Source organism: Pseudomonas iridis (genome assembly GCF_017980685.1).
Lineage (GTDB): Bacteria > Pseudomonadota > Gammaproteobacteria > Pseudomonadales > Pseudomonadaceae > Aquipseudomonas > Aquipseudomonas iridis.
Window position 1 is genome coordinate 344,286 of the sequence record NZ_JACXXO010000001.1, and the last position, 226,195, is coordinate 570,480.

General features: G+C 59.1%; 225 protein-coding genes, 3 tRNA genes and 3 pseudogenes (2 of these 231 only partly in view). 89 read left to right on the top strand and 142 right to left on the bottom strand.

The genetic code is table 11. The features are described from left to right. Positions 1-387, top strand: the 3' portion of a protein-coding gene (locus IEQ42_RS01575) for a tripartite tricarboxylate transporter permease (protein WP_210702345.1). 1,128 nt of this gene lie to the left of the window's left edge; the window shows 387 of its 1,515 coding nt (coding positions 1,129-1,515); its start codon lies off the left edge, out of view; its stop codon occupies positions 385-387. Beyond that, positions 380-1,414 (top strand): AbrB family transcriptional regulator, encoded by a 1,035-nt coding sequence (locus IEQ42_RS01580; protein ID WP_150617713.1) that lies wholly within the window; start codon positions 380-382, stop codon positions 1,412-1,414. Before IEQ42_RS01575 ends, IEQ42_RS01580 begins: the two co-directional genes overlap by 8 nt. A gap of 124 nt (positions 1,415-1,538) precedes the next feature. On the opposite strand, the gene ung is transcribed toward IEQ42_RS01580, so the two are convergent. Beyond that, positions 1,539-2,231, bottom strand: coding sequence for a uracil-DNA glycosylase (gene ung / locus IEQ42_RS01585; protein ID WP_042561972.1), 693 nt, complete (start codon positions 2,229-2,231; stop codon positions 1,539-1,541). 132 nt (positions 2,232-2,363) lie between these two features. Here ung and IEQ42_RS01590 point away from each other — a divergent pair, with 132 nt between their 5' ends. After that, positions 2,364-3,476, top strand: a complete 1,113-nt coding sequence (locus IEQ42_RS01590; RefSeq protein WP_210702346.1) for an enoyl-CoA hydratase/isomerase family protein — start codon at positions 2,364-2,366, stop codon at positions 3,474-3,476. A 57-nt stretch (positions 3,477-3,533) separates the two neighbouring features. Here the strand turns inward: IEQ42_RS01590 and IEQ42_RS01595 are convergent, their stop codons facing one another. Beyond that, complete coding sequence (locus tag IEQ42_RS01595) at positions 3,534-3,920, bottom strand: hypothetical protein (protein ID WP_210702347.1); 387 nt, start codon at positions 3,918-3,920, stop codon at positions 3,534-3,536. A 358-nt stretch (positions 3,921-4,278) separates the two neighbouring features. Between IEQ42_RS01595 and IEQ42_RS01600 the strand changes: the two are divergent. From IEQ42_RS01600 to IEQ42_RS01635, 8 genes and pseudogenes are all read left to right on the top strand, one after another. Then, positions 4,279-5,765: pseudogene (locus IEQ42_RS01600) on the top strand (sensor domain-containing diguanylate cyclase). Beyond that, positions 5,758-5,988, top strand: a complete 231-nt coding sequence (locus tag IEQ42_RS01605; RefSeq protein ID WP_042558051.1) for a cysteine-rich CWC family protein — start codon at positions 5,758-5,760, stop codon at positions 5,986-5,988. Before IEQ42_RS01600 ends, IEQ42_RS01605 begins: the two are co-directional and overlap by 8 nt. Positions 5,989-6,021: 33 nt before the next feature. Then, complete coding sequence (locus IEQ42_RS01610; protein ID WP_210702348.1) at positions 6,022-6,714, top strand: pseudouridine synthase; 693 nt, start codon at positions 6,022-6,024, stop codon at positions 6,712-6,714. 317 nt (positions 6,715-7,031) lie between these two features. Further along, entirely contained in the window at positions 7,032-7,916 is an 885-nt protein-coding gene (locus IEQ42_RS01615) for an alpha/beta fold hydrolase (protein WP_042558049.1), read from the top strand. Between the two features lie 159 nt (positions 7,917-8,075). Next, positions 8,076-8,149: transfer RNA gene (locus IEQ42_RS01620), tRNA-Gly, on the top strand. Positions 8,150-8,423: 274 nt separating this feature from the next. Beyond that, positions 8,424-8,602, top strand: a pseudogene (locus tag IEQ42_RS01625) (type II toxin-antitoxin system HicA family toxin). A gap of 34 nt (positions 8,603-8,636) precedes the next feature. Next, complete coding sequence (locus IEQ42_RS01630) at positions 8,637-9,044, top strand: type II toxin-antitoxin system HicB family antitoxin (protein WP_210702349.1); 408 nt, start codon at positions 8,637-8,639, stop codon at positions 9,042-9,044. Between the two features lie 234 nt (positions 9,045-9,278). After that, a complete protein-coding gene (locus tag IEQ42_RS01635; RefSeq protein ID WP_210702350.1) occupies positions 9,279-10,007 on the top strand; it encodes a class I SAM-dependent methyltransferase in 729 nt (242 codons plus the stop codon). Positions 10,008-10,046: 39 nt separating this feature from the next. On the opposite strand, the gene tam is transcribed toward IEQ42_RS01635, so the two are convergent. After that, a complete protein-coding gene (tam, locus tag IEQ42_RS01640) occupies positions 10,047-10,817 on the bottom strand; it encodes a trans-aconitate 2-methyltransferase (protein WP_210702351.1) in 771 nt (256 codons plus the stop codon). Positions 10,818-10,981: 164 nt separating this feature from the next. On the opposite strand from tam, the gene IEQ42_RS01645 reads away from it, so the two are divergent. Beyond that, positions 10,982-11,392 (top strand): low affinity iron permease family protein, encoded by a 411-nt coding sequence (locus IEQ42_RS01645; RefSeq protein ID WP_210702352.1) that lies wholly within the window; start codon positions 10,982-10,984, stop codon positions 11,390-11,392. 108 nt (positions 11,393-11,500) lie between these two features. On the opposite strand, the gene IEQ42_RS01650 is transcribed toward IEQ42_RS01645, so the two are convergent. From IEQ42_RS01650 to IEQ42_RS01675, 6 genes are all read right to left on the bottom strand, one after another. Continuing rightward, positions 11,501-12,004: a DUF4142 domain-containing protein gene (locus IEQ42_RS01650; protein WP_047300058.1), complete on the bottom strand. Its 504-nt coding sequence runs from the start codon at positions 12,002-12,004 to the stop codon at positions 11,501-11,503. A 75-nt stretch (positions 12,005-12,079) separates the two neighbouring features. Then, on the bottom strand, positions 12,080-12,238 hold the full coding sequence (locus IEQ42_RS01655; RefSeq protein WP_080762009.1) for a KGG domain-containing protein: 159 nt from the start codon (positions 12,236-12,238) through the stop codon (positions 12,080-12,082). A gap of 125 nt (positions 12,239-12,363) precedes the next feature. Beyond that, positions 12,364-13,002 (bottom strand): LysE family translocator, encoded by a 639-nt coding sequence (locus IEQ42_RS01660; RefSeq protein WP_047300057.1) that lies wholly within the window; start codon positions 13,000-13,002, stop codon positions 12,364-12,366. A gap of 60 nt (positions 13,003-13,062) precedes the next feature. Then, the gene (fos, locus tag IEQ42_RS01665; protein ID WP_210702353.1) at positions 13,063-13,479 is read right to left on the bottom strand and encodes a fosfomycin resistance glutathione transferase; all 417 of its coding nucleotides are present in this window, start codon (positions 13,477-13,479) and stop codon (positions 13,063-13,065) included. A gap of 4 nt (positions 13,480-13,483) precedes the next feature. Beyond that, on the bottom strand, positions 13,484-14,200 hold the full coding sequence (locus tag IEQ42_RS01670; RefSeq protein WP_210702354.1) for a PA3715 family protein: 717 nt from the start codon (positions 14,198-14,200) through the stop codon (positions 13,484-13,486). A gap of 210 nt (positions 14,201-14,410) precedes the next feature. Beyond that, positions 14,411-15,322 carry a LysR substrate-binding domain-containing protein gene (locus IEQ42_RS01675; RefSeq protein WP_191624483.1) on the bottom strand — a complete coding sequence of 304 codons (912 nt, stop codon included), beginning with the start codon at positions 15,320-15,322 and terminating at the stop codon, positions 14,411-14,413. Between the two features lie 77 nt (positions 15,323-15,399). Between IEQ42_RS01675 and IEQ42_RS01680 the strand changes: the two genes are divergently transcribed. Further along, entirely contained in the window at positions 15,400-15,888 is a 489-nt protein-coding gene (locus IEQ42_RS01680; RefSeq protein WP_210702355.1) for a DMT family transporter, read from the top strand. Positions 15,889-16,037: 149 nt separating this feature from the next. Here the strand turns inward: IEQ42_RS01680 and yiaY are convergent, their stop codons facing one another. After that, entirely contained in the window at positions 16,038-17,186 is a 1,149-nt protein-coding gene (gene yiaY / locus IEQ42_RS01685) for an L-threonine dehydrogenase (protein ID WP_210702356.1), read from the bottom strand. Positions 17,187-17,341: 155 nt separating this feature from the next. On the opposite strand from yiaY, the gene IEQ42_RS01690 reads away from it, so the two are divergent. After that, positions 17,342-18,361, top strand: coding sequence for a DUF4917 family protein (locus tag IEQ42_RS01690; RefSeq protein WP_115147661.1), 1,020 nt, complete (start codon positions 17,342-17,344; stop codon positions 18,359-18,361). Between the two features lie 142 nt (positions 18,362-18,503). Here the strand turns inward: IEQ42_RS01690 and IEQ42_RS01695 are convergent, their stop codons facing one another. From IEQ42_RS01695 to IEQ42_RS01725, 7 genes are all read right to left on the bottom strand, one after another. Then, positions 18,504-18,848, bottom strand: coding sequence for a YegP family protein (locus IEQ42_RS01695; RefSeq protein ID WP_042558035.1), 345 nt, complete (start codon positions 18,846-18,848; stop codon positions 18,504-18,506). 192 nt (positions 18,849-19,040) lie between these two features. Continuing rightward, positions 19,041-19,346: a ribbon-helix-helix domain-containing protein gene (locus IEQ42_RS01700; RefSeq protein WP_210702357.1), complete on the bottom strand. Its 306-nt coding sequence runs from the start codon at positions 19,344-19,346 to the stop codon at positions 19,041-19,043. Between the two features lie 13 nt (positions 19,347-19,359). Further along, positions 19,360-19,941, bottom strand: a complete 582-nt coding sequence (locus IEQ42_RS01705; RefSeq protein WP_150603088.1) for a DJ-1/PfpI family protein — start codon at positions 19,939-19,941, stop codon at positions 19,360-19,362. Between the two features lie 129 nt (positions 19,942-20,070). After that, the gene (locus tag IEQ42_RS01710; RefSeq protein WP_210702358.1) at positions 20,071-21,294 is read right to left on the bottom strand and encodes a class I SAM-dependent methyltransferase; all 1,224 of its coding nucleotides are present in this window, start codon (positions 21,292-21,294) and stop codon (positions 20,071-20,073) included. A gap of 370 nt (positions 21,295-21,664) precedes the next feature. Then, the gene (locus tag IEQ42_RS01715) at positions 21,665-22,282 is read right to left on the bottom strand and encodes a TPM domain-containing protein (protein WP_210702359.1); all 618 of its coding nucleotides are present in this window, start codon (positions 22,280-22,282) and stop codon (positions 21,665-21,667) included. A 33-nt stretch (positions 22,283-22,315) separates the two neighbouring features. Then, positions 22,316-23,071 carry a TPM domain-containing protein gene (locus tag IEQ42_RS01720; RefSeq protein ID WP_210702360.1) on the bottom strand — a complete coding sequence of 252 codons (756 nt, stop codon included), beginning with the start codon at positions 23,069-23,071 and terminating at the stop codon, positions 22,316-22,318. A gap of 13 nt (positions 23,072-23,084) precedes the next feature. Beyond that, complete coding sequence (locus IEQ42_RS01725) at positions 23,085-23,693, bottom strand: LemA family protein (RefSeq protein ID WP_115147656.1); 609 nt, start codon at positions 23,691-23,693, stop codon at positions 23,085-23,087. Positions 23,694-23,953: 260 nt separating this feature from the next. Between IEQ42_RS01725 and bglX the strand changes: the two genes are divergently transcribed. After that, entirely contained in the window at positions 23,954-26,245 is a 2,292-nt protein-coding gene (gene bglX, locus IEQ42_RS01730; RefSeq protein ID WP_210702361.1) for a beta-glucosidase BglX, read from the top strand. A gap of 138 nt (positions 26,246-26,383) precedes the next feature. Here the strand turns inward: bglX and IEQ42_RS01735 are convergent, their stop codons facing one another. From IEQ42_RS01735 to IEQ42_RS01755, 5 genes are all read right to left on the bottom strand, one after another. Continuing rightward, positions 26,384-27,541, bottom strand: coding sequence for a phospholipase D-like domain-containing protein (locus IEQ42_RS01735; protein ID WP_210702362.1), 1,158 nt, complete (start codon positions 27,539-27,541; stop codon positions 26,384-26,386). Between the two features lies 1 nt (position 27,542). Next, positions 27,543-28,133 carry a YceI family protein gene (locus tag IEQ42_RS01740; RefSeq protein ID WP_042558027.1) on the bottom strand — a complete coding sequence of 197 codons (591 nt, stop codon included), beginning with the start codon at positions 28,131-28,133 and terminating at the stop codon, positions 27,543-27,545. A gap of 128 nt (positions 28,134-28,261) precedes the next feature. Next, positions 28,262-28,558, bottom strand: a complete 297-nt coding sequence (locus IEQ42_RS01745) for an amidase (RefSeq protein WP_210702363.1) — start codon at positions 28,556-28,558, stop codon at positions 28,262-28,264. Next, positions 28,555-29,628 carry a serine hydrolase domain-containing protein gene (locus tag IEQ42_RS01750; protein WP_210702364.1) on the bottom strand — a complete coding sequence of 358 codons (1,074 nt, stop codon included), beginning with the start codon at positions 29,626-29,628 and terminating at the stop codon, positions 28,555-28,557. Before IEQ42_RS01750 ends, IEQ42_RS01745 begins: the two co-directional genes overlap by 4 nt. 180 nt (positions 29,629-29,808) lie before the next feature. After that, on the bottom strand, positions 29,809-30,687 hold the full coding sequence (locus tag IEQ42_RS01755; RefSeq protein ID WP_210702365.1) for an acyl-CoA dehydrogenase middle domain-containing protein: 879 nt from the start codon (positions 30,685-30,687) through the stop codon (positions 29,809-29,811). Between the two features lie 153 nt (positions 30,688-30,840). Between IEQ42_RS01755 and olsB the strand changes: the two genes are divergently transcribed. Together olsB and IEQ42_RS01765 are read left to right on the top strand one after the other, a co-directional pair. Next, a complete protein-coding gene (gene olsB / locus IEQ42_RS01760; protein WP_042558023.1) occupies positions 30,841-31,596 on the top strand; it encodes an L-ornithine N(alpha)-acyltransferase in 756 nt (251 codons plus the stop codon). Next, positions 31,596-32,387 carry a lysophospholipid acyltransferase family protein gene (locus IEQ42_RS01765; protein ID WP_210702366.1) on the top strand — a complete coding sequence of 264 codons (792 nt, stop codon included), beginning with the start codon at positions 31,596-31,598 and terminating at the stop codon, positions 32,385-32,387. The genes olsB and IEQ42_RS01765 overlap by 1 nt, the downstream gene beginning before the upstream one ends. A 125-nt stretch (positions 32,388-32,512) precedes the next feature. On the opposite strand, the gene IEQ42_RS01770 is transcribed toward IEQ42_RS01765, so the two are convergent. Continuing rightward, positions 32,513-33,091 (bottom strand): acyl carrier protein phosphodiesterase, encoded by a 579-nt coding sequence (locus IEQ42_RS01770; protein WP_210702367.1) that lies wholly within the window; start codon positions 33,089-33,091, stop codon positions 32,513-32,515. A gap of 169 nt (positions 33,092-33,260) precedes the next feature. On the opposite strand from IEQ42_RS01770, the gene IEQ42_RS01775 reads away from it, so the two are divergent. The 3 genes from IEQ42_RS01775 to IEQ42_RS01785 are packed head-to-tail and all read left to right on the top strand — an operon-like array spanning position 33,261 to position 35,845. Further along, on the top strand, positions 33,261-33,563 hold the full coding sequence (locus IEQ42_RS01775) for an ArsR/SmtB family transcription factor (protein WP_016771327.1): 303 nt from the start codon (positions 33,261-33,263) through the stop codon (positions 33,561-33,563). Between the two features lie 34 nt (positions 33,564-33,597). After that, positions 33,598-34,764, top strand: a complete 1,167-nt coding sequence (locus IEQ42_RS01780; protein WP_150594419.1) for an MFS transporter — start codon at positions 33,598-33,600, stop codon at positions 34,762-34,764. Between the two features lie 31 nt (positions 34,765-34,795). Then, positions 34,796-35,845, top strand: coding sequence for an alkene reductase (locus IEQ42_RS01785; RefSeq protein WP_042558019.1), 1,050 nt, complete (start codon positions 34,796-34,798; stop codon positions 35,843-35,845). A 373-nt stretch (positions 35,846-36,218) separates the two neighbouring features. Here IEQ42_RS01785 and emhR read toward each other — a convergent pair whose 3' ends face one another. Continuing rightward, positions 36,219-36,851: a TetR family transcriptional regulator gene (emhR, locus tag IEQ42_RS01790; RefSeq protein ID WP_210702368.1), complete on the bottom strand. Its 633-nt coding sequence runs from the start codon at positions 36,849-36,851 to the stop codon at positions 36,219-36,221. A gap of 268 nt (positions 36,852-37,119) precedes the next feature. Between emhR and emhA the strand changes: the two genes are divergently transcribed. The 5 genes from emhA (at position 37,120) to IEQ42_RS01815 (ending at position 45,676) form a co-directional block, all read left to right on the top strand. Next, on the top strand, positions 37,120-38,277 hold the full coding sequence (emhA, locus tag IEQ42_RS01795) for an efflux RND transporter periplasmic adaptor subunit EmhA (RefSeq protein WP_042558017.1): 1,158 nt from the start codon (positions 37,120-37,122) through the stop codon (positions 38,275-38,277). A 3-nt stretch (positions 38,278-38,280) separates the two neighbouring features. After that, positions 38,281-41,445: an efflux RND transporter permease subunit gene (gene emhB / locus IEQ42_RS01800; protein ID WP_210622129.1), complete on the top strand. Its 3,165-nt coding sequence runs from the start codon at positions 38,281-38,283 to the stop codon at positions 41,443-41,445. Beyond that, positions 41,442-42,902, top strand: coding sequence for an AdeC/AdeK/OprM family multidrug efflux complex outer membrane factor (emhC, locus tag IEQ42_RS01805; RefSeq protein WP_210702369.1), 1,461 nt, complete (start codon positions 41,442-41,444; stop codon positions 42,900-42,902). The genes emhB and emhC overlap by 4 nt, the downstream gene beginning before the upstream one ends. Positions 42,903-43,343: 441 nt before the next feature. Next, positions 43,344-44,603: an OprD family porin gene (locus IEQ42_RS01810; RefSeq protein WP_210702370.1), complete on the top strand. Its 1,260-nt coding sequence runs from the start codon at positions 43,344-43,346 to the stop codon at positions 44,601-44,603. A 266-nt stretch (positions 44,604-44,869) separates the two neighbouring features. After that, entirely contained in the window at positions 44,870-45,676 is an 807-nt protein-coding gene (locus tag IEQ42_RS01815) for a methyltransferase domain-containing protein (RefSeq protein ID WP_210702371.1), read from the top strand. A gap of 93 nt (positions 45,677-45,769) precedes the next feature. Here the strand turns inward: IEQ42_RS01815 and pcaC are convergent, their stop codons facing one another. From pcaC to pcaR, 11 genes are all read right to left on the bottom strand, one after another. Next, the gene (gene pcaC, locus IEQ42_RS01820; protein ID WP_007917093.1) at positions 45,770-46,162 is read right to left on the bottom strand and encodes a 4-carboxymuconolactone decarboxylase; all 393 of its coding nucleotides are present in this window, start codon (positions 46,160-46,162) and stop codon (positions 45,770-45,772) included. Between the two features lie 10 nt (positions 46,163-46,172). Continuing rightward, a complete protein-coding gene (gene pcaD / locus IEQ42_RS01825) occupies positions 46,173-46,964 on the bottom strand; it encodes a 3-oxoadipate enol-lactonase (protein ID WP_210702372.1) in 792 nt (263 codons plus the stop codon). Positions 46,965-46,975: 11 nt separating this feature from the next. Continuing rightward, on the bottom strand, positions 46,976-48,340 hold the full coding sequence (locus IEQ42_RS01830) for a 3-carboxy-cis,cis-muconate cycloisomerase (protein ID WP_210702373.1): 1,365 nt from the start codon (positions 48,338-48,340) through the stop codon (positions 46,976-46,978). 45 nt (positions 48,341-48,385) lie between these two features. Beyond that, positions 48,386-49,681, bottom strand: a complete 1,296-nt coding sequence (locus tag IEQ42_RS01835) for an MFS family transporter (RefSeq protein WP_210702374.1) — start codon at positions 49,679-49,681, stop codon at positions 48,386-48,388. A gap of 160 nt (positions 49,682-49,841) precedes the next feature. After that, the gene (pcaG, locus tag IEQ42_RS01840) at positions 49,842-50,408 is read right to left on the bottom strand and encodes a protocatechuate 3,4-dioxygenase subunit alpha (RefSeq protein ID WP_210702375.1); all 567 of its coding nucleotides are present in this window, start codon (positions 50,406-50,408) and stop codon (positions 49,842-49,844) included. A gap of 1 nt (position 50,409) precedes the next feature. Beyond that, the gene (pcaH, locus tag IEQ42_RS01845) at positions 50,410-51,114 is read right to left on the bottom strand and encodes a protocatechuate 3,4-dioxygenase subunit beta (RefSeq protein ID WP_210702376.1); all 705 of its coding nucleotides are present in this window, start codon (positions 51,112-51,114) and stop codon (positions 50,410-50,412) included. Between the two features lie 35 nt (positions 51,115-51,149). Beyond that, positions 51,150-52,355, bottom strand: coding sequence for a 3-oxoadipyl-CoA thiolase (gene pcaF, locus IEQ42_RS01850; protein ID WP_210702377.1), 1,206 nt, complete (start codon positions 52,353-52,355; stop codon positions 51,150-51,152). Then, entirely contained in the window at positions 52,352-53,131 is a 780-nt protein-coding gene (locus tag IEQ42_RS01855; protein ID WP_210702378.1) for a CoA-transferase subunit beta, read from the bottom strand. Before IEQ42_RS01855 ends, pcaF begins: the two co-directional genes overlap by 4 nt. Further along, positions 53,131-53,988 (bottom strand): CoA transferase subunit A, encoded by an 858-nt coding sequence (locus IEQ42_RS01860; RefSeq protein ID WP_200613429.1) that lies wholly within the window; start codon positions 53,986-53,988, stop codon positions 53,131-53,133. Before IEQ42_RS01860 ends, IEQ42_RS01855 begins: the two co-directional genes overlap by 1 nt. A gap of 286 nt (positions 53,989-54,274) precedes the next feature. Then, a complete protein-coding gene (pcaK, locus tag IEQ42_RS01865; RefSeq protein ID WP_047300030.1) occupies positions 54,275-55,621 on the bottom strand; it encodes a 4-hydroxybenzoate transporter PcaK in 1,347 nt (448 codons plus the stop codon). Positions 55,622-55,915: 294 nt separating this feature from the next. Then, on the bottom strand, positions 55,916-56,758 hold the full coding sequence (gene pcaR / locus IEQ42_RS01870; protein ID WP_042558002.1) for a pca regulon transcriptional regulator PcaR: 843 nt from the start codon (positions 56,756-56,758) through the stop codon (positions 55,916-55,918). Between the two features lie 647 nt (positions 56,759-57,405). On the opposite strand from pcaR, the gene IEQ42_RS01875 reads away from it, so the two are divergent. Together IEQ42_RS01875 and IEQ42_RS01880 are read left to right on the top strand one after the other, a co-directional pair. Continuing rightward, on the top strand, positions 57,406-57,606 hold the full coding sequence (locus IEQ42_RS01875) for a hypothetical protein (RefSeq protein ID WP_008080067.1): 201 nt from the start codon (positions 57,406-57,408) through the stop codon (positions 57,604-57,606). Positions 57,607-57,977: 371 nt separating this feature from the next. Continuing rightward, complete coding sequence (locus tag IEQ42_RS01880; RefSeq protein ID WP_210702379.1) at positions 57,978-59,453, top strand: inorganic phosphate transporter; 1,476 nt, start codon at positions 57,978-57,980, stop codon at positions 59,451-59,453. Between the two features lie 320 nt (positions 59,454-59,773). Here IEQ42_RS01880 and ccoM read toward each other — a convergent pair whose 3' ends face one another. The 3 genes from ccoM to IEQ42_RS01890 all read right to left on the bottom strand — a co-directional run bounded on the left by ccoM (position 59,774) and on the right by IEQ42_RS01890 (position 60,669). After that, positions 59,774-59,887: a cytochrome c oxidase subunit CcoM gene (gene ccoM, locus IEQ42_RS27505; protein ID WP_003222396.1), complete on the bottom strand. Its 114-nt coding sequence runs from the start codon at positions 59,885-59,887 to the stop codon at positions 59,774-59,776. A gap of 145 nt (positions 59,888-60,032) precedes the next feature. Then, positions 60,033-60,194 (bottom strand): hypothetical protein, encoded by a 162-nt coding sequence (locus IEQ42_RS01885; protein ID WP_210702380.1) that lies wholly within the window; start codon positions 60,192-60,194, stop codon positions 60,033-60,035. Positions 60,195-60,327: 133 nt separating this feature from the next. Beyond that, positions 60,328-60,669, bottom strand: coding sequence for a hypothetical protein (locus tag IEQ42_RS01890; protein WP_042558000.1), 342 nt, complete (start codon positions 60,667-60,669; stop codon positions 60,328-60,330). Between the two features lie 239 nt (positions 60,670-60,908). Between IEQ42_RS01890 and rapA the strand changes: the two genes are divergently transcribed. Further along, a complete protein-coding gene (gene rapA, locus IEQ42_RS01895) occupies positions 60,909-63,755 on the top strand; it encodes an RNA polymerase-associated protein RapA (RefSeq protein WP_210702381.1) in 2,847 nt (948 codons plus the stop codon). Between the two features lie 164 nt (positions 63,756-63,919). Here rapA and IEQ42_RS01900 read toward each other — a convergent pair whose 3' ends face one another. After that, positions 63,920-65,269 (bottom strand): spinster family MFS transporter, encoded by a 1,350-nt coding sequence (locus IEQ42_RS01900; protein WP_210702382.1) that lies wholly within the window; start codon positions 65,267-65,269, stop codon positions 63,920-63,922. A gap of 301 nt (positions 65,270-65,570) precedes the next feature. Here IEQ42_RS01900 and IEQ42_RS01905 point away from each other — a divergent pair, with 301 nt between their 5' ends. Continuing rightward, a complete protein-coding gene (locus tag IEQ42_RS01905) occupies positions 65,571-65,939 on the top strand; it encodes a YkgJ family cysteine cluster protein (protein ID WP_210702383.1) in 369 nt (122 codons plus the stop codon). A 144-nt stretch (positions 65,940-66,083) separates the two neighbouring features. Further along, positions 66,084-68,366: a putative bifunctional diguanylate cyclase/phosphodiesterase gene (locus IEQ42_RS01910; RefSeq protein ID WP_210702739.1), complete on the top strand. Its 2,283-nt coding sequence runs from the start codon at positions 66,084-66,086 to the stop codon at positions 68,364-68,366. Here IEQ42_RS01910 and IEQ42_RS01915 read toward each other — a convergent pair. Continuing rightward, on the bottom strand, positions 68,257-69,153 hold the full coding sequence (locus IEQ42_RS01915) for an NAD(P)-dependent oxidoreductase (RefSeq protein WP_210702384.1): 897 nt from the start codon (positions 69,151-69,153) through the stop codon (positions 68,257-68,259). The genes IEQ42_RS01910 and IEQ42_RS01915 overlap by 110 nt on opposite strands. A gap of 197 nt (positions 69,154-69,350) precedes the next feature. Between IEQ42_RS01915 and IEQ42_RS01920 the strand changes: the two genes are divergently transcribed. Beyond that, positions 69,351-71,549, top strand: a complete 2,199-nt coding sequence (locus IEQ42_RS01920; RefSeq protein ID WP_210702385.1) for a hypothetical protein — start codon at positions 69,351-69,353, stop codon at positions 71,547-71,549. 319 nt (positions 71,550-71,868) lie between these two features. On the opposite strand, the gene IEQ42_RS01925 is transcribed toward IEQ42_RS01920, so the two are convergent. Continuing rightward, the gene (locus tag IEQ42_RS01925) at positions 71,869-72,174 is read right to left on the bottom strand and encodes a DUF2288 domain-containing protein (protein ID WP_042557993.1); all 306 of its coding nucleotides are present in this window, start codon (positions 72,172-72,174) and stop codon (positions 71,869-71,871) included. 354 nt (positions 72,175-72,528) lie between these two features. On the opposite strand from IEQ42_RS01925, the gene IEQ42_RS01930 reads away from it, so the two are divergent. From IEQ42_RS01930 to IEQ42_RS01950, 5 genes are all read left to right on the top strand, one after another. After that, positions 72,529-73,656, top strand: a complete 1,128-nt coding sequence (locus IEQ42_RS01930; protein ID WP_210702386.1) for a branched-chain amino acid ABC transporter substrate-binding protein — start codon at positions 72,529-72,531, stop codon at positions 73,654-73,656. Between the two features lie 231 nt (positions 73,657-73,887). Beyond that, positions 73,888-74,811 carry a high-affinity branched-chain amino acid ABC transporter permease LivH gene (gene livH, locus IEQ42_RS01935; RefSeq protein ID WP_042557991.1) on the top strand — a complete coding sequence of 308 codons (924 nt, stop codon included), beginning with the start codon at positions 73,888-73,890 and terminating at the stop codon, positions 74,809-74,811. Then, the gene (locus IEQ42_RS01940; RefSeq protein ID WP_042557990.1) at positions 74,808-76,064 is read left to right on the top strand and encodes a high-affinity branched-chain amino acid ABC transporter permease LivM; all 1,257 of its coding nucleotides are present in this window, start codon (positions 74,808-74,810) and stop codon (positions 76,062-76,064) included. Before livH ends, IEQ42_RS01940 begins: the two co-directional genes overlap by 4 nt. Beyond that, a complete protein-coding gene (gene livG / locus IEQ42_RS01945; protein WP_210702387.1) occupies positions 76,061-76,828 on the top strand; it encodes a high-affinity branched-chain amino acid ABC transporter ATP-binding protein LivG in 768 nt (255 codons plus the stop codon). Before IEQ42_RS01940 ends, livG begins: the two co-directional genes overlap by 4 nt. Beyond that, positions 76,829-77,530, top strand: coding sequence for an ABC transporter ATP-binding protein (locus tag IEQ42_RS01950; protein WP_019580929.1), 702 nt, complete (start codon positions 76,829-76,831; stop codon positions 77,528-77,530). It abuts the gene before it with no gap. Positions 77,531-77,619: 89 nt separating this feature from the next. Here IEQ42_RS01950 and IEQ42_RS01955 read toward each other — a convergent pair whose 3' ends face one another. Beyond that, entirely contained in the window at positions 77,620-77,856 is a 237-nt protein-coding gene (locus IEQ42_RS01955; protein ID WP_210702388.1) for an acyl carrier protein, read from the bottom strand. A 118-nt stretch (positions 77,857-77,974) separates the two neighbouring features. Beyond that, positions 77,975-78,226: a hypothetical protein gene (locus IEQ42_RS01960; protein WP_210702389.1), complete on the bottom strand. Its 252-nt coding sequence runs from the start codon at positions 78,224-78,226 to the stop codon at positions 77,975-77,977. Between the two features lie 429 nt (positions 78,227-78,655). On the opposite strand from IEQ42_RS01960, the gene IEQ42_RS01965 reads away from it, so the two are divergent. From IEQ42_RS01965 to IEQ42_RS01980, 4 genes are read left to right on the top strand one after another with little or no spacing between them, the layout of a single operon-like run. Next, on the top strand, positions 78,656-78,961 hold the full coding sequence (locus tag IEQ42_RS01965) for a BufA1 family periplasmic bufferin-type metallophore (protein ID WP_210702390.1): 306 nt from the start codon (positions 78,656-78,658) through the stop codon (positions 78,959-78,961). A gap of 25 nt (positions 78,962-78,986) precedes the next feature. Next, positions 78,987-79,874: an MNIO family bufferin maturase gene (gene bufB / locus IEQ42_RS01970; protein ID WP_210702391.1), complete on the top strand. Its 888-nt coding sequence runs from the start codon at positions 78,987-78,989 to the stop codon at positions 79,872-79,874. Then, positions 79,871-80,629, top strand: a complete 759-nt coding sequence (locus IEQ42_RS01975; protein WP_210702392.1) for an HvfC/BufC N-terminal domain-containing protein — start codon at positions 79,871-79,873, stop codon at positions 80,627-80,629. Before bufB ends, IEQ42_RS01975 begins: the two co-directional genes overlap by 4 nt. Continuing rightward, positions 80,626-81,102 carry a DoxX family protein gene (locus IEQ42_RS01980; RefSeq protein ID WP_210702393.1) on the top strand — a complete coding sequence of 159 codons (477 nt, stop codon included), beginning with the start codon at positions 80,626-80,628 and terminating at the stop codon, positions 81,100-81,102. Before IEQ42_RS01975 ends, IEQ42_RS01980 begins: the two co-directional genes overlap by 4 nt. A 120-nt stretch (positions 81,103-81,222) precedes the next feature. On the opposite strand, the gene IEQ42_RS01985 is transcribed toward IEQ42_RS01980, so the two are convergent. Beyond that, the gene (locus IEQ42_RS01985; RefSeq protein ID WP_210702394.1) at positions 81,223-82,137 is read right to left on the bottom strand and encodes a LysR family transcriptional regulator; all 915 of its coding nucleotides are present in this window, start codon (positions 82,135-82,137) and stop codon (positions 81,223-81,225) included. 104 nt (positions 82,138-82,241) lie between these two features. Here IEQ42_RS01985 and IEQ42_RS01990 point away from each other — a divergent pair, with 104 nt between their 5' ends. Next, positions 82,242-82,841, top strand: coding sequence for a short chain dehydrogenase (locus IEQ42_RS01990; protein WP_210702395.1), 600 nt, complete (start codon positions 82,242-82,244; stop codon positions 82,839-82,841). Between the two features lie 6 nt (positions 82,842-82,847). On the opposite strand, the gene IEQ42_RS01995 is transcribed toward IEQ42_RS01990, so the two are convergent. After that, positions 82,848-83,195: a hypothetical protein gene (locus IEQ42_RS01995; protein WP_042557981.1), complete on the bottom strand. Its 348-nt coding sequence runs from the start codon at positions 83,193-83,195 to the stop codon at positions 82,848-82,850. Positions 83,196-83,333: 138 nt separating this feature from the next. On the opposite strand from IEQ42_RS01995, the gene IEQ42_RS02000 reads away from it, so the two are divergent. Further along, positions 83,334-83,987, top strand: a complete 654-nt coding sequence (locus tag IEQ42_RS02000; RefSeq protein ID WP_150604935.1) for a COG3650 family protein — start codon at positions 83,334-83,336, stop codon at positions 83,985-83,987. Positions 83,988-84,084: 97 nt separating this feature from the next. Beyond that, positions 84,085-85,698, top strand: a complete 1,614-nt coding sequence (locus IEQ42_RS02005) for an NAD(P)/FAD-dependent oxidoreductase (RefSeq protein ID WP_210702396.1) — start codon at positions 84,085-84,087, stop codon at positions 85,696-85,698. 90 nt (positions 85,699-85,788) lie between these two features. On the opposite strand, the gene IEQ42_RS02010 is transcribed toward IEQ42_RS02005, so the two are convergent. Further along, positions 85,789-86,883, bottom strand: coding sequence for a PLP-dependent cysteine synthase family protein (locus IEQ42_RS02010; protein ID WP_042557978.1), 1,095 nt, complete (start codon positions 86,881-86,883; stop codon positions 85,789-85,791). Positions 86,884-87,135: 252 nt separating this feature from the next. Here IEQ42_RS02010 and nhaA point away from each other — a divergent pair, with 252 nt between their 5' ends. From nhaA to IEQ42_RS02035, 5 genes are all read left to right on the top strand, one after another. After that, entirely contained in the window at positions 87,136-88,323 is a 1,188-nt protein-coding gene (gene nhaA, locus IEQ42_RS02015; RefSeq protein WP_200613457.1) for a Na+/H+ antiporter NhaA, read from the top strand. Between the two features lie 123 nt (positions 88,324-88,446). After that, on the top strand, positions 88,447-88,716 hold the full coding sequence (locus IEQ42_RS02020; protein ID WP_042557976.1) for a hypothetical protein: 270 nt from the start codon (positions 88,447-88,449) through the stop codon (positions 88,714-88,716). Further along, positions 88,713-89,453, top strand: a complete 741-nt coding sequence (locus IEQ42_RS02025; RefSeq protein ID WP_210702397.1) for an ATPase — start codon at positions 88,713-88,715, stop codon at positions 89,451-89,453. The genes IEQ42_RS02020 and IEQ42_RS02025 overlap by 4 nt, the downstream gene beginning before the upstream one ends. Positions 89,454-89,567: 114 nt before the next feature. Next, a complete protein-coding gene (locus IEQ42_RS02030) occupies positions 89,568-90,746 on the top strand; it encodes an S-type pyocin domain-containing protein (RefSeq protein ID WP_210702398.1) in 1,179 nt (392 codons plus the stop codon). A 17-nt stretch (positions 90,747-90,763) separates the two neighbouring features. After that, positions 90,764-91,012: a pyocin S6 family toxin immunity protein gene (locus IEQ42_RS02035; protein WP_210702399.1), complete on the top strand. Its 249-nt coding sequence runs from the start codon at positions 90,764-90,766 to the stop codon at positions 91,010-91,012. A gap of 82 nt (positions 91,013-91,094) precedes the next feature. On the opposite strand, the gene IEQ42_RS02040 is transcribed toward IEQ42_RS02035, so the two are convergent. Next, entirely contained in the window at positions 91,095-91,559 is a 465-nt protein-coding gene (locus IEQ42_RS02040) for an outer membrane lipoprotein (protein ID WP_210702400.1), read from the bottom strand. Between the two features lie 176 nt (positions 91,560-91,735). Between IEQ42_RS02040 and IEQ42_RS02045 the strand changes: the two genes are divergently transcribed. Next, positions 91,736-91,972, top strand: coding sequence for a hypothetical protein (locus IEQ42_RS02045; protein ID WP_210702401.1), 237 nt, complete (start codon positions 91,736-91,738; stop codon positions 91,970-91,972). A 5-nt stretch (positions 91,973-91,977) separates the two neighbouring features. Here IEQ42_RS02045 and pdxH read toward each other — a convergent pair whose 3' ends face one another. The 5 genes from pdxH to dinG form a co-directional block, all read right to left on the bottom strand. Then, complete coding sequence (gene pdxH / locus IEQ42_RS02050; protein WP_042557973.1) at positions 91,978-92,625, bottom strand: pyridoxamine 5'-phosphate oxidase; 648 nt, start codon at positions 92,623-92,625, stop codon at positions 91,978-91,980. 24 nt (positions 92,626-92,649) lie between these two features. Next, entirely contained in the window at positions 92,650-93,762 is a 1,113-nt protein-coding gene (locus IEQ42_RS02055; protein ID WP_210702402.1) for an OmpA family protein, read from the bottom strand. A gap of 113 nt (positions 93,763-93,875) precedes the next feature. Beyond that, entirely contained in the window at positions 93,876-95,021 is a 1,146-nt protein-coding gene (locus IEQ42_RS02060) for a serine hydrolase domain-containing protein (RefSeq protein WP_210702403.1), read from the bottom strand. A 118-nt stretch (positions 95,022-95,139) separates the two neighbouring features. Next, positions 95,140-97,623, bottom strand: a complete 2,484-nt coding sequence (locus tag IEQ42_RS02065; protein ID WP_210702404.1) for a beta-galactosidase — start codon at positions 97,621-97,623, stop codon at positions 95,140-95,142. A 93-nt stretch (positions 97,624-97,716) separates the two neighbouring features. Continuing rightward, entirely contained in the window at positions 97,717-99,861 is a 2,145-nt protein-coding gene (gene dinG, locus IEQ42_RS02070; protein WP_042557969.1) for an ATP-dependent DNA helicase DinG, read from the bottom strand. Between the two features lie 98 nt (positions 99,862-99,959). Between dinG and IEQ42_RS02075 the strand changes: the two genes are divergently transcribed. After that, positions 99,960-100,424: a CopD family protein gene (locus IEQ42_RS02075; RefSeq protein WP_210702405.1), complete on the top strand. Its 465-nt coding sequence runs from the start codon at positions 99,960-99,962 to the stop codon at positions 100,422-100,424. Between the two features lie 207 nt (positions 100,425-100,631). On the opposite strand, the gene IEQ42_RS02080 is transcribed toward IEQ42_RS02075, so the two are convergent. From IEQ42_RS02080 to IEQ42_RS02095, 4 genes are all read right to left on the bottom strand, one after another. Next, positions 100,632-101,390: a collagen-like protein gene (locus tag IEQ42_RS02080; protein ID WP_210702406.1), complete on the bottom strand. Its 759-nt coding sequence runs from the start codon at positions 101,388-101,390 to the stop codon at positions 100,632-100,634. Further along, positions 101,383-101,664, bottom strand: coding sequence for a DUF1145 domain-containing protein (locus tag IEQ42_RS02085; protein ID WP_150618042.1), 282 nt, complete (start codon positions 101,662-101,664; stop codon positions 101,383-101,385). The genes IEQ42_RS02080 and IEQ42_RS02085 overlap by 8 nt, the downstream gene beginning before the upstream one ends. Before the next feature lie 163 nt (positions 101,665-101,827). Continuing rightward, positions 101,828-102,550 (bottom strand): PA1041 family peptidoglycan-binding anchor lipoprotein, encoded by a 723-nt coding sequence (locus IEQ42_RS02090; protein ID WP_210702407.1) that lies wholly within the window; start codon positions 102,548-102,550, stop codon positions 101,828-101,830. Positions 102,551-102,639: 89 nt separating this feature from the next. Then, a complete protein-coding gene (locus IEQ42_RS02095; RefSeq protein ID WP_042557964.1) occupies positions 102,640-103,335 on the bottom strand; it encodes a PA1041 family peptidoglycan-binding anchor lipoprotein in 696 nt (231 codons plus the stop codon). 199 nt (positions 103,336-103,534) lie between these two features. On the opposite strand from IEQ42_RS02095, the gene IEQ42_RS02100 reads away from it, so the two are divergent. From IEQ42_RS02100 to IEQ42_RS02115, 4 genes are read left to right on the top strand one after another with little or no spacing between them, the layout of a single operon-like run. Next, positions 103,535-104,032, top strand: coding sequence for a DUF6231 family protein (locus tag IEQ42_RS02100; RefSeq protein WP_042557963.1), 498 nt, complete (start codon positions 103,535-103,537; stop codon positions 104,030-104,032). A 4-nt stretch (positions 104,033-104,036) separates the two neighbouring features. After that, positions 104,037-104,513, top strand: a complete 477-nt coding sequence (locus IEQ42_RS02105; RefSeq protein WP_115146436.1) for a YchJ family protein — start codon at positions 104,037-104,039, stop codon at positions 104,511-104,513. Between the two features lie 57 nt (positions 104,514-104,570). Then, the gene (locus tag IEQ42_RS02110) at positions 104,571-105,065 is read left to right on the top strand and encodes an LEA/WHy family protein (RefSeq protein WP_210702408.1); all 495 of its coding nucleotides are present in this window, start codon (positions 104,571-104,573) and stop codon (positions 105,063-105,065) included. After that, a complete protein-coding gene (locus IEQ42_RS02115; protein ID WP_008083915.1) occupies positions 105,062-105,271 on the top strand; it encodes an SEC-C metal-binding domain-containing protein in 210 nt (69 codons plus the stop codon). The genes IEQ42_RS02110 and IEQ42_RS02115 overlap by 4 nt, the downstream gene beginning before the upstream one ends. Positions 105,272-105,547: 276 nt before the next feature. Here the strand turns inward: IEQ42_RS02115 and IEQ42_RS02120 are convergent, their stop codons facing one another. Beyond that, positions 105,548-106,105 carry a cysteine hydrolase family protein gene (locus IEQ42_RS02120; RefSeq protein ID WP_210702409.1) on the bottom strand — a complete coding sequence of 186 codons (558 nt, stop codon included), beginning with the start codon at positions 106,103-106,105 and terminating at the stop codon, positions 105,548-105,550. Positions 106,106-106,297: 192 nt separating this feature from the next. Between IEQ42_RS02120 and IEQ42_RS02125 the strand changes: the two genes are divergently transcribed. From IEQ42_RS02125 to pdeM, 10 genes are all read left to right on the top strand, one after another. Beyond that, positions 106,298-108,748 (top strand): penicillin acylase family protein, encoded by a 2,451-nt coding sequence (locus IEQ42_RS02125; protein ID WP_210702410.1) that lies wholly within the window; start codon positions 106,298-106,300, stop codon positions 108,746-108,748. Positions 108,749-109,014: 266 nt separating this feature from the next. Continuing rightward, complete coding sequence (locus IEQ42_RS02130) at positions 109,015-110,049, top strand: ligase-associated DNA damage response exonuclease (protein ID WP_210702411.1); 1,035 nt, start codon at positions 109,015-109,017, stop codon at positions 110,047-110,049. Further along, the gene (locus IEQ42_RS02135) at positions 110,046-111,734 is read left to right on the top strand and encodes an ATP-dependent DNA ligase (protein WP_210702412.1); all 1,689 of its coding nucleotides are present in this window, start codon (positions 110,046-110,048) and stop codon (positions 111,732-111,734) included. The genes IEQ42_RS02130 and IEQ42_RS02135 overlap by 4 nt, the downstream gene beginning before the upstream one ends. A 237-nt stretch (positions 111,735-111,971) precedes the next feature. Beyond that, entirely contained in the window at positions 111,972-112,754 is a 783-nt protein-coding gene (locus tag IEQ42_RS02140) for a transporter substrate-binding domain-containing protein (protein ID WP_210702413.1), read from the top strand. A 56-nt stretch (positions 112,755-112,810) separates the two neighbouring features. Then, on the top strand, positions 112,811-113,539 hold the full coding sequence (locus IEQ42_RS02145; RefSeq protein ID WP_042557956.1) for an ABC transporter permease: 729 nt from the start codon (positions 112,811-112,813) through the stop codon (positions 113,537-113,539). After that, on the top strand, positions 113,536-114,246 hold the full coding sequence (locus IEQ42_RS02150) for an ABC transporter permease (RefSeq protein WP_210702414.1): 711 nt from the start codon (positions 113,536-113,538) through the stop codon (positions 114,244-114,246). The genes IEQ42_RS02145 and IEQ42_RS02150 overlap by 4 nt, the downstream gene beginning before the upstream one ends. A 30-nt stretch (positions 114,247-114,276) precedes the next feature. Next, the gene (locus IEQ42_RS02155; RefSeq protein WP_210702415.1) at positions 114,277-115,395 is read left to right on the top strand and encodes a succinylglutamate desuccinylase/aspartoacylase family protein; all 1,119 of its coding nucleotides are present in this window, start codon (positions 114,277-114,279) and stop codon (positions 115,393-115,395) included. Between the two features lie 13 nt (positions 115,396-115,408). Further along, the gene (locus IEQ42_RS02160) at positions 115,409-116,173 is read left to right on the top strand and encodes an ABC transporter ATP-binding protein (RefSeq protein WP_210702416.1); all 765 of its coding nucleotides are present in this window, start codon (positions 115,409-115,411) and stop codon (positions 116,171-116,173) included. Between the two features lie 189 nt (positions 116,174-116,362). After that, positions 116,363-118,849 carry a ligase-associated DNA damage response DEXH box helicase gene (locus IEQ42_RS02165; RefSeq protein WP_210702417.1) on the top strand — a complete coding sequence of 829 codons (2,487 nt, stop codon included), beginning with the start codon at positions 116,363-116,365 and terminating at the stop codon, positions 118,847-118,849. Then, positions 118,849-119,505, top strand: coding sequence for a ligase-associated DNA damage response endonuclease PdeM (gene pdeM, locus IEQ42_RS02170; protein ID WP_210702418.1), 657 nt, complete (start codon positions 118,849-118,851; stop codon positions 119,503-119,505). The genes IEQ42_RS02165 and pdeM overlap by 1 nt, the downstream gene beginning before the upstream one ends. Before the next feature lie 68 nt (positions 119,506-119,573). Here pdeM and IEQ42_RS02175 read toward each other — a convergent pair whose 3' ends face one another. Continuing rightward, a complete protein-coding gene (locus tag IEQ42_RS02175; RefSeq protein ID WP_042557949.1) occupies positions 119,574-119,783 on the bottom strand; it encodes a hypothetical protein in 210 nt (69 codons plus the stop codon). A gap of 107 nt (positions 119,784-119,890) precedes the next feature. Then, positions 119,891-120,457 (bottom strand): dCTP deaminase, encoded by a 567-nt coding sequence (gene dcd / locus IEQ42_RS02180; RefSeq protein WP_010462661.1) that lies wholly within the window; start codon positions 120,455-120,457, stop codon positions 119,891-119,893. A gap of 353 nt (positions 120,458-120,810) precedes the next feature. Between dcd and IEQ42_RS02185 the strand changes: the two genes are divergently transcribed. Next, positions 120,811-121,020, top strand: coding sequence for a cold-shock protein (locus tag IEQ42_RS02185; protein WP_002554837.1), 210 nt, complete (start codon positions 120,811-120,813; stop codon positions 121,018-121,020). 148 nt (positions 121,021-121,168) lie between these two features. Here the strand turns inward: IEQ42_RS02185 and IEQ42_RS02190 are convergent, their stop codons facing one another. After that, positions 121,169-122,176, bottom strand: coding sequence for a DUF481 domain-containing protein (locus IEQ42_RS02190; RefSeq protein ID WP_042557948.1), 1,008 nt, complete (start codon positions 122,174-122,176; stop codon positions 121,169-121,171). A 164-nt stretch (positions 122,177-122,340) separates the two neighbouring features. Between IEQ42_RS02190 and IEQ42_RS02195 the strand changes: the two genes are divergently transcribed. From IEQ42_RS02195 to IEQ42_RS02210, 4 genes are all read left to right on the top strand, one after another. After that, positions 122,341-122,694, top strand: coding sequence for an MGMT family protein (locus tag IEQ42_RS02195; protein ID WP_115146429.1), 354 nt, complete (start codon positions 122,341-122,343; stop codon positions 122,692-122,694). Positions 122,695-122,737: 43 nt separating this feature from the next. Continuing rightward, the gene (locus IEQ42_RS02200) at positions 122,738-124,297 is read left to right on the top strand and encodes an AmpG family muropeptide MFS transporter (protein WP_210702419.1); all 1,560 of its coding nucleotides are present in this window, start codon (positions 122,738-122,740) and stop codon (positions 124,295-124,297) included. Between the two features lie 129 nt (positions 124,298-124,426). Beyond that, positions 124,427-126,142 (top strand): proline--tRNA ligase, encoded by a 1,716-nt coding sequence (locus tag IEQ42_RS02205; RefSeq protein ID WP_115146427.1) that lies wholly within the window; start codon positions 124,427-124,429, stop codon positions 126,140-126,142. 17 nt (positions 126,143-126,159) lie between these two features. After that, entirely contained in the window at positions 126,160-127,113 is a 954-nt protein-coding gene (locus IEQ42_RS02210; RefSeq protein WP_150594477.1) for a hypothetical protein, read from the top strand. A gap of 110 nt (positions 127,114-127,223) precedes the next feature. Here the strand turns inward: IEQ42_RS02210 and dinB are convergent, their stop codons facing one another. Next, a complete protein-coding gene (gene dinB, locus IEQ42_RS02215) occupies positions 127,224-128,285 on the bottom strand; it encodes a DNA polymerase IV (RefSeq protein WP_047299997.1) in 1,062 nt (353 codons plus the stop codon). Between the two features lie 280 nt (positions 128,286-128,565). Here dinB and IEQ42_RS02220 point away from each other — a divergent pair. The 4 genes from IEQ42_RS02220 (at position 128,566) to IEQ42_RS02235 (ending at position 133,138) form a co-directional block, all read left to right on the top strand. Next, a tRNA-Met gene (locus IEQ42_RS02220) sits at positions 128,566-128,642 on the top strand. Positions 128,643-128,862: 220 nt separating this feature from the next. After that, a tRNA-Met gene (locus tag IEQ42_RS02225) sits at positions 128,863-128,939 on the top strand. A 276-nt stretch (positions 128,940-129,215) separates the two neighbouring features. Next, positions 129,216-131,855 carry a bifunctional lysylphosphatidylglycerol flippase/synthetase MprF gene (gene mprF / locus IEQ42_RS02230; protein WP_210702420.1) on the top strand — a complete coding sequence of 880 codons (2,640 nt, stop codon included), beginning with the start codon at positions 129,216-129,218 and terminating at the stop codon, positions 131,853-131,855. After that, a complete protein-coding gene (locus IEQ42_RS02235; protein ID WP_210702421.1) occupies positions 131,855-133,138 on the top strand; it encodes a virulence factor family protein in 1,284 nt (427 codons plus the stop codon). Before mprF ends, IEQ42_RS02235 begins: the two co-directional genes overlap by 1 nt. A 190-nt stretch (positions 133,139-133,328) precedes the next feature. Here IEQ42_RS02235 and IEQ42_RS02240 read toward each other — a convergent pair whose 3' ends face one another. The 3 genes from IEQ42_RS02240 to IEQ42_RS02250 are packed head-to-tail and all read right to left on the bottom strand — an operon-like array spanning position 133,329 to position 135,464. Next, a complete protein-coding gene (locus IEQ42_RS02240) occupies positions 133,329-134,000 on the bottom strand; it encodes a PP2C family protein-serine/threonine phosphatase (protein ID WP_047299994.1) in 672 nt (223 codons plus the stop codon). After that, complete coding sequence (locus IEQ42_RS02245; RefSeq protein WP_047299993.1) at positions 133,997-134,695, bottom strand: nucleotidyl transferase AbiEii/AbiGii toxin family protein; 699 nt, start codon at positions 134,693-134,695, stop codon at positions 133,997-133,999. The genes IEQ42_RS02240 and IEQ42_RS02245 overlap by 4 nt, the downstream gene beginning before the upstream one ends. 1 nt (position 134,696) lies before the next feature. Continuing rightward, positions 134,697-135,464, bottom strand: coding sequence for a MarR family transcriptional regulator (locus tag IEQ42_RS02250; RefSeq protein ID WP_047299992.1), 768 nt, complete (start codon positions 135,462-135,464; stop codon positions 134,697-134,699). Between the two features lie 501 nt (positions 135,465-135,965). Here IEQ42_RS02250 and IEQ42_RS02255 point away from each other — a divergent pair. Further along, positions 135,966-136,292 (top strand): DUF3077 domain-containing protein, encoded by a 327-nt coding sequence (locus IEQ42_RS02255; protein WP_210702422.1) that lies wholly within the window; start codon positions 135,966-135,968, stop codon positions 136,290-136,292. A 195-nt stretch (positions 136,293-136,487) separates the two neighbouring features. Here the strand turns inward: IEQ42_RS02255 and IEQ42_RS02260 are convergent, their stop codons facing one another. After that, entirely contained in the window at positions 136,488-138,329 is a 1,842-nt protein-coding gene (locus IEQ42_RS02260) for a potassium transporter Kup (RefSeq protein WP_395593824.1), read from the bottom strand. Positions 138,330-138,678: 349 nt separating this feature from the next. On the opposite strand from IEQ42_RS02260, the gene rimO reads away from it, so the two are divergent. From rimO to tsaA, 6 genes are all read left to right on the top strand, one after another. Continuing rightward, on the top strand, positions 138,679-140,016 hold the full coding sequence (gene rimO / locus IEQ42_RS02265; RefSeq protein ID WP_042557939.1) for a 30S ribosomal protein S12 methylthiotransferase RimO: 1,338 nt from the start codon (positions 138,679-138,681) through the stop codon (positions 140,014-140,016). Between the two features lie 325 nt (positions 140,017-140,341). Beyond that, the gene (locus IEQ42_RS02270) at positions 140,342-140,815 is read left to right on the top strand and encodes a GNAT family N-acetyltransferase (protein ID WP_210702740.1); all 474 of its coding nucleotides are present in this window, start codon (positions 140,342-140,344) and stop codon (positions 140,813-140,815) included. A gap of 129 nt (positions 140,816-140,944) precedes the next feature. Then, positions 140,945-141,655: an rRNA pseudouridine synthase gene (locus tag IEQ42_RS02275; RefSeq protein ID WP_042557937.1), complete on the top strand. Its 711-nt coding sequence runs from the start codon at positions 140,945-140,947 to the stop codon at positions 141,653-141,655. 75 nt (positions 141,656-141,730) lie between these two features. Beyond that, positions 141,731-142,198, top strand: a complete 468-nt coding sequence (locus IEQ42_RS02280) for a YehS family protein (protein ID WP_042557936.1) — start codon at positions 141,731-141,733, stop codon at positions 142,196-142,198. A gap of 157 nt (positions 142,199-142,355) precedes the next feature. Next, complete coding sequence (locus IEQ42_RS02285; protein WP_210702424.1) at positions 142,356-143,126, top strand: SDR family oxidoreductase; 771 nt, start codon at positions 142,356-142,358, stop codon at positions 143,124-143,126. Between the two features lie 185 nt (positions 143,127-143,311). Next, on the top strand, positions 143,312-144,010 hold the full coding sequence (tsaA, locus tag IEQ42_RS02290; protein ID WP_047299958.1) for a tRNA (N6-threonylcarbamoyladenosine(37)-N6)-methyltransferase TrmO: 699 nt from the start codon (positions 143,312-143,314) through the stop codon (positions 144,008-144,010). A 174-nt stretch (positions 144,011-144,184) separates the two neighbouring features. Here the strand turns inward: tsaA and fpr are convergent, their stop codons facing one another. Continuing rightward, positions 144,185-144,964, bottom strand: a complete 780-nt coding sequence (gene fpr, locus IEQ42_RS02295) for a ferredoxin-NADP reductase (protein WP_003443014.1) — start codon at positions 144,962-144,964, stop codon at positions 144,185-144,187. Positions 144,965-145,110: 146 nt separating this feature from the next. Here fpr and IEQ42_RS02300 point away from each other — a divergent pair, with 146 nt between their 5' ends. Beyond that, entirely contained in the window at positions 145,111-146,037 is a 927-nt protein-coding gene (locus tag IEQ42_RS02300) for a LysR family transcriptional regulator (RefSeq protein ID WP_042557933.1), read from the top strand. Here the strand turns inward: IEQ42_RS02300 and IEQ42_RS02305 are convergent. The 3 genes from IEQ42_RS02305 to IEQ42_RS02315 form a co-directional block, all read right to left on the bottom strand. Next, a complete protein-coding gene (locus tag IEQ42_RS02305) occupies positions 146,034-146,396 on the bottom strand; it encodes a diacylglycerol kinase (RefSeq protein WP_042557932.1) in 363 nt (120 codons plus the stop codon). The two genes, IEQ42_RS02300 and IEQ42_RS02305, sit on opposite strands and share 4 nt — an antisense overlap. Positions 146,397-146,470: 74 nt before the next feature. Continuing rightward, entirely contained in the window at positions 146,471-147,121 is a 651-nt protein-coding gene (gene erdR, locus IEQ42_RS02310; protein ID WP_042557931.1) for a response regulator transcription factor ErdR, read from the bottom strand. A 223-nt stretch (positions 147,122-147,344) separates the two neighbouring features. Beyond that, the gene (locus IEQ42_RS02315; RefSeq protein WP_181818461.1) at positions 147,345-148,091 is read right to left on the bottom strand and encodes a tRNA-uridine aminocarboxypropyltransferase; all 747 of its coding nucleotides are present in this window, start codon (positions 148,089-148,091) and stop codon (positions 147,345-147,347) included. A gap of 189 nt (positions 148,092-148,280) precedes the next feature. Between IEQ42_RS02315 and IEQ42_RS02320 the strand changes: the two genes are divergently transcribed. After that, positions 148,281-148,706, top strand: a complete 426-nt coding sequence (locus IEQ42_RS02320; protein WP_042557929.1) for a PA3611 family quorum-sensing-regulated virulence factor — start codon at positions 148,281-148,283, stop codon at positions 148,704-148,706. Here IEQ42_RS02320 and IEQ42_RS02325 read toward each other — a convergent pair whose 3' ends face one another. After that, positions 148,707-148,901, bottom strand: a complete 195-nt coding sequence (locus tag IEQ42_RS02325) for a hypothetical protein (protein ID WP_003222272.1) — start codon at positions 148,899-148,901, stop codon at positions 148,707-148,709. Positions 148,902-149,253: 352 nt separating this feature from the next. Here IEQ42_RS02325 and IEQ42_RS02330 point away from each other — a divergent pair, with 352 nt between their 5' ends. Next, positions 149,254-150,372 carry an LOG family protein gene (locus IEQ42_RS02330; protein ID WP_210702425.1) on the top strand — a complete coding sequence of 373 codons (1,119 nt, stop codon included), beginning with the start codon at positions 149,254-149,256 and terminating at the stop codon, positions 150,370-150,372. Positions 150,373-150,426: 54 nt separating this feature from the next. Here the strand turns inward: IEQ42_RS02330 and recX are convergent, their stop codons facing one another. The 41 genes and pseudogenes from recX to IEQ42_RS02535 all read right to left on the bottom strand — a co-directional run bounded on the left by recX (position 150,427) and on the right by IEQ42_RS02535 (position 183,140). Continuing rightward, on the bottom strand, positions 150,427-150,894 hold the full coding sequence (recX, locus tag IEQ42_RS02335) for a recombination regulator RecX (protein ID WP_210702426.1): 468 nt from the start codon (positions 150,892-150,894) through the stop codon (positions 150,427-150,429). A gap of 9 nt (positions 150,895-150,903) precedes the next feature. Then, a complete protein-coding gene (gene recA / locus IEQ42_RS02340; protein ID WP_042557927.1) occupies positions 150,904-151,962 on the bottom strand; it encodes a recombinase RecA in 1,059 nt (352 codons plus the stop codon). Between the two features lie 83 nt (positions 151,963-152,045). Further along, positions 152,046-152,546: a CinA family protein gene (locus tag IEQ42_RS02345; RefSeq protein WP_210702427.1), complete on the bottom strand. Its 501-nt coding sequence runs from the start codon at positions 152,544-152,546 to the stop codon at positions 152,046-152,048. A gap of 67 nt (positions 152,547-152,613) precedes the next feature. Then, positions 152,614-153,132: a lysis system i-spanin subunit Rz gene (locus IEQ42_RS02350; protein ID WP_210702428.1), complete on the bottom strand. Its 519-nt coding sequence runs from the start codon at positions 153,130-153,132 to the stop codon at positions 152,614-152,616. After that, positions 153,111-153,677: a glycoside hydrolase family 19 protein gene (locus IEQ42_RS02355; protein WP_210702429.1), complete on the bottom strand. Its 567-nt coding sequence runs from the start codon at positions 153,675-153,677 to the stop codon at positions 153,111-153,113. Before IEQ42_RS02355 ends, IEQ42_RS02350 begins: the two co-directional genes overlap by 22 nt. 113 nt (positions 153,678-153,790) lie before the next feature. Next, positions 153,791-154,237, bottom strand: coding sequence for a tail fiber assembly protein (locus IEQ42_RS02360; protein WP_210702430.1), 447 nt, complete (start codon positions 154,235-154,237; stop codon positions 153,791-153,793). Beyond that, a complete protein-coding gene (locus IEQ42_RS02365) occupies positions 154,238-155,134 on the bottom strand; it encodes a gp53-like domain-containing protein (RefSeq protein WP_210702431.1) in 897 nt (298 codons plus the stop codon). Between the two features lie 22 nt (positions 155,135-155,156). Further along, complete coding sequence (locus tag IEQ42_RS02370; RefSeq protein WP_210702432.1) at positions 155,157-155,723, bottom strand: tail fiber assembly protein; 567 nt, start codon at positions 155,721-155,723, stop codon at positions 155,157-155,159. A gap of 7 nt (positions 155,724-155,730) precedes the next feature. Continuing rightward, the gene (locus tag IEQ42_RS02375) at positions 155,731-156,825 is read right to left on the bottom strand and encodes a phage tail protein (RefSeq protein WP_210702433.1); all 1,095 of its coding nucleotides are present in this window, start codon (positions 156,823-156,825) and stop codon (positions 155,731-155,733) included. Between the two features lie 60 nt (positions 156,826-156,885). Then, entirely contained in the window at positions 156,886-157,311 is a 426-nt protein-coding gene (locus IEQ42_RS02380) for a phage tail assembly chaperone (RefSeq protein ID WP_210702434.1), read from the bottom strand. Between the two features lie 534 nt (positions 157,312-157,845). Continuing rightward, positions 157,846-158,044, bottom strand: a pseudogene (locus IEQ42_RS27595) (hypothetical protein); the annotation flags it as partial. Between the two features lie 11 nt (positions 158,045-158,055). Further along, complete coding sequence (locus tag IEQ42_RS02390) at positions 158,056-158,655, bottom strand: YmfQ family protein (protein WP_115146408.1); 600 nt, start codon at positions 158,653-158,655, stop codon at positions 158,056-158,058. Continuing rightward, positions 158,643-159,689, bottom strand: coding sequence for a baseplate J/gp47 family protein (locus tag IEQ42_RS02395; protein WP_210702436.1), 1,047 nt, complete (start codon positions 159,687-159,689; stop codon positions 158,643-158,645). Before IEQ42_RS02395 ends, IEQ42_RS02390 begins: the two co-directional genes overlap by 13 nt. Further along, a complete protein-coding gene (locus IEQ42_RS02400; protein ID WP_042557913.1) occupies positions 159,679-160,077 on the bottom strand; it encodes a phage GP46 family protein in 399 nt (132 codons plus the stop codon). Before IEQ42_RS02400 ends, IEQ42_RS02395 begins: the two co-directional genes overlap by 11 nt. Then, a complete protein-coding gene (locus IEQ42_RS02405; protein ID WP_042557912.1) occupies positions 160,077-160,586 on the bottom strand; it encodes a phage baseplate assembly protein V in 510 nt (169 codons plus the stop codon). The genes IEQ42_RS02400 and IEQ42_RS02405 overlap by 1 nt, the downstream gene beginning before the upstream one ends. 139 nt (positions 160,587-160,725) lie before the next feature. Beyond that, on the bottom strand, positions 160,726-161,769 hold the full coding sequence (locus IEQ42_RS02410) for a phage baseplate assembly protein (protein ID WP_210702437.1): 1,044 nt from the start codon (positions 161,767-161,769) through the stop codon (positions 160,726-160,728). 3 nt (positions 161,770-161,772) lie between these two features. After that, on the bottom strand, positions 161,773-163,008 hold the full coding sequence (locus IEQ42_RS02415; protein ID WP_210702438.1) for a DNA circularization protein: 1,236 nt from the start codon (positions 163,006-163,008) through the stop codon (positions 161,773-161,775). After that, positions 162,995-164,557 carry a phage tail tape measure protein gene (locus tag IEQ42_RS02420; RefSeq protein ID WP_210702439.1) on the bottom strand — a complete coding sequence of 521 codons (1,563 nt, stop codon included), beginning with the start codon at positions 164,555-164,557 and terminating at the stop codon, positions 162,995-162,997. Before IEQ42_RS02420 ends, IEQ42_RS02415 begins: the two co-directional genes overlap by 14 nt. Positions 164,558-164,687: 130 nt before the next feature. Further along, complete coding sequence (locus tag IEQ42_RS02425; RefSeq protein ID WP_007908778.1) at positions 164,688-164,984, bottom strand: phage tail assembly protein; 297 nt, start codon at positions 164,982-164,984, stop codon at positions 164,688-164,690. Continuing rightward, entirely contained in the window at positions 164,981-165,328 is a 348-nt protein-coding gene (locus IEQ42_RS02430) for a phage tail tube protein (RefSeq protein ID WP_042557909.1), read from the bottom strand. The genes IEQ42_RS02425 and IEQ42_RS02430 overlap by 4 nt, the downstream gene beginning before the upstream one ends. Before the next feature lie 67 nt (positions 165,329-165,395). Further along, positions 165,396-166,892 carry a phage tail sheath subtilisin-like domain-containing protein gene (locus tag IEQ42_RS02435; protein ID WP_210702440.1) on the bottom strand — a complete coding sequence of 499 codons (1,497 nt, stop codon included), beginning with the start codon at positions 166,890-166,892 and terminating at the stop codon, positions 165,396-165,398. Continuing rightward, positions 166,892-167,074 (bottom strand): DUF2635 domain-containing protein, encoded by a 183-nt coding sequence (locus tag IEQ42_RS02440; RefSeq protein ID WP_003222219.1) that lies wholly within the window; start codon positions 167,072-167,074, stop codon positions 166,892-166,894. Before IEQ42_RS02440 ends, IEQ42_RS02435 begins: the two co-directional genes overlap by 1 nt. Continuing rightward, positions 167,071-167,655, bottom strand: coding sequence for a phage tail terminator protein (locus tag IEQ42_RS02445; RefSeq protein ID WP_210702441.1), 585 nt, complete (start codon positions 167,653-167,655; stop codon positions 167,071-167,073). The genes IEQ42_RS02440 and IEQ42_RS02445 overlap by 4 nt, the downstream gene beginning before the upstream one ends. Positions 167,656-167,800: 145 nt before the next feature. Then, complete coding sequence (locus IEQ42_RS02450; protein WP_210702442.1) at positions 167,801-168,817, bottom strand: phage late control D family protein; 1,017 nt, start codon at positions 168,815-168,817, stop codon at positions 167,801-167,803. Between the two features lie 9 nt (positions 168,818-168,826). After that, the gene (locus IEQ42_RS02455) at positions 168,827-169,039 is read right to left on the bottom strand and encodes a tail protein X (RefSeq protein WP_210702443.1); all 213 of its coding nucleotides are present in this window, start codon (positions 169,037-169,039) and stop codon (positions 168,827-168,829) included. After that, on the bottom strand, positions 169,032-169,415 hold the full coding sequence (locus tag IEQ42_RS02460) for a phage tail protein (protein WP_210702444.1): 384 nt from the start codon (positions 169,413-169,415) through the stop codon (positions 169,032-169,034). Before IEQ42_RS02460 ends, IEQ42_RS02455 begins: the two co-directional genes overlap by 8 nt. Beyond that, positions 169,415-171,541 (bottom strand): phage tail tape measure protein, encoded by a 2,127-nt coding sequence (locus IEQ42_RS02465; RefSeq protein WP_210702445.1) that lies wholly within the window; start codon positions 171,539-171,541, stop codon positions 169,415-169,417. Before IEQ42_RS02465 ends, IEQ42_RS02460 begins: the two co-directional genes overlap by 1 nt. A gap of 128 nt (positions 171,542-171,669) precedes the next feature. Next, the gene (locus IEQ42_RS02470; protein ID WP_210702446.1) at positions 171,670-172,251 is read right to left on the bottom strand and encodes a phage tail assembly protein; all 582 of its coding nucleotides are present in this window, start codon (positions 172,249-172,251) and stop codon (positions 171,670-171,672) included. Positions 172,252-172,423: 172 nt separating this feature from the next. Further along, positions 172,424-172,930 carry a phage major tail tube protein gene (locus IEQ42_RS02475; RefSeq protein ID WP_047299932.1) on the bottom strand — a complete coding sequence of 169 codons (507 nt, stop codon included), beginning with the start codon at positions 172,928-172,930 and terminating at the stop codon, positions 172,424-172,426. Continuing rightward, positions 172,930-174,096 (bottom strand): phage tail sheath protein, encoded by a 1,167-nt coding sequence (locus tag IEQ42_RS02480; RefSeq protein WP_210702447.1) that lies wholly within the window; start codon positions 174,094-174,096, stop codon positions 172,930-172,932. The genes IEQ42_RS02475 and IEQ42_RS02480 overlap by 1 nt, the downstream gene beginning before the upstream one ends. A gap of 2 nt (positions 174,097-174,098) precedes the next feature. After that, positions 174,099-174,284 carry a hypothetical protein gene (locus IEQ42_RS02485; protein ID WP_047299930.1) on the bottom strand — a complete coding sequence of 62 codons (186 nt, stop codon included), beginning with the start codon at positions 174,282-174,284 and terminating at the stop codon, positions 174,099-174,101. A gap of 100 nt (positions 174,285-174,384) precedes the next feature. Continuing rightward, the gene (locus IEQ42_RS02490) at positions 174,385-174,894 is read right to left on the bottom strand and encodes a DUF4376 domain-containing protein (protein WP_210702448.1); all 510 of its coding nucleotides are present in this window, start codon (positions 174,892-174,894) and stop codon (positions 174,385-174,387) included. A gap of 188 nt (positions 174,895-175,082) precedes the next feature. Continuing rightward, positions 175,083-177,542, bottom strand: coding sequence for a phage tail-collar fiber domain-containing protein (locus IEQ42_RS02495; protein ID WP_228731922.1), 2,460 nt, complete (start codon positions 177,540-177,542; stop codon positions 175,083-175,085). A gap of 81 nt (positions 177,543-177,623) precedes the next feature. After that, entirely contained in the window at positions 177,624-178,259 is a 636-nt protein-coding gene (locus IEQ42_RS02500) for a phage tail protein I (protein ID WP_210702449.1), read from the bottom strand. Then, positions 178,256-179,251 carry a baseplate J/gp47 family protein gene (locus IEQ42_RS02505; protein ID WP_210702450.1) on the bottom strand — a complete coding sequence of 332 codons (996 nt, stop codon included), beginning with the start codon at positions 179,249-179,251 and terminating at the stop codon, positions 178,256-178,258. Before IEQ42_RS02505 ends, IEQ42_RS02500 begins: the two co-directional genes overlap by 4 nt. Then, positions 179,248-179,580 carry a phage baseplate protein gene (locus IEQ42_RS02510; protein ID WP_047291927.1) on the bottom strand — a complete coding sequence of 111 codons (333 nt, stop codon included), beginning with the start codon at positions 179,578-179,580 and terminating at the stop codon, positions 179,248-179,250. The genes IEQ42_RS02505 and IEQ42_RS02510 overlap by 4 nt, the downstream gene beginning before the upstream one ends. A 14-nt stretch (positions 179,581-179,594) precedes the next feature. After that, the gene (locus tag IEQ42_RS02515) at positions 179,595-180,203 is read right to left on the bottom strand and encodes a phage baseplate assembly protein V (protein WP_210702451.1); all 609 of its coding nucleotides are present in this window, start codon (positions 180,201-180,203) and stop codon (positions 179,595-179,597) included. 3 nt (positions 180,204-180,206) lie between these two features. Then, on the bottom strand, positions 180,207-180,728 hold the full coding sequence (locus tag IEQ42_RS02520; RefSeq protein ID WP_210702452.1) for a hypothetical protein: 522 nt from the start codon (positions 180,726-180,728) through the stop codon (positions 180,207-180,209). Between the two features lie 71 nt (positions 180,729-180,799). Next, the gene (locus IEQ42_RS02525; RefSeq protein ID WP_047299923.1) at positions 180,800-181,138 is read right to left on the bottom strand and encodes a phage holin family protein; all 339 of its coding nucleotides are present in this window, start codon (positions 181,136-181,138) and stop codon (positions 180,800-180,802) included. Positions 181,139-181,249: 111 nt separating this feature from the next. Beyond that, complete coding sequence (locus tag IEQ42_RS02530; RefSeq protein WP_210702453.1) at positions 181,250-181,825, bottom strand: DUF642 domain-containing protein; 576 nt, start codon at positions 181,823-181,825, stop codon at positions 181,250-181,252. Between the two features lie 571 nt (positions 181,826-182,396). Then, positions 182,397-183,140: a LexA family transcriptional regulator gene (locus tag IEQ42_RS02535; protein ID WP_210702454.1), complete on the bottom strand. Its 744-nt coding sequence runs from the start codon at positions 183,138-183,140 to the stop codon at positions 182,397-182,399. A gap of 202 nt (positions 183,141-183,342) precedes the next feature. Here IEQ42_RS02535 and mutS point away from each other — a divergent pair, with 202 nt between their 5' ends. Next, positions 183,343-185,922, top strand: coding sequence for a DNA mismatch repair protein MutS (gene mutS, locus IEQ42_RS02540; protein WP_210702455.1), 2,580 nt, complete (start codon positions 183,343-183,345; stop codon positions 185,920-185,922). Positions 185,923-186,085: 163 nt separating this feature from the next. Continuing rightward, positions 186,086-186,409: a ferredoxin FdxA gene (gene fdxA, locus IEQ42_RS02545; RefSeq protein WP_007908827.1), complete on the top strand. Its 324-nt coding sequence runs from the start codon at positions 186,086-186,088 to the stop codon at positions 186,407-186,409. Positions 186,410-187,013: 604 nt separating this feature from the next. On the opposite strand, the gene rpoS is transcribed toward fdxA, so the two are convergent. From rpoS to IEQ42_RS02585, 8 genes are all read right to left on the bottom strand, one after another. Beyond that, positions 187,014-188,024, bottom strand: a complete 1,011-nt coding sequence (gene rpoS, locus IEQ42_RS02550) for an RNA polymerase sigma factor RpoS (protein WP_047299921.1) — start codon at positions 188,022-188,024, stop codon at positions 187,014-187,016. 106 nt (positions 188,025-188,130) lie between these two features. Then, the gene (locus IEQ42_RS02555; RefSeq protein WP_210702456.1) at positions 188,131-189,000 is read right to left on the bottom strand and encodes a peptidoglycan DD-metalloendopeptidase family protein; all 870 of its coding nucleotides are present in this window, start codon (positions 188,998-189,000) and stop codon (positions 188,131-188,133) included. Positions 189,001-189,211: 211 nt separating this feature from the next. Beyond that, entirely contained in the window at positions 189,212-189,847 is a 636-nt protein-coding gene (locus IEQ42_RS02560) for a protein-L-isoaspartate(D-aspartate) O-methyltransferase (protein ID WP_170947254.1), read from the bottom strand. 41 nt (positions 189,848-189,888) lie between these two features. Next, a complete protein-coding gene (gene surE, locus IEQ42_RS02565; protein WP_042557899.1) occupies positions 189,889-190,638 on the bottom strand; it encodes a 5'/3'-nucleotidase SurE in 750 nt (249 codons plus the stop codon). Beyond that, complete coding sequence (gene truD, locus IEQ42_RS02570; protein ID WP_210702457.1) at positions 190,626-191,684, bottom strand: tRNA pseudouridine(13) synthase TruD; 1,059 nt, start codon at positions 191,682-191,684, stop codon at positions 190,626-190,628. The genes surE and truD overlap by 13 nt, the downstream gene beginning before the upstream one ends. Beyond that, complete coding sequence (gene ispF / locus IEQ42_RS02575; RefSeq protein ID WP_042557897.1) at positions 191,681-192,154, bottom strand: 2-C-methyl-D-erythritol 2,4-cyclodiphosphate synthase; 474 nt, start codon at positions 192,152-192,154, stop codon at positions 191,681-191,683. Before ispF ends, truD begins: the two co-directional genes overlap by 4 nt. Before the next feature lie 44 nt (positions 192,155-192,198). Further along, complete coding sequence (fghA, locus tag IEQ42_RS02580) at positions 192,199-193,044, bottom strand: S-formylglutathione hydrolase (RefSeq protein WP_210702458.1); 846 nt, start codon at positions 193,042-193,044, stop codon at positions 192,199-192,201. Between the two features lie 96 nt (positions 193,045-193,140). After that, complete coding sequence (locus IEQ42_RS02585; RefSeq protein ID WP_042557895.1) at positions 193,141-194,253, bottom strand: S-(hydroxymethyl)glutathione dehydrogenase/class III alcohol dehydrogenase; 1,113 nt, start codon at positions 194,251-194,253, stop codon at positions 193,141-193,143. A 116-nt stretch (positions 194,254-194,369) separates the two neighbouring features. Here IEQ42_RS02585 and IEQ42_RS02590 point away from each other — a divergent pair, with 116 nt between their 5' ends. Continuing rightward, positions 194,370-195,266, top strand: a complete 897-nt coding sequence (locus IEQ42_RS02590; protein WP_042557894.1) for a LysR family transcriptional regulator — start codon at positions 194,370-194,372, stop codon at positions 195,264-195,266. Positions 195,267-195,354: 88 nt separating this feature from the next. Here the strand turns inward: IEQ42_RS02590 and ispD are convergent, their stop codons facing one another. From ispD to rpsB, 23 genes are all read right to left on the bottom strand, one after another. Then, positions 195,355-196,062: a 2-C-methyl-D-erythritol 4-phosphate cytidylyltransferase gene (gene ispD / locus IEQ42_RS02595; protein WP_210702459.1), complete on the bottom strand. Its 708-nt coding sequence runs from the start codon at positions 196,060-196,062 to the stop codon at positions 195,355-195,357. After that, positions 196,059-196,337, bottom strand: coding sequence for a cell division protein FtsB (gene ftsB / locus IEQ42_RS02600; protein ID WP_095189352.1), 279 nt, complete (start codon positions 196,335-196,337; stop codon positions 196,059-196,061). Before ftsB ends, ispD begins: the two co-directional genes overlap by 4 nt. A gap of 171 nt (positions 196,338-196,508) precedes the next feature. Next, the gene (eno, locus tag IEQ42_RS02605) at positions 196,509-197,798 is read right to left on the bottom strand and encodes a phosphopyruvate hydratase (protein WP_042557893.1); all 1,290 of its coding nucleotides are present in this window, start codon (positions 197,796-197,798) and stop codon (positions 196,509-196,511) included. Positions 197,799-197,954: 156 nt separating this feature from the next. After that, positions 197,955-198,800, bottom strand: coding sequence for a 3-deoxy-8-phosphooctulonate synthase (gene kdsA, locus IEQ42_RS02610; protein ID WP_210622044.1), 846 nt, complete (start codon positions 198,798-198,800; stop codon positions 197,955-197,957). Positions 198,801-198,805: 5 nt separating this feature from the next. Then, a complete protein-coding gene (locus IEQ42_RS02615) occupies positions 198,806-200,437 on the bottom strand; it encodes a CTP synthase (RefSeq protein WP_042557891.1) in 1,632 nt (543 codons plus the stop codon). A gap of 274 nt (positions 200,438-200,711) precedes the next feature. Beyond that, positions 200,712-202,040: a tRNA lysidine(34) synthetase TilS gene (gene tilS / locus IEQ42_RS02620; RefSeq protein ID WP_210702460.1), complete on the bottom strand. Its 1,329-nt coding sequence runs from the start codon at positions 202,038-202,040 to the stop codon at positions 200,712-200,714. Between the two features lie 133 nt (positions 202,041-202,173). Beyond that, positions 202,174-203,121: an acetyl-CoA carboxylase carboxyltransferase subunit alpha gene (locus tag IEQ42_RS02625; protein WP_210702461.1), complete on the bottom strand. Its 948-nt coding sequence runs from the start codon at positions 203,119-203,121 to the stop codon at positions 202,174-202,176. 139 nt (positions 203,122-203,260) lie between these two features. Further along, positions 203,261-206,782: a DNA polymerase III subunit alpha gene (dnaE, locus tag IEQ42_RS02630; RefSeq protein ID WP_210702462.1), complete on the bottom strand. Its 3,522-nt coding sequence runs from the start codon at positions 206,780-206,782 to the stop codon at positions 203,261-203,263. Between the two features lie 76 nt (positions 206,783-206,858). After that, on the bottom strand, positions 206,859-207,485 hold the full coding sequence (gene rnhB, locus IEQ42_RS02635) for a ribonuclease HII (RefSeq protein WP_042557887.1): 627 nt from the start codon (positions 207,483-207,485) through the stop codon (positions 206,859-206,861). An 11-nt stretch (positions 207,486-207,496) separates the two neighbouring features. Next, entirely contained in the window at positions 207,497-208,627 is a 1,131-nt protein-coding gene (gene lpxB / locus IEQ42_RS02640; protein ID WP_215729518.1) for a lipid-A-disaccharide synthase, read from the bottom strand. Between the two features lie 2 nt (positions 208,628-208,629). Next, positions 208,630-209,406, bottom strand: a complete 777-nt coding sequence (gene lpxA / locus IEQ42_RS02645; protein ID WP_210702463.1) for an acyl-ACP--UDP-N-acetylglucosamine O-acyltransferase — start codon at positions 209,404-209,406, stop codon at positions 208,630-208,632. Continuing rightward, positions 209,403-209,843 carry a 3-hydroxyacyl-ACP dehydratase FabZ gene (fabZ, locus tag IEQ42_RS02650; protein ID WP_042557884.1) on the bottom strand — a complete coding sequence of 147 codons (441 nt, stop codon included), beginning with the start codon at positions 209,841-209,843 and terminating at the stop codon, positions 209,403-209,405. The genes lpxA and fabZ overlap by 4 nt, the downstream gene beginning before the upstream one ends. Before the next feature lie 106 nt (positions 209,844-209,949). Then, positions 209,950-211,005, bottom strand: a complete 1,056-nt coding sequence (gene lpxD / locus IEQ42_RS02655; RefSeq protein WP_210702464.1) for a UDP-3-O-(3-hydroxymyristoyl)glucosamine N-acyltransferase — start codon at positions 211,003-211,005, stop codon at positions 209,950-209,952. Positions 211,006-211,008: 3 nt separating this feature from the next. Then, positions 211,009-211,512, bottom strand: coding sequence for an OmpH/Skp family outer membrane protein (locus IEQ42_RS02660; protein WP_210622041.1), 504 nt, complete (start codon positions 211,510-211,512; stop codon positions 211,009-211,011). Between the two features lie 45 nt (positions 211,513-211,557). Further along, complete coding sequence (gene bamA, locus IEQ42_RS02665; RefSeq protein ID WP_210702465.1) at positions 211,558-213,948, bottom strand: outer membrane protein assembly factor BamA; 2,391 nt, start codon at positions 213,946-213,948, stop codon at positions 211,558-211,560. Between the two features lie 74 nt (positions 213,949-214,022). Then, a complete protein-coding gene (rseP, locus tag IEQ42_RS02670; protein WP_210702466.1) occupies positions 214,023-215,375 on the bottom strand; it encodes a sigma E protease regulator RseP in 1,353 nt (450 codons plus the stop codon). A gap of 54 nt (positions 215,376-215,429) precedes the next feature. After that, positions 215,430-216,620, bottom strand: coding sequence for a 1-deoxy-D-xylulose-5-phosphate reductoisomerase (gene ispC / locus IEQ42_RS02675; protein ID WP_210702467.1), 1,191 nt, complete (start codon positions 216,618-216,620; stop codon positions 215,430-215,432). Beyond that, complete coding sequence (locus IEQ42_RS02680; protein ID WP_150594528.1) at positions 216,617-217,423, bottom strand: phosphatidate cytidylyltransferase; 807 nt, start codon at positions 217,421-217,423, stop codon at positions 216,617-216,619. The genes ispC and IEQ42_RS02680 overlap by 4 nt, the downstream gene beginning before the upstream one ends. Next, the gene (uppS, locus tag IEQ42_RS02685; protein ID WP_042557877.1) at positions 217,423-218,178 is read right to left on the bottom strand and encodes a polyprenyl diphosphate synthase; all 756 of its coding nucleotides are present in this window, start codon (positions 218,176-218,178) and stop codon (positions 217,423-217,425) included. The genes IEQ42_RS02680 and uppS overlap by 1 nt, the downstream gene beginning before the upstream one ends. Positions 218,179-218,192: 14 nt before the next feature. After that, positions 218,193-218,750 carry a ribosome recycling factor gene (gene frr / locus IEQ42_RS02690; protein WP_042557876.1) on the bottom strand — a complete coding sequence of 186 codons (558 nt, stop codon included), beginning with the start codon at positions 218,748-218,750 and terminating at the stop codon, positions 218,193-218,195. Further along, positions 218,747-219,490, bottom strand: a complete 744-nt coding sequence (pyrH, locus tag IEQ42_RS02695) for a UMP kinase (RefSeq protein WP_003222124.1) — start codon at positions 219,488-219,490, stop codon at positions 218,747-218,749. The genes frr and pyrH overlap by 4 nt, the downstream gene beginning before the upstream one ends. A 208-nt stretch (positions 219,491-219,698) precedes the next feature. Next, positions 219,699-220,562, bottom strand: a complete 864-nt coding sequence (tsf, locus tag IEQ42_RS02700) for a translation elongation factor Ts (protein WP_042557875.1) — start codon at positions 220,560-220,562, stop codon at positions 219,699-219,701. A 192-nt stretch (positions 220,563-220,754) separates the two neighbouring features. Next, positions 220,755-221,495 carry a 30S ribosomal protein S2 gene (gene rpsB / locus IEQ42_RS02705; protein WP_042557874.1) on the bottom strand — a complete coding sequence of 247 codons (741 nt, stop codon included), beginning with the start codon at positions 221,493-221,495 and terminating at the stop codon, positions 220,755-220,757. A 375-nt stretch (positions 221,496-221,870) separates the two neighbouring features. Between rpsB and map the strand changes: the two genes are divergently transcribed. The 3 genes in view from map to dapC are tightly spaced (at most 43 nt apart) and all read left to right on the top strand, a layout consistent with a single transcriptional unit that may run on beyond the window. Further along, entirely contained in the window at positions 221,871-222,653 is a 783-nt protein-coding gene (gene map, locus IEQ42_RS02710) for a type I methionyl aminopeptidase (protein ID WP_042557873.1), read from the top strand. 40 nt (positions 222,654-222,693) lie between these two features. After that, entirely contained in the window at positions 222,694-225,396 is a 2,703-nt protein-coding gene (locus tag IEQ42_RS02715; RefSeq protein WP_210702468.1) for a [protein-PII] uridylyltransferase, read from the top strand. A gap of 43 nt (positions 225,397-225,439) precedes the next feature. Continuing rightward, on the top strand, positions 225,440-226,195 hold the 5' portion of the coding sequence (dapC, locus tag IEQ42_RS02720) for a succinyldiaminopimelate transaminase (RefSeq protein ID WP_210702469.1). 444 nt of this gene lie beyond the right edge of the window; 756 of the gene's 1,200 nt are visible here — the first part of the coding sequence; its start codon is at positions 225,440-225,442; its stop codon lies off the right edge, out of view.

Here is a 226,195-nt window from a genome sequence, read left to right on the forward strand (position 1 = left end):
CCGATGATCCGCATCTTCACCCGCATCCTCGCCGTGCCGAACTGGGCACTGGTGCCAGTCATCGCGATCATCACCGGCATCGGCGTCTATGCAGTACACGCGACCACCTTCGATCTGTTCCTGATGGTCGGCATCGGCATCTTCGGTTACATCCTGCGCAAGCTCGACTTCCCGTTGTCGCCGGTTCTGCTGGGTTTCATCCTCGGTGGTCTGATGGAGCAGAACCTGCGTCGCGCGCTGTCGATCTCCAACGGCGCACTGGAAATCCTCTGGTCGAGCCCGATCACCTTCGGGGTCTGGGTACTGACCGCGATCATGTTGCTCGTGCCGCTGCTGCGCATCTGGCGCAAACGTTCGGTCGCTCGGCGCGCTATCGCCGATGTTTGATCGGCTGTCGCTAAAGTCCTGGTGGGGAACCCCGCTGGTCGGTCTGCTTGGCGGTTACCTCGCCAGCCAGATCGGCTGGCCGTTGCCGTGGATGGTCGGCTCGTTGCTGGCGATCATCCTCGTGCGCTGCCTGACCCCGTGGCAACTGACGGAAATCCCTGGCGGGCGCAAATGCGGCCAGTGGATCGTCGGGATCGGCATTGGCCTGCACTTCACCCCGGTGGTGATGGAGCAGGTGCTGAGTCATTTCGGTTTGATCTTCTTCGGTGCGCTGGTCACCAGTTTGTCGGCGGTGGTTGGCGTGTGGTTGATGCGCCGCACCGGTGAGGACCGCGCCACGGCGTTTTTCTCCAGCATGCCCGGTGGCTCCGGGGAGATGGTCAACCTCGGCGCACGCAACGGCGCAATGCTCAGCCATGTCGCGGCGGGGCAAAGCCTGCGGGTATTGGTGGTGGTGCTGTGTGTGCCGGCGGCGTTCAAGTATTTGCTTGGCGACGGCACGCCAATTTCTCATGCCGGCAGCGTCGATTGGCGCTGGCTGGCCATCCTGTTTCCGGCGGGCGCCCTGCTCGCCTGGATCTGGCAGCGCCTGCGCCAACCCAATCCATGGCTGTTCGGGCCGTTGCTGGTGAGTGCGGCGGTGAGCATCGGCTGGGATCTGCACATCGGCTTGCCCGATGGCGGCAGCCAGATTGGCCAATGGTTGATCGGCAGCGGATTGGGTTGTCACTTCAACCGGCAGTTTTTCAGGCGTGCGCCGTCATTCATGGGCCGCACGTTGATCGGTACGGCACTGACCATGTTGATCGCAACCTTGGCGGCGCTGGGACTGAGCGCTTTAACGCATCTGGATCTGCGTTCGCTGACGCTGGGCATGATGCCCGGTGGTATCGCCGAGATGAGCCTGACGGCGGAAACCCTGCAACTGTCGGTGCCGCTGGTGACGGCGATGCAGGTGATGCGGCTGTTGTTTGTGCTGTTTCTGGCCGAGCCGTTGTTCAAGTACTGGAATCGTAATCCCGAGTAAGACCGAGTTGGCTTCATCGCTGGCAAGCCAGCTCCCACAGTGTTCCGGGGTGTGCACATAATTTGTGGTACGCACTGAAACCTGTGGGAGCTGGCTTGCCAGCGAAGGGGCCCTTCGGCAAACATCAAACGGGCGGCAACCGCCACTCAATCGGCGTCTCGCCATTCTGCTCAAGAAACTTGTTGGTCCGGCCGAAGTGCCCGCATCCCAGAAAGCCACGATAAGCCGACAGCGGCGACGGATGCACCGAGGTCAGCACCAGGTGCTTGGTCGCATCGATCAGCTTCTGCTTGCTCTGCGCATGAGCGCCCCACAGCATGAACACCAGATGCGGTTGCCGCTCGCTGACCAGTTCAATGATCCGGTCAGTGAAAAACTGCCAGCCCTTGTCCTTGTGCGCATTGGCGTTGGCGCGCTCGACGGTCATGGTGGTGTTGAGCATCAACACGCCTTGATCCGCCCAGCTCTGCAAGTAACCGTGGCTGGGGATGTCGATGTTCAGGTCGCGCTTCAACTCTTTATAGATGTTGACCAGCGACGGCGGCGCTGGCACGCCCGGTTGCACCGAGAAACACAAGCCGTGGGCCTGGCCCGGGCCGTGGTAGGGGTCCTGGCCGAGGATCACCACCTTCACTTTATCCAGCGGCGTGGAGTTCAGCGCATTGAAAATCAGCGGCCGTGGCGGATAGATTTCCTTGCCGGCCGCCTGCTCCTGCTGCAGAAAGTTGCGCAACTCTGCCATGTAAGGCTGGTCGAATTCAGCACGCAGTGCCTCCTTCCAGCTCGGTTCGAGTTTGATACGGTCGTCAGCAGTCATGGTCATACCCGGCAAAAACAATGGGGCGAACCCTAGGAAAGCCGGCCACGCTTGTCAATTGATCTGACGCAGATCCGGCACTTTCCCACGCAGCGATCATACTGATCGTTCAAATTTCCGATCGAGGTCACGATGAATCTGCACTTCGAAGAACTCTGCGGCACCGCCGGCGCCCGCATCGGTATCGCCAGCCTGGATGCTGAAAAATCGCTCAACGCGCTGTCGCTGCCGATGATCAACGCCCTTAGCGACAAGCTGGACGCCTGGGCCAAAGACCCGCAAATCGTCTGCGTGCTGTTGCGCGGCAACGGCGCCAAAGCCTTCTGCGCTGGCGGTGAAGTGCGCAGCCTGGTGGAAGCCTGTCGCGCGCATCCCGGCGAAGTCCCACCGCTGGCAGCACAGTTTTTTGCGGCCGAATACCGATTGGATTACAGCCTGCACACCTATCCGAAACCACTGATCTGCTGGGGCCACGGTTATGTGCTGGGCGGCGGTATGGGTCTGTTGCAAGGCGCCAGTACGCGGATCGTCACGCCGAGCAGCCGTCTGGCGATGCCGGAAATCAGCATCGGGCTGTATCCGGATGTCGGCGCCAGTTGGTTCCTGGCACGGTTGCCGGGCAAGCTCGGTCTGTTCCTCGGATTGACCGGCGCGCACATGAACGGCCGTGACGCGATCGATCTCGATCTAGCCGACCGCTTTCTGCTCGACGAGCAACAACCGGAGCTGATTGAAGGCCTGCTGCAACTCAACTGGCAGGAACAGACCGCCATGCAGCTCAACAGCCTGCTCAAGGCCTTGCAGCAGGAAGCTGCGGCGCAAATGCCCGAGGCGCAGTGGCTGCCGCGTCGTCAGCAAATCGACGAACTGCTCGACGTCAGCGACGTGACCTGCGCCTGGAAAGCCATCAGTCTGCAGCGCGACAGCAGCGATCCGCTCATCGCCCGGGCAGCAAAAACGCTTAGCGAAGGCTCGCCGCTGACCGCCCATCTGGTCTGGGAACAGGTTATCCGCGCACGGCACATGTCGCTGGCTGAAGTCTTTCAGATGGAATACACCCTGAGCCTCAATTGCTGCCGTCATCCTGAGTTCAGCGAAGGAGTTCGGGCACGGTTGATCGATAAGGATCAGAAACCGCACTGGCATTGGCCGGACATCAGCAGCGTGCCGGATGCGGTGGTTGAGGCGCACTTTCACAAGGTGTGGGAGGGTCGGCATCCGTTGGCGGATTTGACGGCTTACTGACTAAATCGCAGACACAAAAAAGCGGCGCATCATGCGCCGCTTTTTTTGGCGGGTCAGTTACCAGCGATTGCCACGTCCATTGTGGTCGCGCCGACCGCTGTGGCGGTCGTAATTGCCGCGACCGCGGCGGTCGTTGTCCCAACCGCCGCGACGGTGGCCGTCCCAGCGACCCCGATCATTACCGTGCCAGCGACGGCTCTCGTAGTACCGCGGGGCCGGTTGATAATAGCGCGGGGCCGACTGGTAATAACGCGGTTGCTGATAGTAACGCGGCGCTGGCTGGTAGTAGCGCGGGGCCGAGTAATACGTGCCGCCAGTGTTGTAGTACGCCGGTGCGGGTGATGTGTAGACCTCAGACCTGTAATAAGTGTCCGCGTACGAATACGGGGCACAACCGGTGACGGAAAACATCAACGCAGCAAGCAGAAGAATTCGTCGATACATGGCGGCCTCCTGGACCGCGGGTAGCCACACCAGCGACGCTGGCAGGCGTCAGTCTTTTATTCGGTGACTGACGAAAGATCAGACATCGATTTCCGAATCTGGTGCGATTCCGCAACAAGTTGAAACAAGTGATTATTAAACGCCACTATCCCCTTCAGGAGTGAATTTCCTCGCGATAGCGATTCACCGGCCAAATCGACATTGACTGACCTGCTGCATTCGCGAGTAAGCTCGCTCCCACAAGGCCCTGCGCAATTTGCACGACTACAGGAACGAACATTCGCGCCGCCCATGGAGCAGTTATTTCCGCACAGTGCCTTTAGAATGCTGCCATCGGGCCATTATCAACGGAACTGCCATGCCGCTTCGTTCTCCGCTGTACTCCCAACGTTCGTTGGTACTGACGCTGATCGCCCTGCTCGGCGCTGGCTTCCTCGCCACCTCGCTGCTGAGCTACTACGCCTCGCGCGCCTCGATCCGCGACAACATCGTCAACACCGAATTGCCGCTGACTTCCGATACCGTCTATTCGGAAATCCAGAAAGACCTTGTCAGACCTATCCTGATTTCCTCGATGATGTCCCGCGACACATTCATGCGCGATTGGGTGGTGAACGGTGAGCAGAATCCCGAGCAGATGACCCGTTATCTCAATGAGGTCATGACCCACTACGGCGCCTACACCGCGTTTTTCGTCTCCAATACCACCCTCACTTACTACCACGCCAAAGGTGTACTCAAGCAGGTCAGCGTCGATGAGCCGCGCGACGCTGGTACTTTCGCGTTAGGGACATGGAAGATCCGTACGAGATCAATGTCGACCCGGATCTGGCCAACAAGGACAACCTGACGTTCTTCATCAATTACAAGGTCTACGACTACCACAACCGCTTCATTGGCGCGGCCGGCGTCGGTCTGACCGTGGACGCGGTGATCAAACTGATCGACAAGTATCAACAACGCTATCAACGCAGCGTTTACTTCGTCGACACCTTCGGCCGACTGGTACTGACCGGTGCCGAAGGCGGGCCTGAAGGCGCGCATATCGGGCAAAGCCTCGCTGAAGTCGACAGCATGAAAAGCCTGGTCAGCCTGTTACCCAAACCCCACAGCGGCAGCTACGAGTATTCGACCCATGGCCAGGGGCACTTCCTCAACGTGCGGTTTATTCCGGAACTCAACTGGTACCTGTTTGTTGGTAAACGCGAGGATGGCGCGCTGATTGAAATCCGCCAGTCGCTCTATCTCAATCTGCTGATCTGTCTGCTGGTAACGTTGATCGTGTTGGCGCTGCTCAATCGCGTGATCAAACGGTTTCAATCGAAGATCCAGGCCCAAGCCACCCTTGACAGCCTTACCGAACTGACGAACCGCCGCGGTTTCGACCTGCTTGCCGCTCAGGCTCTGCACGAAGCGCAGCGTGAAACCAGACCGCTGACGGCGCTGCTACTGGATCTCGATCACTTCAAGGTGTTGAACGACACTTATGGTCACATGGCCGGCGATCAGGTGTTGATCGGGTTTGCGCGGGATCTGCAAAGTTGCCTGCGCCATGCCGATATCGTTTGCCGCTGGGGCGGCGAGGAATTCATCGTATTGCTCAAGGACACCGACGGCGACACCGGCCAGAAAATTGCCGAGAAGATTCGCCAGCACATCGAACAACAGGAATATGCCTACAACGGCCACACCCTGAATCTGACCGTGAGCATCGGCGCAACCACCCTGCAGCGCGATGACACCTTGCACAGTCTGCTGTCGCGGGCCGATCATGCGATGTACCGGGCCAAACAAACCGGCCGCAATCGCACCTGCGTGGAAATGCCTCACTCGACCTATGCCTGAATCTGACGTTAAACCCGACCTCTGCCCGGCCTGCGGCGCCCGCAACGATTGCAGCCTGGCTGACCCGCGCACCGCCGACCGCGCCTGCTGGTGCTACGGCGTGAGCATTGATCCGGCGGTGCTCCAAGCCTTGCCGCCAGCACTGCGCGACAAGTCCTGCCTGTGCCCGCGATGCGCGCAGGTCGAGGCGCAACTGCAAGCGGCCGGTCAGCCGATCCCGTAAGATGCGTGCCCCTTGATCCGTTGAAACCTGAACATGCGCGTCGACCGCTTCCTCAGCAATCTGCCCCGCTACAACCGTCAGCAGGTTCGCCTGTTGCTGGTGGAAAAGCGCGTGCGCGTTGACGGAAAAGTCGTCAGTGACCCGCACAGTGAAGTTCTTGAATTCAGCCGTGTCGAAGTCGATGACGAAGTGTTGCAACTCGGCAAACCGGCGCGCTACTTCATGCTGCACAAGCCACCGGGCTGCGTCAGTGCCACTCGCGATCCGCAACATCCGACCGTGCTCGACTTGATCAATGAACCGGACAAGGACGAACTGCACATCGCCGGGCGCCTGGACTTCAACACCACCGGGCTGATGCTGATCACCAACGACGGCGCCTGGTCGCGGCGCCTGACCCAGCCGCAAACCAAATTGCCAAAGGTCTATTACGTCGAGACCGAGCAGGAAATCGGCGCGCAATATGCGAGCACGTTTGCCGAAGGCATCTACTTCGCCTTCGAAGACCTGACCACGCAACCTGCGCAGCTGGAGCTACTCGGATCACGCTCGGCACGCCTGAGCATCGTCGAGGGCCGCTACCATCAGGTGAAGCGCATGTTTGGCTTTTTCAACAACAAAGTGCTGCGTCTGCACCGCGAATCCATGGGCCCGCTGCGGCTCGATGACGCGCTAAAACCGGGCGAGTATCGCGCTTTGCGCACCGAAGAGATTCATTTGTTCTAAGCAGCCGACCGCTCAGCAGAAGTTGTCGAACAATTTACCTGCGGCACTTGCGCGATCCTGCTCCCCCTGCTTGAATCAGGACGTCGGCCGAAATGTGACCGATGAGTCACACCATACCTCTAAGAAACTTTTTGCCGGTCGTCGGCCCTCAAGGGCTGCGCCTCAGCCGGCAGACTGCCCGCCAATAACAATACCCGTCGACCGTAGTCATGGATCGACATGGGCCAAGCAAATTCCAGGCGTATGCCTACCTGTCACAAAGCTCGTGCAATGTCTATTTGCGCGCATACCCGCTTGCTTGCCAGGAGTCTTATGACATGAGGCCAGAAATCGCTGTGCTGGATATACAGGGTCAGTATCGGGTTTACACGGAGTTCTATCGCGCAGACGCCGCAGAAAAAACCATCATTCTGGTCAACGGCTCGATGGCCACGACTGCGTCGTTTGCACAAACCGTGAAAAATCTGCACCCGCAATTCAACGTGGTCTGCTACGACCAGCCCTACGCGGGCCGGTCAAAAGCCCACAACCGTCACGAGAAACATCTGACGAAGGACGTTGAAGGGCAAATTCTGCTGGAATTGATTGACCACTTCGCCGCCGAACACGTGCTGTCGTTCTCCTGGGGCGGCGCCGCGACACTGGTTGCCCTTGCTAACCAGCCACGGCGCATCGAAAAAGCGGTGATCAGCTCGTTCTCGCCGGTGATCAACGCGCACATGCTTGATTACCTGGAGCGCGGCGTCGATTACCTCGGCCAGCGTGACGGTGATCGGGTCGGGCATCTGGTCAACAGCACTATCGGCAAACACCTGCCGTCATTGTTCAAACGCTTCAACTATCGCCACGTCAGCAGCCTGGCCGAGCACGAATACGGGCAGATGCACTTTCACATCAGCGACGTGCTGCACAGCGATCGTCAGTGCTATTTAAACGCGGCGAAGAAGATCAACGTGCCGGTACTGTTTCTCAACGGTGAATGGGACGAATACACCGCCGCCGAAGATGCGCGTCTGTTCGGCAACCACGTGGCACAGAGCACCTTCACCACCGTGCAAGCCACCGGGCATTTTCTCGACATGGAGCACAAAGCTGCGTGCCGGGACAGCCAGAACGCCTTGCTGGGCTTTTTGAAACCGGCACCGCAGGCGAGCCGAACGCGGTACTCGTTTGTTCAGGATCAACATGCACTGGCCATTTGAAAGAGCGTCATCGCGAGCGAGCCTGCCGGGCTAACCGTTTTGTTTACGCCCCCCGCAGTGCTCGCTTGCGATCGACCGATTCAGCGCTGTAATGCCTTGCGCAAAAAAAGAAAAACTTCAAATTCCCCGCCGAGTCTGGTACAAAGTCAGCCGCTCTGAGCGGGTATAGTTTAATGGTAGAACAGTAGCTTCCCAAGCTTCCGACGAGGGTTCGATTCCCTCTACCCGCTCCACTAAAATTTTGTCTCACGTTGTTTTTTTACGGGAGATGCAGAACAGAAAAAACCGGCCTTGATGGCCGGTTTTTTTGTGCCCGAAAAAGGGTTACATCTGACATTTGAAACAACGCAAAAGCCTGCAACACACTCTCAATGCCTTCTTCGCCTCCCTCTCTAGACTGCTTCCAACCACTGAGCGGATTAGCAACGGATGACCGCTCGGTGATGACATTGTTGCCCCCAGATCATCGGTAGGTATAGCACCCACCAAGCACACCACAAGGAGGTGTTGTGGATAGCCGTTTTAATCGGTCAGCTCGTCGCAGACGGTTGGTATTTAGTGAGGATCAGAGGCAGTCACCACCACTTCAAGCATCCGACAAGCCTGGACTGGTCACAGTGCCACATCCGACGAAGGATCTGCTGAAGAGAACGGCCATCAGTATTTTGAAGCAGGCGCTGCTTTGACTGGCTCAGTCAGCAACCATGGAGATCAACGAATATGCTCTATCCGATTGCGATTTCAATAGGTGATGAAGAACACGCCTGGGGCGTAGATGTGCCGGATATTCCCGGCTGTTTTTCGGCTGGCGACGATCTGGATGATGCCGTCGCCATGGCTCGCGAAGCCATCGAGGGGCATTTCGAGATTCTGGCCGAGGACGGCGCGCCGATTCCGGCTGCCAGTAAACTGGGGCTGCATGTGGCCAATCCGAAATACGCCGGATGTGCGTGGGCAGTGGTGGATATTGATGTCGTGAAGTATTTGGGAAAAGCCCAGAAACTCAACATCACGCTGCCTGGGCATTTGCTCAACCGCATTGATGAATATGTCCTGCATCACCCGGAGGAGAAGAGTCGTTCAGGGTTTCTGGCTTCGGCTGCCTTGAAGGTGTTGCAGCAGGGTTGAGACGGTGATCGAGGCCGCCACCGGCGGCGTCGTGAATTTACAATGAAATCGTGCGCCAACATTACAGTTCTCCAACACTCAATCGGTTCTCACCTTGCGCCTGCGCCGCTAGCATTTACCCATCGACCACCACCCTCCCCCTGCGCGGCCATCGACGAATACGCGTCATCACTTTCGAGGGAACCCAATGCGGCCACTTTGCCGCTGACGACCGAACTCAAAAGAGCACTCCCCATGACTCAAAACATCTACGACGATCCCGAATTCTTCCAGGGCTACAGCCAGATGAACCGCTCCATCGGCGGCCTCGATGCCGCGCCGGAATGGCCTGCGCTCAAGGCATTGCTGCCCTCCATGCATGGTTTGCACGTGGTGGATCTGGGTTGCGGCTATGGCTGGTTCAGCCGCTGGGCCAGCGAGCACGGTGCGGCCAATGTGCTGGGGCTGGACGTCTCGGAGAAAATGCTGCAGCGAGCACGCGACACCACTTCGGTGGCGAACATCCGCTACGAACGCGCCGACCTGGAACAACTCGACTTGCCCGCGTGCAGTTTCGACCTGGCCTACAGCTCGCTGGCCTTGCATTACATCAAGGATCTGCCAGGACTGTTTGCCCACCTCTACGCAGCGCTGAAACCGGGTTCACATTTTGTGTTTTCCATCGAACACCCGATCTTCATGGCGCCACGCAATCCCGGTTGGCTGATCGACAGCGAAGGTCGTAAGCGCTGGCCGCTGGACAGTTATCAGCTGGAAGGCGAACGGATGACGAATTGGCTGGCCGACGGGGTGATCAAGCAGCACCGTACTGTCGGAACTTTGCTCAATTCACTGATTGGCGCTGGATTTACTATTCGCCATGTCAACGAGTGGGGGCCAAGCGATGCGGAAGTGGCAGCGCAACCGGCGCTGGCTGAAGAGCGTGAGCGGCCGATGATGATGTTGGTGGCGGTGCAAAGATAAATCGCAAAAAGGGCCGATCACATCGGCCCTTTTTTCATTTCAGCGCGTCGCCACAATAAACAACCGCGGAAACGGCAACAGCACCGAGCCATCCGCCAACGCCGGATAAGCCTTCTCAACCTCAGCCAGATACCGCTCCAGATACTGTGCCCGCTCGCTTTCAGTCAACGGACTCAGAAACGGAATCAGCCCACTGCCCTTGAACCACTCGACCACTCCGCCAGCGCCATCCGACAGCTGATGGTGATACGTGGTGCGCCACACATCGACCCGCGCGCAATGCGGTCGCAGCATCGAGAAATACTCGCTGGCGCTCGCCATGTCCGTACGCTGCCCGGCAGCGTCAGCGAGTTTGCTTGCCCACGGGCCATTCGCCGCGACTTCACGCATCAAGCGGTGGGAGGCCTCATTGAGATTATCCGGCATCTGAATTGCCAGACTGCCGCCCTCCGCGAGCTTGCCCGCCAGCGCCGGCAGCAACGCCGCGTGATCGGATACCCATTGCAATACCGCATTGGCAAAGATCACATCGAAAGGGCCTTCATCGGCCCATCGATCAATCTCGGCGACATCGAACTGCAACTGCGGCAAGCGCTTGCGTGCGGCCGCGATCATGTCTGCCGAGCTGTCCAGCCCACTGACTGTCGCCCCAGGAAAACGCTGCACCAGCAACTCCGTCGAGTTACCCGGGCCGCAACCGATATCGACCACCGATCGCGCTTCAGCCGTGGGAATCGCCGCCAGCAAATCACGGGCCGGGCGGGTGCGTTCATCTTCGAAAGCGACGTACTGTTTGGCGGACCAACTCATTGCGTTCTCCTGTCATGGCGAAAAGCGAGTGCTGCAACGATACCGTTACCAACGAAAACTGGCTCCCCTACCAACGTCGCGCAGGTTTCCTGGATTTGTAAGTAGAATTTTCATCAAGCCGTCAGTGTCTGAATTTCAGGCACCCAACAACAAGGAACACGGCTATGAAATTCGCGAAGATTTCCCAGAAGCTTGCCCTGTGGGCCGGCAGTCCCAAGACGTTTATGGGTGCGTTGATCCTGATTGGGCTGTGGGGAATGAGTGGGCCCATTTTTGGTTACAACGATACGTGGCAGCTGATCATCAATACCTCGACGACGATCATCACGTTCCTGATGGTGTTCCTGATCCAGAATACGCAGAACCGCGACACCGACATCCTGCATTTGAAACTTGATGAATTGCTGCGGGTAAACAAGGAAGCACAAAACGCGATGCTGGGGCTGGAGGCGCTGGACTTGAAGCAGCTGGAAGCGCTGCGCAAGCACTACCGCAGCTTGGGCGAGGGCGAGGTTTTCGATCTTGAGGGGTTAGGCGACAAGGGTAAGGCGAAGCAGGATTTGAATGAGTGCTGATGCAAAAATCTAAAGATCGTCCGATCGCGGCCCGAGCCTGCGGCAGCTCCTACAGAGGATTTGTGTAGGAGCTGCCGCAGGCTGCGATCTTTTGATCTTTTGTCCAGGTCAGCGGCTAGCTTGAAGCGACCGAGCCATCTGCAGATGATTCTGCAACTTAGGCAAGGTCTCATCGGCGAAAGCCTTGATCTCAGGCACGGTGGTGGTTTGCGCCTCCTGCTGAATCTGCTGGATCGCCTCTTCAGTGGCTTTGACCTGACTGGCGGCGTACGCCTGATCAAAGGTTGCGCCGTCTTTCACTTCAGGAATCAGTTCCTTGGCCTTGTCGGCCATTTCTTCACGCGGCGCGACGGGCAGGTCGAGCTTTTTCGCAATCTTCGCCAAATGCTGATTGGCCGTGGTGCGGTCGTTGATGACGACGATGGTGAAATCCTTGACCTCTTTGGATTCGGTCTTCTGATGCGCCAAACGGCTGGCTTCGATGTCGGCCATGCCTTTGGCCGAAGCATCGTTGATGAATTCGGCAGGCGACTGGGCAAAAGCACTGCTGGCGAACAATCCCAACAGCGTGACAAAACTTATACGACGTACCTGGGTGGCCATCCGGCTCATGGTCGCGCCCTCCTTCTTGCTGAATTCAAGCGGGAGCTTGCGCCCCCGCCTCTCAATCAAAACTACCTTCACCGACTACTTCGATTTCTGAGCAGGCTTGCGGCCCGTTTCTGTTTTCGCAGGCTCTTTATCGACCGTCGTTGTGGTGGTTTTCCCACCTTTGCGACCAGCTTCAGAAGCCTTCGTTCGATCGTTGGCGAAGTTTCCCGAGTTCGAGTTTCTTGAATTAGGCATGATTCTCTACCTCTTGGTATTGATCGTGGCGAGCAGGTGCCCGCCTAGATTGAGAATTTTCTCACCGGCAAAGGTTTAGAAAAATTGCCATCGCTGCGACGAACGGCGAACCCGCGGTGCGTAGATCAAGCCTTGTTCGGCATCAATCCCGGCAACGCATGCAGTAGCGCATTGATGGCGAAACCGATGAACATCACGCCGCACAACCGAGTGATCAGCAGTTCGTGACGCTGGTACACCGTGCGCACTCGCTGCGCGCCCACAACACCAATCAGAATCGCGTAGGCGAGCAGTCCACCAAGGAAACTCAAGGCGATCAGCGCTGGCAACATCGACCAGTTGAGCAGCTCGGCGCGGCTCGACAGCAGCGCGGTAAACGTCGCCACCGCCACCGGATAGGCTTTGGGATTGGTCAGGCCGAACAAAATGCCGTGCCAGAAGGGATTGCGCGCCGCGCCCTGCGGTTGATCGTCACTGCGCCGTTGCGCACGCACTGCACGCCAACCGAGCCAGAACAGGTACAAGCCACTCAGTACGCCAAGCACATCAAACGCGGTGCTGCCGATTTCCCGTGCACCGACAATCGCGATCAGTGCGGTGCTGCACCACACCACATCGCCCAGCAAATGCCCGCAGAGAAACCCCGCGCCAGCACGCCGCCCATGCGCCGCGCCGATGCCGAACACCGCCAGTACGCCCGGCCCGGGCGTGATGCCGTAAATGAAACCCGAGGCCAGCACGGCCATTAGCAACGATGGAGTCATGGGTTACCTGCAAACGCGAGAATACGAGGCGGCCAGTCTATATCAGCGAAAACGGTCTGTTCACGGGGCGTCGTAAAAACGCATGCCGGCATACGGTTTTTGCCGACACGCCGCCAGCCGCGAAGCGAGATCGCCGACGTGAACTTCGAGCTGATGGCCGTCAGGATCGAGAAAGTAGAAAGAAGCACCTTCACTGCGGTTATCCCGCCATTGCTGAACGTCTGCCGCTTTTAGTCTCTGTACCAAAACCGGGAAATCCGCCGCGCTGAGGCTGAAGGCGTAGTGGGTGTAATCGCCGTACGCCTGGGCACTGCGTCTCGAATCAAGCGAAAGGCACAACCACAGCCCCGGCAGCGACAGATAGGCGCCGGTGTCCCACGTCGCTTCGACGCGCAACTGCAGCACATCGCGGTAAAACGCCAGGCTGCGATTCAGGTCGCTGACGGCAAGGGTCAGGTGGTTGAGGCCGGTGAGCATCGGTTCAGTAACCTCTGAGATCTTCAGGGACGCCGTATTGCTGGCCGTCGTAGGTCAACGTGATTCGGGTTTTCTTCAGGTGAGTGGTTTTGGAAACACACTCGTTGCCCGACTTGGAGTCGTTCATTTTGCTGGCGCTGGTGGTGATGATCAAATCGGCGAAACCATGGTGACTCGATGGACCTATCTCGACACTCCTGCGGACCTGATTGGTATAGCCCTCGCAATCGCTCATGAATTCACCATTGTTTTTGTAGACCACCAAGCCTTCCAGAACCGGGCGCAGGTTGTTGCCTTCGCGGACGTACAACGCCAGATCGGTTTTTTCGTAGGGAATGGCATGGGAGCTGTGCACGAACTTCGAGCGCAGACCAAACGCGCGAACATTCGGCGCCAGTCGGTAGCGACCGGTGTCAATGCGCAGGTCATCGAAGCGCACGGCATCGGAGTTGTAAGCGCCGGGTTTGCGGTAAGTGGCGATGGGATTTGCATTGCTGGCGTTGACGATCGACAGGTCCAGATCGAACACCCCGGCATCGTCGTCGCCGGGGTCGGCCAGGTACGTGGATTTGACCGCGATCGCCTGAGTCGGGAAGGCCGGCCAGACGATGCAGCGTGACAAGGATTGGCCGTCGAAGGCCTTGGTGGTGCAGGCGGCCTGGGCATGGGCGGTGATGGCCAGAATACCGAGGGCGATAAGGAGTCTGGTAGGGGTGAGCATGGTTCTTCCTTGATAAGAGTGTGTGTCCGCAGGTGAATCAGAGCCCCTTGAGACCTGGTGGCAGGACGTAATTCTTTCCGTCGTAATGCAATGTTGTCAAAACCGGTTGGCGTACAGTCGTCTTGTCTTCACAAGCGTCGCCTTCAACCTCAACACCGCACACCCGATCAATCCAGACTTCACTGTCACTTCCCGCTCCTTGCTAACGTTTCAGCCGCGCACTATCCCCTGCTCAATCCTGCGATTCAACCAATTCAACGCCTGATCCCCGCCCCGGCGCTTATGCCACGCCAGCACAAACGTGAACGGCGGAATCTCGAACGGTGGCGGCACGACGACAAGTTCGCGCGGGTCGATGTCCCGCAAGCCCCGTGACGACACCGTAAGAATCAGATCCGTACCGCTGATGAACTGTGGCGCGACGTTCCAGTGCGGCAGGCTGATGGCGACGCGGCGGCGCTCACGCAGTGACGTTAACGCGCGTTCGATTTCCGGCGTGCCGCTGCCCCGCATTTCCAGCAACACGTGCGGGCGGGACAGGTAGGTCGGCAGATCCAGAACGCCGTCGGCAGGCAAACTGGCGCGATCCAGCAGGCACACGTAGCGCTCTTCAAACAGCAGCGTGCTGCGCAATTCGTTGGGCATTTCCGGGAACACGCCGGCGGCCACGTCGATATCGCCGTTGAGCACCCCTTCCAGCATGCCTTCGCGACTGGCGTGGCTGATTTGCAAGTCGATGCCTGGCGCTTCGCGGCGCAAGGTACGGATCAGCGTGGGCAGGATGATCGCCGCGCCGTAGTCGGACATCGCCACGCGAAAGGTGCGGCGCGCACTCGCCGGATCGAAGGTGTTGGGGGCCAGCAGCGACTGCACCTGGGCCAGCGCTTCGGCCAATGGCGCGACCAGCTCGAGCGCCCGCGCGGTAGGAACAAGGCCAGAGCCTGCGCGCACCAGCAATGGGTCACCAAGCAAGTCACGCAATCGCGCCAGCGCATGGCTGACCGCCGGTTGGCTGAGGTGCAGGCGCTCGGCGGCACGGGTGACGTGTTGCTCGCTGAGCAAGGCGTCGAGGATCACCAGCAGATTGAGGTCGATACGGCGCAGATCATTCATCTGGTGCATGTAATTGATGACAAAACGGAATTTAAATCTGCGCGACGAATAGCCTAGAGTCCAGCAAAACCTGTTGGAGGATGATCATGAGTACGTTGCAGTGGGCCGGTCTGCTCGCCTTGGCCGCTTTCGCCGGCGCCGTGGTGCCGTTTCAAAGTGCGATCAACAGCAATCTGGCGCGAGGGCTGGGGCATCCGTTGTGGGCGACATTGGCGTCACTGCTGGTGAGTGTGCTGGTGTTGTTGCCGGTGATTCTGGCGTTGCGCTTGCCGTTGCCGTCAGTGGCGTTCATCAGCAAGGCGCCGTTGTGGATATGGGCCGGTGGCGCGTTCGGCGTGTGCTTTGTGGCGCTGGCGGTGATGCTTTTGCCCAAACTCGGCGCGTCGGGATTTGTCGCGCTGGCGTTGGCCGGACAGGTCATTGCCTCGATGGTGCTGGATCACTTCGGGCTGTTTGGCTTGATGGAAAAGCAGCTGACATTGCCGCGAGTATCTGGCGCGGTGTTGCTGATTGCGGGGGTGGTGTTGATTCAGTTTGGTGGGGTTTTCGAGAGGAATGTGGCGGTTGTTGGGTAACCTGAGAACTCAATAGATTTGCAGTGCCTGCAAATCAGTCTTCGCGAGCAGGCTCGCTCCCACAATTGAAATGCGATTCACTGTGGGAGCGAGCCTGCTCGCGAAGGGGCCGGTTTGACTGGGTCGAAATTATCAGGAAAGCACTGACCTCAAAACGCGTTGCGGAAAATCTCCTCGATCTGTCGCTGATCCGCCGCGCGTGGATTGGTCAGCCCGCAAGCGTCTTTCAGGGCGTTGGTGGCGAGTATCGGAATGTCCGAGAGTTTCGCGCCCAGGTCCCGCAAGCCGCCCGGAATTTCCACGTCTCTGGCCAGGCAACGGATCGCCGCGATCGCCGCCTGAGCACCCTCTTCCGGGCTCAAACCATGCACATCGGCACCCATGGCGTGGGCGACATCGGTGAGCCGCTCGGCACACACCAGCGCATTGAACGTCTGCACATGCGGCAGCAGCACAGCGTTGCAGACACCATGAGGCAAGTCGTAGTAACCGCCCAACTGGTGCGCCATCGCGTGCACGTAGCCCAGCGACGCATTGTTGAACGCCATGCCGGCGAGAAACTGCGCGTAGGCCATGTTCTCCCGTGCGGCAAGGTCGCTACCGTCACGCACGGCCAGACGCAGGTTGTTGCTGATCAGCGCCATGGCCTTCAGGGCGCAGGTGTCAGTGATCGGGTTGGCGGCGGTCGAGACGTAGGCTTCGATCGCGTGAGTCAGCGCGTCCATGCCAGTGGCAGCGGTCAGGCTTTTCGGCATCGCAACCATCAGCGCCGGGTCGTTGACCGACAGCAGCGGCGTGACGTTACGGTCGACGATGGCCATTTTCACGTGACGCGACTCGTCGGTGATGATGCAGAACCGGGTCATCTCGCTGGCGGTGCCGGCGGTGGTGTTGATCGCGATCAGCGGCAGTTGCGGCTTGCTCGATTGATCAACGCCTTCGTAATCGCGAATCTGCCCGCCATTGGTCGCACACAGCGCGATGCCCTTGGCGCAGTCGTGAGGCGACCCACCGCCCAGCGACACCACGAAATCACAACGACTTTCCTTGAGCAGGCCCAAACCGCACTCGACATTGGCGATGCTCGGGTTCGGTTTGGCGCCGTCGAAAATCACTGAATCGATGTCCTGCATCGCCAGTTTCTCCGCCACCATGGCCGCCACGCCAGCCTTGGCCAGCCCCACGTCGGTGACGATCAGCGCCTTGCGAAAACCGTAGTTGCGGATCGCGACCATGGCTTCGTCGAGGCATCCATTGCCCATGATGTTGACCGCCGGAATGAAAAAGGTGCTGCTCATCGTGTGACTCCTGACTGGGGCCGAATCGACAGCTGCGATCCGACGGGTAAGCACAGGATCGACCGATCGGTCACGGCGTATGTTGATCTGGCTCAATGTCCGCTCGTGATAAAGTCACCGCCCATCAGCCCCTTTGTTTTGAGATGTGCCAAGTAATGAGCGATTTTCTGGATGTCGACGCCACCCTCGAAGACTGGAATACCCTGCGCGCCGCAACCGGCTTCAACGGTTTGCTGGTGGGCAACGGCGCCAGCCGGGCCGTTTGGGATGACTTCGGCTACGACTCGCTGTTCGAAAACGCCCGTACCGTGGAAGAAAAACCCCTGAGCGCGTCGGAGTTGGCGGTGTTCGACGCGATGCAGACGCACAGCTTCGAGCAGGTCCTCAGCGCCCTCAAAACCACCAGCCGGGTGAACAAGGCGCTGGCCGTCAGCTCGGCCGCACCGCGCAACCGCTACTACGCGATCAAGGAAGCGTTGATCAACACCGTGCACGCCATTCACATTCCGTGGCGGCTGGTTCAGACCTCAACGCTCACCACGCTGAATGAAGAACTGGCGCGCTATCGCACGGTGTTCACCACCAATTACGATTTGCTCAACTACTGGGCGATCCAGCATCGCAGCGAGGCCATCGACGACCTGTTCAAGGGTGCCAACGCCAGTTTCGATATCAGCGAAACCGCTACGTCCAAACCGCGTTTGCTGTACCTGCACGGCGGTCTGCACCTGGTACGCAATCAGGATGGCACCGCGCGCAAACTGACCTCGACCGAGGGCACGCTGCTCGGCAGTTTTGCGATCAACAACACGATCAAGACGCTGGATGACGTACCGCTGTTCGTCACCGAAGGACCGAGCGCCGACAAGCTCAAGACCATTCGCAGCTCGGATTACCTGTCGTTCTGTTACGAGCAGTTATTGGGCCACAGCGACAGCCTGTGCATCTTCGGCCATGCCTTGGGCGAGCAGGACAACCACATCGTCCGGGCCCTGCGTCTGGCAAAACCGAAGGTTGTGGCGATCTCCATTTATCCGCGCAGCGCGGCGTTCGTTCAGCATCAGAAGCGCCATTACGCGAAGGTGTTCGAGGGGACGGGGGCGCAGTTGCGCTTTTTTGATGCGAAGACCCATGCATTGGGCAGTCCGAAGCTGTCGGTGCCCGTCGAGGTTTGATGTCGCCAGGACCGACGCCTTCGCGAGCAGGCTCGCTCCCACAGGGATTATGGTTGGATCGGATCGTGTGGTTTGACCCATGACACTGTGGGAGCTGGCTTGCCAGCTCCCACAGGGATTTGTATTGGGTTGGAAAGTGGAATCAGAGGACCGGCAGGGTCTTGTCCTTGATGGTCTTCGTCGGGCCATTGGCCTTGACGCTGGCGATGCCCTTGTCACACGCCGCATCCGAGGAGTAGGCCTCGCTGCTGCCGATGACCTGATGATTGGCCGCTTTTAGATTGAAATACGGATGACCATCCTTGGTGGACTTTTTCTCATAGCGCTCATCCAGCGGACTGTTGGTCTGCACCGACGCAATGCCGCCGTCGGCTGCTGCGCGGGTGGTGTAGAGCTCGCTGGTGAGAATAGTTTCGGCGTTGGCAGCCTTGAGTACAAACCTGAACTGGCCGTTGCTGCTTTTACTCACTTCGTACCATCCGGACATGCTCGTTTCTCCTTGGCGGTTGAGAGGTTTCGCGCTTCAGAGTAAAGACCAACCTCAAGCTTCTGTCGCCTGTACTGACGCCATCGCTGGCAAGCCAGCTCCCACAGAGTCCGGGTCGTTCACAAAATCCTTGTACCGCACACAGAACCTGTGGGAGCTGGCCTGCCAGCGCTGGCGGCGACTCGGTATGGGTTATTTCGCCACCGCCCGCACCACCGACAATGGCGGCGAATCCACCCGCCGCTGACTCAGATACCGCGTGCAACTCACCCGCAAGAACGAAGCAAAATTGACCACCTCACCGCGGTAATCCATCACCTCTTCATACAGCTTAGCGATCAGTTGATTGGTGGTCATGCCGTCGATCTCGGCGATTTCGCCGAGGATGTCCCAGAACTGATTCTCCAGGCGCAACGTCGTCACCACCCCGCAGATACGCAGCGAGCGAGAGCGCGATTCATAGAGGATCGGGTCGGCCTTGACGTAGAGCTCGCACATGGACGAAACCTCGTTACAGGGTGATTTGGGTGCCCAGCAAACCGAGGAAACCGGCCAGCCAGTTCGGATGCGCCGGCCAGGCTGGAGCAGTCGCCAGATTGCCTTGAACGTGGCCGTCCGTCACCGGAATGTCGATGTACGTGCCGCCCGCCAGTCGCACTTCAGGCGCGCAGGCCGGATAGGCGCTGCACTCGCGACCTTCAAGAATGCCCGCCGCTGCCAGCAGCTGCGCGCCGTGGCACACCGCTGCAATCGGTTTGCCGGACTTGTCGAAGGCACGCACCAGATCCAGGACTTTTTCGTTCAGACGCAGGTATTCCGGAGCCCGACCGCCAGGGATCACCAGCGCGTCGTAATCGGCCTCACTGGCACTGGCGAAATCGAAATTCAGCGCGAACAGGTGACCGGGTTTTTCGCTGTAGGTCTGGTCACCTTCGAAGTCATGGATCGCGGTGCGCACGGTCTGGCCTGCGGCTTTGTCCGGGCAGACCGCATGGACGGTGTGCCCGACCATTTGCAGGGCCTGGAATGGCACCATCACTTCGTAGTCTTCGACGTAATCGCCGACCAGCATCAGGATTTTTTTCGCGGCCATGGTGAGGACTCCTCTGGGAAATGCTTGGGAGTATTCAGGGTAGACCTTATCCGAAGGCTGAGGTAACAACCGGCTACTACCTGCAAGACCGCGTAATCGTTCTTCGCGAGCAGGCTCGCTCCCACAGAATCAGAGAAAGCCGTCAGCCTTCAGGAGCGTTTCCAGGCAGTGCTCGCTGATGTGGTAGAACGCCTTCAACTCCTGGATTTTCACCAGCATCTGAGCCGGATCCACCGGCTCTGCGCGTTTCACAGCCAGAATCATCTTGTTCTTGTTGGTGTGATCCAGCGAGATGAACTCGAACACTTTGGTCTCGTAACCACAGGCTTCCAGGAACAGCGCGCGCAGGCTGTCAGTGACCATTTCCGCCTGCTGACCGAGGTGCAAACCGTATTGCAGCATCGGCTTGAGCAGCGCCGGGCTCTGGATCTGCAGGCGGATCTGTTTGTGGCAGCACGGCGAGCACATGATGATCGACGCGCCCGAACGGATGCCGGTGTGGATCGCGTAGTCAGTGGCAATATCGCAGGCATGCAGGGCGATCATCACGTCCAGTTCGCTCGGCGCCACGCTGCGCACGTCACCGCATTTGAACACCAGCCCCGGATGATCCAGTTTGGCCGCCGCGGCGTTGCACAGGCTGACCATTTCTTCACGCAACTCGACGCCCGTGACTTCGCCCTCGGCTTTCAAGGTATTGCGCAGGTAGTCGTGGATGGCGAACGTCAGGTAGCCCTTGCCCGAACCGAAATCCGCGACCCGCACCGGTTTGTCCAGCGCCAGCGGTGACGATGTCAGGGCATGGCTGAAGACTTCGATGAACTTGTTGATCTGCTTCCACTTGCGCGACATCGCCGGGATCAGCTCGTGCTGGGCGTTGGTCACGCCCAGGTCCCTGAGAAACGGCCGGTTCAGGTCCAGAAAACGGTTTTTCTCGCGGTTGTGCTCGGCCGACGGTGCCTCACGCAATTGCTGGGGTTGGCTCTTGAACAGCGAACTCTTGCCCTTTTTGCTGTATTCGAGCTGAGCTTCGTCAGTCAGCGTCAGCAAGTGCGCATTTTTGAACGAGGCTGGCAGCAGGGCGGCAATGCTCGCAACGCCTTCGCTCAATGGCAGGTTCTTGGTGATGTCGCGGGTTTTGTAGCGATACACGAACGACAGGCAGGGCTGAGCCTTGACGGTCACCGGTTTGATGATGACGCGCTGCAAGTCCGCTTCTTCACCGACGTATTTGGCCAGCACCAGTTTGATGAAACCGTTCTGCTCGAGGCTGGTTTGCAGCAACTCGATGAACTGGGCGTGGTGGTCCGGCGCGGGTTTGGCTGATGGCGCGGAGGGGGCGGTAACGGACATGAACAAGCGGCCTCGGGCGGGGCGAATCGGGAATGGCGGGTATTTTAGGGGGGATGGGGGTCGGGGACACGCTCTTATTTACCGAACGGTTTTAAATGAGGCCCTCACCCTGGCCCTCTCCCAGAGGTAGAGGGGACCGATTGGGGGATATTTGAGGAACTCACCGACTTGAAAGACTGGCGCTGAATCCATGATCGACCCGATTCTTGCTTGGCAGTGAATCCACAATCGACGGGGTTTTTCCTCGATTCTGAATCCATAATCGACGCGATCTTTCAGGTCGATGGACAGCGGCAGACACCTCGGTCGGCCCCCTCTCCCTCCGGGAGAGGGCTGGGGTGAGGGTCTGGATCTCAAGTCATCAAACTTGTCAGGCCAACACCACCAACCGGTTCGGCAACTCATTGCGCACCTGCGTCACCGGCACATGCACCTTGAGCAATTCCCCACACGCCTCGATGCAGGTCACAAACCCCTCAAGCGTGCGCCCCTGCCGTACCTGCTCGGTAAACGCGGCGACAATCACATCCCAGCTGTCATTGCCCAACCGCTTCGAGATCCCCTCATCCACCAGAATCTCCACATAGCGCTCGGCCTCACAGACGAAAATCAGCACGCCGGTGCTGCCCACGGTGTGATGCAGGTTCTGTTCGAGAAACTGTCGCCGCGCCAGGTTCGATGCGCGCCAGTGGCGTACACGGCGTGGCACCAGATGTGTGGTGATCTTCGGCAGGCGAAACAGCAGGCACAGCACAATGAACAGGCCCCACTGCACCAGCAACAGGCTGCGCAGGGTCAGCCAGCCGGTCAGATAATGCACGACGCCCGGCACCACCAGCGCCAGCAGGCTGGCCCACAGCAGCGGGATGTATGCGTAGTCATCGGCGCGAGCCGCCAGCACTGTCACCAGTTCGGCATCGGTGTCGCGCTCGACCCGTGCGATCGCCTCGGCGACTTTGCGTTGTTCGTGTTCAGTCAGTAATGCCATGTCAAAAAGTGCCTGCTCATTATTCTTTTAATGTCACCAGCCGCCGGACGAACCACCGCCGCCGAAACTGCCCCCGCCGCCGCTGAAGCCCCCACCGCCACCGCCGCCACCAAATCCGCCGCCACCGCCAAAACCTCCGCCGCCACCGGAGCCGCCACGGCCGGTCGGCAGGATACCGAGCATCTGGCAGACAAACACCGTCAGGATGAACAACATCACCAGAAAAACGAACAACGTCGGATGGCGCGAGATGAAATCGCTCTGCGGGTCCCCGCTGGACTCATACACCGTCGACGGCTCGTCCAGCGGATTGCCGCCCAGCACAACCAGCATCGCCGCCACGCCGTCGCTGATGCCTTTGCTGAAATTGCCGGCCTTGAACGCGGGCGTGATGACTTGATGGATGATCACCGAGGTTTGCGCATCGGTCAGCCGGTCTTCCAGGCCATAACCGACTTCGATACGCAACTTGCGCTCGTCACGGGCAACGATCAGCAGCGCGCCGTTGTTTTTGTCCTTTTGCCCAATGGCCCAATGACGACCAAGCTGGACGCCATAATCCTCGATGGTGGTGCCTTGCAGATCGGGCAGCGTGACCACGACCAATTGCTCTCCGCTGGCCTGTTCGTGGGCCTGCAACTGTTGGCTCAATTGCGCGCGCATCGATGGCTCGATCATCTGCGCCTCGTCCACCACGCGCCCGCTCAGCGCCGGGAACGTCAACTCGGCCCGGGCGCTGACGGCGAACATCCACAACATCAGCACCAGACCTATTTTCAACACACGCATGGGCAACCTCGAATCAGAACTTCACTTCCGGGGCCTTTTCCGCACCGGGCGTGGTGGCTTCGAAGGTTTCACGCATCGGCAGGTCGCTGTACATCACGCTGTGCCAGAGCCGACCGGGAAAAGTGCGGATCTCGGTGTTGTACTTCTGCACCGCCAGAATGAAATCGCGTCGCGCCACGGCGATGCGGTTTTCGGTGCCTTCGAGCTGCGATTGCAGGGCGAGAAAGTTCTGATTGGCCTTCAGATCCGGATAACGCTCGGACACCACCATCAAACGGCTCAATGCGCCGCTCAACTGATCCTGCGCCTGCTGGTACTGCTTGAGCTTCTCGGGATTGTCGAGGGTACTGGCATCAACCTGAATCGACGTGGCTTTCGCACGGGCTTCGATCACTGCGGTCAGGGTTTCCTTTTCGTGGGCGGCGTAGCCCTTCACCGTTTCCACCAGATTGGGAATCAGGTCGGCGCGGCGCTGGTACTGGTTCTGCACCTGCCCCCACGCGGCCTTGGCCTGTTCGTCGAGGGTCGGGATGTTGTTGATGCCGCACGCGGTCAGCAACGTCGCCAGCATCAACAACGTGGCGACCTGCAAACGCGAGCGATAGGTTGGACTTACATTCATTGCAGTGATGCTCCCTGACACATTTCATTAAAAAGCCGAGCGCGAAACCTTCTCAGCCGGTGGTTGGGGCATAATCGGCCGCGCCACTGGATTGCGACCGGTCAATGGGCTAAAAAGTGCCTGCGCGGTCGAGCTGCCTGCGGTCAACGGTGTTTTTTTGGCTTGGCGTTTTTGCGCCCGCACCCGAACAACAATAGTCGCTCCCTAAATTTTGGCTGGCCGGCATTGCATTGCCGTTTTTGCCCTTGAGAAAAATATTCATGAAGAAGCTGTGTTTGCTGGGCCTGTTCATCAGTCTGGCCAGTCATCAAGTATTGGCCGCTGAGACCTCGGTTCCTCTGGAAAACAAGGACGCCTTCATCAGCAACCTGATGAAGCAAATGACCCTCGACGAAAAGATCGGCCAGTTGCGCCTGATCAGCATCGGCCCGGAAATGCCCCGCGAGCTGATCCGCAAGGAGATCGCCACCGGCAACATCGGCGGCACGTTCAACTCGATCACCCGCGCGGAAAACCGTCCGATGCAGGACGCTGCCATGCGCAGTCGCCTGAAGATTCCGATGTTTTTCGCGTACGACGTGATCCACGGCCACCGTACGATTTTCCCGATTCCGCTGGCCCTCGCCTCGAGCTGGGACATGGACGCCATCGGTCGCTCCGGGCGTGTTGCCGCCAAAGAGGCCGCTGCCGACAGCCTCGACATTACCTTCGCGCCGATGGTCGACATCTCCCGCGACCCGCGCTGGGGCCGTAGTTCCGAAGGTTTCGGTGAAGACACCTACCTCACTTCGCGCATTGCCCGAGTCATGGTCAAGGCCTATCAGGGCGATGCCCCGAACACGGCCGACAGCATCATGGCCAGCGTCAAGCACTTTGCCTTGTACGGCGCGGTCGAGGGCGGTCGCGACTACAACACCGTCGACATGAGCCCGGTGAAGATGTACCAGGATTATCTGCCGCCGTACCGCGCCGCGATCGATGCCGGCGCCGGTGGCGTGATGGTGGCGCTGAACTCGATCAACGGCATTCCGGCCACCGCTGACACGTGGCTGATGAACGATCTGTTGCGCAGGGATTGGGGCTTCAAGGGCCTGGCGGTCAGTGACCATGGCGCGATCTTTGAACTGATCAAGCACGGTGTGGCGCGCGACGGTCGTGAAGCGGCGAAACTGGCGATCAAGGCCGGCATCGACATGAGCATGAACGACACCCTGTACGGCAAGGAGCTGCCAGGGCTGCTCAAATCCGGCGAGATCGAACAGAAACACATCGACAACGCTGTGCGTGAAGTCCTTGCGGCCAAGTACGACATGGGCCTGTTCAAGGACCCGTACCTGCGCATCGGCAAGGCTGAAGATGATCCGGCCGACACCTACGCCGAAAGCCGCCTGCATCGCGCCGAGGCCCGTGACGTCGCGCGTCGCAGCCTGGTGCTGCTGAAGAACCAGAACGAAACCCTGCCACTGAAGAAGACTGCAAAAATCGCGCTGGTCGGCCCGCTGGCCAAGGCGCCGATCGACATGATGGGCAGTTGGGCTGCCGCCGGTCGTCCGGCGCAATCGGTGACCCTGTTCGACGGAATGAACGCACTTATCGGCGACAAATCGAACCTGATTTACGCCCGTGGCGCGAACATCACCAGCGACAAGAAGGTGCTCGATTACCTGAACTTCCTCAACTTCGATGCGCCGGAAGTGGTTGATGATCCGCGCCCGGCCAACGTGCTGATCGATGAAGCGGTAAAAGCCGCCAAGGATGCCGACGTGATCGTCGCAGCCGTAGGCGAGTCCCGTGGCATGTCCCACGAGTCTTCCAGCCGCACCGACCTGAACATCCCGCAAACACAGCGCGAGCTGATCCGCGCGCTGAAAGCCACCGGCAAGCCGTTGGTGCTGGTCTTGATGAACGGCCGCCCACTGACCATTCTCGAAGAGAACCAGTCGGCCGATGCGATTCTGGAAACCTGGTTCAGCGGCACCGAGGGCGGCAACGCCATCGCTGACGTGCTGTTCGGCGACTACAACCCGTCGGGCAAACTGCCGGTGACCTTCCCTCGCTCCGTTGGGCAGATTCCGACCTACTACAACCATCTGAGCATTGGCCGGCCGTTCACACCGGGCAAACCGGGCAACTACACCTCGCAGTATTTCGATGACACGACGGGCCCGCTGTTCCCGTTCGGTTACGGTTTGAGCTACACCGATTTCAGCCTGAGCGACATGGCGCTGTCCTCGACCACCCTGAACGCCAGCGGCAAGCTCGACGCCAGTGTGATGGTGAAGAACACCGGCAAGCGTGACGGCGAAACCGTGGTGCAGCTGTACATTCAGGACGTCACCGGTTCGATGATTCGCCCGGTGAAAGAACTGAAGAACTTCCAGAAAATCATGCTCAAGGCCGGCGAACAGAAAGTCGTGCACTTCACCATCACCGAGGAGGAGCTGAAGTTCTACAACGCCCAACTCAAGTACGCGGCCGAGCCCGGCAAGTTCAACGTGCAGATCGGTCTGGATTCGCAGGATGTGACGCAGCAGAGCTTTGAGTTGCTGTAACTGCAAGCACACCGCAAACCCTGTGGGAGCGAGCCTGCTCGCGAAAGCGGTCATTCAGATAAACAATTGCTGACTGACACACCGCCTTCGCGAGCAGGCTCGCTCCCATATTGGATTTAGGGTGTATTCAAAATCGGTTTACCCGCGACGGTCGAGGATGTTAACCACCACTCGATCCACCCAGCCCCAAACCCTCTGTTTCACCCGCCGCCACAACGGCCGCCTCTGCCACTCCTCCAGACTCACCCGCTGACTCAAGCCGAAATCCTTGTCGAAACTCGCCACCACCGCTGCCGTCAACGACGGATCGAGCGCCTCAAGATTCGCCTCCAGATTGAAGCGCAAATTCCAGTGATCGAAGTTGCACGAACCGATGCTCACCCAATCGTCCACCAGCACCATTTTCAGGTGCAGGAAGCACGGCTGGTATTCGTAGATCTGCACGCCGGCCTTGAGCAGTCGCGGGTAGTAGCGATGCCCGGCGTAGCGCACGGACGGGTGATCGGTGCGCGGCCCGGTCAACAGCAGGCGCACGTCGACACCTCGGTCGGCGGCCTTGCGCAGCGAGCGGCGGATTTTCCAGGTCGGCAGGAAGTACGGCGTGGCCATCCAGATACGTTTTTGCCCGCTGTTCAGCGCCCGAAACAGTGATTGCAGAATGTCGCGGTGCTGGCGGGCGTCGGCGTAAGCCACGCGGCCCATGCCCTCGCCCATGTCCGGCACCTTGGGCAGACGCGGCAAGCCGACACGCGCGGATGGCTTCCAGGCACGGCGATGGCGGTTGGCGATCCACTGGCGGTCGAACAATAGCTGCCAGTCGAGCACCAGCGGGCCGCTGATTTCCACCATCACTTCGTGCCACTCGCTGGTGTCGTGCCCCGGGGTCCAGAACTCATCGGTGACGCCCGTGCCGCCGACCACCGCCAGCCGCTGATCAACCAGCAGCAGTTTGCGGTGGTCACGATAGAAATTGCCGACCCAGCGCCGCCAGTGCAGGCGATTGTAGAAGCGCAGCTCAACCCCCGCGTCGGTCAAGCGTTTACGCAGGCTCAGGGTAAACGCGAGGCTGCCGTAGTCGTCGAACAGGCAGCGCACGTGCACACCCCGTTCGGCGGCCAGCACCAGCGCTTGGACGATGGTTTCGGCACAGGCGCCAGCCTCGACGAGGTACAGCTCAAGTTCGATCTGCTCCTGGGCGCCGGCAATCTGCTCAAGCATGCGCGGGAAGAATTGCGGGCCGTCGATCAACAGCTCGAAACGGTTGCCGTCACGCCAAGGGAAGATCGCACCGCGCATGTCAGCGCGCCGTAAAAATCAATACCGCACCCACCGGCACCGACAGACTGATGGCCGACAAATCGGCCAATTTACGCAGGCTTTCCAGCCCTGGGGCAAGATCGAAATCCTCGGCGTTGATCACCACTGGCTCCAGTGTAACCACCTGGAAGCGTCGATCATCAAGACGCGTTGCCAGCAGCTCGGCCGGGTACTCGTGTTGCTTGCCATGCAGAGTGACGGTCAGCGGCAGACGCAACTCCAGTTGCGCACCGGGGGCCAGATCGTTGATCGGGCGCAGGTCGATCTGGGTGGTGATGGTCGCGTCGGGGAATTGCTCGATCTGGAACAGCTCCTTGCGCATGCGCTCGTCACGCAGCGGGATGCCGCTGTTGATCGAATCCATCTCGACCTCGACCTCGGCGCGACCGTTCGGATCGACCTTGCCATGCAGCACCAGAAAGCGCTGCACTTCGGAGATGTGGGCGTTTTTCGTGCTGACAAACGACAGCCGTGACGACTCGCCGTCCAGGTACCAATTGGCCTGCGCCGGCAACGCAGCGGCAGCCAGCAGCAGGCAGGACAGGGTTTTGTAGAGGGAGCGGTTGAACATTGCGGACTCGTGGGGGCGATAAACCTGAGCCGAACATTAACTGGCTGGGGCGTTATTGCAAATCGAAGATCAAAAGATCGCAGCCTGCGGCAGCTCCAGGGTTTTCCGTTTGCAGGGCAATTGTGTGTTCAGGGGTTGAGGCGGCAGCCCTGGCGCTCACTCAACCATTGCGCGCTGTTGCTGCGGCCCATGCCGCTGACGCTGATGGTTTTGCTATCGACGTCATCGCTGAAGCCGCTGGTTGGCAGCCACTGCTTCACATAGCCGCGGCAATATTCGGCGTCGTTGTTCATGACGTAGCGGCACGAACAATATTCCTTCGCTGTGTAGGCGCTGATGATGTCCGGGAAGGCCCAGAGGTTCTCGCGCTCATAGGCGATCCAGCCGAGCAGCACGACAAGCAACACCAGCAAGAACCGCTTCATGGCCGCACCGCCGCAAGCACACGCTTGAGCAGTTCGTTGTGGCGGTAGCTGCCGTCGCGATCATCGGCGTAGCGCACGATCACCAGTTTTTCGCTGGGGATGACGTACAGCGCCTGGCCCCAATGACCCAGCGCGGCGAAGGTATCGGGCGGTGCATCGGCCCACGGTGACGATGCGCCTTGCGCCGGGCGATTAAGCCACCAGTGGCCGCCGGGCACGGCTTCATCCTGATGGGCCTCGTAACCGGCGAAAGGTTGCAGGTTGAAGGTGAGCCATTCCTTGGGCAGCAATTGCCGATCATTCCAGCGTCCGTCGCGGGCCATCAACACACCGACACGCGCCAGATCCCGCGCGGTCAGGTAGGCATAGGACGATGCGACGAACGTACCGTTGGCATCGGTTTCCCACACGGCATGACGGATGCCCAACGGTTCGAACAGTGCTGTCCACGGATAGTCTGGATATCGCTTTGGGCCGACGATGGATTTCAAAGCTGCCGCCAGCAGATTGCTGTCACCGCTGGAGTAACGGAATGCCTGCCCCGGTACGGCGTAGCTGTGGTGATCGGCGGTGAATCGCGCCATGTCCTGGTGACCACGGGTGTAGAGCATCGCCACCACCGAGGATTTCAGCGGGGCGTATTCATAGTCTTCCTGCCAGTCGATGCCCGAGGCCCAATGCAGCAGATCGGCAATAGTGATCGCCGGGTGTTTCTCCAGCGCCGGGTAGAACTTCACGGCTGGATCATCGAGCTTGAACAGGCCTTCACCGTAGGCAATGCCGAGTACGGTGGCCATCAGACTTTTGCTGATGGACCAGGTCAGGTGTGGGGTTTGTGCGTTAGTCGGGCCGGCGTAGCGCTCGTAGATGATCTGGCCATCGCGAATGATCAACAGGGCATCGGTGCGAATGCCCTGGCGAGTGGCATCGTCGCGGGGTGGGAAGGCGTAGGCCTGAAGATCCTCAACCGCTGTGATCTGCTGACCAACCGGCCACTGTTCGCCGGGCCATGATTCGGCCTGAACGGTGAAGCTGATCAGCAGCAGAAACAGCGACAGGCCTTTGAACATGGTGAGGGCTCTTGGGGAGAACCTGCTGAGCGTAGTCGGGGCTCATGACAAATTGGCGATCCTGGCTGTTCATAAGGCCGTCATCGCTGGCAAGCCAGCTCCCACAGGGTGAATGGTGTCCAGACAATCTGTGGCAATCACACAATCCTGTGGGAGCTGGCTTGCCAGCGATGGGGCCCGTCAGATCACCGCCAAAGCCTTGGCCAGGCGCTTGGCTCTAGCGTTGGCGGCCAACTGCATCACCGCCTGATCACGCTGCCACATCTGCGCCCATTGCGGATCACCTTCGCTTAACGCTTGGTCAATCTCGGTGTTGAGCGCATCAAACTGCGCAAACAAACCACCGAGCAACACATGCCCCGCCGGATTGTTCGGCGGCTGTCGACTCATCTCCGCACACCCGGCCAGCAGCGCCAGCAAGCGCAGTTGCAGGGTCTGTGGCCAGTCGCTGTCCTGCCCGACGCCGTACAACCAGGCGGTCATCGCGCTCAGCACATAGACATCTTCCAGCGTGCGAAACGGTTTGACATAAGCATCCCAGCCGTCCCCCGCGAGCAACTCGCACAGAGCCCCATCGAGATGCAGCCGGCCATGGCTGATGTCGGGCATCAACGGCAGAGCCGGCAGTTTTTCCACCGTCACACCGGGCTCACCGGGATACACCACTGCCAGACTCAGGCGCGGCGTTGCGCCGGCCTCTTCACTGCGTGCGGCGATCAGCAGCCAGTCCGCCGCATCGCCGGCGGTGACGAAATCCTTGGCGCCACTCAAGCGTAAATCCGTCAGCCGCGTTTGCATGTCGGCCGGACGCAGGCTGCGCTGTTCGGTCGCACACAACGCGCCGAGGCTCAGCGGTGCGCTCGGCCACAACATGCGCAATGCCGCTTGATAACCGACCAGAAACGCCAGCCCAGGCGTCGCCATCCGCCGCCCGCCCGCCACCGCCAATTCGAACGGCGTGACGTTGCCCAACTGCTGCAACAACGTCGCAAAACCCTCGGCCAGGTCAGCAACGGCGGGCAATCGTTCACGGCTTTGCAACAGATCTGGCCAGGGCATAAGAGGCTCCTTGTGGGCTGTCATATAAGCATCACCAAAGGTTCATGGCGATGACACCGGGGCTACATAGCCTGACTTTGCACAACACGGCTGCATAAAGAAAGTCGATCGGCTGCAACCCATGACGGGTTCAAGGCCCGTACGGAGATTCAAATGACTCAGATCGCCCGCATCAGCGACACCGGCAATGAACGCCGTCTGCAAGCCGAACGCCTGATCGGCGCCGAAGCCTTGCAGCAAGCCCAGGCCCTGCGATTCAGCGTCTTCAGCGGCGAGTTCAACGCCAAACTGAAAGGCGCGGAACTGGGTCTGGACATGGATGATTATGATGTTCACTGCAGCCACATCGGCGTGCGTGACCTCAACACTGGTCGCCTGGTCGCGACCACGCGGTTGCTCGATCACACCGCCGCGAGCAGCCTTGGCAAGTTCTACAGCGAAGAAGAATTCAGCCTGCATGGCCTCGCCCATCTGCAAGGCCCGATCCTGGAAATCGGCCGCACCTGCGTCGACCCGGCCTACCGTAACGGCGGGACGATTGCAGTGCTGTGGGGTGAATTGGCCGAAGTGTTGAACGAGGGCGGCTACAGCTATCTGATGGGTTGCGCGAGCATCCCGATGCAGGACGGTGGCGTACAGGCCCACGCGATCATGCAGCGTCTGCGCGAACGTTATCTGTGCACCGAAAACTTGCGTGCCGAGCCAAAAAAACCGCTGCCAACCCTCGATATTCCGTCGAACGTGATCGCCGAAATGCCGCCGCTGCTCAAGGCTTATATGCGCTTGGGCGCGAAGATCTGCGGCGAGCCGTGCTGGGACGAAGACTTCCAGGTCGCCGACGTGTTCATCCTGCTCAAGCGCGACGAACTCTGCCCGCGCTACGCCAAGCACTTCAAGGCGGCCGTGTGATGAGCCGGTTGCGGGTTTACGCGCGGATCGCGCGAGTGCTGCTGGTGGTATCGCTGGGATTGACCATGGCCAGTCTGTTCGGCGTGTTCGAGAGGATTGGCCTGGCGCACTCGATGGAACGTCGCCAGCGCTGGTCGCGCTTTTTCATGGCGCGCCTGAGCAATGCCCTGCCCTTTCGCATGACCGTCCACGGTGAACTGCCAAAGCAGCCGATGTTGTGGGTCAGCAATCATGTGTCGTGGACCGATATTCCGCTGCTGGGCATGCTCACACCGCTATCGTTTCTGTCCAAGGCCGAAGTGCGCACCTGGCCGGTCGCGGGTTGGCTCGCAGCCAAGGCTGGCAGCCTGTTTATCCGCCGTGGCTCGGGCGACAGCCAGTTGATCCGCAAACAGATGACCCGGCACCTGCAAACCGATCATTCACTGCTGATGTTCCCGGAAGGCACGACCACCGATGGCCGTTCACTGCGCACCTTTCACGGTCGCTTGCTGTCGGCGGCGATTGATTCAGAGGTGATGTTGCAACCGGTGGCGATCCGTTATCTGCGTGACGGCGAAGTCGATACGTTGGCACCGTTCATTGGTGACGATGATCTGCTGTCGCACCTGATGCGTCTGTTCAGCAATGATTGCGGCGACGTCGAAGTGCATCTGCTCAAGCCGATCGCCTGCGAGGGCCGGGAACGTGCGGCGCTGGCGTTTGAAGCGCAGCAGGCGGTGCAGAAGGTGTTGTTTGGATCGATTCCGGAAACCCGACAATCCCCAATGCGCCCGACAATCGCCGCCTGAAATACAAATTCAGAAATCACCCTCGGCCCCTGTGGGAGCTGGCTTGCCAGCGATAGCGGTAGACCAGCCGACACGAATGTTGAATGTGCTGACGCCATCGCTGGCAAGCCAGCTCCCACAGGGATTCAGGGGGTTGCTGGAGACTGGGCGAAATCCTGGAGTTGCGGATAGAAAAGTCGGAAGTCTTCACTCAGCGGCTCATACAACCGCCGCAATTCCTGCATCGCCCCCGCCAGTTCCTCTGGCCGGCTCAATCGCCGGGAGATCCCGCGCAGCACCTGATCAAGCACTTCAAACTCCTGATACGAGCCCAACCAGTCATTGGCGACCATGTGCGGCGCAATCTTCGCCAGGCGCTCGGGCAATTGCGGTTCGCGGGACAACACTCCATAAACGTCAGCGGTGAACTGCGCCAGCGGTTGATCCGCGTACAACCGCCAGTCCCGCGCCAGACAGTGGTCGAAAAAGACATCAAGGACGATCCCGGCATAACGCCGACGGGTATCGGAAAACCGCCCCAGCGCGATGTCCACCAGCGGATGGCGATCAGTGAACACGTCAATCCGTCGATGCAGTTGAATCCCCGCCTCGATCTCCGGGGCAAACTGGCCTTGCAGCCGGCCTTTGACGAAATCGCCATACAGACTGCCGAGTAATTGGTCGGGGCGCTGGCCACCGAGATGCAAATGTGCAAGATAGTTCATGGGCGCAGCTTAGCACCGCGCCCTCGTTCCAATACACCCAGCGTATCGTTATAACCCGATATACCGATTTGTGCGGTCGTCAGATCAAAATCATATTGGTATATCGCGAAGTAGCGATTTAAAGTTCGCCTCATCGCGATATAGCGTTTTACACACCGAGCACCCTGCCATGAACCTTGACCTCGACGAAATAATAAAAGCCCTGGCACACCCAGTACGGCGAGACATCCTCAACTGGCTGAAAGACCCGAAAGGCGAATTCCCGGAACAGTTGCACAACCATGAGTACGGCATTTGCGCCGGGCAGATCGATCAACGCTGCGGCCTGTCGCAATCAACCGTGTCCGCCCATTTGGCGACCCTGCAACGCGCCGGACTGATCAGCAGCCAGAAGGCCGGTCAATGGCACTTTTTCAAACGTAACGAGGACGTCATTCAGGCGTTCCTCAGCACACTCAGTAAAGAGCTCTGACCCTTAACGTCAGCCAGCCCACAAGGAAACAACGATGCCCCTCTCGCTACTCATACTCGCCTTGAGCGCCTTCGCCATCGGCACCACCGAATTCGTCATCATGGGCCTGCTGCCCGATGTGGCGGCCGACCTCGGCGTGTCGATTCCCGGCGCCGGCTGGCTGGTGACCGGTTACGCCCTGGGCGTGGCCATTGGTGCGCCGTTCATGGCACTGGCCACCGCCAGACTGCCGCGCAAGGCTGCACTGGTCGCGCTGATGGGCATCTTTATTGTCGGCAACCTGCTCTGTGCAATGGCCAGTGACTACAACGTGCTGATGTTCGCCCGTGTCGTCACCGCGCTTTGCCACGGTGCGTTCTTCGGTATCGGTTCGGTGGTAGCGGCAGGTCTGGTGGCGCCGAACAAACGCGCTTCGGCAGTCGCCCTGATGTTTACCGGTTTGACCCTGGCCAACGTCCTCGGCGTGCCGCTGGGCACCGCATTGGGTCAGGAGGCCGGCTGGCGTTCGACCTTCTGGGCAGTGACCGTGATCGGTGTGATCGCGCTGATCGGCCTGATCCGCTTCCTGCCGGCCAAACGTGACGAAGAAAAGCTCGATATGCGCGCCGAACTCGCCGCCCTCAAAGGCGCCGGTATCTGGCTGTCGCTGAGCATGACCGCTCTGTTCGCTGCCTCGATGTTCACCCTCTTCACCTACGTCGCCCCGCTGCTCGGCGATGTCACTGGCGTCTCGCCAAAAGGCGTGACCTGGACGCTGCTGTTGATCGGTCTCGGTCTTACCGTCGGCAACATCATCGGCGGCAAGCTCGCAGACAAACGCCTCGCTGCCACCCTGATTGGCGTGTTCGTGGCGATGGCGGTGATTTCCACGGTGTTGAGCTGGACCAGCGTCGCGCTGATCCCGACTGAAATCACCTTGTTCCTCTGGGCCACTGCTTCATTCGCAGCCGTACCGGCACTGCAAATCAACGTAGTGACCTTCGGCAAAGCTGCACCGAACCTGGTCTCGACCCTGAACATCGGCGCGTTCAACGTCGGTAACGCCCTCGGCGCCTGGGTCGGCGGCAGCGTCATCGCCCACGGCTTCGGCCTGACCAGCGTGCCTCTGGCCGCCGCTGCCCTGGCAGTGCTTGCCCTGCTGGTGACCCTGATTACTTTCCGTCAGAACGGCAATGCCGAACTGGCCCCTGCGACTCACTGATTAACCACTTAAACCAAGAGGGTTGTATTTCATGGCAACTATTTTCGATCCGATCAAACTGGGCGACATCGAGCTGGCCAACCGCATCATCATGGCCCCGCTGACCCGCTGCCGCGCTGACGAAGGCCGTGTGCCAAACGCGCTGATGGCCGAGTACTACGTACAACGCGCCTCCGCCGGCCTGATTCTCAGCGAAGCCACTTCGGTGACCCCGATGGGTGTCGGCTATCCGGACACCCCGGGCATCTGGTCGAACGATCAGGTGCGTGGCTGGACCAACGTGACCAAAGCCATTCACGCCGCCGGCGGCAAGATCTTCCTGCAACTGTGGCACGTGGGCCGGATCTCTCACCCTTCGTATTTGAACGGTGAAGCACCGGTCGCACCGAGCGCTATCCAGCCCAAAGGTCACGTCAGCCTGGTGCGTCCAATGGCCGACTACCCAACCCCGCGCGCACTGGAAACCGCTGAAATCGCCGAGATCGTCGACGCGTATCGCACCGGTGCCGAGAACGCCAAGGCGGCCGGTTTTGATGGCGTGGAAATCCACGGCGCCAACGGTTACCTGCTCGACCAGTTCCTGCAAAGCAGCACCAACCAGCGCACCGACAATTACGGCGGCTCCCTGGAAAACCGTGCCCGCTTGCTGCTGGAAGTGACTGACGCGGCAATCGAAGTCTGGGGCGCCGGTCGTGTCGGCGTGCACCTTGCACCACGCGCTGATTCCCACGACATGGGCGACGACAATCTGGCTGAAACCTTCACCTATGTGGCACGTGAGCTGGGCAAGCGTGGCATCGCCTTCATCTGCTCCCGCGAGAAAGAAGGCGCCGACAGCCTCGGCCCGCAACTCAAGGAAGCCTTCGGCGGCCCGTACATCGCCAACGAACGCTTCACCAAGGACAGCGCCAACGCATGGCTGGCCAGCGGCAAGGCTGACGCCGTGGCGTTCGGTGTACCGTTCATTGCTAACCCGGATCTGCCGGCGCGCTTGAAAGCCGATGCGCCGCTGAACGAGCCACACCCGGAAACGTTCTACGCTAAAGGCCCGGTTGGCTACATCGACTATCCAACGCTGTAAGCCTTGACGCAGAAACGCAAAAGCCCCCGACTTGTGAGTGTCGGGGGCTTTTTTGTGTTCGCCTGGAGATTGATTGCGCGGTGTGAGACCTGGCCCCTCACCCCAGCCCTCTCCCGAGGGCGAGGGAGCCGATTCATGTGGCTTTCGAACCTGAGTTCGGCTCGTATTTCAAGTCGGCGCAACTTGAAAGATCACCTCGGTCAGTTCCCTCTCCCTTGGGAGAGGGCTAGGGTGAGGGGCTAGCGGCCTACACGGTTTAACAAGAGCGACACAATTCCCCTACAAAATCCGTCATTCACTCCCTGTAAACTGCGCGCCACAAATCTGTATAAAAGCAGGCCAACTGACATAAGCTGTGCCAATTACAGATTGTTCATTTGCGCAGGCTGGGGCTCAGCCGCAGCATGTCCAGTCCTGTGTCGACCCAACGCTCGGCTTCGGCGTGCAGCTCGAAGCTGTCCGGAGCCAATAGCCACCCATAGAGGAGGCCATCGATATAGGCATGAATGCTGATGGCCGCACGGACAGTGTCGAGATCTTCCGGCAACTGGCCGCGATTCACCGCATTACGCAGGGTCAACCCGATACGCAGATTGCAATCGAGACTGGCCGTCCGGCGCTGCTGGCGCAGATCGCACATTTCATCGGTGAACTCGCACTTATGAAACAGAATTTCGTTGATGCGACGGGTCTTCGGGTCCAGCGCAACTTGATGAAACAAATGAATCAACAATTTGCGCATGCAGCCCAACGGGTCGAGTTCATCTTCGCTTTCACTGGCTTTGGCCAATTCATCCAGCGGCTCATGCAAGCTGTCGAGCATGGCCTGCACCAGATCGGCCTTGTTGCTGAAATGCCAGTAAATGGCGCCGCGCGTGACGCCGGCCATTGTCGCGATATCCGCCAAAGTCGTGCGGGCCACGCCCCGTTCATAGAACGCTTTCTCTGCCGCTTCGAGAATCTGGCTTCGCGTTTCCTGAGCTTCTTCTTTGGTACGACGGACCATGGCAGTAAAACCTCAAACAGGATTTTTCAGGGATGGATTGAACATCCGCTGAACAAAGAGGGGGTCGATCTCTCTTGAATCGGCTCCCCAGCCTACAATTTCAAACCTTGCAACGACTTTTGTAACAGGGTGGGTACGTGGCCAAGGTGTTTACAAACAACCATGAACGTAAGTATATTACTTAGCAAGCTACTTATCCACCCGATAGTATTTTTTTACCCTTCCACACTTCTTGTGCGTTTTTTGCGCGCCTGACCCGAGGATCTTCATGCAATTCAAGCCAGCTGTTACCGCTCTGGTCACTGCCGTCGCCCTGGCATCGCTGCTCAGCGGATGTAAAAAGGAAGAAGCGGCACCGGCCGCTCCGCCTCCTCAGGTCGGCGTCGTCACCCTGCAACCACAAGCGTTTACCCTCACCTCCGAGCTGCCGGGCCGCACCAGTGCGTTCCGCATTGCTGAAGTGCGACCACAGGTCAACGGCATCATTCTCAAGCGTCTGTTCAAGGAAGGCGGCGATGTCAAAGCCGGCCAGCAGCTCTATCAGATCGATCCGTCGGTTTATGAAGCGACCCTGAAAAGCGCCGAAGCCAACCTGCGTTCGACCAAGTCGATCTCCGACCGCTACAAGCAATTGGTCGATGAGCAAGCCGTGAGCCGTCAGGAATACGACACTGCCGTGGCCAACCGCATGGAATCGGAAGCGTCCTTGCAGACCGCACAGATCAACGTGCGCTACACCAAGGTCTACGCGCCGATTTCCGGTCGCATCGGTCGCTCTTCGGTCACCGAAGGTGCGCTGGTCAACAACGGCCAGACCGACGCGATGGCTGTGATCCAGCAGCTCGATCCGATCTACGTCGACGTTACTCAATCCTCGGTTGAAATGCTGGAACTGCGTCGCGAGCTGGAAAGTGGTCGCCTGCAAAAGGCCGGCGACAATGCTGCCGCAGTCAAGCTGACCCTCGAGGACGGCAGCCAATACAAGCTCGACGGCAAGCTGGAATTTTCCGAAGTCTCGGTTGACCAGACCACCGGTTCCGTAACCCTGCGTGCCGTGTTCCCGAACCCTGATCACACCTTGCTGCCAGGCATGTTCGTCCACGCCCAGTTGCAGGCCGGCGTGAACAGCGCCGCGATCCTCGCGCCACAGCAAGGCGTGACCCGCGACCTCAAAGGCACCCCGACCGCACTGGTTGTCGGCCCGGACAACAAGGTTGAACTGCGTCAGCTCAAGGCCAGCCGCACCGTAGGCAGCCAGTGGCTGATCGAAGATGGCCTGAAAGCGGGCGATCGTCTGATCACCGAAGGTCTGCAATACGTCAAACCTGGTGTCGAAGTAAAAGCCAGTGAAGCGACCAACGTCGGAGTAAAGAACCCGGCCCCCGCACAGGCAGCTGATAAAGCCGCCGGCGGCAAAGGGGAGTAACCCATGTCAAAATTCTTCATCGACCGTCCGATTTTCGCCTGGGTAATTGCCCTGGTGATCATGTTGGTCGGGGCACTTTCGATCCTGAAATTGCCGATCAACCAGTACCCGAGCATTGCGCCACCGGCCATTGCGATCTCCGTGACCTACCCGGGCGCCTCGGCGCAAACCGTGCAGGACACCGTGGTCCAGGTGATCGAGCAACAGCTCAACGGTATCGACAACTTGCGTTATGTGTCCTCGGAAAGTAACTCCGACGGCAGCATGACCATCACCGCGACCTTCGAGCAAGGCACCAACTCCGACACCGCGCAGGTACAGGTTCAGAACAAGCTGAACCTGGCCACCCCGCTGTTGCCGCAGGAAGTGCAGCAACAAGGTATCCGCGTGACCAAGGCAGTGAAGAACTTCCTGCTGGTGATCGGCGTGGTGTCGCGTGACGGCAGCATGAGCAAGGACGACCTGTCCAACTACATCGTGTCGAACATGCAGGACCCGATCTCCCGTACTGCGGGTGTCGGCGACTTCCAGGTCTTCGGTGCCCAGTACGCGATGCGCATCTGGCTCGATCCGGCCAAGTTGAACAACTTCAACCTGACCCCGGTCGACGTCAAAACCGCGATTGCTGCGCAGAACGTTCAGGTGTCCTCCGGTCAGCTCGGCGGTTTGCCGGCCGTGCAGGGTCAGCAGCTTAACGCGACCATCATCGGCAAAACCCGTCTGCAGACCGCCGAGCAGTTCAAAGAGATTCTGCTCAAGGTCAACAAGGACGGCTCGCAGGTCCGCCTCAAAGACGTTGCCAGTGTGGGCCTGGGTGGTGAGAACTATGCGATCAGCGCCCAGTTCAACGGCAGTCCGGCATCCGGCCTGGCGGTAAAACTGGCCAACGGTGCCAACGCCCTCGACACGGCCAAGGCCTTGCGTACCACCATCGACGGCCTGAAACCATTCTTCCCGCAAGGCATGGAAGTGGTATTCCCGTACGACACCACTCCGGTGGTGACTGAATCGATCAAGGGTGTGGTTCACACGCTGATCGAAGCAGTGGTGCTGGTGTTCCTGGTGATGTTCCTGTTCCTGCAGAACTTCCGCGCCACGGTCATTACGACCATGACGGTGCCGGTGGTACTGCTCGGTACATTCGGCATCCTCGCCGCCGCCGGTTTCAGCATCAACACCCTGACCATGTTCGGTATGGTGCTGGCCATCGGCTTGCTGGTGGACGACGCCATCGTTGTGGTGGAAAACGTCGAGCGGGTGATGAGCGAGGAAGGCTTGTCGCCCAAGGAAGCGACCAAAAAGTCCATGGGTCAGATCCAGGGCGCACTGGTCGGTATCGCGCTCGTACTGTCGGCGGTACTGCTGCCGATGGCGTTCTTCAGCGGCTCCACGGGTGTGATCTACAAGCAGTTCTCGATCACGATCGTTTCGGCTATGGCCCTGTCGGTACTGGTTGCCCTGATCTTCACCCCGGCGCTCTGCGCAACCATGCTCAAGCCGATTCCGAAAGGCGAGCACGGTACGCCGAAGAAAGGCTTCTTCGGCTGGTTCAACCGCAACTTCGACCGCGGCGTGCGGAGCTACGAACGCGGTGTCGGCAACATGCTGACCCGCAAGGCGCCGTACTTGCTGGCTTACCTGCTGATCGTCGTCGGCATGATCTGGCTATTCACTCGCATTCCAACCGCGTTCCTGCCGGAAGAAGACCAGGGCGTTCTGTTCGCCCAGGTGCAGACGCCGGCGGGCTCCAGTGCAGAGCGCACTCAGGTGGTCGTGGATGAAATGCGTGAATACCTGCTGCGTCCGAACAAGGATGGCGGTGAGGCTGACGCGGTGGCTTCGGTGTTCACCGTAACCGGCTTCAACTTCGCCGGTCGTGGCCAGAGCTCGGGTATGGCGTTCATCATGCTCAAGCCGTGGGGCGAACGAGACGCTGATAACAGCGTGTTCAAACTGGCCGCCCGTGCTCAACAGCACTTCTTCAGTTTCCGCGACGCGATGGTGTTTGCCTTCGCACCACCCGCAGTACTGGAGTTGGGTAACGCCACAGGTTTCGACGTGTTCCTGCAAGACCGTGCCGGTATCGGTCACGAAAAACTGATGGCAGCACGCAACCAGTTCCTTGGCATGGCGGCGCAGAGCAAAGTCCTGACTCAGGTGCGTCCGAACGGCTTGAACGACGAACCGCAGTTCCAGCTGGAAATCGATGACGAGAAGGCCAGCGCCCTTGGCGTTACCATCAACGACATCAACAACACCTTGTCGATTGCGTTGGGTAGTAGCTACGTCAACGACTTCATCGACCGTGGTCGAGTGAAGAAAGTGTACATACAAGGCCAGCCGGACTCGCGCATGAGCCCGGAAGACTTGAAGAAGTGGTATGTGCGCAACGCCTCCGGCACCATGGTTCCGTTCTCCGCATTCGCCAAAGGCGAGTGGATCTACGGGTCGCCGAAGCTGGCGCGCTACAACGGTGTGGAAGCGGTAGAAGTGCTGGGTGCTCCGGCGCCGGGTTACTCTACCGGTGAGGCCATGGCGGAAGTCGAAGCGATTGCCAAGAAACTTCCTTCGGGTGTCGGTATCTCCTGGACCGGTCTGTCCTATGAGGAACGTTTGTCCGGCTCGCAAGCACCAGCGTTGTACGCCTTGTCGCTGCTGATGGTGTTCCTGTGTCTGGCGGCGCTGTATGAAAGCTGGTCGATTCCGATCGCGGTCATGCTCGTGGTTCCACTGGGGATCATCGGTGCGTTGATGGCCACCAGCCTGCGCGGTCTGTCCAACGACGTGTACTTCCAGGTGGGCCTGTTGACAACCATTGGTCTGGCAGCGAAAAACGCCATTCTGATTGTCGAGTTCGCCAAGGAGCTGCATGAGCAAGGGCGCAGTCTGCGCGAAGCGGCGATTGAAGCCTGCCGCATGCGTCTGCGACCGATCATCATGACGTCGCTGGCCTTCGTGCTCGGTGTTGTGCCGTTGGCAATCTCGACCGGTGCCGGTTCGGGCAGCCAGCATGCAATCGGTACTGGCGTGATTGGCGGTATGCTGACGGCCACGATCCTGGCGATCTTCTGGGTCCCACTGTTCTTCGTCACCGTGTCTTCCATTGGTCAGCGTAAAAATGCCGACAAGGATGACGCCATAGAAACTCCTAAAGAGGCTGGCCAATGAGCAAGTCGCTACTCTCCCTCGCAGTCGCCGCCTTCGTGCTGAGCGGTTGCTCGCTGATACCTGACTATCAGCAGCCTGAGGCCCCGGTCGCAGGCCAATACCCGCAGGGGCCGGCGTACTCGCCGGCCCAGGCACCGGCGCAAGCCGCTGCCGAGCAGGGCTGGAAGCAGTTTTTCCATGACCCGGCCCTGCAACAGCTGATCCAGGTTTCGCTGGAAAACAACCGCGACCTGCGTGTCGCGGCACTGAACATCGACGCTTATGCGGCTCAATACCGCATTCAACGTGCCGACCTGTTCCCTGCGGTTTCGGCCAATGGCAGCGGCAGCCGTCAGCGTCTGCCGGCGCGCGCGTCGCAGACCGGCGAGTCGATGATCAGCAGTTCGTACTCCGCCACCGTCGGCATCAGCGCCTACGAACTCGACCTGTTCGGTCGGGTGCGCAGCCTGAGCGAACAAGCGTTGCAACAATACTTCGCCACTGAAGAAGCGCGTCGCAGCACCCAGATCAGTCTGGTCGCCAGCGTCGCCAACGCCTATCTGACCTGGCAGGCCGACAAGGAACTGCTCAAGCTGACTCAGGACACCCTCGGTGCCTTCGAAGAAAGCTACAAGCTGACCAGTCGCAGCAATGAAGTCGGTGTGGCCTCGGCACTGGATCTGGCGCAGTCGCGCACCTCGGTGGAAAACGCCCGGGCGCAGCTGGCGCGTTACACCCGCCAGGTGGCTCAGGACGAAAACAGCCTGACCCTGCTGCTCGGCACCGGCATCCCGGCCAATCTGCAAACGGCCAAACCTCTGGCCGATGACCTGCTCAGCGACGTACCGCCGGGCCTGCCATCGGACCTGCTGCAACGTCGTCCGGACATCCTTCAGGCCGAGTACAACCTGAAGGCCGCCAACGCCAACATCGGCGCCGCCCGTGCAGCGTTCTTCCCGAGCATCAGCCTGACCGCCAACGCGGGCACCCTGAGCCCGGACCTGTCCGGTCTGTTCAAGGGTGGTTCGGGGACGTGGCTGTTCCAGCCGCAGATCAACCTGCCGATCTTCAACGCCGGCAGCCTGCGCGCCAGCCTCGACTACGCCAAGATCCAAAAAGACATTGGCGTGGCGAACTATGAGAAGTCCATTCAAACGGCCTTCCAGGAAGTCGCCGATGGCCTGGCCGCACGCCAGACCTACACCGAGCAATTGCAGGCGCAGCGTGATTTCGTACAGGCCAACCAGGATTACTACCGCCTGGCCGAGCGTCGTTACCGCATCGGTGTCGACAGCAACCTGACCTTCCTCGATGCCCAGCGTCAGCTGTTCAGCGCCCAACAAGCGCTGATCACCGACCGCCTCGCGCAGCTGACCAGTGCGGTCAACCTGTACAAGGCATTGGGTGGTGGCTGGAATGCGCAGACTGCGCAAAACGAAACACAGAAAGAAGAAGCACCGAAGATGAAGTTGTTCTGATCATCTGCTGAACACAAAGAGCCCACCTTATTGGTGGGCTTTTTGTTGCCTGCCGGAAAGTTGTGTTGTCTGGGCGGGCGCTATCGCTGGCTTGCCAGCTCCCACAGGGTTCTCGGGTGTACCCGGGGTATGTGAACAACCCAAAAACCTGTGGGAGCTGGCTTGCCAGCGATAAGGCCATCACCTGCATCGCAAAACCCGGCCCAATCTTGCGTTCGATAATCGCCCCAAAACCGCTTTCCCCGATTGAAACCCCGCCTCCGCGCCCCGCACCATTCATCCCACAAAACCAATAACATCAGGTTCGACACCATGCCCCCGCGCCCTGCCCTGTCCGGCTGATCACCGCCGCTCATTCCGAAATCTGCAAGCCAATGCCCGCCGCGAAAAACGCCGGCACCGGACTCCGTTCGCCCCAAAAAAATAACAAGAGAAACTGCAATGACCCACCCAACTGCGCCGTACGCATTCCCCGGCCTGATCGCCTTGGCACTGGCTTGCGCGGCTTTGCCCGTTGCGGCTGAAGAAGCCGGTTTTGTCGAAGGGGCCAAGGTCAACCTGAACCTGCGCAACTTCTACATCAACCGCAACTTCACCAACCCGACCAAGGCTCAGGGCAAGGCTGAAGAGTGGACGCAAAGCTTTATCCTCGACGCCAGATCCGGCTTCACCCAAGGCACCGTCGGCTTCGGCATGGACGTGCTCGGGCTGTATTCGCTGAAGCTTGACGGCGGCAAAGGCACTGGCGGCACGCAACTGTTGCCGCTGGATCATGACGGTCGCCCGGCGGACAACTTCGGCCGCACCAACGTCGCGTTCAAGGCGAGGCTGTCGCAGACCGAAGTGAAGGTCGGCGAATGGATGCCGGTACTGCCGATCCTGCGTTCGGACGACGGTCGCTCGCTGCCGCAAACCTTCCGCGGCGGTCAGATCACGTCGAAAGAGATCGACGGCCTGACGCTTTACGGCGGTCAGTTCCGCGCCAACAGCCCGCGCGACGACAGCAGCATGAGCGACATGTCGATGACCGGCAAAGCGGCGTTCACCTCTGATCGTTTCAACTTCCAGGGTGGTGAATACGCTTTCAACGAAAAACGCACGCAGATCGGTCTGTGGAATGCCGAGCTCAAGGACATCTACAGCCAGCAATACATCAATCTGGTCCACAGCCAGCCACTGGGCGAATGGACCCTGGGCGCCAACCTCGGTTTTTTCTACGGCAAGGACGACGGCAGCGCGCGCGCCGGGGATCTCGACAACAAGACCTGGTCCGCATTGTTCTCGGCAAAATATGGCGGCAGCACCTTCTATGTCGGCCTGCAAAAACTCACCGGCGACAGCGCGTGGATGCGCGTCAACGGCACCAGCGGCGGCACCCTGGCCAACGACAGCTACAACGCCAGCTACGACAATGCGCAGGAGCGTTCCTGGCAGGTCCGCCACGACTACAACTTCGTAGCCCTCGGCGTTCCCGGCCTGACGCTGATGAACCGCTACATCAGCGGCGATAACGTACACACCGGGACCATCACCGACGGCAAGGAGTGGGGCCGCGAATCGGAACTGGGCTACACCGTGCAGAGCGGCGCGCTCAAGGACTTGAACGTCAGATGGCGAAATTCGACCATGCGCCGGGATTTCAGCAATAACGAGTTTGATGAGAACCGGTTGATCGTCAGCTATCCGATCAGTTTGCTCTAACCTCCCCCTCTGTAGGCACTGCGATCTTTTGATCTTGAAAAATAGAATCAAAAGATCGCAGCGTGCCGCAGCTCCTACAAAAAAGGCCGTATCAAGACGCCACCCGTCAGGTCAGCTGGAGCTTTTTTTGCTGGCGAGTAGAGTTTAAAAACCTGAAGGACTCAGGCGTACAACCCTACCCACTTCCGTTATCTGTTGTAGTTGGTCCCTCAAGACTTGAGCCAGGTTGTCACGGAAGACACTGCTGATCACCGGAGGACCACCTCATGATCGCTCGACTCAAAACGGCACCCGACTGGGATGCCAAGGCTTACCAGCAGTTTTCCCGTCTCAGGCAACGCCCGGTCAACGAATTGCTCGACCGTGTCGACCTGCAAACCCCACAGCGTATTTACGACCTTGGTTGCGGCACGGGCATTGCCACTCAGTTGTTGGCCGAGCGCTGGCCACACGCGCAACTGCAGGGAATCGACAGCTCGCAGCAAATGCTTGAACAAGCCCGCTGCCTGCCGATCAACGCATCGTGGCAGCACTGCGACGTGCTCGAATGGCGACCCGAACAACCGGCTGACCTGCTGTTCGCAGCGGCGGTTCTGCATTTCATCAACGGTCATGAAACGTTACTGCCGAACCTGCTGGGTCTGCTAAATGATGGAGGGTGCCTGGCAGCGCACATGCCGGACTGGCGCGATGCATTGTGGTATCGACTGATGCTCGACACCCTCGACGATGCCGGCCCCGGCAACACGCCACTGGGCACACCGCAACTGCGCCAGCGCATGGCGGCGCGGCCCTTGCTGTCACTTGAGGATTACTACCGTTTGCTCGCACCGTTGACCGCGTCGCTGGACATCTGGGAGACCGAGCAATTGCAGGTGGTTGACGGCAAGTCGCCGGTGTATGACTGGATCAAAGTTTCGGCGCTAAGGCCGGTGATGCAGGCGCTGACGTCGGAGGAACAGGCGCGCTTCATTTATCACTTTCTGATGCGTGTGCATGCGCATTATCCGCAGGAGGAAAACGGGCACACGCTGTTTCCGTTCAAGCGCATTTTCATTGTGGCCACAGTCTGAAGATCAAAAGATCGCAGCCTTCGGTAGCTCCTACTATGCAATGCAATCCCCTGTAGGAACCGCCGAAGGCTGTGATCTTTTCAAACCCGACAATCACTCCCGGGATTCAACACCCAGCTCATCCCACACCGACTCAGCCAGATGAAACGTCGCGTTCGCCGCCGGAATCCCGCAGTAGATCGCGCTCTGCATGATCACTTCCTTGATCTCGCCACGGCTCACGCCGTTATTGGCCGCCGCGCGCAGGTGCAGTTTCAGTTCGCCCTCGCGGTTCATGCCGATCAGCATGGCGATGGTGATCAGGCTGCGGGTATGCCGAGGCAAACCTGGGCGGGTCCAGATGTCGCCCCAGGCGTGGCGGGTGATCATCTCCTGAAATTCCGAGTTGAACTCGGTCAGTGTGGTCAGGCTGCGATCGACATGCGCGTCGCCCAACACTGCGCGGCGGACCTGCATGCCTTCGTCGTAACGTTGTTTCTCGTCCACAAAAACTTCCTCACTGAGCCTTTAAAAAAGCCAACACGCGATCGCTGAAAGCTATACCTGCCTGCACGTTTGAAAGGTGCGCCGCGTAGAACTCGGCGTACTCCGCACCGCGCACATGCTCCTGAATGAAGTGGCCACCGGACGGTGGCGTCACAGCGTCTTCAGTGCCGGCGATCACCAGCAGCGGCACGTTGATGGAGGCCAGTTGTTCCCGGAAATCGGCATCGCGCACCGCCGCGCAATTGGCCGCATAACCTTGCGGCGAGGTCGCCGCAAGCATGTCGGTAATCTGCTTGGCCGCCGCCGGATGGGCTTGGGAAAAGTCCGGGGTAAACCAGCGGCCAATCGACGCATCGCGCAGGGCAACCATTGCTGACGCACCGTCACGCAGCACGGTTTCAATGCGCGGATTCCACACTGACGGATCGCCGATTTTCGCTGCCGTGTTGCACACGATCAGTTTGTGCAGCCGATGCCCGGCATTGATCCCCAGCCACTGACCGATCAACCCGCCCATCGATAACCCGCAGAAATGCGCACGCTCGATATGCAGCGCATCCAGCAGCCCGAGCACGTCGTGGCCCAGTTGCTCGATGCTGTACGGCCCCGGCGTCACCAACGACTTGCCGTGCCCGCGGGTGTCGAAACGCAGCACGCGAAAGTGCTCGGTGAATGCCGGCATCTGCACGTCCCACATGTGCAGGTCGGTGCCCAGCGAGTTGGACAGCACCAGCACCGGCGCATCGACCGGGCCTTCAATTTGATAGTGCAGTTCGCCATCGGCGAGTTGAACGAAAGCCACAGCCCTCTCCTTCAGACAGTCAAAGCGTTGTGTTCGGCCACCGCACGCTCGACCCAGACCTGCGCCTGACCGAGGTAATGGGCGGGGTTCAAAAGATTATCCAGTTCAGCGCTGCTCAATTGCGCAGTGACCTGCGGTTCGTCACCGAGCACGGCGCGCAAGTGGCGCTGTTCGGCCACGGCACGTTTGCAGCATTGTTCGAGCAAGTGATGCGCGATGTCGCGGCCGACCCGTTGTGCGAGCACGATACTCACCGCTTCGGCCAGCACCAGCCCTTGAGTCAGGTCGAGGTTGCGCGCCATGCGTGCGGCGTCTACCTCCAAGCCATCCGCCAACAGGCGCGCCTGTTGCAGTGAGCCCGAGACGAGGCAGCAGATTTCCGGCAAGGTTTCCCATTCGGCATGCCACAGACCGAGGCTACGCTCGTGCTCCTGCGGCATGGCGCTAAACAACGTCGACACCAGCCCTGGCACTCGCGTGGCGGCGCCGATCAACACGGCGGCGCCGACCGGATTGCGCTTGTGCGGCATGGTTGACGAACCGCCCTTGCCCGGTGCCGAAGGCTCGAAAACCTCAGCCGCCTCGGTCTGCATCAACAGACTGATGTCGCGGCCAAGTTTGCCGAGGCTGCCGGCGATCAAACCCAGTACCGCACCGAACTCCACCACGCGATCACGCTGGGTGTGCCACGGCTGTTCCGGCAAGGTCAGTTGCAGTTCTTCGGCCAAGGCCTGGGCAATCGGCAATGCCTGTTCGCCCAATGCCGCGAGGGTGCCCGACGCTCCGCCGAATTGCAGCACCAGCAAACGGGGTTTCAGCTCGCGCAAACGCTGGCGGCTGCGGGTCACGGCGCCGAGCCATCCGGCGATTTTCATGCCCAGAGTCACCGGTGTCGCGTGTTGCAACCACGTGCGCCCGGCCATTGGCGTTGCCGCGTGGCGCTGAGCCTGCGCAGCAAGAGAATCGGCCAGCTGCGCAAGATCGCTTTCGATCAGATCCAGCGCCTGACGCAATTGCAGGACCAACCCGGTATCCATTACGTCCTGACTGGTCGCACCCAAATGCACATACCGCTCGGCCTCGGCGTCGGTTGCGGCAATCTGCTTGCCCAACGCCTTGACCAGTGGAATCGCCGAATTGCCCGCCGTGGCAATCGCCTCGCCCAGCGCTGCGAAGTCATAGAGGTCGGCGCGACAGGCCTTCTCGATGGGCGCAACAGCGCTCGCCGGAATCAAACCCACCCGCGCCTCGGCCCGGGCCAGCGCCGCTTCGACGTCGAGCATCGCCTGCACACGGCCCTGATCACAGAACACTTCGCGCATATCGCGGGCGGTGAAGTAGGCATCGAACAATTGATTGCCCGATCGCTGAGTCATAAAAATCCTTGCCGGCGCGGGCCATCGCGGCCCGCGCACATGGGGTTACAGATCGTGGTGCAAATATTTCGCCTGCTTCGGCAACCGCAGGCTGAACAGGAAGGCCACCGCCATCATCGCCGTGACGTACCAGTAGAAGACGTTTTCCATGCCGCCAGCCTTGAGGCTCAGCGCAACGACTTCCGCCGAACCACCGAAGATCGCGTTCGCCACCGCATACGCCAGGCCGACGCCGAGGGCGCGGACTTGCGGCGGGAACATTTCGGCTTTCACCAGACCACTGATCGAGGTGTAGAAACTGACGATGGCCAGCGCCACGGTGATCAGCACAAACGCCAGGAACGGACTGCTGACACTTTTCAGGCTAAGCAAGATCGGCACCGTGAACAACGTACCGAGAGCGCCGAACCAGAGCATCGAACTGCGTCGGCCGATCTTGTCGGCGAGCATGCCGAACAGCGGCTGCATGCACATATAAAGGAACAGCGCGCCGGTCATGATGTAGCTCGCGGTCTTGGCGTGCATGCCGGCGGTGTTCACCAGGTATTTCTGCATGTAAGTGGTGAACGTGTAGAAAATCAGCGAACCACCGGCGGTGTAGCCAAGCACGGTGATGAACGCGGCTTTGTGATCGCGGAACAACGCGCGGATGCTGCCGGCGTCCTTGTTCTCGCGCATTTCCTTGCTGGTGGTTTCTTTCAGCGAACGGCGCAGGAGCAGCGAAATCAGCGCCGCCACCGCACCGACCACAAACGGAATCCGCCAGCCGTAGGCACGCAGGTCGTCTTCAGTGAGGAACTGTTGCAGCACCACCACCAGCGACACCGCCAGCAATTGTCCGCCGATCAGCGTCACGTACTGGAAGGAGGCAAAAAAACCGCGCTGGCCCTTGAGCGCAACTTCGCTCATATAGGTCGCGGTGGTGCCGTACTCGCCGCCCACCGACAGGCCTTGCAGCAGACGTGCGAACAGCAACAGCACTGGCGCCCAGACGCCGATGTCCTTGTAAGTCGGCAGGCAGGCGATGAGCAACGAACCGAAGCACATCATCAGAATCGAGATCAGCATCGAGTTCTTGCGGCCGTGCTTGTCCGCCACCCGGCCAAAAATCCAGCCGCCAATCGGCCGCATCAGGAAGCCTGCGGCGAACACGCCAGCGGTGTTGACCAGTTGTACGGTGGGATTGTCGGAGGGGAAAAACGCCGGGGCGAAATAGATCGCGCAGAAGGCGTAGACGTAGAAGTCGAACCATTCGACGAGGTTGCCGGACGAAGCGCCGACAATCGCGAAGATGCGCTTGCTGCGCTCTTCGCCGGTGTAATGGGCGGTCTGGGTTGTCATTATTTTTCACTCAATAGGGACAGTCAGAGTCTAGACACACTTTGCAACAGTCCCGTTCCACAAGCTGGAACATCAAAAGATCACAACCTTCGGCAGCTCCTACAGAAAGCACATTCCAAATGTAGGAGCTGCCTAAGGCTGCGATCTTTTGCTCTTGATCTCAATAATCGAAGAACACCGTCTCGGCATCAGTGCCCTGCAAAATCACATTCCAGTGATAAACCCCCGACGCATCCGGCCTGGCCAGCAACGTCGCACGACGTTCGGCCGGCACGCATTCGAGCAGCGGATCAGCAACGTTGGCCGGCTCACCCTCAAAGTAGATTCGCGTCAGCAAATGCTTCACCAACCCGCGTGCAAACACCAGCACCACCAGATGCGGCGCCTGGGTCGAGCCCTTCAGGCCCTCAACCGTACCCGGTTTGATCGTGGTGAAACGGAAGCGCCCCTGCGCATCCACCGGCACCCGGCCAAACCCTTCGAAATGCGGATCGAGGGGTTTGTCCTGCTCGTCTTCCGGGTGGTCGTACTTGCCAGCGGCATTCGCCTGCCACACTTCAAGCATGGCGTCGTTGACGACATCGCCATTGCCGTCCACCACTTGACCGGTGATCGCCACGCGCTCGCCGAGGGTTTGTTCATTGGCGAGGTTTTCGCGGTTCAGCCAGGTCAGGCCGATGTGGTAATACGGCCCGACGGTGTGGGACGTGGTCGCAGTCAGCGTCATCTTATTTCTCCATCGGCGTGGCTTCACGCCCGCGCAGCACGATGTCCCAGCGATAACCGAGGGCGTAGGACGGAATGGTTTTCTCCAGATCGAAACTGGCGATCAGACGTTCCTTGGCCGACGTGTCTGGCACGCAGTTGTAGATCGGGTCGTAGGCCAGCAGCGGATCGCCGGGGAAATACATCTGTGTGACCAGTCGGGTGAGAATGCTCGGCCCGAACAGCGAAAAGTGGATGTGCGCCGGGCGCCAGGCATTGTGATGGTTACCCCACGGATAGGCGCCAGGCTTGATGGTCTGGAACTGATACCAGCCGTCCGCATCGGTCACGGTGCGGCCGGTGCCGGTGAAGTTCGGGTCCAGCGGCGCGTCGTGCAGATCGCGCTTGTGGTTGTAGCGGCCGGCGGCGTTGGCCTGCCAGATCTCAACCAGAATCCCCGGCACCGGCAAGCCGTTTTCGTCGAGCACACGGCCATGGATGATGATGCGCTCGCCCTGCGGCTCGCCGTCGTGTTGGGCGGTCAGGTCGTTGTCCTTCTCGGCAATACGCTCGGCGCCGATGGTCGGACCGGTGATTTCCGACAGCGAATGCGGCAGAAACACCAACGGCTTGGACGGCGAGCGCAGATTGGTGGATTGATACGCCGGGTGCAGGTACTCAGGCTGGGTGCCTTCCTGCGGGCGACGGTAACCAGGCTTGTCAGACATTTCGATTTCCTCTGTTCTTCTTCGTCACGGCGGCGTCAGACGCGTTCGATGGCCAGGGCCAGACCTTGGCCGACTCCGACGCACATGGTCGCCAGACCTTTCTTGCCACCGGTCTTTTCCAGCTGATGCAGGGCAGTCAGCACCAGCCGTGCACCGCTCATGCCCAACGGGTGCCCCAAGGCAATCGCGCCGCCGTTGGGGTTGACCTGCGCGGCATCGTCCGCCAGCCCTAATTCACGCAGCACCGCCAGGCCTTGGCTGGCGAAGGCTTCGTTGAGTTCGATCACATCAAAATCACCGACCGCCAGACCAAGGCGCTCGATGAGTTTGCGCACCGCCGGCACCGGGCCGATGCCCATCACCCGGGGCGCTACCCCGGCACTGGCCATGCCCAGCACTCTGGCGCGGGCGGTCAGGCCGTGTTTTTTCACCGCGTCAGCCGAGGCCAGAATCAGCGCGGCAGCGCCGTCGTTGACCCCGGAGGCATTGCCGGCGGTGACGGTTTTGTCCGGGCCGTTGACCGGTTTCAGTTTGCGCAGGGCTTCAATCGTGGTGTCGGCACGCGGATGTTCATCTTGGCTGACCACGGTTTCGCCCTTCTTGTGCGCAATCCGCACCTCGACGATTTCTTCGGCGAAGTAGCCGGCTGCCTGCGCGGCCGCAGTACGTTGCTGACTGCGCAGGGCGAAAGCGTCCTGATCCTCGCGGGAAATTTCATAGTCATCGGCGACGTTGTCGGCAGTCTGCGGCATCGCATCGACGCCGTACTGCGCCTTCATCAACGGGTTGATAAAACGCCAACCGATGGTGGTGTCTTCCAGTTTCATGTTGCGCGAAAACGCCGCCTCTGCCTTGCCCATCACAAACGGCGCGCGGGACATCGACTCTACGCCGCCGGCAATCGCCAGCTCCATTTCGCCGCTGGCGATAGCACGGAACGCGGTACCGATCGCATCCATGCCCGAAGCGCAGAGGCGATTGAGGGTCACGCCCGGCACGGTTTCCGGCAGGCCCGCCAGCAGCAACGCCATGCGCGCGACGTTGCGGTTGTCTTCGCCGGCCTGGTTGGCGCAACCGAGGAACACCTCGTCGATTGCGTTCCAGTCCACCGATGGATTTCGCTCCATCAACGCCTTGATCGGCACGGCAGCCAGATCGTCGGCGCGCACGGCGGCCAGACCACCGCCGAAACGGCCAATGGGGGTGCGAATCGCGTCGCAGATATAAACGTCACGCATCATGCTTCTCCCGGTGCCTGACCGTGGGCCGCCGCGGTGCGCGCTTCGAGATCGCGCAGCGCGGTCAGTTCGACTTCGCTCGGTTCGGCAGTGGTGTCGACGTTGTCGGCAAAACGGATGGCCCAACCGGTGGCGGCGATCACTTGCTCGCGGGTCACGCCCGGATGCAGCGCGGTGACCACGAACTCATGGGTGCCCTCTTCCGGCTCCATGGTGCACAGGTCGGTGATGATGCCGACCGGGCCAGCGCCCGGCAGGCCCAGGCGCTTGCGCGAATCACCGCCCTCGCCATGCCCGACCGAGGTGATGAAATCGAGCTTGTCGACAAACGAACGCGCCGACTGTTTAAGGATGATCAACACGCTTTTCGCCGAACCGGCAATCTCCGGCGCGCCACCGGCACCCGGCAGACGCACTTTCGGCGCGTGGTAGTCGCCCACCACGGTGGTGTTGATATTGCCGAAGCGGTCGACCTGCGCCGCGCCGAGAAAACCGACGTCGATGCGTCCGCCCTGCAACCAATAGCGAAAAATCTCACCGGTCGGCACCACGGTGTCAGCGGTTTCCGCCAGTTCGCCGTCACCGATGGACAGCGGCAACACGCTTGGCTTGGCGCCAATCGGGCCCGATTCGTAGATCAGCACCACGTCTGGCGACGAGGTCAGGCGTGCGAGGTTGGCAGCCTTGGAGGGCAGGCCGATACCGACGAAGCACACCGAGCCGTTTTTCAGACGACGGGCCGCCGCGACGGTCATCATTTCATTGGTGGTGTAAGTCATTACTTGGCCTCCGAAGCAGCGGCCAACTTGGCCTGGAATTCGCTGAAATCAGCGCTGCCATGGATGTATTCGTTGATCCACGCAGTAAACGTCTCACGGTCGCGGGCGATCGGGTCCCACGCCTGATAGAAACGGTTATCGCGCTCGTTGTAACCGTGGGCGTAGGACGGGTGCGCGCCACCGGGCACATGGCACACCGCACTCAGGGCCCAGGTCGGCAGAACACAGGAATTCATCGGGGCATTGAGGTCATCGACAAGCTCTTCGACGGTGACAATGCAGCGCTTGGCGGCCAGTGCGGCTTCCTTCTGCACACCGAGAATGCCCCACAGCAGCACGTTGCCTTTGCGGTCGGCTTTCTGCGCGTGGATCACCGTGACGTCCGGGCGCACCGATGGCACCGCCGCCAATACTTCACCGGTAAACGGGCAAGTGACGGACTTGATCAGTGGATTGACCTTGGGCAAGTCGGAACCGGCGTAGGCGCGCAGCACCGCGAACGGTAGGCCCGAAGCGCCAGCCACGTAGGCATTGGCCAGGTCGGCGTGGCTGTGTTCTTCGATTTCCAACGGCTGCGGCCATTGCTTCTCGACCGCGTCGCGCAGACGGTGCAGCGAACCCACACCTGGATTACCACCCCAGGAGAAAATCAGTTTGCGCGCACAACCGGCACCGATCAGTTGGTCGTAGATCAGGTCAGGCGTCATCCGCACCAGCGTCAGATCTTTCTTGCCCTGACGAATGATTTCATGACCCGCCGCCGTAGGGATCAGGTGAGTGAAGCCTTCGAGCGCAACGGTGTCGCCGTCGTTGACGAATTGCTTCACCGCGTCGTGCAGCGAAAGGATCTCAGCCATGGAGCGGGCTCCCGTTTTTGTAGTGGATCGCCAGTGATAAAAAGGCGCGAGGTTCAGCGCCGGAGTCACTGAAGATTAAGCCTGTGAAAATCACCAGACAATCCGATAATCGACTGAGTGTTCGTTTATCGAACAGATTGTTGTCAGCCTAACAATCAGATCAAAAGCTTCGTCGGAGCGGCGCCCGAAGCAAGCTCGCTCCCACAATTTGAAATGCATTCCATTGCGGGAGCGGGCCTGCTCGCGAAGGGGATGGAACCTTCAACGAATATTCATACGATGAAACTCAAGTCGCATCCGCATGACTGACCATGCCCTTGATCACGACAGCAGCAGTCGCCAACGCCGCCGGAATCACCAATGCCGTCAACACCTGCTCAAAATTCCAGCCCAATCCGAGCAACGTCGCGCCCATCCACGCCCCGAGAATCGCGCCAAAGCGGCCGATCCCGAGCATCCACGACACACCGGTCGCCCGGCCCTGGGTTGGGTAGAACCGCGCTGCCAGTGACGGCATTGCCGATTGCGCGCCGTTGACGCACATCCCCGCTACCAGTACCAGCGTCGCCAGCAGCGTGATGTTGCCCAGGCTCTGCCCCACCGCGTAGGCAAACACCCCGGCCAACAGGTAAAAAGTGCCGATGACCTTGTGCGGATTGAACCGGTCCATCGCCCAGCCTACGCCGACCGCGCTCAACACCCCGCCGAACTGGAACAACGCACCGATGAACGCTGCCTGCTCCATGCTCGCGCCGCTGTCACGCATCAGCGTCGGCAGCCAACTGGTCAGCAGATAGACGATCACCAGGCCCATGAAATAGGTCAGCCACAACAATAAGGTGCCGGTGCTATAGGTGCCGGAGAAGATCACCGCAAACACGTTGCGTGCCTTGACGGTTTTCTGTTCCGGCACGCTGAAGCTTGAAGCCTGGGCGACGGTAACCGGATCGATTGGCGCCAGCGTCTTGCGCACTTTGTCAGTGCCACGGTTGCGCACCACCAGATAGCGCGCCGACTCCGGCAGCCAAAACACCAGCACCACGGTGAGAATCAGCGGCAGAATCCCGCCGATCAGCAACAGGCTGTGCCAGCCGAACGCCGGAATCAGCTTCGCCGAAATGAACCCGCCACCGGCCATGCCGAGGTTGAAGCCGCAGAACATGCTGGTCACCAACAGCGACTTCTTGCGCTCCGGGGTGTATTCCGAGAGCAGCGTAGTGGCGTTGGGCATACCGGCGCCCAGGCCCAACCCGGTGAGGAAACGCAGGACCAAAAGCTCTTCGATGTTGGTGGCGTAGGCCGACGCCAGGCTAAACGCGCCGAACAGAAATACCGCGCCGACCAGCACGACTTTGCGCCCGAAGCGGTCTGCCAGAGGCCCGGAACCGAGTGCGCCGAAGACCATGCCGATCAACGCGGCGCTCATCACGGGGCCGAGGCTGGCGCGGTCGATGCCCCAATCCTGCGACAACGCCGGGGCAATAAACCCCATCGCCGCGGTGTCGAGGCCATCGAGAAACACAATCAGGAAACACAGGATCACCACTCGCCACTGATAGCGCGAGATCGGTTGAGCATTGATGAAGGTCTGCACGTCGAGGCAGTTACCCACAGCGGACTGAGGCTGGTTCATTATTTTTATTCCACGCAAAAAACGCAGTCGAACGGCGGCCGGCCAGAGAGCGGCACAGGCACAAGAATAGAAGGTCGGGATCAGGCGTTGCGTTGAATCCGGCGACAGCGATCAGTGCGGAGACAGTCGGGGAGCATGCGCATGGTGAGTTGCCTCTTGTCATTATTATGGGAGTCGGCAGTCCGGCGAGCTCATTCACATCGGCGCCGGATGACGCTGCCGCGACATTAATGATCCAGGGGTTTTAGCGTCAATTCGATAAACGCAACACTGTGCGTTTATCGAACAGCTTCATCAGGCAAACAGCTGCGCACTGAGGTCGCGACTGGCGCTGAGCAGGCCCGGCAGAAAGCGCTGCTCCAGCTCGGTACGGCTGACACGACCGGCGTGGGTGCTGACGTTGAGCGCCGCCACCACTTGGCCGGAAGCGTCGTAAACCGGTACGGCAATCGAGCGCAGGCCTTGTTCCAGTTCCTGATCGACAATGCACCAGCCCTGCTGCCGCACTTGCTGCAAGCATTCGAGCAAGGCGTCCGGGGTGTGGATCGTGCGGCTGGTCTTGGCAACGAGTTCGGCGTGGTCGAGGTATTCACCTAACGACGTGTCGTCCAGCGCCGCCAGCAGAATCCGCCCCATCGACGTGCAATATGCCGGCAGGCGCCCGCCCACCGACAGATCCACCGAGATCAAACGCTGGGTGGTCGCCGAACGGGCGATGTACAGAATGTCATCGCCCTCCAGCGTGGCCATGTTGCAGGCTTCGTGCAGTTGCTCGCTCATGCGGTCGAGGTACGGCTGAGCGGACACGGCCAGCGGCGTCGACGACAGATAAGCGTGGCCGAGGGTCAGCACTTTGGGCAGCAACGAGTAGGTGCGACCGTCCGTGGTGGCGTAGCCGAGTTTGATCAAGGTGTGCAGGCAACGGCGCACGGCAGCGCGGGGGATTTCCGTGCGATGACTGATCTGGGCGATGGTCAGGTGCCGTTTGCGCTCCTGAAATGCCTGAACCACCGCCAGGCCACGGGCCAGCGAGGTCATAAAATCCGGATCCCCCGTCAGCGCCTGAATGCGCTTGGCCGGCGAGGCGACGATCGGCGGCGCCACGGAAGTGAAGGAGTTGCGCATTTGATCGTTCATTTCAGGTCCTTATCCGGCACGGATCGATGGCTATACAAGCGGCTCGCGGCGGGATGCACAAGGGTTGCGACGCGAAGATTGGGCGATTATCGAACCGCCGACCGATTATCGCAATTGATCCGGTAGTGTTTGCCTGACCTCATGTGACGTTTGCTGACTTCGTCGGCACATTGAATTTTCGTCTGAGTTGCTCGACTAAATGACGTCAAAAACAGATCACTTGGCAAATAACGGTCTGTGCGCAGTTCAACTAGCGATAAAAGTTGCGAGTAACAAAACAATCACACATCCGGAACCGTTTTTAACTTGGCAAAGATAGTCATTCCCGAATCGACCGCTATAATGCACCTCAGTGGGATCCCGTTCTCAAATACCGGGGTCGCCACCCGCTGACGCGATGTCCATCGCTGTCGGCCCCGGCCAGCGCCTGGCACTTATTGTCAATGTAACGCCAACGCTCGCTGAAACTGGAAACTGATGCTGCGTCAGTTTTAATCTGGTGCCGTAGCCGCCTGCTAGACGCAAGTCTTGATCGTCTTGCCGATCCCAGCAACGCCTGTTCAGGTGTTGGCCTTCGGTAGATTGCTCAATCGATTCGTTGCAGTGCGTTTCACCAGACATTTAACTCAACTCATACAGGTAGCACTGTGACGAAAGACGAACTGCGCGCGGAACTTGAGCGCCAGGAACAACGTTACAAGGAAGTTTACGGCGGGGAAGTCACCACCTACGCCGCTCAGCCAGAACCAGAACGCAAGGCGTGGCGCAAGCGCCCCACCGTTCAGGATCAGGTCTTCAAGCAGGAAATCGAAAAGATCGAAAAGGAACTCAAAGCCGAAGAGCCATGAGCCAACCGGTTTTGATATTCGAGGGTCAGTGCGCACCGTTTACAAGCGCGGTGTGATGACGATGCCCTGTGCGCCCGCTATCCGCGGGCAGCAGCCATTGCCCCGTCCTACAGGGTGATAGGAAGCTTCTTACAGGTTTCATTTATATTTCAGACAAGCGTATGAGCCCGTGTTTTATGGGGCAAAAGCCCCGCCATCACTGGCCTTTCCCAATAAAATCAGTAACTTGAAAGACCCTGCGCGCCGCTTGGTTTTAATGCGCTGCAACAAATTAATTCGAAGAAGAGTGTTACTGATTGGCAGGTAGGGCATCGATTTCGAGACTTTTCTGGCATAATCGCGCCCCCTTACGACCGGGTCAGAAAACCTTCATGATCGATTTATTCAGCGGACTGGATGCTTGGGTGCTTGTGAGCCTCCTGCTCGCCCTGACATTCGTCCTCGCCTTCGAGTTCATCAATGGATTTCATGACACCGCTAACGCGGTAGCCACTGTTATCTACACCAAAGCCATGCCGCCTCACCTGGCGGTGTTCTTTTCCGGCGTGTTCAACTTCCTCGGCGTTCTGCTGGGTGGCGTTGGCGTGGCGTATGCCATTGTCCATTTGCTGCCGGTTGAGCTGCTGATCAATGTGAACACCGGCCACGGGCTGGCGATGGTGTTCTCGTTGCTCGCCGCGGCAATCGCCTGGAACCTTGGCACCTGGTACTTCGGTATCCCGGCCTCCAGCTCGCACACCCTGATCGGTTCGATCCTCGGTGTCGGCCTGGCCAACGCCCTGATCAACGACATTCCGTTGGCCGATGGTGTGAACTGGCAGAAGGCGATCGACATCGGCGCCTCGCTGGTGTTCTCGCCAATGGCCGGCTTCCTGATCGCGGCGCTGGTACTGATCGGTCTGAAATGGTGGCGCCCGCTGTCGAAGATGCACAAGACGCCGGAACAACGCCGCAAGCTCGACGACAAGAAGCACCCACCGTTCTGGAACCGTCTGGTTCTGGTGATCTCGGCCATGGCCGTAAGCTTCGTGCACGGCTCCAACGATGGTCAGAAAGGCATCGGCCTGATCATGCTGGTGCTGATCGGTATCGTACCTGCGCAGTTCGTCCTCGACCTGAACAGCACCACCTACCAGATCGAACGCACCCGCGACGCGACGCTGCACCTGAGCCAGTTCTACCAGCGCAACGCCGATTCGCTGGGTGAATTCCTGGCCTTGGGCAAGAGCGTGGAAGGCGACCTGCCGGAGAAATTCCGCTGCAACCCGCAGCAGACCGAACCGACCATCACTGCCCTGCTGCACACCCTTAAAGGTGTTGCGGACTATCACTCGCTGTCTTCGGACAGCCGTATTGAAGTCCGTCGCTACCTGCTGTGCCTGGACGACACTGCGAAGAAAGTCGGCAAGTTGCCTGGTCTGGAACCCCGCGAAAAGGCTGACCTCGACAAACTGCGCAAAGACCTGACCACCACCACCGAATACGCCCCGTTCTGGGTGATTCTGGCGGTCGCTCTGGCCCTGGGCCTGGGCACCATGGTCGGCTGGAAACGCGTAGTACTGACCATCGGCGAGAAGATCGGCAAGCAAGGCATGACCTACTCGCAAGGCATGTCGGCGCAGATCACTACCGCGACCCTGATCGGTATGGCCAACATCTTCAGCCTGCCGGTGTCCACCACCCACGTCCTCTCTTCGGGCGTGGCCGGTACCATGGTCGCCAACAAGAGCGGCCTGCAAGGCGGGACGGTTCGCACCATCCTGCTGGCCTGGGTACTGACCCTGCCAGCGACCGTGGCACTGTCGGCCGGGTTGTTCTGGCTGGCGTCCAAGGCGCTGGGTAGCTGATAGATAGCTGAAATGAAAAAGGCGCGATTCGAGAGGATCGCGCCTTTTTTTGGTTTGGGGGCTTGGGGGCATATCCGTTGCTGCGGGGGTTGCCTCTGGCGGTTTCGCCCTTACGGCGAGTCACCTTTTCCAAACGCCGGAGTGCCGGCCCAGCGAAAAGGTGACCCGCCGTAAGGGCGAAACCGCCAGAGGCAACCCCCGCAGCAACGGATACAAACCCAAAACCCCAAGAGCCTGGTCGGCCCACAGGCCGCCAAGGCAAAAAAAAAGGGCAACCGAAGTCGCCCAAAATGCCTTGCGTGCTCATCAATCCAGAAGAATCACTTCTTGCGCTTATTCGCATCCTTCCAGATAAAAAATCCAAACCCTGCAAAAAACAGAACCATGAGGCCGACAGTCAGCACTCCGGCAAAAACCACGTTATCGAAAAACATGACTGGCCTCCTGAACCTGCTCTGCTGCGATGGAACTAAGTTACCCAAACACGCAGGCGCAATAATTGACCAGGATCAAGTCCGGCCAACACAGAATGCAAAGGAAGGGAAATAACTGACATGCATCAACGGATGCAGGAGGAGATCAACGCTTTTTTGGCTTGTTCTTCGGTTTTTTCTTCGGCTTCCCCAAAGGCATTGCCTGCTCGAAGGCATTGCGCACTTCGTTCAAGCGCTTCTCTTTGATGTCATGTACGCGCTTGGCACGCTCAGAATTGAGGTCGATCAGTTTGTCGTCTTGGCTCATGGCAACATACATCGCTAAAAATAATCACAACTGCCGCGACAACGGCAGGACTGCGCCAATAATGCAGCCTGACGCCAACGCTGACCAGTCGCCAGCACCAACGCTCTAAAACATTTCATGTAAACGACGAATCTCAGATCTCGATATCGACCCACAAACCCTGACGCGGCTGATCTTCCATCAGCGGCACGACGGGCACGGTGTTGTCGGCATTGAGTTCATCACCAGGCACGGCGAGGTGTTCTTCAGGGTCTTCATCGGCTTCGCGGCGACGGCGATCGCGCTCCTGCTGGCGACGCTGTTCTTCGCGCAGCAGCAAACCGTCCTCTTCAGGATCACGCTTTTGCAGATCGATCGTGCTTTCGTTCGAGCTTTCCTGCACCGGCACTACTGGAGGAATGTCCGGTCGCTGACGAATCGGATCCTGCTGGGAAGTGACTGGCACAACGCTCAAGGGGAGCATCGGTGGCAACATATAAGAGATCTCCTGTCAGCAGGCTATCGGCTGCGGCGAAGGTGCCTTGAGCCACTGGTCGCAAACTTGTGACAGGGTTGGCACTCACTGGTGCCCCACAACCTTCGCAAACTGACAGATGACCGCATTAGGCGTGCTACAGCTTGTGGCTAAAAACTTGCCGCTGCGCCTAATCCTTTGGCCCTGAAGCCTGCATTCCGTTAAGATAGCCCGCTTTTTCAAGGTGGGAGTCAGGCAGCATGGCGCAGCAGTATCAACCGGGGCAACGCTGGATCAGTGACAGCGAAGCAGAGCTTGGTTTAGGCACCGTTCTGGCACAGGATGGCCGCTTGTTGACCGTGCTTTACCCGGCCACTGGCGAAACCCGCCAGTACGCGCTACGGAATGCGCCCCTCACCCGCGTGCGGTTCTCGCCCGGTGACAGCATTACCCACTTCGAAGGCTGGAAGATGACCGTCCAGCAAGTCGACGACGTCGATGGCCTGATGGTCTATCACGGCCTCAACGCGCAGAACGAAGCCGTCACCCTGCCGGAAACCCAGCTGTCGAACTTCATTCAGTTCCGTCTGGCCAGCGACCGTCTGTTCGCCGGGCAGATCGACCCGTTAGCGTGGTTCTCCCTGCGTTACAACACCCTCGAACACACCAGCCGCCAGTTGCAATCCTCGCTCTGGGGCCTGGGCGGCGTGCGCGCGCAACCGATCGCGCACCAGTTGCACATCGCCCGTGAAGTCGCCGACCGCATCGCGCCACGCGTATTGCTGGCGGATGAAGTGGGCCTGGGTAAAACCATCGAAGCCGGTCTGGTGATCCATCGCCAACTGCTCTCGGGCCGTGCCAATCGCGTGCTGATCCTGGTGCCGGAAAACCTTCAGCACCAATGGCTGGTGGAGATGCGCCGCCGCTTCAACCTGCAAGTTGCGCTGTTCGACGAAGAACGCTTCATCGAAAGCGATGCCGCCAACCCGTTCGAAGACACCCAACTGGCGCTGGTTGCGCTGGAGTGGCTGGTCGAAGACGAGAAAGCCCAGGACGCGCTGTTCGCCGCCGGTTGGGACTTGCTGGTGGTCGACGAAGCGCACCACCTGGTCTGGCACGAAGAAAAGGCCAGCCCCGAGTATTCGCTGGTTGAGCAACTGGCCGAAGTGATTCCTGGCGTGTTGCTGCTCACCGCGACCCCGGAACAACTGGGTCAGGACAGCCACTTCGCCCGTCTGCGCCTGCTTGATCCGAACCGTTTCCATGACCTGGCCGCCTTCCGCGCCGAGAGCGAAAACTATCGCCCGGTGGCCGAAGCCGTTCAGGAGCTGCTGGACAAAGGGCGCCTGTCGCCTGAAGCACACAAGACTATCCACGGTTTCCTCGGCAACGAAGGCGAAGCCCTGCTGACCGCGGTCAACGATGGCGACACCGAAGCCAGCGCCCGTCTCGTGCGTGAACTGCTCGACCGCCATGGCACCGGCCGCGTGCTGTTCCGTAACACCCGCGCCGCCGTGCAGGGTTTCCCGGAACGCAATCTGCACCCGTACCCGTTGCCGTGCCCGGACGAATACCTCGAACTGCCGCTGGGCGACCACGCCGAGCTGTATCCGGAAGTCAGCTTCCAGGCGCAGCCGGATGCAAATGAAGAAGAGCGCTGGTGGAAATTCGACCCACGCGTCGAGTGGCTGATCGATCAGCTGAAAATGCTCAAGCGCACCAAAGTGCTGGTGATCTGCGCCCACGCCGAAACCGCGATGGACCTGGAAGACGCCCTGCGCGTGCGCTCCGGCATCCCGGCCACGGTGTTCCATGAAGGCATGAACATCCTTGAGCGCGACCGCGCCGCCGCCTACTTCGCCGACGAAGAGTTTGGCGCGCAGGTACTGATCTGTTCGGAAATCGGCAGTGAAGGTCGCAACTTCCAGTTCGCTCACCATTTGGTGCTGTTCGATCTGCCGGCGCACCCGGACTTGCTGGAACAACGTATCGGTCGTCTCGACCGGATCGGTCAGAAGCACATCATCGAACTGCACGTGCCGTACCTGGAAACCAGCCCGCAAGAGCGTCTGTTCCAGTGGTATCACGAAGCGCTGAATGCGTTCCTCAACACGTGCCCGACCGGCAACGCCCTGCAGCATCAGTTTGGCCCGCGCCTGCTGCCGCTGCTCGAAGAAGCCGACGACAGCGAGTGGCAAGCGCTGATCGACGAGGCGCGCACCGAGCGCGAGCGTCTGGAACAGGAGCTGCACACCGGTCGCGACCGCCTGCTGGAACTCAACTCCGGCGGTTCGGGCGAAGGCGATCAGCTGGTCGAGGACATCCTCGAGCAAGACGATCAGTTCGCCCTGCCGATCTACATGGAAACCCTGTTCGATGCGTTTGGCATCGACAGTGAAGACCATTCGGAAAACGCCCTGATCCTCAAGCCAAGCGAGAAGATGCTCGACGCCAGTTTCCCGCTGGGCGACGACGAAGGCGTGACCATCACTTACGACCGCAACCAGGCGCTGTCGCGCGAAGACATGCAGTTCATCACCTGGGAACACCCGATGGTGCAGGGCGGCATGGATCTGGTGCTGTCCGGTTCGATGGGCAACACCGCCGTCGCGCTGATCAAGAACAAGGCGCTGAAACCGGGCACCGTGTTGCTGGAACTGCTTTACGTCAGCGAAGTGGTTGCCCCGCGTTCGCTGCAACTGGGCCGTTACCTGCCGCCGGCCGCCCTGCGCTGCCTGCTGGATGCCAACGGCAACGACTTGTCGTCACGCGTTTCGTTCGAGACGCTGAACGATCAGCTCGAAAGCGTGCCACGTGCCAGCGCCAACAAGTTCATCCAGGCCCAGCGCGATCAGCTGACGCCACGGATCAACGCCGGTGAAGAGAAGATCACCCCGCGTCACGCCGAGCGCGTGGCCGAGGCGCGTCGCCGTCTGGCGGCCGACACCGACGAAGAACTGGCGCGCCTGACCGCGCTGCAAGCGGTCAACCCGACCGTACGTGACAGCGAACTGGTTGCGTTGCGCGAGCAGCGTGAGCAGGGCCTGGCGATGCTGGATAAAGCGGCGTTGCGCCTGGAAGCGATCCGGGTATTGGTAGCGGGTTAAACCGCCCTGCTTCACCGGTGAAAAACAAAAAGGCCCGCAGCGATGCGGGCCTTTTTGTTTGCCTGTTATTTGGCCAGTGATGCTAATGGCCCTTTCGCGAGCAGGCTCGCTCCCACAGTTTGGAATGCGTTCCTATGTGGGAGCGAGCCTGCTCGCGAAGGCGGTTATGCAGTCGCTACCGAAACATCAGGCTCAACCACCGCCACCAGCCCCTCTTTCATCCGCTGCGCATCGCGCACAAAACACCGCGCCGCCAAAAACAGAAACACCATGGTCAGCAGCAGCGCCACCGGAATCAGGTACATCGCGTCATGCAGCCCGACAGCCTTGAACGCTTCGGTCATCTGCTGCGCCCCAGCTGCCAACATTGCCGTGTGCGCGAAATGATCCGACAACGCACCCACCACCACTGGCCCCAATCCTCCGCCCAGCAAATACAGCCCGGCAAAGAACAACGCCATCGCCGTGGCCCGCAGGCGCGGTTCGACCACGTCCTGAATCGCCGTGTACACGCACGTGTAGAAGTTGTAGGCAAACAGCCAACCCAGGCTGAACACCGCAACAAACAGACCAATCTCGATCCGTCCGGCGTGCAGCGCCCACGCCGTGCACAGTGTCGAGATGATCAGGCTGAATGCCGCAAACAACAGACGACCGTTAGCCACCCGCTGGTGGATTTTGTCGGCAATCCAGCCGCCGAGGGTCAAACCGATCAGCCCGGTCACGCCGACGATCACACCGGTCGCCACCGCCGCTTCCTGCAACGGCATCAGGAAATACCGCTGCAGCATCGGCACCAGAAACGAGTTGCAGGCATAAGTGGCAAAGTTGAAGCACAGCCCCGCCATCACCAGCCACAGAAAAGTCGGCACAGCGAGGATGCGGCGGATCGGCTTGTCGACTTTCTCCTGCGACACCTGCACGCTTTCCGCCGCCCCGCGCTTGGGTTCCTTGATGAAAAACATGAACACCGCCAGCAACAAGCCCGGCACGGCGGCGATAAAGAAGGGTGCGCGCCAGCTGTCGAACGCCTTGACCATCCAGCCGATGGTGAAGAACGCCAGTAGCAACCCCAGCGGCAGCCCCAGCATGAAGATGCCCATGGCCCGCGCCCGGCGATGAGCCGGGAACAGATCGCCGATCAACGAGTTGGCGGCCGGCGCATAGCTGGCCTCACCAATGCCGATGCCCATGCGCACGATCAGGAAACTCCAGAAACTGCCGACAAGCCCGTTGACGGCGGTCAACGCACTCCATGTCGCCAGCCCCCATCCCATCAGTTTGCTGCGTGAACCCGTATCAGCCATGCGCCCAAGCGGCAACCCGGCGATCGCGTAAACAATGGTGAATGCCGTACCGACGATGCCCAGCTGAAAGTCGCTGAGGTGCCATTCCATGCGGATCGGCTCGATGATGATCGCCGGGATGGTGCGGTCGAAGAAGTTGAACAGGTTGGCGAGGAACAGCAGGAACAGAATGCGCCAGGCATTCGCCGCTTGGGTCGAGTTCTGCATGGGTCCGTCTCTTTATTGTTATAGGGCTTCACTGCCAACGCATCCGAGCCCGGAACCTGCAATCTAGTCAGCGCAGCGGCGGCTGTCTGTGATCATTCGTCTGCCTGATATAGGGCCATGTCACTGTAACGAAACGTAAGCCCTTGATAAGTCTGCAATCCCCGTGAATCCGGGGCTTTTCCGGCAAAACCTTGCCATAAAAAAATAGTTTCAAGCCCCCCTTCCCATTGCCGTTGCGAAGCCTAGAATGGCCGCCGGATCCGTCCGGATCTCCCGATCAATCCCTTTGATACCCTCCCCAATGTCCGAAGTCAGTCCGTGTCTGAATTGCGGTGCCTGCTGTTCCCATTTTCGCGTGTCTTTTTTCTGGGGTGAATGTGCTTCGTCCGGGGGGACAGTGCCCGATGAGCTGGTGACTCAAATCTCTCCCAGCCGGGTGGCGATGAACGGCACCGACTGCAAATCGCCTCGATGCACCGCATTGGAGGGTGATGTTGGCAGCACCGTGAGCTGTTCGATTTATGACAAACGCTCCAGCACCTGCCGTGAATTCGAGTCGTCTTGGGAAAACGGCGAGCAAAATGTCGATTGCGACAAGGCGCGCGCCCGTTTCGGACTGCCTCCCTTGCAACCGGACTGGGCCGAAATCCCGTTTGAGAAGATCGCCTGACTCTTAGTGCCAATCGCTATGACGCTAATGCCGAAATCATTAGCGCCAATGTGCCACTATCGCTTGCTCCCCGAAAACCGCCTCTATACTTCTGTCTTCAGCCAGCGTTAACCGCGCGGTAGGACTTCAGAGACGGGGCGTGCTATAGAGTGGCTTGGTTTGCAGTTCGTTACCGAGCTGCCAGAGAGCGGGCAGGTCATTCTTGATTGCACACATAATCCCTTGCTGGTGCTGGTGGCCTATCTGGTTGCTTGCGCCGCGAGTTTTGCCACCCTCGATATGGCCGAGCGGGTTGCCCACGCCGACGACCCGAGTTCCCAGCGATTGTGGCGCTGGATAGGCGCCACCTGCCTGGCCGGCGGCATCTGGGCCATGCATTTCATCGGCATGCTCGCCTTTCAGGCGCCGATTGAAATCCAGTACGACCTGCCGATCACCCTGTTTTCCCTGTTGATCGCCCTGCTCGCCTCGTGGCTGGCGATGTACACGCTGAGCCATGCGCAGCCAAGCCTGGTGCTCTACCTGAAAACCGCACTGCTCATCGGCCTCGGCATCGCCGGCATGCATTACGTGGGTATGGCCGCCATGCAATCGCGCGCCACTGCGTACTACGAACCGTCCCTGTTTGCGCTGTCGATCGCTATCGCCATCGGCGCCAGTTTCGCCGCGCTGTGGGTAGCCGGTTACTTGCGCGAAGGCAGTGGCATGGCTCATCAACTGCTCAAATACAGCGCGGCGCTGATTCTCGGCGCGGGCATTTTCAGCATGCATTTCACGGGAATGGCAGCCCTGCAACTGGTGTTGCCCGAGGGCAGCCTGCCCGCGACGCCCGTCGATACCAGCCAGCTGCAACTGGGCCTGACGGTCGCGCTGATCATTCTGTTGATTCTGAGCAGCGCGATCAGCGCAGCGCTGTTCGACAAGAAACTGCAGAACAAGGAAAACGACCTGCGCCGGGTCAACGCCCTGCTCAGCCAACTTGATCAGGCGCGCATGGCGCTGCAACAAGTGGCCAACTACGACGCCCTGACCAACCTGATAAACCGCCGCGGCTTCAATCAGATCTTTGCCGAGAAGCTCAGCCAGAAAACCACCGAAGGCGGCATGCTCGCGGTGATGTTTCTCGACATCGACCATTTCAAACGCATCAACGACAGCCTTGGCCACGACGCCGGTGATGCCCTGCTCAAGGTCATTGCCAATCACATCAAAGGTTCGGTGCGCAGCCATGAAGATGTGGTCGCGCGTTTCGGCGGTGACGAGTTCTGCATCCTGATCAGCCTGCGCGACCGCGAAGAGGCGCGCAACATGGCCCAGCGGATCATGGCCAAGATGAAGGAGCCCATAGAACTGGCCGGACGCCGCATGGTGATGACCACCAGCATCGGCATCAGTCTGTTTCCTGAAGATGGCAGCACCTGCGAAGAACTGCTCAAGCACGCCGATCTGGCGCTGTATCAATCCAAGGGCGCCGGGCGCAATGGCCTGCACTTTTTCAGTTCCAGCCTGAAAAACCGCGCGACCCTCGAATTGCAACTCGAAGAAGAACTGCGCCACGCACTGCGCGAAGAAAACGGCCTGACGCTGTATTACCAACCGATCTTCGAACTGAAAACCGGTCGGGTGACCAAACTCGAAGCACTGATCCGCTGGCAGCATCCGATTCGTGGTCTGCTGACACCTGACGCTTTTATCAGCATCGCGGAAAACAATGGCCTGATTGCCGAACTGGACAACTGGGTGCTGCGCCGGGCCTGCAAGGACTTGGGCGAGCTGTCGAAACATGGCTGCGAAGAACTGAAAATCGCCTGGAACTGTTCACCGTTGAACCTCGCTCGCGAAGAACTGGCCGACGAAATCGAAAATGCGCTGCGCATTGCTGGCGTCGCTCCGGAACGTCTGGAACTGGAAGTCACCGAAAATGCCTTGATGGGCAATATCGCCAATACCCTGGTGCTGTTGCGGCAGATCCGCGCTCTCGGCGTGTCGCTGTCGATCGACGATTTCGGCACTGGCTACTCGTCACTGGCTTACCTCAAGCGCTTGCCGCTCAACACGCTGAAGATTGACCGTTCCTTCATCCTCGACATTCCCAAGGCGACAGCAGACATGGAGATCGTCCAGGCGATCATTGTCATGGCCCACACCCTGCATTTGCAGGTGGTCACCGAAGGCGTCGAAAGCCTGGAGCAGTACGAATTCCTCGAACGCTCCGGCTGCGATTTCATTCAGGGTTACTTGCTCAGCCGCCCGGTGCCGCTGGACGAGCTACGCCCGGTGCTGGAAGAAATCAATCAACGCAAACAATCACACTCGGTCAATCCGTTGATTCTGGCGCGCGGTACATTTGCACCAGTGTCGCTGGATCCTTCGCCAAAAAGCCCTGCGCCCCATGCAGGCGCATCAGTTGTGCGGCCAATCCGCTGATCGGCGTGGCCGAGCCTTGCTCGCGGGAGAATTTCACAGCGGTGTCGAGATCCTTGAGCAGCGTGCGTACGTGCCACTTCACCGGTTCGAAACGGCTCTCGGCCATTTGCGGGGCGAGGATCTGCAACGGTTTCGAATCGGCAAAACCACCGGCCAACGCTTCAGCGATCAAGCGCGCATCGACCCCGGCCTGCTCGGCCAGTGCCACCACTTCGGCGATCACCAGTGCATTGCAGGCGACGATCATCTGATTGCAGGCCTTGGTCACTTGACCGGCACCTACGCCGCCCATGTGCGTGACGCGCTGACCAAGATTGAGCAGCACCGGGCGTACGCGCTCAAGATCTGCCGCCTCACCACCGACCATGATCGCCAGAGTGCCGGCCTCGGCGCCGACCACCCCGCCTGACACCGGAGAGTCGAGCCAGGCCATGCCGGTTTGACTCAGCAATTGCGCGGCCATCTCACGAGTGGCCGTAGGTTCCAGGCTGGAAAAATCCACCAGCAACTGACCGCCCTTCGCGCCCTCGGCGACACCGGCCGGGCCAAATACCACCTCGCGCACCACGGCGGTATCCGCCAGGCACAACATCACCACGTCGGCGTGTTCGCACAGCTCGGAAGGGCTGGCGACCTGTCGGGCGCCGGCCGCGACCAGTGGCGCGCACTTGGCCGGATTGCGGTTCCACACCCTCAGCGGATAACCCGCCGCCAGCAGACGTCGGCACATCGGCAGGCCCATCAGGCCAATTCCGGCAAACCCCAACGATGGTAGCGATGACATCATTTAGCCTCCTTTTGATTAAAGATCGCCGAATAATGGCCGATTCATCAACGATCAGGAAAGGATTCCCCCCAAGCGACAGTCAGGCCAAGTCCCTGACGCTAGGGCCAAATTCGCGCAAAAAAGACGCGACATCTTATTCCGTGAGGTTCGCTGACATTCAGTCACCGGGCCAACCCAGTCCAGGTACATGGCGCACAATGACTTCTAAAAACAATCCCGCCACAGCGGTATCCGATCTGACTTTGAGCCCGGCCGTAAACAGCCCGTCATCGTCCAAGCCATTGGTTCCCTCGCGCCCGCTGTCGACCCAGCAATACCTGTACTTCACCGAAACCAACACCGACCGTATCCTCGACAACCTCGACGGTTTGCGCGACATGGTGTTCCCGCGCCCGCCGCATCTGGAAGGCGATAACGAGCAGCACAGCGATCAGGAATTCCCGTCGGTGTGCCTGATCGGCCTCGGTCGCTGCGGCTCCAACATCGCCCTCGATGTGGCGGAGTTGGTGTACAACGCGCGCAAGTTCTACCTCAATGAATTCAACAACGAAGACCGTGCAACCGACCGGCGTTTGGCCGACAAGGGCTACAGCCCGGCGCAGTGGATCAAAAACAACCTGCGACTAGGCACCAGCAAAGCGAGCAAACCGGTGTTCCTGGTGGAACCGCTGGTCATGCTCGGCGACCTCGACAAGGACATCGCCGGACGCATCCGTTTCTCGCGCAAGAGCGAAAAGAGCGGCTTCCTGCGCGACTACAGCAAAATGAAAATCATGGACTTGTCCGAAGTCCACGCCGGTGGCGCCGGTAACGCGCCGATCCTCGGCCAGTATCTGGCGAAGATCATCCTCAACAAGGACACCCAGCGTTTCTCCAGCCCTGACTGGAAAATGATCCACTCGTACCTGATCGACAGCTGCGGCATCAAGGCCAACCAGTCGCGCCTGTACTTTTCGATCTTCAGTGCCGGCGGCGGTACGGGTTCGGGCATGGCCTCGGAGTTTGGCCTGGCCCAGCAGCACTCGTACATGAACAAGACGTTCGACACCAAGCCGATGGACGAGCACGACGGCAAAAGCGGTCATTCGTTCGTGTTTGAACCGATCTTCACCAGCGGCATCTGCGTGCTGCCGAACATTTCCGATCACCGCAGCGAAATGTCCGAGGCGCTGCACATCAACGCCGGTCGTCTGCTGTGCAAATACCTTTCGGAAGAATGGGATTTTTCCTACAACTTCGCCAATGAAGACAGCAGCGAAGCCAGCGTCATGGGCCGTATCCGCCCATGGAACGCGATGATGCTGATCTCCAACGACATCATGCGTTACGCCGAAGAGAACGATGACGGCAACATCCAGAACATTGATGTCAATGCGATGGAGAAACACGCCAACCAGTACATCTCGCAGCAGATCTTCAACATTCTGACGGCGCAGGCAGTCACCACCGACTACGACCAGAACTACTTCCGTCGCGCCGGCATCGACATCGGCGAAACCATTCGCCTCGACGCCAACGACCTGTTCATGAGCCTGGCCGGCCCGGTGGCGATCGCCTACGCCGAATCGGTGGTGCCGGAAACCCCGCCACCGAGCAGCGACAAGTTCAAGGTGTTCGATAAAGAACCGCAGCGTCTGAACATCGACGACTTGTTCTTCCGTTCGATCGACCTGCCGCACTTCAACAAAGTCACCCAGGCCATCGAAGGCATCAGCCTGTTACCGATCGAGTCCAAGCGCTATCGTGCCTCGCTCGAGCAGTACAAGAATTCCGGCTACGACGCCGCTGCCCTGCACGACCTGCATTTCTTCAAGAACTGCTCGTCGGTGGTCTCGATCGTTTCGCTGCCCAAAGACTACAAGCTGTCGTACATGGATTTGAACCGGTTGAAGACGCACCTCAACAGCCTGTTCCCCAATACCACGCTCAAGCGCTACGCACTGGTGATCGGCGCCTCGGCCAACCTGTCGCTCACCACCTTGATCGCCAAGAGCCCGTGCCTGTCGGACGACTTCCTGACCCTGATCGTCGCGTTCATCAAACGCTGCTTCGCGAAAAATCCGTACCGCTTCGACGAGACGCTGGATAACTCGATCCTCGACTTCATCATCAATGAAGAATTCGACGAAGACCGCATCGACGAACTGCTCAACGAGTTCGAAAACCCGGCGAAGATCCTCGACACCAACTGGTACGCGATCAAACCGATGTACGAAAAGAAGTACCGCGAACTGATCAACGATAAAGAGAAGTTTGTCTCGATCAACGACATTCGTCTGTCGCGTGATTGCGTGAAGAAGTCGATCAAGTACCTGCGCGAGATCTACCGTCACCGGATTGGCAAGACCAAGGTTATTTCGCTGAATAACCATACCGGGAAGTCGTTTACGGTCTGATCCAGGACCGAGTTGCCGCAATCACTGGCAAGCCAGCTCCCACAGGTTTTGGGTCGTGCGCAGGTTGTGTGTTCAACACCGACCCTGTGGGAGCTGGCTTGCCAGCGATGAGGCCATCAAATTCACTGAAAATATCAGCCGATCCAACATCCAGAAACAATTAAGCAGCCGTCAGGTGGCTTACCAAACTGTGCTCGTTACGTTTACGTCACCGTTATGCCACCCCTGCCTGTGGCGAATCTCTACGGCAACGTGCCATCACGCTACTCGGCTACACACTTTCTCTGGATGAGATCGCGCACCAACAAGGTGCGCTCGCTTATTCGCCCGCCCTTTCCTGGATCAAAATCCACGGGCTGACCACCACTGCCCACAGCACAGGGTCACGCTCGAAAAGATCCAGCGCGCGCGATTCAGACAGCTTGGCGACCTTGTCTTCGGCCAGCCAGGCAGCGACTTTCTCGCCTTCATCAGACGCCACGGCTTCGGCGGCGGCGATCAGATCCAGGCTCGGGTCGACCCACAATAGGGCACCCTTGGCGAAGAACGGCTCCAGCTCCTTCCAGGTAATAGATGCGGTTTCACCAAGCAGCTTGGCATAGAGGGTGCTAGGTTCTTGGTTCATGGGTTCTGTCCGGAAAAGAAATCGACGCGAATAATAACGTCGGTGGTCCGCCAGAAAAACCCGGTTGCAAAATGCTGCACCGAACGAAAAGCGCAGGAAGGCCAAGGAATGCTGTTGATTGGGATATATGCCCACGAACGCCCCGCCGCAATTCTGTCTTTTTCATTCAAAAATGCGACACCCTCAAGTTTTGTCCCTCGGCGCCTGCTTCCCAGGCCAACAACCGGCGCTCTACACTGTACCGGTACAGTTGCCGAGGGCATTTCCGGAAGGTATCGCAAAGATATCTGACCCGGTTCTGCTGCTACGGCGCCAGAACTCAAAAAAAAATTACAACAGTAAGAGTGGAGCACTATGACTAAGGCTACTAAGCAGATTTCCAAACTGTTTGCCGCTATGGTTCTGGCCGGGGTTGCCAGCCATTCGTTCGCAGCTGACACCATCAAAATCGGTATCGCCGGTCCCAAGACCGGTCCAGTAGCCCAATACGGCGACATGCAGTTCAGTGGCGCGAAAATGGCCATCGAACAGATCAACGCCAAGGGCGGCGTCGACGGCAAGAACCTCAAAGCCGTTGAATACGACGATGCCTGCGATCCAAAACAAGCGGTAGCGGTTGCGAACAAGGTCGTCAACGACGGCGTCAAGTTCGTGGTCGGTCACCTGTGCTCCAGCTCCACTCAACCGGCTTCGGACATCTACGAAGACGAAGGCGTGATCATGATCACCCCGGCTGCCACCAGCCCGGACATCACCGCCCGTGGTTACAAAATGATCTTCCGTACTATCGGTCTGGACAGCGCCCAGGGCCCTGCCGCCGGTAACTACATCGCCGATCACGTCAAACCGAAAATCGTCGGCGTGCTGCACGACAAGCAGCAGTACGGTGAAGGCATCGCCACTGCCGTCAAATCCACCCTTGAGAAGAAAGGCACCAAAGTTGCCGTGTTCGAAGGCGTCAACGCCGGCGACAAGGACTTCTCGGCAATCATTGCCAAACTCAAGCAAGCCAACGTCGACTTCGTTTACTACGGCGGCTACCACCCGGAGCTGGGCCTGATCCTGCGCCAGGCTCAGGAAAAAGGCCTGAAAGCCAAGTTCATGGGTCCGGAAGGCGTGGGTAACGACTCGATCACCCAGATCGCCAAAGACGCTGCCGAAGGCCTGCTGGTGACCCTGCCGAAATCCTTCGACCAGGACCCTGCCAACATCGCTCTGGCTGATGCATTCAAAGCGAAGAAAGAAGACCCGAGCGGCCCGTTCGTTTTCCCGTCCTACTCGGCCGTGACCCTGATCGCCGAAGGCATCAAGGCTGCCAAGTCCGAAGACCCGACCAAAGTGGCGGAAGCCATTCACGCCGGCACCTTCAAGACCCCGACCGGCGACCTGAGCTACGACGCCAAGGGCGACCTCAAGGACTTCAAATTCGTCGTCTACGAGTGGCACAACGGCAAACCTAAAACTGAAGTTTCGCCTCAGTAAGGCATTGCCAAACTGACTGCCAATAAAGCCCACGGCGTGCCGTGGGCTTTGTTTTACGAATGTATAGGGCCGCGCTGGCGTGATCCGCCAGTCTCCCCACCTGAAAATCTCAAAACCGTCATCAGCGGTTCGCTGGCAAAACCCGGATTCGAAGTGGATAAAGATCCACGGGGCCGGGCGGGAAAATGACTCCACCAGTGAAATGCGTATCAGGTTTTTAGGAGCGCTGTAATGCCTGACATCTATCACTTCTTCCAACAGCTGGTTAACGGCCTGAACGTTGGCAGCATGTATGCCCTGATCGCCATCGGCTACACGATGGTTTACGGCATCATTGGAATGATCAACTTCGCCCACGGCGAGGTGTACATGATTGGCTCCTACGTGGCGTTCATCGCCATCGCCGGGCTCACCATGATGGGACTCGACAGTGTCCCGCTGTTGATGACGGCGGCGTTCATCGCCAGCATCGTCGTTACCAGTTCCTACGGTTACAGCATCGAACGGATCGCCTACCGCCCCCTGCGCGGCAGCAACCGTCTGATCCCGCTGATTTCCGCCATCGGTATGTCGATCTTCCTGCAGAACACGGTTCTGCTGGCGCAAGACTCCAAGGACAAAGCTATCCCCAACCTGATTCCGGGCAACATCGTCTTCGGGCCAGGTGGCGCACAAGAAGTGCTGATTTCATACATGCAGATCGTGGTGTTCGTGGTCACGTTGATCGCCATGCTCGGCCTGACACTGTTCATCTCTCGCTCTCGTCTGGGTCGCGCCTGCCGCGCCTGTGCCGAAGACATCAAGATGGCCAACCTGCTCGGCATCAACACCAACAACATCATCGCCCTGACCTTCGTCATTGGTGCTGCGCTGGCGGCCGTTGCGGCTGTGCTGCTGAGCATGCAATACGGGGTGATCAACCCGAACGCCGGTTTCCTCGTCGGCCTCAAAGCCTTCACCGCCGCGGTACTGGGCGGGATCGGCAGCATCCCCGGCGCCATGCTCGGCGGGTTGGTGCTTGGGGTGGCGGAAGCTTTCGGTGCCGATATCTTCGGCGACCAGTACAAGGACGTCGTGGCTTTCGGCTTGTTGGTTCTGGTGCTGTTGTTCCGTCCGACCGGCATTCTGGGCCGTCCGGAGGTTGAGAAAGTATGACTAGGAATCTGAAACAGGCACTGTTCAGTGCCTTGCTGGTGTGGGCCGTGGCCTACCCGGTACTGGGTCTGAAACTGACCATCGTCGGCATCAATCTGGAAGTGCACAACACCAGCACGGCTGTTCTGGCGACCATCGCCATCTGCTCGGTGCTGATGTTCCTGCGCGTGCTGTTCAACCAGCAGATCAGCAAGGCCTGGCGTTCCTCGCCGGGCATGCCGCTGATCCCGGCCAAGGCCAGCAACTTCCTGACCCTGCCGACCACCCAGCGCTATTTCATCATTGCGCTGATCCTGCTGGCGCTGGTGTGGCCGTTCTTCGGCTCCCGTGGCGCGGTGGACATTGCAACGCTGATCCTGATCTACGTGATGCTCGGCCTGGGCCTGAATATCGTCGTCGGTCTGGCCGGTCTGCTCGACCTGGGTTACGTCGGCTTCTACGCCGTCGGCGCCTACAGCTACGCGCTGTTGTCGCACTACTACGGCCTGAGCTTCTGGATCTGCCTGCCGATTGCCGGCCTGATGGCGGCGACGTTCGGTTTCCTGCTGGGCTTCCCGGTATTGCGTTTGCGCGGTGACTATCTGGCGATCGTGACCCTCGGCTTCGGCGAGATCATCCGTCTGTTCCTGCGTAACCTGACCGACATCACCGGTGGCCCGAACGGCATCAGCAACATCGACAAGCCAACGTTCTTCGGTCTGACCTTCGAACGCAAAGCCGCAGAAGGGATGCAAACCTTCCACGAGTATTTCGGCCTGCAGTACAACTCGATCAACAAGGTGATCTTCCTTTACCTCGTTGCCCTGTTGCTGGCGCTGGCGGCACTGTTCGTCATCAATCGCCTGCTGCGCATGCCGATCGGCCGTGCGTGGGAAGCGCTGCGTGAAGACGAAATCGCTTGCCGCGCGCTGGGTCTCAACCCAACCGTGATCAAGCTTTCCGCGTTCACCCTCGGTGCTGCGTTCGCCGGTTTTGCCGGCAGCTTCTTCGCGGCCCGCCAAGGCCTGGTGACACCTGAGTCGTTCACCTTCATCGAGTCGGCGATCATTCTCGCCATCGTCGTGTTGGGTGGCATGGGCTCGCAGCTGGGCGTGATCCTCGCTGCCGTGGTGATGATCCTGCTGCCGGAAATGATGCGTGAGTTCAGTGAGTACCGCATGTTGATGTTCGGTGCCCTGATGGTGTTGATGATGATCTGGCGTCCACAAGGTCTGCTGCCGATGCAACGCCCACACATGGAGTTGCGAAAATGAGCCGCGAGATCCTTAAAGTTGAAAACCTGAGCATGCGCTTCGGCGGCTTGCTGGCGGTCAACGGCGTGGCCCTGACCGTGAAGGAAAAACAGGTGGTTGCATTGATCGGGCCGAACGGCGCGGGCAAGACCACCGTGTTCAACTGCCTGACCGGTTTCTACCAGCCTAGCGGCGGCAGCATCCTGCTCGACGGCGAGCCGATTCAGGGCCTGCCCGGCCACAAGATCGCCCTCAAAGGCGTGGTGCGCACCTTCCAGAACGTGCGGTTGTTCAAGGACATGACGGCGGTCGAGAACCTGTTGATCGCCCAGCACCGTCACCTGAACACCAACTTCCTGTCCGGCCTGTTCAAGACCCGGGCGTTCCGCAAAAGCGAGCGCGAGGCGATGGAATTTGCCGAGTACTGGCTGGATAAGGTCAACCTCAAAGAGTTCGCCAACCGTACTGCCGGCACCCTGGCGTACGGTCAGCAACGTCGTCTGGAAATCGCCCGCTGCATGATGACCCGTCCGCGGATCCTCATGCTCGACGAACCGGCCGCCGGCCTGAACCCGAAGGAAACCGAAGACCTCAAAGCGCTGATCAGCATGCTGCGTGAAGAGCACAACGTCACCGTGCTGCTGATCGAGCACGACATGAAACTGGTCATGAGCATTTCCGACCACATCGTTGTGATCAACCAGGGCACGCCTCTGGCCGACGGCACGCCGGAACAGATCCGCGACAATCCTGAAGTGATCAAAGCCTACCTGGGGGAAGCGTAAATGCTGCAGTTCGAAAACGTTTCCACCTTCTACGGCAAGATCCAGGCCCTGCACAGCGTCAACGTCGAAGTCCGTCAGGGCGAGATCGTGACCCTGATCGGCGCCAACGGTGCCGGCAAGTCCACGCTGCTGATGACGCTGTGCGGTTCGCCGCAAGCGCACAGCGGCAGCATCCGCTACATGGGTGAGGAACTGGTCGGCCAGGACTCGTCGCAGATCATGCGCAAGAGCATTGCCGTGGTTCCGGAAGGGCGTCGGGTGTTTGCCCGTCTGACCGTTGAAGAAAACCTCGCCATGGGCGGATTCTTCACCGACAAGGGCGACTATCAGGAACAGATGGACAAGGTTCTCGGACTTTTCCCACGCCTGAAAGAACGCTTCGCCCAACGCGGCGGCACCATGTCCGGTGGCGAACAGCAAATGCTCGCCATCGGCCGTGCGCTGATGAGCAAGCCGAAACTGCTGCTGCTCGACGAGCCATCGCTGGGTCTGGCACCGATCATCATCCAGCAGATCTTCGACATCATCGAACAGCTGCGCAAGGACGGCGTGACGGTGTTCCTGGTCGAGCAGAACGCCAACCAGGCGCTGAAAATCGCCGACCGTGCGTACGTTCTGGAGAACGGCCGCGTGGTGATGCAAGGCACCGGTGAAGCGCTGCTGACCGACCCGAAAGTGCGCGAGGCGTACCTCGGCGGTTGATGGGTTGCGCCAAACAAAAAAACGGCCTTCGGGCCGTTTTTTTATTTATAACTACTTCGAATTATCAAGTAATTCTGCACACCAAAATTTTACCTCCCATGTTTCATGGCATAGTTAATCGCGTCCTGAACAGTTGCGATATTTTCGGCGACATCGTCTGGTATTTCCATACTAAATTCATCCTCAAAAGCCATGACCAACTTAACCGTATCCAAGGAGTCCGCTCCTAAATCATCTACGAAAGAGGCTGAACCCACAACAAAACTTGGCTCAACACCCAAGTGATCTACAGTAATATTTTTCACCCGATCTTCTATAGTACTCATTTGATACTCCTCAATCCCTGGCCGATGCGATTCCGCGCTTCCTTGAGAAATTTCGCTTCAGCACACCGCCTTAATAGGCTCGATAGCGAAACAAGGACTAACACCCTTGATAACATGATCACTTCTCAATCTTTGAAATGAGCGTTTCCTTGGGAGATAAAAGCCCAATAACTCGCAGCAAGTTATTCACAGCACATAGAGTTCCGACATCCTCAAGAGTTGCCTTCTTATTAAAAATACGTCGAAGACAAAAATACAACTGCATTTCCCCTAGTGCGGCGCCGTCATGAACCATGTTCTCATTGAGGATTACCTTGGCGCTGTCGTTAATCTTATACTCTAAATATTTTTCCAACTCAGCCTTTTTCATACACTTTCTCCTTATTAATGCGCTAACGAAGTTTTACTATAATCAGATGAACAATATTCGCCACTGTCAGAAATGACAGTTTTTTATACTTATCAGCGATAGACAACCGACATTTATTTCATATCTGCACGAGGCGCTAATACTCGTTCACCACTAGTTGCTTCAGCACCAAATTCCTAAAAACAAGAAAAATGGCCCTCCGGCCGTGTCTTTTTTACTCTCCGCTCTGTAGGAGCTGCCGCAGGCTGCGATCTTTTCACTGTAAAAAAAACAGGATCAAAAGATCGCAGCCTGCGGCAGCGCCTACACGGGGGAGTATTTTTGAAAAAAGTTTTGGCTGGGCTGTAACGCATCGCCATGTCGTTTCTCTAGAGGGACAAGCAAGCGCATTTCGCTTGTAAAACCCCAAGCTGAATCTGGAGAAACACCATGACTGCTACTACCCGCGCCCTGTCCGCCACCGCACTGGTTCTGGCCCTTGGCTCCGCGCTGAGCATCGCTAGCGTTTCGACCGCTCAAGCAGCCGACACCAAAATGGAAAAATGCTTCGGCGTGGCATTGAAAGGCAAGAACGATTGCGCTGCGGGCGCTGGTACCACTTGTGCCGGCACCTCGAAAATGGATTACCAGGCCAACGCCTGGAAACTCGTTCCGGAAGGCACCTGCGCCACCACCGAGAGCAAGACCTCGCCGACCGGTTTCGGTCAGATGACCGAGTTCAAAGCCAAGTCCTGATCTGCCGCCTGCCTGAGTGACGATCATGTTCACACCCCACGACCATGCCCTCCCACGCACTCAGGCAGCCTGCGCAGCGCTCCCGCCCCGTGCCGGGCTGGGGCTCAAGACCGGGCACTTTCGCGAAGTGCTCGGTTCGCAGCCGGACATCGGCTTTTTCGAAGTCCACGCCGAAAACTACATGGTTGCCGGCGGTCCGTTTCATCATTTTCTCGGTTTGATTCGCGAGCAATATCCGCTGTCGCTGCACGGCGTGGGGCTGTCCATCGGGGCCGAAGGGCCGCTGGACGTTCAGCACCTGCAACGCCTGAAGGATCTGATCGAGCGTTATCAACCCCACTCTTTTTCCGAACACCTTGCCTGGTCCAGCCACGGCCCGGTGTTCCTCAATGACCTGCTGCCACTGGCCTATGACACGCCGACGCTGAACCGCGTTTGCGCGCACATCGATCAGGTGCAAAACGCCCTCAAGCGGCCAATGCTGCTGGAAAATCCGGCGACCTATCTGGCCTTTCAACGCTCGACTATCGACGAAGCGGACTTCATTGCCGAAGTCATCCGTCGCACCGGCTGCGGCTTGCTGCTGGACGTCAATAACGTCTACGTCTCGTGCATCAATCATCAGCGCGATCCAATGGCCTATCTCGATGCCCTGCCGTTGCACGCCGTCGGCGAAATTCATCTGGCCGGTTTTGCCGAAGATTCCGACAGCCTCGGCGACCGCTTGCTGATCGACGATCACGGCGCGCCCATTGATCAAGCGGTCTGGGATTTGTATCGCCAAGTGCTGGAACGTGTTGGCCCGGTGGCGACGCTGATCGAGCGTGACAATCAGGTGCCGCCGTTCAACGTGTTGCTGGCCGAAGCGCAGCAGGCCGATGAGTTGTTGCAGCGTGCGAGGCGTTCGTCATGAGCACCCACGCCGCCTTCTGCGCCGCGTTGCTCAACCCTGGATCGCCCTGCCCCGAAGGTTTGTGCAGTGCCAACGGCGCCGATCCTGAGAGCCGTTTTGCGGTGTATCGCAACAATGTGCAGAGTTCGTTGATCAACGCGCTGGCAGACAGTTACCCGGTGGTCATGCAATTGGTTGGCGAGGCATTCTTTCGCGCCATGGCGGCCATTTTCGTCCAGGGCCAGCCGCCGCGAAGTCCGTTGATGAGCCGTTACGGCGAAGATTTTGCGGATTTCATCGCAGGGTTCGAACCAGCCTGCAGCGTGCCCTATCTGGCCGACATCGCGCGCCTGGAACACTTGCGCACCCGCGCCTACCACGCCGCCGATGCCGAGCCAGTGCGCCCGGAAGAGATCACCGCGGCCCTGAACACCCCGCAGGTTTTGAGCGAACTGCGTTTCGAACTGCATCCGTCCCTGCACCTGCTTGATTCAGCCTATGCCGTGGTTGCGATCTGGGCGGCGCACCAGCAGGAAGCAACACTGGCCGGCATCGACATCACCCGCGAACAGCACGCTCTGGTACTGCGCAACGGCCTGGAGGTTGAAGTGTTTACGCTCGAACCCAGCGCCAGCACGTTCATTCGCCATTTGATCGAAGGCCAGCCACTGCTGGCGGCGGCAGAAAACAGTCCGCCATTCGATCTGGCCCAAACCCTCGGTCTGCTGATCGCGCACAACGCCATCACTCATCTGAAACTCAAGGAACAGCCATGAACAACCTGATCATCCGTGCCATCGCGCTGCTGGAAAAAATCCCCCACAGCCTGATCGCTTTTCTTGCACGCTTCTCGATTGCGGCGGTGTTCTGGAAATCAGGGCAAACCAAGGTCGAAGGCCTGGCCATTGATCTGATCGACGGCACCTTTCAATTGGGCTGGCCACACTTGGCCGGCTCGACGATTCCGCTGTTCGAAAGCGAATACCACGTGCCGCTGCTTTCACCCGAAATCGCCGCGCACATGGCGGCGTTTGCCGAGCATTTCTTTCCTGTTCTGATCCTGATCGGTTTCGCTACACGCTTTTCGGCGTTGGCGCTGCTGGGCATGACCCTGACCATTCAGTTGTTTGTGTACCCGGATGCATACCCGACCCACGGCACCTGGGCGGCGGTGTTGCTTTACTTGATGGCAACCGGGCCGGGCAAGCTTTCGATCGATCACCTGATCGCCCGCCGATTCGCCAGCTGAGCAATTGCGTGTGGGAGCGAGCCTGCTCGCGAATACGATTTCACATTCAGCAAATGTGTCGCGCCATGTACGGCTTTCGCGAGCAGGCTCGCTCCCACGGAGACTGGAGTGAAACCGGAATTAGCGCTGAAGGCGATCGAGCGCCTCGCCGCTGCGCTTGAACCAGCCGATCAAATAGTCTGCCAATACCTGCGTGCGTTTAGGCAACCCGCCTTGATACGGGTGCACCAGGTACATCGGCATGCGCCGGGTCTGGTAGTCGCGCAGGAGCCAGCGCAATCGCCCGTCTGCCAATTCTTCTTGCAGCAGGTACGAAGGCAGCCGGGCGATGCCGGCGCCGGTGAGAGCGGCTTTCTTGAGCAGATTGTAATGGTTGCTGGCGAACGGTCCCGACACCCGCACGCGCAGTAATTCGTGTTGCTGGTGGTACAACCATTCCTCGCGACCGCTGTAGTGACTGTTGAGCAAACAGCGGTGTTCGGCCAGCGCCTGCGGCGTCATTGGCTCGCCGAAGCGCTCGAGATAATCGGGACTGGCACACGTCATTTCCTGCCAGGCCAGCAGCGGTTTGGCCACCAGTCGTTCGTCATTGGCGACCTCGCTACGAATCGCCAGGTCAAATCCATCCCGCGAAAGATCGCGATAGCTGTTGTTCAGTTCCAGCTCGATCTGCACTTCGGGGTATTGCTGCGAGAAATCCAGTAGCAGACCGTCGAAGAAGGTTTCCCCCAGCGAAACCGGAACCGTCATACGCACCGGGCCGGCCATGTCGTCCTTCAATCGCGCCAGTGCCTGACGTGCCCTTTCCACTTGGACTACAAGTGCCTGCGCCTGTGGCAACAATGCCGCACCGGCGGCGGTCAGGCTCAACCGTCGGGTCGTACGCTGTAGCAGGACCACGGAAAACCGCGTTTCCAGCTGACTGATGCGCTTGGACAACTGGCCTTTGCTACAACCCAGTTGCTGCGCAGCCAAGGTGAAACTGCCAGCTTCGATCAACACGGCAAACGCGGCCAGATCATCCATTTCGCTCACGGATTGTTTCCATTTGAAAACCAAAGGTTGCCCATTAGCGCGTTTATCCGCAGGAAAAACCACTCTAGTTTGAAACCTCGTTCAATCACTTGAGGTACAGCACGATGAAGATTCTGTTGATAGGCGCTGGCGGCACCATCGGTTCGGCCGTGGATAAAGAATTGTCGCAACGCCACGAGGTCATTCGTATCGGTCGTACCAGCGGTGATTTTCACGTCGATATCAGCGACAGCACGTCGATCCGCAAGCTCTTCGAGCAGACCGGCAAGTTCGATGCACTGATCTGCGCCGCCGGCAACGTGACATTCGCCCCGCTGGGAGAGATGAGTGAAGACAGCTTCGCACTCGGCCTCAAAGACAAACTGATGGGTCAGGTCAATCTGCTGTTGATCGGCCGTGAATTCGCCAATGACGGCGCCTCGTTCACGTTCACCACTGGGGTGCTCAGCCACGATCCGATCCGCAGTGGCGCCTCGGCTGCACTGGTCAACGGTGCGCTGGACAGCTTCGTCCGTGCCGCCGCCATCGAACTGCCGCGCGGTTTGCGAGTGAACTCGATCAGCCCGACGGTTTTGCTGGAGGCGATGGATGGCTACGCCCCGTACTTCCGTGGCTACAAGCCAGTTCCTGCGGCGGATGTGGCGTTGGCCTACGCCAAAAGTGTCGAAGGCTTGCAGACAGGCCAGACATTTCACGTCGGTTGATGAGACTTAGTTGATCAGGGTCGGCAAAAGTCTTTTGGCCACGGGACGTTCTATCGATATCCGAAACCTCTCCCTCAAAACGGAGTGCACCGTTGCCGTGGTGACCGGCAGGCCATTGATCGATACGGTCAATGGCTGCCCCATCGCTGCAAGGCTCACTTGTTGAGCGCGCTTCGCCGCTTCGGCCGTCAGGGTGACTGATAATTCGACGTGGTCCGGGTTGGCCCCGTCTTGATCCTCAAGCAGTATTTGCAGCCGTTTGAAGTCTGCAGAAGAGGTAAATTGGAGGTCGGCTGCCTGGCCAGCGCCGGCTCCCGCCATCATCAACAGCAACATCATGGTTTTCCATTGCATCCAAATCTCCTTCGCCACCGCTCCTCGACAGCGCATCACTATGCAATGGCGCTGGAGGCCACTCAATAGCGTTTACACAAACCTTGTGATCGGCGGCTGGCCTCAGTAACGTGGCGGCACTTGTCTGGAGAGTCGAAGATGCGTGTTGCCCGTTCGTTAGTCCTTGTTGCCCTGTTGCCGTTATTCGCCGCGTGCCAGTTGTTCGATGGCCAGCGTGAAAGTGCCTCCCACGTGGGGCAGACACGGATGCAGGGGCAACTGACCGCTGCCGACGGCAAACTGGTGTTCCAGCCGTGTCAGGATCAGCGTCAATACGTGATCAACGACATCGGCGGCACCAGCGTCCTGCAAGAGGCCGCCACCCTCGCCGATGAACAAGGCAAGCTGTTCGCCGACGTGCGCGGCAAGGTCGCCGGCGACCGACTCGATCTGACTCAGTTGTATCGCGTCGAGCGCTCCGGCACGGCCTGCGATGACCCCAATTTCAAGCTGTTGATCCTGCGTGCTGCCGGCCATGGCCCGGAATGGAACGTCAAGGTCAGCGGCAAAGGGATGGTCATCGACCGCGACGGTCAGCCACCACTCGCCGTGCCTTATGTTGAAGAACAACTGGGCGACGGCCGCTTCAATCTGAGCAGTGAAGCCAACAATCAGCGCATCGAATTGTGGGTCGCACCGCAGCGCTGCGTCGACAGCAGCACTGGCAGCGTGCAGCACATGAGCGCCGAGCTGCGTATCGATGGTCAGGTGCAGCGCGGCTGCGGGTATTTCGGCGGATCGCGTAACGACTGAGTGTTTTAGCCTCACCGGATCCGGCCTTTGCGGCTTATAATCGCGGCCTTCAAACGCCCTGGCGCAGTTGTGCGCCCCGCGAACCCGGATCCTCGCCATGTTACGAATCACTGAACTCAAGCTGCCAATCGACCATCCCGAAGAAGACCTGCGCGCTGCCATCGTGCAGCGTCTGGGCATCGCCAGCGATGACTTGCTCGATTTCACCTTGTTCAAGCGCAGCTACGACGCGCGCAAAAAGTCCTCCGAACTGTGCTTCATCTACACCATCGACCTCAACGTAAGCGACGAGGCCAAGGTGTTGGGCAAGTTCGCCGACGACCGTAACGTCAACGTGGCGCCGGATGTCAGCTACAAATTCGTCGGCCAGGCGCCGAGTGACCTGAACCAGCGCCCGATCGTGGTCGGTTTCGGCCCCTGCGGAATCTTCGCCGGCCTGCTGCTGGCGCAAATGGGCTTCAAGCCGATCGTTCTGGAACGCGGCACCGAAGTGCGCCAGCGCACCAAGGACACCTGGGGCCTGTGGCGTAAAAGTGTGCTTAACCCTGAGTCCAACGTACAGTTCGGCGAAGGCGGCGCGGGTACATTCTCCGACGGCAAGCTGTACAGCCAGATCAAGGATCCGAAGTTCCTTGGCCGCAAGGTTCTGCACGAGTTCGTCAAGGCCGGCGCGCCGGAAGAAATCCTCTACGTCAGCAAGCCGCACATCGGTACGTTCCGTCTGACCGGCATGGTTGAAAACATGCGCGAGCAGATCCGCGAACTGGGTGGCGAAGTACGCTTCCAGGAGCGCGTCAGCGACGTGCTCATCGAAGACGGACAATTGGTCGGTGTGCAACTGGCCAGCGGCGAAACACTGCACTCCAGACATGTGGTTCTGGCCCTCGGCCACAGCGCCCGCGACACGTTCCGCATGCTCCACAGCCGTGGCGTGTTCATGGAAGCCAAGCCGTTCTCGGTAGGCTTCCGTATTGAACATCCGCAATCGCTGATCGACCGTGCGCGTCTGGGCAAGTACGCCGGCCACCCGAAACTCGGCGCCGCCGACTACAAACTGGTGCACCACGCCAAGAACGGCCGCTCGGTCTACAGCTTCTGCATGTGCCCGGGCGGCACCGTGGTGGCGGCGACTTCCGAGCCGAACCGGGTGGTCACCAACGGCATGAGCCAATACTCGCGTAACGAGCGCAATGCCAACTCCGGCATCGTTGTCGGCATCACCCCGGAAGTCGATTATCCGGGCGGCCCGCTGGCCGGGATCGAGTTGCAGGAACGCCTGGAATCCCACGCGTTCATCCTCGGCGGCAGCGATTACAAGGCTCCGGCGCAACTGGTCGGCGATTTCATCAACGACATTCCTTCGACCGAACTGGGTGAAGTCGAACCGTCGTACAAGCCGGGGGTCGCGTTGGGTGATCTGTCGCTGGCTCTGCCGGATTTCGCTATTGAAGCGATCCGCGAAGCCTTGCCGGCGTTCGAGAAGCAGATTCGCGGTTACTCGCTGCACGATGCGGTGTTGACCGGGATCGAGACGCGCACCTCGTCGCCACTGCGCATCACGCGCAACGAAACGCTGCAGAGCATGAACGTGAAGGGTTTGTTCCCCGCCGGTGAAGGTGCGGGCTATGCGGGCGGGATTCTGTCGGCGGGCGTGGACGGAATTCGGATTGCCGAGGCCGTGGCTCGGGACATTCTGGGCCTCAAAGCGTAAATCTCAAGATCAAAAGATCGCAGCCTTCGGCAGCTCCTACAGGAATGTATTCTCTTGTAGGAGCTGCCGAAGGCTGCGATCTTTTTGCTTTTAAATGTTGGCGCGCAGGACCGAGGTTGGTAATGCCTCACCGCGTTCAGCACTTGCCGCCACTGCCTCGATCAACTCGTCCAGCTCATACCCCTGAGCCTTGAGCCATTGCTGATCGTAGTAGGTGTCGGCATAACGCTCGCCGCCATCGCACAGAATCGCCACGATCGAGCCCGACTCCCCCGCCGCTTTCATCTGCTGCGCCGCCATCAGTGCGCCAATCAGATTGGTCCCGCTCGACCCACCGACGTGCCGTCCCAGCCGCTGCGCCAGATAATGCATGGCCGCCAGTGACAAGGCGTCCGGTACCTTGACCATCGCATCGATCACTTTGGGCAGGAAAGACGCCTCCACCCGTGGCCGACCGATGCCTTCGATCCGCGAACCGCAATCCAGGCGCAGGCTGGCGTCGCCAGTCTGGTAGTAATCGAAGAACACCGAACGTTCGGCGTCCGCACACAACACGCGGGTGCAGTGCTGGCGATAGCGTACGTAACGGCCTAGGGTTGCGGTGGTGCCGCCGGTGCCGGGGCTGGAAATCAGCCAGCTCGGCTCGGGATGCTGCTCGTAGCGCATCTGCTGGAAGATCGATTCGGCGATATTATTGTTCGCCCGCCAGTCGGTGGCGCGCTCGGCATAGGTGAACTGGTCGATGAAGTGGCCGCCGTGCTCGCGAGCCAGGCGTTCGGATTCGGCGTAGATCTGCGTCGGATCTTTCACCAGGTGGCTTTGCCCACCATAGAAAGCGATCTGGGCAATTTTCTCCTTGGACGTGGTCGCCGGCATCACTGCAATGAACGGCAGACCCAGCATGCGCGCGAAATACGCTTCGGAAATCGCCGTCGAACCGCTGGACGCTTCGATCACCGGCGCACCGGGTTTAAGCCAGCCGTTACACAGTGCATAGAGGAACAATGAGCGGGCCAGGCGATGCTTGAGGCTGCCGGTCGGATGACTGGATTCGTCTTTGAAGTACAACTCGATGCCCGCAAAACCCGGCAACGGCAAGGGAATCAGGTGGGTGTCGGCGCTGCGCTGAAAATCCGCTTCAATGATGCGGATGGCTTCGCGGGCCCACTGTCGGGTGTCGCTCATGGTCAGGGTTCTCGGTCGAATCGGGCAGGAGTTCAGCCTCCTCGAAGGCTCTCCCGCAAGCTTAGAAAAATTCCTGCATCGCGCACAGATACAGCTGCGTCTCAATGTGCCAGGCAACTGCTAGGCTGACCTTGGCTTTACACAAGACGCGTTGTAACGACATATAACAAAAAAGAATATAACTTTTGTTTTAACAACTAACAGTACGGGTTAGGGTGTTCCACCTTTTTGACTTTTCGATGGAGAGCGACCTTGCCTCTGCGTAGCACTTTCACGCGTTTCTTTCAGTTGGAGGCTGCCAGCGGTCTATTACTGATCGCCGCGGCCATCCTCGCTTTGATTATCAACAACTCACAGCTTTCGTGGCTGTACAGCGGCCTGCTCGACACCCCGGTGGTGGCGCAGGTCGGTGCGTTGAAAATCGCTAAACCCCTGTTGCTGTGGATCAATGACGGTTTGATGGCGCTGTTCTTCCTGCTGATCGGCCTGGAAGTGAAGCGCGAAGTGCTCGACGGCCAGTTGTCCAAGCCATCGCAGCTCGTCCTGCCCGGCGCGGCCGCTATTGGCGGCATGCTGGTGCCGGCACTGATCTACTGGTTCCTCAACCGCGACAACCCCGCTGCCCTCGACGGCTGGGCGATCCCGACCGCCACCGACATCGCCTTCGCCCTCGGCGTGCTGGCTCTGCTTGGCAAACGCATACCGGTGTCGTTGAAACTGTTCCTAATGACCCTGGCAATCATCGATGACCTCGGCGCCATCGTGATCATTGCAATCTTCTACTCAGGGGATCTCTCGACCCTCTCGCTGGGTCTGGCAGCGGCCTGCATCGCCGCATTGGTGGCGCTGAACCGCCTCGGCGTGGTCAAGCTTGGCCCGTACATGATCATCGGCCTGATCCTGTGGGTGTGTGTGCTCAAGAGCGGTGTGCACGCGACATTGGCCGGCGTAACTCTGGCCTTCTGCATTCCGCTGCGCACGAAAAACGCCGAGCCTTCGCCGCTGCTGACCCTCGAACACGCGCTGCATCCATGGGTCGCCTACGGCATCCTGCCACTGTTTGCGTTCGCCAACGCGGGCCTGTCGCTGAGTGGCGTCACCGTCGAAAGCTTCACCCATCTCGTACCCATGGGCATTGCCGTGGGCCTGCTGGTGGGCAAGACCGTCGGTGTGTTCGGCCTGACCTGGCTGGCCGTGAAGACGGGCATCGCCGCCCTGCCTCAGGGTGCCAACTGGGGTCAGGTGCTGGGCGTCGCGATTCTTTGCGGGATCGGCTTCACCATGAGCCTGTTTGTCGGTTCGCTGGCCTTCGTTCCAGGTGCCAGCGAATACGCAGGCATGGACCGGATGGGCATTCTGACCGGCTCGCTGTTCGCCGCGTTGATTGGTTATGCGGTAACGGCGGCGGCCAGTCGCAAGAGCACGATTCAAAGCGCCTGAGACGCACATTTCTACAAAAAGCAGAGCCCCTCAATGCGAAGGGGCTTGGCTCTGAACCCGGCAAGTGTGCTATATCTTTCGTAGAAGCCAGCACTTTCTCAACACAGTTATCTGGAGTCATCCATGTCACGTAAAGCAGAAAAACGCCCAATGACGGACGATCAGATTGCCGTGCAGGAGTCCCGGATTCCAGATATTGCTCTGAAGGCATTCAGCAACGCCTATAAGATGGCTCTTGCCAACGGCGCATCGGTTCTTGTTGCTAAAGATGGCCAGTTGTTTGAAGTAACAGAGAATAGCTCGATTGCTTTGCGCTCAATCGGCACTTATGGAAACCTGAAAAGCGGTACTCGCCTACACATCAATAAATCTTCAAAACGGGTTACTTTTTGAGCACACCAAGAATACGGATATTTGCAGGCCCGAACGGATCAGGAAAAAGTACCTTCAATCGCCTCGTTCCCGCACATTTACTGGGCAATTACATAAATCCTGATGACATTGAACGCTCAATAAAAGACACCGGGTATTTTGACTTCACCTCCTATCGTATCGAAGCTCATAAAGAATCTATCTTTGACTTTTTCCGTGAGCATCCCCTACTTCAGAAATCCCCGCACTCGCTAGCAAAGCTCGATTCCCTCAAGATTGATGGTGAACGCCTAAGCTTTTCAAATACTGAAATCGACTCCTACGTCGCATCAGCGCTTTCCGATTTCATACGTAGATCATTGATCAAAGAACGCATCAGTTTTACGTTCGAAACCGTTATGTCCTCCTCAGACAAAGTCAGCCTGCTCGCCGAAGCCCATCAGTCCGGTTACAGGGTGTACGTTTATTACGTCGCTACCGCCGATCCTCAGATCAACATTGCCAGGGTTGCCTATCGTGTGTCCCAAGGCGGGCACAGCGTTCCTCCGGACAAAATAGAAGCACGTTACTGGAGGTCTCTTGAGCTTCTGTCTGAAGCCATCCTGACATCCAACAGAGCGTACATTTTTGACAACTCGGACGAAGGTAGTGAAGGATTGACGCAAATAGCGGAGATCACTGATGGCGAGCTTATTGAAATCAAATCAGACATCCAGCCCCCTTGGTTCAAAGAATTCGTGCTCGATAAATTGATTTAGTCGAACAATCCCTACCTCTTTAGCGACTCGTCCTACAGCCACAACTTTCCCACTTCGTTAACGTCGTGCAGCCCTTTCCAAGGGGCTGTCGATGGATGAACGAAAGGACGATCAGTGGCTCGCAACAAGGACATTCCCCGGGTTTCCAACCCACCCGCGGGCGACGGCCATCACGTCACTTACCGCTATATGACGTCCAGCGAACTCGCTGAACGCGATGCCCGACAAAACGCTTATGACGCCATGTTGGCGCGGCAGGATGCGTTTGAGCGTGCCCGTGAAGTTGCCGCCAAAAAGCCTGAGTCCATCCGCGCCGGCTGCGTATTTGCCAAGTCCTGCAAGTTGCCGGACGCAATCATTGATTACTCCAATCCTTCGGGGATGGTGCCGACCGATAGCCTGAAGGATTACGGCGAGCTGATCGTGCTTGGCGCCCGTGAAGCTGATGCGAGCGGCGCTGTTGCGCTGAAGAAAATAAGTTCGACAGCCATCCCGACGGGGATCGGCCATTTTGCTCTGGCAGGTTCTGCCTTCGAAGCGCTGCCCGCCATCGCCGCCAGTACTGCAGCGGCCACCCTGGTGGGACTGGTCGCGCTCTTCATACCGTCAAGCCTTGGCGACAGCGCTCTCTACACCGACGAACAACTGCGCGCGCTCAAACAGGCCCGCACCCGCGTACGCTTGCGAATCGAACAGCAGGCCGACGGTCGCCTCAAGGGCTACGCCTTCTATACCGGCAAGAATCGCGACTGGGAAATGGTGGATGTCGCGCAATTCATCGTGCGCGACGGCCAGTTCGTCGCGGTTCTGGATAAAGACAAAGGTATAGAGCTGATCTGGACGCCAGCCGTGGATGGCTCAGACATCTTCGGTATTCCGGCGCTGGAGGCCGCCCCGCAGACACCGCATATCTGGGTTTATCCACCGACGAAAGCGGCGGATGGGATTCTGGTAAATCCGGTTTATCCGCCGGAGTACGAGGATTTTATTCTGGTGTTTCCGGTGGGTTCGGGGGTAAGACCGCTGTATATAGTGGTTGCGCGTCCGGTATCGGGTGACCACGACTACCATATTCCCCCCAAGTTACTGCCTGCATTCCCCGACGCAAAACCGGTTCGTAACAAAGGGCATCGCAAGCGCTGGGAAAGCAAAAAACGCATTTATGAGTGGGACTATCAACATGGAGCGGTCGAGGTTTATAACTGGGAAGGGGATCATCTCGGCGAGTTCGATATACAAACGGGCGAGCAGACGGGTAAAGCAAAACCTGAAAGACGCACTACAACCAAGTGACGATCGAGTATTGAACAATGATTTTTTTAGCTCTTTCTGGATTTTTCCCAGAATCAAATCCAGACGACTCTCTGCAATATGACAAAGATGTACCGCAGACTTCTGAGCAAGCAGTTCTCAACGTTATGGGATGGAAATCCCTGAAAGACGTACCAATGGGTGAGCATGACCTGACGCAAACCCAAGCGAGAGAAATCATGCAGCTCGTCAATACGCCCTTCAGGGACGATTTGATTTACTGCATCGGTCTTTGTCGCGAAGACTGAAAAACTTGATTCAAAAAGGCAAAGTCCACAAAAAACCCCGATCAGCTCACCTGATCGGGGTTTTCTTTACCCTGAATTTCGCTTAGTGCGAAACGCGGCTAGTCCCGCCAACAGTCGAAATCCGTACCCGCTCGCCGACACGGAACACTTCATTTTCCTGAACCTGCTGCACATAGGCGCGCATGCTGCCGTCGTCTTCACGAACGGTGATTTCCACGCCTTGAGTACGGGTCAGGCCTTCTTCGGTTGCGGAACCGAGCAGACCACCCGCCACCGCACCGATGACAGCAGCAACGATACTGCCCTTGCCGCCGCCGATAGCGCTGCCACCAACACCACCGACCACAGCGCCTGCCGCGCCGCCAATCGGGGTCTTGGTGCCTTCGATTTTGACCGGACGCAGGGATTCGATGGTGCCCATGCGAATCGTCTGCACGCGACGCGCTTCGTCACGGGAGTAGGAGTCACCGGTCAGGTTCGATTGGCAACCGGTAAGCAACATCGCCATCGTGGAAAAGGAAGCAACCAGCAGAACAGACTTACGCATAGCATCAACTCCAAAAGAACATCTATTCATTAAACTCCGCAGCTTGACGTCTGTCACGACGCAGTGCGGATAAATTGGCTTTCATTCAGGCGAGGTACAGACGCCTGTGCTCTTCCCTCAGAATCCCAACCTTAGCGCCAAATGACCGATCCTGCGCCACCGCCCCGAGGATTTTCATGGATTACTTCATCATCGTCGTTACCACCGTCGCCGGTCTGTACTTCCACGGGTGGCTGTACTTGCGGATCAAACGCTGGATGGACCGCGACCTCGCGCTGTCACTGGCCGGCAAGGATGAAGGCAAACGTGCATTCATGCTCGATCAGTTGGCCCGCGCTCAGTCGCTGAAGATCAAGCGCAGAGACCTGCCGATGTGGCTGGAGGCCGCAGCGGCAGGCTATCTCGCTCGGTAGACTGCTTAAGGTGCCAGACGTTCAAGAATCCAGTCGGCGCCTTGCAAACGGTAGTTGAGGCGATCGTGCAGTCGGCTGGCACGGCCCTGCCAGAACTCGATGCGCTCGGGCAGCAAGCGGTAACCGCCCCAGTGTTCCGGGCAATCCGGCTGGGTATCGCTGAAGCGCTGCTCGGTGGCCTTGAGCAAATCTTCCAGCTCCCCTCGCCCGTTGATCACCCGGCTCTGCGGCGACGCCCAGGCACCGAGACGGCTGCCCAATGGACGCACTTGATAATACGCATCGGACTCTGCAGGCGTGACTTTCACCACCCGACCTTCGATGCGCACCTGACGCTCAAGGGTCGGCCAGAAGAAGGTCATGGCCGCGAACGGATTCGCCGCCAGATGCTGACCCTTGGCACTTTCGTAGTTGGTGAAGAAGGTGAACCCCTGCTCGTCCAGGCCCTTGAGCAACAGAATGCGGCAATGCGGACGCCCGTCCGCATCTACTGTGGCCACGGTCATGGCGTTGGCTTCAACCGGCGCCTGCTCGGTTTTCACAGCATCGGCAAACCACTGGTGGAACAGCGCAAACGGCTCGGCCGGGGCTTGCGCCTCGGTCAGGCCATCACGGGTGTAATCACGACGCATATCTGCCAGAGCCTGGGTCATGGCGCATTCCTTTTCGTTAGCGGATCACTTCTTGGCGGCATCGGTGGCGGCGACTTTCTTGTCGGTCGCCGCGGCTTTGGCTGGAGCAGTCTTCTTTGCTGGAGCTTTGGCCGGAGCCTTTTTCGCCGGAGCCTTGGCGGCAGCTTTCTTGGCCGGGGCCTTTTTGGCGGCTGGTACAGCAGCTTTCTTCGCGGCCGGGGCTGGCGTCACCGGTTTGGCCACTGGCTTGACGTCTTGCGCAGCAACCAGGGTCACTGGCTTCGGCGCCGGCATGTTGTATTTGCTGAGCAACGCAACCATGGTGTTTTGCGGGGTCACCAGCAGTTCAACACGACGGTTCAACGCACGGCCTTCAACGCTGTCGTTGGCCGCACGTGGCGCTTCAGAACCCATGCCGCGCAGCATCAGACGATCACGCTGCAAACCGCTGAGGCGGAAAATCGCCGCAATGGCCTGGGCCCGTTCCTGACTCAGTTTGACGTTGGCTGGAGCAGCACCGCTGGTGTCGCTGTGACCCAGTACAAGCACGGCAGTTTTCGGGTCGGCTTCGAGGATTTTCGCCACCCGGGTGAACGGGCCGAGGGTGACTGGCAGCAACATCGACGGGCGATCCGGGTTGAACGAACCTTCAACCGGCGCGGTGACCACCAGCACGTTTTCGCGGCGCTCGAGTTGCAGATTGCTGTCCTTGATGGCGGTGCGCAGACGCGGCTCGTAATCGTCGAGCCAGGCCTGGGTGACTTTCGGATCCGGCATCGGCACCGCTTTGGTCACAGGCTTATCCTTGCCGCCGAACGGCCACCACCATTTTCCACCTGCGTCAGCTTCAGCCTTGGCGAAGGAGACCGGTTTCTTGGCTTCAGGTGCTACTTCGGCCTTGATGTCAGCTTTGGCAGCGGCATCATCGGAGCCGAACGGCCAGTACCACGGATTGCTGCTTTCAGCCTTGGCAACCGGCGCGGTGGCGGCAGGCTTCAGCGGCGCCGGAGCTGGAGTCGGTGCAGGCTCATTGGCCGCCACTTTGTCGGAAGAACCGAACGGCCACCAGGTGCCGCCGTCCGCGTCGTTTTTAGGAGTCTGTGCACAACCGGTGATCGCAACACACAGGGCCAGGGCGAGAGTCGTTTTAGCTGACATTGAAAATCCACAAAATGAAGTAATGAAAAATCAGAGCACTTTCGCCCGGATAAACAGACGCTTTGAATCGAAAAACCTTTCGAGGTTCCGGCCCTGGAACCTCGGGTGATACTTTACAGACAAGTGGCTAGCACCCGCGCGAGCTTCTGCGCACGCGGATCCATCAAGACGTACGGTCCAAGCGTATTTGTCACAAAACCAAACGCGACATCGTGCTCCGGGTCAGCAAAACCGATGGAGCCGCCCGCGCCCGGATGACCAAAGGCCCGTGGGCCGAGGCCATAGGTGGCGTTGGGCACGTCCGGTTGATCGAGCATGCAGCCCAGACCAAAACGGGTGCGGGTCAACAGGGTCTTGTCTTCGCCGAGGCTGTGCTCGCGGGTCAGTTCCTGCAGCATGTCGCTTTCGAGCAGGCTGCCATCAAGCAGTCCCGCGTAGAACCCGGCCAGACTGCGCGCATTGCCGTGGCCATTAGCCGCCGGTTGCTGCATGCGGCGCCATTCCGGTTTGTTGGTGCTGGTGAGCACCGACGGCGGATTGGTGAAGGCGCGGGTGGTCATGGCAGTGGGTTCACGCATCGTCGTTTGCAGCAGTCGCTGAGCAGCGGCGTCGCCAGCATTACCCTTGCCGCGAGCGATATGCGCCACGCGATAAAACTCTTCATCCGCCAGACCGACATGGAAATCCAGCCCCAATGGCTTGGCGACACGGGCGACGATCGATTCACCCGGCCCGCGACCGTCGGCCCGGCGGAGCAGTTCGCCGACCAGCCAACCGTACGTGATCGCGGCGTAACCGTGACCGGTGCCCGGCGTCCACCACGGCGCTTCAGCCGCAAGGGCGTCCACCATGGTTTGCCATTCATAAAGCGCTTCGGGCGCGAGCAGTTCGCGCAGGGCCGGCAGACCTGCCTGATGACAAAGCAATTGACGCAGGGTGACGGATTCTTTGCCGGCGGCGGCGAATTCCGGCCAGTAGCGCGCAACCGGAACATCCAGTTGCAGTTTGCCTTCGGCAACCAGTTGCAACGCGGTGACGGCCGTGAAGGTTTTCGTGCAGGAGAACAGGTTGGCGATGGTGTCGCTGTGCCAGGCTTCGGCGCCATCCTTATCGGCAGTACCGGCCCAGAGATCGACGACGGTTTCTCCGCCGACCTGAATGCACAAGGCTGCGCCGCGTTCCTGGGGATCGTCGAACAGTGCGGCGAAAGCCTCGCGCACCGCTTCGAACTGAAGCTCGTAATGTCCCTGAATCTGCACCCGCAACTCCCCCGCGAAAACGCTCTACAAAGTGGCCCGCATTGTTCCAGTCCTTGAGGGGTTTGGGAACAGCTGTGGGCTCGGTGGTCATCTCCAGGTGATCCTGGCTATCTGAAACTCAGTGACCATTGCCGGAATGCCCGCCCGAGTGTCCAGCCCCTGGCCCTTTACCCGCCTCACCCTTGCGGCCGCCTTCAGCTTCATGAGCCGCCGCAGCCGGCGGTTTCGCGGCCTCTTTGCCCAGTTGATCGACAGCTTGCAAATTGCCCTTGCGCACCGCGTCAACAAATCCTTGATACGGCAGATCCGTCACACCGACCAGGCCGAAGTGCCCGTTCTCGCCGTCCAGCAGACGCCCGGTCACGGGTTGATCGAGAAACTGGAACCAGTGAACCCCGACAATCGACGACTCGTTCAGCGCCTGCTTGAGGAAGTTGGCGTACGCCGCGCCGCGATCCTCTTCCCTGGCCAGTTGCGTCACGCCGCCCCAGAACGGGCCGCGATCGGTCGAGCCAAAGTTGAACTCGGTGATCAATACCGGTTTGTCCAAAGCGCCCAGCGCGGCAAAATCGTAACCGTCCTGCGGCTTGAGGGTGTACATGTTAAAGCTCAGTACATCGCAATACTGCGCGCACGACGCCACTGCTTCTGGAGTACTGACGGCGAAACGACCGCCGAGCAGCAGTTGATTCGGCGCATGCCATTTCAGCGAGTCGGAGATGGTCTTGAAATAAGTGTCAGCGAAGACTTTCTGGAAATATTTGAAATCGGCTTCGATTTCCGGATGCTCCGGGTTCGGCATGGGCGGCACGAAACCCGGATCTTCCATCAACTCCCACGCCGGCAGATCGATACCCCATGCCTTCGACAGCCCCGCCTGGTTGCGGTATTTGTCACGCAACTGCTTGAGGAACGCGCGTTTGGCCGGTACGTCGGTGGTCATTTTCAACGTGCCGTAAGCCAGCGCGTAACGCGATTGCGCATCGTCGCCGGGACCGGCCCACGCCAGTTCGTTATCGGCGAAATAGCCGATCAGCCATGGATCGTCGCGATGATCGCGGGCTGCGATGGCCACGGCACGCTCGGTCGCCATGGCGAAACGCGGGTCGAACGGATCGGGCATCGCGCCCCACCAGTCGTTGCCGGTGCTGATGCTGGTGTAATCGCCGACGATCGACAGCGGCAAGGTGTACGGCACGCGCTCGGCATCGACCACGGCGTCTGCACTCCAGTTGCCGAGGGTGTTGAAACCCCAGGCCTGAAGACGATCAAGGGTATGACTGGCCCACTTCTGCTCATCGACCGTGGCAGTACACGGCGTGGCAGCGGGCGGTTGGGCCGCTGGCGCAACCGATTCCGCTTTGGCCGCCTCAGCGACGCCAGCCCTGGGTTGCTCAGAGGTGGCAATCGGTTCTGCGGCATTGACGGCGGTTTCCTCAGCCGCGCCGGCCTTGGCCGCTTCGGCCACCCCGGCCTTGACGTCGCTGTCGGGTTTGCACGGTTCGCCATTCAAGCGCTGCAGGTTGGCGCCATAGAAGTCATACCAGCGCCCGTTGCCGTAGCCTCGGCCCTGATCGGCACCGTTGCCACCACGGTTATCGCCTTCGCCGAAATGGCTGGCGAGCGGTTCACCGGGTTTTGGCAGGGATTCGAACATCCACTCGCGCCCGGCCACGTAGGTCTGATTGACCTCGGGGCTGACGGTGTTGACGCCGAGGGAGTAGAACGGATGCCCTTCAGGCGTCACCAGGTACCAGCGGCCGTCACGTTTTTCGGTGCGGAAAAAACCACTGGCCTTGAACGCAGGACCTTTGCTCCAGCCACCGAACTTGTCCAGTGAGGACTTTTCACGCTCGGCAAGCCAGGTTTTCAGCTGTTGCTGTTCCTTGGCGGCGGCGGATTTGAGTTGTTCGTCACTGGAGATTTTTTCCGGCCATTTGCTGCGGGTCGATTGGCCGTAAGCGTCGACCAGATTGCCGTACACCGCTTGCGTGATCCCCTCGCCGTCCTGCACGCCAAAGCGCTCAAGAAGCAGGCTTTGGGCAACTTTCGGCTGATCCAGCGACAGGCTCACCGATACCACTTGGCTGCGATCAATCTCACCGCTGCTGCTGGCCAGCAGAATGCGCTGGCCATCTACGGTCATCGGCATCGGTGGCCCGGCCTTCATGCCCTGGCTCAGTGGCGAACTTGCCACCAACGGCACCAGCAAGGTTTGCGCCGGGCCCGCCGGCAGATCGACACGACTGGTCAGCGTCTGGCCGTTGTTGCTTTGAATCTGCACGTAGACCGTCACGGCCCAGTTCATCGCGCTCTGAATGCGCAGGCTCATCATGCCGGACTGCGACCAGTCCCAAGCGCCGGTTTGCGGGGTCAGACGCAACGTCGGGCGTGCCACCGCGTTGAACGTCACGCGGCGCAGCACTTCACCTTCAGCGGTTTGCTCGGCGTTGGCTTGCGGCAGGTCGGCGTTTTCCGTGGCGATTTTCACCACGTCGGCGGGACGGACAAAGTTGAACAGAGTCTGCTGGCCAGCAGGCGCCGCCAGCAACGGGGCAGCAAAGATCAAGGCAAATACGGCAGGCAACGAACGGCGGATCATAAGAACGGAGTTCTCCCTAACGACCAAATGGCCAATGGAAAAGCGATGGCAGAGAGATAGACAACGCGGCGGGCAAAACTGCCCACCGATGTCTCAGGATATTTCACGACGGAAAGGAGGCAACGCATTGAGGATCGCCTTGCCGTAGCGCTGGGTGACCAGCCGCCGATCGAGCAAGGTGATGGTGCCGCGGTCTTCTTCGGTACGCAGCAGACGACCGCAGGCCTGAACCAGCTTCAGCGAGGCATCGGGCACCGAGATTTCCATGAATGGATTGCCGCCCCGGGCTTCGATCCACTCCGCCAGTGCCGCCTCGACCGGGTCGTCCGGTACCGAGAACGGGATCTTGGCGATCACCACGTGCTCGCAATACGCGCCCGGCAAGTCGACACCCTCGGCAAAACTGGCCAGACCGAACAGCACGCTGGAATCGCCGCCATCGACCCGCGCCTTGTGCTTGTTCAGGGTTTCCTGTTTCGACAGGTTGCCTTGAATGAACACTTGCTTGCGCCAGTCACGGTCCAGACCATCGAACACGTCCTGCATCTGTTTGCGCGAAGAAAACAGCACCAGCGTGCCGCGTGAGCCTTCGACCAGGTCCGGCAAATCACGGATGATCGCCGCCGTGTGGGCAGGAGCGTCGCGTGGGTCGGCCTTCAGATCCGGCACCCGCAGCACGCCGGCATCGGCGTGATGGAACGGGCTCGGCACCACGGCGGTGACGGCTTTCTTCGGCAGACCGGCACGCATGCGGAAGCGGTCGAACGTGCCGAGGGCGGTCAGAGTGGCCGAGGTGACCAGGCAACCATAGGCGACATTCCACAGGCTGCGACGCAAGGTTTCAGCGGCGAGAATCGGGCTGGCGTTGACCTCGATATCAAACAGCGAACCGCTTTCGGCCAAGGTCAGCCAGCGCGCCATGGGCGGGCTGTCTTCCGGGTCTTCGGCGGTGAACGCGGTCCAGAGCTCCCAATTGCCGGACGCCCGCGACAACAGGCTGCCGAACAGTGGATACCATTCTTCGGCCTGATTGCTGGCGATGCCGATATTGACCTCGCCATCCATGCCTTCCTTGAGCAGGTCGGTCAGGCGCGTGAACAGGTCATTGAGGCGGGAGAAGCCTTTTTTCAGCTCGATGCCCATTTCACGCATGTGCTCGGGAATGACCCCGGCGACAAAGCGATGGCGCGGCCGCTCGCGGCCTTCGACGTCTTCGCCGGGTTTGAAATCGGCAACTTGCTCGCAGGCGCTGAACATGAACTGCTGCTGGGCCTTGATCTCACGCGCCAGCTCCGGCACTTGCTCGATCAATTTGCCAAGATCGCCCGGCAGTGGGTGTTGGGCCAACAGCTTGGTGAGGTTCTTGGCGGTGGTTTCCAGCCAGTCGGCAGTGGAACGCAAACGCGTGTAATGGGCGAAATGGCCGATCGCCTTGTCCGGCAGGTGGTGGCCTTCGTCGAATACGTAGATGGTGTCGCGGGGGTCGGGCAGCACGGCGCCGCCGCCCAATGCCAGGTCAGCCAGGACCATGTCGTGGTTGGTGACGATGACATCAACTTTGCCCATACCTTCGCGCGCCTTGTAAAAGGCGCACTGGCCGAAGTTCGGGCAATGGCGGTTGGTGCATTGGCTGTGGTCGGTGGTCAGTCGCGCCCAATCGGCGTCTTCGAGCGCGGTCGACCAGCTGTCGCGGTCGCCGTCCCATTTATTGCCGGCGAGCTTCTCGATCATGCTGGTGAACAGCTTCTGACTGGCCTCATCGACCTCGATCTTGAAGCCTTCTTCTTCGAACAACTGAGCGGTGGCGGTTTGCGCGTGGCCTTCCTGCAACAACATGTCGAGTTTGGACAGACACATGTAGCGACCACGGCCCTTGGCCAGCGCGAAGCTGAAATTCAGCCCGCTGTTGCGCATCAGGTCAGGCAAGTCCTTGTAGACGATCTGCTCTTGCAGGGCCACCGTCGCGGTGGCGATCACCAGGCGTTTGCCGGCAGCTTTCGCCGTCGGAATCGCCGCCAGGCTGTAGGCCACGGTTTTACCGGTACCGGTGCCGGCTTCCACCGCGACAATCGCGGGGTCGCCACTGCGCCGGCCTTCGTCGTCGGTGTCGATATCCCCGAGGACTTTGGCGATTTCAGCGATCATCAGGCGCTGGCCGTAACGCGGCTTGAGGCTCTTGGCCTCTAGAAAACGCGAGTAGGCGCCCTGGATCGTGGTTTTGAGTTCAGTGCTGATCATTGAGTGTCGGGCGCAAAAACGCTGGATAAATTTTCAGTGATTCGGTTCGGCGGCTATCATACCCCGCTAATCGATATCGCGCAGATCGGAGTACCCCAATGACACTTTTTAGCCTCGTTTATCCCCTGCATGTACTGGCCGCTTTAGTCTGGGTCGGCGGTATGTTTTTCGCCTGGATAGTCTTGCGCCCCGCGGCTATGAAGGCTCTGGACGGCCCCAATCGGCTGACGCTGTGGGTAGAAGTATTTCAAGGTTTTTTCCGCTGGGTCTGGGTCGCGGTGATCCTGTTGCCAATCAGCGGCGTGGGTATGCTGCATCTGCAGCAAGTCGGGTTCGAGACCGCACCGAAATACGTGCAGGTGATGATGGGTTTGTATGTGGTGATGACCGCGCTGTTTATCCGGATTCAGGGGCTGATGCTGCCGGAGTTGCGCAAAGCGGTTGAAGCGAAGGACTGGCCGGCGGGTGCGGCGGTGCTGGGGCGGATTCGGCGGGTGGTGGGACTTAATCTGATTGTCGGGTTGGTGCTGGTGGCGATTGCGGCGGCTCGGCCGATGTTCTGAAGTACGGACGCTGAAGATCAGGAGCCCTCACCCTAGCCCTCTCCCAGAGGGAGAGGGGACCGATCCGGGGATATTCGAGAAATACACCGACGTGAAAAATTTGCCGTGAATCCACAATCGACACGATGTTTCAGGTCGTTGGATATCGTCAGACACCTCGGTCGGCCCCCTCTCCCCTTGGGAGAGGGCTGGGGTGAGGGAAAGCTTTTAAAGGCGTTGCACAGTCACCGCACCCGCCGCACCCACTGGCCCCGGCTGACCATCAGCGCCAGCCTTGCCGCTCTTGCCGCCATCGGCGCGGTACACCAGGCAGCCCTTGGACTTGCCACCCTTCCCCGCCTTGCCGCCAACACCCGCCGGGCCACCGGCGCCGCCAGCCACATTGACCTTGATCAGCTCGACCGGAAATTCGCGCGGTACTTCAAGCCGCACCAGCGCGCCCGGTGCACCTGGCTGGCCATCGCTGCCGTCACTGCCATCCGCACCGTGCCCGGCCGAGCCATAGGTGCAGCCCGGATCTTCACCGTTGCCACCATCAAGACCGACAAACCCCGGCGCGCCCGTGCCACCGCGCGCATCGACTTGCAGCTGCGATGCGTTCAATGCCTTGAATTGCAAATTCAGATTGCGCCCTGCGCGGGCGGCTTTTTCATAAGTGCCCGGGGCTCCACGAGCGGTGATCCAGCTGCCTTCGCTCAGTTCTGCGCGATTGACTTTCATGTCCAGCGCCTGCTCACCCGGAACGATAGCGATCCGCGCTTCATGGCCGAGGCGCAACTCACCGACACTCAACTCAGTCACATTGGCGGGAATCAGCAAAGTGCCGTAATCGGCCACTTCCAGTTTTTCAAGTTGCAAGGTGCCGGCGGTGTTTGGCAGGCGCATCAGGGAATTGGTTTCGACGCTGACCACCTGGGCACAGGCCAACGGGCTGATAAATGCAGCGAGCAGACAAAGTTTACGCATGGGAAGAAGCCTCCGGAGCGGCCGGGGCCGGGATGGTTTGCAGGTGGAATACGCCGAACAACAGGATGCGGCCACGATCACGCCAAGGGTGCGGGCGCCCCTTGAGGCTGCGATTGCACAGCAGCATTTCGAGCACATGGATCAGCAACAGCAGACCGCCGGCCAGATTGACCAACAGGTGCAGCGGATGTACGAACGGCACCAGCTGATTAGCCAGCACCACGCAGCAGAACAGCAGGGTCAATAATCGCCCCAGCCCCCAAAACACTTTCATACGCTCCCCCGTGTTGCGAATTATTCTTTGGGCGCACAGTAACGGCTTCTGCGGGGGATAAGCCAGAGGCAAAAATGAAAAATCATTATGCAGCCGCCAAATGGCTGCCGGATCGACACTAATCGCCGTCCGACAGCTCTAGCTTGCGGACTACAGACCCATCCTAACGATTGATATGTAACTCCACGCGACGGTTTTGCGCGCGGCCCTCGTCCGTTGCGTTGTCAGCCACTGGCTCACCCTCGCCACGCCCTTCACTGGTGAGTTTGTTCGGTGCAAGCCCCTGACTCAGCAGGTAAGCGGCCACACTGCTGGCGCGCCGTTCCGACAATGCCTGGTTATACGCATCCGAGCCTTTGCTGTCGGTATGACCGATCACCTTGATGCTCACCACGTCGGCGTTGCGCAGTTTGTCCATCAGGGTATCGAGCTGAGCTGTCGCTGCCGGGGTCAGGTCGGACTTGTCGAATGCGAACAACACATCGCCGGCATCGCTCAAGGTGACAACTTCGGTTTGCGTCGCCGGTTCGACCGGTTTTTCAACGACCGGATACTGCGGCAGTGGGCAGCCACGGTGATCGACTGGCGTGTTGGCCGGGGTATCCGGGCAACGGTCGCGACGGTCGAACACGCCGTCGTCGTCTTCATCGCCATCCTGGGCGTAACAGATCAGTCCGCCGGTTAAAATCCCCAGCGCTGCGCCGCCACCGGCCCAGCCAGCGCTTTCAATAGCGCCGAGCCCGCCGCCGACCAGCCCGCCAAGAAGGCTGCAGATCGGCCACGTACGTTGATTGAGGGGGGCAGTGCCATCGCTGTGAGTGGCGCAACCGGTCAGCAAACTGCCAAGCAGCAGCACCGGCAAGACGGACCTTGAGAAAACAGTCATTGTGAAAGCTCCTGTGTCACCGGCCCATACCGGTTACACAGGAGTAAAGACCCGCATCCGCGACTGCACAAGCCGCGGATGCAAGAGGACTAACGGTTGATTTTGATTTCGGTACGACGGTTCTGAGCACGACCGTCAGCGGTTTTGTTATCCGCAACTGGCTGGCTTTCACCGGCGCCGGTCACCGAAACGAAGCTGCCCTGCGGTATGCCGCTCTCGACCAGGTACTTGACCACCGAGTGTGCACGACGATCCGACAGTTTCTGGTTGTAGGCATCGCTGCCCACGCTGTCGGTGTGACCGGTGACGGTCAGTTGCGCAGTCGAGGATTCCTGTTTCAGGCGCGTGGCGACCTTGTCGAGCACCATTTTGTCAGCGCCGGTCAGCGTGGCTTTGTCGAACTGGAAGTGAACATCGCGGATGACGATGGTTTCTTCCTTGACCACTACGGCTTCTTCAACCACTGGCGCAGGGACGGGTGGAGGGCAACCATCTGCATCGACCTGCACACCTTTAGGCGTGCCCGGGCACTTGTCGCGGCTGTCCGGCACGCCATCGCCGTCTTCGTCGCCATCACCGTGCACCCAGCAATAGGCCGCCGCCATACCACCGACGATCAGCGCGCCGCCGCCCGCCCACGATGCACTCTCGGTCGCGCCGAGACCGGCACCGACGACACCACCGACCGCCGCACAGGTCGGCCAGTCGGTTTTCTGCAAACCTGCGCAACCAGTCAACACACTGGTTAGCAGAACCAAGGGTAATGCTGTCCGAACTATGCTCATCTAGTTTTCTCCTGAGGGATCGGCTTGAAACCGATTCAGGGAGTAAAGACCGGAGTTTTAATCTCCGCCAGCAATAGACGACTGCTGTTTGCCACCGTGTTCACAGGACTTCGACGTTTTTGCTGGAAACCTGCGAGACAGGGCTCTTTGCTGCCGCAGTCAGGCAGGCTAGTCTTGGCGGTCTGATTGAGGAGCTTCGATGAACGCCGCCATTTCTTCCCGCACGCCCCAACAGGCGTTAGCCGCTTTGCTGGATCGCTATGCCCCGGCGCGCTTGCTGCTGATCGGCGCCAGTGAATTCCCGGCATTGGCCGCTTTTAAAGCAGCCCACCCGGACACCTGCGTGGCCCATGCCGCCCCGGGAGCCTTGCCTGCTGAACTGGCGGCGCGGCGTTTCGATCTGGCCCTTGTAGTCGATTGCCTGGAACATTTGCCCAAGCGCGACGGCCTGAATCTGCTGGGTGGCATTCGTAATCTCAACGCCAGTCGCATTGCGGTGCTGGCGGATCTGTCGGCCAGTGGCTGGCAGGAAACCGATTTCTATTCGCTGGCGCTGCAAGCCAGCGAGCGCTTTGCCCGCGACGAGCAAGTTCTGACTCTGTTCACCTATGATCTGCTTGACTACAAACAAGTCCCCGACTGGCTCAACTCACGGTTCTGGGCCAATCCGGAAAACTTCGGGAAATATTGGTGGTAATGCAATGAGTACAGCCATTTGCCCTTGCGGCAGCGGCAATCTGCTGGATGCCTGCTGCGGTCATTATCACGAAGGCCTCCCGGCCCCGTGCGCCGAAGCCTTGATGCGCTCGCGCTACAGCGCCTATGTGCTGGGGCTGATCGATTATCTGGTGGCGACCACCCTGCCCGCCCAGCAAGCAGGGCTGGACCGGCAATCAATCGGCGCCTGGAGTGCGCAAAGCACTTGGCTGGGCCTCGAGGTCGAAAGCTCGGAAGTCTTCGGCGGCCAGCCGGAACACGCCTTTGTCACCTTCACCGCGCGCTGGCACGACAGCCAGGGCGAACACAGCCACCGCGAACGCTCTTCATTTGTGCAGAACGCCGGGCGTTGGTATTTCATCGATCCGACGGTGCAGTTGAAACTGGGGCGCAACGACAGTTGCCCGTGCGCCAGCGGGCAGAAGTTCAAGAAGTGCTGTGCGGGTTACTTCGGCGCTTGAGATGAAAAAATCGGCCAATCTTTTAGGGCTAGGCTGAGCGACAAAAGGAGCTACTCCATGTTTGCTCAACGACGCGCATTGCAATCCCTCGCCTTTTTCCTGTTTCTGGGGCTCGGCGGCTGCGCCTCATGGTTCGCCGACGATACCCGCGACCCCGCCGTGCATCTGGTAAAAGTCGAAGTGGTGCGCGCCAAACTCCTCGAGCAGAAGTTCATCCTGCACTTTCGCATCGACAATCCCAACGACAGCGATCTGACCGTGCGCGGCCTGGAATACCGTATTCATCTGGCTGACATGTTGCTGGCTGAAGGCGAGCATGAACACTGGTTTACCGTCGGCCCCAAACACAGCGCGTACTTCAAAGTGCCGATCCGTACCAACCTGTGGCCGAAGGTAAAAGGCGTGGTGAAAATGCTGAAAAACTCGAAGCAGCAGATTCCCTATCGATTGCAGGGGGAAATGGAAACCGGTTTATTCATCGCTCACTACGTGCACCTTGAGCGCAATGGCGTGATAATCCCCGCCGATTTAATTCCGGAGCAACACCGATGACCCAACAACCTCATGTCCATGGCCCTGATTGCAACCACGATCATGATCATGACCATCATCACGATCACGACCACGGCCATGTTCACGGCCCGAACTGCGGCCACGCCCACCAGGAACCGGTGCGCAATGCCCTGAAAGACGTCGGCCGCAACGACCCTTGCCCTTGCGGCAACGGCAAGAAATTCAAGAAGTGCCACGGGGCGTGATGTTCCCGGCGAACTATTCCTTCGCCTGATCAACCGCCTTCGCGAGCAGGCTCGCTCCCACAGTTGACCGGTGCCAGGCAAGACACCTGTGTGCACCGCAAATCCTGTGGGAGTTGGCTTGCCAGCGATGAGGCCGCGCTCCCGGCCGAAATGTCACCTGATACACCGCTATCGCTGGCAAACCAGCTCCAGCAGTGACGGAGTTCCTTCAGTTGCCATGCAATCTACTGTGGGAGCGAGCCTGCTCGCGAAGAGGCCGGCCCATTCAGTAATGGTTCAGCCTGCCGCCAGAATCTGCTCAACCCTGACCACCGTCGCATACTCCCCCTCCAGATTCCCCAGCGACATCCCATGCACCTCTTCAGCTGAACGCGGCGTGCCGAAAAAATCAGCCTTGTCGAAGGTGAAGCACGCATCCTCCGCGACCCACGCATCAAACCCCAGGTTGCCTGCCGTGCGCGCCGTGGACTCCACCGAGTTGTGGGTGGCGACGCCAACGATGATCAACTGCCCGATTCCCGCCTCACGCAGGCGCGCTTGCAGCCCAGTGGCGCAAAAAGCGTCCGGCACTTGTTTCTGAATCAGCCATTCGCCATCCCGAGGCAAAAATCTCTGCTGAAACTCCACCCCTTCCAGCTCGGGCCAGAACACTGAATCCGGCGAGCGCGACAGGTGCTGCACATGAATCACCGGCCGCCCACTGCGCCGCCAAACACTCAGCAAATCGAGGATGCGTTCTTCAGCCAGTGGATTATTGCGCCGCCCCAAGCGCGGATGCAGGATGCCTTTTTGCTGGTCGATGATGATCAGTGCAGCGTTGGCCTGAAGCTCCATGGCGGTTTTCTCGCGAGGGTCATTTGATTTGTCGCAGTTCAGCATCTCTCCCTTCAACCAGGCAAGCCATGAAATGATCATCGATCAGTGGCAAGAAATAACCACTCGCCCCGCTTGCGCGGCATCCTCCTGCTCACTAACGTAGCGCCTTTATTGCGCCCCCAGCCTCTACACCCCCGCAGGAGCTTTGCCATGGCCTCGCCAGCCCTCACACATTTTCTTCCCCGGTTCGGCGTTGCCGCAGCAGTGGCCGGTGTTTTGAGCCTGACCGGTTGTCAGACCTGGAACGCTCAGGACACCCTCCCGCCCACCTCTGGCGTGCAACCGCTCAAGGGTCTGGCGCAGAACGTTTCAGTGCGCCGCAATGCCATGGGCATGCCGTTGATCGAAAGCAACAGCTTCCACGACGCCCTGTTCGCCCTTGGCTATGTCCACGCCAGCGACCGCATCAATCAGATGGTCACCCTGCGCCTGTTGGCTCAGGGCCGTCTCGCGGAAATGTCCGGCGCGTCGATGCTCGACGCCGACCGCTACATGCGCGCGGTCAATCTGAAGAAGAGCGCCGGTGAGCTGTACAAAGCCTCCTCACCCCGGCTCAAGCGCTTTTTCGAAGTCTATGCGCGGGGCGTCAACGCCTACCTGTTCCGCTATGCCGACAAGCTGCCGGGCGACCTCGCCTCCAGTGGCTACAAGCCTGAATACTGGAAACCAGAAGATTCGGCGCTGATTTTCGTCCTGCTGAACTTCAGCCAGTCGGCCAACCTGCCGGAAGAAATCGCTTCGCTGGTACTGGCACAGACCGTCACCACCGACAAGCTTGCATGGCTGACCCCGTCGTCGCCTGACGAAAACCTGCCGCTGGGCGAAGCCGACAAGCTGCAAGGCCTCAAGCTCAACGGGCAGATCCCCGGCCTGAGCGAATTGAGCAGTGCCAGCCAACAGCTGTCGACGTTGAACCTGCTGGGCGCGATGTCTTCGAACAATTGGGCCATCGCCCCGCAACGCAGCCGCAGCGGCAAAAGTATTTTGGCCAGCGACAGTCACGGCCCGTTGGCCGCGCCGTCGCTGTGGAGTTTCGTGCAGATCCGCGCGCCGAAATATCAGGCTGCCGGCGTGACCGTTGCCGGTCTGCCGATGGTGCTCGGTGGTTTCAACGGCAAAGTGGCCTGGAGCATGAGCAGCGTGCTCGGCGACAATCAGGATCTGTTCCTGGAAAAAATCCGTCGCCAGGGCAGCAGCCTGACCTACGAGGTCAATGGCAAATGGCAGCCACTGGGCGTGCGCAACGAAACCTACTTCGTCAAAGGCCAGCGGCCGATTCGCGAAGCGGTGTACGAAACCCGTCACGGCGCACTGCTCAACAGTGCCAAGGCTGCGGCGCAAGGCAGCGGCTACGGCCTGGCCTTGCAGACGCCAAGCTTCACCGACGACAAATCGCTGGACGCATTTTTTGATCTGAGCCGTGCACAGAACGTTGAACGCGCGTCGGACGCCAGCCGGGAAATCCGCGCCATCGCGTTGAATCTGGTGTTCGCCGACGCCAGCAACATCGGTTGGCAAGTCACCGGGCGCTTCCCCAATCGCCGTGAAGGCGAAGGCCTGCTGCCATCGCCGGGCTGGGAAGGTCGTTATGACTGGGACGGTTACGCCGACCCGATGCTGCACCCCTACGATCAGGACCCGGCGCAAGGCTGGCTCGGCACCGCCAACCAGCGAGTCATCCCGCATGGTTATGGCATGCAGTTATCCAACTCCTGGGCTGCGCCGGAACGCAGCGAGCGTCTGGCAGAACTGGCCGGCAGCGGCAAGCACGACAGCCGCAGCGTGATCGCCATGCAATACGACCAGACCACAACTTTCGCCGGCAAACTGAAGAAAGTCTTCGACGCGCCAGGCATGAAGCAGCCGCTGAAACAGGCGATTGATGCCCTGCCGGAAGCCGATCGCAGCAAGGCGCGTGAGGCGTTCACGCGGTTGATGGCGTTCGACGGCAAGCTCAGCCCGACTTCGGCCGATGCGGCGATCTACGAACTGTTCCTGCAAGAAAGCATGAAACAGATCTTCCTCGACGAACTCGGTCCCGAATCCAGCCCAGCGTGGAAAGCGTTTATCGCTAACGGCGAATTGTCCTACGCGGCGCAGGCCGATCATTTGCTGGAGCGCGAGGACAGTCCGTTCTGGGATGACCTTCGCACGCCGCAAAAAGAAGACAAGGCCGTGATACTCGCCCGCAGCTTGGCGGCGGCGATCAACGCTGGCGACAGTCAGTTGGGCGGTGATCACAAAACCTGGCAGTGGGGCAAATTGCACAGCTATGCGTGGAAGAACGCCAATGGCCAGACCGTTCGCGGGCCGCTGGCGGCAGGCGGCGATCACACGACGCTGAATACTTCGGCGTTTGCCTGGGGTCAGGACTTCACTACTACCCGCGCGCCATCGATGCGCTTTATCGTCGACTTCGGTCAGACCGAACCCTTGATGGGGCAGAACGGCACAGGGCAGTCGGGGAATCCGCTTAGCCCGAATTACCTCAATGGCATCGATCAATGGCTCAAGGGGCAGTACATCGGATTGCCGATGCAGCCACAGAACTTTGATCGGGTTTATGGGAAAACGCGTTTGACCCTGACCCCGGGCAAGTAACGAAGATCAAGAGCCCCTCACCCTAGCCCTCTCCCAGAGGGAGAGGGGACTGATCCGGGGATATTCGAGAGATACACCGACCTGAGCGAGCTCACCCGAATCCATAATCGACTCGGCTTTTCGGGTCGATGTAAATCGCCGGACAACACGGCCGGCCCCCTCTCCCTCCGGGAGAGGGCTGGGGTGAGGGTAGCTCTCGAAAATCCATAGAACTTCTCACCACGCGCCAACCTCATAGCTAACAAGCCCCCCATTCTGGCAATGACATGGATCTTGTTATCGCGCGCCCGGAAGGTTTGTACTGCCCTGCCGGGGATTTCTATATCGACCCCTGGCGCCCCGTCGAGCGTTCAGTGATCACCCATGCCCACGGCGATCACGCCCGCACCGGCAACCAGCACTATCTGGCCAGCAGCGCCAGCGAAGGGATTCTGCGCTCGCGCCTGGGACAGGACATCAACCTGCAAACCCTCGCGTACGGCCAACGCCTGACCCATCACGGTGTCACCTTGAGTTTCCACCCGGCCGGTCACGTGCTCGGCTCGGCGCAAGTACGCCTGGAATATGGTGGTGAAGTCTGGGTCGCCTCCGGCGATTACAAGATCGAGCCGGACGGCACCTGCGCGCCGTTCGAACCGGTGCGCTGCCACACTTTCATCACCGAATCGACCTTCGGCCTGCCGATCTATCGATGGCAGCCGCAGGCGCAGGTGTTCAGCGAAATAAACGAATGGTGGAAAGGCAATATCGCCGCCGGCAAGGCCAGCGTGTTGTTCTGCTATTCCTTCGGCAAAGCCCAGCGAATCCTCCACGGCATCGACGAAAGCCTCGGGCCGATCCTCAGCCACGGCGCCGTCGAACCGTTGAACCGGGTTTACCGCGACGCCGGCGTATACCTGCCGCCGACGATCTACGCCGGTGATGTGAAAAAAAGCGATCCGATCATGCGCCAGGCCTTGGTCATCGCCCCGCCGTCAGCCGGCGGCAGCACCTGGATGAGGCGCTTCGGTGACTTCAGCGACGCGTTCGCCAGTGGCTGGATGCGCCTGCGCGGCACGCGTCGGCGGCGTGGAGTCGATCGCGGTTTCGTGCTGTCCGACCACGCCGACTGGCCCGGTCTGCTATGGGCGATTGAGCAGACCGGCGCCGAACGGGTGATGGTCACCCACGGCTCAATTGGTGTGCTGGTGCGCCATCTGCGCGAGCAAGGTCTCGATGCCCAAGGCTTCAACACCGAATACGGCGATGACGAAGAAGATAGCGCCGCTGCCACTCCGACCATTGCAGAGATACCAGCATGAAAGCCTTCGCCGAGTTGTACGCCGAACTCGACGCCACCACGTCCAGCAACGCCAAACTGGCCGCCATGCAGGCCTACTTCGCCAAAGCCGAACCGCAAGATGCGGCGTGGGCGGTGTACTTCTTGTCCGGTGGCCGGCCACGGCAACTGGTGCCGGTGCGGATCCTGCGCGAACTGGCGGTCGCGGTCTCCGGGCTCACGCCATGGCTGTTCGAGGAGAGCTATCAATCGGTTGGCGACCTTGCGGAAACCATTTCGCTGGTACTGCCGGAAAACCCGCACAGCTCCGACGCCGGCCTCGCCGAATGGATCGAGGACAAATTGCTACCGCTACGCGGTGAAACCCCGGAGTCTCTGTCACTGCAATTGCCCGCACTGTGGGCGCAACTGGATCGGCCGAGCCTGATGCTGTGCATCAAACTGATCACCGGCAGCTTCCGCGTTGGCGTATCGAAACTGCTGGTGACCCGCGCGCTGGCGTCGATGGCCGGGCTCGACAGCAAACGGGTCGCCCAGCGTCTGGTGGGTTACACCGACCTGTCGAATCGGCCCGATGCAGCCAGTTATCTCAAGCTGATCGCCGCAGAATCTGCCGACGAGCATGCTCAGCGCGGTGGCCAGCCGTACCCGTTTTTCCTCGCGCATGCCTTGTCGCAACCGGTTGAAGAATTCGAAGCGCTGATCGGCCCTGCCACCAATTGGCAGGTGGAATGGAAGTGGGACGGCATCCGCGCGCAAGTGGTCAAGCGTGAAGGCCGGTTGTGGGTGTGGTCGCGCGGCGAAGAACTGGTGACCGAGCGCTTCCCCGAACTGGATGTGCTGGTCCACGGTTTACCCGATGGCACGGTCATCGACGGCGAAATCGTGGTGTGGAAAAGCACCCGTCCGCACACCGAAGACGCCTTTGATCCGCAATCGACCGAGCCGCCCGCGGTGCAACCGTTCGCCCTGCTGCAACAGCGAATCGGGCGCAAAACCCTCGACAAGAAAATCCTCGAAGACGTACCGGTGGTGGTGCTCGCCTACGACTTGCTGGAATGGCAAGGCGAAGACTGGCGCAATCAGCCGCAAGCCCGGCGCCGTGCGCAACTGGAGGATGTCATCGCCCGCTGCAACAGCCCGGTGTTGCTGCCCTCGCCAGTATTGACCGGCACGGACTGGTTCGACCTCGCCCGTCAGCGCGAAGCCTCGCGGCGCCTGGGCGTCGAAGGCATGATGCTCAAGGCACGCGATTCTTTATATGGCGTGGGCCGCACCAAAGACATGGGCGTGTGGTGGAAATGGAAGGTCGACCCCTTCAGTGTCGACGCGGTATTGATTTATGCACAACGCGGTCATGGCCGCCGCGCCAGCCTGTACAGCGATTACACCTTCGCCGTGTGGGATGGCCCGCCCGAGTCCAGTCAGCGCGCACTGGTGCCGTTCGCCAAGGCCTATTCAGGACTGACGGATGCCGAAATGCGGCAGGTCGACAGCATCGTGCGCAAAACCACCGTGGAAAAATTCGGCCCGGTCAGCAGTGTAAAACCGAGCCTGGTGTTTGAACTGGGATTTGAAGGCATCGCCCTCTCGCGCCGGCACAAGAGCGGAATCGCCGTGCGTTTCCCGCGGATGCTGCGCTGGCGACAGGACAAGACTGTGGACGAGGCCGATAGCCTGGCGACGTTGCAGGATCTGTTGGCCTGACCCTCACCCGCGATCGTTTCCACGCACCGCACGGGAACGATCTCGCACGCAAAAAGTGCATCACATCTGCGATGCCCGTTTCCGTGCATCAATTTTCTGCTTATCTATTAATCCCACCTTTTAAAACACTTGTTCGGGACTATGGTTCGGAAATTGCTACTTTCTATAGGTCGTACGCGTTCCAGTAACAATAATTCTGCGCCACAAGCGCTCATATTGGTTCTTAGGGATTGAATAATGAAAAAAGCATTGCTGACCCTTTCTGCACTGGCGTTGTGCATGGCCGCTGGCTCCGCGCTGGCCAAGGAATACAAAGAGCTGCGCTTTGGCGTTGACCCTTCGTACGCACCGTTTGAGTCGAAAGCGGCCGACGGCAGCCTGGTAGGTTTCGACATCGATCTGGGCAACGCGATCTGCGCCGAACTGAAGGTCAAGTGCAAGTGGGTCGAAAGTGACTTCGACGGCATGATTCCGGGCCTCAAGGCCAACAAATTCGACGGTGTGATCTCGTCGATGACCGTGACCCCGGCTCGCGAGAAAGTCATCGATTTCTCCAGCGAACTGTTCTCCGGCCCGACCGCTTATGTGTTCAAGAAGGGTTCCGGTCTGAGCGAAGACGTCGCGTCCCTCAAGGGCAAAACCGTCGGCTACGAGCAAGGCACCATTCAGGAAGCCTACGCCAAAGCCGTGCTGGACAAGGCTGGCGTGAAGACTCAGGCCTATCAGAATCAGGACCAGGTTTACTCTGACCTGACTTCTGGCCGTCTCGATGCCGCCATTCAGGACATGCTGCAAGCCGAACTGGGCTTCCTGAAGTCGCCAAAAGGCGAAGGCTACGAAGTCAGCAAGCCCGTCGACAGCGAATTGCTGCCGTCCAAAACTGCTGTCGGTATTAAGAAAGGTAACACTGAGCTGAAAGCGCTTTTGGATAAAGGTATCAAAGCGTTACACGACGACGGCAAATACGCCGAGATTCAAAAGAAACACTTTGGCGATCTGAATCTGTACAGCGGCAAATAATGCCCCGGCGCCCATCCTCGATGGGCGCCTTTTCCATCCGCTCAGGTTGCTGATTTATGTTCGAAAACCTCTTACAAAATCTGGGGCTCTCCGCGTTCAGCCTTCAGGGTTTCGGCCCGTTGCTGTTGCAAGGCACCTGGATGACCATCAAATTATCGGCGATGTCGCTGCTGGTGGCCGTGTTGCTCGGCCTGCTCGGCGCCAGTGCCAAGCTGTCAAAAGTCAAACTGGTGCGTCTGCCCGCCCAGCTCTATACCACGCTGATCCGCGGGGTGCCGGATCTGGTGCTGATGCTGCTGATCTTCTACAGCCTGCAAACCTGGCTGACGTCGCTGACCGATTACATGGAATGGGAATACATCGAGATCGACCCGTTCAGCGCCGGTGTGCTGACCCTGGGCTTCATTTATGGCGCGTATTTCACCGAAACCTTTCGTGGCGCGATCCTCGCCGTCCCACGCGGGCAGGTTGAAGCCGCCACTGCGTATGGCCTCAAACGCGGCCAGCGCTTTCGCTTCGTGGTGTTCCCGCAAATGATGCGCTTCGCCCTGCCGGGCATCGGCAACAACTGGATGGTGATGCTCAAGGCCACGGCGCTGGTGTCGATCATCGGTCTGGCCGATCTGGTCAAAGCCGCGCAGGACGCCGGTAAAAGCACTTATCAACTGTTCTACTTCCTGGTACTCGCCGCGTTGATCTATCTGCTGATCACCAGTGCCTCGAATTTCATCCTGCGCCGGCTTGAACGCCGTTATGCCGCCGGTTCCCGGGAGGCCGTACGATGATCGAACTCCTGCAGGAATACTGGAAAGCCTTCCTTTATACCGACGGCCAGAACATCACCGGGCTGGCGATGACGATGTGGCTGCTCAGCGCTTCGATCTTCATCGGTTTCATTGTGTCGATTCCGCTGTCGATCGCTCGGGTTTCCCCGCACTTCTATATCCGCTGGCCGGTTCAGTTCTACACCTACCTGTTCCGTGGCACGCCGCTCTACATTCAACTGCTGATTTGCTACACCGGCATCTACAGCCTCGCCGCCGTTCGCGAGCAGCCGATCCTCGACAGCTTCTTTCGCGATGCGATGAACTGCACGATCCTCGCGTTCGCCCTGAACACCTGCGCCTACACCACGGAGATTTTCGCCGGGTCGATCCGCAGCATGAACCACGGCGAAGTCGAAGCGGCCAAGGCCTACGGTCTGACCGGGTGGAAGCTGTATGCCTACGTGATCATGCCTTCGGCCCTACGTCGTTCGTTGCCTTACTACAGCAACGAAGTGATTCTGATGCTGCACTCGACCACCGTGGCCTTCACCGCGACCGTCCCCGACATCCTGAAAGTCGCCCGGGACGCCAACTCGGCGACCTTTCTGACTTTTCAATCGTTCGGCATCGCCGCGCTGATTTACCTGACCATTACTTTTGCGCTGGTTGGCCTGTTTCGCCTCGCCGAACGCCGATGGCTGGCCTTCCTCGGACCGACTCACTAAGCCCCGCTCTCAGGATTAAAGAGAAAGAACATGCGACACCAGATACATGACCTGCTGGCCCCGCTGCCGGGGACCGCACGACAGATTCACAGTTTTCACTTTGGCCCGGAACAGGCCAGAGGCAAGGTCTACATCCAGTCCTCGCTGCATGCCGATGAATTGCCCGGCATGCTCGTGGCCTGGCATCTCAAGCAGCGCCTTGCCGAGCTGGAGGCGGCCGGCCGTTTGCGCAGCGAGATCGTGCTGGTACCGGTGGCCAACCCGATCGGCCTCGAACAAGTGCTGATGGACGTGCCACTGGGCCGCTACGAACTGGAGAGCGGGCAAAATTTCAATCGCTGGTTCGTCGACCTCAGCGAAGAAATCGGCAACGCCATCGAGGGCCAGCTGGGCGATGACCCGCAACGCAACCTCGAGCTGATCCGCACCAGCCTGCGCCACGCCCTCGCCCGCCAGACCGCCTGCACGCAACTGCAATCACAGCGCCTGACCCTGCAACGGCTGGCCTGCGACGCCGACATGGTGTTGGACTTGCACTGCGATTTCGAATCCGTGGTTCACCTCTACACCACGCCCGAAGCGTGGCCGCAGGTCGAGCCGCTGGCGCGTTACATGGGCTCGCAGGCCAGTCTGCTGGCCACTGACTCCGGCGGACAGTCGTTCGATGAGTGTTTCACCCTGCTGTGGTGGCAACTGCGGAAACGTTTCGGCGAACAGTTCGAGATTCCGCTGGGCAGTTTTTCAGTGACCGTAGAGTTGCGCGGTCAGGGCGATGTCAATCACCCCATGGCCAGCCGCGACTGTCAGGCGCTGATAGATTATCTGATCCAGTCCGATGCCATCGTCGGTGAGACAAAACCGCAGCCGCCATTGCCGTACCCCGCCACGCCACTGGCCGGGGTGGAACCAGTGACCACGCCGGTCGGCGGCCTGCTGGTGTACACCGCCACGGCGGGGCAATACCTGGAGGCGGGCCAACAGATCGCCGAAATCATCGACCCGATCAACGATCGCATCACCCCCGTTCATTGCACCACTGCCGGCCTGATGTACGCCCGTTCGCTGCGGCGCATGGCCACGGCCGGCATGGTGATCGCCCACGTCGCGGGCGCCGAAGCCTATCGCAGCGGCTACCTACTTTCGCCTTGAGGATGTCTGTCCCATGTACAAACTGACCGTTGAAGGCCTGCACAAAAGCTATGGCGACCATCAGGTGCTCAAAGGCGTGTCGCTCAAGGCCAGGACCGGCGACGTGATCAGCCTGATCGGCGCCAGCGGCTCGGGCAAAAGCACGTTTTTACGCTGCATCAACTTTCTCGAACAACCCAACGCCGGCGCCATGAGCCTTGATGACCAGGCCATCCGCATGGTCACCGACCATCACGGCATGCACGTCGCTGACGCAAGTGAGCTGCAACGCCTGCGCACGCGACTGGCGATGGTGTTTCAGCACTTCAACCTGTGGAGCCACATGACCGTGCTGGAAAACATCACCATGGCCCCGCGCCGGGTGCTGGGTTGCAGCAAACAGGAAGCCGAGGATCGCGCGCGGCGCTATCTGGACAAGGTCGGCTTGCCGGCACGCGTGGCGGATCAGTACCCGGCGTTTCTCTCCGGTGGCCAGCAGCAACGCGTGGCAATCGCCCGGGCATTGGCGATGGAGCCGGAAGTCATGCTGTTCGACGAACCGACCTCGGCACTGGACCCGGAGCTGGTGGGTGAAGTGCTGAAGGTGATCCAGGGTCTGGCGGAAGAAGGCCGGACGATGATCATGGTGACGCACGAGATGAGCTTTGCCCGCAAGGTGTCCAGCCAGGTGTTGTTTCTGCATCAGGGCTTGGTGGAAGAGGAAGGTGCCCCCGAAGACGTGTTGGGCAATCCAAAAAACGAACGCCTGAAGCAATTCCTCAGTGGCAACCTGAAATAAGCTACACACGTAAACCCTGTGGGAGCGAGCCTGCTCGCGAAAGCGGTCTGTCAGTCACATTGATTGTGAATGTTCTGCCCCCTTCGCGAGCAGGCTCGCTTCCACGGGAAATCCATCACCCACAAAATTAAACTTGTCCTGCCACGCTGCGGTCATTGGAAGAACCCCTCCAGAGCGCGCGCAGCCGGCATGGCGAAATCTCCCGACCTTGCAAACACCTGGTTCAGCGCCCGTACCTGGAAACCCTTCGTCTTTCAGAAACAGGTCTGGGCCGCCGTAAAAAACGGCCAGTCAGGACTGCTCCACGCCAGCACCGGCGCCGGTAAAACCTATGCGGTGTGGTTTGCCGCGCTCAACCGTTTCGCTCGATCCGCGCCGGTTGTTGAAACGGTGCGCAAACGCAAACCCGTTGCCGCCCCCCTGACCGTGCTGTGGATCACGCCGATGCGCGCCCTCGCCGCCGACACCGCCCGCGCTTTGCAAACGCCGGTGACCGATCTGCAGATCCCGTGGAGCATCGGCCTGCGCACCGGCGACACCAGCAGCAGCGAACGTGCGCGCCAGAGCCGACGTCTGCCGACCACGCTGATTACCACCCCGGAAAGCCTGACGCTGCTACTCGCCCGCGCCGACGCACACAGCGCACTGTCGACCCTGCGCATGATCGTCGTGGACGAATGGCACGAATTGCTCGGCAATAAACGCGGCGTGCAACTGCAACTGGCCCTCGCCCGCCTGCGTTATTGGCAGGCAGACCTGATCGTCTGGGGCGTCTCCGCCACGCTCGGTAATCAATCCCACGCCGAGCAGGTGCTTATCCCACAGGGCGGTGGCGTCAGCATTCAGGGCCAGAGTGAAAAAACCCTCAAGGTCGACACCCTCCTCCCACCGACCATCGAACGCTTTCCCTGGGCCGGACACATCGGTCTGAAGATGCTCCCGCAAGTAGTCGCCGAACTCGACGCCTGCGCCAGTAGCCTGGTGTTCACCAATACCCGGGCGCAGTCGGAAATCTGGTATCAAGCGCTGCTTGAAGCGCGGCCGGACTGGGCCGGGTTAATCGCTTTGCACCACAGCTCATTGTCCCGTGACACCCGCGACTGGGTAGAGCAGGCATTGAAGGACGGCCATTTGAAGGCCGTGGTCTGCACGTCCAGCCTGGATCTGGGCGTGGATTTTTTGCCGGTGGAGCGCGTGCTGCAAATCGGTTCGGCCAAGGGTGTCGCCCGCCTGATGCAGCGCGCCGGGCGTTCCGGACATGCACCGGGACGTACCTCGCGGGTGACGCTGGTGCCCACCCACAGCCTCGAGCTGATCGAAGCTGTCGCTGCCCGCGATGCCGTGGCGCAACGGCGTATCGAACCGCGACGCTCACCACTCAAACCGCTGGATGTGCTGGTGCAACATTTGGTCAGCATGGCGCTGGGTGGCGGATTTATCCCCGAGGAGCTGTACGAAGAAGTCCGCGGCGCCTGGGCTTATCGTGATCTGACGCAGGCGGATTGGGCGTGGGCGCTGGCATTCGTACGTCATGGCGGGATGTCTCTGACGGCGTATCCGGATTACCGACGAGTCGAACCGGATGAGCACGGTGTCTGGCGCGTGCCAGATGCGCGCCTGGCGCGGCGGCACCGCATGAGCATCGGCACCATCGTCAGCGACGCGAGCATTCAGCTGAAGTTCTGGAGCAAGGGTGGCGGCGGCAAGCAACTGGGCAGCGTCGAAGAAGGTTTTATTGCGCGGCTCAAGCCCGGTGATGGCTTTCTGTTTGCCGGACGTTTGCTGGAGCTGGTACGTGTGGAGAACATGACCGCCTACGTCAAACGCAGCACCGCGAAAAAAGCCGCCGTACCGCGCTGGAATGGCGGGCGCATGCCGCTTTCCAATGAATTGGCCGAGGCGGTAGTGACACGCTTCACCGCCGCCGCACAGGGTGATTTTGTCGGGCCGGAAATGCAGGCGCTGCGCCCTTTGCTGGAAACCCAGGCGCGCTGGTCTGGCCTGCCCACGACGCACAACTTACTGGTCGAAGTACTGAAATCCCGCGAAGGCTGGCACCTTTTCCTCTATCCGTTTGCCGGTCGCCAAGTGCACCTGGGGCTCGCCAGTCTGCTCGCGTGGCGTGCCAGTCAGCGTCAGCCGGTGACGTTCTCGATCGCGGTCAACGATTACGGTCTGGAGTTGCTCAGTGCCACACCGGTTGATTGGTCGCAGCAACTTGATGCCGAACTGTTCAGCCCCGAACATCTGCTGCGCGATGTGCTGGCCAGCCTCAACGCCGGTGAACTGGCCCTGCGACGTTTTCGCGAAATAGCCCGAATTGCCGGGCTGGTGTTCGCCGGCTACCCCGGCGCGCCAAAAAGTACCCGCCAGGTGCAGGCCTCCAGCGGTTTGTTTTTCGAGGTTTTCAAACAATATGACGCCGACAACCTGCTGCTGGCGCAGGCCGGGGAAGAAGTCCTGCGAGAGGAACTGGATATTCACAGGCTCGAACAGACGCTGGAGCACATCAATCGCATGAAACTCGACGTACACCTGATCAAACGTCCTACACCCTTAGGCTTTCCGCTGCTGGTGGAACGCATGCGCGAGAGCATGAGCTCGGAAAAACTCGCTGACCGGATCAGACGGATGGTGGGTGATCTGGAGCAATCAGCCGACAAGGGCAAGGGCTGATGAATGCGCCCTACCCCGTTCGTCTGGCCGGTGAGGAGCTCTGGTTGTTACCGGAAAAGGCCCTGTATTGGCCGGAGCAGCAAGCGCTGTTAATCGCCGATGTGCATTTCGGCAAGGCTGCCGCCTATCGCAGCCTCGGTCAGCCGGTTCCGCAAGGCACGACGGCGAGCAACATCGCCGTGATTGATCGACTGTTGGCGAAACTGCCCTGTCGGCAACTGATCTTTCTTGGCGATTTTCTCCATGGCCCGGGCTCCCATGCGCCAGGCACGTTAAACGCGCTGTCCGAATGGCGGTCGCGCCACGCTGATCTGCCGATGACGCTGATTCGCGGCAATCACGACAAACGCGCGGGTGACCCGCCCGCATCGTTGAACATTCGCGTGGTGCCGGAGCCGCTGTTGCTTGGCCCGTTCGCCTTGCAACACGAGCCCGATCCCCACGCCGAAAGACACGTGCTGGCCGGGCATGTGCATCCGGTCTATCGGCTGCACGGCAAAGGCCGGCAGAGCTTGCGTCTGGCCTGTTTCAAACTCGGCGAGCGCATCAGCCTGATGCCGGCGTTCGGTGCGTTCACCGGTGGTTATCAGGTCAACCGCGACGAAACCTGCAGGATTTTTGTTATCGGTGACAACGAAATTTGGCCAGTCAGTTGAAGTCTTTACGGACCTCTACTGACCGACCATTCATTTAGCGCGTCATTCAGCGCGTTTTTTAGTGCAAATCAGGCGACAGGTGCCGGTGGCGGCTCATCCGGAAGGGTCGGTTCGCCCGGCTCGGTCGGTTGTTCGTTGGGGGTGTCGGGATCAGGCTGACCAGGAATCCCGCCGGCCATGCTGATGGGCGGATGTGCCAACAAGGACCAGGCTAAAACGCCAATCTGATTGGGCTCAAGCCTTGCCAGTTCGGCACTGATATGCGGATCGATCTTCATGGGGCACTCCTCGGCGAAGGCCCGTTTTGCCAGACACAAAAACGGGCAGTACACCCCATAGAGTGTCTACCCGCCAAAGAATTCCCGACATCCGCCGGATGGACGAATCAGGTACGCGGCAGAGTCACGCCACGCTGGCCCTGATACTTGCCGCCGCGATCCTTGTAGGAAACTTCACATTCCTCGTCGGATTCAAGAAAGAGCATCTGCGCCACGCCTTCGTTGGCGTAGATTTTTGCCGGCAGATTGGTGGTGTTGGAGAATTCCAGGGTCACGTGACCTTCCCACTCAGGCTCGAGCGGGGTGACGTTGACGATAATGCCGCAACGCGCGTAGGTGCTTTTACCCAGGCAGATGGTCAGCACATTGCGTGGAATACGGAAGTATTCGACGGTGCTGGCCAGGGCGAAGGAGTTCGGCGGAATGATGCAGACGTCACTATGGATGTCGACGAAGCTGCCGGCGTCGAAGTTTTTCGGATCGACGATGGCCGAGTTGATGTTGGTGAACACCTTGAAGTGGCTGGTGCAACGCACATCGTAGCCGTAGCTCGACACGCCATAGGAGATCACGCGGTTGTCGTCACTGCCACGCACCTGGCGCTCGACGAACGGTTCGATCATGCCGTGTTCCTGCGCCATGCGGCGAATCCACTTGTCCGATTTGATGCTCATGGCGGGTGTCCTGAATAGCGAGGTGGAAAAATTCTGTCCGGCATCTTACCGGTCGCGCCGCCGCGTTCAAAGTGCGCGGTGCAATTCTCGCCGAACACCCTGGATTTGCGGACTCTGGCGACGAACTGTCACACCGCCGATCCCGAAATTAAAGAAACCTTCGCAAGAAGCATTGGCACATTCCGGAAAAAGGGTTAAGGTGGCGCCACTGTGCTGCTTGTGTCACTGAGAATCTCTACACGATATGTTGAATTTCGATCCAACCATCTACAAGAATTTTTCCTGCTCTTTGCACTCAGTCTCGGCCAGGGTTCTTCCTGTGTCGCAGTTATCTTTGTTCAAGGAGTTACACCATGTCTAATCGCCAAACCGGTACCGTTAAGTGGTTCAACGATGAAAAAGGCTTCGGCTTCATCACCCCACAATCCGGTGACGACCTGTTCGTTCACTTCAAAGCTATCCAATCCGACGGCTTCAAAAGCCTGAAAGAAGGCCAACAGGTTTCTTTCATCGCTACCCGCGGTCAGAAAGGCATGCAAGCTGAGGAAGTACAAGTTATCTAACTTGTAGCTTCTTTAGAAAAGAGCCCCGCCCTTAAAAGCGGGGCTTTTTTGTGGGCGTCTGTTTTTCAGGCGCAAAAAAAAGATCGCAGCCTTCGGCAACCCCTCCTGAATCCAGGGGCTGCCGAAGGCTGCGATCTTTTGCTTTACGTTACCAAGCCACGCCAAACCCAGCGGTATAACGGGTCTTGTTCAAATCTGCATCATTGGTACCGCTGATGATGTCACGCTCGGCCTTCAGGTTCAGCGAGGCCCACTCGGTGACCTTGTAGCGCAAGCCCATCTCGGCATCCAGCGCGTAATTGGCCACGTTGGACAACGGCTTGCCAACTTCGCCGTTGGTGAAGAACTCGACCTTCTTGCCGATCAGGTAGCGGTTGTAGTCCCACTTCATGGCAACGGAATAGAAGTTGTCCTTGCTGCCATCCTTGTATTCGTAATCGGTGCGGTTGAGCAGCGAGCCCAGCGAGAACGCACCCAGTTCATCATCCCAGAACTGGTAGCCAGGACCGGTACCGACGACACGCTGACGCGCCAGCTCTTCGATGTGATCGCGCTTGTAGTTCAGACGCCCCTGCCAGAACCACTGATCGGTCAGGAAGCGGTCCAGGGAGTACTCGGCGCGCCAGTTGTCGGTGGTGGTCACATCGTCCTGAACTTCACGGTTGTATTCGCCTTCGGCAATGTGCCGCCAGCGACCGTGCCGCGCCGTAGTCTTGAAGCCGATGTCGTAATCGTCGGTGTCCTTCTCCGCACGCTGATAGTCCAGCGCCAGATCGACATTGCCTTTCCACACCAGATCCTCGACCACCGGTTTGGGCTTGAGAATCTGCTGAATGCTCGCCAGTTCCACGGTCTTTGGCGCTTCGCCATTGGCCAGGGTGACCTTGCCGTCGTCAGCCGCGGTCAGCGATTTGGACATTTCACCCGTGTAGGCATCCTGCTTGACCAGCAGATGCTGATCACTGTCCAGGGTTTTGACTTCTTTCCAGTCAATCGTGACTGCCCCGGCATATTTGGTCTGGATCAACAGCTTGCCGCCGTCGAACACAGTGATAGTGCCGGTCAGCTTGTCACCGTTCTTCATCCAGACGGTGTCGGCAAGCAGGGGCGTGGATGCGCTACAAACAGCAAGGCACAGCAAGGTTCTGGAAAACATAAGCGAATCGAAGGCTCAAGTTTGCGTAAAAGGATCGGCATTATCCGGAGGAATAAGACCCTGACAAGGAGTGACCTGACTATTTCCATTGAGTTCATTTCTCAACTGGCCGATCAGGGTTTACGCTTCAGGCATTAATTCGACCCCGTTCAGGAACCGCGTACGTGACAGACCCGATCCATGAAGGCGAAAGCGAGGCGCAAATCCGACGCACGGCGCTCTACTCGACCCTTGCGCAAGTGCCCGCAGGTAAAGTCGTCAGCTACGGTCAATTGGCTGATCTCGCCGGGTTGGGGCGCGCTGCCCGCTGGGTCGGCCGCACGCTCAGCCAATTGCCCAGCGACACCAAACTGCCCTGGCACCGCGTTCTCGGTGCCGGCGGTCGGATCAGCCTGCCGGCAGGCAGTCCCTCGGGCGATGAACAACGCGCGCGTTTGCGCATGGAAGGCATTACCGTCCTGAACAATCGTGTGGATATTCAACGCCATGGCTGGCGTCCGGTAGAGCACTGCGGTTAGAGTGCGCGCTTTGTTCCCGCAATCTTGAGGCAGACTTCAGCCCATGCCCCGTAAAACCTGGCGCGCCGCGCTCGCCGCCTATGCCAGTCCTTCGACGCTCGTGCTGTTGTTGCTGGGTTTCGCCGCCGGCCTGCCGTACATGCTGGTGTTCTCAACGCTGTCGGTCTGGCTGCGTGAAGCCGGCGTGGCCCGTGAAACCATCGGCTACGCCAGCCTGATCGGTCTCGCCTACGCATTCAAATGGGTCTGGTCACCGCTGCTCGACCAATGGCGCCTGCCGTTGCTGGGCAAGCTTGGCCGTCGCCGTTCGTGGCTGGTGCTTTCGCAGTCACTGGTAATCCTGGGCCTGATCGGCATGGGCTTCTGCGATCCGCAGAAGCATCTGTCCTGGCTGATCGCCATTGCGGTGATCGTTGCCTTCGCTTCCGCGACCCAAGACATTGCGGTCGATGCCTATCGCCTGGAAATTGCCGACGACAGTCGACAAGCCGCTCTCGCTGCAAGTTATATGTCCGGCTATCGCATAGCCGCGTTGCTGGCGACTGCCGGCGCATTGTTTTTCGCTGAAGGTTTTGGCTCAACCGGCTTCAACTATCAGCACTCGGCCTGGGCCGGCACCTACTTGCTGTTTGGCGCGCTAATGATCCCTGCCCTGCTGACAACGCTGTTCATGCGTGAACCGCCTGTACCGTTGCGCACGCAGTTGCAGGCCGGGCGATACACCTTCATGCATCAACTGATGTCCGTGTTCGTGCTGATCGTCTTGCTGGTGTCTGTGCCGGCGATGTTCACCCAGCTCTACAACACCGATTTCGCCAGCGTGCTGTTCGAAGGCGCCAGCCTGCTCGACCTGCTGCTGGAAGACCGTGCCTTCCTGCGCGCCATCCTCTATACGCTGCTCACCGCATTGTGCCTGTCGGCCATGGGTCGTCGCGGACTGGCACCGGTACTGACGCCGGTCAACGACTTCATCCTGCGCTACCGCTGGCAAGCACTGCTGCTGCTCGGATTGATTGCCACCTATCGGATGTCGGACACGGTGATGGGCGTGATGGCCAACGTGTTCTATATCGACCAGGGGTTCACCAAGGATCAGATTGCCAGTGTCAGCAAGATATTCGGCCTGATCATGACCCTCGTCGGCGCCGGCATGGGCGGACTGCTGATTGTGCGTTTCGGCATTCTGCCGATCCTGCTCATCGGCGGCGCAGCGTCGGCGGGCACCAACCTGCTGTTCCTGATGCTCGCCGACATGGGGCCGAACCTGCAGATGCTGATGGTGACCATTTCCCTGGACAACTTCAGTTCCGGCTTGGCGACGTCTGCATTTGTCGCTTACCTGTCGAGCCTGACCAACCTGAAGTTCTCCGCGACGCAATACGCGCTGCTCAGTTCGATCATGCTCCTGCTACCGCGCCTGATTGGCGGCTATTCCGGGGTCATGGTCGAGAAGTTCGGTTACCACAACTTCTTCCTGATCACTGCACTGCTCGGCGTGCCGACACTGGTGCTGATCGCGCTGCACTGGTTCCAGGAAAGCCGCCGCGAAGGCCCGACGCCGACGCCCGAGCCTGTACCGACGCCACTCGCGGACGAATCGTAAGACGTTTCGCCAACGGCGGGAGGAATCCCGCCGTTGGACCTCACTGCCGGCCGCACTTCTGTACGTCAGCAAAACTCGCCGGTACACTGCTCCGTCATTTCCAGTCTTAGCAACCGACAACGGCCAACCATGCGCACCAGTCAATTTTTGCTCGCCACACAGAAAGAAACGCCTTCCGATGCGGTCGTCATCAGCCACCAGCTGATGCTGCGTGCCGGCATGATCCGCAAACTCGCCTCGGGCCTGTACACCTGGCTGCCGATGGGCTTGCGGGTAATGCGCAAGGTTGAAGCCATCGTTCGCGAAGAAATGAACGCCGCCGGCTCTCTGGAAGTGTTGATGCCGAGCACCCAACCGGCCGAGCTGTGGCAGGAATCGGGGCGCTGGGAAGAATACGGCCCTGAGTTGCTGCGCTTCAAAGACCGCCACGGTCGTGACTTCTGCGCGGGCCCGACCCACGAAGAAGTGATCACCGATCTGATGCGCAACGAGTTGAGCAGCTATAAGCAGCTGCCAATCAACCTGTACCAGATCCAGACCAAATTCCGTGATGAAATCCGCCCACGCTTCGGCTTGATGCGCGGCCGCGAATTCATCATGAAGGACGCGTACTCCTTCCACGCCGATCAGCCGTCGCTGCAGGTCACTTATGACCGCATGCACCTGGCGTATTGCAACATCTTCACTCGCCTGGGCCTGAAATTCCGCCCGGTTGAAGCCGACAACGGCTCGATCGGTGGCGCCGGTTCCCACGAGTTCCACGTGCTGGCCGAGTCCGGCGAAGACGATATCGCTTTCAGTAACGGCTCCGACTACGCGGCGAACGTCGAGAAGGCTGAGGCAGTGCCGCGCGAAACTTCGCGCCCTGCTGCGAGCGAAGAGCTGCGCCTGGTCGATACGCCAGACACCAAGACCATTGCCGCGCTGGTGGAAAAATTCAATCTGCCGATTGAAAAGACCATCAAGACCCTGATCGTGCGCGCCGAAGAAGAAGGCAAGCTGATCGCGCTGGTCATTCGTGGTGACCACGAACTCAACGAGATCAAGGCAGCCCAGCAACCTGGCGTTGCCAGCCCGCTGGTCATGGCCACCGACGCCGACCTGCGTGACGCGATTGGCGCCGGCGCCGGCTCGCTCGGCCCGCTGAACCTGCCACTGCCGATCATCATCGACCGCTCGGTCGAACTGATGAGCGACTTCGCTATCGGCGCCAACATCGACGACAAGCACTACTTCGGCGTCAACTGGGAGCGCGATCTGCCGGTTCCAACCGTGGCCGACCTGCGTAACGTGGTTGCTGGCGACCCAAGCCCGGACGGCAAGGGCACGCTGGAAATCGCACGCGGCATCGAAGTGGGGCACATCTTCCAGCTGGGCAACAAGTACAGCAAAGCGATGAAGTGCGAAGTGCTGGGCGAGAACGGCAAGCCTGTCACCCTTGAAATGGGTTGCTACGGTATCGGCGTGTCCCGTGTAGTGGCAGCCGCCATCGAGCAGAACAACGACGAAAACGGCATTATCTGGAGCGACACTCTTGCGCCGTTCCAGGTCGCCCTCGTACCGCTGCGCTATGAAACCGAGCAGGTGCGCGAAGCCACCGACAAGCTGTACGCAGAACTGACTGCGGCCGGTTTCGAAGTGCTGCTGGATGATCGCGACAAGAAAACCAGCCCGGGCATCAAGTTCGCAGACATGGAACTGATCGGCATTCCACACCGGATCGTGGTCAGTGACCGCGGCCTCGCCGAAGGTAACCTAGAATACAAGAGCCGTACCGAAGGCGAGGCGCAAGCGCTGCCGGTGGCTGACGTATTGTCCTTCCTTCAGGCCCGTATCCGCCGCTGAAACCAGATAGAGACGTCATGTTCAAGCGAAACACCTTGGGCCTCGGAGGCACCGCCCTGTGCGGTGCCCTGCTGGTCAGCGGCTGTGCCAATCACATGTCACAACGCAGCGAGCACGAAGAGCGGATCGAGCGAAAACTGCTCGATCACCGCCTGCAGATTGATGTCGGTGAGCCCAAGGTGCTTGAGCTGCCGCAGCGACGCGTAAAGATCAACGAGCAGAAGACTTTCGAAGTCACCGAGTTCGAAGTCACCCGCCGTTACGATCGTTACACGCCTTACCAGCCCTGGCGCGAGGTCTACGAGATTCCGTTGGGTGCGGTGGCGGTGGTCGGTGGCGTCGGCGCGAACGTGGTCAACGTCTTCGCGCTCGGCAATCTGCCGGACAGCGTGACCCGGGACTGGCTCAGCTACGGTTTTGCCGGGCTCAACCCGTTCATGAACGTGCAATCCAACGGTCGTGCGCAACAGAACCTGGCCGGCATCGATGAAATCCAGCGCGACAAGCGCACGGAGTATTCGAGCCTGCCGTGGAGCGAGCGTCCAGTGCAGGTCAAGGCTGGCAAGCAGACCTTCGAGATGACCACCGACCGTAACGGCGTGTTGCGTCTGAACCTGCTCGACAGTCCGTTTGCCGAGAATGATCTCAACCATGTCGGCAAATTGCAGATCAGCGTCGAGGATGCCAAGGATGACGTGCACTCTGACTCATCCCTGATGATCAGCAGCCACCTGCGCGGCAAATTGCTGGAGGCGCACGGGCTGATCTACGACGATCTGGAAGATGACGAAGTCAGCGAGTGGGTCCACCGGGTCAAACGTCTCTCGGAACTGGGGCTGGAAGAAGAAGCCAGCGAACTGGAACAGAGCTTGATCGAGTTGACGCGCAACGATCCTGAGTTGCAGGCTGAGTTTCTCAAGTCGCTGACCAAGGATGCCGGGCGACTGGTCGCGGATCCGGGACCGAATTAACAGCAGAAGCTTCGCGAGCAGGCTCGCTCCCACATTGAATGTGTGCATGACACAGAACCAATGCGGGAGCGAGCCTGCTCGCGAAAGCGATATCAGCAACACCACCACAGCTACCGCTCAAACAACTCCATCTGCTCAAACCCGCCCCGCAAGTCCTCCAGCCTCACCCCGACCCCAAGCAACCGCACCGGTTTACCCCCGCGATTGAATGCTTGCGTCAGCATTAACTGATAACTGCCCAGATCCCGCCCTGCCCCGGCCTGCTCCAATGTGGTCTGGGTGAAGTCATGAAACTTCACTTTGACGAACGGCTTGCCCGGCCGATAACTGCTGTCGATACGGGCCATGCGGGTTTTCAGGGTTTCGAGCAGCTCGGGCAACTTGTCCAGGCAACTGCGCAGATCCGGTAGATCAACGTCGTAGGTATTTTCCACGCTGATCGACTGACGGCGACTGTCGTTGTGCACCAGCCTGTCATCGATCCCACGAGCAAGACTCCACATTCGCTCACCGAAACTGCCGAATTCGCGCACCAGTGCCAGCTTGTCCCACTCGCGCAGGTGCTGACAGTCGACGATACCGAGTCGGCCCAGTTTGTCAGCGGTGACTTTGCCAACACCGTGCAGCTTGCTGACGGGCAGACCGCTAACAAAGTCTTCGACCTGATCCGGGGTTATCACAAACAAACCGTTGGGCTTCTTCCAGTCGCTGGCAATCTTCGCCAGAAACTTGTTCGGCGCCACGCCTGCGGAGACAGTGATATGCAACTGATTGGAAACGCGACGGCGGATGTCCTGGGCAATGCGCGTGGCACTGCCGCCGAAATGCGCGCTGTCCGACACGTCGAGGTAGGCTTCATCCAGCGACAAAGGCTCGATCAAGTCAGTGTAATCAGCAAAGATTGTGTGAATTTCCTTCGACGCTTCACGGTAAGCATCCATGCGCGGCTTGACGATGGTCAGGTCGGGGCACAGCTTTAGAGCGTGACCGGAGGACATGGCCGAGCGCACGCCATACGCCCGCGCCTCGTAATTACACGTGGCAATCACCCCGCGCCGATCTGCCGACCCGCCCACCGCCAACGGCTTGCCGGCCAGACGCGGGTCATCGCGCATCTCGATGGCGGCGTAGAAACAGTCACAGTCGACGTGGATGATTTTTCGCTGAGTCATGTCAGAAAAGGAAACGTGGCGAACCGGATCGGCAGTATCTCACTCACAACTGTATATAGCACCAGTGGTCAGAATGTTCTTTTCCTTCGGTAGGAAAGCTCCTGTGAATTTATTTTCTCAATCGAAGAACGACCGCCAATAGAGCTGAAATCCTTGCTCCGCCTGCCCTGCGGCCTGTTCTTGCCATCAAGAAAAGCGCTAACCGATTGAACCTCAACGAATTTTATCCAGATTGAAGGTTGACACCCCGGCGATCCTCTGTAGAATGCCGACACACAGACGCGGGATGGAGCAGTCTGGTAGCTCGTCGGGCTCATAACCCGAAGGTCGTCGGTTCAAATCCGGCTCCCGCAACCAAACATCAAAAAAGGCTACTCGAAAGAGTGGCCTTTTTTGTGCGCGCTTGTTTTGCAAAAGAAAGACTGCAGGGAGCGCCCTCCTCCAAACGGGAATTCGTTGCATTTCTTAGGGTTACCCGTCACATGCGACAGTTTGACGCGATTTCGCACTTATTTGACCCTTTACGGGATTAGCGGTTGACACCCCGCCGTTCGCCTGTAGAATGCCGCCACACAGACGCGGGATGGAGCAGTCTGGTAGCTCGTCGGGCTCATAACCCGAAGGTCGTCGGTTCAAATCCGGCTCCCGCAACCAAACATCAAAAAAGGCTACTCGAAAGAGTGGCCTTTTTTGTGTCCGCTGAAAAAGTCCTTTCGCAACAATGAGCTGTCATCGTGCAGTGAACCTTCCAGGATCATCAGAAACGCCGAGTTGCGACTATGTGAGTCGCGGCGCAGACGCCTGCAATCCATGACTGCCCTCGCCGAGCCTCGACGAGAGGCGTAATATTTTGTGATTATTTTTTTCCACAGGGATTGGTAACTTGGCTGGATACCTCCATCCTGTCGCGCACAATCCAAGAGGTGATTGATGCGCGCCAACTCGTCTGATCCACAAGGCAATATCACAGCGGAACACCCGATCAAACCCGAGCGTTTGCGCTTGCTGGATCGGTTAAGCAAATATCGTCAACCCATCGGTCTGGCGGTCACTCTGCTGCTGTTTGCCATCGCACTGATTGCCTGTCGCCATCTGCTCGCCGAACTCGATCTCGATGCCTTGCACGACTCGATTCTCGAGGTACCGAAACCTGCCCTGCTCGGCGCGCTCGGTGCGACCGTGGTCGGCTTCATTATTCTACTGGGCTATGAATGGTCGGCCGCCCGCTACGCTGGCGTGACATTGCCACCACGCACGCTGGCCCTCGGCGGCTTCACCGCGTTTGCGATAGGCAACGCGATCGGCCTGTCGCTGCTGTCCGGCGGCTCGGTGCGCTACCGTTTATATGCACGGCTTGGCGTGAGCGCATCGGAAGTTGCGCACATGACCTTGTTCGCCAGCCTGTCGCTGGGCTGCGCCTTGCCACCGCTGGCCGCACTCGCGACCCTCAGCGATCTGCCCGGCGCATCCCAGGCCCTGGGGTTGTCTGAAGGATTGCTCGGCACTGTTGCTGGCGCCGTACTCCTGCTGGGCGCGATTCTGGCGATCGGCATCTATCGTCGGCGTCTGCCGGAACAACCATTCGCGCACAATCTGCTGGTCAAGGCCGGCCGCCGCACCTTGCGCCTGCCGGGTCGACGCCTGACGTTCATGCAACTCGTCATCACCGCCCTCGACGTTGCCGCTGCCGCCACCGTGCTTTATCTGTTACTGCCGGAAGCCCCACCGTTTGGCGCGTTTCTGCTGGTGTATCTGTTGGCCCTGGCCGCTGGTGTACTCAGCCATGTGCCGGGCGGCGTCGGAGTATTCGAGGCGATTCTGCTGGCCGCGTTCGCCAATCAGCTTGGTGCCGCGCCACTCGCCGCTGCGCTGCTGCTGTATCGCCTGATCTACGTAGTGGCACCGCTTCTGGTGGCTTGCGTGCTGCTGCTGATCAACGAAGGCCAGCGCCTGTTTCAGACCCAGACCATGCGCGCAGCATCCGGTCTGGCTGCGCCGATTCTGGCGGTGCTGGTATTTCTGTCCGGCGTGGTGCTGCTGTTCTCCGGCGCCACCCCAGAGATCGACACGCGCCTGGAACACATCGGTTTTCTGATCCCGCATCGACTGGTCGACGCTTCGCACTTCGGCGCCAGCCTGATCGGCGTGCTGTGTCTGTTGCTGGCCCAGGGCTTGCGACGCCGGTTGTCGGCGGCGTGGATGCTGACCACCATTCTGTTGCTGGTCGGCGCCCTGCTCTCGCTGCTCAAGGGTTTCGACTGGGAAGAAGCCTTGTTGATGACCCTGACGGCAAGTCTGCTGGCGGTGTTCCGCCGCTCGTTCTATCGCCCGAGCCGCTTGACCGAACTGCCGTTCTCGCCGCTGTACCTGGTAGCCAGCCTGTGTGTGCTGGGTGCTTCAGCCTGGTTGTTGCTGTTCGCTTATCAAGACGTGCCATACAGCCATCAACTCTGGTGGCAGTTCACCCTCGACGCCGACGCCCCACGCGGTCTGCGCTCGCTGCTCGGCGCCGCAGTACTGTTGCTGGTGATTGCCCTGACTTGGTTGCTGCGCACCGCGCGCCCGGTCATTCACCTGCCAACGCCGGACGAACTGGATCGCGCCTCAAAGATTCTGATGGCATCGTCTCAACCCGATGGCGGCCTCGCCCTGACCGGTGACAAGGCGTTGCTGTTTCACCAGAACGACGAAGCGTTCCTGATGTACGCCCGCCGTGGCCGCAGTCTGGTAGCCCTGTACGACCCGATCGGCCCCGGCCAGCAACGGGCCGAGATGATCTGGCAGTTCCGCGACCTGTGCGACATCCACCACGCCCGCCCTGTGTTCTATCAAGTGCGCGCGGAAAACCTGCCGTACTACATGGACATCGGCCTGACTGCGATCAAGCTTGGCGAAGAAGCGCGAGTCGACCTCACCCGCTTTGACCTCGAAGCCAAGGGCAAGGAGATGAAGGATCTGCGTTACACCTGGAACCGTGGCACCCGTGACGGCCTGTCGCTGGAGATCCATGAACCGGGTCAGGCGCCGATGGATGAGCTCAAGGTGATTTCCGATGCCTGGCTGACCGGCAAGAATGTGCGCGAGAAAGGCTTCTCCCTCGGCCGTTTCAGCGACGATTACCTGAAGCATTTCCGCATCGCGGTGATTCGCTTCGAAGGCCGCCCGGTGGCGTTTGCCAATCTGCTCGAGACCTACAGCCATGACCTGGCCAGTCTCGACCTGATGCGCGCACACCCGGACGCGCCAAAACTGACCATGGAATTCATGATGGTCGGCCTGATTCAACACTATAAGAGTCACGGATACGCGCGCTTCAGCCTGGGCATGGTGCCGTTGTCGGGGTTGCAACCCCGGCGTGGTGCACCGCTGACCCAGCGTCTGGGCTCGATGGTTTTCCGCCGTGGTGAGCAGCTGTACAACTTCCAAGGCTTGCGCCGCTTCAAAGACAAATTCCAGCCTGACTGGGAACCCCGTTATATGGCCGTGCCCGCCGGACTCGATCCGTTGGTGGCGCTGGCCGACACTGCTGCCCTGATCGCGGGCGGCTTGACTGGATTGGTGAAACGCTGATGATTCAACGCTCCCTGAAGTACATCCTGGCCGCGCTGATCGTGCTGGCCGTGATTGCCGGCGGCGGTTTCTGGTACCTCAAACGCCCGGCACCGGAACCGACCCTCGAACAGCTCAAACCCGCCGATGGCACCGCCATGACCCGCGTCATCCCTGGCACCAAGCCTAGGGCGCAGGTGCTGGTGGCCGTCACCGAAGAGCAGAAACTCAGCGACAAACAGCTGAGCACCCTGAGCCGCAGCGCCTCGGCGCAGATCGTTCAGGTGATTCTGCCCAAGGACTGCCTGCTGCAAAGCCGCGCCCTGCAAACCGGTCTGCGTGAACTGAACGGCCCGGCCACACTCGTGAGCGGCATTGGCCCAGGCGCCGTGCTGGCCTGGCGCTGGTTGTCCGAGCAGAAGGACGACAAGGCTCAGGCCATCTCCGTCGACCTCGCGCTGGAAAAACCCGGTTGCACTCACCTGCTGCCGAAAGCCGCCGCCCACGGCCACTGGCTGGTGGCGTGGAACGACAACCCGGACGACGCCAGCGCAGGTTTTGTGCGCGATCAACCGAACGCCGAAACCAGCATCAGTGACTACGACATCAACCTGCCGCAAGTGCTGAACAACGAACTGCGCAAGATCCTCGTCGGTGGCGACAAGGCCAATGGTGGTCTGGCGATCCCGGTGGTTGAAGTGCCGGCCGGTCAGGCCAAGGACACCGTAACCCTGTTCCTCTCCGGTGACGGCGGCTGGCGAGACCTGGACCGCGACGTGGCCGGTGAAATGGCCAAGATCGGCTACCCGGTCGTCGGCATCGACACCCTGCGCTACTACTGGCAGCACAAGAGCCCGGAGCAAAGTGCGCTCGACCTGACCGAACTGATGCAACACTACCGGCAAAAGTGGGGCACCAAGCGCTTCATCCTCACCGGTTATTCGTTCGGTGCCGACGTCCTGCCGGCGATCTACAATCGCCTGCCGGACACCGAGCAGCAGCGCGTCGACGCAATCATCCTGCTGGCCTTCGCCCGCACCGGCAGTTTCGAAATCGAAGTCGAAGGCTGGCTCGGCAACGCCGGCAAAGAAGCCGCCACCGGCCCGGAAATGGCCAAGCTGCCACCGGCCAAGGTTGTGTGCATCTATGGTGAAGAAGAGGCCGATGAAAGCGGTTGCACTGACAAGACTGCGGTGGGTGAAGCGGTGAAACTGCCGGGTGGTCATCACTTCGATGAGAACTACCCGGCGCTGGCAAAGCGTCTGGTGGACTTGATCCAGAAGCGTCAGGCGGCTGAAGAGTGATCTAAAGCCCCAACAAAAAGCCCCCGGCGCCGTAAGGCACCGGGGGCTTTTTACATTCCGGCAGCCGCCAAAATTTCCCGTGGGAGCGAGCCTGCTCGCAAATTCGGTGGGTCAGTAAACAGATTCGTTGACTGACAGTACGTATTCGCGAGCAGGCTCGACTCCAAGTTGATGATCGATGGATTCATTATCAAAGTTGAACATCTATCCAAGTTACATCATCTCCGGGAGCGATAAATTCGCTGTCCGGCGCCGCCAACAAACTGCTTTGCTGCGCTTGAGATAAGTCCGCCCAGAAGCCATCCGTTACGAATACCAGCCGCCCTCCGACGGCGACCGGGTAATGAATAAAGTCAGGGTTTGGAGCACGATTAACCTTCAAGCATCGCGTTACCGAGTTTCGAGCTGGATCTTGTGCCAGCTCACGATGCGAGCGGTCTCGCCTCCAATTGGCCTTGCAGTGAGGCGGCGTGATCCACTCGATTATGTTCTCTGGCGTTACTACACCGCACGAACAATCCCCCTCATACGCGAGCGTGAGTTTCCCATAAGCAGCTAAACCGACCAGATAACAAGTGGTTCCTGCCTGATCCGTAAACAAAACGGTGTGAAGCTCCGCCAGCATCGAACCAAGTAACTGCTCTACTGCTTCGTGCTCTGTGATATCGCTCCCCAGATCCAAGTGTTTGGAGTAGGCCCGCAAAATACCTTTTACGAAGCTTTCAGCGAGTTGGCCACTGCCGGGCCTGGAGGTACCGTCAGTAATGACGAACAACCCACTGTCGCCGTCGCAGATCGCCCCGGCATAGTCATGATTGGCTTTCCTGGTTCGTCCAACTACTGATCGGGTGTTGTATCTCATGCGCTGGCCAGTTCCTTCATACGCATGTGGATGACTCTCCCTCTACCCGGGTTAGCCTGCACCGAGCCCGAGCTTTCAATAACGTATTCGATGCCACCAAGCTCTATGAGCTCGCAAATCCCATTAATAATAAATTGCTTGAGTTCAAAATCAGCCTGACGAACCTCCTCCAGAAGCTCTGGACGACCATCAATCAAGATGATCATATCTTCGACGTCTTTGTGGTAAGGATCGCCCGCTCCGCGACCGCTAAAGGCCTCCAGTTTCGTCGCAAGAAAATAGGCAGGTTTAAATATCTGGATTACGGTGCCACTGGGCAACGTGAATTTATCGGCCTTTGCCAGACCCTCCACGAACCAGCGGTTGGCATATCCGAGAACAGCAGGGTCAGAAGGCATCACGTCAACGACAACGTCGTTGAAGCGAAAACGACAGTTGACTTCATCCTCCCCAGTGATCTTGAAGTTCTTGGCTGCCAGCCTTTCCGTCAAGTGATGCCAGGCACTAATACCCGCCAACTCGATCACTAGATCAACATCCTCAGTGAAACGAATATCGTCCAGCACAGCAGCATCCGTAACCAGCATGGCTGTCGTGCAACCGCCGACAAAGGCCACCTCCTCGAGAAATGCCTCTCCCAAGCCATCGGCGACAAATTCTATGAGTTCATAGTTGTGATCCGCATTTGACGACATGTTATTTCAACCCCATCCCCGCTTTTAGAATGTTGATTGCCACACCACACTCTCGGGGACCACCAAGACGGATCGCATCCGCAAGCGCCAGATAGTGATAAAGGATTCTGTCCCTTTTCACCGCTTCCGGCACAGTCTTGTAGAGAGGCGCTATCGCCTGACCACGTTCAGTCCCAAAAGCATCCGGCCAAACCGGAATCAACCCACCAGCGCTCTTGATACTTTTAGAGAGAGCTGGCGCTGCAAAGCCTGTTGGAATACCGCGAACCATCACGCCCGGCTTTACGGGAAAAAAGTATTTCAGAGCGTGCTCAGTGATTTCCAGCAATTGTCGCCGATTAACTTTTGGAAGCCCTGTATCGTAGTCATTGGTGAGCAGTCCGGCGTCACGGCACCTGGCGATAGCGTTTGAAACCTCACTTTTGCTCAGCCCAAGAGCCGTAGACAATGCACGCAACGAGTAACCTTCGCTCCAGCTCGCTAACGATGGAACAGGCACCGGTTCCGACCACCCCTCCCAACCAGCCTCAATGCCCAAGGTCGGATCAAACTCCTGGCGACGGAACATAGTGTCTTCACCATCAGTGGAGTAGGTAATCAGTGGCTGCCCAACGGGCCCTCCCGCCGTCATTCGACTGATCACATAGGGCTTCAGGAGCTCCTCAACTCTGCTCGAATTCGACTCAGACTCCATCTGCCCAAAGAGATTCTCTTCCTGGGCGTGAAGGCTGGCCATCCTGAACAAAAGTAAAATGTCTTGACTCTTCATGAAGCTAGAAACTCCAAGTGTCCACATTCCATAAAACGTGGACACTTGTCTCATTGAAAATATTAAAGAGTCAAGCCCTTTGGATGGTCCGCCATGTATCGAACGCGAATCCTTGCGATTTCATCCGTCCGCTACAACATCGCAGAGTAAGCAACCTGAACCGTCAGCAACGTTTAGTTTCGTTTACTTCCAGTCTCGCAATATCGGATGACGCCCACAGACCTTGTAGGCAAACTCCGAATCGCGTGTTGCGGCGCCTTGCCGCCCTGTTGTGCTGTTTTTTGACGGGATACTCTCCAGACGTCGCTGACCCATTCAGCGATCGGGTGTGGTAACCCGGAGAAACCAGCGCAACAGCACGTCCATCACGTTATGGCAGCTGTGCGTGGGACGCCTTCGGGCGTGCCGGTTTCCTTGGTTCCCGGTTTACCACCCTGCGTACAGCTGCCTCCTTTCGCGTGGTAACGAAAGTCGCGGCACTTCGAACCAAGGAGTAACACGATGACCGAAAATGATCCGCACGGACCAGCACACCTTAAAACCATCGGCTTCACCCCCTTCCTCTACAACTCAAATGAAGCCTTTTTCAACGTTCGCTCCGGCATCCCGATCATCGATGCCTTGTCCCAATCCTCCGACCTGCTGTACCTCGCCAAATCCTTCGCAGAAGACGCTGCCTACGCCAAAGACACCGACCGTCACGCTTGGGCGGCGCACTATCTGACGGTGATGGGCAAGGCTCTGATTGACGATGTGATACAGGCGCTGCTACCACGACCAGCGCGCACGAAGACCGAGTCTGAAGAAGAGTTACCTGTAAGCAAGTAACACAGCCAAACCCTTGTGGGAGCGAGCCTGCTCGCGAATGCAGTGGATCAGCCATCAGATTCCTCGACTGACACTACGCCTTCGCGAGCAGGCTCGCTCCCACAGGGGATTGATGCAGGAATCAGGTGGGACCCGCAGGCACAAAAAAGCCCCCGCCAGCCACTAGGCTGACGGGGGCTTTCAATGGGGTGGGGATTACATCTCGACTTGCGTCCCCAACTCAATCACCCGGTTCAGCGGCAGATTGAAGAACCTCAGGTTGCCGTTGGCGTTCTTCAACATGAACGCGAACAACGCCTCGCGCCAACGCGCCATGCCTTCGAGTTTCGAGGCAATCACCGTTTCACGGCTGAGGAAGTACGTCGTGCGCATCGGGCTGAAATCGAGCTCATCCAGATGGCACAGCTTCAACGCCAGCGGCACGTCCGGCTCGTCGGTGAAGCCGAAGTGCAGGATGACCCGGAAGAAGCCGTCGCCGAAGGCATCCACCTCGAAACGCCGGGATGGTGGTACGCGCGGGATGTCTTCATAAACCACCGTCAGCAGCACCACTTGCTCGTGCAATACCTGGTTATGCAACAGGTTGTGCAACAAAGCGTGTGGCACCGCGTCGGAACGCGCAGTGAGGAACACCGCGGTGCCCTGCACGCGATGCGGCGGTTGCACGCGGATGCTGCTGATGAAGATCGGCAGCGGTAGCGCACCTTCGTCCAGACGCTCGACCAGCAATTGCTTGCCGCGCTTCCAGGTGGTCATCAGCACAAACAGCGCGATACCGGCGATCACCGGGAACGCACCGCCCTGCACGATCTTCGGCACGTTGGCGGCGAAGTACAGACCATCCACCAGCAAAAAGCCGAGCAACACCGGTACCGCAAGGATCGGGGGCCATTTCCACAGCAGCAGCATCACTGCCGACACCAGAATGGTGGTCATCAACATGGTGCCCGTCACCGCCACGCCATAGGCAGAGGCCAGCGCGCCGGACGACTCGAAGCCCAGCACCAGCAGCACCACGCCAACCATCAACGCCCAGTTCACCGCGCCGATGTAGATCTGGCCCTGCTCGTCACTGGAGGTGTGCTGGATGTACATGCGCGGAATGTAACCGAGCTGGATCGCCTGACGGGTCAGGGAGAACGCGCCGGAAATCACCGCTTGCGAGGCAATTACCGTGGCCATCGTCGCCAGCCCGACCAGCGGAATCAACGCCCAGCTCGGCGCCAGCAGATAGAACGGGTTACGCGCCGCTTCCGGGTTTTCCAGCAGCAAGGCGCCCTGACCGAAGTAGTTGAGCATCAGCGCTGGCAGCACCAGCAGGAACCACGCGCGGGCAATCGGCTTGCGGCCGAAGTGTCCCATGTCGGCATAAAGCGCTTCGGCACCGGTCAGCGCCAGCACCACAGCGCCGAGAATAGCCACGCCCATACCAGGATGGACGACGAAGAAATTCACCGCCCACATCGGGTTCATCGCGTGCAGTACTTCAGGCGAGTGGCTGATGCCGTAGACACCGAGGGCGCCGAGCACGAGGAACCAAGTGACCATGATCGGCCCGAAGAGAATGCCGATGCGTGCCGTACCGTGCTTCTGAATCAGAAACAACGCAACCAGCACGACCAGTGACAGCGGCACCACCCAGTGATCAATGCCATCGAACGCCAGGCCCAAACCCTCAATCGCCGACAGAACGGAAATCGCCGGGGTGATCATGCTGTCGCCGTAAAACAGCGCCGCACCGATCAGCCCGCAGACCACCAGCAACGACCGCAGCTTCTTGCGTTCCCCCGCTGCTCGCCGCGCCAGCGCGGTGAGTGCCATGATCCCGCCCTCGCCCTGGTTATCGGCGCGCAGCACGAACATCATGTATTTGATCGACACGACCCAGATCAGCGACCAGAAGATCAACGAAAGAATGCCCAGCACGCCGTCGTGATTGACGGGCACACCGTAACCGCCGGTAAACACTTCTTTGAGGGTGTACAACGGGCTCGTGCCGATGTCGCCATAAACCACCCCGACCGCCGCGACCAGCATGCTCAGCGGTTTAGAGGCCGAACCCTCGGCGCCTGCCGCGTGACTACTTGCCTGACCCATCCAACAACTCCTGATTCCAGACCGGCTTCTTCGAATGAAGCACTATGCTTTGTGGTGTAGCATGCGCGTTTTTACGCCTTGTAACAGACGTTTTCTTGACTGTAAAAATTCAGTAAAGCGCAACGGCGCGAAGCATAGCGCAGCACTCGTCGTATTTCCCTGCATAAAGCTGGTCAAGAGAGCTGCTCGTCGATAGAATTGCGCACTTTTTGATCAGAGGCGCGCCCTAAGCGCCCATCCGTCGATTCCCGCGCCAGGCAATCGATGTCACAAAATACCGAGGTTAGACATGTCCACCACTCCTGCGCCAGCCAATCCAAAGGTTGGCTTCGTATCCCTGGGTTGCCCGAAAGCTCTGGTCGACTCCGAACGGATCCTGACCCAGCTGCGCATGGAAGGCTATGACGTGGTGTCCACTTATCAGGACGCCGATGTCGTGGTGGTCAACACCTGTGGCTTTATCGACTCGGCCAAGGCTGAATCTCTGGAAGTGATCGGCGAAGCGATCAAGGAAAACGGCAAGGTCATCGTCACCGGCTGCATGGGCGTGGAAGAAGGCAACATCCGCAACGTGCACCCGAGCGTGCTGGCCGTGACCGGTCCGCAGCAGTACGAGCAAGTGGTCAACGCTGTGCACGACGTCGTGCCACCGCGCAAAGACCACAACCCGCTGATCGATCTGGTGCCGCCGCAAGGCATCAAGCTGACCCCGCGCCACTACGCCTACCTGAAGATTTCCGAAGGCTGCAACCACAGCTGCAGCTTCTGCATCATTCCGTCGATGCGCGGCAAACTGGTCAGCCGTCCGGTCGGTGATGTGCTCGACGAGGCCCAGCGACTGGTCAAATCCGGCGTCAAAGAGCTGCTGGTGATCTCGCAAGACACGAGCGCCTACGGCGTTGATGTGAAATACCGCACCGGTTTCTGGAACGGTGCGCCGGTGAAAACCCGCATGACCGAACTCTGCGAAGCGCTGAGCACGCTGGGCGTCTGGGTGCGTCTGCACTACGTTTACCCGTACCCGCACGTCGACGAGCTGATCCCGCTGATGGCCGCCGGCAAGATCCTGCCGTACCTGGACATCCCGTTCCAGCACGCCAGCCCGAAAGTGTTGAAGTCGATGAAACGCCCGGCGTTTGAAGACAAGACCCTGGCGCGGATCAAGAACTGGCGTGAAATCTGCCCGGACCTGATCATCCGTTCGACCTTCATCGTCGGCTTCCCGGGCGAAACCGAAGAAGATTTCCAGTACCTGCTGAACTGGCTGACCGAAGCCCAGCTCGACCGCGTCGGCTGCTTCCAGTACTCGCCGGTTGAAGGCGCACCGGCCAATGACCTCGACCTGGACATCGTGCCGGACGACGTCAAGCAGGATCGCTGGGACCGCTTCATGGCGCACCAGCAAGCCATCAGCTCGGCGCGCCTGCAACTGCGCATCGGCCGCGAAATCGAAGTGCTGGTGGACGAAGTCGACGAGCAAGGCGCGGTCGGCCGCTGCTTCTTCGACGCCCCGGAGATCGACGGCAACGTGTTCATCGATAACGGCAGCAACCTCAAGCCGGGCGACAAGGTCTGGTGCAAAGTGACGGATGCTGACGAATACGACTTGTGGGCCGAGCAGATCTGATCTGAACGTCAAAAGCCCCTCACCCTAACCCTCTCCCAGAGGGAGAGGGGACTGATCGCGTTGTTCTTCCGAGCCGCGTCGACTTGGAGTTTCGAGTCGAACCCAAGCTCTGAAAACCATGAAGATCGGCTCCCTTCCCCCCTCGCCCCCTTGGGGGAGAGGGCTGGGGTGAGGGGGTAGATTTAGCCAGCGACGAATCCACCAAGCCGTACACCGCGACAAAAAGACCCAAAGCCCCGCTCTTTTTTGGAAGATGCGGGGCTTTTTTACGGCTATCGTTTATCTGGGGACGGACTCCCTTGAAATGGACAAGAGGCAAACGCGCATGCGCCACCATTCGGTCATCCACACGCCGAAACTCAGCGATTATCAGGAACTGACCCAGGTCTGGGAGGCCTCGGTCCGCGCGACCCACGATTTTCTGCCCGACAGCTATATCGAGTTGCTGCGCAAACTGGTGCTGACCCGCTACCTCGACGCGGTAATGCTGATCTGCACCAAGGACAGCCACCAGCGCATCACCGGGTTTGCCGGTGTTGCGGCAGGCAAGATCGAGATGCTGTTTATTGACCCCGCGCATCGCGGCCAAGGCCTGGGCAAGCAATTATTGCGTTACGCCATGGAGCACCTGAACGCCGATGAACTGGACGTCAACGAACAGAACCCGCAAGCGCTGGGGTTTTACTTCAAGCAGGGTTTCGAAGTGATCGGACGCTCGGAGGTCGATGGCATGGGCCAGCCGTATCCGCTGCTGCATATGCGGTTGCGCCAAACCGAGCAACGCTCGGGTAACGGCTGACACAACATGGATCCTTGTGGGAGCTGGCAAGCCAGCTTCCACAACTAATGCGAACGCACCGAAATGGAACCGGGCTTAACCGGCGCCACACAGGTACAATGCACACCCCTTTTTTGTTACGGCCCTGTCATGACTGACCCGATTCGCCTCTCCAAACGCCTCATCGAACTGGTCGGTTGCTCCCGCCGGGAGGCCGAGCTGTTCATTGAGGGCGGCTGGGTCACCGTGGACGGCGAAGTCATCGACGAGCCGCAATTCAAGGTCGAAGGCCAAAAGGTCGAGCTCGACAAAGACGCCAAGGCCACCGCGCCTGAGCCCGTCACTATTTTGCTCAACGTGCCGGCCGGCATCGATACCGACAGCGCAATGCAGCTGATCAGCGCCGAAACCCTGAGCGAAGAGCACCGCTACGGCAAACGCCCGTTGCGCGGGCACTTCCTGCGCCTGAGCACCAGCGCCGACTTGCAGGCCAATGCCAGCGGTCTGCTGGTATTCACCCAAGACTGGAAAATCCTGCGCAAGCTCACCGCCGACTCCGCCAAGATCGAGCAGGAATACGTGGTTGAAGTAGAGGGCGATATGGTCGCTCACGGCCTCAACCGCTTGACCCACGGCCTCACCCACAAGGGCAAGGAGTTGCCGGCAGTCAAAGCCAGCTGGCAGAACGAAAACCGCCTGCGCTTTGCCATGAAAAACCCGCAGCCGGGGATCATTGCCCAGCTCTGCCAGGCCGTTGGCTTGAAGGTTATCAGCGTGCGCCGCATCCGCATTGGCGGTGTGTCCATCGGCAAGGTGCCAGTTGGCCAATGGCGCTACATGTCCGGCAAAGAGAAGTTCTGACGACTCTGTTTTGCCGCCTCACATTTTCGGCAGCGCCCCGCGCGATGCCCACAGCGAAAGATCAGGATTGCTCACATGATTCATAACGACGTATTGCGCAGCGTGCGCTACATGCTCGACATCAGCGACAAGAAAGTCATTGAAATCACCAAGACCGGCGGCATGGAAATCGCCCTCGAAGACCTGGTGAAATACCTCGACAAGAAAGAAGAAGACGAAGAAGGCTTCGTGCGCTGCCCGGACGAAGTGATCGCGCACTTCCTCGACGGTCTGGTGATCTTCAAACGTGGCAAGGACGAAAGCCGTCCGCCGCAGCCGATTGAAGTGCCGGTGACCAACAACATCATCCTGAAAAAGCTGCGCGTAGCCTTCGAACTGAAAGAAGACGACATGCACGCAATCCTCAAGGCTGCAGAGTTCCCGGTGTCCAAGCCTGAGCTGAGCGCGCTGTTCCGCAAGGTTGGCCACACCAACTACCGTCCGTGCGGTGATCAACTGCTGCGCAACTTCCTCAAGGGCCTCACGCTGCGCGTGAGAGCGTAAAACCAGCTACGAGCCGCAAGCTGCAAGCTCTTACTTGTAGCTTGCAGCATGCAACTCGAAGCTGGCCGCATGGCCCCCCATTCCTCGCAAAAATAGTGGCTACGCTTTTCGCGTCTGACGACTAGGGTGTATTGATCCCTAACACTCAGGACTCGCCATGCACCCGTACTTTTCCCTGCAAGGCCGCACCGCTCTGGTGACCGGCGGCACTCGTGGTATCGGCAAAATGATCGCCAAGGCCTTCGTCGAGGCCGGCGCCCGCGTTTTCGTCTGCGCCCGGGATGCCGAAGCCTGTCATCAAACGGCCGAAGAACTCGGCGCGCTTGGCATCTGTCATGGCATCGCTGCGAATCTGGCGACTGAAGAAGGCGTTCAGGAACTGGCCGCACGATTGGCCGAGCAGATCACTCATCTGGACATTCTGGTGAACAACGCCGGCACCACCTGGGGCGCGCCGCTGGAGAGCTACCCGGTCAAGGGCTGGGAGAAAGTCATGCAGCTCAACGTGACGTCGGTGTTCAGTTGCATCCAGCAGTTTCTGCCGCTGTTGCGCAAGGCCGGCTCAGCGGCAAATCCGGCGCGGATCATCAATATCGGATCGGTGGCGGGGATTTCCTCCTTCGGCGAGCAGGCCTATGCCTATGGGCCGAGCAAGGCTGCCTTGCATCAGTTGTCACGCATTCTGGCACGCGAACTGGTGAGCCAGCACATCAACGTCAACGTGATCGCACCGGGCCGATTCCCGAGCAAGATGACCCAGCATATTGGCAACGATGAGCAGGCATTGGCCGAGGACACGGCGCTGATTCCGATGAAGCGCTGGGGGCGAGAGGAAGAAATGGCGGCGCTGGCGATCAGTCTGGCGAGTACGGCAGGGGCGTACATGACCGGGAATATCATTCCTTTGGATGGTGGGTTCAGCCTCTGAAATCGGCGGTGAAGCTATCGCTGGCAAGCCAGCTCCCACAGGGTTCTTGAGTGTTCGCATCATCTGTGTACACCACAAAATCTGTGGGAGCTGGCTTGCCAGCGATGGCGTCAGCCCTGCCACCACCAGACTTGAGGTTGGAAGGGTTATCATGCCCGCCCTGATCCCGCTTCTGACCTCAAACCATGACTTACAGCGTCTCCCCCATCGGCTTCGTCCGCTCCTGCTTCAAGGAGAAGTTCGCCATCCCGCGCCAACCGCAATTGGCGCCCGCCGCCCGTGGCGTGCTGGAACTGGTGCCGCCGTTCGATCAGGGTGACGCCGTGCAGGGTCTGGAACAGGTCAGTCACGTCTGGCTGCTGTTCCTGTTCCACCAGGCTCTGGAAGAAAAACCGCGTCTGAAAGTGCGCCCTCCCCGGCTCGGCGGCAACAAGTCCATGGGCGTGTTCGCCACTCGCGCCACCCACCGCCCGAATGGCATTGGCCAATCCGTGGTCAAACTGGACAAGGTCGAAGCCAATCGCCTGTTCATCTCTGGTATCGATCTGCTCGACGGCACGCCGATTCTCGACATCAAACCTTACGTGCCTTACGCCGACATCATCCCCGACGCCTCCAACAGCATCGCCAGCGCTGCGCCGCAACTGATTGACGTGCAGTGGACGGACACAGCGCTGCAACAAGCGCACACACACGCACAGCGCCTGGCCGAGCCATTGGTCGAGTTGATCGAGCAGTGTTTGGCGCAGGATCCGCGCCCGGCGTATCAGACGCCAGCGCCGGAGCGTGAATACGGCGCACAGTTCTGGGATCTGGATGTGCGCTGGCATTACCCTGTGCCTGAGCAGATTCGCGTCCTCGAAGTCATCCCCGCCGACGCGTAAGCCCCGAAAACCAAAAAGCCCGCGCTGCCTTTTCGGGCAACGCGGGCTTTTTGCTGTAACACCACAACACCTATTGTGGGAGCGAGCCTGCTCGCGAAGACGTTGTGTCAGCCAACATAAATGTTAATGACAGATCGCATTCGCGAGCAGGCTCGCTCCCACAGGGAATGTGTCTTACTTCTCGACGAACGCACGCTCGATCAGGTAATCACCCGGCTCGCGCATGCGCGGCGAGACTTTCAGGCCGAAGCTGTTCAACACTTCGCTGGTCTCGTCGAGCATGCTCGGGCTGCCGCACAGCATCGCGCGGTCGTCCTGCGGGTTGATCGGCGGCAGGCCGATGTCGCTGAACAGCTTGCCGCTGCGCATCAGATCGGTCAGGCGACCTTCGTTCTCGAACGGCTCGCGGGTCACGGTCGGGTAGTAAATCAGCTTGTCGCGCAGCGCTTCGCCGAAGAACTCGTTCTGTGGCAGGTGCTCGGTGATGAATTCGCGGTAGGCGACTTCATTCACATAGCGAACACCGTGGCACAGGATCACTTTTTCGAAACGCTCGTAGGTTTCAGGGTCCTGAATCACGCTCATGAACGGCGCCAGACCGGTGCCGGTGCTGAGCAGGTAAAGGTGTTTGCCAGGTTTCAGGTCATCCAGTACCAGCGTGCCCGTAGGCTTTTTGCTGATGATGATCTCGTCGCCTTCCTTCAGGTGCTGCAACTGCGAAGTCAGCGGGCCATCAGGCACCTTGATGCTGAAGAACTCCAGATGCTCTTCCCAGTTCGGGCTGGCGATCGAGTAAGCGCGCATAAGCGGGCGGCCATTTGGCTGCTGCAGGCCGATCATCACGAACTGCCCGTTCTCGAAGCGCAGGCCCGGGTCGCGGGTGCACTTGAAGCTGAACAGGGTATCGTTCCAGTGATGAACACTGAGGACACGCTCGTGGTTCATGTTGCTCATGTACGTTTGACTCCTGGATATTGGGTCTGCGCGTCTCTTGAAGCCAATGATGGCAGGCCGACGGTGCGCAATTGCATCGCATTCTAATAGCGACGACAATATCTGTTAACTGGATTATTAAGATAAGGGTTATCGGTTATATCGATATGCGATTTACTCTCCGTCAACTGCAAGTCTTCGTCGCCGTCGCCCAGCAGGAAAGCGTGTCCCGTGCTGCGGGTCTGCTCAACCTCTCACAATCGGCGGCGAGCACCTCGATCACCGAACTGGAGCGCCAGTCCAGCTGCCAGCTGTTCGACCGAGCCGGCAAACGGCTGAGCCTCAACGCCCTCGGCAAACAGCTGTTGCCGCAAGCGGTGGCCCTGCTTGATCAGGCCAAAGAGATCGAAGACCTGCTCAACGGCAAGTCCGGTTTCGGCTCACTGGCAGTCGGTGCGACGCTGACCATCGGCAATTACCTGGCGACCCTGCTAATCGGCAGCTTTATGCAACGCCATCCGGAAAGCCAGGTGAAGTTGCACGTTCAGAACACCGCTAACATCGTGCAACAGGTCGCTCATTACGAAATTGATCTGGGTCTAATCGAAGGCGATTGCAGCCACCCGGACATCGAAGTGCAGAGCTGGGTCGAGGATGAGCTGGTGGTGTTCTGCGCGCCGCAGCATCCACTGGCCAAACGCGGTAGCGCGAGCATGGAAGAGTTGACGCACGAGGCGTGGATTCTGCGCGAGCAAGGCTCCGGCACGCGCCTGACGTTTGATCAGGCCATGCGTCACCATCGCAGCGCGCTGAATATCCGACTTGAGCTGGAACACACCGAAGCGATCAAACGCGCAGTGGAATCGGGGCTGGGGATTGGCTGCATTTCGCGGCTGGCACTGCGTGATGCGTTCCGGCGCGGCAGCCTGGTGGCGGTGGAAACGCCAGATATGGATCTGGCGCGGCAGTTCTACTTCATCTGGCATAAACAGAAGTACCAGACCTCGGCCATGCGCGAATTTCTCGAGCTGTGCCGCGCTTTCACCGCGGGTGTTCAGCGCAGCGACGAGATCGTCTTGCCGACTATCGCTTAAAGCAGAATCACTGCCCACACCAGCGCGATCATGCTCAACGCCACGAATTGCGCGGCGCTGCCCATGTCCTTGGCGTTCTTGGACAGTGGGTGCAGCTCCAGCGAGATGCGGTCGATGGCCGCTTCCACTGCCGAGTTCAGCAGTTCGACGATCAGCGCCAGCAGACACACAGCGATCAACAGCGCCTGTTCAACACGGCTGACATTCAGGAAAAACGTCAGTGGCACCAGCACCACATTGAGCAGCACCAATTGGCGGAATGCCGCTTCGCCAGTGAAGGCTGCGCGCAGACCATCCAGCGAGTAACCGGAAGCGTTAAGAATGCGTTTCAGGCCGGTCTGGCCCTTGAAAGGTGACATAAAGTAGAAACCAACCAAAAAGGAGTGGGAAAGCTAGATCAACCAAAGTCAAAAAAGCGTGAACGCGCCAGCCATTACTGGCTCGGAATTGACTCCAGTTGTTGCAGAAGCAATGCCGCCTGAGTTCGGGTACGCACATTCAGCTTGCGAAAGATCGCCGTGACGTGGGCCTTGATGGTCGCTTCCGACACACTCAACTCATAGGCAATCTGCTTGTTCAACAGGCCTTCGCAGACCATGGTCAATACGCGGAACTGCTGGGGTGTCAGGCTGGCCAGGCCATCGCTGGCGGCTTTGGCTTCGGCAGAAACGCTGACCGCTTCAAAAGCTTGCGGCGGCCAGAACACATCGCCATCGAGTACTTTGCGCACGGCTTCCTGAATCACGCTGAGGTCGCTGGACTTGGGAATAAAGCCGCTGGCGCCGAACTCGCGGGATTTGACCATCACCGAGGCTTCTTCCTGCGCCGAGACCATCACCACCGGAATTTGCGGGTATTGGCCGCGCAACATCACCAACCCGGAAAACCCGAAAGCGCCGGGCATGTTCAGATCCAGCAGGACCAGATCCCAGTCAGCCTTTTCTGTCAGACGCGTTTCCAGTTCGGCGATGCTTGCCACTTCCACCAGCCGTACATCCGGGCCAAGGCCCAGTGTCACTGCTTGATGCAGGGCGCTACGAAACAGGGGGTGATCATCGGCAATCAGGATGTCGTATGTGGCCATTTTTCAAATGATCCTGTTTTTTGATGGCAGACCCGGTCTATTCGGCTCTGGCCAAAGCAACTCAAGATGCCGCTTGCAGCGGCATCCACAGGGGCACGTTCAACGCCAATAACCAGCAAACACGGCGTTTCAAACCTTGGCAGCACCCTAATCGGCGCCAAGCATGCCCAGCGAAGACGGGGTGGTCAAGCAACACGGTCGCCGCGATGTGCAGTATGGGCCACTATTGGGCCAAGTCCGCCTGCGGCTTTCGTATAAAGGGTTGCAACTCGGCGTGGGCCGGCGTCGATTCATTCATATCCAATTGCTGTTTGGCGCCCAGATAATGCTGGCTGAACACATCGAAATAAGCGTCCAGCGCCGACGCTGCGTCGCTGTCACCTGCCAGTTCCAGACACAGCGCCGCGACTTCGGCGGTGCACAGGTGCTCACTGCGGGTCGAGCGGCGCAATCGGTAGCGCGACAGTTTGTCGGGCAGCAGGCTGAGAATCGGCAAGCGCTCAAAATACGGGCTCTTGCGGAAGATCTTGCGCGCCTCGGTCCAGGTCGCGTCCAGCAGAATAAACAGCGGGCGCTTGCCGCTTTCGAGCTCGACGGTATTGGTCACCCGTGACGGCTCGACATATTCCCCGGGAAACACCAGATATGGCTGCCACTGTGGGTCATTGAGCAGTGCCAGCATCTGCGGGTCGGGCTCGGTACGTGACCAGATGAATGCGTGGTTATCCCGTACCACATCAGCAATCAGCCAACCGGTGTTGCTCGGTTTGAACACTTCCTTGCCGGTCATGATCAGGCACACACCCGAGCGGGAGTCGACGCTTGGCCGCCAGGCGCACAGGCAATGACTGATGATTACCCGACAGTCACGGCAGCGCTCGGAGCGAAAGCCTCGGGCCTGAATCGGCTTGATACCCTCGTCCTCGCGCTGATCACGCAAGCGGGCTACGGCGTTGGGGGCATGATGGATCACGGGCGGCGCCACACAGCAGGGAAACTCGACACGAACGACACTCGGCAGGGCAATAAAGACCGGAAGTTTACCAGAGCGACAGGGACAAACCTGTACCGTCCAGACCGGCTCCCCTATAATTCGCCGCCACTGAACGCACAGTCACGTGGCTGGTCGAAACACCAGTCACTGAACCAGGAGAGTTTCATGCTGCGCCTTATCGTTCCCACCGCTGCCATTCTGCTGGCGTCGTCCTTCACCGCTCAAGCTGCATCCTTGAGTGAGCAGAATCTGAACAGAGAGCTGCGCAACGTCGCCGCCCAAAGCAGCGTCGGCACGCCACGGGCAATCAACGAAGACATTCTTGATCAGGGCTACACCGTTGAAGGCACTCAGTTGATCAATCACCTGAGCGTACAAAAGAGCCACGCCGACAAAATGCGCGCAGACCCCAAAGCCGTGTATTTCCAGTTGGGTGCTTCGGTTTGCAACAACCCATCGTTCCGCAAGCTGATGGCCAAAGGCGCGATCATGCGTTACGAATTCACCGAAGTGAAAACCAACAAGGCTGTTGGCGCTGCCAGCTACCAGGATTCGGATTGCCCGAAAGCCGCTCCGGCGAAAAAGAAGTAATCATCGCGAATTGGCGCGCCGCTGTTCATCCTCGGCGCGCAATTCGGCCACCAAGGCCTGTAAATAACGAGAACGCCGCTCCCCGCCTGCCAACCTTCGGCAGCACTCCTCTTCGAGACTCACCTGATTGGTCTCGGCTGACGCCTTCAACATCCGATACAGCTGCGTATCGATTTCCAGAATCACTCTGGCCACGTATCACGCCTCCTTGCTACCCACAAATCCTTGAATAGCGTGCTCCTTGCGTACGGTCAGTAATGCCAAGTTGTAGCAAGGTGCCTGTAGGTTAGTTAATCAGAGGGTTTGCCGTTCGGCGCACGTTCGGACGAACGGTGAAATCATCGACCGGACAATCAACAAGCGATTGCCATCCGCCGCGCTGCAGCGCAATGATCAAGTCAGCGCAATCACGCGCAAGGGTCTAGATTCAGAGTATTCACGATCAGTTGTCAGCGGCAGGAAAAGGAACTGTCGATTGTGTGTTTTCGCAGCGCAACCCTGACGCCGCATGTCAGGGCGACCCGCTCTGTGCAGAAGGAGACGTTGAATGCCTTACCAACCGAATGACCTGCTCAGCCGTCATTTTCAGGAAAGCGGCCCCGACCTCATCAGCCAGGTCGAAGAACAACTCAACCGTGTTTCCACCAACAGTCCAAATATTCCCATCTACCGAGACATGATCCTGACTGTGCTGCGCATGGCCCAGGAAGACCACAACCGCTGGAACGCCAAGATCACGTTGCAAGCCCTGCGCGAGCTGGAGCAGACGTTTCGGGTTCTGGAACAGTTCAAGAGCCGACGCAAGGTCACTGTGTTCGGCTCAGCGCGCACGCCGGTCGAGCATCCGCTGTATGCATTGGCCCGGGAACTCGGCGCGAAACTGGCGAGTTCGGACATGATGGTCATCACTGGTGCCGGTGGCGGCATCATGGCCGCCGCCCACGAAGGCGCAGGACGTGATCACAGCCTCGGGTTCAACATCACCCTGCCTTTCGAACAACATGCCAACCCGACCGTGAACGGTACTGGCAACCTGCTTCCGTTTCACTTCTTCTTCACCCGCAAGCTGTTCTTCGTCAAGGAGGCCGACGCATTGGTGCTGTGCCCGGGTGGCTTCGGCACGCTGGATGAAGCACTGGAAGTGCTGACACTGATCCAGACCGGCAAAAGCCCACTGGTTCCGGTGGTACTGCTGGACGCACCGGGCGGTACGTTCTGGCAAGGCGCGATGGATTTCATCCGCCAGCAACTGGAGGAAAACCGCTACATCCTGCCGACCGACATGAAGCTGATGCGATTGGTCTACACCGTCGAGGAAGCGGTGGAACAGATCACCCAGTTTTATAGCAACTTCCACTCCAGCCGCTGGCTCCAGGGGCAATTCGTTATTCGTATGAATCACAAGCTCAGCGATCAGGCGTTGGAGCATATGCAGGAAGCCTTTGCCGATCTGTGTTTGAGCGGCCATTTCCATCAGCATGCCTACAGCGGCGAAGAACACGACGACGCCCAATTCAGTCATCTGTCGCGCTTGGCTTTTGCCTTTACCGCCCGCAATCAAGGGCGCTTGAGGGAGTTGGTGGACTACATCAACTTGCCGGAAAACTGGGCCCATTCCGAACCGCAAACCGCCCAACGCAGCCGAGAACCTTCCAAGGTAATTTGAAGGCAAAAAAAAACGGCCCGCTATTTTCATAGCGGGCCGTTTCGTTTCAACCGTTCAATCGTCCATCCCTCTGCCACTGAACAAGCGGTTGATCATCTCCATCGAGAAGCCCCGATACGCCAGGAAGCGGCCTTGTTTGGCCCGTTCCCTGGCATCAATCGGCAAATGCCCGGAGAATTTCCGTTGCCAGGTTTCCTGAAGTTGCTCCTGCCAACTGATACCGCTTTCGCGCAGGGCGAGTTCGATATCGGTTCGTTGCAAACCACGCTGGCTCAGCTCCTCGCGAATTCGCAGAGGGCCATAACCGGAACGGGCTCGGTAGGAAACAAAGCTTTCAAGATAACGGGCTTCGGAAAGCAACCCTTCTTCCGTCAAACGGTCGAGGGCTGCTTCAATCATTTCCGCCTCAGCGCCGCGCTGACGCAGTTTACGCGTCAGCTCGACTCGACCGTGCTCGCGACGTGCGAGCAGGTCCATGGCGGTTCGCCGCACCGCGACGAGGGTATCGAGTACAAGTGTCATTCAAAGACTTCAAACGTCGACATCGGCCTCAGCCATATCGTCGACTTTGTCCTTGGCCAGCGAAGCCTTGACGTCTGCCGCCGGGGCCAGCAGTTTGTCACGCAGTTGCTTCTCGAGCTTCTTGGCGATTTCCGGATTGTCTGCCAGGAACTTGGCCGAGTTGGCCTTGCCCTGACCGATCTTGGTGCCTTCATAGGCATACCAGGCGCCGGACTTCTCGACGAAGCCGTGCAGCACGCCCAAGTCGATCATCTCGCCGTTGAGGTAGATGCCCTTGCCGTAAAGAATCTGGAACTCAGCCTGACGGAACGGCGAAGCCACCTTGTTTTTCACAACCTTGACGCGGGTTTCGCTGCCGACCACTTCGTCGCCTTCTTTCACCGCGCCAGTGCGGCGGATGTCGAGACGAACCGAGGCGTAGAACTTCAGCGCGTTACCACCGGTGGTGGTTTCCGGGCTACCGAACATCACGCCGATCTTCATGCGGATCTGGTTGATGAAGATAACCAGGCAGTTGGCGTTCTTGATGTTACCGGTGATTTTACGCAGCGCCTGGGACATCAGACGGGCTTGCAGGCCGACGTGCATGTCACCCATTTCGCCTTCGATTTCAGCCTTCGGCACCAGTGCAGCCACGGAGTCGACGATGATCACGTCAACGGCGTTGGAGCGCACCAGCATGTCGGTGATTTCCAGAGCCTGTTCGCCGGTGTCAGGCTGGGAAACCAGCAGGTCATCAACGTTGACGCCCAGTTTGCCGGCGTACTCAGGATCGAGGGCGTGTTCGGCGTCGACGAATGCGCAGGTCGCGCCAGCTTTTTGAGCCTGGGCGATCACGGACAGTGTCAGAGTAGTTTTACCGGAAGATTCAGGACCGTAGATTTCAACGATACGGCCTTTTGGCAGGCCGCCAATGCCGAGTGCAATGTCCAGACCCAGAGAGCCAGTGGAGATAGCCGGGATCGCCTGACGGTCCTGATCGCCCATACGCATTACGGCACCCTTGCCGAATTGACGTTCGATCTGACCCAGGGCCGCAGCCAAGGCTTTCTTCTTGTTGTCGTCCATTAAAGTCCTCACGTAATCAATAAGGCCTGACGGCCAACACCTGTATAAGTAGCCAGTATTATTCCACAGCGTTCGCGGATCGCCTACCCCTGATTTTCGATTTCTCGTGCCGCTAGTCGCATGAGCCCCTCTAGCGCGGCCTTCACCGTTTGTCGGCGGACTTCATCGCGATTGCCCGCGAAGTGCTGCACTTCACTGGTCACCACATCGCCAACGCCCCAGGCAAGCCACACGGTGCCCACCGGTTTGTTTGGCGTGCCACCGTCGGGCCCGGCCACACCGCTGACCGCCACGGCGAACCGCGCCAGGCTCTGTGCCTGCGCACCCAGCACCATCGCCTCGACCACCTCGCGACTGACTGCGCCCACCGAGTCGAACAATTCGGCCGGCACATTCAGTTGCTGGGTTTTCTGCCGGTTGGAGTACGTCACGTAACCGGCCTCGAACCACGCCGAGCTGCCTGGAATCCGCGTGATGGCTTCGGCAATCCCGCCGCCGGTGCAGGACTCGGCGGTGGTGACGTGGGCATTGAGCACTTGCAGACGTCGGCCAAGCTCGGCTGCCAGTTGAGTGATCTCTTTCACGTTGCTCTCCGGATCGTGTGGAATGCGTCCACCGTACACGAGCCGGTTGTGCTTTCAATACACAAGCTTATTCAAAATGTTCGGGCGCCAACGCTCTGACATAGGCCTGACAGGCCTGCAAGGCAATCAGTCCGCGATCGCCTTCGTCGGTGATGGCGACAATTCGTTGAGCATGCGCCGGGTCAAGTCGGGCGCGTACGGTTGCATGATCCACGCCGCCGGTGCCGGCGGCGGCTGGCACTGCACAGCCTGCGGCAACGTCGCCTGCGTCGAGGAGGACTGACAGGCGCACATCAGCAGTGGCAAGACGATCGCGCAGGCGATCCTGATCACGTTGGGCATCGCTCAGCGCTCGATAGTGGGTTTGTTCACTGGCTGCTAGCCGCTGCTCGAGGGCCAGACGTTTATCCTGCTCGGCTTGTTGCGCGGTGGCTGCGGTCAGGGTCAGTTGATTGAGGACTTCTGCGTTTAACCGAGCCTGTTCGGCCAGTTGCCGACCGTAGCGCCAGTCCTGAAGTTGCCAGGCCAGTGCCGCAGCCCCCAGGGCCAGCAACGCCATGCCGATCACTCGCCAGGTGATTGGCATAACACCGCCCTCGCCCGCGCCCAGATCTCGAGCCGATCCTGCAAACCGTTCAACCCGCCATTGATACGCCGGGTGATGGTGTTGAACTGATCGCGATCGGCGAGCTCGTTCAAGCCATTCTTTTCCCAGAACCACGCGGCGGACTCGGCGGCCCATTGCGGCTGCTCCAACAGTTCCGGTAAGGACAGCAACCGCTCATCGCCGAACAGGCCGAGGCTGCATTGGCGGTAGTTGCTGCGACCGGTTATCTGGATCAAACCGCGACCGCGGTATTTCTGCCCGTCGCCATCGGCCTGCGGCGTGTTGCCTAGACGTAACGCCAGCGTGCCGGTGTCGTATTTGCTCAGGTACTGGTTGTTGCCCAACTCGCGCACGTATTGCAACTGGCCCGATTCGTGGCCGACTTGCGCAAGAAATGCAGCGACACGTTTAGGCGTATCGATGCGGTGGTTGGCCATGGCGCTATTGAGCGCAGAAACAAAAACGCCCGCTTGGGAGCGGGCGTTGGGCATGATGTTTAAAAGGTTGTTTTCATTTATTTGCATGATGCGTAATCCTCCCTGGATGCCCGGATTGAATCATGGTTGGCGGCAGAGACCTGCTAGGCATTTTTATCAGAAGTTTTCCGGCGACGGCGTCTTCATGAAGTCCTGGTGATTTAAAGTGTCGCAGCCAACCACCTCGGCGCTAGCGGCCGATGCTCGCTGAACGGGAAAAAAGAAACCTGCGGCCAATCTCGCAGCGCCCGTCGATAGGTTTGCAGTTCGGCGTATTGCTCAGTGGTCAACGTGGTGCCGCCGCCGTCCTCAAGCTCATCGCGATCGCGGGCTACCAAACCGTCAGTGGCGGCCAGTTGCGCGGTGCGCCAATGACGTTCGGCGTCGGCGGCTTCCTCTGCCGAAGGAGGCGGTGGGTCAACCAGAATTGGGAAACCGTTATCCGCCCGCACACCAATGACTTTTGCAGAGACCGACAGTTGTTGCAGAAGCGAGGTCCAGTAGGCTTGAGGAATTTCGATGACGTCGTCGGGAATGTCCGACAAATGGATACCCGGTACATAAACGCCCCGGGTGCTGGCGCTGAAGAGAACACTGTAGACGTTCATTCAATAACCCTTCACCTGATAGTGGACAGTCCAGCCAGCCGAGACCGTGCCGAGATAACTGCGGATTTTCAGATGGCACCCGAATTTGTTTGCCGGCGGGTTGCCATTCATAATAACCATGGCGCTATCGCCCCCGGCATGAGTCGCCACGATGTTGCTGAATGCATTGGGGAAAGCGATAGGGAATACGACATTGACATCGCCATTGGCGTCCGAAACTGCCGCCCCCCACTGCTCGATGACGCCGCTCGCAAACCGCTGATAGCCGGCATCGCCAAAGACACCGGAATGAACCGACGCGAACCGGTCGCTGACCGAGCCGCCGTAGAGGCGCCAGTCGCCGCCTGTACGGAACAACTGCGCGGAGTCACCGATACCCAGTACCAGCGATCCCACCGTATTGCTGCTGACAATACGGTCGTTCGCCGCCGGGTTGATCGTCAGCACACCGGTGCCAAGATTGAGGATGGTCAGCGTGCTTGCGTTCATGACACTGGTGGAGACGGGCATCGTGGCTGTGATCGCCGCGCCGCTGTAGAAACTCACAACTCCGCCCACCTGAGCCGCCGTCAATGCGGTGCTGGTCACATAGGTCGTAAAACCGGAAAACTGCAAACCGCTGCGAGCCACAAACCCGGTGGTGGCGATGGTCTGACTGTTGTCGAACTGCGGCGCCGTTGCAAACAATCGATTGCCACGCAGGGCCGCCAGCAGTTGATCGGTCTTGGCTTCAGACGCGGTGAGGCCGGCGGCCTGAATGACATTCAGCAACTCCTGTGTGACGCCGTTGCCCCAACTGGCCGGAATCAAAGACCCCGGTTTGCCGGCGATCGGGTCTTCATCGACAAACCTGCCGCTGACGAGACCGGCACTAGGGACACTGTTTGGATAGTCCACTGCACTTCTCCTTATGTATAAATCAGATGTTTATCGTTGTGCAGGGCACAGCGGGCCAGGTAATTCCCTCGGGGAAATTGGCCTTTTTCTCGATCCGGTTGAGCTCCACGCTGTAGAGCTTCCACTCGATCAGCAGCAATTGTTCATCGTGACTCGCATCACCAATGTCTTCGGCGTATTGCAGGGGGGCGATACGCAGGACTGCTTCGCGCAACAATGCATCGCGCTTGTCGAGAAATTGTTGTTTGACGCACGACAAGCGAGCCTGCGTATCCAACACCCAGGCGTTATCGCGCCAGATATGGAACTCACCCGGCCACGGCTGCGCGGTCAGGGTGTCAGGCAGCTCCCCCAGTTCGGTCCAGATCAGTTGAGCACCGCCGTCCTTGCGATAAACCACACCACGACGGTCAATCACTTCACGGGGTACGCCGTTGATCAGCGCCCAGCTGCGGCCGGCTTCCGGTTCAGGCAGCTCGAACGACAGTTCAACGGCATTGCCGGGAAGCTGGACGCCGATACCCGGCGTGACAATGAACTCGACGGGCCCGGACAGAGCGCCCGAACCATCAAATAGATAATTGAACATAAGTGCCTCAGATGAGTTTGATGCGGCCGGGATAGGCGATGTTGCGAGGTCGGGATTTGAAGGAGTAGAGCAAAGTGGCTGCAGGATCCATCTGATAGCTGGTACCTGCTGGAAAGATCGGGCCGCCATTGCTGAGTCCCGATATGTATTGCGACTCCTCCCGAGTATCTGCCCCTACAGCTGCCAGGCTATCCGTCCAGCGGGATCCAACGGCGCCACCGCCATTCGCCCCCATTGCATACGAATGCGTGGATCCGGGCTGGAAGGTTCCCATAACGCGCCCTGAGTCCACGCCACGGCCTTCGTCCAGAACCCGCAGGAATTCCCCTCGTCCTTCAGGGCCACGAAACGTCGTCGCACCGTCACCCGTGGTCCATTTCCCCTCGGTGCCTAGGCGTAAAGCTTCTGCTCCCAGCATTCCCGATTGTTGGGCGTGGTCCCATAGCCAGGGCCATTCAGCACGCTTCATGACAGTGCCATTGAGCGCACCGTATCCACCGGGACTGAGCATCAGGGTCGTTTCGAAAAACGGACGTCCCAACGGGGTGTTGTCAAACCGACCGACCGGCCACCAACTCCCCGCCCCATCACTGCGCAAATGCCACCAATCTCCCCCCCCCATCAATACGAAAAACGGGTAGCCGCTGGCTGAAAGATGTGTGTGAAAGCGGATGCGATCAGCGCCGGACGTATGGATGACCATGCGATTACCACTGTTGTCGAACCGGCGCAAAATCACGTCACGCACACCAAGTGCGACGTTGGCCGGTGGCAGCAACAAGGTCACAGGCCCCAGGCTGCCGTCGACCAACACAAGACCAAGCTCCTGCTCGCTGAGCGTCCTGGACGCAGCCAGTCGAGTGATGATCGAGCGCATAGGACTTGCACTCGCGATGATCGACTGAATCGCCTTGTACAACTGGCCGGTATCGGATTCCGAAGCCACCAGTCCACCGCCAGTAATTACACTCAGAATCTCCTGAGTAACGCTGTTGCCCCACACCGCCGGAATCAACGACCCCGGCGTACCTGCCACCGGGTTTTCATCGACGAAGCGGCCATCGACCAAGCCGACGCTGGGGACGCTTTTTGGATAATCCATTGTTTAATTTCCTTTACCTGGAACATTGACGGGGGGCGATGTCGACGACGCGGCATCCGCTCACTCGGCGGCCATCCAGACAGGCTTTTTCGGGCGGGACCGTTTGGAGGGGAATTTCTTTGCCTGGGGCCACTTGCGCAGCGCCTGCAGATAGCTCAAAAGCGCCTGGTAGTCAGCGTCGGAAAGCGTGGTGGCTTTCATCAGTTCCGCTTCGTCCCGATGGCGATCACGCAGCCAGACCACGCGATCAAATTCTTTATCGCGCCATGCCTTGGCTTCTGCCGAGGCGTGCTCGTCGGTAGGTGCCGCGGGTTCAATCAGAATCGGCAGACCAAGATCATCATGGCCTCTCTCCGTGCCGGGGGCCGGATTGGCGATCACCGACTCATAACGTGCCTCGTCAATTTCAACGGCATCGTCCGGAAGGCTCGTGTGATAACCCGACAAATAGGTGTTGCCGGTGGTGCGGCTATAGAAACGTTTCATTTCAGTTCCCCACCCCCAGGACAGTAACAAAACCGTTGCCACCAGAATTACTCAAGACTTGAACCTGGCTCGGATCAAAGTAGGTAACCAATGGTGGAGTGATGATGTCGAAAAAAGGCGCGTTTGCGCTGTGTGAGTAACTTGCCCACGTCGCGGCACATTGGGTCTTGAAAGCCACCGGCCAAGGTTTTGCAGCGTAGGTTTTATCGGCAGCGATGGTGATCAGGACCCACTGGATCATGAATCCCCCCAACCAACTCGGAAAAGCGATATAGCCATTCGCGCCGATACTGTATGAAACACCAAACCAGAGTTTTTTCGGGGTGACGATAGTGGTGTCATCCGTCCCCGCATTGACTTGGGCCTGAGTAGCAATTCGCGCCCAGCCAGAAACCGTTTCCGTGGCTTGAACCACTTTCTTTTCGATCGCTTGAAACACGCGCTGCGGCGTCATCAGACGACTATTGCTGGTACCGGCTTCGGCTTCATCCTTGCTTGCGAAAGATTCAGTTTTGTTCTTCTCGACAATCGCAGAAATCGCCGCTTTGAGCTGCGTGCTATCGCCTTCGTCAGGCACAAGTCCGGCAGCAGTAATCGCGTTGACTATTTCATCGGTAACACTGTTGCCCCACCGAGCCGGAATCAACGACCCCGGCGTTCCCATCAACGGGTTCTCATCGACAAACTTCCCGTTCACCAACCCGGCGCTGGGCACACTTTTCGGATAATCCATTGCATCACTCCCTAGTCATAGTTGATGTGCACCTTGGTATGCGCCGGCGCGCTGCGGTGGATCAGGCATTCCAGTGCCGAGCCCGGGTTTACGCCGAAGCGTTCGCCCCAGTAACTCGCCCCGAAGCGTCGACCCAGCAGCAAGCGGCCGCCGGTGTTGAGCGTCCACATGAATTGCGCTTCCCAGGTGCCGAAATGCGCCGAGCCAAAACGCGCGCGCCCCATGCGTGGCGCTTCGTGCTCGGTGATGGAGGCGTTGGGGTAGCCCTGGCTTTTGGCGATTTCGAGGTAGTAACCGACCGCCTGACTGCCAACCGCGAGCAAGCGCCGGCGCACGGCGAGACGGCGGTCGTCGAACAGGGGTTCGGCGCCCAGGCACGGGTCGGGCAGGTTCATTACCCGTTCCCAGTCCGGTACCAGTTCGCTGACGCCGGCGGGGTCCATTTCGTTGAGCAGATCGGCGGCGCGGGCGTCGAGGCGCGCCAGTTCGACGGCGACGCCTTGCAGCACTTCTTCAAGTTCCGGAACCCGCTCCGGGTCCCATGCGGGACCTGATGGCAGCAATGCGCGAAGTTGCGCCTGATATTGCGCGGCGGTTCTTATGCCCCCCATACGCAACCTCCGAAGGTGAGCAGTTCACTTGGGGCGGCGGGCACATCGACGACCGGTGCGGTGAGCGTGTGATCGTATTCGCCGCCAGCGCTGCTGATAGCTTCGCGGATGTGGCTGATCAGCAACGGCACGCCAAGATCGGCTTCACGGTTGTGCAAGTCGCGCAACTGCGCTTCGACGGCGGCACGCACAGCGGTGGTGTCGGGATTGACGCTTTTGAAGCGATACACCACCGGCACTTGAATCGGCTTCTGCACATGCACTTCGGCGGTGACCGGGCGCAGCGGTTCGATGTAGTCCTGAACTTCTGCCAGTTGCTCGTCGTTGGGTACTGGTTGCGGATCGTCGTCACGCATGATGAACACCGTCACCGTGCCCGGGCCGAGCAAACCGCCACGGCACCATGCGCGGGTCACGCCCGGCACTTCCAGCGCCCAGGTCTCGTAGTCATTGGCCGAACCGCCATGGGGGATGACGCGATAGGAGCGGATCACCCGCGAGCGCAGCGACTCCAGACTTTCGCGCGCCACGCCCCCGCTGAGTCCTGGCGCCAAAACGACAAAACTGGTGCCGACAATGCCGGCGATCGGCTGCACCGGGGTCAATGCCAGACCGGCATCGGCGTTGCCCAAACTGCCGGCATCCAGCGCGGCGATGGTCGTGGTGTTGATGCCATTGGCGGTGGTGCGCGCCGTGGTCACTTTGTAGGTGCGACCGTCGTTCGTTTGCAGCAACGTGTCCACGTCCAGCACTGCGCCGGCCATCGCGGTGAAACTGACGCTGCCGCTGGCCGCTTGCGCGGGTTTGCGCGGCTGGTTCAGACGCAGCGCGGCGATGCGTTCCAGGGTCGACTCGTCGGCTTTGTCCGGCAGGATCTGCTCGGCGATCCAGTCGAGATAACCGTACAGACCATAAGCGGCGCCGCCCAAGGTGCGGGCCAGCACTTGCGCATCGGACTGGCGCAGCGAATCGCCGGCCAGGTCGCTTTGGGTGCGCTTGATCAGCACCGGCAGCGAAGGGGTTTCAAACGGCATAGATCACCTGCCAACTGTTATCGGGGTTGATGTCCAGACGTTCACCGTCGGCCAGGGTCAGGACCGTGCGCAGGTTCAGGCGCTGCGCGTCGAGGCGTTCGCTGATGATGTCGATGGCGCTGCAATGGCCGTCGTCGATCAGCCATTGCAAGGCTTCGCGGGCATAAAACTCGGCGTCCATCTGGGTCTGTCGGGTCAGCTTGACCCGACGCAACAGCCACAGACGCGAGCCGATGCGATCGTCGGCAACGGTGGGAAAAGTGTCGCCCCACCAGCCGTAGCGCTCTTCGTCGTCGAGGGCGTCGTCATCGGCGGCGCGACGCCAGCTGAACAGGCTGATGAGCACGGCGCGGGTCAGCGCGGCGTGGAGGTTCTGGCTGATAAACATCACTTGCCTCCTGCCGGTGCGCCGGTCTGGCCGTTGCCGGCCTGCACGCCGACGTGCACGTGTTTGATCTGGCTGATGCCGCCGGCGAGTTGATCGCCAGTGGACACGATCTTGCCGGTCTGGTTGATCACCGGCGTATCGAAGTTCACAGCGGTACTGGCGCGGATGTTCAGCGTGGCGGTCTCGATGTCGATGATCCGCCCGCGCTTGAAGTGAATCTTGTCGCCCTCGTCGGTGTAGATCGCCACTTCGCCACTGGCGAGCGATTGCAGGCGGTAGCGGCGATCGGCGACCACCAGGGCGATAGCGTGGGAGCGGTCACCACCCAGAAATGTGACGACACCTTCGGCGCCGGGCAGCGGGTTGCTGGTGAAGCCGTAAGGTTCGAAGTGTTCGAGGTCATCGTTGACTTCGCCGGCGGTGAGGCGCATTTGCAGCGATTGCAGCTTGGATGCCGAATTGGCGAGCACGACAGTGCCGCGCGCCAGGAGGCGTGTCAGTAGGCTCATGAATTGTCCTCAAAGGTAGGCACCACGCGATCCACTGTGGGAGCGAGCCTGCTCGCGAATGCGGTGGATCAGGCATGTGATGTTGAAGCTGCCAGCGCTTTCGCGAGCAGGCTCGCTCCCACAGGGTCCGGAGTCAGGCTCAGTTTTTTTTCGGCGGCGTTGGATCAGGATCGAAGGTGTGCGGCGGGGCCATTTGCAGCGTGGTCACCGAGCCTTGCGCCGACAGCGAATAAGTGACCTTGGAGATCAGCATGTCGCCATCGAATCCGAGCACCGGATCCTTGACCTTAACCAGCGTGTTGTGACGCCACAGATCACCGTTGGCCTGGCGCCAGCCCTGCACCTGATAGGTGGTGGTTTGCGCCCGCCCCATGCGGGTGGCGCTTTCCCATTGGGCACGTTGCTGCGCCAGCTCAAACGTCAGCGCGGTGCCCTCGTTGATGATCGTGGTTCGTCGACGTTTGAAGCTCAGGTCGGCCGCTGTCGATTCAACTTCGCTGACGGCCGCCCCGCTCTTCTTGTCCGAGCCTTTTTGCTGACCGATCACCCGGTATTCGGAGAACACCTGGCTGTGATCCATCGCTGCGCTAGCCGACAAGATGTTCTTGCCCAGCTCCAGCGCATCACTGGCGCGCCCGCCACTGCCGGGCTTGGCCAGTACCAGCCGGCCTTGCTCGTCATCGGTGGAAAACACCCGGAACAACGAGAGCAAACGGTCGATCGACTGGAACACCGTTTCACCCGGCACAATCGTGTGCTTGGCCAGCCGCGAGGTCTCGGGAATTTCGTTGACCACCATCAACGAATACTCCATCGCCAAGGCCTGGACAATGCTCAGCAACGGTTGCTCCTGCCATTGATTGGGCCGGTTGGTGGCGGCGCAATCGACCAGATCCTGAGTCTTGGAACTGCCCTCGACACTCAGGCTGATCTGCCGACCGTCGTAGGTGATGGGCGCCTTGAACACGTAACCGGTGAGGACCAGATCCTTGCCGATCTTCACTTCGCACGGGTCGCCGGGCTTGATCCGCTGATCAACCGTTTGCCCCGGCCATTGCCAGGTGATGTCGAGTTTGAAGGTGCGAAACTGGCGCTCCAGATCAGCCGTGATTTGCACGCTTTTCCAGCCGCCGTACTCCATGTCGTTGACTATCAACGTAACGCGGTTATCCATCTCGCTCATGGTTCACTCCCCGGAGACTTTCACGTCGTTGGGCGAAAAACCCGGATGAGATATCCCGTTACGCTGAGTCACTTCGGTCACCCGAGTTGCATCGCCAAATTGCTTGTAGGCCACGACCAGCGCCGGAAAGCTCTCCTGAAAGGATTTGCTGACTTGCCGCACACCGGACGACGCCACGGCCTTGAGATGCGCAATCAGCGCCTCTTTCACATCGCTGATGGCCTGAAAATGCGCGGGGTCGGCCTTGTCCAGCATTGGATTGATCGCTACGGCCACAGCGTCACGCAGAGCCTGCATGTCGTCACTGACCGGGACTTCCTGCCGGGCCACCGGGCTCGTCGCCTGTTGGCCTACCGATGGCGTCGATTGCAGCTTCACCGGGGTGGTCGCCACCGGCATCGATGCCACCCATTGCGCCACTTTGACCAGCATTGTGTCCTGCACCAGATCCGCCATGGCTTGCGCCGCCGCGGTGGTGTCCTTGCCAGTGGTGATCTTCGGTGCATCGGCCTTGCGGATGGCTTCGAGTTGTTGCGACACGTCGGCAATCACGCCACGGTAGCCCTCCTTCGCGAACGCCTTCAGCTCCTTGATATCGCCGAGCAAACCCTTGAACTCCGCCGCCACTTCCTTGGGCAGTTCCTTGACGGCTTTGACCAGTTCGGTGATCTGTCTGTACTGCTCGATCAGCGGTTTGAGCTGTTCCTTGATCACCTCATAAACCCCGGTCAGGCTGTTGCGCAGATTGGCGATACCGATCCGCGCAGCCTTGATCAAGGTCATCGCCTGTTCGAAGCGTGCCACCGCCGAACCCAGCAAAGTGTCAGCCTTGGACAACAACACTTTCTGCGTACTGACGGTTGCCGTCGGAAACGGCAACGGCTGATCGGGATAGAACTTCAGCGCGAACGTGACCAACCCACCGTCCTGGCGGGTGTGGGTCATGTCGCACTCGCCGACTTTGACTTGCACGCGCCCGAGCCATGGATGCACCAGCTCACCGCTACCCGCCTCCAGCGCCTTGAGCAACTTGTCGCGCTGCTCCAGGCAATCGGCGCCGACAATAAATGCCGTCACCTCATGAGTCCGGGCCTGCTGACCGAGATCCTCAAAAAACGGCAGGTCACGCTGCGGATATTCATGCAACTGACCTTTGCGACCGACCGGGGTTTTCGCCTGATCGATCCAGAACCCGACACCGCGAAAGGATGCCGGCAACAAACGGTCACGCCAGTTCATTGGAACCTCCTGCCGACAGTGAGCGATAGCCGATGCGCGACGACAGCGCCAGGCCCGGTTGATTGGTTTGCGGTTGATCGGTACGCAGCCCGGCCGGCGCGTTTTCGAAGCGCACGGTGAGGCCGCCCTCGAGTTGCGTGCGGTTGTTGGCAGCGCTTTGCTGGATCAGCGTGTTGGAGGTTTGCGACAGAGAGCCGGCCTGCAGGGCCGGTTTTTCCGGCGTAGTTCCGGGTGCCGCCAACGGGCTCGGTGACGACTCCACGGTGCCTTTGAAAAACACCGGCGCCAGTTCGCCTTTACCTTCAGCGTTGGTCTTCAATTGGGCTTGAGTGAAAACATCCACCCTGGCCTTGGCATCAGCGATCAGCTCGCCGAAACCGCCGTTGAAAAACGCCTTGATCGGTGCGATGGCGTCCTGAAACTTCTGCGCCCACTTTTCGATCCAGGCGGTAACCGGTGCCCAGTTCTCGATGATTTTTTCCAGCGGTGACCAGCCCAGTTGCTCGCGAATAACCGCGTACATCGCCACAAACGGCAGCTTGATGTAACCCCAGATCGCGGTGAACACACTGACCACCCCGCCCCAGACAGCCTGAATCACTTCCAGCGGCGACCAATCAAAGAAGCCTTGCAGGAAAGTCTGCACAGGCACCGAGACCGCCCTGAGCAAATCCCAGATCGAAGAGAACAGCCCGACCAATGGCCCCCAGTTATTCACGACCAGCCCATGAGGCGAATAGTTGAACCAGGTCTTGAAGAACTCCATCACCGGCGCCGCGACAGCCTTGACGCCCTCCCATAACGCCGCGAAAAAAGCCGTGACCGGTCCCCAGTTACTGATCAATTGCCCCAGCGGGGTGTAACCGAACATCGTCTTGAAAAACTCGGCCATCGGAATGACAACCGGCGCAATTTTCTGCCAGAGCCCGATGAAAAACGTCGAGACCGGTTTCCAGTTGGCCACGATCAAACCGGCAGCCAAGGCAATGCCAGCGGCAATCAGCATGATCGGGTTGGCCTTCATCACCATGCTCATCACGTCGAACACCTGGGTCGCGCCGGCCACAGCGGTTTGCATCGCCGAGAAAGCGATAGCCCCCGCCGCCAGGCCTTCGACCAGTTGCGGGTTGTCGGCGAGGATACCGCTGACCTGAGTAAGCATCGGCTCAAGTCCGACGACCAATGCACCGACAGCGGGCACCAGCGCGGCATCGATTGCGCCCGTGACCTTTTCCATCGACGCACTGAACACGTTCATGTTCTGCGCAGCGACTTTCGGTGCGGCGGGCAGGTCGACGGTTTTTGCCGTCGCGCTGACCTCGGTCAATTTGCCCTGAAACGTCGCCGCCGACTTGATCCCGTCCACGAACGGCGTAATCACGCTGCCGCCCTTGAACAGACCACTGATGTCCAGTTTGCCGAGACCGGTCTGCTCAAGATTTTTCTTGAAACTCTCGACATTGGCCCGAAGGGCGCCGAGTTTGGGCGACAGTTCATCGATGCCCGTGATCAGCACCGGAGTTTTCACTTTCTTTTCTTCGTCTGCCATCACTGCACCTGCTGCATCGCATTGATCCGTTGCGCGTGCTCCAGCGATTCACGGAGCACATCCAGTGGCCTGGCCATCATCTGTTCGGGGTCAACCTTCCAGAACCAGGCCAGGTCATAGGCGACTGCGATCAGGTCGGTGATGGCGCCGACGCCGCACTCATGAAAAAACTTGCAACGGCCCAGCTCAGCGCATTGAGGTCAGCCAGATCCAGCTGGTTGACCGACGACGGCGGAATGCCGGCGCACACGGCGATGTATTTGGCCGCGACGTCCATGTCGAGGCTGACTTCTTCGCTCTTATCGATCTTGTACGGCAGCGCCTTGATCGCTCGCACTTCCTGCACCGTCGGACGGCGCAGGACGAGTTCGGTCAGGGGCTCGCCGTGAGCTTCGATCGCAACCTGAAGCTTCACGGCGCCGCTCATTGCCAGGTCCCCTTGATGCCTTCGAATTTCAGTTCGATGGTCGCGTCATCGCCTTTGGAGACTGGCTCTTCGACCAGGTAAGCGCCGGCCAGCACATAGACTTTGCCGTTACTGAATTCGCAGGTGACGGTGATATCGGTGCCGTCGATCAGCTTCTTCAGCGGGAAGTCGGGGGTGTGCAGCGCAGTCACTTTGAACGACGGTGCGATGTCGGTTTCCTTGTAGAAACCAGGTACGACGGTTTCGCGTTTGACCGCCATCAACGGGGCTTCGCAGCCGCCATTGATAGTCAGTTGTGCGCCGTCGACCTTGACGTAGCAGGTGCCTGCAATCAGTTGACCCATGGTGTTACTCCCTTTAATAAAAAAGCCCACGCGAGGTGGGCTGAATGCTTGACGTCAAACGCTGCGATCAGGCTGCGTCGTCGTATTGCAGGCGGAATTGGTTGAGCAATGCGAACACGCGCAGACCGTTGATGTAATCCGGCGGGAACAGTACGTTCACGCGGCTCGGGTCCTGCACGTCGCGCTCGACGATCAGGTGCTCGGCGAACAGTTTGGCATTTTCTACGTGGCCTTCCAGTTCGAGCTTGGCGTACTGGGCGATCAGTTCACCGCGAATGGTGCTCGGGGTGACGATTGGCTGGCCGGCGCCGAAACGGGTACCGTCGGAAGCCAGTTTGTGCCGGCCGTACTTGCTGGTGATCACGCTTTGCAGACGACGCACGATGAACGCCGACTGGTGCATGGTTTCGCTGTCCAGGTAGGAGTTGTCAGCCTGGCCGTAAGCGTTTTTCTGGTAGGTGGTGATCGAGCGCTGGATGCGCACGTAGCCGCCTTCGTAGTACGCGGTGGCGATACCGTAGTTGAGCAGCGACTGACGCTCGGTCAGGGTGAAGCGCTCGCTCGCCGGCGCCGGATCGACACCCGGCAGGCTGCCGCTTTGGGTCGGACGGCTGGCGTCGGCGGAGATGAATACCGAGGTGCGTGCAGCCAGTGCGGCGGCTTGTACCCAGACCGGTTGCGGTACGCCCGGCTCCAGCGCCTGAATGGTCATGTGCTGATCGTTACGCGCCTGGCCTGCAGCGACCAGAGTGCCGACGGTGCCGCGTTTGGCGCTGTAGACGTGACCGAACAGTTGCTTGGCCCACGACCAGCGACCGGTGCTGTCATCCATGACTGCTTGCCAGGTGTTGAGGGTGGCCAGATCCGACCACGGCAGCGCGATGAACTCGAACGGCTCGTCACCCAGTGCCGCGACAGCAGCGATCTGATCGGGCACGCCGGCGCCGCCGGTCATGGCGGTGACTGCGCTGGTCAGGCCAGCCGGGGTTTCTTCGCCGTTGCTCTTGCCCAGGCGATTGAATTGCAGGCTGATGTCATTGCCGCTGTCGCCAGTCCATTTGGCAGACAGGGTGACCACGCCGTCGGCCGCTGCCGCACTCAACGGGAGATCGGCACTGGCATTGATTTTCTGCGCCAGCGCAGTGGCTGCCTGAGCAGCGGTTGCACCGTTGACCACGGTGGCTTGCACGCGCACGCCGCCGACATACAGGTTGAGCAAACCCGCCTGAGTCGCGGTGCCGGTCAGGGTCAGCACGCCTTTGGCGACGGCGCCTTCGGCGTTGTGCAGCGGCAGGCACCAGATCTCGCCAATCGGGTCGGCCTTGCGAAAGGTCTCGTACATCGAGGCGAGCATCGAACCCTGACCACCAATGCTTTTCGCCAGTGCAACGCTGGAGACCAGCACCAGTTTGCCGACTTCGCTCGGGGCGACGTTGTCGTTGACCTGGGCGACGATCAAACGGCGCATGGTCGAGCTCGCGCTATTGGCGGCCGAGTTGTCCATTTCGGCATAGAACAGCGGTACACGAATGTCCGCGGGGATGTTGCTGAATCCGATCGCCATTATTTGGCTCCCTGTGGTTTAGCCGCTTTTGCGGTTTTGAGTGTGATATCGCCGTCGGCCAGACGCCGGCGCCACCAGGCACTGTCCAGCACTTCACGGCCTTCGAGGGGCAGCAGATCGCCCGCCTCCGGGTCAGGTACGGCGCGGCCAGCAGCCGGCAGCACGGTGATGCGATTGCTCATGGGGTTACCTCAGAAGAGAAAGTCATTTCCACGCGCCCATCGGGGCCCGGGCGTTTCAGGTTGGGGTCGGCGGGGTCGATCGCATCGACTCGCACGGTGGCCCCGGTAAAGGACGACAAACCGTCCAGTTCGCGTTCGTGCCAGCTCTGCGCAGGTTGACCGGGCAGATTGCGACCGAGCTGGAACTCGGCAAAAAAGCGCAACCGGTAAAACACGCGGCTGCTGTCGATCGAGACCATTTCGCCGCCGTCATAAACGATGGCGTTGTAGTCGTTGTCAGGCTTGAACCCCACCAGCGCGCGCCACAGTTCGCCGCGCAGGTCGTGCAACAGATCCAGCGCTTTTGTAGCGTCGGTAGCATCAAGCGCGAGGACGATTTCGAAGCGGTCGCGGATCGGTTGAGTGATGAGGTTTTGTGCGGTGCTGCTACTGGCCACATCGGCCATTGGCAACACATGGGCCGAGGGTGTCGGCAGATCGGGATTGCCTTGCAGCAATGCCAGATCAACACCTACCGCAATGTGACTGGCCAGGCTGGGGCATTGCGCACGCAACTGCGTGAGGATCGGAGTGATCTTCATGGGGGTGTTCCAGAGTTGGGGGAGTTATCGCAGACCCAAATGTGGGAGCGAGCCTGCTCGCGAAAGCGGTGGATCAGTCGCCATCAAAGTTGAAGGTGCCGGCCTCTTCGCGAGCAGGCTCGCTCCCACAAAGTTTTTGCAGGTATCAGGCTTTCGGATCGAGGCAAGTCGCATCGATCAAGCAGCGATAGCTGTTCTCGCGATTGCCGCTGGCGGTGACCTTGTCGATCGACCAGCGTCCACGCATGAAGTCAGGCCATGTGTCGTCGAGCAGCACAAGGCCTTCGGCAGCCAGCCTTGGATTGCCCGGACAGGTGATTTTCACCTTGTACTTGTGCCGCAACATCTTGCGCACTTCGCCTTCGCCGACGGCGATGGCCTGCGCTTCATTGGGTTGCTTCTGGCGGATAGTCTTGAACGGTGCAAGCCCCGTTTCGATCCAGCGCAAGACGCCTGTAGCCGCATCCACAAAACAGGTTTTGCAGCCCTTGGCCTGTTCGCGGGCGGATTCCTCCAGCGTGGCGCTGATGAAGGCATGATCACCGGGCCGGTTGTTGCTGGTGACTGACAAGGTGACGTTGGGCAAAATTTTGCCCGACAGTGACTTGGTCTGACCGGGCCGCGCCAGCACGTACACATCGTCGTAGGGTTTGGCGATCACGTTGTACTTTTTGGCCAGGCGCGTCAGAAAGCCCATGTCGGTTTCGTTGGACTGGTCGACGTGATCGATTTTGATCAACGAAACCTCTGGAGCGACACGCGGTGAAAAGCCATGCCGCAAGACCAGTTCACGAAACAATCCACCCAGCGTCGTTGGCCCGTGGCTGGCGGTTCGGCGCTGCTTGAAGCCGGTTTCATCATCCTTGCTGAACGGCGCTGCGGTGGCCACCAATGTCAGGCGAAACGGGAACAGCGTCGGCGTCAGGCGCGTCACTTTGAACTGGCCTTTGTCGACCATTTCCGTTTCCCGATAACCGACCATCAGGCCGATTTTTCCGCCGAGACTTGGCAGCCCTTCAAGGCCCTCCAGGTCGATGGTCAAGGTCAATTGATCGGACTCGAAACCGGCCGCATCGATGTGTTCCCAACTGATCAGGCGTTGATTGAGCAAGGCCGCATTGGCCCCGTAGATTTCTACTGCCGGGGTAAAACCCAGTGCCATGTAACCTCCTTAATCCCAGGCCGTGACCGGTTTGATGGCTGCCGGTTTCGAGTCAAGTTCGGGCAGCGTCACCCACACGCCCGCAGACAAAACGGGACCGTGTTCGGCCAAGGTCGGGTTGAGTTTCCACAGCGCCTCTTCGGCGGCGTCATCGCTACGACCGGTTTCGCGGTAGAGCAGCAGATTCACCGAATCACCGGCCACGCTTCGAACCTTACGCATTGTTGAACTCCGATAATCCGATGACCCACTTGACCACCATCGCGGTGCCATCATCGATGACCTCGCTCTGGTTTTCGTCGATGCTGTTGATCCGCCACAGCCCCCAGTTACGACCGATGCCATCGATCAGCGGCAGCGGTACCCGCAGTGCCTGAAGCGCACGCAACTCATCGAGCCGCTCCATGGCGATGGCGTACATCGAGGTGCCGCTGATGGTCAGGGTTTCCGGCTTTTGCCCGGTCTGGCTCGACTTGGGTTTACTGGTGAGGATCGGCAGTTCCGTCCAGCCGCCATCGGATTTTCGCGCCAGCGTGCTGTAGGCGAAGTTTCGCGACAGGCCGAAGATGAAACTGCCCAGTGCCATTTGTTGTTTCATCAGGCGACTCCATCGGTCAGGGCTGCGTCACGGCGGGTGGCGAGCGAATGGCTCCCCATTAGCGGAGTAAATTCGTTGCTGAATTGAGATCTCAGGTGAAAGTCGACTAACTGACCGATCTTTTCGACGCTGCCCGGATCGCTGCAATACACCTGAACGGTGGGCGCGTAAGTGGATGGTGCAGTTGGCGCCTGAGCAGTGGCCAGTTCCCGACTCACCTGGGCCGGAGCTTCGAGTCTGTTCGGTGCGGTACTGCCAAGTTTTTCGCCCAGAAGGGAACCGCCCTCACTGCCCAGCCAGCCGCCAATCAAGCCACCGAGGACGCTGCCAATCGCCATGCCGGGGGGGCCCGCCACGCTGCCGAGAGACGCGCCGAAAGCAGAGCCGGCGAGAGCGCCGGCCATTCCACCGCCCGCTCCACCGATGCTTTTAGCTATCTGGGTGTCGTCACCGCTGGCCACCCCAGATGCCAAACCTGCGAGGCCCACAGCCGTTTTTACAGGCCAAGGCATTGCACGTGACAGAGGGCGCATTGCAGCAGCGGACGCCTCCAGAAGCGGAGCCCGCACCCGCGAAGTTTGATCGAGTATCTTCAAACCGGTACCTGCAGCAGACGCCCCCGTTGTAGCGGTGGCGGCACCTGTGAAAACGGACAGGCCTTTATCCACGACTTTCTTGCCAAACCGGTCTTTGATGTCGCTGCCAATGGCATCGAGCGCCTGATCGAACAACGGTTTGAGGAACGCGCTCACCGTCAACACAACACCAGCGGTTTTCGGATAGGTTTCAGTCAGCTCACTTAGTTTGTCGACACCTGCAGAGGCCAGCGTATCGCTGGAGGGCGCCAACGCATTGCCTTTGGCGACGGCCAGCCGCTCGCTACGGGCATTCAGAATATTCAGCTGTCCTTGCTGAGTATTGGAAAGAGCCAGGGCAGCTTGTTTAACCGAACTCTTCTCGCCCAACTCTGAAGTCGCGTATCGCTGCTTGTCTTTGACCTGCAAGAACGTCTCATTCACCTCACCAAGGTTTTGCGAGAGTTTCTGCGCGGCATCACCGCCATCGGAGAACAACGTCCTGGCCAGAACCGCACGTTGCTCTACCGGTCTGGCGTTCAATGCGGCCAACACCGTAAGCAACGCACCTTGTGCAACGTCCTTGTTCGGATCACGCATCGCCGCAGCCACTGCCTTGGGATCGAGCTCCAATTGTTTCCACGCGCCCTGCTCGGCGACAGATACCTGGTCTCCCTTACTCAAGGCAGTGGAGATGCTCTTCAACGCAACGCCCGCTTCACCTTCCTTGGTTCCGCTGTTCAGCAAGGCTGCCGACAGCGCCGCGGCTTGCTCGGGTTGGAAACCAGCGGCAATCGCCGCATCACCGGAGTGCTGCAATACGGAGCCGATGTCTGCCGCGTTTACATCTCCGGGCATCTTGCCCATGTGGTGGGTCGCATCCGCCAGATCGATAGCCTGATCTCGGGTCAGTCTCATCGAGGTACGCCAAGCCGTCATCATCTCGGCGACTTGTAGCGCAGGCACCTTGAACGCCGACGCGGTGATTGCAACATCGTCGGCAAACTTCAACAGTTCGTGCTGTTTGTCTGAGGCGTTGGGCAAGTCGATGCCGATTCCCGCCTTGGCGCCCAGCGCCGCAGCATTGACCAAATCAACCCCGGAGGTTCCTCCGGCAGCCACCAACGGCGCACTGGCCATGATCAGACTCGCCTGAGCCACCTCCTTGCCCTGCGCTGGAGTAATCCGGGCTACTTCGCTCAAGGTGGCGGCGGCTGAGTCCATTGCAACAGATGCTTTGAGCGCCTCGGGAGGTGCGACGCCAGCGCTCTTGTCTGCAGACTTTTGTCCAGCCAATCCACCGTCGCTGCTGACCAGGTTCTGCGACAAAGAGCGTTTGGTCGCCAAGGTGAGATTTAAGGAATCAATGGCTGTGGTAAGCGAAACGATGCGATCACTTACCGTGATCAACGTTTGTCTAAGGTCGGCCACTAGATCCTGGCCTAAACCTGTTGTTGCTGTACTCGTTGCCGCAGTGATCAAGCTTATGTTGCGATTCGCAGTACTCGCGCGCTCATCGGCGTACATGAGCGTAGTTTTGCTCTCTGCCATGCCGCTCTACTCCTGTTTCACGCCAAGGCGAGTGATCGCTATGTCGTAGCGGCGCAACGCCTTTTCGGCGTCCCATTCCAGAATTTCCGCCTCACTTACCGGGTAAATGAGCGGCACGATATCGAGGATTACTTCGATGTCGCGTTCCGAAAGTAGGCCGCCGGCTGGTTTAAAAAATCGTCTATGCGCACCTGCAATTGTGTCCAGTCCGGGACGCTCAACAGGGCCAGATCGGGGATCATCAGGCCGGTGCAATGGGCGGTGATGAACTCGGCGCGCTCTTTGGCCGTTTTCAGTTTCTTCATCACTTTGGTGGCGCGCAGCACCGGCATTTCCAGGCTCAGCGAGGTGACTGTGCGGCCGGTGATCGCGAGCGGTTGCAGCAGTTGGATTTGATCGGGATCGTCGGACTTTTCCGCGTTTTCAACCTGATCGAGAAAGTACGACGCCGCGCGGGTCGACATTTCGTGCACGTACTGGGCGATGCTCACGTAGTCCGGGCGTTTGAGCTGGTCGAGTTCCTTGACCGACAGGCCGGTGGCCAGCAACGCGAGTTCGAAGAACTGTTCGTCTTCGTCATCGCCGGCACGTTCCAGCGCATCTTTCTGCGCGGCGTAGAACAGCGGCTTGAGCTGGATCGTTTCGATCTGCGAGCCGTCGTCACCGGTGATCGGCGACAACAGGTCATGCTTGGGTGGCATCCACGACATGAATGAATTCCTTGGTGATTCTTGGGGATTACTCAGTTTTTTCTGCCAGTCACGCTGGCCCACTGTGGCAGCGAGCCTGCTCGCGAAAGCGGTCGTTCAGTCACATTGATGTTGAATGTGCCCAAGCCTTCGCGAGCAGGCTCGCTCCCACAGGTTTTTGCTCTGCGCCGGGTTACGGCATCAACACCGCACGCCGCGCATCACCGAGGATGTCGACGCCGTTGAGCACGAACTTCTGGGTGCGTACGTCGATGTCGATCACCGGTACGCCGTTTTCCAGACGGTTGTAGGTGCGGCAGGAAAGTTCCAGATTGGTCTTGGGTTTTTCGCCCATTTTCACCGCCGTTTCCTCAAGGGATTTCAGCTTGCCGCCGACGGTGTGGTAGGTGAACCAGGTGTTGCCATCCTGATCCTGACCGGCTTCACGCACGTTCAGCAGAATGTCGTCGCCAAGGTTCACTCCCAGCGCCAGCATCACTTCTGTACCCATGCCTTGCAGGGTCAACTTGGCGTTGAGGGCTTTGCCACCCTTGACCATTTCTTCAACAATGAAGCGGCCGCCGCGCATCTCTTCCACGTCGAATTCGATCTTCGGCGGAGTAAATTCTTCCACGGTCGCCGACAACGGCAGGCCTTGCAGAGTGGCCGCGATGGCCTGGCGATTACGGTTGGTAAACATTAGAGAACGTCCTCCAGGAACTGCTCGATGATTTCATCGCGGGCGTTGAGTTGATAAACCATGTGTTCGTTCGGCGCGTAGCGGCCGTAGTCGATGACCACGTACCAGGTGCCGTTCTTGTACTTCTCGACGCTGTTGAGTTCCGGGTGCAGGTACACGCTGCCGCCAGGAATGGTTTCGTCGGCGACCAGGGTTTGCAGCCAGTCGTTGATGCGCTTGACCTCCTGATCCATGAAGGACTTGGTGAGGTTCTTGGCCATGGCTTTCTGGCCGGCCTTGACCAGTTTGCGGCTGATCGCATCTTCAAGGCCGACGTAGCTGATGAACTTGCCGGTGATCGAGCGGTTACCCAGCAGCGAGAAGCCGCCGAGCACAGTGCGGGCGTAGTAGCTGACGCCGTAGCGGTTGAGCAGATCGCCTTCGGTGGAGGTGTCGAGGATGTTGTATTCGACCACCCGCGAGACGTCTTCGGCGTAGGTCACCTGGTTGCCCGGGCTCTCCCACTGCTTGACCTTGGCCAGCGCGGCAATCGCCAGGCTGGAGGGCGACAGGAAGACGTTTTTCTTCGCCGCTTTGGAGTAAACGGCGGGCATGTTGTGCACCACCAGGCAACGGTCGAAACCGAGATCCGCGCCGCCCAGTTCCTGGCTGTAAGTCACTTGATCAGCGACCGAGGCGTCCTTGCCATCCAGTACCACGCGGGCCTTGATGCGCTTGCCGAACGAGGCGAACTCGCTGGCCACCGCTTTGGTGCCGGTGAAGCCCGGCGCGCCGATGATGGTCAGGTCTTCCGGGACACTGCCCAGCGCAGCCAGACCGAGCTTGCGGCCAGTCGCCGGCTCAACGCCGCCGATCACTGCGTTGACGGTATCGGCCGGGGTCGCACCCGCTTCGACGATCACGACATACACCGGCACCTTGACCACTTTGAGGATCTGGTAAACCGCGTGATACAGCGTGCCCTCTTCCGAACCGGTCGGGTCCAGCAGTGCATGGGTGGTGAAGCTATTGATGCGGAACGGTGCTCTACGCGGAATCAGCGGATCAGCCTTCGGCGCGGTGCCGACCAGACCGATGACGTTGTCACCCAGGCCACCCATGGCCTCGGGGGATTCAGTGGCATTGACGGTAATGCCGTTGTGCTCGAAGTTCAGAACCTCAGCCATGTTTAGTCAGCCTTCTTGGCAGCGGCCTTTTTGGCCTGAGTGGAGGGTGTTTTCAGTTCAAGTCGACCGGCGATGTGCAGCGCACTGGCCTCGACGTCGAGCAGATCAAGGTCTTGACCGACGCTCGACCAGTGCCCACCGCCGGTGGGGAATGGGACGAGCACGGTGTAGGTTTGGCGGGTTGCCATTTTTCGTTTCTCCATAAACGGGAAAGCCCCTCGTGGGGAGGGGCTTGGCGGGTGTTGAGTGTTTTACGTGGATATAAAAACGCCCCGGGGTGCGGGGCGTTTATTGATGTGCCGAGATGAGTGTCACGGGCTCAGAATCTGGCCAGCCTTCCTTGAGCATTTCGTCTGTGTAAGTGTTGGCCTCAAGCGCATTCAACAGGTCCAGCTCGCGATCAAAACAGGCCTGCACGTGTGCCCGCACTGCCTTCGCGATTTTGATAATTTGCGAGTCCCTCAATTCGGCGAACCCAGTGACTGTTTTGAAATTGCAGCGATATCCAGCATCGAGAACTGCGGACAGCCCCATGCTGGCAATCAATGCTTGGCTGTCTCGCGTGGTGTCAATTGACAAGCCATCGACAACAATGCCGACACCTTCACGCCGGAAACGCTCATCTGCTATAACCTGCGCCTGTCGTCCGCGCTCCACTTCCGATGCGTCAAATCCGAAAGCCGCCTCAAGTTCCTGAATGGCGGGTTCGTGATCAAACAAAACTTCACCATCACTCAATACCCAGTCAGGCTCGACAAAACGCAACGACACACCATTATTTGAATATGCTCGATACATACGTAATTCCTAGAAAGTGTAAAAAGTAACGTAGCCGTTATTGGCTGCCGGGCCATTGTTTGCCGAGTAGTAGATTGTCAGCGGTGATGCCAAAGCCAAATCTGAAAATGGTGCCAAACTGCCCATGTTCACCGAACCACCAGAGCCAAATACAATTGAGCCAAAACCTGTCGGATCCGAACACAAGGTTAAGGTGCTACCAGCTGGATTCGTTGCGCTGTAATCACATGGGCATACCCGCCAATCGACTTTGCATTTCGCGGCACAAGACCATTCAACGAAAGTGCTGTGAACACGGACGCGAAACCATTGCTTAAAAATCTCTTTGCTTCAGTTGCAATTGAGCGGTCGGTCTGAGTCCCCCCCTGCAACTGTCTATTGGCGTTAGTTTGCCAAACGCTAACCAACGCGCTAGCGGTGTATCCCACCGGCATATTAGTGCCGCCGTAGACCTCTGGAACAACAGCAGCCGTCGCATTGACGCCGAGCAACTTCGCAATTTTTGTATCAGGGTTATAAATAACGTAAATGCCAACAGTCCCGCTGAGTGGGGCGGTTCCTGAATCCATCCCCCCGGCACCGACACTTGCCAGATTGATTGAAAGATTGATGTTCTTCAGTTTGTAGTGGCCACTACCCAACTGCTCAACGATCAATTGATCAGAGGTGATCGTTGCTGTCGCAGAAGGAGCAGCCACCGTCATACGCAAATTGCGTACTTGTCCGACCAAAGGCCCATTAACCTGCGACGCTTCAACTCTCGAGGCCAACGCGGCGATATCGATGCTTCCCTGATTGATCGGAGCGTTCCAGGCTTTGATGCACCACATTACCGCTAGGTTGCGCGGGCGCGTTTCAGTGCCCACGTTTCCCGTTATTGGGACATCCGAATTGGCGCCAGTTCCAGCACCGCTGATCACAACGGCTAGACCGGAACCCGATCCTGTTGCCGTAGTGACTGTATGCCGGAGAGCGTGCAAGTGGGACTGAAACTGGTGGTTCTGCCAACTGCCAACGGTTCGACCAGCATCCACTCCGCGCCCATGATCCCAACCTCGCAGGAATTCGCCGCGGGATTCCGGCAACCGGAAGTTGCCTACACCCTCATCGCCTTTGTTGAATTTCGTACCGAGATCAGCCGCCAGATCCGGATAAGTCGCAATGCTCTGCACACTGCCATCCAGCTCCAGATAACCAGGCGCGACGATCCCCGTCGGGAATGCCAGAACAGCACCCACCGGTACCGCAGATTTGAGACGCTCGACTTCCTTGGCCAGTGCGGCTACGTCGATGGTTCCCTGGTTGACCGGGGCATTCCAGGCTTTGATGCACCACATGACGGCGATGTTGCGAGGTCGAGCTTCCAAGCCTCCAGAGCTATTGAATCCTGCAGAGAAGTTGCTCATCACAGCTGTATTGCCGTTATCGACCACTACAGCACTAGGATTGCTGCCGGAGGCATTGGCAAAAGCCTGCATGCGTGTGACGGTATGGGCATGCGACTTGTTGTCGTCGGCCTGCCAACTACCAAGACCACGTCCAGCATCAATTCCCCGCCCATGATCCCAACCACGCAAGAACTCCCCCCGCGCCTCAGGCAGTCGGAAATTCCCGACACCCTCATCACCCGTATTGAACTTGCCGCCCAGATAAGCGCTCAAGTCCGGGTAAGTCGCGCTGCTTTTGACGCTGTTATCCAGCTCAAGAAAACCCGGCGGCGGAGCATCTACCGGGAACGCAACAATCGAGCCCACCGGCAATGCCGAAGCCTTGGCGATCAGCGCTTCAACTTCGGCCTTGGTGTAAGAGTCCTTGATGCCGAAACCCGCCAACGTCTCAGGATTTGCCCCGGCAGTCGCCCGTCCATATTCATCAACGGTCAGACTCTTGTAAGTACCGGCAGTAATTCCGGTGCGCCCTGCCAGCATCTTGAATGTCAGTGCAGTAGTGCCCAAGGTGATCGGCGCATTGGTAGTCAGGTGCCAGAGCGAATCACCGTTCGCCTTGCCCTCCTCCACCATGACCGTCAGGCCCGGCGTGACTTTGGCACTTGTGCTGGCATCGTTCGCTCGAACCCAGTCACCGTTGGCAACAATCCATAGGCCGTTGTCCTTGGCCAAAGTCTGGTTCGCCAGCAACACGCGATCACCGGCAATTACCGCCACACCGTCAATCTGCTGCGCGCCTTTCATCACCACGTTGCCAGTTGCAGCGACGCGCACCGACTGTTTGCCATCCAGTTTGCCGAGTTCTTCGGCCAGGTAGCTCATGACCCAGGCACGAGTGGCTTTGACGACGGTGTCATCAATCAACAACGTCACCAGCGACGCGTTACTGGTCTCGAAAATCGAACGAATATAAAACTCTTTACCCGACCCCGAGTTGGCCAGAATCGGTTTGAACGACTCCGGGTACTTGACGATGGCGTAGAGAACACCGGTGTCAGTCCACAGCCCCGCTTCGCGCACATACCAGCCGCCAACATCTGGCGGGATGGTCACTTCAGCGAGCAGCCAGCTCGGGTTCTTCTCGTCCTGAAACAGCGCATTGAGCGGCCCGCGCCAGACTTCGCGTTTGAGCGCGGTGGCGGTTGCGGCCGGGTTGTAGACTCCGCCCTCGCCGCCGTCACCGACGGAAATCTGCGTCAACTTGATCGGCGTGCCCGCGGCCTTTCACGCCGTTTCGTAGGCAATCCCTGCGTTGGTGAGCAGGGTGTAATAGTCAGCCATTCAGGCCCCCTGAGGATAAATAGTGGATGTTTCGACGGTGTACATACCGGCAGCCATGAATGCCTCTCCCGAGGTTTCAAGCCCTTCGATGAACACCGGATAAACCGTGGTCAGTTCGCCGCAGAAGGTCGCGGCGCCGATGTAATGGCTGCCGAATGCACTCAGCCCGACCGACACCGACAGAATGTCCCGTTCGCTCTTGGCATCCGCCAGACGGCGGTCGAGACGGGCGTCGATTTCGGCGCTGTAGGGTTGGTCGCTGAAGGCGCGCACGGAAAAACTGTACGGCGCGCCGGGCGGTGTCTGTTCGTACCAGGCGCGGATTTCCGGGCGCAGTTGCAAACCCTTTGCGGCGTTCTCCAGCGCTTTGCGAGTGCCGGCCTGGCGCGCGGTGGGCCAGGCGAGTTCGACGGTCAGGCGCTTTTCCGCTTCCGGTGCAGTCGTGCTCCATTCAGCGACGCCACGATCGGCTGCCAGATACGGCAGAAACGCGACAGGCGTTTCGCTCGGATTCATCAGTTCGGGAAACGGCGGCGCGATGCGATCAAGCAGTGCGCCGAAGCCAAGATCCAGCCCTCGCTCCAGTGCCGAACTGTTCGCCGGCAGCAACGTCGGGCGCTGAGTTTGATCGCTCATATTGTCAGCACCTCGACTTCGACTGCCGTGCAGTACGGCGCTTCAAACGCACTGGTGATGATCGAATCCAGCGGCTCAAGAATTTGCAGTTGCACGGCGCCGGCGCTGTGCAGCGTGTAGTCGATCCAGCTCGGATCGACCCGGCCTTCGAGGCGATGACAACTGTCGGCGTAGGCCTGCAATTGTTGTTGCGCGGCGACTTTGGTCAGACCCGAGTCCGGGCCGGAATTGATCTTGGCAACGACACGGATTTTGTAGCGCTGAATGGCCGCAGCCTTGACCGTGACCCGATCTGTTTCCGGGCGAACATCGGGCCGGGCAAAGTGTTGGCGAACGCCATTGAGCAATGCCTCGGAAGGCGTGCCGTCACCGTCGCGGGAAAGCACAGTGACCTGCACTTCGCCGGGCGCGGTGCGGCGACCGTTACCATCCTTGACCTGCGCGGCGAGACCGTCGGGGTTGAAGGTGTAAGTGACGTTCACCACGCCGGCATCGGACGACTCGACTTTCACTGTCGGCCGCTCGCCGAGGGTGAACACTTCGCGGCGATACTGCATTCGCGAACCCGCCGCCGGGGCATGGGGCGCGAGGTAATAACGCAGCCGCGCATCGTCGTCGCTTTCATAAATCGCCGGCACCGGTGGGAAGGCTGCCGGATCGCCCGGATCGAGCAACTGACGCTCCAGGCCCATGTCGGCCAGCCGTGCATCGAGGTTGCTGCCGGTTGCCCACCACGCCAGCATCTGCTTGATACGGGCGTTGTATTTGCGTTCGTGGGTTTGCAGCCGGACACAAAACGCTTCAAGCGCAAGCGTCAGCAATTCGCTTTCGTTTTCCAGGCTGCTTTTGAGTTTCGCTGCGCTGTCCGGTGCTCGGGCGCCGACGTATTCGACGACGAAGGTCTTGAACTCGGGGAGCAGATCTTCGAAGGCTTCGACGGTGATCAGCGAAGGTTCGGCCAATTGGTTCTGGCCGGGGATCAACATGCTCATGTCACTACCTCGAAAGTCTGTTGACGGTTTTTCCAGGTGCCGGCGAAACGCAGCAACAGACCGGCGCCCTGGCGGCTGGCGACGATCACGCTCGGCTGAAAATCGCTGATCCCGTTCTGCGTGTTGTAGAACGCCTGAGCCGCGTGGCTCTGAGCCAGAAGCAGGACGTCGTCGCCGAGGTTCTGCCCCAGCAGCGTGGGGATCAGCGAGCCATAGAGGGGCCTTTTTTGCCGGGTGCCCAGCGGCGTGGTCAGGGCTCGGGTCGCGCGCTGCACAAACTGCAGCCAGTCGTCGACCGTGGCCCCGCTGTCTCTGTCGATTCCGATCATGGGAGGCTCTTGAATCAGGGACTGATAACACGGCCCTGGTGATCCACCAATGGGCCGCTGAAGTGAACGCCCGAAGCGTCGATGGTCAGGCCGACGGCGCCCAGTTGCAGGTTGATCACCTGCGGGGTCAGCGTCAGTCGCGCCGGGCCGATGCTCAGTTCAAGCGATTCGCGAGACCCGTTGAACGCCGCCGGGCCATTAAGCCAATTCAGCGTATGCGTGGCGTCGTCATAACCGCTTTCGCTGCCGTCCTGATGCACGCGGCGCGTCAGCGTCGGTACAGTCGAGGTGGGCGGAAAACGATCACTGTTCAAGCCGAACAACGCCACGCTCTGCGCGCCGCTTTCACCGCTGCCGTAATTGAACAGCAGGCACTGCTCGCCCACCGTCGGTATCCGCGATTCGCTTTGAGCGCCAGCGCTGGGGTTGAAGAACTTGATCGATGGCGTCAGCAATCCACCGTGGCTGACCTTGCAGGTGTTGCTCGCCGCGTCGGCTTCCTGACAGATGCCGATGCGGCAGAAACTTTCGGCGCGTCGGTGCAGGTCTTCGATCTCCGCTTCCATCTCGGCCAGCCGTTCAATGATCGGGCCCAGTTGCATGCGCAGTAATGCGTCAAACATCGGTCAGGCCTCCAGCGTGGTGTATTGGTCGGGGTCGTCGATGTTGCTGACTTCCCAGGTACGGGCGAATTTCGGGATGCCCAGCGGGTCGTCGAGCAAGGTCGGACCGAGGTAAAGGGTCTGGTTGAATGACAACGTCCAGGTTTTGTATGGCTGCTCTGTGCGGATGAGCAATGACGGCAAGCCATCGATGTTCATCGGCAGATCGCATTGATCGCCGGGCAGGCTCCAGCGGTTGTCGGTGATCAGGTTTTTCAACACGGCAATCAGATCGCACGCTGCAAATGCCGTGGCGGCAAGCGCCGGGACGACTTGCAACGACACCGTCATGACATGAGCAATTCGCCCATCAGCGGCGCGCACTCCCGATGCATTTCGGTCGAAGTCGATTAACACCCAAGCCTGTTCGCCAGGTGCGGTGAAATCGTCGTGATTGCCGACATTGAGGTTGAGCGCGGCGGTGTTACGCAGCGTCGTCGCGATAGCTGTAAACAGTTGCGACGGCTGCTGGATCGGTGTGGGCATGCATGACCTCCTTTTCAATCGTCCACGCGCAGCCCTGCCGCCAAAATGGCGGCACGGAGAAACAGTCGGGGTTATGGCTGGTCGCGCGGCGGAACTTCGCAGACGCCGATGCGCTTTGCGGCCCAGCGTTCGTACAGACCGATGGCCACGTCGGCGCCGGCCATGGCGGTCAGGCAACCAAACGCGCCGGCGGCCCAGATCGACAATCCTGCGGCATACAGCAGCATGATCGCCGACACGCCGCAGATCATGCAGGCGCCGGAGCGCAGGGCCAGGCGCCGCAGCAGTGACCAGCCACGGGCGCCCTCTTTGTCTGCGCGCCACATTTCGCCGGACACCCCGCCCACTACGGCAAGGAGGATGACCAGCCAGATCGGCATTTCTGCCAGCGCTTGTTGCTCGCTTGTCATGTCACGCCTCCTGAGGGTGATTGATGAAAGAAAGGGGCGTGAGCAGGCAACACCCGATCGGTGGCGCTTTTCACGCTTGAAGTAAATACAGCAGCTTTCTGGCTATAGGCGTTACAGACGTTCAACAATGACGTTGTCGATAAAGGCAAAGTTGGTGTTAGGGTTCTGCTCGTTGGAAAATGCCACGGTAGTCTGCGACGTGGTTGCGGTGAAATCGTAGGTAATGGGGGCCCACTCTACTGCAACGCCCTTAGCCGTCGGTGTGTTGAATGTGGCTGTTTGTCCAGCCACTTTCACCTGAACAACACCGTCGCCGGAGCGGCTGGCAAACCGGGAGTTACCCGCACTGAAGGTCAGTCGATACTTGGCACCTACCGCGGTGGCGAAGTTCTGCTGAATCCCACCACCATTGCCGTAAACATAATTGGCGAGATCAACGATCATTACGCCATCTGCAGCCACAGAGCCACCAATCGCATTCGGCATATTGAAGTACTCCGCACCGGACAAAAAAGTTGTCCAGCCGGTGATGGCATTCGCTTTCGCCGGAGTGTCCAGAATGCAGCCGCCACCGCATGTCGATTGTTCAAAACTGCCATTGACCAACAGGTTGGCTGCAAGAACGTTTGTACCCGTGCCGAGCAGCACAGCGCAGGACAGGAGCGGAACGAGGTATTTCTTCAACATATGTTTTCTCTCGATTATGAGTTTTGTATCAGGGGAAATGCCGTTGGATCGCATCCAATAACGAAGGCGCCTTCACGCCGGTGATACGGCGTAATGCGCTAAACGAGGTAGGCATTCCAAAAAGCCCGGCCATTGGCCGGGCTTTTCAGTAATGCGCTCCTTCGCCTTCCTTTAAATCCTGTGTTCAAAAAAGGAAGCTGACTTTTCGGCGCTACTGGCGCGGTACGAGTCCATTCAGATTGTTTTTCCGACCGCGGTCCCTGCCCGCCGGATAACTGCTTGTGGTGCTTTACGCTGCACACCCGGGTCAGTTGCCAACCCTCTGAACCGTTAAGGCCGGTTCATCGCTGCCTGTTCTTGTGGAACTAAAGAGCTTTCGTTTCCAGCCGCTTTGTCGAGCGGCTTGGTGGCAATAATATGCATGGATGCATATACAGTCAATGCACAAATGCATTTATTTATGCGCAAGAAATGCGCTCACGCATGAAAGCCGCATAGATCAAGGTTCCGAGGTCTTTTGACGGGCGAAAAAAAACCCGCCGATGGCGGGTTTTATCTGAAAGCAGTGTGATTACCGGGCGTACATGCCCCACCAGAAGACGTGACCAAGGATGACGATTTGCTCCTCCTGGATTTCCTGGAAGCTGTAGTCCTCGTCCGGGTGCTCGTCACGATTGAAGCTGCGCAGGCGAATGCCGGTAGGCAAGCGATAGAGTTGCTTCACCCGCAACTGGCCGTTGTGGTTGATCGCGTACAGATCACCATCAATGATGTCGCCGATGCCGCACTTGCCCGCGTTGACACCCACGGTGGCGCCGTCACGCAGTACCGGCAACATGCTGTTGCCACGCACGGTCACGCATTTGGCCTGGTCGAACTGCACACCGTTATGGCGCAGGCTGCGCTTGCCGAAGCGCAGGCTAGAGCGTTCGCTCTCTTCGATGACGAATCTTCCTGATCCTGCTGCCAATTCAACCTCGCGAAGAAACGGCACCGACACCTCGTCGTCATCGACAGGTGTGTCGTCGTCCCACAGCATTATGTCCTTGAGTTCTGCGTGTACGTCACCGCGCCCGGTACCCGCCGACGGCGCGACATCCGCGCGCCCGCGCAACTGATCGGTGCTCACGGCGAAGTACTCGGCGATCTTCGAAATATGTTTATCCGAAGGATCGACGATCTTCCCGCTGAGAATCCGCGAGAGAGTGGATTGAGGCACGCCGGTGCGACGGTGGAGCTCCGTGGGGGAGATCCCGTGCTGATCGAGCAGTGCTCTTAAGACGGAGGATACGTTGCGTTTTTGCATAACGCGCATAATGCTTGAAGTTATTCGCCAAGACAAATGCTGATTTGCATAATCAATGCATATAGCGTCTTTTCGACGAAGGAAATACACAGCGACCCGCGATGCCTGCGTCGAGCAGACTCCCCATGGTAACCTTGCGCCCATCGCGGAAAAGCCCGGTCGTTGTCCCCGCTTTTGCCCTACATCTTTTAACGAGTTGCCTGACAATCCGATGAATAAAGCCGTCTCCGATCTGTCCTCCCACACCCCGATGATGCAGCAATACTGGCGCCTGAAGAATCAGCACCCGGATCAGCTGATGTTCTACCGCATGGGTGACTTCTACGAGATCTTCTATGAAGACGCGAAGAAGGCCGCCAAGCTGCTCGAAATCACGCTGACTGCGCGCGGGCAATCGGCGGGACAGGCGATTCCGATGTGTGGGATTCCTTACCACGCCGCAGAAGGTTACCTGGCGAAACTGGTCAAGCTTGGCGAGTCGGTGGTGATCTGCGAGCAGGTCGGCGATCCGGCCACCAGTAAAGGGCCGGTTGATCGTCAGGTGGTGCGGATCATCACGCCAGGCACGGTCAGCGACGAGGCGCTGCTCGATGAGCGCCGCGACAACCTGATTGCCGCCGTGCTGGGCGACGAGCGCCTGTTTGGTCTGGCGGTGCTGGACATCACCAGCGGCAACTTCACCGTGCTGGAAATCAAGGGCTGGGAAAATCTGCTGGCCGAGCTTGAGCGGGTCAACCCGGTGGAACTGATGATCCCGGATGACTGGCCGCGGGATCTGCCGGCGGAAAAACGCCGGGGCGTGCGGCGTCGTGCGCCGTGGGATTTCGAGCGTGATTCGGCGCTGAAAAGTCTCTGCCAGCAATTTTCCACCCAGGACCTGAAGGGCTTCGGTTGCGAAAACCTGACACTGGCCATCGGCGCTGCCGGATGCCTGCTGGCCTATGCCAAGGAAACCCAGCGCACCGCCCTGCCCCACCTGCGCAGCCTGCGCCACGAACGTCTCGATGACACTGTTGTGCTCGACGGCGCGAGCCGGCGCAATCTGGAGCTCGACACCAACCTGGCCGGGGGCCGCGACAACACTCTGCAATCGGTGGTCGATCGCTGCCAGACCGCCATGGGCAGCCGTCTGCTGACGCGTTGGCTGAACCGTCCGCTGCGTGATCTGACCGTACTGCTGGCGCGTCAGACATCGATCACTTGCCTGCTCGACCGCTATCGTTTCGAAAAACTGCAGCCGCAACTCAAGGAAATCGGCGACATCGAGCGGATTCTCGCGCGAATCGGCCTGCGCAATGCGCGTCCGCGTGACCTTGCGCGCCTGCGCGATGCCCTTGGTGCGCTGCCGGAACTGCAAGTAGCGATGACCGATCTGGAAGCACCGCACCTGCAAAGTCTGGCGACAACCACCAGCACTTACCCGGAACTGGCGGCACTGCTGGAAAAAGCCATTATCGACAACCCGCCTGCGGTGATCCGTGACGGCGGCGTGTTGAAGACCGGTTACGACAGCGAACTCGACGAGTTGCAATCGCTGAGCGAAAACGCCGGCCAGTTCCTGATCGATCTGGAAGCCCGGGAAAAGGCTCGCACCGGGCTGTCCCACCTGAAAGTCGGCTACAACCGTATTCACGGCTACTTCATCGAGCTGCCGAGCAAGCAAGCCGAATCGGCACCGGCGGATTACATCCGTCGCCAGACCTTGAAAGGTGCCGAGCGTTTCATCACGCCAGAGCTGAAAGAGTTCGAAGACAAGGCGCTGTCGGCCAAGAGCCGCGCCCTCGCTCGCGAAAAGATGCTCTATGAGGCGCTGCTGGAAGATCTGATCAGCCAGTTGCCACCGCTCCAGGACACCGCCGGCGCGCTGGCCGAGCTGGACGTGCTGAGCAACCTCGCCGAACGCGCACTGAATCTGGATCTGAACTGCCCGCGTTTCGTCAGCGAGCCGTGCATGCGCATTACTCAGGGTCGTCACCCGGTGGTCGAGCAAGTCCTGACCACGCCGTTCGTGGCCAATGACCTGAGTCTGGATGACAACACGCGGATGCTGGTGATCACCGGCCCGAACATGGGCGGTAAATCCACCTACATGCGTCAAACTGCTTTGATCGTGCTGCTGGCACACATCGGCAGCTTCGTGCCGGCGGCCAGTTGCGAACTGTCGTTGGTTGACCGAATCTTCACCCGGATCGGTTCCAGTGATGACCTGGCTGGTGGCCGCTCGACCTTCATGGTGGAAATGAGCGAAACCGCCAACATCCTGCACAACGCCACCGAACGCAGTCTGGTGCTGATGGACGAAGTCGGACGCGGTACGAGCACCTTCGACGGCCTGTCGCTGGCCTGGGCTGCGGCCGAGCGCTTGGCGCATCTGCGCGCCTACACGCTGTTCGCCACGCACTATTTCGAACTGACCGTGTTGCCGGAAGCCGAGCCGTTGGTGGCCAACGTCCACCTCAACGCAACCGAACATAATGAGCGCATCGTGTTCCTGCACCATGTGCTGCCAGGGCCTGCAAGTCAGAGCTACGGCCTGGCGGTCGCGCAACTGGCGGGCGTACCGAGCGAAGTCATCGTGCGGGCGCGGGAACATCTGAGTCGACTGGAAGAGACCGCGCTGCCCCATGAAGCGCCGAAACCGGTCAAGGGAAAACCCGCAGCGCCGCAACAAAGCGATATGTTTGCCAGTTTGCCGCACCCGGTGCTGGATGAGCTGGCTAAACTGGACATTGACGACATGACTCCGCGTCGTGCTCTGGAAATGCTCTATGCGCTGAAGAACCGGATATAAGCACTGAAGAACCGGATATAACGCAAACGGCTTCAAGCTGTTAGAATCTCGCGCGGTTTGGGATGCTGCTGGCTAATAGCCTGGCCAGCAGACATCGCTCCCGAACCTGGCGACCCCAACCGTGAAGGGGCAACGCTGCCGCCGCCTGAGGAGAGAACTAGAAATGACCTTCGTCGTCACCGACAACTGCATCAAGTGCAAGTACACCGACTGCGTAGAAGTCTGTCCGGTGGACTGCTTTTACGAAGGCCCGAACTTCCTGGTGATTCACCCGGATGAGTGCATCGACTGCGCCCTGTGCGAACCAGAATGCCCGGCCGTAGCCATTTTCTCCGAGGACGAAGTTCCGGAAGAGATGCAGGAATTCATCCAGCTGAACGTTGAGTTGGCAGAAATCTGGCCGAACATCACCGAGAAGAAAGAATCTCTGCCGGATGCCGAAGAGTGGGATGGCGTCAAAGGCAAGATCAAAGACCTCGAACGCTGATCTGTCACGCGCTCGAAAAAAGGCCCCTCTTGCGGGCCTTTTTGCTTTTGCGGTTTTTACTTTTTTGCAGACAAAAAAAGGGGCGGTTTGACCCGCCCACATTTTTCCCTATTCCCTGTGTTCCCTTTCATCGTCCTGATGAATCGCATCCTGCGATGTCCATTCCCCTCTTCCTTGAAGGGCGTGTCTGTCCGTCGACACAACCCCGATACTAGAGAATTTCCCGGCAAGAGCAATGCGTCCTGAGCGCTCAAACGGTTCGTCACAAGCGATTCATATTAAAAAATAAGCTTATTAATCAATAGGTTAAAATCATCCCATCAAAAAACAGACGCCTTCCACCGTGTAAAAATAACGAACACTTACGAAACAGTAAGAAAAGGCTTACAGAGCGAGACTACAAATCTCGACCGATAGCTTTTGTAGGAGTTGCCGAAGGCTCGGCCGCGATCGGAAGACCTTATGACTTTGCTTTTAAGAGTCCAGATCAAAAGATCGCAGCCTTCGGCAGCTCCTACACACAAAGCCGAGATTCGACGCGAATTCCAGGCAACAAAAAACCCCGAACCAGTCGGGGCTTTTTGCGGGTGGTCGTTTGAAACGCTTACTGGAACAGCGACTCGCTCGACAGGCCATTCTTCTCAAGGATTTCGCGAAGTCGCTTGAGGCCTTCTACCTGGATCTGTCGTACCCGTTCCCGGGTCAGGCCGATCTCCAGGCCTACATCTTCCAGCGTGCTGCTCTCGTGGCCGCGCAAGCCGAAGCGGCGGATGACCACCTCACGCTGCTTGTCGGTCAGCTCCGACAGCCATTGATCGATGCTCTGCGACAAGTCATCGTCCTGCAGCAGTTCGCATGGATCGGTCGGACGATCATCAGTAAGTGTGTCCAGCAGGGTTTTATCCGAATCCGGACCCAGCGAGACGTCGACCGAAGAAACACGCTCGTTCAGGCCCAGCATGCGCTTGACCTCACCTACCGGTTTTTCCAGCAGGTTGGCGATTTCTTCGGGTGAAGGTTCGTGGTCGAGTTTCTGCGTCAGCTCCCGTGCAGCCCGCAGGTACACATTGAGCTCCTTGACCACATGGATCGGCAACCGGATGGTCCGGGTCTGATTCATGATCGCGCGCTCGATGGTCTGACGAATCCACCAGGTCGCGTAGGTCGAGAAGCGGAAGCCGCGCTCGGGGTCGAACTTTTCTACCGCGCGGATCAAGCCGAGGTTGCCCTCTTCGATCAGATCCAGCAGCGACAGCCCCCGATTGACGTAACGCCGGGCGATTTTCACCACCAGCCGAAGGTTACTTTCAATCATGCGCTTGCGCCCGGCCGGATCGCCACTTTGCGACAAGCGCGCAAAATGAACTTCTTCCTCGGGGGAGAGCAATGGGGAAAAGCCGATTTCGTTGAGATACAACTGCGTGGCATCGAGTGCCCGAGTGTAATCGATGTATTTATGTTGTTTGAGTGAAGCAGATTGTTTGGATTTGGAACGAACGGAAGGTGGAGCAGCCCCTTCATCATTCGACATCGAAGATTCCGAATCGATGCCGGCCTCCATAAGGAGAACCTCATCGTCGATGTCAAACTCCGGCACTTCTTTACTGAGAGCCATTGTTATAGTCCTTTGGTGAGTTCGACCCCAAGCTCAAGCGACGCCTCTATCCTTGGCAACGCTGGAGCCTGTCCCCTCTACGCGACGGAACAGGCTGGATTGCAAATCAACGCCTTGGCAGGAACTGCAGCGGATCTACTGGTTTACCTTGTCGGCGAATCTCAAAATGCAGTTTCACCCGGTCTGTACCCGTTGACCCCATTTCGGCAATTGTCTGTCCGACTTTGACCTGCTGTCCCTCCCGAACCAACAGCCTGCGGTTATGTCCGTAAGCACTGACGTAGGTTTCGCTGTGTTTGATGATGACTAATTCGCCGTAGCCCCTTAAGCCACTCCCGGCGTAAACCACCGTCCCATCAGACGCAGCTAAAACAGGCTGTCCCAAATCTCCGGCGATATCAATTCCTTTATTCAAACTACCGTTTGAAGAGAATTTACCAATCAGAATGCCATTAGATGGCCATCCCCAGCCGTTCGGGGCTGGGCCGGCAGGAGGCATTGGAGCCGGGGTTTGCTTGTTGGCGACGGACGGTACAGCACCCGCAGAACCGCGGGTTGTGGTGGTCGTTGTGCCATTTGCCTGGCGCCGGATTACCGTGGTTTTGCTGGACGATGAAGGCGAGGAACTGGCGCTGCTCACCACGGCAGTCGGCGTTGATCCGGTACGCCCGTCGAAGCGAATTGTCTGACCCGGATGGATCGTATACGGCGTAGGAATATTGTTCCGCGCCGCGAGGGCTTTGTAGTCCCAGCCGTAGCGAAATGCGATGGAAAACATCGTATCGCCCGGACGGACTACATATTGACCGGTCGTCACGGTAGGACGCTGTGCGGCCGCGCCGTTGCGATCGACTACCCGGACATTGCTCGATTTGGTGCTGGAGCAACCCACCAGCAAGGTGCTCAAGACAAGGCCAGTCACCAGGCGCTGAAAGCTCGTGTTACCCATACGCTGCGCAATGACAGTGAGACTCACCCGCCGCTCCCTTTGTGGTGGCTGAAAAATTCGAATGCCGAACTCCGGCATGAGGTGTCGCAAGTATAACGGGCCGAATCGGCTTTACCTTTAATGAAGCGAACTCGCTTCACGCACACGTTTGCAAGCTGACAATCTGCTGCGTTTAAACGATCGCTGCTGGTGTAAGACCGAGGCCAGCGAAAGGAATTCAGCACCGTTGAACAAATGCTCAGGCCAGTGGCCCATTGAGCAATGGCACGAAACGCACGGCGCCTAAAACGTGTCGAGAAAAACCATTTTCTTCGCGCACGATCAGCATCAATTGCTGCACTTCTCCGGAACCGACCGGAATCACCAATCGCCCGCCCGGTGCCAGTTGATCAAGCAACGCTTGCGGCACATCGGTGGCCACGGCAGTGACAATAATGCCGTTGTACGGTGCCAGCGCCGGCCAGCCTTCCCAACCGTCCCCCCAACGAAACACCACGTTGCGCAGGTTGAGTTCGACCAGACGTTCCTTGGCCCGATCCTGCAAGACCTTGATGCGCTCGACCGAGAACACCCGCTCAACCAGTTGCGACAACACGGCAGTCTGGTAACCGGAACCGGTGCCGATCTCCAGCACCTTGTCCAAGGGGCCCGCCTCCAACAGCAGCTCGCTCATGCGCGCCACCATATAAGGTTGGGAGATGGTCTGGTTATGGCCGATCGGCAGCGCAGTATCTTCATAAGCGCGGTGCGCCAACGCTTCGTCGACGAACAGGTGACGCGGCGTGCGCCGGATGACTTCCAGCACCTTGGCGTTGGACAGACCTTCTTCATACAGACGCTGGATCAAACGCTCCCGGGTGCGCTGGGACGTCATGCCGATGCCGCTACGCATTCTGTCTTCGTGTTCACGAGCCATCAGCGCAATCCCTCCAGCCAGCCATCAAGACTTCTGAAGGCATCGTTGAAGGTGCGATCGAGCTGCAGTGGCGTGATGGAAACATAGCCCTGCATCACCGCATGAAAGTCAGTGCCCGGGCCGCCATCTTCGGCATCGCCAGCGGCAGCAATCCAGTAACCGGCCTTGCCACGCGGGTCGACCACTTTCATCGGCGCCGCCGCCCGGGCACGGTGCCCCAGTCGGGTCAGCTGGATGCCGCGAATGTGGTCGATCGGCAGATTGGGAATGTTCACGTTGAGCACCGTGCGCGGCGGCAGATCAAGCCCGGCGTGGGCTTCGACCAGTTTGCGCGCAAAGTAGGTCGCTGTAGGAAGATTATCGACCTGGCGTGAGACCAGCGAGAAGGCGAACGATGGGCGCTCGAGGAAACGTCCTTCAAGGGCCGCCGCCACCGTCCCGGAATACAACACGTCATCGCCAAGGTTGGCGCCGAGATTGATCCCGGAAACCACCATGTCCGGCTGGCGCTCCAGCAACCCGTTCAGGCCCAGATGTACGCAGTCGGTTGGCGTGCCGTTGAGGCTGATAAAGCCGTTGGCCAGGTATTGCGGGTGCAACGGACGGTCGAGCGTCAGCGAACTGCTGGCGCCGCTTTTGTCCTGCTCAGGGGCGATAACCACGCACTCGGTGTAATCTGCCAGCGCAGCATAAAGCGCGGCGAGACCGGGTGCGGTTACCCCATCATCGTTAGAAATCAGAATACGCATGGGCTGTCCGTCTGCCCCACCGGCACCAGATCAACGAGCTCGCGCACCAATACAGTGGCGAAGCATCCGGCCGGGAGGACGAATTCCAGTTGCAGAATGTCAGGCTGGGGATAATGCCACGTCAACCCGCCAATGGGCAGCCGCAGGATGCGACGTTCGTGACTCATGCCGGCGTTGATCAACCAATCGCGCAGATCCGCTTCACGCGCGGCAATCCCCTGCTCCAGATCATGGACAGTGCCAGCGGCCGGGGAGTCACCTTCACCCCACTGCGGGCCGGTCGGATGCAGATCGAGAATCGCCAGACGCGGGTCGCTCAATTCAGCTTCACCGGCCGGGAAGAAACTACGGCTATCGGTGAAAGCCAGCAGATCGCCGACCAGCGCGCGCTGCCAGGTGCCATCCGCCACACGTGCAGCCAACACCTGGTTAAACAGAAAACTGCGCGCCGTCGACAGCAGTCGCGAGCGTACATTGCGCTGCTCCGGCAATGCCTTGCGCGCCGCCCACGATCGGGCATCGACGACGTTGCCGCCGTCATGGCCGAAACGCTGGGCGCCGAAATAATTGGGAATACCTTGTTTGACGATCAGTTGCAGGCGCTCTTCAATCGCGGCTTTGTCGCCGGCGAACTGCGTCAGGCGCAACGTGAAACCATTCGCCGAATGCGCACCGCGTTGCAGCTTGCGCTTGTGGCGAGTGGTCTTGAGGATTTTCAACGTGTCGTTTTCCGCCGCCGACAGATCAGGATCTGCCTTGCCCGGCAGTTGCACACTGAACCACTGACGGGTCAGCGCCTGACGGTCCTTGAGACCGGCGTAGCTGACAGTACGCAGCGGCACACCGGCAGCCTTGGCGATACGCCGTGCGGCTTCCTCGGTGTTCAGGCCACGCTTTTCCACCCAGATCCACAGGTGTTCGCCGTCGCCGCTGAACGGGATATCCAGCACTTCATCCACCTGAAAATCTTCAGCGATGGCTTTCAGTACCGCAGTGCCGAGGGGTTCGCCATAGGCGCGCGGGCCGAGCAATTGCAGTTCATTCATGCGCGCAGCAACAAAGCAACGGAGTGCACGGCGATGCCTTCTTCGCGACCGACAAAGCCAAGCTTTTCGGTGGTGGTAGCTTTCACGTTCACTTGATCCAACTCAACTTGAAGATCCGCGGCGATCAGTGCGCGCATCGATTCGATATGCGGGGCCATTTTCGGCGCCTGGGCAACGATGGTGTTATCGACGTTGCCGACTTTCCAGCCCTTGGCGTGGATCAGACCGACCACATGACGCAGCAACGCTCGGCTGTCGGCGCCCTTGAATTGTGGGTCGGTATCCGGGAAATGTTTGCCGATATCGCCCAGCGCAGCCGCGCCGAGCAAGGCATCGCTCAAGGCGTGCAGCAGGACGTCACCGTCGGAATGAGCGAGCAGCCCGAAGCTGTGTGCAATGCGCACGCCGCCCAGAGTAATGAAATCGCCTTCAGCGAAACGGTGCACATCATAGCCGTGGCCAATACGCATAAAAAAAACGCCCCGATTTTTGTCAGGGCGTGATTCTACCTGCATTAGCCCCGAAGGGCTTGTGCGTGATGCTGCAAGTGGTCGTCTATAAAGCTTGAGATGAAGAAATAGCTGTGGTCGTAGCCCGGTTGCAAGCGCAGCGTCAGCGGATGACCCGCTTGTTTTGCCGCTTGTTGCAAGGCTTCGGGGTTGAGCTGAGTCGCGAGGAAATCATCGCGATCACCTTGATCGACCAGCAGCGGGAGCTTCTCGTCAGCCTCGGCGATCAGCGCACAGGCATCCCACTCTTTCCACTTCGAACGGTCTTCACCCAGATAACGAGAAAATGCCTTCTGCCCCCACGGGCAATCCATCGGGTTGTTGATCGGCGAAAAGGCCGACACCGATTGATAACGCCCCGGATTGCGCAAGGCACACACCAACGCACCGTGGCCACCCATGGAGTGGCCGCTGATACTGCGTTTATCGGACGCAGGGAAATGCGCTTCAACCAGTGAAGGCAATTCCTGCACGACATAGTCATGCATCCGATAGTGCCGCGACCAGGGTTCCTGCGTGGCATTCAGATAAAACCCGGCACCGAGACCAAAGTCCCACGCGCCATCCGGATCGCCCGGCACATCGGGACCGCGCGGGCTGGTGTCCGGTGCGACGATGATCAGACCGAGTTCAGCAGCCATGCGCAACGCGCCGGCCTTGTGCATGAAGTTCTCGTCGGTACAGGTCAGCCCCGACAGCCAGTACAACACCGGCAGCTTGCCGCCCTGCTCCGCCTGCGGTGGCAGGTACACGGCAAATACCATGTCGCAGCCCAGCACGTCGGAACGGTGACGATAGCGCTTGTGCCAACCGCCAAAACTCTTCTGACAGGAGATATTTTCCAGGTTCAAGGGGGTTCTCCCAGCTGCAAGCGGCAAGCTTCGAGCTTCAAGAAAAGGCAAATGCGCTCTTGCTTGCAGCTTGAAGCTTGTAACCTGGAGCTGCTTTTAAAAGTGGATGACGGTACGAATGCTCTTGCCTTCGTGCATCAGGTCGAACGCCTTGTTGATATCTTCCAGACCCATGGTGTGGGTGATGAAGGTATCCAGCGGAATTTCACCGCTCTGGGCCATGTCGACATAGCTTGGCAATTCGCTGCGGCCACGTACGCCGCCGAATGCCGAACCGCGCCAGACGCGACCGGTGACCAACTGAAACGGACGGGTAGCGATTTCCTGACCGGCACCGGCTACACCGATGATGACCGACTCGCCCCAGCCTTTGTGGCAGCACTCGAGGGCGGCGCGCATCAGTTGCACGTTGCCGATGCACTCGAAGGAAAAGTCGACGCCGCCATCGGTCATGTCGACGATGACTTCCTGAATCGGACGATCGAAGTCTTTAGGGTTTACGCAATCAGTCGCCCCCAGCTGCTTGGCGATTTCAAACTTGGCCGGGTTGATGTCGATGGCGATGATGCGCGCGGCCTTGGCCTTCACCGCACCGATGACTGCTGACAGACCGATGCCGCCCAAACCGAAAATGGCCACGGTGTCGCCCGGCTTGACCTTGGCGGTATTGAGCACTGCACCGATACCGGTGGTGACGCCGCAACCGAGCAGGCAAACCTTTTCCAGCGGTGCGTCTTTAGCAATTTTTGCCACGGAGATTTCCGGCAACACGGTGTATTCCGAGAAGGTCGAAGTACCCATGTAGTGGAAAATCGTTTCGCCCTTGTAGGAAAAACGCGAAGTGCCATCCGGCATCAAGCCTTTGCCCTGGGTCGCACGAATGGCCTGACACAGGTTGGTCTTGCCCGACTTGCAGAATTTGCACTGGCCGCACTCCGGGGTGTAGAGCGGGATAACGTGATCGCCTACAGCAACCGATGTCACGCCTTCGCCGATCGCCTCAACGATGGCGCCGCCCTCGTGGCCGAGGATCGAAGGGAAGATCCCTTCCGGGTCAGCGCCGGACAAGGTGTAGGCGTCGGTATGGCAAACACCGGAAGCGACTACCCGCAGCAGCACTTCACCAGCCTTGGGCATGGCGACATCCACTTCTACGATTTCCAGCGGCTTCTTGGCCTCGAAGGCAACGGCGGCGCGCGACTTGATCATGCTGACTCTCCCGTGAATCCATTAAATAAAAAAGCAGACAAGGAGTGTAATACATGGCCTGACGATGAATAATCAGGCCAAAAGCAAAACATTATTGCCATACAGGGATAATCCTGATGTCCGAAAACCGCTGGGAAGGCATCGACGAATTTGTCGCCGTTGCTGAATGCAGCCAATTCACCGCCGCTGCTGAACGTCTTGGGGTTTCTTCCTCGCACATCAGTCGACAAATCGTACGACTGGAAGAGCGTTTGCAGACGCGCCTGCTCTATCGCAGTACCCGCAGGGTGACGCTGACCGAAGCCGGGCAGACATTCCTGCAACACTGCCAGCGATTGCAGGACGGACGCGAAGAAGCCCTGCGCGCGGTCGGCGATCTGACCAGCGAACCCAAAGGCATGCTGCGCATGACGTGCGCTGTTGCCTATGGCGAGCGATTTATCGTGCCGCTGGTGACACGGTTCATGGGGCTCTACCCGCAACTGCGCATCGATATTGAGCTGAGCAATCGCCAACTCGATCTGGTGCACGAGGGGCTGGATCTTGCGATTCGATTGGGACGATTGCAAGATTCACGACTGGTCGCGACGCGCCTGGCGCCACGGCGTATGTATCTGTGCGCGTCACCGTCCTACCTGGAACGGTATGGACGACCACACAGCCTGTCGGAACTGAGCCGGCATAATTGCCTGATCGGCAGCACCGACATCTGGCAGCTTGAGCAAAACGGGCGGGAATTTTCCCAGCGAGTGCAGGGAAACTGGCGATGCAACAGTGGGCAAGCGGTGCTGGATGCCGCTTTACAAGGGGTCGGGTTGTGTCAGTTGCCGGACTATTACGTGCTGGAGCACTTGCACAGCGGCGCATTGATTTCGTTGTTGGAGGCGCATCAGCCGCCGAATACTGCGGTGTGGGCGCTGTATCCGCAACAGCGACATTTGTCGCCGAAGGTGCGCAAGTTGGTGGACTTTCTTAAGGAAGGGTTGGCCGAACGGCCAGAGTATCGGATTTAAGATCAAAAGATAGCAGCCTTCGGCAGCTCCTATAGGGGGATTTGCCGCGACAAAAACCACTTTAGGAGCTGCCGCAGGCTGCGATCTTTTAGCGGCGGTTGGCCCAACGCTGACGTAACCACTCCAGATCTTCGGGTCGGGTCACCTTGAGGTTATCCGCACGCCCTTCGATCAGACGGGGTGCCTGCCCCGCCCACTCCATCGCCGAAGCCTCATCGGTAATCACCGCATCCGCCACCAGGCTGTCCGCCAATGCGCGATGCAGCGCACCGAGGCGGAACATCTGCGGCGTGTAAGCCTGCCAGATCACGCTGCGGTCAACGGTTTCAACCACACGACCGTGCTTGTCGATCCGCTTCAGGGTGTCGCGCGCGGGAACCGCCAACAAACCACCTACCGGGTCATCCGCCAGTTCAGCGAGTAATTTGTCGAGATCATCGCGACTCAGATTGGGCCGTGCCGCATCGTGCACCAGCACCCAGTCCTCATCGTCCGCACCTCGCGCGTGCAGATGCAGCAAGGCATTGAGCACCGAACCGGAACGCTCGGCACCGCCGTCAACGCGCTGAATACGCGGATCGTTGACGCATGCCAGGTTCGGCCAGTAAGGATCATCGACGGCAAGACTGACCACCAAACCCTTGAGGCTCGGGTGATCGAGGAAACAGCCGAGGCTGTGTTCGAGAATTGTGCGCCCGCCCAGTTGCAGATATTGCTTGGGACGGTCCGCGGCCATTCGGGCACCGACGCCCGCGGCAGGAATCACGGCCCAGAAGGCCGGCAGGGAATTGATCATTGAGCCAACTGGTAAAGGGTTTCGCCGTCCTTGACCATGCCCAACTCGTGACGAGCCCGCTCTTCAACAGTCTCCATGCCTTTCTTCAACTCGCTGACCTCAGCGTCCATTACCCGGTTACGCTCCAGCAAACCTTCGTTCTCGGCATGTTGCTCAGCAATCTGCTGATTCAGCTCGGCGACTTGCGCCAGACTGCCATTGCCCACCCACAGGCGGTACTGCAGACCGGCCAGCAGCAGGAGCAAAACGAGAAACAACCAGTAAGGACTGCGCATCGAATATCAGGTATCCAGTGAAAAAAGACAGCCACGCCAAAACTTTGCAGCGTCTGATAGCACGAAGCCTGGAAAATCCAGGCTTGTGCTGTTAAGGCATCAGATTAGTGGCAAATCCATCGCTGTCACGACTTTTTCGACACAATCCGGTGTCCTTTTATCAGTTTCAGCTTAACCGCGGAACTCGCTACGACCGTTGTACTTGGCTTTGCCATTCAACTGCTCTTCGATACGCAGCAGTTGGTTGTACTTGGAAACGCGGTCGGAACGGCACAGCGAACCGGTCTTGATCTGGCCAGCCGAGGTGCCCACAGCCAGGTCGGCAATGGTCGAATCTTCGGTTTCGCCGGAACGGTGCGAGATCACTGCGGTGTAACCGGCAGCCTTGGCCATCTGGATGGCTTCCAGGGTTTCGGTCAGGGTGCCGATCTGGTTGAACTTGATCAGGATCGAGTTGGCGATCTTTTTATCGATGCCTTCTTTCAGGATCTTGGTGTTGGTCACGAACAGATCGTCGCCCACCAGCTGCACTTTCTCGCCGATTTTGTCGGTGAGAATTTTCCAGCCAGCCCAGTCAGACTCGTCCAGACCGTCTTCGATGGAGATGATCGGGTAACGCTCGGTCAGGCCTTTGAGGTAGTCGGCGAAACCTTCAGCAGTGAACACCTGGCCTTCACCGGACAGGTTGTACTTGCCGTCTTCGTAGAATTCGCTGGCTGCGCAGTCCAGGGCCAGGGTCACGTCGGTGCCCAGCTTGTAACCGGCGTTGGCCACGGCTTCGGAAATCACTTTCAGCGCGTCTTCGTTGGAAGCCAGGTTAGGCGCAAAACCACCTTCGTCGCCGACAGCAGTGCTCAGGCCACGGGCCTTCAGCACAGCTTTGAGGTGATGGAAAATCTCGGTGCCCATGCGCAGACCTTCCGAGAAAGACTTGGCGCCAACCGGCTGAACCATGAATTCCTGGATGTCGACGTTGTTATCGGCGTGCTCGCCACCGTTGATGATGTTCATCATCGGAACCGGCATCGAGTACACACCCGGGGTGCCGTTCAGGTTGGCGATGTGAGCGTACAGCGGCAGGTCCTGATCCTGTGCAGCAGCCTTGGCCGCAGCCAGGGACACGGCGAGAATGGCGTTGGCGCCCAGGGTCGCTTTGTTTTCGGTACCGTCGAGCTTGATCATCGCGTGATCGAGGGCTTTCTGGTCGCTCGGGTCTGTGCCCAGCAGCAGATCGCGGATCGGACCGTTGATGTTGGCTACCGCTTTAAGCACGCCCTTGCCCAGGTAACGGCTCTTGTCGCCATCACGCAGCTCGAGTGCTTCACGCGAGCCAGTGGATGCACCGGACGGCGCGCATGCGCTGCCGATGATGCCGTTGTCGAGAAGCACGTCCGCTTCCACGGTGGGATTGCCACGGGAGTCGAGAACTTCACGACCTTTGATGTCGACGATTTTTGCCATTGTTGTAAACACTCCAAAGTTGACGAAAACGACGCAGCTAGAGGAAATCTTTTTACCGTCGGCAAGGGGGTGCAGCGGGCAGATTTGCAGACGATAACGCTCATGCCCGAGGGCATGAGCGACAAATCGTGCGGTACTTTACCGGAGAATTGAGGTTTACGCGGTTTCTACCGTCGGAAAACTCTTAACCAGTTCGTCCAAGGCTTTGAGCTGGGCCAGGAATGGCTCCAGTTTGTCCAGACGCAAGGCGCAAGGGCCGTCGCATTTGGCGTTGTCCGGATCCGGGTGAGCTTCGAGGAACAGACCTGCCAGACTTTGGCTCATGCCAGCCTTGGCCAGGTCCAGGACCTGTGCACGGCGACCGCCGGCGGAGTCGGAACGACCGCCAGGCATTTGCAGCGAATGGGTCACGTCGAAGAATACCGGGTACTCGAACTGCTTCATGATGCCGAAGCCGAGCATGTCGACCACGAGGTTGTTATAGCCGAAGCTCGAACCACGCTCGCAGAGGATCAGTTGATCATTACCCGCTTCAACGCACTTGTTCAGGATGTGTTTCATTTCCTGAGGGGCGAGGAACTGGGCTTTCTTGATGTTGATGATCGCGTTGGTCTTGGCCATCGCCACGACCAGATCGGTCTGGCGCGACAGGAAGGCCGGCAACTGGATGATGTCGCAGATCTCGGCGACGACCGCGGCCTGTTCAGGCTCGTGGACGTCGGTGATGATCGGCACGCCAAAAGCCTGCTTGATGTCCTGGAAGATGCGCATGCCCTCTTCCAGGCCAGGACCGCGATACGAGGTCACAGAAGAACGGTTGGCCTTGTCGAAACTGGCCTTGAACACGTAAGGGATACCGAGTTTTTCGGTGACCTTCACATACTCTTCGCAAACCTGCATGGCCATGTCACGGCTTTCCAGCACGTTCATGCCGCCGAACAGCACCATGGGTTTGTCGTTGGCAATCTCGATGTCGCCGACGCGGATGATCTTCTGTGCCATCGGGGTTACGCCTTCTTCTGGTGTTGAGCCAACGCTGCTTTGACGAAGCCGCTGAACAGCGGATGGCCATCACGTGGTGTCGAGGTGAACTCAGGGTGGAACTGGCAAGCGACGAACCATGGATGATCCGGTGCTTCAACCACTTCAACCAGGGCTGCATCAGCGGAGCGACCGGAAATCTTCAGGCCGGCCTCGATGATTTGCGGCAGCAGGTTGTTGTTCACTTCGTAACGGTGACGGTGACGCTCGACGATCACGTCCTTGCCGTAGCAATCGTGCACTTTGGAGCCGGTTTCGAGCAGGCATTCCTGAGCGCCGAGGCGCATGGTGCCGCCCAGATCGGAGGCTTCAGTACGCACTTCCACGGCACCGGTGGCGTCTTCCCACTCGGTGATCAGGCCGACAACCGGGTGGCCGCTGGCGCGATCGAACTCGGTGGAGTTGGCGTCTTTCCAGCCCATGACGTTACGAGCGAACTCGATGACCGCCACTTGCATACCCAGGCAGATACCCAAGTACGGAACCTTGTTTTCGCGAGCGTACTGAACGGCAGTGATCTTGCCTTCCACGCCGCGCAGACCGAAGCCGCCCGGAACGAGGATGGCGTCAACGCCTTCAAGCAGCGCAGTGCCCTGGTTTTCGATGTCTTCGGAATCGATGTAGCGCAGGTTGACCTTGGTACGGTTGCTGATGCCCGCATGGCTCATCGCTTCGATCAGCGACTTGTAGGCGTCCAGCAGTTCCATGTACTTGCCGACCATGGCGATGGTGACTTCGTGTTCCGGGTTCAGCTTGGCATCAACCACAGCTTCCCACTCGGACAGATCGGCACCGCCGCACTGCAGACCGAAACGCTCGACAACGAAATCGTCCAGCCCCTGCGAATGCAGAATGCCCGGGATCTTGTAGATGGTGTCGGCGTCTTCCAGAGCGATGACCGCACGCTCTTCAACGTTAGTGAATTGCGCGATCTTGCGACGCGACGAGATGTCGATCGGGTGATCGGAGCGGCAAACCAGCACGTCAGGCTGCAGGCCGATGGAACGCAGTTCCTTGACCGAGTGCTGGGTTGGCTTGGTTTTGGTTTCGCCGGCGGTGGCGATGTACGGCACCAGCGTCAGGTGCATCAGCATCGCGCGCTTGGCGCCGACTTCGAATCGCAGCTGACGGATGGCTTCGAGGAACGGTTGCGACTCGATGTCACCCACGGTGCCACCGATTTCGACCATCGCCACGTCGGCATCGCCTGCACCCTTGATGATGCGGCGCTTGATTTCGTCGGTAATGTGCGGAATCACCTGGATGGTTGCACCCAGGTAGTCACCACGGCGCTCTTTGCGCAGCACGTGTTCGTAAACACGGCCGGTGGTGAAGTTGTTGTTCTGGGTCATGGTCGTGCGGATGAACCGCTCGTAGTGGCCCAAGTCCAGGTCGGTCTCGGCGCCGTCGTGGGTGACGAACACTTCACCATGCTGGAACGGGCTCATGGTGCCCGGGTCGACGTTGATGTACGGATCCAGCTTAAGCATGGTGACCTTAAGCCCCCGCGCCTCCAGGATAGCCGCCAATGAAGCCGAGGCAATGCCTTTCCCCAATGAAGAAACAACACCGCCCGTGACGAATATGTAGCGCGTCATGAAAAACCCTAGAAGTCTGCGTTAAAGCGGTACGAGCCGCCGGGGAAAGCGAAGGAAGGCCGAAGCCCCCGATCACCTGCATTAATCACAGTGCACCTTTCAAAAAAACCGCCGCGTTGGGACAGACCGGCAGATGAAACACCGGTACGTTGCTCGCTACACATTTTTTGGAATCGCCCAGCAAAGACTGCTTGGTAATCGGCAACTCCTGCAATTCAGGCGAATCCACAGAAGTTGTATCAAGAAGGGAGCGTAGTCTACCGGAATGCCCCTTTCATCTCAAACCTAGATCTTCGTCTGTTGGCTGCCAATGCAATTTCCAGCCGTCCTGCGCATTGCCATCAAGGCCCGGCAGATTCGCCACTGCGAGCAATTCCTCACCGCGAAACAGCAGCGGCAATCTGCCACGCACGAAGGCCGGCACCGCACGCTCGTTGAGTAACCGTTTGAGATCACGATGACCACGATCGGCCAGATGCATCACTTCGCCGCCCTGACGGTAAGCAATGCGCAACGGCCCGCAAGGCGTCTTACCACTGAACACGGCGCTCCCGTTACCGGACAAGCGTAGCGGTGATGTCGGGGTGTGCCACTCGCCGCCGATCACTGGCGCACGCAACCAGTCGCCGCTCAGCCACCAGAGACGACCGGCGCTGCGGTGCAACTCGCCATCGGCCAGACGCCAGACCGGCGATGCATCGTGGGCGGCAGCGCACACATCCGCCCATCCCGACCAATGGTCAGTATCAGGCAGCCGAGTCAGTGGTTCGAGCCAGTGGCTCAATGCATTTCGCTGGCGGGCCACGGACAACGCCGCCAACGGTGCCAAATCCAGCGACGGCACACCCAGCCATTCGAAATCAGTCGAGGCTTTGGCGTGCGCCAGATCGATCTCTGCCAGCTCATCCAGCAAGCCTTGCGCTTCACGCAGATGCGCGGCGCTGCGGGCCATGTTGGCTTGCGCTTGCGGCCAGCGCCCGGTCAGCAGGGGCACGATCTGATGACGCAGGTAATTGCGCGAAAACTGCCGATCTTCGTTTGACGGGTCTTCGATCCATTGCAGCTGGTGCGCCGCGGCGTAGGCTTCAAGTTCGGCGCGAGTGACGTCGAGCAAAGGCCGAACCAACGTGCCCTGCCCCAACGGACGCTGCGCCGGCATTGCCGAAAGCCCACGCACGCCGGCACCGCGCAACAGACGAAACAACAGGGTTTCCGCCTGATCGTCGCGGTGCTGACCGGTCAGCAAAACGTCGTTGGACTGGTTTACCGAACCGAACACCGCATAGCGCGCATCCCGCGCCGCCCGTTCAAGACTCCCGCCCGGTTGCACCTTCACCCGCTCCACTTGCAATGGAATGCTCAACGCATCGCAGACCGCCTGGCAATGTTCCGGCCACGAATCGGCTGCAGCCTGAAGGCCGTGATGGATGTGGATGGCGCTTAGCGTCGGGAGGGACTCGGTTTTGGCGAGATGGGCCAGCAGATGCAGGAGGACAGTGGAATCGAGGCCGCCGGAGAAAGCGACGCGCCAGTTCCTGGCATTGCGCCAGGCTGCAAGATTAAGCAAAAGCCGGGAAGGCAAATCAATCATGGACTGCCCCATATCGTTCTCTTTGCCTCAATCAAATGTGGGAGCGAGCCTGCTCGCGAAGACGATTTAACATTCAACACATTCGTCGATTGTCATACCGCTTTCGCGAGCAGGCTCGCTCCCACATCAGATATCGCGTTTCGACTTAGAGACCGTAGCTCATCAGTCGATCATAACGGCGCTTGAGCAGCGCTTCGTTGTCGAACTTCTGCAGCATCGCCAGTTGCGAGCTCAGCTCGGCACGGATCGACGCCGCAGCGGCTGCCGGGTCACGATGCGCGCCGCCCAATGGCTCGCCGATAACCTTGTCGACAATGCCCAGGCCTTTCAGACGCTCGGCCGTGATGCCCATCGCTTCGGCGGCATCCGGCGCTTTCTCGGCGGTTTTCCACAGAATCGAGGCGCAACCTTCCGGCGAAATCACCGCGTAGGTCGAGTACTGCAACATGTTCAACTGATCGCACACGCCGATCGCCAATGCGCCGCCGGAACCACCTTCACCGATAACGGTGGCGATGATCGGAGTTTTCAGGCGCGACATGACACGCAGGTTCCAGGCGATCGCTTCGCTCTGGTTGCGCTCTTCAGCGTCGATGCCAGGGTAGGCGCCCGGCGTGTCGATGAACGTCAGGATCGGCATTTTGAAACGCTCGGCCATCTCCATCAGACGGCAAGCCTTACGGTAGCCTTCCGGACGCGGCATGCCGAAGTTGCGGCGAACCTTCTCGCGTACTTCGCGGCCCTTCTGGTGACCGATGATCATCACTGGCTGGTCGTCCAGACGGGCAATACCGCCAACGATTGCAGCGTCGTCGGAGAAATGACGATCGCCGTGCAGTTCGTCGAACTCGGTGAAGATGTGCTCGATGTAGTCCAGGGTGTACGGACGTTTCGGGTGACGTGCCAGGCGTGCGATCTGCCAACTGGTCAGCTTGCCGAAGATGTCTTCGGTCAGCGTTTTGCTCTTGTCCTGCAGGCGGGAGATCTCATCGCCGATATTCAGCGAATTGTCATTACCGACCAAGCGCAACTCTTCGATCTTGGCTTGCAGGTCGGCGATCGGCTGTTCGAAATCTAGAAAATTCGGGTTCATAGGCGTCCGTCTTGGGTCGTGTCCCAAATGAGCTTGGGCCGGCCGGTTGTCTATTCGCGCCCTACCTTAAGGGAGAGGCGCGCTGAGGTCGAGATTAAAAATTCAGGTTGCGGGCAAGTGCAATGATGGCAACTGCCGGTCAACGGTATTGGAGGAAGACGTTGTCTCGCCCGAACTGGTCACGCAGGGCTTGAATCAAGGCATCCGCCGGATCGATTCGCCAGGTCTCGCCGAACTGCAGCAAGGTCTTCGCATCAGGGCTGGTGTACTCCATGGTGATCGGGCACGCCCCGCGATGACGCTTGAGCAGATCACCCAACCAGCGTAGCTGATCGCCTTTGAGATCCTGCGTCTGCAACTTCAGACGCAGGCTCTCGGCGAGGTTGGTGCGTGCATCTTCCATGCTCATCACCCGCTTGACCCGCAGGCGCAGGCCACCGGAGAAGTCGTCGTTACTGACTTCACCTTCGACCACCACCATCGCATCGGTCTGCAGCAGCGACTGCGCCGAGTGGAACGCCTCGGCAAACAGCGACGCCTCGATCCGCCCGGAGCGGTCGTCGAGGGTGATGAAGCCCATCTTGTCGCCCTTCTTGTTCTTCATCACCCGCAGGGCAATGATCATCCCCGCCACGGTTTGCGTATCGCGCGCCGGTTTCAGGTCGATGATGCGCTGACGGGCGAAACGACGAATTTCGCCTTCGTATTCGTCGATCGGGTGGCCGGTGAGGTAAAGGCCCAAGGTGTCTTTCTCACCCTTGAGGCGCTCCTTGAGGGTCAGCTCCTTGGCCTTGCGATGCACCGCATAAACATCGGCGTCTTCCTCGACGAACAGCCCGCCAAACAGGTCGGCGTGGCCACTGTCGCGTGTACGGGCGGTCTGTTCGGCTGACTTGATTGCCTCTTCCATCGCCGCCAGCAGCACGGCGCGGTTGCGGTCGATATTGGCCTGATAAGCCTTTTGTTCGTCGTGGAAATACGGGCCGAGACGATCCAGCGCACCGCTGCGGATCAAGCCGTCAAGGGTGCGCTTGTTGATGCGTTTGAGGTCGACGCGGGCGCAGAAGTCGAACAGATCCTTGAACGGTCCCGCCTGACGCGCCTCGGTGATCGCTTCCACCGGGCCTTCGCCGACGCCTTTGATTGCGCCGAGGCCATAGACGATGCGGCCGTCGTCGTTCACCGTGAACTTGAACTCCGAATTATTCACATCCGGCGCATCGAGACGCAGCTTCATGGTGCGAATTTCTTCGATCAAGGTCACGACCTTGTCGGTGTTGTGCATATCCGCCGACAGTACCGCCGCCATGAACGGCGCCGGGTAATGCGTCTTCAGCCAAGCGGTCTGATACGACACCAGGCCGTAAGCGGCAGAGTGAGACTTGTTGAAGCCGTAACCGGCGAACTTTTCCACCAGGTCGAAAATGTTACCGGCCAGGTCCGCGTCGATATTGTTGGTCTTGCAACCTTCAATGAAACCGCCGCGCTGCTTGGCCATTTCTTCGGGTTTTTTCTTACCCATGGCCCGACGCAGCATGTCCGCACCGCCAAGGGTGTAACCGGCCATGACCTGGGCAATCTGCATCACCTGTTCCTGATACAGGATGATGCCGTAAGTCGGCGCCAATACAGGCTTGAGGCCTTCGTACTGGTAGTCCGAGTGCGGGTACGCGAGTTCGGCGCGACCGTGCTTACGGTTGATGAAGTCGTCAACCATGCCTGACTGCAGCGGGCCCGGACGGAACAGGGCCACCAGTGCAATAAGGTCTTCCAGGCAGTCGGGCTTGAGCTTTTTGATCAGCTCTTTCATACCGCGCGACTCGAGCTGGAACACCGCCGTGGTTTCGGCTTTTTGCAGTAGCTGATAGGTCGGCTTGTCGTCCAGCGGGATGAACGCGATGTCCAGCGGCGGCTGATCGACCTTGGCACGGTCGCGGTTGATGGTCTTCAGCGCCCAGTCGATGACCGTCAGGGTCCGCAGGCCGAGGAAGTCGAACTTCACCAGTCCGGCGGCTTCAACGTCGTCCTTGTCGAACTGGGTCACCAGACCGTCGCCGGCCTCGTCGCAATAGATAGGCGAGAAGTCAGTCAGCTTGGTCGGCGCGATTACTACACCACCGGCGTGCTTGCCGACGTTACGCACAACGCCTTCGAGCTTGCGCGCCATCTCCCAGATTTCCGCGGCTTCTTCATCGACCTTGATGAAATCGCGCAGGATCTCTTCCTGTTCGTAGGCTTTTTCCAGGGTCATGCCGACTTCGAACGGAATCATCTTCGACAGACGATCCGCCAGGCCATAGGACTTGCCCTGCACCCGCGCCACGTCACGCACCACAGCCTTGGCGGCCATGGAACCGAACGTGATGATCTGGCTTACCGCGTTGCGGCCGTACTTCTCGGCCACGTAGTCGATGACCCGGTCACGCCCGTCCATGCAGAAGTCGACGTCGAAGTCGGGCATGGAAACCCGTTCCGGGTTAAGGAAACGTTCGAACAGCAGGTCGTATTCCAGCGGATCGAGGTCGGTGATCTTCTGCACATAGGCCACCAGCGAGCCGGCACCCGACCCACGGCCCGGGCCTACCGGCACACCGTTGCTCTTGGCCCACTGGATAAAGTCCATAACGATCAGGAAGTAACCGGGAAAGCCCATCTGGATGATGATATCCAGCTCGAAATTCAACCGGTCGACGTAGACCTGACGCTTGGCGTCGTAATCTTCGGTGGTGTCTTTTGGCAACAAAACCGCCAGCCGTTCCTCCAGACCATCGAAGGACACCTTGCGGAAATACTCGTCGATGGTCATGCCATCGGGAATCGGAAAGTTGGGCAAAAAGTGTGTGCCCAGTTTTACTTCGATGTTGCAGCGCTTGGCGATCTCGACGGTGTTTTCGATTGCGTCGGGAATGTCGCTGAACAGCTCGGCCATTTCCTCGGCGCTTTTGAGGTATTGCTGATCGCTGTAATTCTTCGAGCGCCGAGGATCGTCGAGGGCACGGCCCTCACCGATGCACACCCGGGTTTCGTGGGCGGCAAAGTCTTCCTGATTGATGAAACGCACATCGTTGCTCGCCACCAGCGGCGCACCGAGCTTGTCGGCCAGGGCCACGGCGCCGTGCAACTGCTCTTCATCGTTAGGGCGACTGGTGCGCTGGATTTCCAGATAGAAGCGGTCCGGGAACACCGACATCCACTCACGCGTCAGGGCCTCGGCTTCGGCTGGGTTGCCACTGATCAGCGCCATGCCGATCTCGCCCTCTTTGGCGGCGGACAGCATGATCAGGCCTTCATTCGCCTCGGCGACCCACTCGCGCTCGATGATGATCATGCCGTTGCGCTGGCCTTCGATGAAGCCGCGCGAGATCAACTCGGTGAGGTTGCGATAGCCCTTGGCGTTCATCACCAACAGGCTGAGCCGGCTCAGGGGTGCGTCCGGGTCCTTGTTCGACAGCCACAGGTCGGCGCCGCAGATCGGCTTGATGCCTGCGCCCATGGTGTTTTTATAGAATTTGACCAGGGAACACATGTTGTTCTGATCAGTGACCGCAACCGCCGGCATGTTCATGGCGGTCAGTGCCTTGACCAGCGGCTTGATCCGCACCAGCCCGTCGACCAGGGAGTATTCAGTGTGCAGGCGTAGATGAACGAATGAAGCCGGCATAGTGATCCTGTCCAGTTACAGAGAGACAACAAGGCCCGGATTGTACCGGGCCTCGAACAAAACATCAGCCTTGCGACTAAACCTGCGTCAGACCTTCCAGTGCCTCATAAGCCTGACGCACCGGGGCGAACGAGCGCCGGTGAATCGGCGTCGGGCCCAAACGGACCAACGCTTCCAGATGAACGGGCGTCGGGTAGCCTTTATGGCCGCCGATACCGTAACCCGGATAGATCAATTCGAATGCGGCCATTTCGCGGTCACGACTGACCTTGGCCAGAATCGATGCTGCTGCAATGGCTGGAACCTTGCCATCGCCCTGCACCACCGCTTCGGCGCGCATGGGCAAGTGCGGACAGCGATTGCCGTCGATCATCGCCAGTTTCGGCTGAATGTGCAGCCCGGCCACCGCGCGCTGCATGGCCAGCATGGTCGCGTGCAGAATGTTCAGCTCGTCGATTTCTTCGACTTCGGCACGGGCGATGCACCAGCTCAGGGACTTCTCGATGATCTCGTCGTAAAGCTTTTCACGCTTGGCTTCGGTGAGTTTCTTCGAGTCATTGAGACCGAGAATCGGCCGGTTCGGATCGAGGATCACCGCTGCCGTCACCACCGCACCGCACAACGGGCCACGACCGACTTCATCGACACCGGCGACCAGCTCTTCAACTTCGGCAACCAGAGTGAAATCCAGGCCCATCTGCATATCTTTCTTGCTCATCGTGTTTGACCGACCAGGTTCAGCACGGCATCCGCCGCTTGGTTGGAAGCATCCAGCCGCAGTGTGCGATGGATCTCGTCGAAACCACGGGTCTGCTCTTCGCCGCCCTCGATCAATGGCGACAGGGTCTGAGCCAGCGCCTCGACTGTCGCATCGTCCTGCAACAATTCCGGCACCAACAGGCGCTGGGCCAGCAGGTTCGGCAGGGACACGTACGGGCTCTTGACCATGCGTTTGAGAATCCAGAACGTCAGCGGTGCCAGGCGATACGCAACCACCATCGGCCGCTTGTACAACAGCGCTTCAAGGGTCGCCGTGCCGGAAGCGATCAGCACCGCATTGCACGCGGCCAGAGCCAGGTGGGATTTGCCATCGAGCAACGTCACCGGCAGATCACGGCCGGCGAGCAGCTCTTCAAGTTGCACACGGCGCTCCGGACTGGCGCACGGCATGACAAAACGCACACCCGGACGCAGGGCTCGCAAGCGCTGGGCAGTATCGAGAAACAACGCGCCGAGACGACCGACTTCACCGCCACGGCTGCCGGGCATCAACGCGACCAGAGGCCCGTCTGGCAGGCCCAGCTCGGCACGTGCGGCGGCGCGATCGGCTTGCAGCGGTATTGCGTCGGCCAGCGAGTGACCGACGAACCGCACTGGCACGCCTTTCTCTTCGTAGAATTTGGCTTCGAAGGGGAACAGCGTAAGCATCAGATCGCAACCTTCGCGAATCTTCAGCACGCGCTTCTGCCGCCATGCCCACACCGACGGGCTGACGTAATGCACGGTTTTGATCCCGGCCTGACGCAGCTTGAGTTCGATATTGAGGTTGAAGTCCGGAGCATCGATGCCGATGAACGCGTCAGGCTTCTCGGCAATCAGCATGGCAATCAGCTTTTTGCGACGCTTGAGCAACTCGCGCAGTCGGCCGAGAACCTCAACCAACCCCATGACCGACAAGCGCTCCATGGGAAAATAGGAAGTCAGGCCTTCGGCCTGCATCAACGGACCGCCGACGCCGATGAACTCGACTGACGGGTTTTGTGCCTTGAGGGCACGCATGAGGCCGGCACCGAGAATGTCACCGGAAGCCTCCCCCGCCACCAGCGCAATACGCAGACTGGCCATGATCAGCGGGTGATGCCGCGAGTCGACGACTCGATGGAGTCGCGAAACACCGCGACTTCCGGGAACTGAGCAGCAGGTCCTGCCAGGTCGACCAAGGCCTGATCAACTGTCAGCCCTTGGCGATAAACGGTTTTATAGGCACGGCGCAGCGCGTGGATAGCGTCTTCGCTGAACCCGCGACGGCGCATGCCCTCGAAGTTCATGCTGCGCGCTTCGGCCGGGTTGCCAAATACCGTGACAAAGGCCGGAACATCTTTGCCGATCGCCGTGCCCATACCGGAAAAACTGTGGGCGCCGATGTGGCAATACTGGTGAACCAAGGTGAACCCGGAGAGGATCGCCCAGTCATCGACGTGCACGTGACCAGCCAACGCGGTGTTGTTGACCAGGATGCAGTTATTGCCGATGACGCTGTCGTGACCGATGTGGGCATAAGCCATGATCAGGTTGTGATCGCCCAGCGTGGTTTCCGAACGGTCCTGAACGGTGCCACGGTGAATCGTTACGCCTTCACGGATGACGTTGTGGTCACCGATCACCAAGCGGGTTTCTTCGCCCTTGTACTTCAAGTCGGGCGTGTCTTCGCCTACCGAAGAAAACTGGTAGATGCGATTGTGTTTACCAATGCGGGTCGGACCTTTGAGGATCACATGCGGCCCGATCACGGTACCCTCGCCGATTTCCACACCTGCGCCGATGATCGACCACGGGCCGACCTCGACGCCGTCAGCCAGAACGGCCGACGGATCGATGATTGCGCGAGGGTCAATCAAACTCATACTTTTTGTTCCGCACAGATGATCTCGGCCGAGCAGACCGGCTTGCCATCAACCGAAGCCTGGCATTCGAACTTCCAGATCTTGCGTTTGCAGCTGATGAACGTCGCTTCAAGAATCAACTGGTCGCCCGGCTTGACTGGCTGACGGAAGCGCAGTTTGTCCGAACCAACGAAGTAATACAGGGTGCCGTCGGCCGGTTTGACGTCGAGCATTTTGAAACCGAGGATCCCGGCAGCCTGAGCCATCGCTTCGATGATCAGCACGCCCGGCATGATTGGGTGCGCAGGGAAGTGACCATTGAAGAACGGCTCATTGATGCTGACATTCTTGTAGGCGCGAATTCGCTTGCCTTCAGTGTCCAGATCCACCACCCGGTCCACCAGCAGGAACGGGTAACGGTGAGGCAGGTATTCGCGAATCTCGTTGATGTCCATCATTTCGGGGGGAAGCCTATGTAAAGATTGGGAGCGCGACTGACGCGCACTCCTCTAGCAAATCAAGGAGGCAGTCTAGAGGCTGTGCACACTTGATATGGAAATGGTATCAGCCATCTGATGAAGCATTGCCGTCAGGGGTCACTTCCCCTACGCGCTTTTCCAGCTGTTTCAAACGTCGCGCGATGTCATCGAGCTGACGGATGCGTGCCGCGCTTTTGCGCCATTCGGCAGCCGGTTGCATGGCTGTGCCGGAAGAATAGGCGCCCGGCTCGGTAATCGAGTGGGTCACCATGGTCATCCCGGTCAGGAAAACGTTGTCGCAAATATCAATGTGCCCGACCAGACCGACACCACCGGCCAGCATGCAGTGCTTGCCGATTTTGGTGCTGCCGGAGATGCCCACGCACGCAGCCATCGCGGTGTGATCACCGATCTGGACGTTGTGAGCAATCTGGATCTGGTTGTCGAGCTTTACACCATTACCGATCACGGTATCGGCCAGCGCACCGCGGTCGATGGCGGTATTCACGCCGATCTCCACATCGTCACCGATGGTCACACCACCAATCTGGGCGATTTTCTGCCAGATACCCTTCTCGTTGGCAAAGCCGAAGCCTTCACCACCGAGTACGGCACCGGACTGGATAACCACACGCTTGCCGATGCGCACATCGTGATACAGCGTCACCCGTGGAGCGAGCCAGCCGCCCTCACCGATTTCACTGCGTGCACCGATAACACAATGGGCACCCAGAGTGACCTGCGCACCAATCCGCGCACCCGCCTCGATCACCACAAACGCACCGATACTGGCAGTTGGATCAACCACCGCGTCAGCTGCAATTACCGCCGAAGGATGAATACCCGCAGTGGCTTTTGGCTTGGAATCGAACAGGTGAGAGATGCGTGCGTAGGCCAGATAAGGATCCGGCACCACCAATGCGTTACCGGCAAAACCCTCGGCGTCCGCCTCTTTGAGCAGCAACGCTGCTGCCTGAGAACCGGCAAGGAATTTGCGATATTGCGGATTTGCCAGAAAGCTCAACTGAGCTGGGCCAGCCTCTTGCAAAGTGGCTAGCCCAGTAATTTGCTTCTCCGCGTCGCCACGCAGGGTGGCGCCGAGGAACTCGGCCAACTGGCCGAGCTTGATAGTCACGGTCATGGGTTACTTCAGCTGATTCATGCGCTCGATAACCTGGCGCGTGATGTCGTACTGAGGCTTGACATCGATGACTGCGCCACGCTCGAACACCAGGTCAAAACCACCTTTCTTGATGACTTCTTCCACTGCGCCATCCAGTTTTGGCTTCAGTTGCTTGAGCATTTCGCGGTCGGCAACGGCTTTGGCTTCGTTCAGCTCCTTGGACTGGAACTGGAAATCACGGGCCTTCTGCTTGAATTCAAGTTCCAGACGCTCGCGCTCGCCTTGCTGCATCTTGTCGCCACCGGCCATCAGACGATCCTGAATTCCTTTGGCGCTGCTTTCCAGAGTCTTCAGCTTGGTCAGTTGCGGACCGAACTTCTTCTCGGCATCCACGGCGTACTTCTTCGCCGCGTTGGATTCCAGCAAGGCCATCTGATAGTTCAGGACCGCGATTTTCATGTCGGCGAACGCCGGGCCTGCCACCAGTACGGAGGCCAGGAGAACCAATTGAGTCAACTTACGCACGATGCACTCCTACAAAATCCATTGTCGTTATCTTGGGTCAGACGCTTAGAACGTCTGGCCGAGGGAGAATTGGAACACTTGAGTTTCAGCGTCATCCGGTTTCTTGATCGGCATGGCCAACGCGAAGCTCAGAGGACCCAGCGCGGTGACCCAGGTCACGCCCACACCGACGGAGCTTGCCATGTTGCTCAGGCTGATGTCGTTGCACTGAGTAGCGGAAGTCGAACCGACGGTAGCGTTGGTAGTCTTCTCGCACTTGGAGTCGAATACGTTACCCACATCCCAGAATACCGAAGTACGCAGGGAGCGCTGATCTTTGACAAACGGCAGCGGGAACAGCAGTTCAACACCACCCTGGATCAACACGTTACCGCCAAATGGCAGCGGATCCTGATCCGGGTCGGCCAGCGTACCGGTGTTACCGGTCTTATCTGCGCCACGACTCGGCGTGCTTCGCGGGCCAAGCGTACTGTCCTTGAAACCACGAACCGAGTTGAAACCACCAGCATAGTAGTTTTCATAGAACGGCAAGCCGTCAGTCGAACCGTAACCATCGCCATAACCGAGTTCGGTGTGCAGACGCATGGTGTAGTTTTCGCTCAGCGGCTGGAACAACTGGCCACGGTAATCAAGTTTGAAGAACGACAGGTCGCTGCCCGGAATGGTGCTCTCCAGGGTCAGGCTCTGGGAACGGCCACGGGTCGGCAAAACGCCTTTGTTCAGGGTCGATTCGGACCAGCCGGCCGAAGCCTTGAAGTTCAGATAGCTGTCACCTTCCTTTTTGACGAAGTCAAAAATCTCGTCAACGGTGTATTTACCTGTATTGATCGTGTCTTGCTGAGCAGACAGACCGAAGGTCAGTCGCGAAGTCTCGCTGATCGGGTAGCCAACGTTGACACCGGCGCCCAGGCTGTCTACGGAGTAGCTCGAGATATCGGCATCGAGTTCATCGTAGTCAGTGGTGCGGTAGAACGCGTTGTAACCCAGACTTACGCCATCGGCAGTCCAGTACGGGTCAACATAGCCGAAGTTGTAGCGGCTCTGGTATTCGCTTCGTGTCAGACCGATGCTGACGCGGTTACCGCTACCGAGGAAGTTGTTCTGGGTGATCGAGCCGCCGAGGATCAGACCGGCACTCTGGGCGAAACCGACACTGGCGGTAATCGAACCCGAAGCCTGCTCTTCAACGCTGTAGTTCACATCAACCTGGTCATCGACACCCGGAACGGCCGGGGTTTCGACGTTGACTTCTTTAAAGAAGCCCAGACGCTCAAGACGGGTCTTGGACTGGTCAATCAGGTAGGTCGAAGCCCAGCCACCTTCCATCTGACGCATTTCACGACGCAACACTTCATCTTCCGACTTGGTGTTACCACGGAAGTTGATGCGGTTGACGTAGGCACGCTTGCCCGGATCGACGGCAAACAGGATGTCCACGGTGTTGTCATCATCGTGCGGCTGAGGCACCCCGTTGACGTTGGCGAAAGTGTAACCCTCGTTACCCAGACGACGGGTGATCAGTTCAGAGGTTGTGGTCATCAGCTTGCGCGAGAACACCTGGCCTTTCTGCACCAGCAACAAGGACTTGATCTGGTCTTCAGGAACTTTGAGGTCACCGCTGAGTTTGACGTCGCGAACGGTGTACTTCTCGCCTTCGGTCACGTTGACAGTGATGTAGACGTGCTTCTTGTCCGGGGTGATGGACACCTGGGTCGAAGCGATATCCATGTTGATATAGCCGCGGTCCAGATAGTAGGAACGCAGACGTTCCAGGTCACCGGACAGTTTTTCACGGGCATATTTGTCATCGTTCTTGAAGAACGACAGCCAGTTGGTGGTCTTCAGCTCGAACAGGTCGGTCAGGTCATCCTCAGGGAAAACCGTGTTACCCACCACGTTGATGTGCTGAATGGCCGCAACAGTGCCTTCGTTGATCTTCACTTTCAGGCCGACGCGGTTACGCGGCTGCGATACCACTTCGGTATCGACCGTAGCCGAATAGCGACCTTGCGCGACGTACTGGCGCTGCAGTTCGTTACGCACGCCTTCGAGGGTGGCACGCTGGAAGATTTCGCCTTCGGCCAGACCGGACTGCTTGAGGCCTTTCATCAAGTCTTCAGTGGAGATCGCCTTGTTGCCCTCGATCTCGATACTGGCAACCGACGGACGTTCGACGACCGTGATCACCAGAACGTTGCCTTCGCGGCCCAGCTGGATGTCTTGAAAGAAACCGGTTTTGAACAACGCACGAGTGGATTCCACCAGGCGACGATCATCCGCCTGCTCGCCGACGTTCAACGGCAAGGCACCAAAGACACTACCCGCGGAGACCCGCTGGAGGCCATTGACGCGAATATCAGAGATGGTGAAGGACTCGGCGTGAACTTCGGCGATCATCAATACGGTGAGAACCGCAGTTAGCAGCAGACGTTTCATGAAGTCCTTTCTTATTCCAACTGGCAATAAACAAACTGCCGCAAAATGCGGCAGATTCGCAATTCAGCGAAGCGTTACAGTCGACCCAGATCGTTGACCAGAGCAAGCAACATCACCCCGACCACCAAACTGATACCGATCTGTATCCCCCAACCTTGCACCCGATCCGACAAGGGACGACCACGCGCCCACTCGATCAGATAAAACAACAAATGCCCCCCATCCAGTACAGGAATGGGCAGCAAATTCAGAACACCCAGGCTAATACTCAGATAAGCAAGGAAATTCAGGAAATCAGCGACACCCGACTGGGCAGAAGCGCCCGCCACTTTAGCAATGGTTATCGGTCCACTCAAGTTTTTTACCGAGAGCTCGCCGAACAGCATTTTCTTGAGCGAATCCAGCGTCAGGATGCTCATGGTCCAAGTACGACGGGCGCCCTCGCCAATCGCGGCCAACGGGCCATAACTGACTTCGCGGATCATCTCCGGCGGCCAGTCGATCGCTTTGACACCTGCGCCCAGATAACCGCTTGGCGCCTTGCTTTCACCGCGCGCTGCCAAAGTGACAGGAACGTCGATTTGAGCACCATCACGTTCGACCCGCAGCAAGATTTTGGTATCAGGACGCGTACGAACGGTATCGACCACTTGCTGCCAGTCATTGAGCGCCTGACCGTCAAGAGACACCAGGCGATCACCGGCTTTCAGGCCAGCGGCCTGGGCCGGGCCTTTTGGGTCCAGCTCGGCGAGCACAGGTGGCAGGGCCGGACGCCATGGACGAATCCCCAGAGAGCGGATCGGATCAGGCTCATCAGCCCCCTTGAGCCATTTATCCAGCGTCAGCTCACGCGGCGAATCCGCCGTAGAGCCCTGCTCGCGCACCAGCACCTGCAGCGAGCCGCTTTCGCCGAGCCGGCGAACCAGCTGCAAATTGACGGCGGCCCAGCCGGAAGTAGGCTCGCCATCAATCGCGACGATCTCCTGACCTGCACCCAGACCAGCCTTCGCGGCGATGCTGCCGGATTCGACCGCACCGATTACCGGGCGGACCTGCTCACTACCGAGCATCGCCAATACCCAGAAGAACACCAGGGCCAGAAGAAAGTTGGCGATGGGGCCAGCCGCGACAATAGCAATACGCTGGCGAACGGACTTGCGGTTGAACGACTGATCGAGCTGATCAACCGGGACGTCGCCTTCGCGCTCATCGAGCATCTTGACGTAGCCACCCAGCGGAATCGCAGCGATGACGAACTCAGTACCTTGCTTGTCGTGCCAGCGCAGCAGCGGCATGCCAAAGCCTACGGAAAAGCGCAGAACCTTGACGCCACAGCGACGCGCGACCCAGAAGTGGCCGAATTCGTGAAAGGTGACCAGCACACCCAAGGCGATCAGGGTGCCGGCAATCATATAGAGCGCGCTCATCTACTTTCTCCGCAATCCTGTTCAGTGCTGCTTGAAACCATTGTGTTGCAAAACCTATCGGTCGTGACGAGCCAGCCATTGCTCGGCCAGAACTCGCGCCTTCGCGTCCGCCGTGAACACAGCGTCGAGATCATCCAGCGCTACGACCGGCTCGAGGTTCAAGACTTCCTCGATGATACTCGCGATTTCCAAGTAACGAACCCGTCCGTCGAGAAACGCTGCCACCGCCACTTCGTTGGCCGCATTGAGCATCGCCGGTGCGCTGTGGCCCACCTCGGCCGCTTGCCGCGCCAGACGCAGGCACGGGAAGCGCTCTTCATCCGGCGCTTCGAAGTCCAGACGCGCGATCGCAAACAGATCCAGCGGCGCGACGCCGGAGTCGATACGCTCCGGCCAGGCCAGCGCGCTGGCGATCGGAGTGCGCATGTCAGGATTGCCCAACTGAGCCAGGACCGAACCGTCGACATAATCGACCAGCGAATGAATCACGCTTTGCGGATGAATCACCACCTCGACCTGCGCTGGTTTTGCATCAAACAACCAGCAGGCCTCGATCAGTTCGAGACCTTTGTTCATCATGCTGGCCGAATCCACGGAAATCTTGCGGCCCATTGACCAGTTCGGATGCGCACACGCCTGCTCAGGTGAAACATGCGCCAATTCACTCATGGGTGTCTGCCGGAACGGCCCACCAGAAGCTGTCAGTAAAATCCGACGGACTCCGACCTTGCTTAATCCGCTGGCGAAATCCTGTGGCATGCACTGGAAAATCGCATTGTGTTCGCTGTCGATTGGCAGCAGCACCGAACCACTCTTGCGCACAGCCTGCATGAACAGGGCGCCGGACATGACCAGCGCCTCTTTGTTAGCCAGGAGAATCTTCTTGCCTGCTTCGACAGCCGCCAGCGTCGGACGCAGGCCAGCGGCACCGACGATCGCCGCCATGACCGCATCGACTTCCGGCGCAGAAGCGACCTGACACAAGCCAGCCTCACCCACCAGCACACGGGTCGCCAGGCCGGCTGCACGCAAATCGTCCTGCAAACCGCGAGCTGCAGCGACTTCCGGCACCACGGCAAATTGCGGCACGTGACGGATGCACAAGGCCAACAATTCGCTGAGGCGCGTGAAACCGCTCAACGCGAACACCTGATAACGCTCAGGATGACGCGCAATCACATCAAGGGTGCTCAGACCAATCGAGCCGGTAGCGCCCAGTACGGTAATCAGTTGCGGGCGGCTCACGGCGCAGCCATCCACAGCAACACGGCAAACACTGGAATGGCAGCGGTCAGACTGTCGATGCGATCAAGCACACCGCCATGACCGGGCAGCAGGTTACTGCTGTCCTTGATGCCGGACTGACGCTTGAACATGCTTTCGGTCAGGTCTCCCACGACCGAAATGAAGACGATCAGCGCAGCGCCAATCAGCCCCTTGAGCAACTCGGCCACCGTCCAGTCACGCACCAGGCCGACAATCGCGGTGATCACCAGGCTCAGCGCCAGACCACCGTAAACGCCTTCCCAACTCTTACCGGGGCTGACTTGAGGAGCCAACTTGCGCTTGCCAAATTTACGGCCAGAAAAATAGGCACCGATATCTGCGCCCCAGACCAACACCATGACTGCCATGATCAGCCAGTTACCCAGCGGGTACTGCTTGATCTGTACCAGACCTTGCCAGGCCGGCAGCAAAATCAGCAAGCCGATCACCAGTTTGGTGGCCGCACTGGACCAATGCTCACTGGAACGTGGATAGGTCAGCACCAGATACGTCGCGACCGCCCACCATAGCACCGAAGCACCGAGCACCCAAGGTGCGAGACCAGGCAGCACATACATGACGAACAGCATCAACGCGACGACAGCGGCAAAACCGACGCGGAACGATTGTGCAGTGAAGCCCGCGAGTCGCGCCCATTCCCAGGCGCCCAGGCTCACGACCAGACCGATGAACAGCGCAAAACCGGAACCTTCAAGCAGGAAAAACCCGCACAAGGCGATCGGCAGCAGGATCAGCGCGGTGATGATTCGTTGTTTAAGCATTAAACCCGGGCTCCAGCTTCGACCTGTTCGCTCGTTTTACCGAAGCGACGTTGGCGCGAAGCGAAATCGGCCAGCGCATTGCGCATGGCATCGTGTTTGAAGTCCGGCCAGAACAGGTCGGAGAAGTACAATTCGGCGTAAGCCAGTTGCCACAACAGGAAGTTGCTGATGCGGTGCTCGCCACCGGTGCGGATGCACAAGTCCGGCAGCGGCAGATCGCCGGTTGCCAGACAGGTTTGCAGCAGATCCGGAGTGATGTCCTCCGGACGCAGATGCCCGGCCTGAACTTCACGTGCAAGACGCTGTGCAGCTTGTGCGATATCCCACTGACCGCCGTAATTGGCGGCAATCTGCAGGATAAAACGGTTGGCACCCGCGGTCATGGCCTCGGCTTCGCGCATCGCGACCTGAAGCTCCGGATGAAAGCGCGAGCGATCGCCGATGATGCGCAGGCTGATGTTGTTGTCGTTAAGGCGCTTGGCCTCACGACGCAGCGCCTTGAAGAACAGGTCCATCAAAGCGCTGACCTCATCGGCCGGGCGCTGCCAGTTTTCACTGGAGAAAGCGAACAGGGTGAGCACCTCGACCTTGGCCTCGGCACACACCTCGATTACCGCACGAACCGCATCCACGCCCGCCTTATGCCCGGCGACACCCGGCATAAAGCGTTTTTTCGCCCAGCGATTGTTGCCATCCATGATGATCGCGACATGGCGCGGCACCGCGGACGGCGCAGTCTGCTTGGTCTTGTCCATTAAAAACTCGACCCTTATACGGCCATCAAATCCGCTTCTTTCTGCTTGGTAGCCGCGTCGATATCAGCCTCAGCCTTGTCGGTGAGTTTCTGAATATCGGCAGCAGCGCGACGCTCTTCGTCTTCGCTGATTTCTTTGTCTTTAACCAGCTTCTTCAAATCGCCCAGCGCATCGCGACGGATGTTGCGCACGGCAACACGAGCGTCTTCAGCGGCACTGCGTGCCTGCTTGGTGAAGCCCTTGCGGGTTTCTTCGGTCAGGGCAGGCATGGAGATCAGCAACAACTCGCCCAAGTTGGTCGGGTTGAGGTTCAGACCTGCGCTCTGGATCGCCTTGTCGACAGCCGCCAGCATGTTGCGCTCGAAAGCCACGACTTGCAGGGTGCGCGAGTCTTTTACGGTGATGTTGGCCACCTGGGTAATGGAGGTATCAGCGCCGTAGTACGGCACCATTACGCTGCCCAGAATGCTTGGGTGAGCCTTGCCGGTACGAATCTGACCAAATGCGTGGGCCAGAGAGTCCAGGGATTTCTGCATACGCTCTTGAGCGTCTTTCTTGATTTCGTTGATCATTGTTGACCTTCCTCGATCAGGGTGCCTTCAGCGCCGCCATGCACGATGTTCAGCAGGGCGCCGGGCTTGTTCATGTTGAATACACGCAACGGCATCTTGTGGTCGCGGCACAGGCAAATAGCTGTCAGGTCCATTACACCCAGCTTGCGATCCAGTACTTCATCATAAGTCAGATGATCGAACTTCTCGGCATGCGGGTCTTTGAACGGATCTGCGGTGTAGACGCCATCGACCTTGGTCGCCTTGAGGACGACATCGGCATCGATTTCGATTGCACGCAGGCAGGCTGCCGAATCCGTGGTAAAGAACGGATTGCCGGTACCGGCTGCGAAAATCACTACGTCTTTGGAGTTCAGGTGACGCATGGCTTTGCGGCGATCATAGTGATCGGTCACGCCCACCATCGAAATGGCCGACATGACGATTGCCGAGATATTCGCACGTTCCAGCGCGTCGCGCATGGCCAGGGCGTTCATCACAGTGGCCAGCATGCCCATGTGGTCGCCTGTCACCCGATCCATACCGGCTTTGCTCAAGGCTTCGCCGCGGAACAGGTTGCCACCGCCGATCACCAGACCGACCTGTACGCCGATGCCGACCAGTTGGCCGACTTCCAGCGCCATCCGATCCAGCACTTTTGGATCGATCCCGAACTCTTCCGAGCCCATCAGGGCCTCGCCGCTAAGCTTGAGTAGAATGCGTTTATAGCGAGCCTGATAACCACTGCCCTGCTGAGCCATTGCGAATCTCTCCTGCGGCGTATTTAAAATTCTTTGCGAGCTGTTTTCAGCTGGCGTTCACTCTAGCTTGGCGCTGCTTCAGCGCCATCGGAACATGGCTTTGTAAGTCAGTTCCAAGTGGAAACCAATAAATAATTGGTTACCCCATCTGAAAAGAGGCTGCGCGCGTGAGCGGGCAGCCTCTTTCGGGCGACAGTTGAAAACCGTCTTACTGCTTGGCGGCAGCCAGCTGGGCAGCAACTTCTTCAGCGAAGTTGTCGACCGGCTTCTCGATGCCTTCGCCTACTTTGAAGTAGGTGAAGGAAACGATTTCAGCGCCGGCTTTCTTGGCCAGATCGCCGACCTTGATTTCAGGGTTCTTGACGAACGCCTGCTCAACCAGGCTCGCTTCAGCCAGGAACTTGCTGATACGGCCTTTGATCATGTTTTCAACGATGTTTTCTGGCTTGCCAGCGATCTTGTCAGCGTTCAGGCTCAGGAAAACGCCCTTCTCACGCTCAACCGCTTCAGCGGAAACTTCCGATGGCAGCAGGAATTCAGGGTTGGTCGCCGCTACGTGCATGGCGATGTCCTTGGCCAGCTCAACGTCGCCGCCTTTCAGAACAACTGCAACACCGATCTTGTTGCCGTGCAGGTAACCACCAACAACATCACCTTCAACGCGAACCAGACGACGGATGTTGACGTTTTCGCCAACCTTGCCTACCAGTACCAGGCGATCAGCTTCCTGCGATTCGATCAGAGGCTCAACGGTAGTGAGCTTCTCGTCGAATGCTTTTTTGACGCTGGCAGCAACGAATGCCTTGAAGTCGTCTTGCAGAGCCAGGAAGTCGGTCTGCGAGTTCACTTCCAGCAGAACGGCAGACTTGCCGTCTTCAACCAGAGCGATCGCGCCTTCAGCAGCGACGTTGCCGGCTTTCTTGGCGGCCTTGATGGCGCCCGAAGCACGCATGTCGTCGATGGCTTTTTCGATGTCGCCGCCGGCCTTGGTCAAGGCCTTTTTGCAATCCATCATGCCTTCGCCAGTACGCTCACGCAGTTCTTTAACCAACGCTGCAGTAATCTCTGCCATTTTCAAATTCCTCTTGGATAGGTTTTCAACCATTCCACCCGATCGAACGGGCGTTCAATTCTTCCCGAAACACCCTTGTTAGCCGCTGCACGTTACAGATGCTGTAGCTGCGCTGTTAACAAATGGTTTTCGAGGTGGCAAAAAGGGGGCCAAGCCCCCTTTTTGCTTACTGAGTCAACGCCAGGGCGTCAATTACTCAGCTGCAGCTGCCGGAGCTTCTTCAGCTGCGAACTCTACAGTGCCGCCGCCAACATTGCTGCGACCACGGATAACAGCGTCAGCCATCGAACCCATGTACAGCTGGATAGCGCGGATTGCGTCATCGTTGCCTGGGATGATGTAGTCAACGCCTTCCGGGCTGCTGTTGGTATCGACAACGCCGATTACCGGGATGCCCAGCTTGTTGGCTTCGGTGATCGCGATGCGCTCGTGGTCAACGTCGATCACGAACAGTGCGTCTGGCAGACCGCCCATGTCCTTGATGCCGCCCAGGGAGCGATCCAGCTTCTCAAGATCACGAGTGCGCATCAGCGCTTCTTTCTTGGTCAGCTTGGCGAAAGTACCGTCTTCGGCTTGAACTTCAAGATCACGCAGACGCTTGATGGAAGCACGAATGGTTTTGAAGTTGGTCAGCATGCCGCCCAACCAGCGGTGATCGACGTACGGCGAACCGCAACGTGCTGCTTCTTCAGCAACGATCTTGCCAGCCGAACGCTTGGTGCCGACGAACAGAATCTTGTTTTTGCCCTGGGCCAGACGCTCTACGAAAGTCAGAGCTTCGTTGAACATTGGCAGGGTTTTTTCAAGGTTGATGATGTGAATCTTGTTACGCGCGCCGAAAATGTATTTACCCATTTTCGGGTTCCAGTAACGGGTTTGGTGACCGAAGTGCACACCGGCCTTCAGCATATCGCGCATATTGACTTGGGACATGATAGTTCCTTAATAAGTCGGGTTTGGCCTCCACGTATCCCAATGACCAACCAGTGGCATTAAGCCAAAAGCACCCAGGTCATCGTGTCGACACGTGTGTGGATTTAAGCCTTTCGGGGTATCCCCGGAAAGCGGCGCATTTTATATCACAAGGAAGGCAGAAACGGAACTCGAAATCTGCAATGACACCAAGGACATGGGCTCAGCCCTCTTGGAATCGGCGCCGCGGGCACCATTGTATAGACAGAAGCGATGCATGCAGGCGCGGATTTGCTCCTCTCGTCTGCTAGAATCGCGTTTTTCAGGGTCGCAAAAAACGCACACCTGCCGCCCTATCCGTAACAGCAAGCGCCGCCGAGCGCAAAGAGAGCCTGTATGACCGTTAACCTCAAAACTCCCGAGGACATCGCTGGCATGCGTGTCGCCGGCAAACTGGCCGCCGATGTGCTGGAAATGATTGCCGAACACGTCAAACCGGGCGTTACCACCGATCAACTGAACCAGATCTGCCACGACTACATCGTCGACGTGCAGCAGGCCATCCCTGCTCCGCTCAACTACAAGGGCTACCCGAAGTCGATCTGCACCTCGATCAACCACGTCGTCTGCCACGGCATCCCGAATGACAAGCCGCTGAAAAACGGCGACACCCTGAACATCGACGTCACCGTGATCAAGGACGGTTACCACGGCGATACCAGCCGCATGTTCCATGTCGGTGAAGTGCCGGTGTGGGCCGAGCGCCTTTCGCAGATCACTCAGGAATGCATGTACAAGGCCATCGAGATCGTCAAACCCGGCTGCCGGCTCGGCGACATCGGTGAAGTTATCCAGAAACACGCAGAAAAGAACGGCTTCTCGGTGGTTCGCGAGTTCTGTGGCCACGGCATCGGCAAGGTGTTCCACGAAGAGCCGCAGATCCTGCACTACGGCCGCGCCGGTACTGGTATGGAACTGAAGGCCGGCATGACCTTCACCATCGAGCCGATGATCAATCAGGGCAAGGCCGACACCAAAGTATTGGGCGACGGCTGGACCGCGATCACCAAGGACCGCAAACTCTCGGCCCAGTGGGAACACACCCTGCTGGTCACCGACACCGGCTACGAGATCTTCACCCTGCGTGCCGATGACACCATTCCACGCATCTCGGCCTGATCCACAAACGCTCCCAGCCTTATAGAAGGAAAGCCAATCGATGCCGCAGGTGGATCCCGAACTCTTCGACCGTGGCCAGTTCCAGGCTGAGCTGGCCCTGAAAGCGAGCCCCATCGCCGCCTTCAAGAAGGCGATTCGCCAGGCCCGCGAAGTGCTTGACGCACGTTTTCGCAGTGGTCGTGATATTCGGCGGCTGATCGAAGACCGTGCCTGGTTCGTCGACAATATCCTGCAAAAGGCCTGGGAGCAGTTCAACTGGAGCGAAGACGCGGACATCGCGCTAGTCGCAGTCGGCGGCTACGGCCGGGGCGAATTGCACCCCTACTCGGACATTGATTTGCTGATCCTGCTGGACAGCGCCGACCACGAAGTTTTCCGCGATTCGATCGAGCGGTTTCTCACATTGCTGTGGGACATCGGCCTGGAAGTCGGTCAGAGCGTTCGCTCGGTGGACGAATGCGCGCAAGAGGCACGCGCCGACCTGACCGTGGTCACCAACCTCATGGAAAGCCGCACCATCTGCGGCCCCGAGCGTTTGCGTCAACGCATGCTCGACGTCACCAGCACTGCGCACATGTGGCCCGCCAAAGAGTTTTTCCTGGCCAAACGCGCCGAGCAGAAGGCTCGCCACCACAAGTACAACGATACCGAATACAACCTGGAACCCAACGTCAAAGGCTCGCCCGGCGGACTACGGGATATTCAGACGATTTTGTGGGTTGCCCGTCGTCAGTACGGCACGCTGAATTTGCGTGCACTCGCCGGCGAAGGTTTCCTGGTGGAGAGCGAGAATGCGTTGCTCGCGTCCTCCCAGGAATTCCTCTGGAAGGTGCGCTACGCCCTGCACATGCTCGCCGGGCGCTCCGAAGACCGCCTGCTGTTCGATCATCAGCGTTCGATTGCAACGTTGCTGGGGTTCGAAGGCGATGACGCCAAGCACAGCATCGAAAACTTCATGCAGCAGTATTACCGGGTGGTGATGAGCATCGCCCAGCTTAGCGACCTGATCATCCAGCACTTCGAGGAAGTCATCCTCGCGCCGGAAGACGAAGCGCCGCCACAGCCGATCAATTCGCGCTTCCAGCTACATGACGGCTACATCGAAGCGCGCAACGACAATGTGTTCCGCCGCACCCCATTCGCCATGCTCGAGATATTCGTGCTGATGGCCCAGCAGCCGGAAATCAAAGGCGTGCGCGCCGACACCGTTCGTCTGCTGCGCGAACATCGTCACCTGATCGACGACGATTTCCGCAACGACATCCGCAACACCAGCCTGTTTATCGAGTTGTTCAAATGCAAGATCGGCATTCATCGCAATCTGCGACGGATGAACCGTTACGGCATTCTCGGGCGCTACCTGCCGGAGTTCGGTTTTATCGTCGGGCAGATGCAGCACGACCTGTTCCACATCTATACGGTCGATGCACACACGCTGAACCTGATCAAACACCTGCGTAAGCTGCAGTACACCCAAGTGTCGGAAAAATTCCCACTGGCCAGCAAGCTCATGGCCAAGCTGCCGAAACCCGAGCTGATTTATCTCGCCGGCCTGTATCACGACATCGGCAAGGGCCGGCATGGCGATCACTCGGAGATCGGCGCGATCGATGCCGAGGCGTTCTGCCAGCGCCATCAGTTGCCGGTGTGGGATAGCCGCCTGATCGTCTGGCTGGTGCAGAACCACCTGGTGATGTCGACAACCGCCCAGCGCAAGGACTTGTCCGACCCGCAGGTGATTCACGATTTCGCGCAGGCAGTCGGCGATGAAACCCGTCTCGACTATCTGTACGTGCTGACCGTGGCCGACATCAACGCGACCAATCCGACGCTGTGGAATTCGTGGCGCGCCAGCCTGTTGCGCCAGCTCTACACCGAAACCAAGCGGGCGCTGCGTCGCGGTCTGGAGAACCCGGTGGATCGCGAAGAGCAGATCCGCCAGACCCAGAGCGCGGCACTCGACATCCTCGTGCGCGGCGGCACCGATCCGGACGACGTCGAACAATTGTGGGCGCAACTGGGTGACGACTATTTCCTGCGCCACACCGCCGGCGACGTGGCCTGGCACAGCGATGCGATCCTCCAGCAACCCGTCGATGGCGGGCCGCTGGTACTGATCAAGGAAACCACCCAACGCGAGTTCGAGGGCGGCACACAGATCTTCATTTATGCGCCGGATCAGCACGACTTCTTCGCGGTGACCGTGGCGGCGATGGATCAGCTCAACCTGAACATTCACGACGCCCGGGTTATCACCTCGAGCAGTCAGTTCACCCTCGACACCTACATCGTGCTCGACAACGATGGCGAATCCATCGGCGACAACCCTGTGCGAATCAAGCAGATCCGCGACGGTTTGACCGACGCTCTGCGCAATCCGGACGACTACCCGACGATCATTCAGCGTCGGGTGCCGCGCCAGCTCAAGCATTTCGCGTTCGCGCCGCAGGTCACTATCCACAACGACGCGCAACGCCCGGTCACCGTACTGGAATTGACCGCGCCTGACCGACCAGGTCTGCTGGCGCGGATCGGCGGCATCTTTCTGGAGTTTGACCTGTCGCTGCAAAACGCCAAGATTGCAACGTTGGGCGAACGAGTGGAGGACGTGTTCTTTATTACTGATGCGAAAAATCAGCCCTTGTCCGATCCGCTGCTGTGCAGCCGCTTGCAGGATGCGATTGTCGAGCAGTTGAGCGTCAGCCATGAACCCGATATCAATCTTTCGCGCATCAGTATTTGAATGCGCGACCTGATTTAACTGCTTTGCACGAGACCCCGCAACGATGAACAACGCTCTGAACCAGCTCCAGCCCTATCCGTTCGAGAAGCTCCGCGCCCTGCTCGGCACCGTGACCCCGAACCCGGACAAGCGCCCGATCGCGCTGTCCATCGGTGAGCCGAAACACCGCTCGCCAGGCTTTGTCGCCGAGACACTGGCAAACAGTCTGGATCAGATGGCGGTGTATCCAACCACGCTCGGCATCCCGGCCCTGCGCGAAGCCATCGCCGGCTGGTGCGAACGCCGCTTCGGCGTTCCGAGCGGCTGGATCGACCCGGCCCGCAACGTGTTACCCGTCAACGGCACCCGTGAAGCGCTGTTCGCCTTCACCCAGACTGTGGTCAATCGTGGTGATGACGCGCTGGTGGTCAGCCCGAACCCGTTTTATCAGATCTACGAAGGCGCGGCGTTCCTGGCCGGCGCCAAGCCACATTACCTGCCGTGCCTGGACGATAACGGCTTCAACCCTGATTTCGACGCTGTTTCAGCGGACATCTGGAAGCGCTGCCAGATTCTTTTCCTGTGCTCGCCGGGTAACCCGACAGGCGCGCTGATTCCGGTCGACACCCTGAAAAAACTCATCGCCTTGGCAGATGAACACGACTTCGTGATCGCCGCCGACGAGTGCTACAGCGAGCTTTACTTCGACGAGCAGACTCCGCCGCCGGGCCTGCTCAGCGCGTGCGTCGAACTGGGTCGCAAGGATTTCAAGCGCTGCGTGGTGTTCCATAGCCTGTCCAAGCGCTCGAACCTGCCCGGT

Bases quoted from the DNA above. Each gene is read 5' to 3' on its own strand.
- IEQ42_RS01580 (WP_150617713.1), top strand. From the start codon at position 380: ATGTTTGATCGGCTGTCGCTAAAGTCCTGGTGGGGAACCCCGCTGGTC.
- ung (WP_042561972.1), bottom strand. From the start codon at position 2,231: ATGACTGCTGACGACCGTATCAAACTCGAACCGAGCTGGAAGGAGGCA.
- IEQ42_RS01590 (WP_210702346.1), top strand. From the start codon at position 2,364: ATGAATCTGCACTTCGAAGAACTCTGCGGCACCGCCGGCGCCCGCATC.
- IEQ42_RS01595 (WP_210702347.1), bottom strand. From the start codon at position 3,920: ATGTATCGACGAATTCTTCTGCTTGCTGCGTTGATGTTTTCCGTCACC.
- IEQ42_RS01605 (WP_042558051.1), top strand. From the start codon at position 5,758: ATGCCTGAATCTGACGTTAAACCCGACCTCTGCCCGGCCTGCGGCGCC.
- IEQ42_RS01610 (WP_210702348.1), top strand. From the start codon at position 6,022: ATGCGCGTCGACCGCTTCCTCAGCAATCTGCCCCGCTACAACCGTCAG.
- IEQ42_RS01615 (WP_042558049.1), top strand. From the start codon at position 7,032: ATGAGGCCAGAAATCGCTGTGCTGGATATACAGGGTCAGTATCGGGTT.
- IEQ42_RS01630 (WP_210702349.1), top strand. From the start codon at position 8,637: ATGCTCTATCCGATTGCGATTTCAATAGGTGATGAAGAACACGCCTGG.
- IEQ42_RS01635 (WP_210702350.1), top strand. From the start codon at position 9,279: ATGACTCAAAACATCTACGACGATCCCGAATTCTTCCAGGGCTACAGC.
- tam (WP_210702351.1), bottom strand. From the start codon at position 10,817: ATGAGTTGGTCCGCCAAACAGTACGTCGCTTTCGAAGATGAACGCACC.
- IEQ42_RS01645 (WP_210702352.1), top strand. From the start codon at position 10,982: ATGAAATTCGCGAAGATTTCCCAGAAGCTTGCCCTGTGGGCCGGCAGT.
- IEQ42_RS01650 (WP_047300058.1), bottom strand. From the start codon at position 12,004: ATGAGCCGGATGGCCACCCAGGTACGTCGTATAAGTTTTGTCACGCTG.
- IEQ42_RS01655 (WP_080762009.1), bottom strand. From the start codon at position 12,238: ATGCCTAATTCAAGAAACTCGAACTCGGGAAACTTCGCCAACGATCGA.
- IEQ42_RS01660 (WP_047300057.1), bottom strand. From the start codon at position 13,002: ATGACTCCATCGTTGCTAATGGCCGTGCTGGCCTCGGGTTTCATTTAC.
- fos (WP_210702353.1), bottom strand. From the start codon at position 13,479: ATGCTCACCGGCCTCAACCACCTGACCCTTGCCGTCAGCGACCTGAAT.
- IEQ42_RS01670 (WP_210702354.1), bottom strand. From the start codon at position 14,200: ATGCTCACCCCTACCAGACTCCTTATCGCCCTCGGTATTCTGGCCATC.
- IEQ42_RS01675 (WP_191624483.1), bottom strand. From the start codon at position 15,322: ATGCACCAGATGAATGATCTGCGCCGTATCGACCTCAATCTGCTGGTG.
- IEQ42_RS01680 (WP_210702355.1), top strand. From the start codon at position 15,400: ATGAGTACGTTGCAGTGGGCCGGTCTGCTCGCCTTGGCCGCTTTCGCC.
- yiaY (WP_210702356.1), bottom strand. From the start codon at position 17,186: ATGAGCAGCACCTTTTTCATTCCGGCGGTCAACATCATGGGCAATGGA.
- IEQ42_RS01690 (WP_115147661.1), top strand. From the start codon at position 17,342: ATGAGCGATTTTCTGGATGTCGACGCCACCCTCGAAGACTGGAATACC.
- IEQ42_RS01695 (WP_042558035.1), bottom strand. From the start codon at position 18,848: ATGTCCGGATGGTACGAAGTGAGTAAAAGCAGCAACGGCCAGTTCAGG.
- IEQ42_RS01700 (WP_210702357.1), bottom strand. From the start codon at position 19,346: ATGTGCGAGCTCTACGTCAAGGCCGACCCGATCCTCTATGAATCGCGC.
- IEQ42_RS01705 (WP_150603088.1), bottom strand. From the start codon at position 19,941: ATGGCCGCGAAAAAAATCCTGATGCTGGTCGGCGATTACGTCGAAGAC.
- IEQ42_RS01710 (WP_210702358.1), bottom strand. From the start codon at position 21,294: ATGTCCGTTACCGCCCCCTCCGCGCCATCAGCCAAACCCGCGCCGGAC.
- IEQ42_RS01715 (WP_210702359.1), bottom strand. From the start codon at position 22,282: ATGGCATTACTGACTGAACACGAACAACGCAAAGTCGCCGAGGCGATC.
- IEQ42_RS01720 (WP_210702360.1), bottom strand. From the start codon at position 23,071: ATGCGTGTGTTGAAAATAGGTCTGGTGCTGATGTTGTGGATGTTCGCC.
- IEQ42_RS01725 (WP_115147656.1), bottom strand. From the start codon at position 23,693: ATGAATGTAAGTCCAACCTATCGCTCGCGTTTGCAGGTCGCCACGTTG.
- bglX (WP_210702361.1), top strand. From the start codon at position 23,954: ATGAAGAAGCTGTGTTTGCTGGGCCTGTTCATCAGTCTGGCCAGTCAT.
- IEQ42_RS01735 (WP_210702362.1), bottom strand. From the start codon at position 27,541: ATGCGCGGTGCGATCTTCCCTTGGCGTGACGGCAACCGTTTCGAGCTG.
- IEQ42_RS01740 (WP_042558027.1), bottom strand. From the start codon at position 28,133: ATGTTCAACCGCTCCCTCTACAAAACCCTGTCCTGCCTGCTGCTGGCT.
- IEQ42_RS01745 (WP_210702363.1), bottom strand. From the start codon at position 28,558: ATGAAGCGGTTCTTGCTGGTGTTGCTTGTCGTGCTGCTCGGCTGGATC.
- IEQ42_RS01750 (WP_210702364.1), bottom strand. From the start codon at position 29,628: ATGTTCAAAGGCCTGTCGCTGTTTCTGCTGCTGATCAGCTTCACCGTT.
- IEQ42_RS01755 (WP_210702365.1), bottom strand. From the start codon at position 30,687: ATGCCCTGGCCAGATCTGTTGCAAAGCCGTGAACGATTGCCCGCCGTT.
- olsB (WP_042558023.1), top strand. From the start codon at position 30,841: ATGACTCAGATCGCCCGCATCAGCGACACCGGCAATGAACGCCGTCTG.
- IEQ42_RS01765 (WP_210702366.1), top strand. From the start codon at position 31,596: ATGAGCCGGTTGCGGGTTTACGCGCGGATCGCGCGAGTGCTGCTGGTG.
- IEQ42_RS01770 (WP_210702367.1), bottom strand. From the start codon at position 33,091: ATGAACTATCTTGCACATTTGCATCTCGGTGGCCAGCGCCCCGACCAA.
- IEQ42_RS01775 (WP_016771327.1), top strand. From the start codon at position 33,261: ATGAACCTTGACCTCGACGAAATAATAAAAGCCCTGGCACACCCAGTA.
- IEQ42_RS01780 (WP_150594419.1), top strand. From the start codon at position 33,598: ATGCCCCTCTCGCTACTCATACTCGCCTTGAGCGCCTTCGCCATCGGC.
- IEQ42_RS01785 (WP_042558019.1), top strand. From the start codon at position 34,796: ATGGCAACTATTTTCGATCCGATCAAACTGGGCGACATCGAGCTGGCC.
- emhR (WP_210702368.1), bottom strand. From the start codon at position 36,851: ATGGTCCGTCGTACCAAAGAAGAAGCTCAGGAAACGCGAAGCCAGATT.
- emhA (WP_042558017.1), top strand. From the start codon at position 37,120: ATGCAATTCAAGCCAGCTGTTACCGCTCTGGTCACTGCCGTCGCCCTG.
- emhB (WP_210622129.1), top strand. From the start codon at position 38,281: ATGTCAAAATTCTTCATCGACCGTCCGATTTTCGCCTGGGTAATTGCC.
- emhC (WP_210702369.1), top strand. From the start codon at position 41,442: ATGAGCAAGTCGCTACTCTCCCTCGCAGTCGCCGCCTTCGTGCTGAGC.
- IEQ42_RS01810 (WP_210702370.1), top strand. From the start codon at position 43,344: ATGACCCACCCAACTGCGCCGTACGCATTCCCCGGCCTGATCGCCTTG.
- IEQ42_RS01815 (WP_210702371.1), top strand. From the start codon at position 44,870: ATGATCGCTCGACTCAAAACGGCACCCGACTGGGATGCCAAGGCTTAC.
- IEQ42_RS01830 (WP_210702373.1), bottom strand. From the start codon at position 48,340: ATGACTCAGCGATCGGGCAATCAATTGTTCGATGCCTACTTCACCGCC.
- IEQ42_RS01835 (WP_210702374.1), bottom strand. From the start codon at position 49,681: ATGACAACCCAGACCGCCCATTACACCGGCGAAGAGCGCAGCAAGCGC.
- pcaG (WP_210702375.1), bottom strand. From the start codon at position 50,408: ATGACGCTGACTGCGACCACGTCCCACACCGTCGGGCCGTATTACCAC.
- pcaH (WP_210702376.1), bottom strand. From the start codon at position 51,114: ATGTCTGACAAGCCTGGTTACCGTCGCCCGCAGGAAGGCACCCAGCCT.
- pcaF (WP_210702377.1), bottom strand. From the start codon at position 52,355: ATGATGCGTGACGTTTATATCTGCGACGCGATTCGCACCCCCATTGGC.
- IEQ42_RS01855 (WP_210702378.1), bottom strand. From the start codon at position 53,131: ATGACTTACACCACCAATGAAATGATGACCGTCGCGGCGGCCCGTCGT.
- IEQ42_RS01860 (WP_200613429.1), bottom strand. From the start codon at position 53,988: ATGGCTGAGATCCTTTCGCTGCACGACGCGGTGAAGCAATTCGTCAAC.
- pcaK (WP_047300030.1), bottom strand. From the start codon at position 55,621: ATGAACCAGCCTCAGTCCGCTGTGGGTAACTGCCTCGACGTGCAGACC.
- pcaR (WP_042558002.1), bottom strand. From the start codon at position 56,758: ATGAACGATCAAATGCGCAACTCCTTCACTTCCGTGGCGCCGCCGATC.
- IEQ42_RS01880 (WP_210702379.1), top strand. From the start codon at position 57,978: ATGATCGATTTATTCAGCGGACTGGATGCTTGGGTGCTTGTGAGCCTC.
- ccoM (WP_003222396.1), bottom strand. From the start codon at position 59,887: ATGTTTTTCGATAACGTGGTTTTTGCCGGAGTGCTGACTGTCGGCCTC.
- IEQ42_RS01885 (WP_210702380.1), bottom strand. From the start codon at position 60,194: ATGAGCCAAGACGACAAACTGATCGACCTCAATTCTGAGCGTGCCAAG.
- IEQ42_RS01890 (WP_042558000.1), bottom strand. From the start codon at position 60,669: ATGTTGCCACCGATGCTCCCCTTGAGCGTTGTGCCAGTCACTTCCCAG.
- rapA (WP_210702381.1), top strand. From the start codon at position 60,909: ATGGCGCAGCAGTATCAACCGGGGCAACGCTGGATCAGTGACAGCGAA.
- IEQ42_RS01900 (WP_210702382.1), bottom strand. From the start codon at position 65,269: ATGCAGAACTCGACCCAAGCGGCGAATGCCTGGCGCATTCTGTTCCTG.
- IEQ42_RS01905 (WP_210702383.1), top strand. From the start codon at position 65,571: ATGTCCGAAGTCAGTCCGTGTCTGAATTGCGGTGCCTGCTGTTCCCAT.
- IEQ42_RS01915 (WP_210702384.1), bottom strand. From the start codon at position 69,153: ATGATGTCATCGCTACCATCGTTGGGGTTTGCCGGAATTGGCCTGATG.
- IEQ42_RS01920 (WP_210702385.1), top strand. From the start codon at position 69,351: ATGACTTCTAAAAACAATCCCGCCACAGCGGTATCCGATCTGACTTTG.
- IEQ42_RS01925 (WP_042557993.1), bottom strand. From the start codon at position 72,174: ATGAACCAAGAACCTAGCACCCTCTATGCCAAGCTGCTTGGTGAAACC.
- IEQ42_RS01930 (WP_210702386.1), top strand. From the start codon at position 72,529: ATGACTAAGGCTACTAAGCAGATTTCCAAACTGTTTGCCGCTATGGTT.
- livH (WP_042557991.1), top strand. From the start codon at position 73,888: ATGCCTGACATCTATCACTTCTTCCAACAGCTGGTTAACGGCCTGAAC.
- IEQ42_RS01940 (WP_042557990.1), top strand. From the start codon at position 74,808: ATGACTAGGAATCTGAAACAGGCACTGTTCAGTGCCTTGCTGGTGTGG.
- livG (WP_210702387.1), top strand. From the start codon at position 76,061: ATGAGCCGCGAGATCCTTAAAGTTGAAAACCTGAGCATGCGCTTCGGC.
- IEQ42_RS01950 (WP_019580929.1), top strand. From the start codon at position 76,829: ATGCTGCAGTTCGAAAACGTTTCCACCTTCTACGGCAAGATCCAGGCC.
- IEQ42_RS01955 (WP_210702388.1), bottom strand. From the start codon at position 77,856: ATGAGTACTATAGAAGATCGGGTGAAAAATATTACTGTAGATCACTTG.
- IEQ42_RS01960 (WP_210702389.1), bottom strand. From the start codon at position 78,226: ATGAAAAAGGCTGAGTTGGAAAAATATTTAGAGTATAAGATTAACGAC.
- IEQ42_RS01965 (WP_210702390.1), top strand. From the start codon at position 78,656: ATGACTGCTACTACCCGCGCCCTGTCCGCCACCGCACTGGTTCTGGCC.
- bufB (WP_210702391.1), top strand. From the start codon at position 78,987: ATGTTCACACCCCACGACCATGCCCTCCCACGCACTCAGGCAGCCTGC.
- IEQ42_RS01975 (WP_210702392.1), top strand. From the start codon at position 79,871: ATGAGCACCCACGCCGCCTTCTGCGCCGCGTTGCTCAACCCTGGATCG.
- IEQ42_RS01980 (WP_210702393.1), top strand. From the start codon at position 80,626: ATGAACAACCTGATCATCCGTGCCATCGCGCTGCTGGAAAAAATCCCC.
- IEQ42_RS01990 (WP_210702395.1), top strand. From the start codon at position 82,242: ATGAAGATTCTGTTGATAGGCGCTGGCGGCACCATCGGTTCGGCCGTG.
- IEQ42_RS01995 (WP_042557981.1), bottom strand. From the start codon at position 83,195: ATGCAATGGAAAACCATGATGTTGCTGTTGATGATGGCGGGAGCCGGC.
- IEQ42_RS02000 (WP_150604935.1), top strand. From the start codon at position 83,334: ATGCGTGTTGCCCGTTCGTTAGTCCTTGTTGCCCTGTTGCCGTTATTC.
- IEQ42_RS02005 (WP_210702396.1), top strand. From the start codon at position 84,085: ATGTTACGAATCACTGAACTCAAGCTGCCAATCGACCATCCCGAAGAA.
- IEQ42_RS02010 (WP_042557978.1), bottom strand. From the start codon at position 86,883: ATGAGCGACACCCGACAGTGGGCCCGCGAAGCCATCCGCATCATTGAA.
- IEQ42_RS02020 (WP_042557976.1), top strand. From the start codon at position 88,447: ATGTCACGTAAAGCAGAAAAACGCCCAATGACGGACGATCAGATTGCC.
- IEQ42_RS02035 (WP_210702399.1), top strand. From the start codon at position 90,764: ATGATTTTTTTAGCTCTTTCTGGATTTTTCCCAGAATCAAATCCAGAC.
- IEQ42_RS02040 (WP_210702400.1), bottom strand. From the start codon at position 91,559: ATGCGTAAGTCTGTTCTGCTGGTTGCTTCCTTTTCCACGATGGCGATG.
- IEQ42_RS02045 (WP_210702401.1), top strand. From the start codon at position 91,736: ATGGATTACTTCATCATCGTCGTTACCACCGTCGCCGGTCTGTACTTC.
- pdxH (WP_042557973.1), bottom strand. From the start codon at position 92,625: ATGACCCAGGCTCTGGCAGATATGCGTCGTGATTACACCCGTGATGGC.
- IEQ42_RS02055 (WP_210702402.1), bottom strand. From the start codon at position 93,762: ATGTCAGCTAAAACGACTCTCGCCCTGGCCCTGTGTGTTGCGATCACC.
- IEQ42_RS02065 (WP_210702404.1), bottom strand. From the start codon at position 97,623: ATGATCCGCCGTTCGTTGCCTGCCGTATTTGCCTTGATCTTTGCTGCC.
- dinG (WP_042557969.1), bottom strand. From the start codon at position 99,861: ATGATCAGCACTGAACTCAAAACCACGATCCAGGGCGCCTACTCGCGT.
- IEQ42_RS02075 (WP_210702405.1), top strand. From the start codon at position 99,960: ATGACACTTTTTAGCCTCGTTTATCCCCTGCATGTACTGGCCGCTTTA.
- IEQ42_RS02080 (WP_210702406.1), bottom strand. From the start codon at position 101,390: ATGCGTAAACTTTGTCTGCTCGCTGCATTTATCAGCCCGTTGGCCTGT.
- IEQ42_RS02085 (WP_150618042.1), bottom strand. From the start codon at position 101,664: ATGAAAGTGTTTTGGGGGCTGGGGCGATTATTGACCCTGCTGTTCTGC.
- IEQ42_RS02090 (WP_210702407.1), bottom strand. From the start codon at position 102,550: ATGACTGTTTTCTCAAGGTCCGTCTTGCCGGTGCTGCTGCTTGGCAGT.
- IEQ42_RS02095 (WP_042557964.1), bottom strand. From the start codon at position 103,335: ATGAGCATAGTTCGGACAGCATTACCCTTGGTTCTGCTAACCAGTGTG.
- IEQ42_RS02100 (WP_042557963.1), top strand. From the start codon at position 103,535: ATGAACGCCGCCATTTCTTCCCGCACGCCCCAACAGGCGTTAGCCGCT.
- IEQ42_RS02105 (WP_115146436.1), top strand. From the start codon at position 104,037: ATGAGTACAGCCATTTGCCCTTGCGGCAGCGGCAATCTGCTGGATGCC.
- IEQ42_RS02110 (WP_210702408.1), top strand. From the start codon at position 104,571: ATGTTTGCTCAACGACGCGCATTGCAATCCCTCGCCTTTTTCCTGTTT.
- IEQ42_RS02115 (WP_008083915.1), top strand. From the start codon at position 105,062: ATGACCCAACAACCTCATGTCCATGGCCCTGATTGCAACCACGATCAT.
- IEQ42_RS02120 (WP_210702409.1), bottom strand. From the start codon at position 106,105: ATGGAGCTTCAGGCCAACGCTGCACTGATCATCATCGACCAGCAAAAA.
- IEQ42_RS02125 (WP_210702410.1), top strand. From the start codon at position 106,298: ATGGCCTCGCCAGCCCTCACACATTTTCTTCCCCGGTTCGGCGTTGCC.
- IEQ42_RS02130 (WP_210702411.1), top strand. From the start codon at position 109,015: ATGGATCTTGTTATCGCGCGCCCGGAAGGTTTGTACTGCCCTGCCGGG.
- IEQ42_RS02135 (WP_210702412.1), top strand. From the start codon at position 110,046: ATGAAAGCCTTCGCCGAGTTGTACGCCGAACTCGACGCCACCACGTCC.
- IEQ42_RS02140 (WP_210702413.1), top strand. From the start codon at position 111,972: ATGAAAAAAGCATTGCTGACCCTTTCTGCACTGGCGTTGTGCATGGCC.
- IEQ42_RS02145 (WP_042557956.1), top strand. From the start codon at position 112,811: ATGTTCGAAAACCTCTTACAAAATCTGGGGCTCTCCGCGTTCAGCCTT.
- IEQ42_RS02150 (WP_210702414.1), top strand. From the start codon at position 113,536: ATGATCGAACTCCTGCAGGAATACTGGAAAGCCTTCCTTTATACCGAC.
- IEQ42_RS02155 (WP_210702415.1), top strand. From the start codon at position 114,277: ATGCGACACCAGATACATGACCTGCTGGCCCCGCTGCCGGGGACCGCA.
- IEQ42_RS02160 (WP_210702416.1), top strand. From the start codon at position 115,409: ATGTACAAACTGACCGTTGAAGGCCTGCACAAAAGCTATGGCGACCAT.
- IEQ42_RS02165 (WP_210702417.1), top strand. From the start codon at position 116,363: ATGGCGAAATCTCCCGACCTTGCAAACACCTGGTTCAGCGCCCGTACC.
- pdeM (WP_210702418.1), top strand. From the start codon at position 118,849: ATGAATGCGCCCTACCCCGTTCGTCTGGCCGGTGAGGAGCTCTGGTTG.
- IEQ42_RS02175 (WP_042557949.1), bottom strand. From the start codon at position 119,783: ATGAAGATCGATCCGCATATCAGTGCCGAACTGGCAAGGCTTGAGCCC.
- dcd (WP_010462661.1), bottom strand. From the start codon at position 120,457: ATGAGCATCAAATCGGACAAGTGGATTCGCCGCATGGCGCAGGAACAC.
- IEQ42_RS02185 (WP_002554837.1), top strand. From the start codon at position 120,811: ATGTCTAATCGCCAAACCGGTACCGTTAAGTGGTTCAACGATGAAAAA.
- IEQ42_RS02190 (WP_042557948.1), bottom strand. From the start codon at position 122,176: ATGTTTTCCAGAACCTTGCTGTGCCTTGCTGTTTGTAGCGCATCCACG.
- IEQ42_RS02200 (WP_210702419.1), top strand. From the start codon at position 122,738: ATGCCCCGTAAAACCTGGCGCGCCGCGCTCGCCGCCTATGCCAGTCCT.
- IEQ42_RS02205 (WP_115146427.1), top strand. From the start codon at position 124,427: ATGCGCACCAGTCAATTTTTGCTCGCCACACAGAAAGAAACGCCTTCC.
- IEQ42_RS02210 (WP_150594477.1), top strand. From the start codon at position 126,160: ATGTTCAAGCGAAACACCTTGGGCCTCGGAGGCACCGCCCTGTGCGGT.
- dinB (WP_047299997.1), bottom strand. From the start codon at position 128,285: ATGACTCAGCGAAAAATCATCCACGTCGACTGTGACTGTTTCTACGCC.
- mprF (WP_210702420.1), top strand. From the start codon at position 129,216: ATGCGCGCCAACTCGTCTGATCCACAAGGCAATATCACAGCGGAACAC.
- IEQ42_RS02235 (WP_210702421.1), top strand. From the start codon at position 131,855: ATGATTCAACGCTCCCTGAAGTACATCCTGGCCGCGCTGATCGTGCTG.
- IEQ42_RS02240 (WP_047299994.1), bottom strand. From the start codon at position 134,000: ATGAGATACAACACCCGATCAGTAGTTGGACGAACCAGGAAAGCCAAT.
- IEQ42_RS02245 (WP_047299993.1), bottom strand. From the start codon at position 134,695: ATGTCGTCAAATGCGGATCACAACTATGAACTCATAGAATTTGTCGCC.
- IEQ42_RS02250 (WP_047299992.1), bottom strand. From the start codon at position 135,464: ATGAAGAGTCAAGACATTTTACTTTTGTTCAGGATGGCCAGCCTTCAC.
- IEQ42_RS02255 (WP_210702422.1), top strand. From the start codon at position 135,966: ATGACCGAAAATGATCCGCACGGACCAGCACACCTTAAAACCATCGGC.
- IEQ42_RS02260 (WP_395593824.1), bottom strand. From the start codon at position 138,329: ATGCTGGTCGCGGCGGTCGGGGTGGTTTATGGCGACATCGGCACGAGC.
- rimO (WP_042557939.1), top strand. From the start codon at position 138,679: ATGTCCACCACTCCTGCGCCAGCCAATCCAAAGGTTGGCTTCGTATCC.
- IEQ42_RS02270 (WP_210702740.1), top strand. From the start codon at position 140,342: ATGCGCCACCATTCGGTCATCCACACGCCGAAACTCAGCGATTATCAG.
- IEQ42_RS02275 (WP_042557937.1), top strand. From the start codon at position 140,945: ATGACTGACCCGATTCGCCTCTCCAAACGCCTCATCGAACTGGTCGGT.
- IEQ42_RS02280 (WP_042557936.1), top strand. From the start codon at position 141,731: ATGATTCATAACGACGTATTGCGCAGCGTGCGCTACATGCTCGACATC.
- IEQ42_RS02285 (WP_210702424.1), top strand. From the start codon at position 142,356: ATGCACCCGTACTTTTCCCTGCAAGGCCGCACCGCTCTGGTGACCGGC.
- tsaA (WP_047299958.1), top strand. From the start codon at position 143,312: ATGACTTACAGCGTCTCCCCCATCGGCTTCGTCCGCTCCTGCTTCAAG.
- fpr (WP_003443014.1), bottom strand. From the start codon at position 144,964: ATGAGCAACATGAACCACGAGCGTGTCCTCAGTGTTCATCACTGGAAC.
- IEQ42_RS02300 (WP_042557933.1), top strand. From the start codon at position 145,111: ATGCGATTTACTCTCCGTCAACTGCAAGTCTTCGTCGCCGTCGCCCAG.
- IEQ42_RS02305 (WP_042557932.1), bottom strand. From the start codon at position 146,396: ATGTCACCTTTCAAGGGCCAGACCGGCCTGAAACGCATTCTTAACGCT.
- erdR (WP_042557931.1), bottom strand. From the start codon at position 147,121: ATGGCCACATACGACATCCTGATTGCCGATGATCACCCCCTGTTTCGT.
- IEQ42_RS02320 (WP_042557929.1), top strand. From the start codon at position 148,281: ATGCTGCGCCTTATCGTTCCCACCGCTGCCATTCTGCTGGCGTCGTCC.
- IEQ42_RS02330 (WP_210702425.1), top strand. From the start codon at position 149,254: ATGCCTTACCAACCGAATGACCTGCTCAGCCGTCATTTTCAGGAAAGC.
- recX (WP_210702426.1), bottom strand. From the start codon at position 150,894: ATGACACTTGTACTCGATACCCTCGTCGCGGTGCGGCGAACCGCCATG.
- recA (WP_042557927.1), bottom strand. From the start codon at position 151,962: ATGGACGACAACAAGAAGAAAGCCTTGGCTGCGGCCCTGGGTCAGATC.
- IEQ42_RS02350 (WP_210702428.1), bottom strand. From the start codon at position 153,132: ATGCCAATCACCTGGCGAGTGATCGGCATGGCGTTGCTGGCCCTGGGG.
- IEQ42_RS02355 (WP_210702429.1), bottom strand. From the start codon at position 153,677: ATGCAAATAAATGAAAACAACCTTTTAAACATCATGCCCAACGCCCGC.
- IEQ42_RS02360 (WP_210702430.1), bottom strand. From the start codon at position 154,237: ATGAACGTCTACAGTGTTCTCTTCAGCGCCAGCACCCGGGGCGTTTAT.
- IEQ42_RS02370 (WP_210702432.1), bottom strand. From the start codon at position 155,723: ATGTTCAATTATCTATTTGATGGTTCGGGCGCTCTGTCCGGGCCCGTC.
- IEQ42_RS02375 (WP_210702433.1), bottom strand. From the start codon at position 156,825: ATGGATTATCCAAAAAGCGTCCCCAGCGTCGGCTTGGTCGATGGCCGC.
- IEQ42_RS02380 (WP_210702434.1), bottom strand. From the start codon at position 157,311: ATGAAACGTTTCTATAGCCGCACCACCGGCAACACCTATTTGTCGGGT.
- IEQ42_RS02390 (WP_115146408.1), bottom strand. From the start codon at position 158,655: ATGGGGGGCATAAGAACCGCCGCGCAATATCAGGCGCAACTTCGCGCA.
- IEQ42_RS02395 (WP_210702436.1), bottom strand. From the start codon at position 159,689: ATGCCGTTTGAAACCCCTTCGCTGCCGGTGCTGATCAAGCGCACCCAA.
- IEQ42_RS02400 (WP_042557913.1), bottom strand. From the start codon at position 160,077: ATGTTTATCAGCCAGAACCTCCACGCCGCGCTGACCCGCGCCGTGCTC.
- IEQ42_RS02405 (WP_042557912.1), bottom strand. From the start codon at position 160,586: ATGAGCCTACTGACACGCCTCCTGGCGCGCGGCACTGTCGTGCTCGCC.
- IEQ42_RS02410 (WP_210702437.1), bottom strand. From the start codon at position 161,769: ATGAGCGAGATGGATAACCGCGTTACGTTGATAGTCAACGACATGGAG.
- IEQ42_RS02415 (WP_210702438.1), bottom strand. From the start codon at position 163,008: ATGAACTGGCGTGACCGTTTGTTGCCGGCATCCTTTCGCGGTGTCGGG.
- IEQ42_RS02420 (WP_210702439.1), bottom strand. From the start codon at position 164,557: ATGGCAGACGAAGAAAAGAAAGTGAAAACTCCGGTGCTGATCACGGGC.
- IEQ42_RS02425 (WP_007908778.1), bottom strand. From the start codon at position 164,984: ATGAGCGGCGCCGTGAAGCTTCAGGTTGCGATCGAAGCTCACGGCGAG.
- IEQ42_RS02430 (WP_042557909.1), bottom strand. From the start codon at position 165,328: ATGGGTCAACTGATTGCAGGCACCTGCTACGTCAAGGTCGACGGCGCA.
- IEQ42_RS02435 (WP_210702440.1), bottom strand. From the start codon at position 166,892: ATGGCGATCGGATTCAGCAACATCCCCGCGGACATTCGTGTACCGCTG.
- IEQ42_RS02440 (WP_003222219.1), bottom strand. From the start codon at position 167,074: ATGAGCAATCGCATCACCGTGCTGCCGGCTGCTGGCCGCGCCGTACCT.
- IEQ42_RS02445 (WP_210702441.1), bottom strand. From the start codon at position 167,655: ATGAAGATCACTCCGATCCTCACGCAGTTGCGTGCGCAATGCCCCAGC.
- IEQ42_RS02450 (WP_210702442.1), bottom strand. From the start codon at position 168,817: ATGGCACTGGGTTTTACCCCGGCAGTAGAAATCTACGGGGCCAATGCG.
- IEQ42_RS02455 (WP_210702443.1), bottom strand. From the start codon at position 169,039: ATGCGTAAGGTTCGAAGCGTGGCCGGTGATTCGGTGAATCTGCTGCTC.
- IEQ42_RS02460 (WP_210702444.1), bottom strand. From the start codon at position 169,415: ATGAAACAACAAATGGCACTGGGCAGTTTCATCTTCGGCCTGTCGCGA.
- IEQ42_RS02465 (WP_210702445.1), bottom strand. From the start codon at position 171,541: ATGGCAGAGAGCAAAACTACGCTCATGTACGCCGATGAGCGCGCGAGT.
- IEQ42_RS02470 (WP_210702446.1), bottom strand. From the start codon at position 172,251: ATGTCGTGGATGCCACCCAAGCATGACCTGTTGTCGCCGATCACCGGT.
- IEQ42_RS02475 (WP_047299932.1), bottom strand. From the start codon at position 172,930: ATGTTTACCAACCGTAATCGCCAGGCCATCGCGGCCACTCTGCAAGGC.
- IEQ42_RS02480 (WP_210702447.1), bottom strand. From the start codon at position 174,096: ATGGCTGAGGTTCTGAACTTCGAGCACAACGGCATTACCGTCAATGCC.
- IEQ42_RS02485 (WP_047299930.1), bottom strand. From the start codon at position 174,284: ATGGCAACCCGCCAAACCTACACCGTGCTCGTCCCATTCCCCACCGGC.
- IEQ42_RS02490 (WP_210702448.1), bottom strand. From the start codon at position 174,894: ATGTATCGAGCATATTCAAATAATGGTGTGTCGTTGCGTTTTGTCGAG.
- IEQ42_RS02500 (WP_210702449.1), bottom strand. From the start codon at position 178,259: ATGAGCGATCAAACTCAGCGCCCGACGTTGCTGCCGGCGAACAGTTCG.
- IEQ42_RS02505 (WP_210702450.1), bottom strand. From the start codon at position 179,251: ATGAGCATGTTGATCCCCGGCCAGAACCAATTGGCCGAACCTTCGCTG.
- IEQ42_RS02510 (WP_047291927.1), bottom strand. From the start codon at position 179,580: ATGATCGGAATCGACAGAGACAGCGGGGCCACGGTCGACGACTGGCTG.
- IEQ42_RS02515 (WP_210702451.1), bottom strand. From the start codon at position 180,203: ATGTTTGACGCATTACTGCGCATGCAACTGGGCCCGATCATTGAACGG.
- IEQ42_RS02520 (WP_210702452.1), bottom strand. From the start codon at position 180,728: ATGCCCACACCGATCCAGCAGCCGTCGCAACTGTTTACAGCTATCGCG.
- IEQ42_RS02525 (WP_047299923.1), bottom strand. From the start codon at position 181,138: ATGACAAGCGAGCAACAAGCGCTGGCAGAAATGCCGATCTGGCTGGTC.
- IEQ42_RS02530 (WP_210702453.1), bottom strand. From the start codon at position 181,825: ATGTTGAAGAAATACCTCGTTCCGCTCCTGTCCTGCGCTGTGCTGCTC.
- IEQ42_RS02535 (WP_210702454.1), bottom strand. From the start codon at position 183,140: ATGCGCGTTATGCAAAAACGCAACGTATCCTCCGTCTTAAGAGCACTG.
- mutS (WP_210702455.1), top strand. From the start codon at position 183,343: ATGAATAAAGCCGTCTCCGATCTGTCCTCCCACACCCCGATGATGCAG.
- fdxA (WP_007908827.1), top strand. From the start codon at position 186,086: ATGACCTTCGTCGTCACCGACAACTGCATCAAGTGCAAGTACACCGAC.
- rpoS (WP_047299921.1), bottom strand. From the start codon at position 188,024: ATGGCTCTCAGTAAAGAAGTGCCGGAGTTTGACATCGACGATGAGGTT.
- IEQ42_RS02560 (WP_170947254.1), bottom strand. From the start codon at position 189,847: ATGACGTCCCAGCGCACCCGGGAGCGTTTGATCCAGCGTCTGTATGAA.
- surE (WP_042557899.1), bottom strand. From the start codon at position 190,638: ATGCGTATTCTGATTTCTAACGATGATGGGGTAACCGCACCCGGTCTC.
- truD (WP_210702457.1), bottom strand. From the start codon at position 191,684: ATGAATGAACTGCAATTGCTCGGCCCGCGCGCCTATGGCGAACCCCTC.
- ispF (WP_042557897.1), bottom strand. From the start codon at position 192,154: ATGCGTATTGGCCACGGCTATGATGTGCACCGTTTCGCTGAAGGCGAT.
- IEQ42_RS02585 (WP_042557895.1), bottom strand. From the start codon at position 194,253: ATGATCAAGTCGCGCGCCGCCGTTGCCTTCGAGGCCAAGAAGCCGCTG.
- IEQ42_RS02590 (WP_042557894.1), top strand. From the start codon at position 194,370: ATGTCCGAAAACCGCTGGGAAGGCATCGACGAATTTGTCGCCGTTGCT.
- ispD (WP_210702459.1), bottom strand. From the start codon at position 196,062: ATGATCAATTCCCTGCCGGCCTTCTGGGCCGTGATTCCTGCCGCGGGC.
- ftsB (WP_095189352.1), bottom strand. From the start codon at position 196,337: ATGCGCAGTCCTTACTGGTTGTTTCTCGTTTTGCTCCTGCTGCTGGCC.
- eno (WP_042557893.1), bottom strand. From the start codon at position 197,798: ATGGCAAAAATCGTCGACATCAAAGGTCGTGAAGTTCTCGACTCCCGT.
- kdsA (WP_210622044.1), bottom strand. From the start codon at position 198,800: ATGGCACAGAAGATCATCCGCGTCGGCGACATCGAGATTGCCAACGAC.
- IEQ42_RS02615 (WP_042557891.1), bottom strand. From the start codon at position 200,437: ATGACGCGCTACATATTCGTCACGGGCGGTGTTGTTTCTTCATTGGGG.
- tilS (WP_210702460.1), bottom strand. From the start codon at position 202,040: ATGGGGCAGTCCATGATTGATTTGCCTTCCCGGCTTTTGCTTAATCTT.
- IEQ42_RS02625 (WP_210702461.1), bottom strand. From the start codon at position 203,121: ATGAACCCGAATTTTCTAGATTTCGAACAGCCGATCGCCGACCTGCAA.
- dnaE (WP_210702462.1), bottom strand. From the start codon at position 206,782: ATGCCGGCTTCATTCGTTCATCTACGCCTGCACACTGAATACTCCCTG.
- rnhB (WP_042557887.1), bottom strand. From the start codon at position 207,485: ATGCAGATGGGCCTGGATTTCACTCTGGTTGCCGAAGTTGAAGAGCTG.
- lpxB (WP_215729518.1), bottom strand. From the start codon at position 208,627: ATGGCCAGTCTGCGTATTGCGCTGGTGGCGGGGGAGGCTTCCGGTGAC.
- lpxA (WP_210702463.1), bottom strand. From the start codon at position 209,406: ATGAGTTTGATTGACCCTCGCGCAATCATCGATCCGTCGGCCGTTCTG.
- fabZ (WP_042557884.1), bottom strand. From the start codon at position 209,843: ATGATGGACATCAACGAGATTCGCGAATACCTGCCTCACCGTTACCCG.
- lpxD (WP_210702464.1), bottom strand. From the start codon at position 211,005: ATGACCGTGACTATCAAGCTCGGCCAGTTGGCCGAGTTCCTCGGCGCC.
- bamA (WP_210702465.1), bottom strand. From the start codon at position 213,948: ATGAAACGTCTGCTGCTAACTGCGGTTCTCACCGTATTGATGATCGCC.
- rseP (WP_210702466.1), bottom strand. From the start codon at position 215,375: ATGAGCGCGCTCTATATGATTGCCGGCACCCTGATCGCCTTGGGTGTG.
- IEQ42_RS02680 (WP_150594528.1), bottom strand. From the start codon at position 217,423: ATGCTTAAACAACGAATCATCACCGCGCTGATCCTGCTGCCGATCGCC.
- uppS (WP_042557877.1), bottom strand. From the start codon at position 218,178: ATGGACAAGACCAAGCAGACTGCGCCGTCCGCGGTGCCGCGCCATGTC.
- frr (WP_042557876.1), bottom strand. From the start codon at position 218,750: ATGATCAACGAAATCAAGAAAGACGCTCAAGAGCGTATGCAGAAATCC.
- pyrH (WP_003222124.1), bottom strand. From the start codon at position 219,490: ATGGCTCAGCAGGGCAGTGGTTATCAGGCTCGCTATAAACGCATTCTA.
- tsf (WP_042557875.1), bottom strand. From the start codon at position 220,562: ATGGCAGAGATTACTGCAGCGTTGGTTAAAGAACTGCGTGAGCGTACT.
- rpsB (WP_042557874.1), bottom strand. From the start codon at position 221,495: ATGTCCCAAGTCAATATGCGCGATATGCTGAAGGCCGGTGTGCACTTC.
- map (WP_042557873.1), top strand. From the start codon at position 221,871: ATGACCGTTAACCTCAAAACTCCCGAGGACATCGCTGGCATGCGTGTC.
- IEQ42_RS02715 (WP_210702468.1), top strand. From the start codon at position 222,694: ATGCCGCAGGTGGATCCCGAACTCTTCGACCGTGGCCAGTTCCAGGCT.